The sequence below is a fragment of the Martinezella paranaensis genome (assembly GCF_014200235.1).
Taxonomy (GTDB): domain Bacteria; phylum Pseudomonadota; class Alphaproteobacteria; order Rhizobiales; family Rhizobiaceae; genus Rhizobium; species Rhizobium paranaense.
Genome location: NZ_JACHBI010000003.1, coordinates 281,272 through 507,258 on the forward strand (window position 1 = coordinate 281,272; position 225,987 = coordinate 507,258).

210 protein-coding genes, 1 tRNA gene, 2 pseudogenes and 2 riboswitches (2 of these 215 cut by a window edge) are annotated in these 225,987 nt (G+C 59.7%); of the genes and pseudogenes, 125 read left to right on the forward strand and 88 right to left on the reverse strand.

Annotation, left to right across the window (positions count from 1 at the left end; translation table 11 throughout):
• Positions 1 to 189: the end of a pyridoxine 5'-phosphate synthase gene (locus tag GGD50_RS10250; protein ID WP_107108558.1), read on the forward strand. 564 nt of this gene lie to the left of the window's left edge; only the last 189 of its 753 coding nucleotides appear in the window; the start codon falls outside the window, past its left edge; it ends in the stop codon at positions 187 to 189.
• 251 nt (positions 190 to 440) lie between these two features.
• On the opposite strand, the gene GGD50_RS10255 is transcribed toward GGD50_RS10250, so the two are convergent.
• Entirely contained in the window at positions 441 to 1,328 is an 888-nt protein-coding gene (locus tag GGD50_RS10255) for an SDR family oxidoreductase (RefSeq protein ID WP_107108399.1), read from the reverse strand.
• A gap of 137 nt (positions 1,329 to 1,465) precedes the next feature.
• Between GGD50_RS10255 and GGD50_RS10260 the strand changes: the two genes are divergently transcribed.
• Complete coding sequence (locus tag GGD50_RS10260; RefSeq protein WP_107108398.1) at positions 1,466 to 1,882, forward strand: winged helix-turn-helix transcriptional regulator; 417 nt, start codon at positions 1,466 to 1,468, stop codon at positions 1,880 to 1,882.
• 9 nt (positions 1,883 to 1,891) lie between these two features.
• Complete coding sequence (locus GGD50_RS10265; RefSeq protein ID WP_107108397.1) at positions 1,892 to 3,139, forward strand: FAD-dependent oxidoreductase; 1,248 nt, start codon at positions 1,892 to 1,894, stop codon at positions 3,137 to 3,139.
• On the opposite strand, the gene GGD50_RS10270 is transcribed toward GGD50_RS10265, so the two are convergent.
• From GGD50_RS10270 to GGD50_RS10290, 5 genes are all read right to left on the reverse strand, one after another.
• Positions 3,140 to 4,354 carry an MFS transporter gene (locus tag GGD50_RS10270; protein ID WP_107108396.1) on the reverse strand — a complete coding sequence of 405 codons (1,215 nt, stop codon included), beginning with the start codon at positions 4,352 to 4,354 and terminating at the stop codon, positions 3,140 to 3,142.
• A 55-nt stretch (positions 4,355 to 4,409) separates the two neighbouring features.
• A complete protein-coding gene (locus GGD50_RS10275) occupies positions 4,410 to 5,027 on the reverse strand; it encodes a TetR/AcrR family transcriptional regulator (RefSeq protein ID WP_107108395.1) in 618 nt (205 codons plus the stop codon).
• Positions 5,028 to 5,116: 89 nt separating this feature from the next.
• Positions 5,117 to 5,623, reverse strand: a complete 507-nt coding sequence (locus tag GGD50_RS10280) for a GNAT family N-acetyltransferase (RefSeq protein ID WP_107108394.1) — start codon at positions 5,621 to 5,623, stop codon at positions 5,117 to 5,119.
• 76 nt (positions 5,624 to 5,699) lie between these two features.
• Positions 5,700 to 6,629 (reverse strand): bifunctional helix-turn-helix transcriptional regulator/GNAT family N-acetyltransferase, encoded by a 930-nt coding sequence (locus tag GGD50_RS10285; RefSeq protein WP_107108557.1) that lies wholly within the window; start codon positions 6,627 to 6,629, stop codon positions 5,700 to 5,702.
• A gap of 73 nt (positions 6,630 to 6,702) precedes the next feature.
• A complete protein-coding gene (locus GGD50_RS10290) occupies positions 6,703 to 7,422 on the reverse strand; it encodes an aspartate/glutamate racemase family protein (RefSeq protein ID WP_107108393.1) in 720 nt (239 codons plus the stop codon).
• A 160-nt stretch (positions 7,423 to 7,582) separates the two neighbouring features.
• Between GGD50_RS10290 and GGD50_RS10295 the strand changes: the two genes are divergently transcribed.
• On the forward strand, positions 7,583 to 8,047 hold the full coding sequence (locus tag GGD50_RS10295) for an Lrp/AsnC family transcriptional regulator (protein WP_107108392.1): 465 nt from the start codon (positions 7,583 to 7,585) through the stop codon (positions 8,045 to 8,047).
• Positions 8,048 to 8,154: 107 nt separating this feature from the next.
• Here the strand turns inward: GGD50_RS10295 and GGD50_RS10300 are convergent, their stop codons facing one another.
• Positions 8,155 to 9,264 (reverse strand): sulfite oxidase, encoded by a 1,110-nt coding sequence (locus tag GGD50_RS10300; protein ID WP_210318797.1) that lies wholly within the window; start codon positions 9,262 to 9,264, stop codon positions 8,155 to 8,157.
• A gap of 298 nt (positions 9,265 to 9,562) precedes the next feature.
• On the opposite strand from GGD50_RS10300, the gene GGD50_RS10305 reads away from it, so the two are divergent.
• Complete coding sequence (locus GGD50_RS10305) at positions 9,563 to 10,825, forward strand: NAD(P)/FAD-dependent oxidoreductase (RefSeq protein WP_107108555.1); 1,263 nt, start codon at positions 9,563 to 9,565, stop codon at positions 10,823 to 10,825.
• A gap of 153 nt (positions 10,826 to 10,978) precedes the next feature.
• On the opposite strand, the gene GGD50_RS10310 is transcribed toward GGD50_RS10305, so the two are convergent.
• The gene (locus GGD50_RS10310) at positions 10,979 to 12,022 is read right to left on the reverse strand and encodes an NAD(P)-dependent alcohol dehydrogenase (RefSeq protein ID WP_107108391.1); all 1,044 of its coding nucleotides are present in this window, start codon (positions 12,020 to 12,022) and stop codon (positions 10,979 to 10,981) included.
• Positions 12,023 to 12,220: 198 nt separating this feature from the next.
• Between GGD50_RS10310 and GGD50_RS10315 the strand changes: the two genes are divergently transcribed.
• The gene (locus GGD50_RS10315) at positions 12,221 to 13,129 is read left to right on the forward strand and encodes an AraC family transcriptional regulator (protein WP_107108390.1); all 909 of its coding nucleotides are present in this window, start codon (positions 12,221 to 12,223) and stop codon (positions 13,127 to 13,129) included.
• 25 nt (positions 13,130 to 13,154) lie between these two features.
• On the opposite strand, the gene GGD50_RS10320 is transcribed toward GGD50_RS10315, so the two are convergent.
• Positions 13,155 to 13,634, reverse strand: coding sequence for a hypothetical protein (locus GGD50_RS10320; protein WP_245407471.1), 480 nt, complete (start codon positions 13,632 to 13,634; stop codon positions 13,155 to 13,157).
• Between the two features lie 175 nt (positions 13,635 to 13,809).
• Between GGD50_RS10320 and GGD50_RS10325 the strand changes: the two genes are divergently transcribed.
• Positions 13,810 to 14,460: a TetR/AcrR family transcriptional regulator C-terminal domain-containing protein gene (locus GGD50_RS10325; protein WP_107108553.1), complete on the forward strand. Its 651-nt coding sequence runs from the start codon at positions 13,810 to 13,812 to the stop codon at positions 14,458 to 14,460.
• Between the two features lie 44 nt (positions 14,461 to 14,504).
• Positions 14,505 to 15,524 carry a ketol-acid reductoisomerase gene (ilvC, locus tag GGD50_RS10330; protein ID WP_107108389.1) on the forward strand — a complete coding sequence of 340 codons (1,020 nt, stop codon included), beginning with the start codon at positions 14,505 to 14,507 and terminating at the stop codon, positions 15,522 to 15,524.
• A gap of 81 nt (positions 15,525 to 15,605) precedes the next feature.
• On the opposite strand, the gene GGD50_RS10335 is transcribed toward ilvC, so the two are convergent.
• Positions 15,606 to 16,214, reverse strand: coding sequence for a class I SAM-dependent DNA methyltransferase (locus GGD50_RS10335; protein ID WP_107108388.1), 609 nt, complete (start codon positions 16,212 to 16,214; stop codon positions 15,606 to 15,608).
• 176 nt (positions 16,215 to 16,390) lie between these two features.
• On the opposite strand from GGD50_RS10335, the gene GGD50_RS10340 reads away from it, so the two are divergent.
• From GGD50_RS10340 to GGD50_RS10350, 3 genes are all read left to right on the forward strand, one after another.
• On the forward strand, positions 16,391 to 16,651 hold the full coding sequence (locus GGD50_RS10340; protein WP_107108387.1) for a type II toxin-antitoxin system Phd/YefM family antitoxin: 261 nt from the start codon (positions 16,391 to 16,393) through the stop codon (positions 16,649 to 16,651).
• A gap of 3 nt (positions 16,652 to 16,654) precedes the next feature.
• Positions 16,655 to 17,068, forward strand: coding sequence for a type II toxin-antitoxin system VapC family toxin (locus GGD50_RS10345; RefSeq protein ID WP_107108386.1), 414 nt, complete (start codon positions 16,655 to 16,657; stop codon positions 17,066 to 17,068).
• A gap of 86 nt (positions 17,069 to 17,154) precedes the next feature.
• Positions 17,155 to 18,384 (forward strand): aminotransferase-like domain-containing protein, encoded by a 1,230-nt coding sequence (locus tag GGD50_RS10350; protein ID WP_107108385.1) that lies wholly within the window; start codon positions 17,155 to 17,157, stop codon positions 18,382 to 18,384.
• 215 nt (positions 18,385 to 18,599) lie between these two features.
• Here GGD50_RS10350 and GGD50_RS10355 read toward each other — a convergent pair whose 3' ends face one another.
• The gene (locus GGD50_RS10355; RefSeq protein WP_107108384.1) at positions 18,600 to 19,658 is read right to left on the reverse strand and encodes an aldo/keto reductase; all 1,059 of its coding nucleotides are present in this window, start codon (positions 19,656 to 19,658) and stop codon (positions 18,600 to 18,602) included.
• Positions 19,659 to 19,832: 174 nt separating this feature from the next.
• Here GGD50_RS10355 and GGD50_RS10360 point away from each other — a divergent pair, with 174 nt between their 5' ends.
• The 9 genes from GGD50_RS10360 (at position 19,833) to GGD50_RS10400 (ending at position 28,951) form a co-directional block, all read left to right on the forward strand.
• Positions 19,833 to 20,813, forward strand: coding sequence for an ABC transporter substrate-binding protein (locus tag GGD50_RS10360; protein WP_107108383.1), 981 nt, complete (start codon positions 19,833 to 19,835; stop codon positions 20,811 to 20,813).
• Positions 20,814 to 20,829: 16 nt separating this feature from the next.
• On the forward strand, positions 20,830 to 22,524 hold the full coding sequence (locus tag GGD50_RS10365; protein WP_107108382.1) for an ABC transporter permease: 1,695 nt from the start codon (positions 20,830 to 20,832) through the stop codon (positions 22,522 to 22,524).
• Entirely contained in the window at positions 22,512 to 23,543 is a 1,032-nt protein-coding gene (locus GGD50_RS10370) for an ABC transporter ATP-binding protein (protein WP_107108381.1), read from the forward strand. Before GGD50_RS10365 ends, GGD50_RS10370 begins: the two co-directional genes overlap by 13 nt.
• Positions 23,544 to 23,629: 86 nt before the next feature.
• Entirely contained in the window at positions 23,630 to 24,625 is a 996-nt protein-coding gene (locus GGD50_RS10375) for an isopenicillin N synthase family dioxygenase (protein WP_107108380.1), read from the forward strand.
• Between the two features lie 47 nt (positions 24,626 to 24,672).
• Positions 24,673 to 25,785, forward strand: a complete 1,113-nt coding sequence (locus GGD50_RS10380) for an endonuclease/exonuclease/phosphatase family protein (RefSeq protein ID WP_107108379.1) — start codon at positions 24,673 to 24,675, stop codon at positions 25,783 to 25,785.
• A complete protein-coding gene (locus GGD50_RS10385; RefSeq protein ID WP_107108378.1) occupies positions 25,782 to 26,528 on the forward strand; it encodes a DNA mismatch repair protein MutT in 747 nt (248 codons plus the stop codon). The genes GGD50_RS10380 and GGD50_RS10385 overlap by 4 nt, the downstream gene beginning before the upstream one ends.
• A gap of 82 nt (positions 26,529 to 26,610) precedes the next feature.
• Entirely contained in the window at positions 26,611 to 27,528 is a 918-nt protein-coding gene (locus GGD50_RS10390) for a PhzF family phenazine biosynthesis protein (protein ID WP_107108377.1), read from the forward strand.
• Positions 27,529 to 27,653: 125 nt separating this feature from the next.
• A tRNA-Lys gene (locus GGD50_RS10395) sits at positions 27,654 to 27,729 on the forward strand.
• 937 nt (positions 27,730 to 28,666) lie between these two features.
• Complete coding sequence (locus GGD50_RS10400) at positions 28,667 to 28,951, forward strand: CopG family transcriptional regulator (RefSeq protein WP_107108376.1); 285 nt, start codon at positions 28,667 to 28,669, stop codon at positions 28,949 to 28,951.
• Between the two features lie 15 nt (positions 28,952 to 28,966).
• Here the strand turns inward: GGD50_RS10400 and GGD50_RS10405 are convergent, their stop codons facing one another.
• Complete coding sequence (locus GGD50_RS10405; RefSeq protein ID WP_107108375.1) at positions 28,967 to 29,233, reverse strand: hypothetical protein; 267 nt, start codon at positions 29,231 to 29,233, stop codon at positions 28,967 to 28,969.
• A gap of 896 nt (positions 29,234 to 30,129) precedes the next feature.
• On the opposite strand from GGD50_RS10405, the gene GGD50_RS10410 reads away from it, so the two are divergent.
• Positions 30,130 to 31,593: an FAD/NAD(P)-binding protein gene (locus GGD50_RS10410; RefSeq protein ID WP_107108374.1), complete on the forward strand. Its 1,464-nt coding sequence runs from the start codon at positions 30,130 to 30,132 to the stop codon at positions 31,591 to 31,593.
• 203 nt (positions 31,594 to 31,796) lie between these two features.
• Positions 31,797 to 32,267 carry an RrF2 family transcriptional regulator gene (locus GGD50_RS10415; RefSeq protein WP_104823420.1) on the forward strand — a complete coding sequence of 157 codons (471 nt, stop codon included), beginning with the start codon at positions 31,797 to 31,799 and terminating at the stop codon, positions 32,265 to 32,267.
• A gap of 5 nt (positions 32,268 to 32,272) precedes the next feature.
• Here GGD50_RS10415 and GGD50_RS10420 read toward each other — a convergent pair whose 3' ends face one another.
• On the reverse strand, positions 32,273 to 33,133 hold the full coding sequence (locus GGD50_RS10420; protein WP_245407470.1) for a protein-L-isoaspartate O-methyltransferase family protein: 861 nt from the start codon (positions 33,131 to 33,133) through the stop codon (positions 32,273 to 32,275).
• A gap of 32 nt (positions 33,134 to 33,165) precedes the next feature.
• Positions 33,166 to 34,383, reverse strand: coding sequence for an SfnB family sulfur acquisition oxidoreductase (locus GGD50_RS10425; RefSeq protein WP_107108372.1), 1,218 nt, complete (start codon positions 34,381 to 34,383; stop codon positions 33,166 to 33,168).
• Positions 34,384 to 35,035: 652 nt separating this feature from the next.
• On the opposite strand from GGD50_RS10425, the gene GGD50_RS10430 reads away from it, so the two are divergent.
• From GGD50_RS10430 to GGD50_RS10470, 9 genes are all read left to right on the forward strand, one after another.
• Positions 35,036 to 36,451: an FAD/NAD(P)-binding protein gene (locus GGD50_RS10430; protein WP_107108370.1), complete on the forward strand. Its 1,416-nt coding sequence runs from the start codon at positions 35,036 to 35,038 to the stop codon at positions 36,449 to 36,451.
• 223 nt (positions 36,452 to 36,674) lie between these two features.
• Positions 36,675 to 36,891, forward strand: a riboswitch (cobalamin riboswitch).
• Positions 36,892 to 36,999: 108 nt separating this feature from the next.
• Positions 37,000 to 37,413: a DUF1636 family protein gene (locus tag GGD50_RS10435; protein ID WP_107108552.1), complete on the forward strand. Its 414-nt coding sequence runs from the start codon at positions 37,000 to 37,002 to the stop codon at positions 37,411 to 37,413.
• Positions 37,414 to 37,422: 9 nt separating this feature from the next.
• A complete protein-coding gene (locus tag GGD50_RS10440; protein ID WP_107108369.1) occupies positions 37,423 to 38,202 on the forward strand; it encodes an ABC transporter ATP-binding protein in 780 nt (259 codons plus the stop codon).
• 13 nt (positions 38,203 to 38,215) lie between these two features.
• The gene (locus GGD50_RS10445; RefSeq protein ID WP_107108368.1) at positions 38,216 to 39,175 is read left to right on the forward strand and encodes an ABC transporter substrate-binding protein; all 960 of its coding nucleotides are present in this window, start codon (positions 38,216 to 38,218) and stop codon (positions 39,173 to 39,175) included.
• Positions 39,176 to 39,235: 60 nt separating this feature from the next.
• A complete protein-coding gene (locus tag GGD50_RS10450) occupies positions 39,236 to 40,246 on the forward strand; it encodes a FecCD family ABC transporter permease (RefSeq protein WP_107108551.1) in 1,011 nt (336 codons plus the stop codon).
• Between the two features lie 74 nt (positions 40,247 to 40,320).
• Positions 40,321 to 40,881: a DUF924 family protein gene (locus tag GGD50_RS10455; protein ID WP_107108367.1), complete on the forward strand. Its 561-nt coding sequence runs from the start codon at positions 40,321 to 40,323 to the stop codon at positions 40,879 to 40,881.
• Positions 40,882 to 41,054: 173 nt separating this feature from the next.
• The gene (locus GGD50_RS10460) at positions 41,055 to 43,685 is read left to right on the forward strand and encodes a mechanosensitive ion channel family protein (protein WP_107108366.1); all 2,631 of its coding nucleotides are present in this window, start codon (positions 41,055 to 41,057) and stop codon (positions 43,683 to 43,685) included.
• Between the two features lie 178 nt (positions 43,686 to 43,863).
• Positions 43,864 to 44,685, forward strand: coding sequence for a response regulator (locus tag GGD50_RS10465; RefSeq protein ID WP_107108365.1), 822 nt, complete (start codon positions 43,864 to 43,866; stop codon positions 44,683 to 44,685).
• 203 nt (positions 44,686 to 44,888) lie between these two features.
• Complete coding sequence (locus GGD50_RS10470; RefSeq protein ID WP_107108364.1) at positions 44,889 to 46,220, forward strand: diguanylate cyclase; 1,332 nt, start codon at positions 44,889 to 44,891, stop codon at positions 46,218 to 46,220.
• 19 nt (positions 46,221 to 46,239) lie between these two features.
• Here the strand turns inward: GGD50_RS10470 and GGD50_RS10475 are convergent, their stop codons facing one another.
• From GGD50_RS10475 to GGD50_RS10485, 3 genes are all read right to left on the reverse strand, one after another.
• Positions 46,240 to 47,259 carry a GlxA family transcriptional regulator gene (locus tag GGD50_RS10475; protein ID WP_348626963.1) on the reverse strand — a complete coding sequence of 340 codons (1,020 nt, stop codon included), beginning with the start codon at positions 47,257 to 47,259 and terminating at the stop codon, positions 46,240 to 46,242.
• Between the two features lie 302 nt (positions 47,260 to 47,561).
• A complete protein-coding gene (locus tag GGD50_RS10480; protein ID WP_107108362.1) occupies positions 47,562 to 47,768 on the reverse strand; it encodes a hypothetical protein in 207 nt (68 codons plus the stop codon).
• A gap of 74 nt (positions 47,769 to 47,842) precedes the next feature.
• A complete protein-coding gene (locus GGD50_RS10485; protein WP_107108361.1) occupies positions 47,843 to 48,088 on the reverse strand; it encodes a hypothetical protein in 246 nt (81 codons plus the stop codon).
• 78 nt (positions 48,089 to 48,166) lie between these two features.
• Here GGD50_RS10485 and GGD50_RS10490 point away from each other — a divergent pair, with 78 nt between their 5' ends.
• Positions 48,167 to 49,108, forward strand: coding sequence for a LysR family transcriptional regulator (locus GGD50_RS10490; protein ID WP_181316066.1), 942 nt, complete (start codon positions 48,167 to 48,169; stop codon positions 49,106 to 49,108).
• A gap of 18 nt (positions 49,109 to 49,126) precedes the next feature.
• Here the strand turns inward: GGD50_RS10490 and GGD50_RS10495 are convergent, their stop codons facing one another.
• From GGD50_RS10495 to GGD50_RS10520, 6 genes are all read right to left on the reverse strand, one after another.
• A complete protein-coding gene (locus GGD50_RS10495) occupies positions 49,127 to 51,160 on the reverse strand; it encodes an ASKHA domain-containing protein (protein WP_107108359.1) in 2,034 nt (677 codons plus the stop codon).
• A gap of 180 nt (positions 51,161 to 51,340) precedes the next feature.
• The gene (locus GGD50_RS10500; protein WP_107108358.1) at positions 51,341 to 52,309 is read right to left on the reverse strand and encodes a methyltetrahydrofolate cobalamin methyltransferase; all 969 of its coding nucleotides are present in this window, start codon (positions 52,307 to 52,309) and stop codon (positions 51,341 to 51,343) included.
• Positions 52,310 to 52,413: 104 nt separating this feature from the next.
• Positions 52,414 to 53,520, reverse strand: a complete 1,107-nt coding sequence (locus GGD50_RS10505; RefSeq protein WP_107108357.1) for a methylenetetrahydrofolate reductase — start codon at positions 53,518 to 53,520, stop codon at positions 52,414 to 52,416.
• A 4-nt stretch (positions 53,521 to 53,524) separates the two neighbouring features.
• Entirely contained in the window at positions 53,525 to 54,103 is a 579-nt protein-coding gene (locus tag GGD50_RS10510) for a methylenetetrahydrofolate reductase C-terminal domain-containing protein (RefSeq protein WP_107108356.1), read from the reverse strand.
• Positions 54,096 to 54,398 (reverse strand): virulence factor, encoded by a 303-nt coding sequence (locus GGD50_RS10515; RefSeq protein WP_107108355.1) that lies wholly within the window; start codon positions 54,396 to 54,398, stop codon positions 54,096 to 54,098. The genes GGD50_RS10510 and GGD50_RS10515 overlap by 8 nt, the downstream gene beginning before the upstream one ends.
• A gap of 229 nt (positions 54,399 to 54,627) precedes the next feature.
• Positions 54,628 to 55,266 carry a DUF1638 domain-containing protein gene (locus GGD50_RS10520; RefSeq protein WP_107108353.1) on the reverse strand — a complete coding sequence of 213 codons (639 nt, stop codon included), beginning with the start codon at positions 55,264 to 55,266 and terminating at the stop codon, positions 54,628 to 54,630.
• 18 nt (positions 55,267 to 55,284) lie between these two features.
• On the opposite strand from GGD50_RS10520, the gene GGD50_RS32735 reads away from it, so the two are divergent.
• Positions 55,285 to 55,446 carry an entericidin domain-containing protein gene (locus GGD50_RS32735; RefSeq protein WP_107108352.1) on the forward strand — a complete coding sequence of 54 codons (162 nt, stop codon included), beginning with the start codon at positions 55,285 to 55,287 and terminating at the stop codon, positions 55,444 to 55,446.
• A gap of 63 nt (positions 55,447 to 55,509) precedes the next feature.
• Here GGD50_RS32735 and GGD50_RS10525 read toward each other — a convergent pair whose 3' ends face one another.
• Positions 55,510 to 56,211 carry a corrinoid protein gene (locus tag GGD50_RS10525; protein WP_107108550.1) on the reverse strand — a complete coding sequence of 234 codons (702 nt, stop codon included), beginning with the start codon at positions 56,209 to 56,211 and terminating at the stop codon, positions 55,510 to 55,512.
• A 273-nt stretch (positions 56,212 to 56,484) separates the two neighbouring features.
• Between GGD50_RS10525 and GGD50_RS10530 the strand changes: the two genes are divergently transcribed.
• The 3 genes from GGD50_RS10530 to GGD50_RS10540 all read left to right on the forward strand — a co-directional run bounded on the left by GGD50_RS10530 (position 56,485) and on the right by GGD50_RS10540 (position 59,675).
• Positions 56,485 to 58,062 (forward strand): trimethylamine methyltransferase family protein, encoded by a 1,578-nt coding sequence (locus GGD50_RS10530; RefSeq protein WP_028752248.1) that lies wholly within the window; start codon positions 56,485 to 56,487, stop codon positions 58,060 to 58,062.
• A 101-nt stretch (positions 58,063 to 58,163) separates the two neighbouring features.
• A complete protein-coding gene (locus GGD50_RS10535) occupies positions 58,164 to 58,856 on the forward strand; it encodes a 4Fe-4S dicluster domain-containing protein (RefSeq protein WP_107108351.1) in 693 nt (230 codons plus the stop codon).
• A gap of 96 nt (positions 58,857 to 58,952) precedes the next feature.
• Positions 58,953 to 59,675: a phosphodiester glycosidase family protein gene (locus GGD50_RS10540; protein ID WP_181316073.1), complete on the forward strand. Its 723-nt coding sequence runs from the start codon at positions 58,953 to 58,955 to the stop codon at positions 59,673 to 59,675.
• A 6-nt stretch (positions 59,676 to 59,681) separates the two neighbouring features.
• Here the strand turns inward: GGD50_RS10540 and GGD50_RS10545 are convergent, their stop codons facing one another.
• Positions 59,682 to 60,893, reverse strand: a complete 1,212-nt coding sequence (locus GGD50_RS10545) for a glycosyltransferase family 2 protein (protein WP_181316065.1) — start codon at positions 60,891 to 60,893, stop codon at positions 59,682 to 59,684.
• A 271-nt stretch (positions 60,894 to 61,164) separates the two neighbouring features.
• Here GGD50_RS10545 and GGD50_RS10550 point away from each other — a divergent pair, with 271 nt between their 5' ends.
• The 3 genes from GGD50_RS10550 (at position 61,165) to glf (ending at position 64,559) form a co-directional block, all read left to right on the forward strand.
• Positions 61,165 to 62,136 carry a hypothetical protein gene (locus tag GGD50_RS10550; RefSeq protein ID WP_107108349.1) on the forward strand — a complete coding sequence of 324 codons (972 nt, stop codon included), beginning with the start codon at positions 61,165 to 61,167 and terminating at the stop codon, positions 62,134 to 62,136.
• A gap of 22 nt (positions 62,137 to 62,158) precedes the next feature.
• Positions 62,159 to 63,298, forward strand: coding sequence for a DUF707 domain-containing protein (locus tag GGD50_RS10555; protein ID WP_107108348.1), 1,140 nt, complete (start codon positions 62,159 to 62,161; stop codon positions 63,296 to 63,298).
• 85 nt (positions 63,299 to 63,383) lie between these two features.
• On the forward strand, positions 63,384 to 64,559 hold the full coding sequence (glf, locus tag GGD50_RS10560; protein WP_107108347.1) for a UDP-galactopyranose mutase: 1,176 nt from the start codon (positions 63,384 to 63,386) through the stop codon (positions 64,557 to 64,559).
• Between the two features lie 93 nt (positions 64,560 to 64,652).
• Here glf and bmt read toward each other — a convergent pair whose 3' ends face one another.
• Complete coding sequence (gene bmt / locus GGD50_RS10565) at positions 64,653 to 65,666, reverse strand: betaine--homocysteine S-methyltransferase (protein ID WP_107108346.1); 1,014 nt, start codon at positions 65,664 to 65,666, stop codon at positions 64,653 to 64,655.
• 322 nt (positions 65,667 to 65,988) lie between these two features.
• Between bmt and aac(6') the strand changes: the two genes are divergently transcribed.
• Positions 65,989 to 66,432, forward strand: a complete 444-nt coding sequence (gene aac(6'), locus GGD50_RS10570; protein WP_414124091.1) for an aminoglycoside 6'-N-acetyltransferase — start codon at positions 65,989 to 65,991, stop codon at positions 66,430 to 66,432.
• Between the two features lie 147 nt (positions 66,433 to 66,579).
• Here the strand turns inward: aac(6') and GGD50_RS10575 are convergent, their stop codons facing one another.
• The 4 genes from GGD50_RS10575 to GGD50_RS10590 form a co-directional block, all read right to left on the reverse strand.
• Positions 66,580 to 67,632, reverse strand: coding sequence for a quaternary amine ABC transporter ATP-binding protein (locus GGD50_RS10575; protein WP_107108344.1), 1,053 nt, complete (start codon positions 67,630 to 67,632; stop codon positions 66,580 to 66,582).
• Complete coding sequence (locus GGD50_RS10580) at positions 67,625 to 68,536, reverse strand: ABC transporter permease (protein ID WP_107108343.1); 912 nt, start codon at positions 68,534 to 68,536, stop codon at positions 67,625 to 67,627. The genes GGD50_RS10575 and GGD50_RS10580 overlap by 8 nt, the downstream gene beginning before the upstream one ends.
• A gap of 237 nt (positions 68,537 to 68,773) precedes the next feature.
• Positions 68,774 to 69,772, reverse strand: coding sequence for an ABC transporter substrate-binding protein (locus GGD50_RS10585; protein WP_107108342.1), 999 nt, complete (start codon positions 69,770 to 69,772; stop codon positions 68,774 to 68,776).
• 841 nt (positions 69,773 to 70,613) lie between these two features.
• Positions 70,614 to 70,757: a hypothetical protein gene (locus GGD50_RS10590; RefSeq protein WP_181316064.1), complete on the reverse strand. Its 144-nt coding sequence runs from the start codon at positions 70,755 to 70,757 to the stop codon at positions 70,614 to 70,616.
• 235 nt (positions 70,758 to 70,992) lie between these two features.
• On the opposite strand from GGD50_RS10590, the gene GGD50_RS10595 reads away from it, so the two are divergent.
• Positions 70,993 to 72,447 (forward strand): cobyric acid synthase, encoded by a 1,455-nt coding sequence (locus GGD50_RS10595; RefSeq protein WP_107108341.1) that lies wholly within the window; start codon positions 70,993 to 70,995, stop codon positions 72,445 to 72,447.
• Between the two features lie 118 nt (positions 72,448 to 72,565).
• Here GGD50_RS10595 and GGD50_RS10600 read toward each other — a convergent pair whose 3' ends face one another.
• Positions 72,566 to 74,362 (reverse strand): chloride channel protein, encoded by a 1,797-nt coding sequence (locus tag GGD50_RS10600; protein WP_107108340.1) that lies wholly within the window; start codon positions 74,360 to 74,362, stop codon positions 72,566 to 72,568.
• Between the two features lie 182 nt (positions 74,363 to 74,544).
• A riboswitch (cobalamin riboswitch) is annotated at positions 74,545 to 74,940 on the forward strand.
• 143 nt (positions 74,941 to 75,083) lie between these two features.
• Between GGD50_RS10600 and cobU the strand changes: the two genes are divergently transcribed.
• Genes cobU through cobO form a run of 5 tightly spaced genes read left to right on the forward strand, consistent with a single transcriptional unit; the run spans position 75,084 to position 81,680 of the window.
• A complete protein-coding gene (gene cobU, locus GGD50_RS10605) occupies positions 75,084 to 75,611 on the forward strand; it encodes a bifunctional adenosylcobinamide kinase/adenosylcobinamide-phosphate guanylyltransferase (protein ID WP_107108339.1) in 528 nt (175 codons plus the stop codon).
• 5 nt (positions 75,612 to 75,616) lie between these two features.
• Positions 75,617 to 76,666, forward strand: coding sequence for a cobalamin biosynthesis protein CobW (cobW, locus tag GGD50_RS10610; protein WP_107108548.1), 1,050 nt, complete (start codon positions 75,617 to 75,619; stop codon positions 76,664 to 76,666).
• A gap of 9 nt (positions 76,667 to 76,675) precedes the next feature.
• Positions 76,676 to 80,443 (forward strand): cobaltochelatase subunit CobN, encoded by a 3,768-nt coding sequence (gene cobN, locus GGD50_RS10615; protein WP_107108338.1) that lies wholly within the window; start codon positions 76,676 to 76,678, stop codon positions 80,441 to 80,443.
• Positions 80,440 to 81,039: a dimethylsulfonioproprionate lyase family protein gene (locus GGD50_RS10620; RefSeq protein ID WP_107108337.1), complete on the forward strand. Its 600-nt coding sequence runs from the start codon at positions 80,440 to 80,442 to the stop codon at positions 81,037 to 81,039. The genes cobN and GGD50_RS10620 overlap by 4 nt, the downstream gene beginning before the upstream one ends.
• Positions 81,036 to 81,680 (forward strand): cob(I)yrinic acid a,c-diamide adenosyltransferase, encoded by a 645-nt coding sequence (cobO, locus tag GGD50_RS10625; RefSeq protein ID WP_107108336.1) that lies wholly within the window; start codon positions 81,036 to 81,038, stop codon positions 81,678 to 81,680. Before GGD50_RS10620 ends, cobO begins: the two co-directional genes overlap by 4 nt.
• Here the strand turns inward: cobO and GGD50_RS10630 are convergent, their stop codons facing one another.
• The gene (locus GGD50_RS10630) at positions 81,681 to 82,415 is read right to left on the reverse strand and encodes a helix-turn-helix transcriptional regulator (RefSeq protein ID WP_107108335.1); all 735 of its coding nucleotides are present in this window, start codon (positions 82,413 to 82,415) and stop codon (positions 81,681 to 81,683) included.
• Between the two features lie 73 nt (positions 82,416 to 82,488).
• Here GGD50_RS10630 and GGD50_RS10635 point away from each other — a divergent pair, with 73 nt between their 5' ends.
• Both GGD50_RS10635 and GGD50_RS10640 read left to right on the forward strand, forming a co-directional pair.
• The gene (locus tag GGD50_RS10635) at positions 82,489 to 82,806 is read left to right on the forward strand and encodes an antibiotic biosynthesis monooxygenase family protein (protein WP_107108334.1); all 318 of its coding nucleotides are present in this window, start codon (positions 82,489 to 82,491) and stop codon (positions 82,804 to 82,806) included.
• Positions 82,807 to 82,815: 9 nt separating this feature from the next.
• Entirely contained in the window at positions 82,816 to 83,925 is a 1,110-nt protein-coding gene (locus tag GGD50_RS10640) for a DNA alkylation repair protein (RefSeq protein WP_107108333.1), read from the forward strand.
• Positions 83,926 to 83,940: 15 nt separating this feature from the next.
• Here the strand turns inward: GGD50_RS10640 and GGD50_RS10645 are convergent, their stop codons facing one another.
• The 3 genes from GGD50_RS10645 to GGD50_RS10655 form a co-directional block, all read right to left on the reverse strand.
• The gene (locus GGD50_RS10645) at positions 83,941 to 84,753 is read right to left on the reverse strand and encodes a helix-turn-helix domain-containing protein (RefSeq protein WP_107108332.1); all 813 of its coding nucleotides are present in this window, start codon (positions 84,751 to 84,753) and stop codon (positions 83,941 to 83,943) included.
• Positions 84,750 to 85,115 carry a nuclear transport factor 2 family protein gene (locus tag GGD50_RS10650; RefSeq protein ID WP_107108331.1) on the reverse strand — a complete coding sequence of 122 codons (366 nt, stop codon included), beginning with the start codon at positions 85,113 to 85,115 and terminating at the stop codon, positions 84,750 to 84,752. Before GGD50_RS10650 ends, GGD50_RS10645 begins: the two co-directional genes overlap by 4 nt.
• Positions 85,116 to 85,216: 101 nt before the next feature.
• On the reverse strand, positions 85,217 to 86,002 hold the full coding sequence (locus GGD50_RS10655) for a TSUP family transporter (RefSeq protein WP_107108330.1): 786 nt from the start codon (positions 86,000 to 86,002) through the stop codon (positions 85,217 to 85,219).
• 350 nt (positions 86,003 to 86,352) lie between these two features.
• Between GGD50_RS10655 and GGD50_RS10660 the strand changes: the two genes are divergently transcribed.
• The 14 genes from GGD50_RS10660 (at position 86,353) to GGD50_RS10725 (ending at position 99,554) form a co-directional block, all read left to right on the forward strand.
• A complete protein-coding gene (locus GGD50_RS10660; protein WP_107108329.1) occupies positions 86,353 to 86,760 on the forward strand; it encodes a cobalamin biosynthesis protein in 408 nt (135 codons plus the stop codon).
• Between the two features lie 213 nt (positions 86,761 to 86,973).
• Positions 86,974 to 87,933: a nucleoside hydrolase gene (locus GGD50_RS10665; RefSeq protein ID WP_107108328.1), complete on the forward strand. Its 960-nt coding sequence runs from the start codon at positions 86,974 to 86,976 to the stop codon at positions 87,931 to 87,933.
• Between the two features lie 307 nt (positions 87,934 to 88,240).
• A complete protein-coding gene (cobA, locus tag GGD50_RS10670) occupies positions 88,241 to 89,089 on the forward strand; it encodes a uroporphyrinogen-III C-methyltransferase (protein WP_107108327.1) in 849 nt (282 codons plus the stop codon).
• On the forward strand, positions 89,086 to 90,393 hold the full coding sequence (locus GGD50_RS10675; RefSeq protein WP_107108326.1) for a cobyrinic acid a,c-diamide synthase CobB: 1,308 nt from the start codon (positions 89,086 to 89,088) through the stop codon (positions 90,391 to 90,393). The genes cobA and GGD50_RS10675 overlap by 4 nt, the downstream gene beginning before the upstream one ends.
• The gene (cobD, locus tag GGD50_RS10680) at positions 90,390 to 91,388 is read left to right on the forward strand and encodes a threonine-phosphate decarboxylase CobD (RefSeq protein ID WP_107108325.1); all 999 of its coding nucleotides are present in this window, start codon (positions 90,390 to 90,392) and stop codon (positions 91,386 to 91,388) included. Before GGD50_RS10675 ends, cobD begins: the two co-directional genes overlap by 4 nt.
• Complete coding sequence (cbiB, locus tag GGD50_RS10685; protein WP_107108324.1) at positions 91,385 to 92,365, forward strand: adenosylcobinamide-phosphate synthase CbiB; 981 nt, start codon at positions 91,385 to 91,387, stop codon at positions 92,363 to 92,365. Before cobD ends, cbiB begins: the two co-directional genes overlap by 4 nt.
• A 122-nt stretch (positions 92,366 to 92,487) precedes the next feature.
• Positions 92,488 to 92,916, forward strand: coding sequence for a L,D-transpeptidase (locus GGD50_RS10690; RefSeq protein WP_107108547.1), 429 nt, complete (start codon positions 92,488 to 92,490; stop codon positions 92,914 to 92,916).
• Between the two features lie 184 nt (positions 92,917 to 93,100).
• Positions 93,101 to 93,385, forward strand: coding sequence for an acyl carrier protein (locus GGD50_RS10695; protein ID WP_003495848.1), 285 nt, complete (start codon positions 93,101 to 93,103; stop codon positions 93,383 to 93,385).
• A gap of 121 nt (positions 93,386 to 93,506) precedes the next feature.
• Positions 93,507 to 93,980, forward strand: a complete 474-nt coding sequence (locus tag GGD50_RS10700) for a 3-hydroxyacyl-ACP dehydratase FabZ family protein (protein WP_107108323.1) — start codon at positions 93,507 to 93,509, stop codon at positions 93,978 to 93,980.
• 43 nt (positions 93,981 to 94,023) lie between these two features.
• A complete protein-coding gene (locus GGD50_RS10705; protein ID WP_107108322.1) occupies positions 94,024 to 95,229 on the forward strand; it encodes a beta-ketoacyl-ACP synthase in 1,206 nt (401 codons plus the stop codon).
• 12 nt (positions 95,230 to 95,241) lie between these two features.
• The gene (locus GGD50_RS10710) at positions 95,242 to 96,528 is read left to right on the forward strand and encodes a beta-ketoacyl-ACP synthase (protein WP_107108321.1); all 1,287 of its coding nucleotides are present in this window, start codon (positions 95,242 to 95,244) and stop codon (positions 96,526 to 96,528) included.
• Positions 96,529 to 96,582: 54 nt separating this feature from the next.
• Complete coding sequence (locus tag GGD50_RS10715; RefSeq protein WP_107108320.1) at positions 96,583 to 97,611, forward strand: zinc-binding dehydrogenase; 1,029 nt, start codon at positions 96,583 to 96,585, stop codon at positions 97,609 to 97,611.
• Between the two features lie 5 nt (positions 97,612 to 97,616).
• Complete coding sequence (locus GGD50_RS10720; RefSeq protein WP_107108546.1) at positions 97,617 to 98,549, forward strand: lipid A biosynthesis lauroyl acyltransferase; 933 nt, start codon at positions 97,617 to 97,619, stop codon at positions 98,547 to 98,549.
• Positions 98,550 to 98,819: 270 nt separating this feature from the next.
• Complete coding sequence (locus GGD50_RS10725) at positions 98,820 to 99,554, forward strand: PAS domain-containing protein (protein ID WP_183937744.1); 735 nt, start codon at positions 98,820 to 98,822, stop codon at positions 99,552 to 99,554.
• 132 nt (positions 99,555 to 99,686) lie between these two features.
• Here the strand turns inward: GGD50_RS10725 and GGD50_RS10730 are convergent, their stop codons facing one another.
• A complete protein-coding gene (locus tag GGD50_RS10730; RefSeq protein WP_107108319.1) occupies positions 99,687 to 100,625 on the reverse strand; it encodes a zinc ABC transporter substrate-binding protein in 939 nt (312 codons plus the stop codon).
• 100 nt (positions 100,626 to 100,725) lie between these two features.
• Between GGD50_RS10730 and GGD50_RS10735 the strand changes: the two genes are divergently transcribed.
• From GGD50_RS10735 to GGD50_RS10745, 3 genes are read left to right on the forward strand one after another with little or no spacing between them, the layout of a single operon-like run.
• Positions 100,726 to 101,610 carry an ATP-binding cassette domain-containing protein gene (locus GGD50_RS10735; RefSeq protein ID WP_107108318.1) on the forward strand — a complete coding sequence of 295 codons (885 nt, stop codon included), beginning with the start codon at positions 100,726 to 100,728 and terminating at the stop codon, positions 101,608 to 101,610.
• Positions 101,603 to 102,430: a zinc ABC transporter permease subunit ZnuB gene (gene znuB / locus GGD50_RS10740; protein ID WP_107108317.1), complete on the forward strand. Its 828-nt coding sequence runs from the start codon at positions 101,603 to 101,605 to the stop codon at positions 102,428 to 102,430. The genes GGD50_RS10735 and znuB overlap by 8 nt, the downstream gene beginning before the upstream one ends.
• Positions 102,427 to 102,825, forward strand: a complete 399-nt coding sequence (locus GGD50_RS10745) for a Fur family transcriptional regulator (RefSeq protein WP_028752927.1) — start codon at positions 102,427 to 102,429, stop codon at positions 102,823 to 102,825. Before znuB ends, GGD50_RS10745 begins: the two co-directional genes overlap by 4 nt.
• A gap of 50 nt (positions 102,826 to 102,875) precedes the next feature.
• On the opposite strand, the gene GGD50_RS10750 is transcribed toward GGD50_RS10745, so the two are convergent.
• Together GGD50_RS10750 and GGD50_RS10755 are read right to left on the reverse strand one after the other, a co-directional pair.
• Positions 102,876 to 103,406, reverse strand: coding sequence for a gamma carbonic anhydrase family protein (locus tag GGD50_RS10750; RefSeq protein WP_107108316.1), 531 nt, complete (start codon positions 103,404 to 103,406; stop codon positions 102,876 to 102,878).
• Positions 103,407 to 103,421: 15 nt separating this feature from the next.
• Complete coding sequence (locus GGD50_RS10755; RefSeq protein ID WP_107108545.1) at positions 103,422 to 104,117, reverse strand: fumarylacetoacetate hydrolase family protein; 696 nt, start codon at positions 104,115 to 104,117, stop codon at positions 103,422 to 103,424.
• A gap of 228 nt (positions 104,118 to 104,345) precedes the next feature.
• Between GGD50_RS10755 and GGD50_RS10760 the strand changes: the two genes are divergently transcribed.
• The gene (locus GGD50_RS10760) at positions 104,346 to 105,320 is read left to right on the forward strand and encodes a DMT family transporter (protein ID WP_107108315.1); all 975 of its coding nucleotides are present in this window, start codon (positions 104,346 to 104,348) and stop codon (positions 105,318 to 105,320) included.
• A 236-nt stretch (positions 105,321 to 105,556) separates the two neighbouring features.
• The gene (gene dusA, locus GGD50_RS10765) at positions 105,557 to 106,570 is read left to right on the forward strand and encodes a tRNA dihydrouridine(20/20a) synthase DusA (protein WP_107108544.1); all 1,014 of its coding nucleotides are present in this window, start codon (positions 105,557 to 105,559) and stop codon (positions 106,568 to 106,570) included.
• A 210-nt stretch (positions 106,571 to 106,780) separates the two neighbouring features.
• On the opposite strand, the gene GGD50_RS10770 is transcribed toward dusA, so the two are convergent.
• The 3 genes from GGD50_RS10770 to GGD50_RS10780 all read right to left on the reverse strand — a co-directional run bounded on the left by GGD50_RS10770 (position 106,781) and on the right by GGD50_RS10780 (position 110,530).
• Positions 106,781 to 106,993 carry a cold-shock protein gene (locus GGD50_RS10770; protein ID WP_028752932.1) on the reverse strand — a complete coding sequence of 71 codons (213 nt, stop codon included), beginning with the start codon at positions 106,991 to 106,993 and terminating at the stop codon, positions 106,781 to 106,783.
• A 438-nt stretch (positions 106,994 to 107,431) separates the two neighbouring features.
• Positions 107,432 to 107,971, reverse strand: coding sequence for a P-loop NTPase family protein (locus tag GGD50_RS10775; protein WP_107108543.1), 540 nt, complete (start codon positions 107,969 to 107,971; stop codon positions 107,432 to 107,434).
• A 150-nt stretch (positions 107,972 to 108,121) separates the two neighbouring features.
• Positions 108,122 to 110,530, reverse strand: a complete 2,409-nt coding sequence (locus GGD50_RS10780; RefSeq protein ID WP_107108314.1) for a glucan 1,4-alpha-glucosidase — start codon at positions 110,528 to 110,530, stop codon at positions 108,122 to 108,124.
• Between the two features lie 158 nt (positions 110,531 to 110,688).
• Between GGD50_RS10780 and GGD50_RS10785 the strand changes: the two genes are divergently transcribed.
• Complete coding sequence (locus GGD50_RS10785; protein WP_414124031.1) at positions 110,689 to 111,432, forward strand: ROK family protein; 744 nt, start codon at positions 110,689 to 110,691, stop codon at positions 111,430 to 111,432.
• Positions 111,433 to 111,472: 40 nt separating this feature from the next.
• Here GGD50_RS10785 and GGD50_RS10790 read toward each other — a convergent pair whose 3' ends face one another.
• Positions 111,473 to 112,918: an adenylate/guanylate cyclase domain-containing protein gene (locus GGD50_RS10790; RefSeq protein ID WP_107108313.1), complete on the reverse strand. Its 1,446-nt coding sequence runs from the start codon at positions 112,916 to 112,918 to the stop codon at positions 111,473 to 111,475.
• Between the two features lie 251 nt (positions 112,919 to 113,169).
• On the opposite strand from GGD50_RS10790, the gene GGD50_RS10795 reads away from it, so the two are divergent.
• Complete coding sequence (locus GGD50_RS10795; protein ID WP_146143994.1) at positions 113,170 to 114,237, forward strand: HEPN domain-containing protein; 1,068 nt, start codon at positions 113,170 to 113,172, stop codon at positions 114,235 to 114,237.
• Between the two features lie 13 nt (positions 114,238 to 114,250).
• On the opposite strand, the pseudogene GGD50_RS33485 reads toward GGD50_RS10795, so the two are convergent.
• The 3 genes and pseudogenes from GGD50_RS33485 to uvrB form a co-directional block, all read right to left on the reverse strand.
• Positions 114,251 to 114,435, reverse strand: a pseudogene (locus GGD50_RS33485) (hypothetical protein); the annotation flags it as partial.
• A 42-nt stretch (positions 114,436 to 114,477) separates the two neighbouring features.
• The gene (gene arsC / locus GGD50_RS10800; protein WP_181316063.1) at positions 114,478 to 114,906 is read right to left on the reverse strand and encodes an arsenate reductase (glutaredoxin); all 429 of its coding nucleotides are present in this window, start codon (positions 114,904 to 114,906) and stop codon (positions 114,478 to 114,480) included.
• A gap of 134 nt (positions 114,907 to 115,040) precedes the next feature.
• The gene (gene uvrB / locus GGD50_RS10805; protein ID WP_107108311.1) at positions 115,041 to 118,001 is read right to left on the reverse strand and encodes an excinuclease ABC subunit UvrB; all 2,961 of its coding nucleotides are present in this window, start codon (positions 117,999 to 118,001) and stop codon (positions 115,041 to 115,043) included.
• A 287-nt stretch (positions 118,002 to 118,288) separates the two neighbouring features.
• On the opposite strand from uvrB, the gene GGD50_RS10810 reads away from it, so the two are divergent.
• Positions 118,289 to 119,539: an MFS transporter gene (locus tag GGD50_RS10810; protein WP_107108310.1), complete on the forward strand. Its 1,251-nt coding sequence runs from the start codon at positions 118,289 to 118,291 to the stop codon at positions 119,537 to 119,539.
• A gap of 142 nt (positions 119,540 to 119,681) precedes the next feature.
• Here the strand turns inward: GGD50_RS10810 and GGD50_RS10815 are convergent, their stop codons facing one another.
• Positions 119,682 to 120,194 carry a hypothetical protein gene (locus tag GGD50_RS10815; RefSeq protein WP_107108309.1) on the reverse strand — a complete coding sequence of 171 codons (513 nt, stop codon included), beginning with the start codon at positions 120,192 to 120,194 and terminating at the stop codon, positions 119,682 to 119,684.
• A gap of 234 nt (positions 120,195 to 120,428) precedes the next feature.
• On the opposite strand from GGD50_RS10815, the gene GGD50_RS10820 reads away from it, so the two are divergent.
• Positions 120,429 to 120,782, forward strand: a complete 354-nt coding sequence (locus tag GGD50_RS10820) for a DMT family protein (protein ID WP_107108308.1) — start codon at positions 120,429 to 120,431, stop codon at positions 120,780 to 120,782.
• A 105-nt stretch (positions 120,783 to 120,887) separates the two neighbouring features.
• Positions 120,888 to 121,823 carry a phytanoyl-CoA dioxygenase family protein gene (locus GGD50_RS10825; RefSeq protein WP_107108540.1) on the forward strand — a complete coding sequence of 312 codons (936 nt, stop codon included), beginning with the start codon at positions 120,888 to 120,890 and terminating at the stop codon, positions 121,821 to 121,823.
• Positions 121,824 to 121,940: 117 nt separating this feature from the next.
• Here the strand turns inward: GGD50_RS10825 and GGD50_RS10830 are convergent, their stop codons facing one another.
• The 5 genes from GGD50_RS10830 to GGD50_RS10850 all read right to left on the reverse strand — a co-directional run bounded on the left by GGD50_RS10830 (position 121,941) and on the right by GGD50_RS10850 (position 126,476).
• Positions 121,941 to 122,339 carry a tetratricopeptide repeat protein gene (locus GGD50_RS10830; RefSeq protein WP_107108307.1) on the reverse strand — a complete coding sequence of 133 codons (399 nt, stop codon included), beginning with the start codon at positions 122,337 to 122,339 and terminating at the stop codon, positions 121,941 to 121,943.
• Positions 122,340 to 122,435: 96 nt separating this feature from the next.
• Positions 122,436 to 123,617, reverse strand: a complete 1,182-nt coding sequence (locus GGD50_RS10835) for an SEL1-like repeat protein (RefSeq protein ID WP_107108306.1) — start codon at positions 123,615 to 123,617, stop codon at positions 122,436 to 122,438.
• Between the two features lie 94 nt (positions 123,618 to 123,711).
• Positions 123,712 to 125,304, reverse strand: coding sequence for an SEL1-like repeat protein (locus GGD50_RS10840; RefSeq protein WP_107108305.1), 1,593 nt, complete (start codon positions 125,302 to 125,304; stop codon positions 123,712 to 123,714).
• Positions 125,305 to 125,492: 188 nt separating this feature from the next.
• On the reverse strand, positions 125,493 to 126,083 hold the full coding sequence (locus GGD50_RS10845) for a hypothetical protein (RefSeq protein WP_107108304.1): 591 nt from the start codon (positions 126,081 to 126,083) through the stop codon (positions 125,493 to 125,495).
• 3 nt (positions 126,084 to 126,086) lie between these two features.
• Positions 126,087 to 126,476, reverse strand: coding sequence for an acyl-CoA thioesterase (locus GGD50_RS10850; RefSeq protein WP_107108303.1), 390 nt, complete (start codon positions 126,474 to 126,476; stop codon positions 126,087 to 126,089).
• 233 nt (positions 126,477 to 126,709) lie between these two features.
• Here GGD50_RS10850 and GGD50_RS10855 point away from each other — a divergent pair, with 233 nt between their 5' ends.
• From GGD50_RS10855 to GGD50_RS10890, 8 genes are all read left to right on the forward strand, one after another.
• Positions 126,710 to 127,969: an extensin-like domain-containing protein gene (locus GGD50_RS10855; RefSeq protein ID WP_107108302.1), complete on the forward strand. Its 1,260-nt coding sequence runs from the start codon at positions 126,710 to 126,712 to the stop codon at positions 127,967 to 127,969.
• Positions 127,970 to 128,136: 167 nt separating this feature from the next.
• Entirely contained in the window at positions 128,137 to 128,604 is a 468-nt protein-coding gene (locus GGD50_RS10860) for a DUF1801 domain-containing protein (protein ID WP_107108301.1), read from the forward strand.
• A 75-nt stretch (positions 128,605 to 128,679) separates the two neighbouring features.
• Positions 128,680 to 129,123: a DUF1801 domain-containing protein gene (locus tag GGD50_RS10865; protein WP_210318803.1), complete on the forward strand. Its 444-nt coding sequence runs from the start codon at positions 128,680 to 128,682 to the stop codon at positions 129,121 to 129,123.
• 118 nt (positions 129,124 to 129,241) lie between these two features.
• Positions 129,242 to 129,496, forward strand: coding sequence for a hypothetical protein (locus GGD50_RS10870; RefSeq protein WP_107108299.1), 255 nt, complete (start codon positions 129,242 to 129,244; stop codon positions 129,494 to 129,496).
• 404 nt (positions 129,497 to 129,900) lie between these two features.
• Complete coding sequence (locus tag GGD50_RS10875) at positions 129,901 to 130,827, forward strand: ABC transporter ATP-binding protein (RefSeq protein WP_107108298.1); 927 nt, start codon at positions 129,901 to 129,903, stop codon at positions 130,825 to 130,827.
• Positions 130,824 to 131,585 (forward strand): ABC transporter permease, encoded by a 762-nt coding sequence (locus tag GGD50_RS10880; RefSeq protein ID WP_107108297.1) that lies wholly within the window; start codon positions 130,824 to 130,826, stop codon positions 131,583 to 131,585. The genes GGD50_RS10875 and GGD50_RS10880 overlap by 4 nt, the downstream gene beginning before the upstream one ends.
• 140 nt (positions 131,586 to 131,725) lie before the next feature.
• Entirely contained in the window at positions 131,726 to 133,054 is a 1,329-nt protein-coding gene (locus GGD50_RS10885) for a bifunctional folylpolyglutamate synthase/dihydrofolate synthase (protein WP_107108296.1), read from the forward strand.
• A gap of 6 nt (positions 133,055 to 133,060) precedes the next feature.
• A complete protein-coding gene (locus GGD50_RS10890; protein WP_107108295.1) occupies positions 133,061 to 133,585 on the forward strand; it encodes a GNAT family N-acetyltransferase in 525 nt (174 codons plus the stop codon).
• 16 nt (positions 133,586 to 133,601) lie between these two features.
• Here the strand turns inward: GGD50_RS10890 and GGD50_RS10895 are convergent, their stop codons facing one another.
• From GGD50_RS10895 to GGD50_RS10910, 4 genes are all read right to left on the reverse strand, one after another.
• Positions 133,602 to 134,507, reverse strand: coding sequence for a DMT family transporter (locus GGD50_RS10895; protein WP_107108539.1), 906 nt, complete (start codon positions 134,505 to 134,507; stop codon positions 133,602 to 133,604).
• Between the two features lie 110 nt (positions 134,508 to 134,617).
• Complete coding sequence (locus GGD50_RS10900) at positions 134,618 to 135,319, reverse strand: TIGR02281 family clan AA aspartic protease (RefSeq protein WP_107108294.1); 702 nt, start codon at positions 135,317 to 135,319, stop codon at positions 134,618 to 134,620.
• The gene (locus GGD50_RS10905) at positions 135,316 to 135,537 is read right to left on the reverse strand and encodes a DUF1289 domain-containing protein (protein ID WP_107108293.1); all 222 of its coding nucleotides are present in this window, start codon (positions 135,535 to 135,537) and stop codon (positions 135,316 to 135,318) included. The genes GGD50_RS10900 and GGD50_RS10905 overlap by 4 nt, the downstream gene beginning before the upstream one ends.
• Before the next feature lie 19 nt (positions 135,538 to 135,556).
• Positions 135,557 to 136,339: an adenosylcobinamide-GDP ribazoletransferase gene (locus GGD50_RS10910; RefSeq protein ID WP_107108292.1), complete on the reverse strand. Its 783-nt coding sequence runs from the start codon at positions 136,337 to 136,339 to the stop codon at positions 135,557 to 135,559.
• 123 nt (positions 136,340 to 136,462) lie between these two features.
• Between GGD50_RS10910 and cobT the strand changes: the two genes are divergently transcribed.
• Positions 136,463 to 137,479, forward strand: a complete 1,017-nt coding sequence (gene cobT / locus GGD50_RS10915) for a nicotinate-nucleotide--dimethylbenzimidazole phosphoribosyltransferase (RefSeq protein ID WP_107108291.1) — start codon at positions 136,463 to 136,465, stop codon at positions 137,477 to 137,479.
• A gap of 184 nt (positions 137,480 to 137,663) precedes the next feature.
• Positions 137,664 to 138,056, forward strand: a complete 393-nt coding sequence (locus tag GGD50_RS10920) for a diacylglycerol kinase (protein ID WP_107108290.1) — start codon at positions 137,664 to 137,666, stop codon at positions 138,054 to 138,056.
• Positions 138,057 to 138,075: 19 nt separating this feature from the next.
• Here the strand turns inward: GGD50_RS10920 and GGD50_RS10925 are convergent, their stop codons facing one another.
• Positions 138,076 to 139,605 (reverse strand): sensor histidine kinase, encoded by a 1,530-nt coding sequence (locus GGD50_RS10925; protein ID WP_107108289.1) that lies wholly within the window; start codon positions 139,603 to 139,605, stop codon positions 138,076 to 138,078.
• Between the two features lie 123 nt (positions 139,606 to 139,728).
• Here GGD50_RS10925 and GGD50_RS10930 point away from each other — a divergent pair, with 123 nt between their 5' ends.
• The 3 genes from GGD50_RS10930 to GGD50_RS10940 all read left to right on the forward strand — a co-directional run bounded on the left by GGD50_RS10930 (position 139,729) and on the right by GGD50_RS10940 (position 141,482).
• Positions 139,729 to 140,295 (forward strand): thermonuclease family protein, encoded by a 567-nt coding sequence (locus GGD50_RS10930; RefSeq protein ID WP_107108288.1) that lies wholly within the window; start codon positions 139,729 to 139,731, stop codon positions 140,293 to 140,295.
• Complete coding sequence (locus tag GGD50_RS10935; RefSeq protein WP_107108287.1) at positions 140,295 to 140,927, forward strand: uracil-DNA glycosylase family protein; 633 nt, start codon at positions 140,295 to 140,297, stop codon at positions 140,925 to 140,927. Before GGD50_RS10930 ends, GGD50_RS10935 begins: the two co-directional genes overlap by 1 nt.
• 66 nt (positions 140,928 to 140,993) lie before the next feature.
• Positions 140,994 to 141,482, forward strand: coding sequence for an Lrp/AsnC family transcriptional regulator (locus tag GGD50_RS10940; protein WP_107108286.1), 489 nt, complete (start codon positions 140,994 to 140,996; stop codon positions 141,480 to 141,482).
• A gap of 70 nt (positions 141,483 to 141,552) precedes the next feature.
• Here the strand turns inward: GGD50_RS10940 and GGD50_RS10945 are convergent, their stop codons facing one another.
• On the reverse strand, positions 141,553 to 142,425 hold the full coding sequence (locus GGD50_RS10945; protein WP_107108285.1) for an NAD(P)-dependent oxidoreductase: 873 nt from the start codon (positions 142,423 to 142,425) through the stop codon (positions 141,553 to 141,555).
• A 254-nt stretch (positions 142,426 to 142,679) separates the two neighbouring features.
• Between GGD50_RS10945 and ssuD the strand changes: the two genes are divergently transcribed.
• A complete protein-coding gene (gene ssuD / locus GGD50_RS10950) occupies positions 142,680 to 143,855 on the forward strand; it encodes an FMNH2-dependent alkanesulfonate monooxygenase (RefSeq protein WP_107108284.1) in 1,176 nt (391 codons plus the stop codon).
• 87 nt (positions 143,856 to 143,942) lie between these two features.
• Here the strand turns inward: ssuD and GGD50_RS10955 are convergent, their stop codons facing one another.
• From GGD50_RS10955 to GGD50_RS10970, 4 genes are all read right to left on the reverse strand, one after another.
• Positions 143,943 to 144,419 carry an SRPBCC family protein gene (locus tag GGD50_RS10955; protein WP_107108283.1) on the reverse strand — a complete coding sequence of 159 codons (477 nt, stop codon included), beginning with the start codon at positions 144,417 to 144,419 and terminating at the stop codon, positions 143,943 to 143,945.
• Positions 144,416 to 144,760, reverse strand: a complete 345-nt coding sequence (locus GGD50_RS10960) for an ArsR/SmtB family transcription factor (protein ID WP_107108282.1) — start codon at positions 144,758 to 144,760, stop codon at positions 144,416 to 144,418. Before GGD50_RS10960 ends, GGD50_RS10955 begins: the two co-directional genes overlap by 4 nt.
• Complete coding sequence (locus tag GGD50_RS10965) at positions 144,753 to 145,445, reverse strand: glutathione S-transferase family protein (RefSeq protein ID WP_107108281.1); 693 nt, start codon at positions 145,443 to 145,445, stop codon at positions 144,753 to 144,755. The genes GGD50_RS10960 and GGD50_RS10965 overlap by 8 nt, the downstream gene beginning before the upstream one ends.
• 130 nt (positions 145,446 to 145,575) lie before the next feature.
• Positions 145,576 to 146,400 carry a class I SAM-dependent methyltransferase gene (locus GGD50_RS10970; protein ID WP_107108280.1) on the reverse strand — a complete coding sequence of 275 codons (825 nt, stop codon included), beginning with the start codon at positions 146,398 to 146,400 and terminating at the stop codon, positions 145,576 to 145,578.
• A 177-nt stretch (positions 146,401 to 146,577) separates the two neighbouring features.
• On the opposite strand from GGD50_RS10970, the gene GGD50_RS10975 reads away from it, so the two are divergent.
• Positions 146,578 to 147,273: a DUF2270 domain-containing protein gene (locus GGD50_RS10975; RefSeq protein ID WP_245407477.1), complete on the forward strand. Its 696-nt coding sequence runs from the start codon at positions 146,578 to 146,580 to the stop codon at positions 147,271 to 147,273.
• Positions 147,274 to 147,291: 18 nt separating this feature from the next.
• On the opposite strand, the gene GGD50_RS10980 is transcribed toward GGD50_RS10975, so the two are convergent.
• The 4 genes from GGD50_RS10980 to GGD50_RS10995 all read right to left on the reverse strand — a co-directional run bounded on the left by GGD50_RS10980 (position 147,292) and on the right by GGD50_RS10995 (position 150,286).
• Positions 147,292 to 147,558 carry an usg protein gene (locus GGD50_RS10980; protein WP_104823311.1) on the reverse strand — a complete coding sequence of 89 codons (267 nt, stop codon included), beginning with the start codon at positions 147,556 to 147,558 and terminating at the stop codon, positions 147,292 to 147,294.
• Positions 147,559 to 147,755: 197 nt separating this feature from the next.
• Positions 147,756 to 148,586, reverse strand: coding sequence for an ABC transporter permease (locus tag GGD50_RS10985; RefSeq protein WP_107108278.1), 831 nt, complete (start codon positions 148,584 to 148,586; stop codon positions 147,756 to 147,758).
• Complete coding sequence (locus tag GGD50_RS10990) at positions 148,583 to 149,386, reverse strand: ABC transporter permease (RefSeq protein WP_107108277.1); 804 nt, start codon at positions 149,384 to 149,386, stop codon at positions 148,583 to 148,585. Before GGD50_RS10990 ends, GGD50_RS10985 begins: the two co-directional genes overlap by 4 nt.
• Before the next feature lie 117 nt (positions 149,387 to 149,503).
• Positions 149,504 to 150,286: an ABC transporter substrate-binding protein gene (locus GGD50_RS10995; RefSeq protein WP_107108276.1), complete on the reverse strand. Its 783-nt coding sequence runs from the start codon at positions 150,284 to 150,286 to the stop codon at positions 149,504 to 149,506.
• 371 nt (positions 150,287 to 150,657) lie between these two features.
• Here GGD50_RS10995 and GGD50_RS11000 point away from each other — a divergent pair, with 371 nt between their 5' ends.
• Positions 150,658 to 153,129: an OmpA family protein gene (locus tag GGD50_RS11000; RefSeq protein WP_107108275.1), complete on the forward strand. Its 2,472-nt coding sequence runs from the start codon at positions 150,658 to 150,660 to the stop codon at positions 153,127 to 153,129.
• Between the two features lie 53 nt (positions 153,130 to 153,182).
• On the opposite strand, the gene mobB is transcribed toward GGD50_RS11000, so the two are convergent.
• Genes mobB through GGD50_RS11015 form a run of 3 tightly spaced genes read right to left on the reverse strand, consistent with a single transcriptional unit; the run spans position 153,183 to position 155,282 of the window.
• On the reverse strand, positions 153,183 to 153,713 hold the full coding sequence (gene mobB, locus GGD50_RS11005; RefSeq protein WP_107108274.1) for a molybdopterin-guanine dinucleotide biosynthesis protein B: 531 nt from the start codon (positions 153,711 to 153,713) through the stop codon (positions 153,183 to 153,185).
• Entirely contained in the window at positions 153,710 to 154,360 is a 651-nt protein-coding gene (gene mobA, locus GGD50_RS11010; protein ID WP_107108538.1) for a molybdenum cofactor guanylyltransferase MobA, read from the reverse strand. Before mobA ends, mobB begins: the two co-directional genes overlap by 4 nt.
• 10 nt (positions 154,361 to 154,370) lie before the next feature.
• On the reverse strand, positions 154,371 to 155,282 hold the full coding sequence (locus GGD50_RS11015) for a DMT family transporter (protein ID WP_107108273.1): 912 nt from the start codon (positions 155,280 to 155,282) through the stop codon (positions 154,371 to 154,373).
• A gap of 333 nt (positions 155,283 to 155,615) precedes the next feature.
• On the opposite strand from GGD50_RS11015, the gene GGD50_RS11020 reads away from it, so the two are divergent.
• Positions 155,616 to 158,165, forward strand: a complete 2,550-nt coding sequence (locus tag GGD50_RS11020) for a methyl-accepting chemotaxis protein (RefSeq protein ID WP_107108272.1) — start codon at positions 155,616 to 155,618, stop codon at positions 158,163 to 158,165.
• Positions 158,166 to 158,245: 80 nt separating this feature from the next.
• On the opposite strand, the gene moaA is transcribed toward GGD50_RS11020, so the two are convergent.
• Positions 158,246 to 159,295 carry a GTP 3',8-cyclase MoaA gene (moaA, locus tag GGD50_RS11025; RefSeq protein WP_107108537.1) on the reverse strand — a complete coding sequence of 350 codons (1,050 nt, stop codon included), beginning with the start codon at positions 159,293 to 159,295 and terminating at the stop codon, positions 158,246 to 158,248.
• A 134-nt stretch (positions 159,296 to 159,429) separates the two neighbouring features.
• Here moaA and GGD50_RS11030 point away from each other — a divergent pair, with 134 nt between their 5' ends.
• Positions 159,430 to 159,804: a gamma-butyrobetaine hydroxylase family protein gene (locus tag GGD50_RS11030; protein WP_107108271.1), complete on the forward strand. Its 375-nt coding sequence runs from the start codon at positions 159,430 to 159,432 to the stop codon at positions 159,802 to 159,804.
• A 25-nt stretch (positions 159,805 to 159,829) separates the two neighbouring features.
• Positions 159,830 to 161,029, forward strand: a complete 1,200-nt coding sequence (locus tag GGD50_RS11035) for a low temperature requirement protein A (protein ID WP_107108270.1) — start codon at positions 159,830 to 159,832, stop codon at positions 161,027 to 161,029.
• Here the strand turns inward: GGD50_RS11035 and GGD50_RS11040 are convergent.
• A complete protein-coding gene (locus GGD50_RS11040) occupies positions 161,023 to 161,508 on the reverse strand; it encodes a MarR family winged helix-turn-helix transcriptional regulator (RefSeq protein WP_107108269.1) in 486 nt (161 codons plus the stop codon). The genes GGD50_RS11035 and GGD50_RS11040 overlap by 7 nt on opposite strands.
• A gap of 45 nt (positions 161,509 to 161,553) precedes the next feature.
• Between GGD50_RS11040 and GGD50_RS11045 the strand changes: the two genes are divergently transcribed.
• Both GGD50_RS11045 and GGD50_RS11050 read left to right on the forward strand, forming a co-directional pair.
• Positions 161,554 to 162,525 (forward strand): alpha/beta hydrolase, encoded by a 972-nt coding sequence (locus GGD50_RS11045; protein ID WP_107108268.1) that lies wholly within the window; start codon positions 161,554 to 161,556, stop codon positions 162,523 to 162,525.
• Positions 162,526 to 162,583: 58 nt separating this feature from the next.
• Complete coding sequence (locus tag GGD50_RS11050; protein WP_107108267.1) at positions 162,584 to 163,192, forward strand: pyridoxamine 5'-phosphate oxidase family protein; 609 nt, start codon at positions 162,584 to 162,586, stop codon at positions 163,190 to 163,192.
• Positions 163,193 to 163,257: 65 nt separating this feature from the next.
• Here the strand turns inward: GGD50_RS11050 and GGD50_RS11055 are convergent, their stop codons facing one another.
• The 3 genes from GGD50_RS11055 to fumC form a co-directional block, all read right to left on the reverse strand.
• On the reverse strand, positions 163,258 to 164,322 hold the full coding sequence (locus tag GGD50_RS11055) for a GGDEF domain-containing protein (RefSeq protein ID WP_107108266.1): 1,065 nt from the start codon (positions 164,320 to 164,322) through the stop codon (positions 163,258 to 163,260).
• A 193-nt stretch (positions 164,323 to 164,515) separates the two neighbouring features.
• Positions 164,516 to 166,123, reverse strand: coding sequence for a fumarate hydratase (locus tag GGD50_RS11060; protein ID WP_107108265.1), 1,608 nt, complete (start codon positions 166,121 to 166,123; stop codon positions 164,516 to 164,518).
• A 361-nt stretch (positions 166,124 to 166,484) separates the two neighbouring features.
• The gene (gene fumC, locus GGD50_RS11065) at positions 166,485 to 167,876 is read right to left on the reverse strand and encodes a class II fumarate hydratase (protein ID WP_107108264.1); all 1,392 of its coding nucleotides are present in this window, start codon (positions 167,874 to 167,876) and stop codon (positions 166,485 to 166,487) included.
• Between the two features lie 417 nt (positions 167,877 to 168,293).
• On the opposite strand from fumC, the gene GGD50_RS11070 reads away from it, so the two are divergent.
• Positions 168,294 to 170,192, forward strand: a complete 1,899-nt coding sequence (locus GGD50_RS11070; RefSeq protein ID WP_107108263.1) for a L,D-transpeptidase family protein — start codon at positions 168,294 to 168,296, stop codon at positions 170,190 to 170,192.
• A 145-nt stretch (positions 170,193 to 170,337) separates the two neighbouring features.
• On the opposite strand, the gene GGD50_RS11075 is transcribed toward GGD50_RS11070, so the two are convergent.
• The gene (locus GGD50_RS11075) at positions 170,338 to 171,507 is read right to left on the reverse strand and encodes a retroviral-like aspartic protease family protein (protein ID WP_107108262.1); all 1,170 of its coding nucleotides are present in this window, start codon (positions 171,505 to 171,507) and stop codon (positions 170,338 to 170,340) included.
• Between the two features lie 205 nt (positions 171,508 to 171,712).
• The gene (locus GGD50_RS11080; protein ID WP_107108536.1) at positions 171,713 to 172,387 is read right to left on the reverse strand and encodes an HAD family hydrolase; all 675 of its coding nucleotides are present in this window, start codon (positions 172,385 to 172,387) and stop codon (positions 171,713 to 171,715) included.
• Between the two features lie 195 nt (positions 172,388 to 172,582).
• Between GGD50_RS11080 and rpiA the strand changes: the two genes are divergently transcribed.
• The 5 genes and pseudogenes from rpiA to GGD50_RS11105 all read left to right on the forward strand — a co-directional run.
• Positions 172,583 to 173,284, forward strand: coding sequence for a ribose-5-phosphate isomerase RpiA (gene rpiA / locus GGD50_RS11085; protein WP_107108261.1), 702 nt, complete (start codon positions 172,583 to 172,585; stop codon positions 173,282 to 173,284).
• A 13-nt stretch (positions 173,285 to 173,297) separates the two neighbouring features.
• Entirely contained in the window at positions 173,298 to 173,891 is a 594-nt protein-coding gene (locus GGD50_RS11090; RefSeq protein ID WP_107108260.1) for a DUF2059 domain-containing protein, read from the forward strand.
• A gap of 170 nt (positions 173,892 to 174,061) precedes the next feature.
• Positions 174,062 to 175,447, forward strand: a complete 1,386-nt coding sequence (gene gor, locus GGD50_RS11095) for a glutathione-disulfide reductase (RefSeq protein WP_107108259.1) — start codon at positions 174,062 to 174,064, stop codon at positions 175,445 to 175,447.
• Between the two features lie 149 nt (positions 175,448 to 175,596).
• Positions 175,597 to 176,970: a class II 3-deoxy-7-phosphoheptulonate synthase gene (locus tag GGD50_RS11100; RefSeq protein ID WP_107108258.1), complete on the forward strand. Its 1,374-nt coding sequence runs from the start codon at positions 175,597 to 175,599 to the stop codon at positions 176,968 to 176,970.
• A 150-nt stretch (positions 176,971 to 177,120) separates the two neighbouring features.
• A pseudogene (locus GGD50_RS11105) lies at positions 177,121 to 177,543 on the forward strand (GFA family protein); the annotation flags it as partial.
• 23 nt (positions 177,544 to 177,566) lie between these two features.
• Here GGD50_RS11105 and GGD50_RS11110 read toward each other — a convergent pair.
• The 4 genes from GGD50_RS11110 to GGD50_RS11125 form a co-directional block, all read right to left on the reverse strand.
• Positions 177,567 to 177,890 (reverse strand): type II toxin-antitoxin system RelE/ParE family toxin, encoded by a 324-nt coding sequence (locus tag GGD50_RS11110; protein ID WP_107108256.1) that lies wholly within the window; start codon positions 177,888 to 177,890, stop codon positions 177,567 to 177,569.
• Positions 177,887 to 178,150 (reverse strand): CopG family ribbon-helix-helix protein, encoded by a 264-nt coding sequence (locus GGD50_RS11115; RefSeq protein WP_107108255.1) that lies wholly within the window; start codon positions 178,148 to 178,150, stop codon positions 177,887 to 177,889. Before GGD50_RS11115 ends, GGD50_RS11110 begins: the two co-directional genes overlap by 4 nt.
• Before the next feature lie 80 nt (positions 178,151 to 178,230).
• Positions 178,231 to 178,767 carry a DUF1003 domain-containing protein gene (locus GGD50_RS11120; RefSeq protein ID WP_107108254.1) on the reverse strand — a complete coding sequence of 179 codons (537 nt, stop codon included), beginning with the start codon at positions 178,765 to 178,767 and terminating at the stop codon, positions 178,231 to 178,233.
• Between the two features lie 81 nt (positions 178,768 to 178,848).
• Positions 178,849 to 180,777, reverse strand: coding sequence for an LTA synthase family protein (locus tag GGD50_RS11125; protein ID WP_107108253.1), 1,929 nt, complete (start codon positions 180,775 to 180,777; stop codon positions 178,849 to 178,851).
• A gap of 188 nt (positions 180,778 to 180,965) precedes the next feature.
• Between GGD50_RS11125 and GGD50_RS11130 the strand changes: the two genes are divergently transcribed.
• The 3 genes from GGD50_RS11130 (at position 180,966) to GGD50_RS11140 (ending at position 185,445) form a co-directional block, all read left to right on the forward strand.
• Complete coding sequence (locus GGD50_RS11130) at positions 180,966 to 182,645, forward strand: NAD+ synthase (RefSeq protein WP_107108252.1); 1,680 nt, start codon at positions 180,966 to 180,968, stop codon at positions 182,643 to 182,645.
• 30 nt (positions 182,646 to 182,675) lie between these two features.
• Entirely contained in the window at positions 182,676 to 183,503 is an 828-nt protein-coding gene (locus GGD50_RS11135; protein WP_107108251.1) for a TolB family protein, read from the forward strand.
• Between the two features lie 166 nt (positions 183,504 to 183,669).
• Positions 183,670 to 185,445: an ankyrin repeat domain-containing protein gene (locus GGD50_RS11140; RefSeq protein ID WP_107108250.1), complete on the forward strand. Its 1,776-nt coding sequence runs from the start codon at positions 183,670 to 183,672 to the stop codon at positions 185,443 to 185,445.
• On the opposite strand, the gene GGD50_RS11145 is transcribed toward GGD50_RS11140, so the two are convergent.
• Positions 185,405 to 186,166, reverse strand: coding sequence for a hypothetical protein (locus GGD50_RS11145; RefSeq protein ID WP_107108535.1), 762 nt, complete (start codon positions 186,164 to 186,166; stop codon positions 185,405 to 185,407). The two genes, GGD50_RS11140 and GGD50_RS11145, sit on opposite strands and share 41 nt — an antisense overlap.
• Before the next feature lie 240 nt (positions 186,167 to 186,406).
• Entirely contained in the window at positions 186,407 to 188,719 is a 2,313-nt protein-coding gene (locus tag GGD50_RS11150) for an NADP-dependent malic enzyme (RefSeq protein WP_107108249.1), read from the reverse strand.
• 236 nt (positions 188,720 to 188,955) lie between these two features.
• On the opposite strand from GGD50_RS11150, the gene GGD50_RS11155 reads away from it, so the two are divergent.
• From GGD50_RS11155 to GGD50_RS11185, 7 genes are all read left to right on the forward strand, one after another.
• Complete coding sequence (locus tag GGD50_RS11155) at positions 188,956 to 189,711, forward strand: glycerophosphodiester phosphodiesterase (RefSeq protein WP_181316062.1); 756 nt, start codon at positions 188,956 to 188,958, stop codon at positions 189,709 to 189,711.
• Positions 189,712 to 189,823: 112 nt separating this feature from the next.
• Positions 189,824 to 190,630 carry a UDP-2,3-diacylglucosamine diphosphatase gene (locus GGD50_RS11160; RefSeq protein ID WP_107108248.1) on the forward strand — a complete coding sequence of 269 codons (807 nt, stop codon included), beginning with the start codon at positions 189,824 to 189,826 and terminating at the stop codon, positions 190,628 to 190,630.
• Between the two features lie 165 nt (positions 190,631 to 190,795).
• A complete protein-coding gene (locus GGD50_RS11165; protein ID WP_107108247.1) occupies positions 190,796 to 192,016 on the forward strand; it encodes an MFS transporter in 1,221 nt (406 codons plus the stop codon).
• A 154-nt stretch (positions 192,017 to 192,170) separates the two neighbouring features.
• Positions 192,171 to 193,331, forward strand: a complete 1,161-nt coding sequence (locus GGD50_RS11170; RefSeq protein WP_107108246.1) for an ABC transporter permease — start codon at positions 192,171 to 192,173, stop codon at positions 193,329 to 193,331.
• A 12-nt stretch (positions 193,332 to 193,343) separates the two neighbouring features.
• Positions 193,344 to 194,207 carry an ABC transporter ATP-binding protein gene (locus GGD50_RS11175; protein ID WP_107108245.1) on the forward strand — a complete coding sequence of 288 codons (864 nt, stop codon included), beginning with the start codon at positions 193,344 to 193,346 and terminating at the stop codon, positions 194,205 to 194,207.
• Positions 194,208 to 194,215: 8 nt separating this feature from the next.
• Positions 194,216 to 195,586, forward strand: coding sequence for an MlaD family protein (locus GGD50_RS11180; RefSeq protein WP_107108244.1), 1,371 nt, complete (start codon positions 194,216 to 194,218; stop codon positions 195,584 to 195,586).
• Between the two features lie 38 nt (positions 195,587 to 195,624).
• Positions 195,625 to 196,242, forward strand: a complete 618-nt coding sequence (locus tag GGD50_RS11185) for an ABC-type transport auxiliary lipoprotein family protein (protein WP_107108243.1) — start codon at positions 195,625 to 195,627, stop codon at positions 196,240 to 196,242.
• Positions 196,243 to 196,303: 61 nt separating this feature from the next.
• Here the strand turns inward: GGD50_RS11185 and GGD50_RS11190 are convergent, their stop codons facing one another.
• A complete protein-coding gene (locus GGD50_RS11190; RefSeq protein WP_107108242.1) occupies positions 196,304 to 196,702 on the reverse strand; it encodes an SRPBCC family protein in 399 nt (132 codons plus the stop codon).
• Between the two features lie 298 nt (positions 196,703 to 197,000).
• Between GGD50_RS11190 and gndA the strand changes: the two genes are divergently transcribed.
• On the forward strand, positions 197,001 to 198,428 hold the full coding sequence (gndA, locus tag GGD50_RS11195) for an NADP-dependent phosphogluconate dehydrogenase (RefSeq protein WP_107108241.1): 1,428 nt from the start codon (positions 197,001 to 197,003) through the stop codon (positions 198,426 to 198,428).
• 83 nt (positions 198,429 to 198,511) lie between these two features.
• On the opposite strand, the gene GGD50_RS11200 is transcribed toward gndA, so the two are convergent.
• Positions 198,512 to 199,543, reverse strand: a complete 1,032-nt coding sequence (locus GGD50_RS11200; protein ID WP_107108533.1) for a LacI family transcriptional regulator — start codon at positions 199,541 to 199,543, stop codon at positions 198,512 to 198,514.
• 448 nt (positions 199,544 to 199,991) lie between these two features.
• On the opposite strand from GGD50_RS11200, the gene GGD50_RS11205 reads away from it, so the two are divergent.
• The 10 genes from GGD50_RS11205 (at position 199,992) to GGD50_RS11250 (ending at position 212,284) form a co-directional block, all read left to right on the forward strand.
• Positions 199,992 to 201,227 (forward strand): ABC transporter substrate-binding protein, encoded by a 1,236-nt coding sequence (locus GGD50_RS11205; protein ID WP_107108240.1) that lies wholly within the window; start codon positions 199,992 to 199,994, stop codon positions 201,225 to 201,227.
• A gap of 212 nt (positions 201,228 to 201,439) precedes the next feature.
• Complete coding sequence (locus GGD50_RS11210; protein ID WP_107108239.1) at positions 201,440 to 202,345, forward strand: carbohydrate ABC transporter permease; 906 nt, start codon at positions 201,440 to 201,442, stop codon at positions 202,343 to 202,345.
• The gene (locus GGD50_RS11215; RefSeq protein WP_107108238.1) at positions 202,338 to 203,279 is read left to right on the forward strand and encodes a carbohydrate ABC transporter permease; all 942 of its coding nucleotides are present in this window, start codon (positions 202,338 to 202,340) and stop codon (positions 203,277 to 203,279) included. Before GGD50_RS11210 ends, GGD50_RS11215 begins: the two co-directional genes overlap by 8 nt.
• Before the next feature lie 3 nt (positions 203,280 to 203,282).
• Positions 203,283 to 204,374, forward strand: coding sequence for an ABC transporter ATP-binding protein (locus GGD50_RS11220; RefSeq protein ID WP_107108237.1), 1,092 nt, complete (start codon positions 203,283 to 203,285; stop codon positions 204,372 to 204,374).
• A gap of 56 nt (positions 204,375 to 204,430) precedes the next feature.
• Positions 204,431 to 206,893, forward strand: coding sequence for a beta-mannosidase (locus tag GGD50_RS11225; RefSeq protein WP_107108236.1), 2,463 nt, complete (start codon positions 204,431 to 204,433; stop codon positions 206,891 to 206,893).
• An 80-nt stretch (positions 206,894 to 206,973) separates the two neighbouring features.
• Positions 206,974 to 207,735: a sugar phosphate isomerase/epimerase family protein gene (locus GGD50_RS11230; RefSeq protein WP_107108235.1), complete on the forward strand. Its 762-nt coding sequence runs from the start codon at positions 206,974 to 206,976 to the stop codon at positions 207,733 to 207,735.
• Positions 207,736 to 207,745: 10 nt separating this feature from the next.
• Positions 207,746 to 208,879 (forward strand): Gfo/Idh/MocA family protein, encoded by a 1,134-nt coding sequence (locus GGD50_RS11235; RefSeq protein ID WP_107108234.1) that lies wholly within the window; start codon positions 207,746 to 207,748, stop codon positions 208,877 to 208,879.
• Positions 208,880 to 208,948: 69 nt separating this feature from the next.
• Positions 208,949 to 209,980: an L-glyceraldehyde 3-phosphate reductase gene (gene mgrA, locus GGD50_RS11240; protein WP_107108233.1), complete on the forward strand. Its 1,032-nt coding sequence runs from the start codon at positions 208,949 to 208,951 to the stop codon at positions 209,978 to 209,980.
• Positions 209,981 to 210,113: 133 nt separating this feature from the next.
• Positions 210,114 to 211,724: a glycoside hydrolase family 43 protein gene (locus GGD50_RS11245; RefSeq protein ID WP_107108232.1), complete on the forward strand. Its 1,611-nt coding sequence runs from the start codon at positions 210,114 to 210,116 to the stop codon at positions 211,722 to 211,724.
• 230 nt (positions 211,725 to 211,954) lie between these two features.
• Positions 211,955 to 212,284, forward strand: coding sequence for an RcnB family protein (locus GGD50_RS11250; protein ID WP_107108231.1), 330 nt, complete (start codon positions 211,955 to 211,957; stop codon positions 212,282 to 212,284).
• A 136-nt stretch (positions 212,285 to 212,420) separates the two neighbouring features.
• Here GGD50_RS11250 and GGD50_RS11255 read toward each other — a convergent pair whose 3' ends face one another.
• A complete protein-coding gene (locus GGD50_RS11255; RefSeq protein WP_107108230.1) occupies positions 212,421 to 219,389 on the reverse strand; it encodes an apolipoprotein A-IV repeat region-like domain-containing protein in 6,969 nt (2,322 codons plus the stop codon).
• 491 nt (positions 219,390 to 219,880) lie between these two features.
• On the opposite strand from GGD50_RS11255, the gene GGD50_RS11260 reads away from it, so the two are divergent.
• Positions 219,881 to 220,249, forward strand: a complete 369-nt coding sequence (locus tag GGD50_RS11260; protein ID WP_107108229.1) for an Hpt domain-containing protein — start codon at positions 219,881 to 219,883, stop codon at positions 220,247 to 220,249.
• A 151-nt stretch (positions 220,250 to 220,400) separates the two neighbouring features.
• The gene (locus GGD50_RS11265) at positions 220,401 to 220,721 is read left to right on the forward strand and encodes a 2Fe-2S iron-sulfur cluster-binding protein (protein WP_107108228.1); all 321 of its coding nucleotides are present in this window, start codon (positions 220,401 to 220,403) and stop codon (positions 220,719 to 220,721) included.
• 416 nt (positions 220,722 to 221,137) lie between these two features.
• Here GGD50_RS11265 and GGD50_RS11270 read toward each other — a convergent pair whose 3' ends face one another.
• On the reverse strand, positions 221,138 to 221,758 hold the full coding sequence (locus GGD50_RS11270) for a DUF922 domain-containing Zn-dependent protease (protein ID WP_107108532.1): 621 nt from the start codon (positions 221,756 to 221,758) through the stop codon (positions 221,138 to 221,140).
• 103 nt (positions 221,759 to 221,861) lie between these two features.
• On the opposite strand from GGD50_RS11270, the gene folP reads away from it, so the two are divergent.
• Genes folP through folK form a run of 3 tightly spaced genes read left to right on the forward strand, consistent with a single transcriptional unit; the run spans position 221,862 to position 223,604 of the window.
• Positions 221,862 to 222,725: a dihydropteroate synthase gene (folP, locus tag GGD50_RS11275; RefSeq protein WP_107108227.1), complete on the forward strand. Its 864-nt coding sequence runs from the start codon at positions 221,862 to 221,864 to the stop codon at positions 222,723 to 222,725.
• 5 nt (positions 222,726 to 222,730) lie between these two features.
• A complete protein-coding gene (gene folB / locus GGD50_RS11280) occupies positions 222,731 to 223,093 on the forward strand; it encodes a dihydroneopterin aldolase (protein WP_107108531.1) in 363 nt (120 codons plus the stop codon).
• Positions 223,086 to 223,604, forward strand: a complete 519-nt coding sequence (folK, locus tag GGD50_RS11285; RefSeq protein WP_107108226.1) for a 2-amino-4-hydroxy-6-hydroxymethyldihydropteridine diphosphokinase — start codon at positions 223,086 to 223,088, stop codon at positions 223,602 to 223,604. Before folB ends, folK begins: the two co-directional genes overlap by 8 nt.
• A gap of 108 nt (positions 223,605 to 223,712) precedes the next feature.
• Here the strand turns inward: folK and GGD50_RS11290 are convergent, their stop codons facing one another.
• From GGD50_RS11290 to GGD50_RS11300, 3 genes are all read right to left on the reverse strand, one after another.
• Positions 223,713 to 224,267 (reverse strand): hypothetical protein, encoded by a 555-nt coding sequence (locus tag GGD50_RS11290; protein ID WP_107108530.1) that lies wholly within the window; start codon positions 224,265 to 224,267, stop codon positions 223,713 to 223,715.
• Positions 224,268 to 224,379: 112 nt separating this feature from the next.
• Complete coding sequence (locus GGD50_RS11295) at positions 224,380 to 225,468, reverse strand: YcjF family protein (RefSeq protein ID WP_107108225.1); 1,089 nt, start codon at positions 225,466 to 225,468, stop codon at positions 224,380 to 224,382.
• On the reverse strand, positions 225,465 to 225,987 hold the end of the coding sequence (locus tag GGD50_RS11300) for a YcjX family GTP-binding protein (RefSeq protein WP_107108529.1). 953 nt of this gene lie beyond the right edge of the window; 523 of the gene's 1,476 nt are visible here — the last part of the coding sequence; its start codon lies beyond the right edge, outside the window; it ends in the stop codon at positions 225,465 to 225,467. Before GGD50_RS11300 ends, GGD50_RS11295 begins: the two co-directional genes overlap by 4 nt.

Below are 225,987 nucleotides of genomic sequence, written 5' to 3' on the forward strand. Positions count from 1 at the left end.
GCATTTGCCAACGGCCTTGCTGTCAATGCCGGCCACGACCTGACGGTTGCCAACCTGCCGGCACTCCTCAAGCGCATCCCTGGGCTCGCAGAAGCTTCCATCGGGCATGGGCTGACCGCCGATGCGCTGGAATATGGCATGGCGGAGACGGTGCGGCGGTTTTGTCGGGCATGCGGGCAGGCGGTTTGATCGGCGGGATCTGCGGCTGATCAGGCGCGCTCGTCTTTTGCCGCGCCCTTTTGCCTGGCCCCTCATCCTAGCCTTCTCCCCGCATTGCGGGGAGAAGGGACGACAGCGCAAGCCATTGATTACATCACTCGGTTAGAGTTCATGCTTGAGGCATGAAAACTCCCTCGCCCCGCGTTGCGGGGAGAGGGCTGGGGTGAGGGGCCATGCGTGAAGGTGCGGCAAAGACGGCCTCGCCTGACCATCCCATAGACTTAGCCGAGCAACGCGGCCTTATGTTCCTCGACGAAGCTGCGCAGCGTCTGCGGCTCCTTGCCGGTCAGCTTATTGAAGTCGTTCGTGAGGATATTGAAATTGCCAGCGCGGATGTTGGCGTCGGCGGAGACGAGCATGTCGACGACGAATTTCGGCAGGCCGGCGCCGGTAAGGCCAGCGGCGAACTGTTCGTCGTTGACCTGCACGACTTCCAGCGGCCGGCCGGTGATCTTGCTAACGACGCTTGCGATGTCCTCGATGGTGACGGCGGTCGAGCCCGTCAGCGTGTAGGTGGCATTTTCCGTCGTGTCGGAAGCCAAAGCGGCGGCGATGGCCAGTGCGCAGTCTTCGCGGCTGATATTGCTGACGCGGCCACCGGCGCTCGAGGTGTACCACTTGCCGACTTCGAGGCTGTGGGGCAGGCCGTGCAGGTGGTTGTCGAAGTACCAGGCGTCGCGCAGGATCGTGTAGCCGATGCCGCTTGCCTTGATGGCATTTTCCGTGCCGAGGTGATCGGGCGCGAAGATGACGAGGGAGTTTTCCGGGGCTGGCATCGAGGTATAGAGGATGTGCTTGACGCCAGCGGCTTTCGCGGCCTCCACGGCAGCCGTGTGCTGCTTGAGGCGCTGGCCGGGGACGGCGAGCGCGTCGGTGCTGATGATCAGCAGGCGATCGACGCCGGCGAAGGCAGCGGACAAGCTGGCGGCATCATCGAAATCGGCCTTGCGGGTGACGACGCCCTTGGCGGCGAGGTCGGCAAGCTTCTCAGGGCTGCGGGTCGCGGCAATGATGCGGCCGGGGGCGACCTTGTATGTCTCCAGCAGGTGATGGATGACGCGCTGGCCAAGCTGACCCGCGGCGCCGGTGACGAGAAGAGTGCTGCTCATATGGTTTTCCTTGTTTGACCGCCGCGGACTTGCAGAGGTTTGTCGCTCTCAAAAAGAGACTAGCTCTACATTGGCGTTTGACTTCGATCTGTAAAGGAGGCAGTTTTTTGGCTCTACGTTACCAAAAGGGAACTGTCTTGAGCGCCAGCACTGTCGTCAATCTGCGTAGCACGAAGGCACCGTTGCGTGCCGTCGATATCAGCAAGGTCACGTTTACGGATTGCCCGGTGCGGGATTTGATCTCGCAGATCGGCGGCAAATGGTCGGTGCTGTTGCTGGAGGCCCTGGCGCAGCGACCCTATCGCTTTGGCGAGCTGCGCCGCATGGTGCCCGATATTTCCCAGCGGATGCTGACGCAGACGCTGCGCGAACTCCAGCGCGATGGCTATATTGGTCGTGAGGTTTTCCCGACCAAGCCGCCGAGCGTTGAATACCGCATGACCGATCTTGGCTATTCGCTCTACGAGCCTTTGGCGCAGCTTCTGAACTGGGCTGAGGCCAATCAAGAGGCCGTGCGCGTCGCAAGAGCTCATTTCGATCAATCGCAAGACTGAGCGCATCCGGTGAAATCCCTGAAAATTGCGATCGTGGGCGCCGGACCTGCGGGCCTTGCTGCCGCCTTGCTTCTTTCCCGCGCCGGCCATACGACGGAGATTGTCGAGCGGTTCGACAATCCTGCGCCGGTCGGATCCGCCCTGATGCTGCAGCCGACCGGCCTGACCGTGCTGGAATCGCTCGGCCTCGGCCCCGCCATCCACGCCGCCGGCAATCGCATCGACCGGCTGTTCGGCACCGAGACGAAGCGTGGCTGCATCGTTCTTGACGTGCGTTATGACAGGCTGGCCGGCGGGCGGTATGGGCTGGCTGTTCATCGCGCCGCGCTGTTCGATACGCTCTACGACGAAGTCTCCGCACGGCGACACCTTGTCTTTACCGGACGGCGGGTGACTGGCACGTTGGAAGAGGGCAGTCAGACCTATCTCATTATCGAGGGTGGAGAGCGGGTGGGGCCGTATGATCTTGTCATCGACGCGAGCGGTGCGCGTTCTGAATTGATCGCTGCGTCGCCGGTCGCACCACGGACGCGCAATCTCGCCTATGGCGCCTTCTGGGCGACGCTGGATTGTCCGGATGGGTTGGTGGATGAGAAGGCGCTGACGCAGCGCTACGACCAGGCGCAAGTGATGATCGGCGTGTTGCCGATTGGACAGCGGAGGCCGGACCTGCCGAAGCAGGCGGCGTTGTTCTGGAGTTTGAAGATCGCGGATGCCGATGAGGTGCGCAGGCAGGGGCTCGATCGCTGGAAGTCGGCGGTCCGCGGCTATTGGCCGGAATGCCAGCCGCTGCTCGATCAGATTATCGATTGGGATCAGTTGACGCTGGCGCGCTACACCCATCGAACCGTGGCCATGCCCTATTGCGGCCGTACAGTCTTCGTCGGCGACTCCGCACATTCGACGAGCCCGCAACTCGGGCAGGGCGCCAATATGGCGCTGCTGGATGTGGCGGCGCTTGCACATGCGTTGGCGGGCAACGAGGATATCGGTGCAGCGCTTGCCGACTATACCAACGCGCGGCGGATGCATGTGCGGCTGTTTCAGTTGCTATCGCTGGTGTTTACGCCGTTCTACCAGTCGGATTCGACAGCACTGGCCTGGGTCCGGGATCGACTGGTTGCCACCATCGCCAAGGTGCCGCCGGGGCCGCAGATCTTGGCCTCGATTGTCTCCGGCACTTTGATCGATCCCTTTGCTTCGGCCGGCCTCAGCGAATGCGATTGGCTGCGGAGTGTCGTTCCGCAGCCATCCTGATCATTTCTGCCGTTCGGTCAGGAAGATGAGCAGCGCCACCACCGGGAAGCAGACGCCAATCCATGAGGCGAGATTCCAGCCGCCGGTGGCATAGGCCCAGCCGCCGATTGCCGAGCCGAACGCGCCGCCGGCAAAGAATGTCGCCATGTAAAGACCATTCAGGCGGCTGCGATGTTCGGCGCTCAGCGCAAAGATGGCGCGCTGGCCGAGCACGAGATTGGTCTGCACGCCGAAATCGAGCAGGATGCCGGAGAGTGTCAATGTGACGAGCGCCAGCAGCGAGCCGCTACCGGAAGCGTGGCCAATGAGGAAAGCGATGATGGCGAGCACCAGGGCGAAGGTGGTGGCAAGCTTCGTCCAGCCGCGATCGGCGATACGACCGGCAATCGGCGAAGCGACCGCGCCTGCGGCGCCAGCCAGTGCGAAGAGGGCAATACCGTTCTGCGTCAGGCCGAAGGCAGGGCTTGCCAGCAGCAGCGGCGTCGTTGTCCAGAACAGGCTGAAGGCACCGAACATGCAGGCCTGATAGAGCGCGCGGCGTTGCAGCACCGGCGTATGCAGCGCGAGATGGCCCATTGAAGAGAGCAGTTGGCCGTAGTGCAGCTTGGTGTGCGGAACGCGGGTCGGCAGGGCGATGCGAAGAATGATGGCAAGCCCGATCATGACGCAGGCTGAGAGGATGTAGACCGTATGCCAGGAGGAGAGTTCCGACAGGAAGCTCGCCGCTGGCCGGGCCAGCATGATGCCGCAAAGCAGGCCGCTCATGACATTGCCGACAACTGCGCCGCGGCTGGCATCCGGCGCCATGTGGGCAGCGAAAGGCACCAGCACCTGTACGGCCACCGAGGCGAGGCCGATGCAAAGGGAGGCAAGCAGGAATAGCGATGGCGACCAAGCGAAGGCGGCGCCGACGAGCGCCACGGCCGAAAGGCCGATCAAGGTCAGCACTAGCCTTCGGTTTTCCAAGAGGTCACCGAGCGGTACGATCAGCAGCAGGCCGAGGCCATAGCCGATCTGCGTCAGCGTCACGATCAGACCGGTCGCTGCCGGCGTGAAGCCGAGCGCCTGGCTGATCGGGCCAGCCAGCGGCTGGCCGTAATAGAGATTGGCGGCCACCAGCCCGCAGGCGGCAGCGAACATGAAAGTCATCAATGGCGAAATGGTCTTCTCGGGGAGCGGAGCGCTCTCGCGTCTCGCTGCGGCGGTTGCAGACATATCTTGATCCTTGATGCGGGCGGGGGAACGCTTCCCCGAATATTCGTGTGAAAAATCAGTTCAGCAGTTTCATGGCCGTCTCGGCGACGGCGAGCATTTGTTCGGTTTTGCGGCCGGTCTTTCCAATCACGCGCATGCCTTTCGTAAGGGCAAGTAAGGCGCAGGCGGTGCTGTCCGGATCGATATGCCTTGCCACGGACCCATCCGTCTGACCTAGAAGGATGAGGTCCCGAATGCGTCGCTCGTCGAAATCGAAAGCCACGCCGACACGGCTGGCGACTTCCTCATCGAAAAGCGCAAGCTCGGTCGCGCTACCAACTACGAGGCAGCCTCTGCGGCCGATCTCGCCGCATGAAGCCTCGGCGAAGAATGCCACCAAGGAGTGCAGCTTTTCATAACCATTGGGCGCCTTGGCAAGACACTCGTCGATCAGTTGGAGACGCACGCGACGATAGCGATCGAAAGCGGCTACGAACACGCCGCGCTTATCTTTGAACGCCTTATAGACGCTGCCCGCGGTCAGGCCCATGGCCTCGGTCAGCTCACTGATCGAAGCGGCATAGTAGCCGCGCTCGGAAAATACCCGCAACGCCTCATCGAGCGCTGCGTCCAAATCGAATTCTCGCGGGCGACCGCGAGGCTTCGGGGAAATATCCAGTGTGTCTGTCGTCATGTTGCTTGTTTAGGAAATGATCGTTTCCAAATCAAGCAGAATTTTGCGACGCAACATAATTGCCACCGAAATCGTTGATTTCAGTTCCGCTACTCGTAAAGTAGCGCCATGTGGATCGCGTCCTTGTAGCGTCCATCTATGAGAACGGATTTGCGCGCCAGGCCTTCACGGACAAAGCCGACCTTCTCATAGAGCGCTATGGCTCTGCCATTGTCGGCATGCACGCTGAGTTCGACACGTTCTATTCCCACGTCACGCGCGGCCCGCAGAGCCGCATCTATCGAACGATGCCCCAGGCCCTGGCCGCGATAGGCTGGGATGATGCCCATGCCGAGCGAGCCGGCGTGGGCGTGGGAGGGAAAAGTATGGCGGCTGATATCGCACCAGCCGACCACCTCTCCGTCCGCTAGGGCGACGAATTGTGGATTACCTTTCTCTATCATGCCGAGCACGAAGACGCGCGTCTGCCCCAGTGGAAAGGCTTGAAGCATCGTCAGATATTCTCGCTCGCGCGCAACAGTATCGAGCGCCTTGTGAAAACCTTCGATGTGTTTGACGGCGATAGGTTCTATCCGGATTTCGCTGCGTGAGGTCATGGCAGGTAACTCGATGCAAATCTGGCGTGTACCGAGGATAGAGGTGAAGCCACAGCGTGTCTATGCACGCCTCAGCTCAGAGATCCAGCACCCAGGTCTGGCCGTTCAACTCCGGGCCGAACATGCGATGTTTTTCTTCCGAGACGAGCCGGAAGCCAGACTGGATATAGATGCCCCGAGCGGCATCGAGGATATCGTTGGTCCAGAGCGAAAGCTGACGGTAGCCGGCACTGCGGGCAAAACGGATGCATTCACCGACCAGCAGTTTGCCGAGGCCGAGGCCTCGTGCTGTTTTGTCGACATAGAGCAGCCGAAGCTTCGCGATGCCGTCGCCGCCATCGGCGACCATGACGGAACCCACATTCAGTCCGCCCCGCTCGACGATCCAGCATTGGTCCTTTTGCGGATTGAAATTGGAGAGGAATTTCCCGGCAACCTCGGCGACCAGGCCTTCGAAACGCAGATCCCAACCGAATTCCTCGCAGTAGAAGCGTGCCTGGCTCTGGACGATCCAGCCGATATCGCCGGCGCGGTGGGCGCGGATAATGGCCGGAGGCATGGCATTAGCGGTGGAGTTGAGTACGGTTCGGATCGTTCGCATCGCGTCGACGACGCGTTCGGGCTCGCCGATCGCCAGCGCGTCGAAATGCCCGGCGATCTCGGCGCGGGAGCGGCGCACGAATTCATGGAATTGCTGCTGTCCCTTATCGGTGACCGTGATGATCTGGCTGCGCAGATCGTCCGGATCGGGTTTGGTCTCGATCAAGCCGTCTTCGCGAAAGCGCTTCAGAATGCGGCTGAGATAGGCGGGATCGAGATGCAGGTCACGCGTCAGTGTCGAGGCGGCGACGCCGCCGCGCGAGCCGATTTCGAAGAGAACGCGGACATCCGTCAGGGCATAAGGGCTGTCGAGATAGGCTTTGTTCAGAACGCCGAGGAAATTTGTATAAAAGCGATTAAAGTCGCGGACTGCATCGATGGTCGCGAGTTCCGTCGTAACAAGCATGGACATCGTCTCCCTAAAATATAGAAGACGATGTCCATCATTTATTGGACTCAGTCAAGTAAATTTGGCTTGATCATGCGGCCTTGCTGGCGCTCGTCTTTTCCCCGTCGAGAGCGAAATCGACTGCCTTCTCTGCGTGGATTGTCGTGGTGTCGAAGCCCGGCAAAATAAGCGCATTCGGATCGAGAATCAGGCAGATCTCCGTGCAGCCGAGAATGACGCTGTCCGCACCTTTGGCCTTGGCGCGTTCGATGATTGCCATCAGTTTCCGGCGCGACTCGTCCTTGACGATGCCGGCACAGAGTTCGTTGAAGATGATATCGTGGGTAACCGTACGGTCTTCAGCATCCGGCACCATTATGGAGACACCGTTGCGAGCCATGCGATCGGTGTAGAAGCCGTGTTCCATCGTGTAGCGCGTGGCCAGCAGTAGCGGCTTGACGCGGCCGGCGTCCTTCAACGCAGCCGCCGTCTCGTCGATGATGTGGATCAGCGGAATGGAGACTCGTGCGGCAACTTCCGGGGCGATCAGGTGCATGGTGTTGGTGCAGATCAACACGCATTCGGCGCCGGCGGTCTGCAGACGCTGCGCGGCATCGCCAAGACGAGCAGCGGCATCGTCCCAACGACCGGCCTTCTGCAAGGCGACGATTTCTTCGAAATTGACGGAATACAGCAGCACCTCGGCCGAGGCGAGGCCGCCCAGTCTGTCGCGCACCATCTCATTGATAAGACGATAATAAACCGCGGAACTCTCGAAACTCATGCCGCCGATAAGGCCGATGGTGCGCATACTGCTGCTCTCCGTTCTTGATTATGAATAGCAGAATATTGAGGCATTTCACGCGCCGCGTGTTTGCAATCTTTGTCGTGCCTCCGATTTTATCTGCAAAGTTTTGCGCTTATATCGTATTATGCGCAAAAATACCGCGTCATTACGGAGATGGCTGCACATGCTTGACGAACGCGACCGAAAGATTCTCGATCTTTTGCAGACCGATGCCGGCATTTCGGTGACCGATCTTGCCGACCGCGTGGCGCTGTCGGTCTCAGCCTGCTCCCGGCGCATCCAGCGGCTGGAGGAAAGCGGCCATATCGCCAGACGCATCGTCGTGCTCAATCGAGAGAAGATGGGGGTGCCGACGACGCTCTACGCGCTGATCAAGACAGCGCATCACGCCGACGAATGGATCGAAACCTTTCGCAAGGCGATCAGCGACATTCCCGAGATTGTCGAGGCGCACCGGCTGACCGGCAATCACGACTATATCCTGAAAATCGTGCTGCCACGGGTCGAACACTATGATGTCATCTACAAGAAGATCGTGCGTCGAGTAGAACTCTTCGACGTTTCGGCGTCGATCTCAATGGAAGTGTTGAAAAGCGGCGTGACGATCCCGGTTAGTTATGCCGAGTGAAGCGATCTCGTTGCGGAAGAACGATGTAGCGAGTGCTACTAAGTTTTCCGAAGTATCATTGACGGCAACTTGGCGCCAGAAGCCGCCATTCCGCCCCATGCGGGTGATTAGATTACGAATTCCTCCTCGTACGTCTGTGGCTTGGGAACGACCGTAACCTCCACCGGAACGATCCAATTGGCCGCGTAGCTCTCGCAGTCGGAACGTGGGAGGTCGGGCTGCACGCGCCCCGCCCCATCGATCGCGCGACATCGCAGTTTATATCGCCCCACTTCTTCAGGGGTCCACATGTACTCCCACAAGCGCCATGCATAGGGACGTTCTGTTTCGAGGAGCCTTCCCTCGCGCCAGCCCCTGCCATCTCCGGTGCAGACCTGCAGCTGCCGGATAACAGCCTCTCCGCTCCAGGCGGCTCCGAAAATCCGATACGGTTGGCCGGCGATGAGATGCGCCCCCTGCACGGGACGCGCGATCTGCGCTTTGACCTCCATCTCCGCAAGGGGGACCAGCCTGGGTTCCCCGAGGCTGTGCTCCCAACGGAAATAGTCACGCGCCTGCCAGTAGCCAAGGAACGGTTGCTCCACAACCGTGATATGCGTGATCCACTTGACCCAAGCCATGCCGAACCAGCCATCCACGACCGCGCGTAGCGGGTAGCCGTGATCGCGCGTCAAAGGCTCCTCGTTCATCGAATAGGCAAGGATCGTGCTGTGAGCGATAGCCTTCTCAAGCGGTAAACTGCGCGCAAAAGCGATGGGGCCGGGAGAAGCCGTTTTCTTGTTCGTGTCGACGACGCCGCTGTCGGCGCCTACGAGCAGAACCTCACATGCGGTTCGCTTAACGCCCGCCATTTCCAAAATCTCGCGCAGAAGAACACCTGTCCACGCGGCATTGCCGACGGCTCCGTTCTGCCACTGCAACCCCTCTTTCGGCGGCTCGTAGTAGACCCGCCCGTTCCCTGCGCACTCCACGACGGCGGTGAAAGTCGTGCTCCGCATCGCCTTGATGCTGTCGAGGTCAAGTTCGATCGGCCGCTCCACCGCCCCGCCAACGCGCAATCTCCAGTCTCGCGCATCGAGGTCCGGCGACGGGAAATGGTTTCGCACGAAGAACAGCTCGGTTGGGATTAGCCAATCCGAGAGCGACGCAAACGGAAACTCGATGTTCTGTGGGGATTTCTGTCGAACTATTAGACTGGGTTGCTCTGGTGTCGGCATCTTCCTCGTCTCCCCTTCCAAGAGTACAACGTTGGCACTCGGTCGCGCGCATTCCGGTTCGATCACACCGCCCCTCGCAGTCTCATTCCGCCTTCGGCCGCATTCTAGCACATACCGCACGTTCCTCGGATCGACCTCGAACGGCAGCAAAGGGCCGAAAGCTGCCGCTGGTGGCATCTGCTACCAAATTCCGGTCATTCGGTTCGCGTCCCCGCACAGGTGCCATGCATAAAAGATGGTTGCCGGCTATCGTCCTCAACCCTACGGTTGCGAGGATAAATAGATGCGGGGTGTCGTCGTGCAAGATCATCACGTTGTCGTCGTTGGGGGTGGGTTTGGCGGCTTGCAGCTCGTCAACGATCTCAAGGGAGCTCCGGTCCGCATCACGCTGATCGACCGGCGTAACCATCACCTGTTCCAGCCGCTGCTCTATCAAGTCGCCACCACCTTGCTTGCCACCTCCGAGATTGCTTGGCCGATCCGAAGCTTTTTTCGCGATCGGCCGGAGGTGACGACACTGCTGGCAGAAGTCGTCGGCGTCGACAGCCAGGCACATGTGGTGATGCTGAAAGGTGGCACCACGATCGCATATGATACGCTCGTGCTGGCTACGGGGGCGACTCACGCCTATTTCGGGCATGACGAATGGGAACCGGTGGCGCCGGGGCTGAAGACGCTGGAGGATGCAACAACGATCCGCCGCCGCGTTTTGCTGGCCTTCGAACAGGCGGAACTGGAGAGCGATCCCGCTATCCGGGATGCTCTGCTGACCTTCACCATCGTCGGTGCCGGGCCGACCGGTGTCGAGCTTGCCGGTATTATTGCCGAGCTGGCGAGAACGACTCTCCCGAAGGAGTTTCGCAACATCGACACCACCAAGGCCAGGATCATTCTTGTCGAAGCGGGCCCGCGCGTTCTCGCAAGCTTTGACCAAGTGCTGTCTTCCTATGCCCACAAGGCGTTGGAAAAATTGGGCATCGAAGTCCGCACTGGAAAACCAGTGACATCCTGCACCGCGGAGGGGGTGACGATCGGGGAAACCTTCGTGCCGAGCCGGACGATCGTCTGGGCCGCCGGCGTGCAGGCTTCACCTGCGGCGGCATGGCTAGGCGCTCCTTCCGACCGCGCCGGCCGTGTCGTGGTCGACAAGGAGTTGAGAGCACCTGGCAAGGCGGATGTCTTCGTCATCGGCGATACGGCGGCAGTCATGCGCGATGACGGCAGCCCCGTGCCGGGGATCGCGCCGGCCGCCAAGCAGCAGGGTGCCTATGTCGCCAAGGTGATATGGGCAAAGCTATCGGGCCAGCCGGCGCCGGGCCCATTTCACTATCGTCACCAGGGCAGTCTCGCCACGATCGGCAAGAGTGCGGCGATCATCGATTTCGGTTGGATCAAGCTCAGGGGATGGCTCGCCTGGTGGGTCTGGGGACTCGCCCACATCTACTTCCTGATCGGCGTGCGCTGGCGTATTGCAGTCGCCTGGAGCTGGCTGTGGATCTACATCAGCCGACAGCACAGCGCCCGGCTGATTACCCAGAGGGAAACCATGCGCGAGGAATGAAAAAAGGGCAGCCACGGTGGCTGCCCTTTTCTGTAAGTCTTGTGCCATAGCGCTTAATGCATGTCGCGCAAAAGTATGCGGCGGTTTTGCGAAAACGACATGCAAAGCAAGGAGCTAAAGCGTGGGAGCGAATCTGAAAGATCGCGACGAGCTTTAGGCCAGCGAGGCGATGTCGATGACGAAGCGGTAGCGGACGTCGCTCTTCAGAACGCGCTCATAGGCTTCGTTGACCTGATCGATATTGATCACCTCGATCTCCGAGGCAATGTTGTGCTCTCCGCAGAAATCGAGCATTTCCTGGGTTTCCTTGATCGAGCCGATCATCGAGCCGGAAAGGCTGCGGCGGCCGGGGATGAGCGAGAAGGCATGCACCGGAACGGCATGTTCGGGCGCACCGACGACGACCATATTGCCATCAACCTTCAGCAGGCTGAGATAGGCGTTCCAGTCGACAGCGATACCAACCGTCATGATGAGGAGGTCGAACGTGCCGGCAAGCGTCTTGAATGTCTCGGCGTCGCTCGTCGCGTAGTAGTGATCAGCGCCGAGGCGGAGACCGTCTTCTTTCTTCGACAGCGTCTGGCTGAGAACGGTGACGTCAGCGCCCATCGCATGGGCGATCTTGACGCCCATATGGCCGAGGCCGCCCATGCCGACGATCGCAACCTTCTTGCCGGGGCCGGCCTTCCAGTGGTGCAGCGGCGAATAAAGCGTGATGCCGGCGCACAGCAGCGGGGCTGCCGCGTCGAGCGGAAGATTGTCGGGGATGGAAAGGACATAGCCTTCCTTGACGACGATCGAATCCGAATAGCCGCCATAAGTCGGCGTTTCGCCGTCGGCTTCGACGTCGTTGTAGGTCTGAACGATGCCCGGCATGTAATGTTCAAGATCGAGATCGCGGGTGGCACAAGTCGTGCAGGAATTGACGAAGCAGCCGACACCGACACGGTCGCCGACCTTGAACTTCGTTACCTTTGAACCAACGGCCGTGACGATGCCGGCGATCTCGTGACCCGGTACCATCGGATATTTAGCGTTGCCCCATTCGTTGCGAGCCTGATGAATGTCGGAATGGCAGATGCCGGAGAATTTGATCGCGATGACGATATCGTCCTCGTTCGGATCACGGCGTTCGAAGGTGAACGGCGTGAGCGGCTTGGACGCGTCGGTCGCTGCGTAACCCTTTGCGATAGGCATGGGAGATTCCTTATCTTTGTGATGGGTTGGGGGTGGAATTGGGACGCTGGACTATGCATCGGGACCGGGCGACAGCGTTAGAGCGATCCTGCAAGCTTTATGTACGATCCTGCGAATCTAAATTGGCAGCGGCTCTTTTTCAGGGAGAGAGGGTCACCTAGATAAGCGTAGACACGCTCTCAAAACAATCGGTTGCGCATGACACTCGCTTTCAATCCCAATCAGGAGCTCGCCTCCATCGTTGCACGTTTCGCCACGGGGGACGGAGAACACCGCACGCCGATTGAGGGGCTCAACCTATATCGCCAGTCGGCGGTCACCGTGTGGCAACATGGGGCCTATCGGCCCTGCTATGCCGTTGTGGTCCAGGGACGCAAGAGCCTGACGGTCGGTACCGATACGTACCACTACGGCGTCGGCGAGTATATTTTGACCGCCCTCGATCTGCCTGTATCGACGCAGGTGACCAATGTCCGCAGTGATACGCCTTATCTTTGTTTTGGCATGGCGCTCGACAGTGAGCGCCTGAAGGAGCTGTTATCGCGCGTCAATATTCCGCGCCAGGCGTTGACGGCGGAACCTATGCGCGGGCTCGCGGTCAATGCGGCATCGCCGGAATTGCTCGATGCCTCACTGCGGTTGCTCAGACTGCTAGACCGGCCTGAGGATATTCCGGCCATGGCGCCATTGATCGAGCAGGAGATCCTTTATCGCCTGCTGACCGGTCCGAACGGCCCTCGGCTGCTGCAGGTCGCCATGGCCGAGAGCCAGAGCAACAGGGTGGCGCGTGCCGTTGCCTGGATACGGGGTAATTTCGCCTATCCGTTACGCATCGAAGATCTGGCCGAGCGCGTCGGCATGAGCGTTTCGTCGCTGCATCATCATTTCAAGGCAGTGACCGCGATGTCGCCGATGCAATATCAGAAGCAGCTTCGCCTTCATGAAGCGCGTCGGCTGATGATTGTCGAGCAGCTCGACGTCGGATCGGCCGGCCATCGCGTCGGCTATCAGAGCCCTTCGCAGTTCAGCCGCGAATATAGCCGCCTCTATGGCCTGCCGCCCTTGAAGGATGTCGAGGCCATGCGCAGTGCAGTGGCAGCGGAATAGGCTCCGTTCTATTGCCGGGCTGCGATCAACTGATAGGAGCGGCGCAGTCGCCGCCGCTCCAGGTGTAGTTGGGGGTGGTATCTTGTGGCGCCCACAATCCTTCGAAATGGTGATGGCTTCGATCGAAGCGGATCGTCAGTAATCCCATTCCATATTTGTCGAACCAGCGCAGCGTCCGCTCTCTGCTGGTCGTTGTCCCGACCTCTGACAATGATCCGGTCGTCGTGGTTCCGTCGTCATCGAAGCGGTAAGTCCCCGAGATGTGACCTTGCTTGTCGATCTGCAGGGAGGTCTCGACATCCACCAACCTGCCGCTGGACAGAAGCTTCCCGCAATAGTGCCCGGCCAGACTGGAGACTGGCTTTGCCGTTGAGTGAGCAGAGACGGGCAAGGGAAGCATCCCGACTGTAAGGCAAATTCCTGCAAAGCGGACAAGTGCGCGCAGTTTGCTTTTGTACGTGAAGCTGGCCGATGTCTCGGAAGGAAGCGGATACTTGTTTGTCATCAGGAGGTTCCAGCGGAGAAGCGGATATCTGGCAAGCTCTAGCCGCCGCGAACCCACCCTGACAAGCGCTCTCTTTTGGCGCAGTGCAGCAACGATTTGCGCTTGACGCTTGCCTCGCCCTCAGTCATAACGACCGCGAACCGTACCGTACGGTACGCATTTGGGAGTGGCCATCGTGCTCAGCGAAGCAGGACAGACGAGCGAGTTTTCGCCGCGCCAGAACGCCGTTCTGGAACAGGCGCTGCGTTTGCTCGTCGATGGCGGCGAAAAGGCGCTGACGACCTCTGGTGTCGCGCGCGCGGCCAATTGCTCCAAGGAAAGTCTCTATAAATGGTTCGGCGATCGCGATGGTCTGCTATCGGCGATGATTGCCTATCAGGCGAACAAGGTGCGCACCTTCGAGCGCAACGGCGAACGGCTGACCGTGGCAAGCCTGCATGACCATCTCGTCATTTTCGCCCGCGATCTGCTGGAGGTTCTGGCGGGCGATGTTTCGCTCGCATTGAACCGTCTGGCGATCGGTCAATCCAACCGCGACGGCTCCAAACTCGGCAAGCTTCTGCTCGAGCGTGGCCGCCGCCAGATCGATCGGCGTGCCAGCGGGCTGATCGATGCCGGGAAGCGGGCAGGACTGCTGCGCTTTACCGATGCCGACGAGGCATATCACACATTCTACGGGCTCATCGTTTCCGATCTGCATGTGCGCATGCTGCTCGGCGAGCCCGGTTTGAAGGATACCAGCCGTCAAGCGGAGAAGGCGGTCAGCGCCTTTCTCAGGCTTTACGGTACGGAAAAAGTTTTGGCGGAAGCAGCAGCGACCGTCTGACAATTCGAAATCTGCACCCAGACAAGCAAAGGGAAGGACAAACAATGCGCGTCTATTACGATCGTGATGCCGATCTCAACCTCATCAAGTCGAAGAAGGTCGCCGTCATCGGCTACGGCTCCCAGGGCCGCGCTCATGCGCTGAACCTGAAGGACAGCGGCGCACAGAACCTTGTGATCGCGCTGAAGGCCGGTTCGCCGACCGTCAAGAAGGCTGAAGCCGATGGCTTCAAGGTCATGACCGTTGCCGAAGCTGCTGCCTGGGCTGACCTGATGATGATGGCGACCCCGGACGAACTGCAGGCCGACATCTACAAGTCTGAAATCGCTCCGAACATCCGCGACGGTGCTGCGATCGCTTTCGCACACGGCCTGAACGTTCACTTCGGCCTCATCGAGCCGAAGGGTTCGGTCGACGTCGTCATGATCGCTCCGAAGGGCCCGGGCCATACGGTTCGCGGCGAATACCAGAAGGGCGGCGGCGTTCCTTGCCTCGTTGCAGTTCACCAGAACGCTTCCGGCAATGCCCTTGAACTCGCTCTCTCCTACGCCTGCGGCGTCGGCGGCGGCCGTTCGGGCATCATCGAAACCAACTTCCGCGAAGAGTGCGAAACCGACCTCTTCGGCGAACAGGTCGTTCTCTGCGGCGGTCTCGTCGAGCTCATCCGCGCCGGCTTCGAAACGCTGGTCGAAGCTGGCTACGCGCCGGAAATGGCCTATTTCGAGTGCCTGCACGAAGTAAAGCTGATCGTCGACCTGATCTATGAAGGCGGCATCGCCAACATGAACTACTCGATCTCGAACACGGCCGAGTGGGGCGAATACGTCACCGGTCCGCGCATCATCACCGAAGAAACCAAGGCGGAGATGAAGCGCGTCCTGAAGGACATCCAGACCGGCAAGTTCACCTCCGAGTGGATGCAGGAATACCGTTCGGGCGCTGCCCGCTTCAAGGGTATCCGCCGCAACAACGACAGCCACCAGATCGAAGAAGTCGGCGCCAAGCTGCGCGGCATGATGCCCTGGATCGGCAAGAACAAGCTGGTCGACAAGAGCGTCAACTAAGCTTCTTCGGGTCTATACCGCAATGAGAAAGGCCGGGGAGGGAGACTTCCCCGGCCCTGAACGTTTCAAGATGTTTACGGCTCAAGTAGCCGATGGAATGCTTTTGCTGGCTCTCATCCGCAGCCATTTCGTCGGCTTACCATCGTAGCCGCTACCGTCGGTTTCGTTGAGTGAAATCTCTTTCCAGCCGGTCGAGATCAGCAGGTCGTTCAGCCAGTCGGCCGAGAGATAGTTGTAATATCGGCCGAAGCTGTCGTAACCCTCGGTGTCTCCCGCTTTGAAACTAGCGTGAAATATGCCGCCGTTTTTCAGGGCTTTGTGGACGCGGTTGAATATCCCTGGAAGATCCGATCGTTGCACATGCAGCAGGGATGCTTCGGCCCAAATGCCGTCATAGGCTTGATCGTCCTCCAGTTCTTCGAACTTGCGAACGATCACCGGCTTTCCGAGCAACTTTTCAGCCTGCCTGGCCATTTCCGCCGAACCATCCATGGCGGTGACGTTAAAACCCTGCGCGATCATATAGGCCGCGTCCTGACCGCCGCCGCAACCAAGCTCGAGAATCGACGCGCCGGCGGGAAGGGCATTCAGAAAGGCATCGAGCCGACGCTGTGGCAGGCTGCGGTCGCGCACTGCATAGGTGGCGGCGTTCTCGTCGTAAAAAGAGGATGTGCGGTCGTCGTTCGTCATAAGGATTTCTGCTCGGTTGGGGGCATACTAATCGCAGTAATTTCTATCTCGAATACTGCTGCCCTTTGCGCTCACATCAAGGCCCAATTGTCAGAATAGCGGGATTGCAGGTGAAATTAGAGCTTGAACGGGCTATAAAAGTAACTAGTCTTAAAACTAGTCAGAAGGAGCGTGTTATGCGGCAGTGGCCAGTTCAAGACGCGAAAGCGAAATTTAGCGAGATGCTTGATGCCTCTTTGGAGGAGGGACCGCAGCTCGTGTCAAAAAGAGGCGAGCCCAAAGCAGTGCTTATTTCCGTTTCTGAATGGGAGGCATTGAACAGGCGCGCTAAGCCGTCTGCTAAAGAAGTCCTCCTAGCGCCCGAACCGAGATTCGAACTCGATGTTCCGTCTCGCAAGGAATGGGTATGGCGAGATATCAGTCTGAGCGAGGGTTGATACTTGTACCTGCTCGATACGAACGTGGTCTCCGAACTACGCAGGATGAAACCCCATGGTGCGGTACTTGCTTGGATCGGCACCGTTGGGGATAGCGATCTTGCAATTTCAGCCGTTACTATCGGTGAGATCCAGCGCGGCATTGAACTGACTAGGGAAACCGATCCGCAGAAAGCGAGCGAACTCACGCGTTGGCTGGATAGTCTAAAGCTTGGAATTCGGGTCATTTCCTTAGATGCGGAATGCATGATCCGATGGGCGCAATTCATGCATCGCAAATCGCCGACGCTGATTGCCGATGCAATGATCGCGGCGACCGCATCGGTTCATAATCTCACTATCGTTTCACGGGATATCGTCGATTTCTCGAGCTTTCCCGTCACTGTTCTCAACCCTTTCGACTATAAATCTTCTTGAGAGCGCACAAAATAGGTCAGCATTATTGACTTATCGTTTGTTGCGTGGTCTTGTGGTGCAAAGACCAAAAATTACGAGGAAACCCCATGTTGAATTGGGAAAATATCTTTGCGACGCGTTCGAGCCGTATGCGCGCCTCCGAAATCCGCGAACTGTTGAAGCTGCTGGAGCGTCCAGACATCATCTCGTTCGCCGGCGGCATTCCCGATCCGGCGCTGTTTCCGGATCAGGAATTCAAGCAGGCTTATGCCGACATCTTTTCCGGTCCGGCTGTCAACGCCGCCCTGCAATATTCGGTCAGCGAAGGCTACAAGCCGCTGCGCGAATGGCTGGTCAGCCAGATGGTGGCGCTTGGCGTTCCCTGCGAGCTCGAAAACGTCTTCATCGTTTCCGGTTCGCAACAAGGTCTCGATTATCTCGGTAAGCTCTTCCTGTCGCCGAAGGACACGGCACTCGTCACCGCACCGACCTATCTCGGTGCGCTGCAGGCCTTCAATGCCTATGAGCCGACCTATGATCAGCTCACCCCGAACGGTAACCGCACGCCGGCCTCCTACCGCGCGGCTGCCGAGCAGGCGGGCGGCAAGGTGAAGTTCGCCTATCTCTCCGCCGATTTTGCCAATCCGACTGGCGAAACCGTCGATCTGGACTCCCGCGAAAAGCTGATCGATCTCGCCGACGAGATGGATATCGCCATCATCGAAGATGCGGCCTATCAGTCGCTGCGTTATGACGGCGAAGCGATCCCGCCGATCCTGGCGCTGGAAATTGCCCGCAAAGGCAATATCAACGATACGCGGACGATCTATTGTGGCAGTTTTTCCAAGACCTTGGCCCCGGGTCTTCGTGTTGGTTTCGTCGTTGCGAACGCGCCAGTCATTCGCAAATTGGTGCTGATGAAGCAGGCGGCCGATCTGCATTCCTCGACCATCAACCAGATCGCCATCCATCAGGTCGCCGAACGCGGCTTCGATGCGCAGGTTGCCAAGGTCCGCAAGACCTACAGCCACCGCCGCGACTGCATGCTGGCGGCGCTTGCGAAATACATGCCTGAGGGTACGAGCTGGACGAAGCCCGAGGGCGGTATGTTCGTCTGGATCACTCTGCCGAAGGGCATGGACGGCGCCAAGCTGCTTGCAAAATCGCTGGAGACGGCAAAGGTCGCCTTCGTGCCGGGTCAGGCCTTCTTTGCCGATGGCTCCGGCCCGAACACTTTCCGCGTCAGCTTCTCCTGCGCCAACGAGCAGATGATCGATGAGGGAATATCGCGGCTCGGCAAATTGATTGCCGACGAGATTGGAGCAATGGCGGCTTAGTCTTTACTTCAATTTTTACCTTCTCCCCAGCGGGGAGAAGGTCGAGCGAAGCTCAGGTTGAGGGGGCGTTGCACCGTAAGGGATGTCTTTCGCTTGCCGCTCAAGACTCACCTCGCGATGCGAGGTGTCCCCCTCATCCGGCCTCTCGCGATTTCGTTTCACTCTATCGCTCGAGCCCACCTTCTCTCCGCGAGAGAGAAGGTGTTGTGTTTTGCTTACTTCGCCAAATGTGGCGCAATCAGCGATAGGTCGGCTTCGCTGAGCCGGTCGCTGGCGGTATTGCGCTGGTGCCAGTAGGGATAGAGCAACCGCGGCAGGCTGACGTCGTCGAGGCGCTTGCGTTCTTCTTGCGTCAGCTTCAGTTCGGCGCTGGCGAGATTGTCCTTGAATTGCGCGTCCGTGCGGCCGCCGATGATGACGGATGTGACACCCTTGCGGCCGATCAGCCAGGCCAGCGCCACCTGCGCCGCCGAGACGCCACGACCGTCGGCAATCTCCACCAGCGTATCGACGATGTTCCACAGGCGGTTCTCGTCGCGGATTGGCGGTTCGGTCCAGCCGGCGAACTGGCGCGTACCCTCCGGCGTCGCCTGGTTGCGGCGATGCTTGCCGGAGAGAAGACCGCCGGCGATCGGGCTCCAGACGAGGACGCCGAGCCCTTGATCGATGCTGACCGGCAGCAGCTCATATTCCGCGTCACGCGCTTCGAGCGTGTAGTGGATCTGCTGGCTGACGAAGCGTTCGCGCTTGTCGCGCTCGCTGACGCCGAGCGCCTTCATGATGTGCCAGCCGGAAAAATTCGAGCAGCCGATGTAACGCACCTTGCCTTGGCGGATGAGTGTATCAAGCGCCTCCATCGTTTCTTCGAGCGGCGTCTGGCCGTCCCATTCATGCAACTGGTAGAGATCGATGACGTCGGTCTTCATCCGCTTCAGGCTGGCTTCGCAGGCCTGGATCAGGTGCTGGCGCGAGGAGCCGGCATCGTTGACGCCGGGACCCATCGGGAAGCGGGCCTTGGTGGCGATCAATACGCCGTTCTTGCGCGGGCCGCCGATGATCTCGCCGAGGATTTCTTCAGAAGCCCCTTGCGAGTAGACATCGGCCGTGTCGATCAGGTTAACGCCGGCATCGAGGCACATGTCGACAAGCCGCTTAGCCTCGCTGACGCCGAGATCGCCGACAGTCTTTGCCCAGCCGACACCGCCGAAGGTCATCGTGCCCATGGTAATGGTCGAAACTTTGAGGCCGGAGCGGCCAAGCAGACGGTATTCCATAGATTATCCTCCAAAAACCGAAGCTGAAACTCGCGCGCTAGGAGATAGTGCAGGGCGCTTATGGTCAAGGTCGAATGATAGTATGAACGGTTCGGCTCGCGATTGCGGATTGTCACAATCATGTTAACCGGCCTCGCTAAGGAACCCTTCTCATCACTCAGCCGAGGACGCTTCATGAAGACGTTTGTTTCCGCTCTCGCCGGCCTGTTGGCCGTCGCCCTTTTCTCCGGCTCGGCTGCGGCCGCCGACCTCGTGCTCTACACCAGCCAGCCGAACGAAGATGCACAGGCAACCGTCGATGGCTTCATGGCTGCCAATCCCGGCATCAAGGTCGATTGGGTTCGCGACGGTACCCCGCAGATCATTGCCAAGCTGCAGGCGGAAATCCAGGCTGGTGCTCCGGTCGCCGACGTTCTTCTGATCGCCGATACGGTGACGCTGGAGCGTTTGAAGGAAGCCGGAAAGCTGCTGGCCTATAAGTCGCCCGAAGCCGCAAATTACGATCCGTCGCTCTACGATGCCGACGGCTATTATTATTCCACCAAGCTGATCACGACCGGCATCGTCTACAACACGGCCGCCTCGATGAAGCCGACGAGCTGGCAGGATCTGACCAAGCCGGGGGCCAAGGGCCTTGTTGCCATGCCTAGCCCGCTCGCTTCGGGTGCGGCTCTCATTCACGCGCAGACGCTTACCGGCGTCGGTAGCCTCGGCTGGGATTATTACAAGAACCTTGCTGCCAATGGCGCAATCGCTTCCGGCGGCAATGGCGCGGTGCTCAAGGCCGTTGCTTCCGGCGAGAAGGCTTACGGCATGGTCGTCGACTACATGCCGATCCGCGAAAAGGCCAAGGGTGCGCCCCTGGAGTTCGTTTTCCCGACCGAAGGCGTTTCGGCCGTGACCGAGCCGGTCGGCATCCTCGCCAGCGCCAAGCATGTAGACGCCGCCAAGAAGTTCGTCGATTACGCTCTGTCGGAAAAAGGCCAGCAAGGCTTCCTGAAGCTCGGCTATATTCCCGCCCGCAACGGCATGTCGCTGCCCGCCGGTTTCCCGGCGCGTGACAGCATCAAAGTTTTGCCGTTGAATGCGGCCGAAGCTCTGAAGAACACCGACCAGGATCTGAAGACCTTCTCTTCCTACTACGGATCGAAGTGATCCAATCGGACGGTCGATGTACGGATATGTGCGTAGGGGAAACAGCCAGCCGACCTGGCTGTTTCCTTTTGTCGTTGTCATCGTGATGCTCTTGAGCGTGCTGCCCCTGGCGCGGCTGGCGGAGGTTGGCATCGGGGCGCTGCTGCGCGGCGGGGCCCATGAACTGATCACCGATCCCGCTCTTTGGCGTTCGACTTGGTATACGGTCGAGACCGCCGTGTTCGGTACGGTCATTTCTGTGATGCTCGGCTGCCTCTTTGCCTTCCTGCTGACATTGACCGACATTCCGGGTAGGGGGCCGCTCGGCTTTCTTTTCGTCCTGCCGATGATGATCCCGCCGCAGGTGACGGCACTTGCCTGGGTGCAGATGTCCGGCCCATCCAGCCCCTTGTTGAAGGCGCTGCACATTGCACCGCCGCTCGGCTCGCCGCGGCCGCTTTATTCCGTCGGCGGCATTGCACTGCTTTATGGTGTACAGCACGCGCCGCTGGTCTATCTCGCGCTCCGGGCCGGCCTGATGGCGCTGCCGCGCGATGGTGTCGAGGCGGCCAGGCTTTCGGGTGCTTCCGGATTTCGCGTGTTCCGCGACATCATTCTGCCGTTGTCACTGCCCGGTGTCATTGCCGGCGCCGCCATCGCCTTTGTCTCTTCTGTCGGCAATTTCGGTATCCCGGCGATCCTCGGCATTCCAGCTTCGATCTTCACCTTGTCGACGCTGATCTTCACCAAATTCTCCAGTTTTGGCCCGCGCACATTCGGTGATATCGCCGTGCTGTCGACGATGATCGCGGTGATTTCGGTTGCCGGGCTTGCTGTACAGGGCAGGGCGTTGAAGGGGCGGGATTACCGCGTCATCGGCCTTTCCGGTGCCTCCGCCGCCTTCGCGCTCGGCCGTTGGCGTCTTGCGGCCGTGCCGCTGCTTTGGGCGATCCTGTTCATCATGCTGGTCGCGCCGTTCTTCGCGCTGGTCGCCGGCGCGCTGGTACCGGCCTATGGCGTGCCTCTGACCGTCAAGACGGCCTCGCTGCATGCCTTCACCGAAATCCTGTTTCGGCAGGCGGTGACGCGCGTTGCTTTCTCCAATTCCTTGTTCCTTTCCAGCATGACGGCGCTTGGTCTCCTCGCGGTGACTGTGCTGGCGGCTTACTCCCTGACGCGGCGCAAGGATATGCTGAGCCGGATCGTCGGCGCGCTGATCGAAATTCCCTATTCGCTGCCAGGAATTATCGTCGCCGTTTGCTTCATCCTGGTTTTCGCAGCGCCGCTGCCGGTTCTCAACATCACGCTTTACGGCACGATCTGGATCATTCTGCTCGCCTATTTCTCGGCCTATTTCGCCGTCAGCCTCAAGCCGGTGATGAGCGCTTTTCTGCAGCTCGATCCGGCGCTGGAGGAGGCAGCACGTCTCTCGGGCGCCGGTTTCTTCCGCCGCCTGGCCGATATCATCGTACCGCTGATCGCGCCGGCGGCGGGCGCTTCGGTCATCCTGGTCTTTCTCATCGCCTGCAACGAGCTGACCGTTTCCGCTTTGCTCTGGTCGGCAGGCACGCAGACGCTCGGCGTCGTCATCTACAATCTCGATGACGGCGGCAGCGCCGATCTCGCCTCCGCCATGTCGGTCATCGTCATCGCCATGGTGGTCACCATGATGCTGGTGCTGGAAATTCTGGCCAAGCGCCTGCCGAAGGGAGTGGTGCCGTGGCGAAGCTGATTCTCAATCACGTCAGCAAGGATTTCGGCACGGGTGGCCGCCCGGCGGTCAAGGCGCTGTCGCTGGAGGTCCGAGAAGGTGGTTTCCTGGCGCTGCTCGGGCCGTCCGGCTGCGGCAAAACGACGGTACTGAGAATGATCGCAGGCTTCGAGCAGCCGACGGATGGTTCGATCCATCTCGGCGAACGTCTGCTGGCCGATGCCGCGAACATGTTGCCGCCGGAGCGGCGCAACATGGCGATGGTGTTCCAATCCTACGCCCTTTGGCCGCATATGAACGTTGCCGCCAATGTCGGCTATCCGCTGAAAGTGCGCGGCATTTCCGGCGAGCGCTACCGTCAGAAGGTGCGCGAGGCTTTGTCGACCGTACGCCTGGACGACTACGCCGAACGGCGGCCTGCGGATCTTTCCGGCGGCCAGCGTCAGCGCGTGGCGCTGGCGCGCTGCCTGGTGACATCGCCGGATGTCGTGCTGCTGGATGAGCCGCTTGCCAATCTCGATCGTCATCTCAAGAAGGAGATGGAGGAGACCTTCCGCGAATTCCATCAGCGCTCCGGCGCCACCATGGTCTATGTCACCCACGACCAGAGCGAGGCGATGGCACTGGCGACGGATGTCGCCGTCATGTCCGAGGGACGGCTGCTGCAGGTCGCAGCCCCGGCGGAAATCTATGCACGGCCGGAGGGACGGCTGGTCGGCGGATTGGTGGGGCAGGGTGCGATTCTGTCGCTCGCCATTCCGGATGGTAAGCCGCGGCTTATCGATTGGCCGGCGCTGAAGATGATTTGGAGGGAGCAGGAGGACAAGACCTTGCATGCCAATATCCTTATTCGGCCCGAGGATGTTGTCGCCGATGCTGAGGGCATCTCTTGCAGGGTGGAATCCGTCCTTTACGAAGGCGAGCGCTATGCATTGCGGCTGTCGCTGCCGGATGGTCAGGTGCTCCGGGCCTATAGCCGCGAGGCGGTGAAACCGGGCGATATCTATGCGGTCGCCGTTCGGTCGGCATGGCGGCTATGATCGGTGTCGTGAGCAGAAGACAATACGGTTGTTCGCCGCTTTTACCTGTGCTTGAGTTGCCCGATGTCACGAATGGGAGTCGCGCCATGTCCGATCACAACTTCCCGATCTTCGATCTCGGCGCCTTCGAGGCGGCCGGCGAAGGGGAGAAGAGGCGGCTTGGTGCAGAGGTCGACGAGATCTGCCGTTCGACCGGCTTTCTGGCGATTGCCAACCATGGTGTCGATGAGGCTGTGATCGGAGCCATATGGGCAAAGACGCGGGCTTTTTTTGATCGGCCCGCCGATGTCAAGCAACGGGCAAAAGCGCCGTATCCCGGCTACCCCTATGGCTATCTCGGACCGGGCACCGAAGCACTCTCGAAATCGCGCAATATCGACACGCCGCCCGATCTCAAGGAGAGTTTCAATGGCGGGCCGCCTGCCGTGCCGGCCGGCATGACCGACCCGGAAGCGCTCGGCTTCTGCTATGCCGCCACCATCTGGCCGGACGGCCCGGAAGGCTTTGCAGAGGCGTGGAAGGCCTATTACCGTTCGATGGAGGATTTGGCAGCGCGGATCATGCGCGTCTTTGCCATCGCACTCGGTCTCGACGAGCACTTCTTCGACGGCTACGTCGACGCACCGATTAGCGCGCTCAGGGCGCTGAATTATCCCGAGCAGCGTGTCCCGCCACAGCCGGGCCAGTTGCGTGCCGGGGCTCATACCGATTACGGCAGCCTGACGATCCTGCTGCCGCAGCCGGGCTCCAAGGGGCTGGAGATCATCGCGCCGGACGGTCAATGGACGCCGGTGCCTCCGGTACCCGGCTCTTTTGTCATCAATATCGGTGACCTGATGGCGCTGTGGACCAATGATCGCTGGGTTTCGACGGTGCACCGCGTCGTCAATCCGCCACCCGAAGAAGGCGGCATGCAACGACGGCAGTCGCTGGCGTTCTTTCACCAGCCGAACTGGTTTGCCGAGATCGCCTGTCTGCCGTCGTGCCTTCCGCCGGGCGAGGAGCCGAAATATGCCCCCGTTCTCTCCGGCCCCTATCTCATGGGCAAGTTCAAATCGACCGTCACGGCCAAGCCCAATTGATTTGGGCGAGCTAAGCCGGCTCATATCTACACAAACCGGAATGCCAGATGTCCCTGCGCCTTGCCACCTTCAATGTCGAAAACCTGCTGACCCGTTTCGATTACACCGGTTTCCGCAATCAGTTGCGCCAGGACCGTGTGTTGAAGCTGTTCGATGTGCAGAACGAGATCATCTACCAGCAACTGGAAGCAGCGCGCGTGGTGGCCGCTACCGACGATACGAGGCAGATGACGGCGCTTGCGATAGCCGATGCGGATGCCGACATCATTTGCCTGCAGGAAGTCGACAGCATGGCGGCGCTGCAGGCCTTCGAATACGGCTATCTCTACCGCATGGTCGGCAATGGCTACCGGCAGAAATTCCTGATCGAGGGCAATGACGCCAGGGGTATCGATGTTGCCGTGATGATGCGCGAGGAGACGCGTGACGGGCAGCCGATCGTGCTCAGGGATATCAAAAGTCACGCCATGGTGACTTATCGAGATTTCGGCCTTTTCAGCGATGAACTGGCGGAACTTGGCCTGCATGTGGACGACAAGATCTTCAAGCGCGATTGCCTGGAGCTTGATTTGACCATCGGTGGCGTTCCGCTTTCTCTCTATGTCGTGCATCTGAAATCGATGGGGCCAGGGCGGGAAGGTGTCGATGGTCGCGATTCGACCATGCCGGTCCGCCGCGCCGAGACGCTTGGCGTACGCCGCATCATCGAAAACCGTTTTGGCGCCGGTCATACGGCCAAGAAGAATTTCGCCATCTGCGGCGATATGAATGACTATCAGGAGCGCGTCGACGTCATCGGCACACGCCATACCGGCTATCGCTTCAAGCATCGCGATGAAGAGAGCAGCGCGCTCGATGTCTTCAGTAAGGACGGTTTCGCTGAAAACGTCATGCGTCGGCGCGATGCCTTGGATCGCTGGACGCTGTATCACGCCCGCGGGCCGCAGGAGCAGTGGCTTTGCCAGCTCGACTATATCTGGCTGTCTCCGGCCTTGGCGCGTGCCAATGCGGCGCGCTTGCCCGACGTCGTTCGCTCCGGTCAGCCTTTCCGTACCATATTTCCGCCCGGACAAGAGGTAGAACGTTATCCACGCACCGGTTGGGATAGGCCGAAGGCCTCCGATCATTGCCCCGTAGTCATGACATTGGATCTACTATGACCCACGCTTTCAAATTGCGAAACGATGTGGCCGCCTGGCCACCGGAAAAGACCGTATTCCCGGTCGCGCACGTTAATCTCGCCGTTGTTGCCGGCGACCATCCCTTTCATCTCAGCAATGCCAAGGCGGCGCAGGAAAACTGGGAGAAGGAGATCGCCGCCAATCCGGCACTTTTCGATGGGCGGATGGTCTTCCAGCATCGTTTGTCGGTCAGCGAGCAGGCCGTGAAGGGCGAGGCCTATGTTACGCCGTTCTCCACATTCATGTGGTGGCGCAAACAAGCGGAGCGCAGCGGCGGTTTCCACGTCTTTGCTTTTCCGGTCGCCGTCTCCTCCGACGGCGCGATCATCGCCATCCGTATGGCGGAGCATACCGCCAATCCCGGCCAGGTCTATTGCGCTGCGGGTTCGATGGATGAAAACGATATTGTCGACGGGCACTGCGATATCGAGGGCAACATGCGGCGCGAAGTCATGGAGGAAACCGGCCTCGATCTTGGCGATGCCGTCGCAGAGCCGGGCTATTACGCCACGCATGAGAATCTTTCCGTCACGCTGTTCCGCATCTTCCGGTTTCCCTGGACAGCGGAAGAGATGCTCACGCGGATCCGTGCGCATATGCTGGTGGACCACGAAAAGGAAATCGACGACGCGGTTGCCATTCGTTCGGCCGATCCTGCGGCGCATCGTTACAGCGCGGCAATGCCGCCAATTCTTGCGTGGTTCTTCGGTCGTCAGGAATAGCTTTAGCTTGCGCTCAAATGCGTTGCCGTTATGTATGGTTGAGCAGGGTTCTACAGTCTAGAGTCACGTAATGGAGGCAGGGGTGGCCCGCAGCTTCAGTGTCTATGATGTATTCACCGACAGCAAACTCGCGGGCAATCCGCTGGCAGTCATCTTCGACGCCGAGGGATTGGATGACGAGGCGATGCAGGCGATCGCCAAGGAAATGAATCTCTCCGAGACGGTGTTCGTTCTACCGCCGCAAAATCCGGCGCATACGGCAAGCCTGCGCATCTTCACGCCCGGCCGCGAGCTGCCTTTCGCCGGCCACCCGACCGTTGGCACGGCGATTGCGCTGGCCGAGCGGACGCATGCCAGCCATGGCGGCGACGTCGATCTGGTTTCGGTTCTTGATGAGCGAGTGGGGCCGGTGCGCTGCGCTGTGAGATTGCGGCAGAGGAGCGCGAGTTTCGCCGAATTCGACCTGCCGCGGAAGTCACAGCAGATCATGCTGCCTCTCGACAGGGCCGATATCGCCAATGCACTCAGCTTGAAGATCACCGAGATCGGTTTCGAGAATCATGTGCCGTCGATCTGGAGCGCCGGCGTGCCGTTCCTGCTGGTGCCGGTGCACGATGTCGGCTCGGCCGAGCGGATGGAGTTCGATCCGCAGCTTTGGGAAAAGACCGTCCCCTTCGTCGACGGTGCGCTCGCCTCGGCCTTCATCTACTGTCGCGGCGCGCTCAATCACACGGCCAAGTTCCATGCCCGCATGTTCCCGGTCGGGATGGGCATTCTCGAGGACCCGGCAACAGGCTCGGCGGTGGCCGCGCTCTCCGGCGCCATCAACCACTTCGACCGCCTGCCGGATGGCCACCATCCGGTCATCGTCGAACAAGGAGTCGAGATGGGCCGCCCTTCCTTCATCCATCTCCATATCGACATCGACGGCGGCGAAATCGCCAACGCCCGCATCGGCGGTCAGGCCATACGCGTCGCGACCGGAATTCTTGAGCTTTGATTTTGTAAGGTTTTTGGGGCTCTTCGAAATTTTTTTGACGATTAACCAAAGAAAATTCATCTGGCCGCTGGACAATCAAACCGATCCTATTTATATGCCCGGTCACACCGCGAGCGAGCGGTTACGGGTGATTAGCTCAGTTGGTAGAGCAGCTGACTCTTAATCAGCGGGTCGTAGGTTCGAGCCCTACATCACCCACCATTTATCTTCTTGATTTGTCAGGAACATCGCTGAAAATGCTTATTAGCTTCCGCCATTCGAGCGGGAGCCATGAAGCATCAAAATCCCTTCTGCAGAACGCAACGTCCCGAAATAATCCCGAACATCGGCCTCCTGCGTCGTGATCAAAATGTTGACATTGATCTAAGGGAATTTTGCGCTCATGCAGGGAGCCGCAGCCGCCCACATGCGCTGGGTACTCTCCTCAATAGCGATCCCCAGCCGCCTAAGATCCTAATCGCCAAAGCGACTCGATTCGATACTTCCGTTTGGAGAGCGGACAAGCGACTATTGCGGTGAGTCTATCTGCCAACACCTCCATCTCCGCAGTCAGGCAGAACCGACTGCTATTCGTCCCTTGCAAAGGAGGCACGCGATTCTATCCATTCATTAGGCGCTACTGATCGACTAAGTATATGTCCGTCAACGCCAAAGGAAAAAGATGTCTGAACATTCGCGCTCGCTAGAGTCGACAAGGCATTGCCTCTCGGACCGAAAGCCTAAAGGGACCATTATTTATATAGTGGTTGCAGCAGTTGCTGTTATTACCGGGGTCACTTCAGTGCGCCACGAGAGCCCAGTGCCACAGCCGCCGCACATTGCGAAGATGCTTCAGTAAGTGGACTGATTGGTCCCGTCTGATTGAGCCCAGGGCGATATCCTTCCCTTAAGAGCCTTCCCCAAATGAGAAGAATTGGCTGAGCTGCGAAGCAGAAGTGCACCGAAGGATGCTCCGCGCTCAGTTGACTGCGGTTAGAGCCGCACATTCTCCGTGACGCCGTTGATGAATTTGAGCCATTCACCGGCTGCAAGCCTCTTGAGCACGGTTGACGCTGAGCCGTCGGTTGGGAACAATCCTCGCGGGCCTGGGTTCTGTTTCGCTAACGGCGCGATACGTCGTTGCGAAAGGAGGGCCCGGATGACGACACGCGAGTATGCCGGTTTGCTTGAAGACGCCGCCAACCGCGTCGCGGATATGTCGCGTGCAGAACTTCAGATCATATTGCGGCGAACTGCGTTGATGCTCAGAAATTCCGCCTCGGTGGCCTTGGATGGCGATGTAGAAGACGTGATTGCCAGCATCGCCGACGAACTCGGTATGACGCGAAACGACATGATCCGCTACATCCTCAAGGAATGGCTGAAGACGAACTCATATCTGCCGATGCGGGAGCTGGATAGCCCGGTGGATGGCTCTGCCTGAGCAACGAACCACTGATCAGTGCAGCGCGTCGATCACCTTCGCGTCTGGATTCGCAGCGCAGGCTTTGTCGATGGTTTCGCCCAATTTGCTTTCCTTGAGCGTGCCAAGCTTTGGGTCGCCTCTGGTGGCATCATACACTGCTGAGATTATGTCCTGCATGCCTTGGTGACTATCCGAATTATACTCTTTGCAGGTCACAGTGGCTGGATCGACGGTTGCCGCACTGAGTGTCGACAGCGCGAGCATGAGGAAGGCGAACGATAGTGCAGGGGTGCGGACCATGTGACCCTCCATCGTGAAATGGCCGATCCAGAAGACGACGGTTATGCTATCAGATTTCGTTGCAGACGTCTTCCGTGGCTGTGCACGCTCTGAGCATGGTCAGCGCCATCGCCGCAACTTCATTGCACATGATTTATTGCATAAGGCGATGCCGGGAGGCGGTTCGAATAATCGGGGTCCGGCGCAATTAGCGTCGCGACGATCAAGATGCATCCCATCGCGATGACTGCTCCGGCATAAAGAATGAGCGCAAGGTGGCTTTCGTGCGTGGCCATGGCCGAACTCATAGATCTCTGAATCTAACTGCCGGCGTTAAAGGAAGTTCCCCGCATTGGTATGTACCACCGGTGCGATCGACGGATCGCTTTCGGAGCAGGACCGACTTATGAAATTGGAGTTGAGAAACGGGGATGAGCGGCGGACGCACAGCTATACCAATTCGCCATCGCTGGCCTCTGGATTCCGCCATTCGGTTTGGGGCTTAATTAATGCCTTTTATGCCCGCCGCCTTCCATCACGCTGAATACCAAAATGGCTGCGAGAACCAGAACCAGCATATAGTCGAAGGGGGTCAGCAGGTGGAGCAGTTCCATGATGTTTCTCCTCCCAGAGAACACGTACCAGAACAATCGGCAGTATGTGCCTTTGTTCCGTGTATGCCAAGATTTTCACATCTTGCGGTGCAATAGAGCTATTGTGCGAGGCACAACCAAGTGCTTGTTTGCACAGCTCTTCTCGGCTTGATGAATGCTAGCGGCCCATTGGAAAACCATCGAGCTGCCGTCGGCGTCGTATTGTCAATAAATTTTATAGAGTATATTCCTATGCCTTGGGACATGCGCGGTTGATGGCGGCGAGGTGTCCCGCGCAGTCGAGCGATCTGGAAGGATTTGACGATGACCACTTGTTCTCACGATCAGTCGCGTGATCGGCCTGTCATCGCAATCATTGGCGGCGGCGTTTCCGGGGCGGCGGTTGCCTTTCACTTACTGCAATCGCAAGCGCTGCAGCCCGGTCAGCTCTTCATTTTCGAACCGCGCGCCAGACTCGGGGCCGGGCTTGCCTATGATACCCGCGACCCTGCCCATCGCATCAATGTGCCGGCGGCAAAGATGAGCCTGCTTCCCGACGACATCGAGCATTTCCAGCGTTGGCTTCAGGAAAGCAATGCGCTGGAGGGCGACGAGACGGCTGTCGCGGCGAATGGCGGTCTGTTTCCGCGGCGCGGGCTTTTTGGTCGTTATATCGGCAGTATGGTGCAGCCTTTTATCGATAGCGGCGCCATCACTCATGTTGCTGAGCAGGCTACGGATGTCCGGCGCCTAGACGGCCGCTGGGTGGTTACGGGCGAGGCGGGGCGGCGCTTGGAGGCGGATATCCTTGTCATCGCCACGAGCCATCCGTCGCCGCTGCCGCCGCGGTCGTTGCAAAATGCGCTTGCCGGCCATCCGCGTTTTGTTGCGGACCCAACGCGGCCGGATGCACTCGATGCTATCAGGGCCGCCGACCGCGTGCTGGTGGTCGGTAACGGCCTGACTTCTGCTGACGTCATCGCCTCCCTCGAGCTGCGCGGTCACAAAGGACCGATCACCGCAATCTCGCGACGTGGGCTGCGGTCGCGCGGGCATGCGCCGGTCAAGCAGGAGCTGTTCGGCGATTTCGTCAGTCACCCGTCGCGGACGGCACTTCATCTTCTGAGGCGGGTGCGCGCCGCCATTCGCACGGCGGAAGGCGAGGGGTGGAGTTGGCATGCGGTCATCGATCAGGTGCGCGCGCAGGGGCAGGATTTGTGGCGGGCATTGCCGGTCAACGAGCGGCGTCGCGTCGTGCGGCATTTGCGGCCCTTTTGGGATGTGCACCGTTTCCGTGTTGCGCCGCAGGTGGAGGCCGTCAGTGAAGAGGCGATTCGCGCCGGCAGGCTGGAGGTGTTCGCCGCCTCCGTCGCATCCGTAGAGGCGAGGGGCGAGGTGATTGAATGTACGCTCCGGCTCGGTCGATCGGATAAGAGCCTTAATCGCCAATTCGACGCGGTCGTGGTGACGACCGGGCCGGGCCATCGCGGCATTTTGGGCTCGCAAGGCTGGATCGGCGCGCTTGCGGATACGGGCTATCTCGCTATCGATGCCGCAGGGCTCGGCCTTGCCTGCGACACGGCATCGCGAGCGCTCGGCGTGGACGGCAAGTTGGCACCATCGCTGTTCATTTCAGGACCTCTCGCCCGGGGTACTTTCGGCGAATTGATGGGCTTGCCTGAAGTGATCGAGCATGCCGTCTTCGTCTCCGAGCAGGTGGTATCGGCAGTTGCGGACCACACCAAGCACAAGCATAACAAGCTAAAACTCGACAACAGCGCTGCATAAAGGCATAAAAAACGCAGAATCGTTGCTTTGACGATACATTTGCCTAAATTTACTCATATAAACTATACAATTTGTGAGTTATTGTCTTGTTCGGAGGAGGCGACGGCGTTACTTCCGTGGTCAATGACGGAACAGAGCCGGTTGAGTCTCGATCGAACCATGCCGGACTTCCAACAATCGATTTTGCAGTAAAGCGGATAGCGATGCTCACGAAAAAAGGAAAATACGGGTTGAAGGCTCTCGTGGACCTGGCACGTCTGGGGCCGGGCGAGACTGCGTTTATCAACGACATCGCATCCCGCAACAATATCCCGAAGAAATTCCTCGACACTATCCTGTTGGAACTGCGCAATGCCGGCGTGCTGCGCTCCAAGAAGGGACCGGGTGGTGGCTATTCGCTGTCGCGCCCTGCCTCCGACATCCGCATCGGCCATGTCATCCGCACGCTCGACGGTCCGCTCGCGCCGATCCGCTGTGCCAGCCGTACAGCCTATGAAGCCTGCGACGATTGCGCCGATCCGGAGCGCTGTCATGTGCGCCGCTCGATGACGGAAGTCCGTGATGCGATTGCGGCGATCCTCGACAATATGACGCTCGAACAATTCGTTGCCGGCGGCGGGCCGGGAATCGAGATCGAAGAGCAGGAAGACTATCGCGCTTCGAATATCGGCTGACCCTTTCAGCCATTCCCTGATTGTTCGTCGTCTCCAGCTTTTGAGAACCACAGATCCTTGTAGATCGCGACGGCGGATTCATCAGGCGCGCGATCCTCGGTCAACCAAACCCTCCTGATCGACCAGGCGTCGTCAACGCTTGGGGACTTGCTGCATTCGGCAAGATCAGAGGCGCCGACGCAGGGGATGAACCATGACGGCATCAAGGGCCGTGCCGTATAGCCAGTCTCCGTGCGCGTGATCAGGACAGCAATCCCAGCCTTCTTGTTGGCCTGCCAGGGAAAGATGATGCGGCCGCCCGGCCGCAATGCTTTGAGCCACGATGCCGGTGGGGCGATTGCTCCGGCATTCATGTAGATGAGATCGGCGTCCGGCAGCGCCAGAGTGGTTGCGTCGCCTTGTATCAGGGAAATTCCCTCGAATGGCCTCAGATTTTCGCGCGCACGACTGGCTAGGTCTTCTTCAATTTCGAATGCATGAACATGACCGTTCGGCAGCACCAGCATCGACAGAAGTGCGGTGTAGTATCCCGTTCCCGCGCCAATATGGATGACTGTCTCGCCGGACTTCGGAGAGGCAAAGCCGATCCAGGCCGCGTGCAGGAAGGGTTCCCCATTGTTGATGCCCTTTGTTCTGTCCAAAGCGACGAGCGCATTTTGATAGAGAAAGGCGGGATCGGCGCTGGGCGTTTCGACATATCGCCGATTGACCGTTATCAGCCAGGGCCCCGGCCCCAGGAAGGTTTCGCGCGGCACAAGCTCAAAAATCCGCTCTAGCCTTTCATCCAGGGAATTGCTGGCGGCAACCATCATTTTCGCGTGGAAAGCTCGTATCTCATCCAAACTGGCACGGCGATTTGCAGTCACGGGCTCCCCCCATTTTTCTGCTACAAAATTCGTCAGAGCGTCCAGTTCTTCGGCGGGATCACGCCGTTGAGATGGTAGTTGCCGACGATGTGATATTTCCAGCGTACCGGGTCGTGCAGCGTATGGGTCCGGGCATTGCGCCAGTGGCGGTCGAGATTGAGGCCGATGCGCGTGGAGGAGGTGCCAGCGAGCTCGAACAGCGTATTCGAGGCCTCGATGGCGATTTCCGTCGTCAGGGTTTTCGCAGCGGCTACGGCAAGCGTTGCCTCGATCACATCGTCTTCGGTTGGGTTGATCTGGGCTATATCGATCTTCTTGCCGGCGCGTTCCAGCATCGCGGCGGCCGCCTCGATGCGAATGGCGATCTGGCCTATTCTCGCGATGGTCAGCGGATCGTCGGCCGCTCGCTCGACGCCGCTGTCCGTCCAGGGACGGGCATGCGTTTTCACAAACTCCACGGTCTCGGCGAAGGCGGCCCGGGCGATGCCGAGATCGATGCCGGCATGGATGATTTGGCCAACCGAACCGATGGTCGTTGCCCGCTCGAAGCCTTTGTGATGCAGGACGACAGCGTCCGCGTTGACATAGACATTGTGCAGGATGGTCGTGCCGCTGCCGGATGTGCGCTGGCCGAAACCGTCCCAGTCGTCGATGATCTGGATGCCTTCGGTGCCGCGCGGAACGAGTGACATTGTGAGGTCGTCCTGCGCATTCAGCGCAAAAATGGCGATCCAGTCGGCAAAAAGCACGCCGGTGGAATAGAATTTGCGGCCGTTGACGCGAAAGCCAAGTCCGTCCGATGTCAAGCGCGTATTGTATTGACCGGCCGTTGCCGTGCCGAGTTCGGAGAATGCATTGCCGAAACGGTCACCGGCCAGCGCCCTGGAGAAGAAGAAGTTCTTCTGCTCTTCGCTGCCGTCGATGCGCAGCGCTTCCAGAATGTAGAAATGGTTTTGCGGAATTTGTGCGATCGAAGGATCGGCTTCGGCCAGGATAGCGATGATTTCGGCAAGAACTGAGTTGGAGATATCGAGGCCGTCATGTTCGGACGGAGTGGTGATGCCGAGCAGGCCGGATTGCGACAGGGCCTCCAGTTCTTCGTAGGGCAATACGCGGTTGATGTCGCGGTCGCTTGCCTGCTGAGAGAACCGGGCGGCCAGCGATCGCGCGATCTCCAGCGCTTCCTCATCGCTTTGAATGCGGTGTGCGAGCGGCCTGACCCGCTCGTGCAACTGTGAAACAGTTCCCATTCATGACCCCATCAGGGTTGGCATATCAGTGACTTAGCGGTGCGAAAGCGGTATGATCGTAATTTCTATAGATCTACTCTACAATGGTTTTTCTTTGCTTATCCAGATTTCGCTACCCGCCATAATAGGCATCGAATGGAGAAATTGTAAGCGGGCGGCTCAGTGCAGCCGCCGCTGGCAGCAGGGCTATCAGCTATTTTCCGCGTTCACCAAAAGGGTCTGGGATCAGCGGGCCAGGTCGGCGAAACCACAGGTGCACAGCGTCTTGTGCGAGGCCATGTCGTAAATGTGATCCACCTTCAAAGACGTCGGTCGCAAGAAAGCGCTTGCTACCGGCGCATTTTCGCGCTTTCATATACGACTAAATAAGTAGACAATAGCAACAATTACCTCGTCGGGCCGCCGAAAGGCTCGATATGTGAAGGTTGACGAAGTGAAATTGGTTCCTGGTTGCGTGGGAACCCGCCCAGAGCCTCTCGTTTTCAGACGCCCTGGGTTCAAAAGAACCAGAGCGGCCATTGTGCGTTTACGGATGCGCGGCGCTCTAGCGGCCAAGCGTTCGGTGGCCGCGCGCTGTGTGCGGTTCACAGGCAAAGTATCAGTATGCCCTTAGAAAAGCATGATCGACCACCTCTTTGCCCCAGGAGTTGATATGACGGTTCAGGGACTTTTTTCCGCCAGGGCCAACGCCTCGGCACAAGCCTATGCAATACCGCGTATCGCCGTCATCGGCCGCGGCTTTTCCGGTATGATGATGGCAATTGCCTTGATGAAAACGGTGCGGACGCCGTTTCATCTGCAGCTTTTCGATCCCAATTCCAGCGTCAGCGGCGGTCAGGCTCTGGCGTCCGGCCATAGCAGCGAAATCCTGAACAGCCGTGTCCGCGATCTCTCGGTTTCTGCTGGCGATCCCGATGATTTCAACGATTGGCTCTGTAGCAATGCGACGTTCCGCAGTGCCGTGCCGGCTGCAATACCAGGGTTTTTGCAGATATTCGTCCCCAAGAGCATTTTCAGCGACTATGTCTACCAGCGCTTTTCCGAGGCGCTGTCGTCGCGGCGGGATATAACCGTGCAAGTCAGCGGCGAGACGGTGACCGGCCTTTGCCGCAGCCATGGTGACCGCTTTATGGTCGAGAGCGCCGGCGCTGCCAATCCACCGTTCGATACGGTGATCCTGGCGACCGGTTACGGCATTGCCGATCATGAGCCGCAGAGCGGTGAACCCGTGGCGACGCCGACGACGGTCCGCGCGCGCCGCCTGGTGTCACGCCCGCATACGGTATTGCTCGGCAGCGGTCTGCGCGTCGTCGACCGGCTGTTGCAGATGCGCGACAACGGCTACGACGGCCAGATCACCATCGTTTCGAGACATGGCTTCCTGCCGCAGAGCCACACCCGCAGCAATGCCGATCCGGTCTTTCCCGCAGAAGCCATGCCCGGCAGTCTCAGCGACATCGTGCGTTTCATCCGGCGGGCTTGCGAGAACGCCGAGGCGAACGGGCAAAGCTGGCAATCCGTCATGAACGGCCTGCGCAAACATGCGCGCTCGCTCTGGCGTTCGCTGCCTGCGGGACAGAAGCAGCAATTCAATCGCCATCTGCGCGCTCTTTACGATAGCCACCGTAACCGCCTGCCGGAGGCTCTCTATGTCCGGCTGAAGCAAGAGCTGGCGGAGGGCAATACGCTGTCGCGCCGCGGGCAGTTCCTCCGGCGCACGCCGACCGGATTGATGCTGAAGCCCGCGGGTCAGCAAGGCGTGGAACAGATCTATGCTGACGAGGTGATCGATTGCCGCTGCCAGGAGCCTGATCTCGACACGCCATTAATGTGGAGCCTGATCGAGGCGGGCCTCGCCACACCGGACGAACTTGGTCTCGGTCTGGCTGTCGAAGCGACGGGTGCGCTTTCCGTGGATGGACAAGCGACCGAGGGGCTTTTTGCCATCGGCCCGCTGGGACTCGGGAGCTTGCCGGATATCGATCTCGTGCCCGAGATCGTCACGCAGGCCTATGCGGCTGCGGATGGGGTGGCTGCGCGGTTCTATCCGCAGTGCAAGGCTGTGTGACCAGGATTGATCTTGCCGGCCCTTCAATAAGCTCGGGGCGAGATAGCGTCCACGTTCGCCATAGCCTCCAATGAATAAGAGCTTTGGAACCCGTCGCCGCATCTGATTTTTGTTGTTGAAATTAGTAACGTAATAACATAACGAAATTACTTCGATCATGCAGCCGGGACTTAGGGTAGTGCAGACATTGATCATATCGCCATTGCTCGTTTCGATTTTCTGTGAGATGAACGACGCCGATGGTGCTGCCGCCGGAATCATCCGGAGGGCGGCTGAAAAGGGAACACGGTGCGGATTACCCATCAGGGGCCAAAACCGTGGCTGCCCCCGCAACTGTAAGCGGAGAGCGCGTTCGCGATATACCACTGGCTTCATGCCGGGAAGGTGCGAATGGGCTGTGACCCGTGAGCCAGGAGACCTGCCATCGATAACGTCAACCGCAACGGACGGGGTGTTCCGATGGAAATTCAGTGGTTGGGCGGGGGCGCATTCGCGTCCGCAAGCCCTATCTTGACTTTGCCTCCGGCGAAATCTCCGGGAGGCTTTTCATGGACAAAGCGAAAGAGCAGACGCATCGGATCACCGTGTGCACGAGTTGCCGCCACGTCGGCGCGCCATGCCATCCCGGTCTCGATCTGCTGAAACATTTGCAGGCGGCTATTGCCGAGGCCGGTGCGACACTTTCCGACGATTTCAGTCTGGAGGGCAGTGTCTGCATGGCTGGCTGCGACCGGCCATGCACCGTCGCCTTCCAGACGTCGGCAAAGGCGACCTACCTCTTCGGTGACATCTCGGGCGAGGCCGATATCGGCGCGCTCGTCTCCTTCGCGGAGCTTTATCGCGATCGGCCCGATGGCCTGACACGGGAAGGCGATCGCCCGAAAATGTTGGGCGGCAAGACATTGGCGCGCATTCCGGCAGCCATCCTTTCAGCCGAGCGTCACGCGACGCTTTTGCAATAGGAGCGGGTCATGCTGGAAAAATGCTTGCGATTGGAAGCTGACGGCGTCACCTGGGGCCCGTATAGGGGAAAGCCAATCATCCGGGACATCAGCCTGTCCGTGAAAACCGGAGATCGGCTGGCGATTATCGGTCCGAACGGGGCGGGCAAATCGACCCTGCTGCGCTGCCTCTATCGTGGTATCCGGCCGCAACAGGGTCTGGTGCGCCTCGACGGCACCGATCTCTGGTCGATCGGCCCGCGCGAAGCGGCGCGGCGTATCGCCGTCGTCCTGCAGGAGACGCCGGGTGATTTTCCCTTCAGCGTTCGTGACGTGGTGATGATGGGCCGCATTCCCCATCGCAAAGGCATGGCGCGTTGGAGCGAAGAGGATCATGCGGCAACGGCGGCGGCGCTTCTCCGCCTGGACCTCAAGCATCTGGCGCTCCGGCAATTCGCGTCGCTTTCGGGTGGCGAGAAACAGCGGGTATTGATTGCCCGCGCGCTGGCGCAGGAGCCGGAGCTGATCATTCTCGACGAGCCGACCAATCATCTCGATATCCGCCATCAGCTCGAAATATTGGCGCTGTTGAAAGGCCTTGGCCTGACGATCATCACCACTCTGCACGACATCAATCTCGCCGCCGATTTCGCGACGCATGTTGCTGTGCTCGATTCCGGCCGTCTGAGCGGTCACGGCTTGCCTGCCGAAGTTCTGACCGCCGAGCGCATCTCATCCGCATTCCGTGTCGAAGCGAGCCGTCAGGTCGCGGGCGACGCATCCCATCGTTTTAGTTTTTCTCTTCGATAATTTGGAGCCGTTTATGTCTTTCCGCATGTCCTTGTCCGCCACCGGCTTGCTACTCGGCACACTCTTTGCCGGCGCTGCTCTGGCTGAGCCCGTCACCGTGCGTAGCTGCAATCGCGATGTCACCTTCGACAAGGCGCCGGCGCGCGCCGTTTCGAACGACGTCAATCTTACGGAGATGATGCTGGCTCTGAAGCTCAGGGATCGTATGGTCGGATATACTGGCGTTTCCGGCTGGAAGACGCTGGATGAGAAGCTCAGGGACGGCATTCAGGAAATGCCGGAGCTATCGCCGAAATATCCGACCAAGGAAGTGTTGCTCGGAGCCAATGCCGACTTTTATTTCGCCGGCTGGAACTATGGCATGAAAGTGGGCGGTGAGGTGACACCCGAGACCATGGCGCCCTTCGGCATCAAGGTCTATGAGCTCACCGAATCCTGCATTTTCGTCATGCAGAAGAACAAGCCGACGATGGACGACATGTTCGTCGACCTGCTGAATCTCGGCAAGATTTTCCGCGTCGAGGATAGGGCCGAGGCCTTGGTTGCCAGCTATCGCAAGCAGCTTAGCGATATCCGGTCGAAAATCAGTCATGTCGACAAGCCGACCCGCGTCTTCGTCTATGATTCCGGCGAGGAAAAGCCCTTCACCTCGGGCCGCTACGGCATCCCGACGGCAATGATCGAAGCGGCTGGCGGCAGCAATGTCATGGACGATGTCGAAAAGAGCTGGACGGAGGTCTCCTGGGAGCCGGTGATCGAGAAGAACCCCGAAGTCATCGTCATCGTCGATTATGGCCAGGTCACCGCAGCCCAGAAGATCGCATTTCTGAAGAACAATCCGGCCTTCAAGAATATCGATGCGGTGAAGAACGACCGTTTCGTCGTGCTGCCCTATGTGGAGGCCACGCCGGGACCGCGCAACATCGAAGCCATCGCCGCGCTGGCGAAGGCATTCCATCCCGAGGCGATGTAACCAACGACAATGCCGATCCGTCCAGTCGATTACTGGACGGATCGCTTCCTGGATTTTCGCATGCGCCTCGGCCTTCCCATTATGATCCTGCTCCTTGCTGCTTTCTTCGCCATGTCGATCACGGCCGGCGTCTCGTTTGGCGCGGCGCCGATCCCGTTTGCGACCGTATGGTCGATCGTCGGCAACAAGCTGCATGCCGGGTTGTTTCCCGTCACCTGGTCAGGCGGACAGGAAAGCATCGTTTGGGACGTCCGTTTTCCGCGCGTCATCCTGGCGTTGCTCGTGGGGGCCGGGCTTGCGGTCACCGGAGCGGTGCTGCAGGCTTTGACGCGAAATCCGCTGGCTGATCCACATCTTCTCGGCGTTTCCTCAGGTGCGGCTTTCGGCGCTATATTGGCACTCCTGCACACGGGGCTCATCTTCGGGCTGTTGACTGTCCCGTTATTTTCCTTCGCCGGCGCGCTTCTTGCGATTGCCGCGGTGGCGCTGGTAACGCGGCTGACGCGTTCGCATTCGGCCGACCGGCTGGTGTTGTCGGGTGTCGCCGTCGCCTTTGTCTTTACCGCGCTCGGCAATCTCCTGATTTTTCTCGGCGACCCCAGGGCGGCCAATACCGTTGTCTTCTGGATGCTCGGCGGCTTGGGGCTGGCGCAGTGGCAGCATCTGATCTATCCGGCCGGCGTGTTCCTCGTCTGCCTTTGCGTGCTGATGCTGAAATCACGGGAGCTGAACGCGCTTGCTATGGGCGATGAGACGGCAGCGACGCTCGGCATCGCCGTATCGCAATTCCGCTTCCTGCTGTTCATCGTTACGGCGCTGCTGACGGGCGTCATGGTCGCCTTTTCGGGAGCGATCGGCTTTATCGGACTGATGGTGCCGCATTTCGTCCGGCTGCTTGCCGGTGGCGACAACGTCCGCGTCGTACCGCTGAGCGCCGCCTTCGGAGCACTGACATTGGTCTGGGCCGATATGGCCGCGCGGCTTATCATGGCGCCGGAGGACATGCCGATCGGCATCGTCACCGGTCTGGCAGGCGGCATCGCCTTCATTCTGATCCTACGAAAAAGCTGAGCAACGCGTGGTGTTCCCCATTGCCGGCCGCCGCTCGTGGACCTATTTCCCGACGGGCATGCCGGAGGAAGAGAATGGCCGTATATCCGATTGTTTGTACGCCAGAGGAGGTGCTGAGCTTCTGGTTCGAGGAATGCACGAGCGAGGATTGGTTCCGCTCGACCGTTGCTCTCGACGAAGAAATGCGCCGTCGGTTTCGCGACACGCATCTGGCATTGGCAGCCGGCGTCCCCGATCTTTGGAGGACAACGCCCGAAAGCCGGCTTGCGGCGGTCATCGTCCTCGATCAGTTCGCCCGCAACATCTATCGCGGCACGCCGCTGGCCTTTGCGACGGATGGTTTGGCATTGCAGGAGGCGAAAGAGGCTTTGGAGGTCGGCGCGGATCAAGGGATGCCGGCGGAACGGCGGATATTCCTCTATATGCCGTTCGAGCATGCCGAGGACCTTGCCGAACAAGACCAAGCCGTTGCGCTTTTCCGCTCGCTCGGCCTTGAAGAGCAGATCGACTATGCGCTTCGGCATCGTGCCGTCATCGCCGCCTATGGCCGCTTCCCGCATCGCAATGTCTTCCTTGGCAGGACGTCGACGGAGGCGGAGAAAGACTATCTTGCCCAGCCAGAAGCGGGATTCTGAGGGAATAAAGGTGTAAATGCCTTTGTGTCGCCTTTCTTTGCCTTACAAGGCGTACGCGTAGGGAATATGAAATTCGCAATCACTGTATGGGAAGACCCCGTTCTTCCATTGTTTCGTGCGGCGAATCCGTTTGCTCAGCCGCCAGCGACTTAATCTGCGACGAGGAGCTTTGCTTGCGCCTGCTGACACACCGTTTCCGTTTTTTGCCCGTGCTGCTTCTGGCACTGAGCGCAGCCACTGTTGCCGGCTCTTTGACGGGCGGGCACGCTTTTGCCCAAAATCAGCAACAGGCACAGCCCGCGCAGCAATCGGAACTGCAGCCCGCAGCTCAAGCGCCGCAGCCGACGCAGCTCGCCAATGGTTTGTTGGAAACTGCCGTTGCCGATCTTGCCAAGGCCAAGAAGGACTTTGCCTCGATCGAAGGGGAATCCAAAGAGGAGGGGGCAGATGACAGTGCGCTGGTGGCCCTTTCCGGCCGGGCGGATGAGCTCAATCGCTCCGTAGCGGCGATTTCCGCGCGGTTGAAGCCGCGCGCTACAGAGATCGACGCGCGCCTGACGCAACTCGGTGCGCCGCCCAAGGAGGGGCAGCCGCCGGAAGCAGCGATCGTCACCCAGGAGCGTGACCGTCTTAACGCCGAACGTTCGCAGATCAGCGCCGTGACCGTCGACGCCGATAATCTTGTTGCTGCGAGCAACCGGCTTGTGATGCAGCTCGTCGAAATGCGCCGCAAGTTGTTTGCCGAGACACTGTTCAAGCGTACGGGCGTTTCCGCCACCACATTCGAGGATGCGGGAACGGCCTTTGTCAACGAGGGCGCGGAGTTCAGCACTGCCGTAACAAGCTGGATCGGCTTCGTCGTGAAGGCCAAGCTCGGTTCGCTCCTCACCGCCCTCTTCCTATCGCTTGGTGCGGCGCTGCTTTTCCTGTCCGGTGGCTATCGGTTGTTCCGCAGATATTATGTGCGGGACGAAAATATCGAAAATCCGCCCTATATCAGCCGCCTCTCGGTCGCCTTCTGGTCAACGCTGATCCGCACGCTGTCGCTGGTCGCGTTTCTCGTTACGTCCTTTTTCTTCCTGTCGAATTTCAATGTGCTGCGGCCGGATATTGCGCCGGTCCTGGCGGCTCTCTTCGGCTTCATCGGGCTGGTCTATTTCGTCGGCCGCCTGGCCAATGCCGTTTTTGCGCCCTTCAGGCCGCATTGGCGGCTCGTCAAGCTGTCCAACAAAGGCGCTCGTTCGCTAAGCTGGTGCATGCAGGCCATGGCCGTCGTCAATGGTCTTGATTATGTTTTCGACCGCATCAGCGAATCCATGGGTTCGCCTGTCGTCGTCACCGTGGCGAAGAGCTTCTTTGCGGCGCTGTTGATCGGCCTCATCCTGATTGCCGCCTCCTTCGGTTCGCCGATCCTCGCAAAGAACGGCAATCCCGATGCTCCTGGCCGGCGTTGGCCGCATGGCATGGCGATCATCCTTCGGGTGCTCGGTACATTGCTGATCTTCACGGCTTTTATCGGCTATGTCGGTCTGGCGCGCTTCATCGCAACGCAGTTGATCGTCACCAGCGCCGTTCTGGCGACCATGTATCTCGGCTTCCAGCTCGGTAAGTCGGTGTCGAGGCAGGGCGTTTTTGCCGAAACGATCATCGGGCGCTTCCTCGAAAGCCGTTTCGCGCTCGGCGACGTCGCGCTCGATCAGGCTGGTCTGGGGGCGGGCCTTGCGACCTACGCCGTCGCGCTTATGACCGGCATTCCGCTGATCCTGCTGTCCTGGGGATTCCATATCCAGGATCTGGAGCTGATCGCCTATCGACTGTTCACCGAAATCCGCATCGGCAACATCTCGATTTCTCTGGTCGGCATCTTCGCAGGCGTTCTGCTCTTTGCCGGCGGTTATCTCGTGACGCGCTGGTTCCAGCGCTGGCTGGACAGCAATGTCATGGCGCGGGGGCAGGTGGACTTGGGTGTCCGCAACTCGGTGAAGACCGGCATCGGCTATCTCGGCGTAGCGGTGGCGTCTATCATCGCCATTTCGGCTGCCGGCATCGACCTGTCGAGCCTGGCGCTCGTCGCCAGCGCGCTCTCGGTCGGTATCGGTTTCGGCCTGCAGAATATCGTGTCGAACTTCGTCTCAGGCCTGATCCTGCTGGTTGAGCGGCCCTTCAAGGTCGGCGACTGGATCGTCTCGGGTACGTCGGAAGGCATCGTCAAGCGCATCTCTGTGCGCGCCACCGAGATCGAAACTTTCCGCAAGCAGTCGATCATCGTGCCGAATTCGGAGCTGATCAACGGCTCGGTCGGCAATTGGACGCACCGTAACCGCTTGGCGCGCTCGGAAATTCCGGTTTCCGTCAGTTTCGATGCCGATCCGCAGAGAGTTATGGACATTCTGCTGGAGCTGGTGCGCGGCATCCCGAAGGTGCTCAGGAATCCCGAGCCGCATGTCGAATTCCTGCGCATCGGTCCGTCTTCGCTCGATTTCGAGATGCGTTTCTACCTCTCCGATCTCTCCGACGGCATGGAGATCCGCAACAATCTGCGCATCGATATCCTGAAGCGTTTTCGCGAAGAGGGGATTGCCATTCCCTATCCGCATCAGGAACTGCACATCGTCCGCGACAGCAAGCGAGGCAGACAGACCGATCTGTTGGCGACCACCAATCTGGCCGATTCCGCAGACGGGCCGGAAGTCGTTCCAGAAGATCTCATCAAAGACATTGCTCCGCCGGCCGAAGAGGAACTGCCGCAGCCGCTGGAGGTCAGGAGCGGCGTTCGCCGTCGCGGCAAGGCATCCGCCCAGTGATGTGGTCACGAGGATAATGCGGCGTTGCGCCTGATATCCGAACGTCCAGAGTATAATAAATGAGAAGGCGGCCCGATGGTCGCCTTTCATTTATGGGAAACCAGTCGACTTAATAAATATTCAAGTGCTTTGCTGTAGAAAATTGGGACGGGGCCGATTTCTATTAGCAGGTTTAATCATGCCATTTTTGGGTATTTCGGGAATGCAGTATTCCGGCGGCTCGCTTGCTGGAGCGCGTATTCTTCTCGCCGAGGATTCGAATGTCTTTACGTCGATGATCAGCGCGAAGCTGAAGGAACTCTTCGACATCGACATCGAAATCTGCCGGAACTTCGAAGAATTGCAGTTTGCCTATGACAAGTCGTCCGAGCCGATCCGGCTGGCGATTTCCAACATCAATCTGCCGGGAGCAGAAAAAGGCGAGGCGCTGGAATATCTGATCGATCTCAGCATCCCGACGATCGTTTTCACCGGCACGTTCCACGAAGGCATGCGCGACGAGCTGATCGCCAAGGATATCGTCGACTATATTCTCAAGGACAATATCTTCGCCGTCGATCTGCTGGCTGAGTCGATTTGCCGCTTCCTGACCAATCATCGTCATCACGTACTGATCGTCGACGACAGCGCCACGGCGCGTGCTTTGCTGTCCAGCCGTCTGAAGCGCTATAATTTCCGCGTCAGCGTCGCCGAGAACGGCACAAAGGCACTGGAGATCCTGAAGGCCAATCGCGACATCGGTCTGATGGTCACCGATTACAACATGCCCGACATCGACGGCTTCGAACTGACGCGCCGTATCCGGGCCAGCATCGGTTCGCATGAGCTGCGCATCATCGGTGTCTCGTCGTCTACCAACAGGTTGCTATCGGCGCGCTTTCTCAAGGCCGGCGGCAATGATTTCATTCTGCGGCCGTTCATTGATGAAGAGTTCTATTGCCGCGTGAACCAGAACCTCGACACCTTGCTGCAGATCCAGTCGATGCGATTGAGTGCGTGACATGCCGGAAGAAGGAGCCGACCGAGTTTCAGAAAAGTAAAATATGAGGATAATTCATCTTCAGTACAAGATTTCTGCAATCTCTGGTTCCACTTTCTTCACGAATCCTGTTCACGATGGAGTTGAAGGACGGCGCCATTTTCGCTCGCGATAGGCAACAGCGATCGGTGCGCGCCGTGTGGTCTGGGAGGACTTGAAGTCAAATGGTGTTCCGCGTGGATTTCCTCAGCGATGGCCGTAACCGTCGCCGCGGCAGCCAGAGCATACTTCTGGTTGAAGATTCGCGCATGTTTTCTTCGGTCCTGTCCCACCGGTTCCAAACCGAACTCGGCCTCAATGTTGTCCATTGCGCCTCATTGAAGGCGCTGAATGAAGCGTTGGCGGTAGATGGGCGCAGCTTCACCATGGCTGTGGTCGACCTCAATCTGCCGGATGCACCCCATGGGGAGGCGCTGGATGTTGCCATCACTCACCATATTCCCACCGTCGTTTTCACTGCGTCCTTCGACATGGATACGCGCAACCGCATCATGGAGCGCAGCATTGTCGATTACGTCCTGAAGGACAATGAATTCGCCCTCGACAATCTCGTTTCCACCGTACGGCGGGCCATCTCCAACCGCGGCACGCGGGTGCTGGTAGTGGATGATCTCCCGTCGGCGCGGCGCGTGCTGGTGGAGCTCCTAGAGGCGCAGCAGTTCAAGGTGGCCGAAGCCGGCACCGGTGTCGAAGCGTTGGCGGCGCTTGATGACTACGGCGACATAGAAGTGGTGGTGACCGATCATCATATGCCCGACATGGATGGTTACGAGCTGACCCGGCGTATTCGCCATCGCTATGGTTCGGATCGGATGAGGGTCATCGGCATCTCCTCTTCGAACGACCGCCTATTATCGGCGATGTTCCTGAAGGCCGGCGCCACCGATTTCATCTATCGTCCGTTTGTGGCCGAAGAGCTGCAGTGCCGCATAGCGCACAATGTCGAAACCCTGATGCAGCTCAAGCAATTGCGCGCTGCCGCCGCGAGCGACTATCTGACAGGGCTCTATAACAGACGCTATTTTTACGATCATGGTCCGCGGATCGTCCACGAATGCCTGCGCCATCATCGGCCGACCTCGGTCGCGATCCTCGATATCGATCATTTCAAGCATCTGAACGACACCTATGGCCACGAGATCGGCGACCAGGTGTTGAAGGCCGTTGCCGGCCGGCTTCATTCGCTGTTCGAAGGCAGCGAGAACCTGCTGTCCCGTCTCGGCGGCGAGGAGTTCGCTATCCTATTCACCGAAATGGATTCACGCGCAGCAACGGCGCTGTGCGACGAGGTGCGCGTCAATCTCTCCAATTTGAAGGTGAATGCGGACGACGAAGAACTCTCGGTGACCGTGTCGATCGGTGTCGCCGAAATTGCAGGTCGTGAGGCATTCGAGAATTATCTCAACGCGGCCGACCAGTTTCTTTACATGGCCAAGCACAAGGGCCGCAATCAGGTCTATTCCGACGCCAAGATGACGGAGGAAGCGGCCGAATAGCCGCCTCCATCAGCCAGCCTTAGACAACGACGCCACTGCGGTTGCTCGACAGGGTGAGCTTGCGCTCGGCGCGCTCCTGCTGGGGCGAGCGGTTGTAGAGTTCGCGATAACACTTGGAGAAGTGCGAGGCGGAAACGAACCCGCAGGCAACCGCCACCTCCACGACCGGCATCGACGACTGCACCAGCAGGTGACGGGCACGGTCGAGGCGGATCTCCAGATAATAGCGCGCGGGCGAGCGGCCCATTTCCTGGCGGAAGAGGCGCTCGATCTGACGGCGCGAGAGGCCGGCATCGTCGGCGATTTCGAGCAGCGACAGCGGCTCGGCGAGATTGCTTTCCATCAGCTCGATGATCGACAGCACCTTGGCGTTCTGAACACCGAGGCGGGCGCGCAGCGGCAAGCGCTGGCGGTCATGCGGGCTGCGGACACGGTCGGTAAGTTGCTGCTCACAGACGCGATTGACAAGGTTTTCGCCGAAATCCTGTCCGATCAGGTTGAGCATCATGTCGAGCGAAGCGGTACCGCCGGCGCAGGTATAGAGATTGCTGTCGACCTCATAGAGATCGGCATAGACTTCGGCCTGCGGGAAGTTCTCGGCAAAGCCGGGGAGATTTTCCCAGTGAATGGCGCAGCGCTTGCCGTTCAGGAGGCCGGCCTGGGCCAGCACATGCGCGCCCGTGCAGAGGCTGCCGACGGCCACGCCACGATTGTAGGTCTCGCGCAGCCAAGCATTGACAGACTTGTTGAGGAACTCCTCGACGTAGATTCCCGAACAGACGAGCACCATGTTCGGCCTGTTCTCACCGCCGAGATTGCGACGCTCGTCGGCGAGCGATGTATTGACTTCGAGGCCGATGCCGCTGGAGGAATAAACCTTCTGGCCGTCGGTCGAGGCCAGTCGCCACGTGTAGGCTGGGTAACCGAGCATGCGGTTCGCAATCCGCAGCGTCTCAACCGCAGCCGAAAACGGCAGCATGGTAAAGTGGGGAACGAGGAAGAAAACGAGGGAACGCGTCTTAATCGGAGTCTTGCTCATATCAGGAAAATCCATCCTCCAGGACCATCCTGTATTCCTTGCGTCAAATGCGTCGGCTCGATGGTCCAATAGCGACATTGGCATGGATAATAGCGGCCGCAAAGAGATATTTGTGCAATCCCACTAAAATTGCCGCTGCGAAGAAAGCAGGCGAAGCGGGTAAGCAATTTCGTGAAGCAACTAAATATATATGTCAGCAACAATCGAAATAAAAACCAAATACGCGCTGAGATGCATAAATGTTCGAAAGGCGACACCCGGTTTGGTTGAGTGTCGCCTTCAGAATTTACAGCATGTCACGATCATCGACCGGCCCTGGAATTCTTGGCTTCGTCGACGGCCGGCCAGCCGAGGTCCTTGCGCATGTCGTCCGGGAGAGATTCGAGCTCGCGCTCGGAGCGCCATTGCTGCCAGCGATCGGTAATCCGAGTGATGAGTTGCACAAAAGTGCCAGCCGACGGAAGCGGGCTCCGCGTCCTATCGGAATGTCTATAGGTGATCGTCGTCATTTCAAGGTTCCTTCGGTTTTCAGATGCCCGAAAGGTCGCGACCTTTACGAGCTAATATGGGGGTACTTCGCCCATCAATCAAACGAATAGATCTTATAGATGCCATTAGCATTCTTGAACGATCGTGCGCTGGCAGGCTTCCGTTCGAGGGCGGAGATCACGCGATCCGGGGGCAGGCCGCGGGCGTTGACGTCGTCGATCAGATGCGCCGGGAAATGCGTTGCGATTTCATCGAGCGTGTGTTGCGCCGTGCGCTGAATGTCTCGGGCGCGCATAAGGTTGAACAAGCGAGATGCCTCGCGAAGTGCTGTGCTAGTCATGGTTCTTGCTCCTTTCGGCCGTCTCTATCAATTTCGTTAGGCCTAATATGGTGCTTCGTTGACATTCAGACAAATGAAATGATATGGTGTTTAAAATCAGAAAAATTGAAGGATGCCGTTATGACCGTACCGCTCCGCCGGCCCATACCGCTGCTCGACAATGAAGTTCTGCGCACCTTCGTCGCCATCGCTGAAACCGGCAATTTTTCGACCGCTGCCGATGCGGTTTTTCGCACGCCGTCCGCTGTCTCAATGCAGATCAAGAAGCTGGAAGAGCAGCTTGGCGTGACGCTGTTCCTGCGCGATGCACGCTCTGTCAGCCTGACGCAGCATGGCGAAATGCTGCTCTCCTATGCACGCAACATCCTGGCTCTTTCCAATGAGGCCGTGTCACGCTTCATCATGCCCGAACTCAGCGGTGTCGTGCGGCTCGGCGCGCCCGACGATATCGGTGAGCGCCTGCTGCCGAGCATTCTGAGGAGTTTTTCGGAGAGTTATCCGGGCATCATGGTCGATGTTACAGTCGACATGAGCCTCCAATTGAAGAAGCGTATCGAGGAGCAGCGGCTGGATCTGGCGCTGATCAACTGCGCGACGCGGCCTTTCCCGACGGAGGGCGAGGTGATCTACACCGAGCGCTTGGTCTGGGCCGGCGCAAAGTGCGGTACGGCCTATCGCCGCGATCCGTTGCCGATCTCGATTTGGGAAGATGGCTGTATCTGGAGATCGGAGGCCCTGGCGCAGCTCGAGCGGCAGAAGCGGCCTTATCGCGTTTCCTATCTCAGCGCCCACACGATGGCGCAGCGCGCCGCTATCGTCTCGGATCTGGCCGTTGCGCCGTTTCCACGTTCCTACATCACGGAGGATATGGAAATCCTTGGGCCGAATGAGGGGCTGCCGGAACTCACATCCTTCGACATTCGTTTGCTGACGGCATCGCAGATGACAGGACCGATGAAGGCGGTGGCCGATAGCATCCGGCAGGCGTTCGTAGAGATCGGGCGGAAAATGGCTGCGTGAGCCGCAGCCTTTCACCTATTACTCGCGGCTGCGGCGACGTCTGCGGCCGCCGCCTTCGCCAGCGGCATCGTCGGCAAGCTGCTTGCGTTCCGGCAACGTCACCACTTTCGACAGTTCGGGGAAGGCATCGACCTTGTTTGGCAGCGCCATCGCGTAGACAAAATGCTCCTGAAATTTTGATTCAAGCGCCGTCTCTATCTTCTCGATTTTGCTGACGGTTTCCTCGATCTCGCGGCGGTGGCCGCGGTTGAGGAGGGCCATGCGAGCGCCGGTGCCGGCGGCGTTGCCGACCGCCTTCACCTTGTCAAGGGCGCAGTCCGGAATCAGACCCAACACCATGGCATATTTCGGATCAATGAAGGTGCCGAAGGCGCCGGCAAGGCCGATGCGGTCGACATGGGTGATGCCCTGCTTGTCCATCAGCAGCTTGACGCCGGCATAAAGCGCGGCCTTGGCGAGCTGAATGGCGCGAATATCATTCTGCGTCACCGTAATGCGGGGTTCGCCATCGCGCAGCAGATAGGAGAAGGTACGGCCGTTTTGCAGGATGCGTGGCGAGCGTTCCGCCATGCTGCCGTCGACAACGCCGTCTTCGGAAATGATGCCGGTCAGGAACATCTCGGCGACTACCTCGATGATGGCCGAGCCGCAAATGCCGGTGACGCCGACTGTGGCGGCGGCTTCCGCAAAACCGGGTTCGTCTGACCATGGTTCGATGCCGATGACGCGGTAGCGCGGCTCAAGGGTGACGGGATCGATGCGCACGCGCTCGATGGCGCCGGGAGCGGCGCGCTGGCCGCTGGAAATCTCGGCGCCTTCGAAGGCCGGGCCGGTCGGCGAGGAGGCTGCGACGACACGATTGCTATTGCCGAGCACGATTTCGGCGTTGGTGCCGATATCGACCAGCAGCATCATTTCGTCTTGCCGGTGCGGCCCTTCGGCCAGCGTCGCGGCGGCGGCATCGGCGCCGACATGGCCGGCGATGCAGGGCAACATGTAGACGCGCGTGCCGGCATTCATCGGCAGGCCGATTTCGGCTGCTGTCAGATGCACCGCGCCAGAGACGGCAAGCGCAAAGGGGGCGCCGCCGAGCTCGGTCGGATCGATACCGAGGAAAAGGTGGTGCATAATCGGATTGCCGACGAAGACGGCGTCCAGAATGTCCTGGCGCGATGCACCGCCATCGGCGCAGACCTTGTCGATCAGCCCGTTCAGCGCCTCGCGCACGGCGTTGGTCATGGCACCGCGGCCGTCCGGATTCATCATCACATAGGAGACGCGGCTCATCAGGTCTTCGCCGAAGCGGATCTGCGGGTTGGATGCGCCCGCGGATGCCACTGTGCGGCCCGACAGCAGCGAAGAGAGATGCATGGCAATTGTCGTCGAGCCGATATCGCAGGCAATGCCGTAGGCCTCATTCTTCAGGCCCGGATAAAGTGCGATCAGGCGCGGACGGTCGCTCTCACGATCCCTGTGGATCGCGGCCGTAACCTTCCACTCGCCCTTGCGCAGGATCGATTGTACCTGCGGGATGATATGAAAATCGATTTCGAGATTGTCGTATTTCCAGTCGGCGGCCAATGCGGCTTTCAGCCGGTCGAGATCGCCTGACGGTTTGTGCATATCCGGCTCTTCGACCTCGACGTAGCACATATGCACGGCCGTATCGCGGGCAATGACGCGCTCGTCGGCGGCCTTGCGGACCACCTGCGCATTGATCACCGTATCCTGCGGCACGTCGATGACCAGATCGCCCTGGATCAGGGCTGAACAGGAGAGGCGACGTCCGTCCGGCAAGTCGCGGACTTCGGCGTAGCGCTTTTCCTTGGGCCCGATCGGCGAGAGGTGATCATTGGCAGAGACGATCTTGTGCTTGGCGAAATTGCCTTCCTGCACCGACACCTGGCAGCGTCCGCATGTCGCGCGACCACCGCAGACGCTCTCGACATAGACGCCAAGCTGTCGCGCCGCCTCCAGCACCGGTGTGCCGACCGCGAAACGGCCGCGCTTGCCGGAGGGCATGAAGAGGACGAGGGGGTCTAAGTTGGTCATTGGACTCGGCTTTCGGACAATTTCCCTACGGAGGCCCCGGTTGTCCCTCACCCTAGCCTCTCCCCATGAACGGGAGAGGGGACGACGGAGTAGCGAAGCGCCTTCGCCCCGTGTAACGGGGAGAAGGTGGATTTGAGCGATTTGCGCGAAGCGAAATCGCGAAAAGACGGATGAGGGGTTTTACTCCCTCGAAGCGCCTGCTCCAGTGCGGGCCGCGCGTCCACCACGGCGTCCGCCGCCGGCTGCCGGCGCTGTCGTGGCAGCGGCAGCTACTGCGCCACCCTCGGCCGGCTTGTAGTCGCGATAGGTCATGATCCAGTTGGTGCAGTTAGCGTCGGTGCCGTTCAGAACGTTGGCGGCGCGGACGGCTTCCATTTCCTGCGGGCGGCAGGGGTTCATGATCGCCGAGGTCATGCCGGCGCCGATTACCATCGGGATGAAGCCGGCATTGATGCCATGGCGATGCGGCAGGCCGAAGGAGATGTTGGAGAGGCCGCAGGTCGTGTTGACCTTCAGCTCGTTGCGCAGGCGGTGCAGCAGCGCGAAGACCTGACGGCCGGCGTCGCCCAGCGCGCCGATCGGCATGACGAGCGGATCGACGACGATGTCATGCGGCTTGATGCCGTGGTCCATCGCGCGCTCTACGATCTTCTTGGCGACGGCGAAACGTACGTCGGGGTCCATGGAAATGCCGGTCTCGTCATTGGAGATGGCGACCACGGGTACGTCGTATTTCTTCACCAGCGGCAGGATGGCTTCGAGCTTCTCTTCTTCGCCGGTCACGGAATTGACCAGCGGACGACCCTTGGCGACCTTCAGGCCAGCCTCGATAGCGGCGGTTACCGAGCTGTCGATCGACAGCGGCACGTCGACGAGGCCCTGGACGATTTCCAGCGTCTTCACCAGCAGGCCCGGCTCGGTCTCGTTCGGATTGACCGAGGTGACGCCGGCGTTGACGTCGAGCATGGTCGCGCCGGCGGCTACCTGTTCCAGCGCATCCTTGATGACCGTCTCGAAATTGCCTTCGATCATCTCGGCGGCCAGCTTCTTGCGCCCCGTCGGGTTGATGCGTTCGCCGATCACGCAAAAGGGTTGGTCGAAACCAATGATGATTTCGCGAGTGGCTGAAGCAACGATGGTGCGCGTCATGTCTGATCCTCTGGTCAGTTGGCCCGATAGAGGTGGTCTATCGTGCGATGAATTCGGTTACAAGTCAGGCCGGCTTCCCGCGGGCCTGTTAAGAACATTCTGGTTCAATGCGCCAGGTGCGGCGGATGATGGGCGGCGGCTTCGGCCATTTGCTGCTGGTTCTCCTCCATGCCGCCGCGGATATGCTCCAGCCGCTCGGCGACGAGCGCGTCGGTGCGGCTCGCCTCGTGCTTCCAGGGCTGGCGGCCTTTCAGGACACCCGAATCGTGCACCATCTCGGCGACATATTCTTCCTGGCGGTAGGCCATGACGTGGATGCCGGAAACGCCCTCGATCTCCTTCACCTCGTTGATGATGTCGATGCAGAGCTGCTTGCCTTCCTTTTTCTGATCCTGAGCGCCTTCGATGCGCTTGATCACCTCGTCCGGAATATGCACGCCCGGCACGTTCGAGCGCATCCAGCGAGCGGTCTTGGCGGAAGCCAGCGGTCCGACACCGACCATGACGAAGCACTTCTCATGCAGGCCGAGATCGCGGACCTTTTTCATGTAGTCGCGGAACATCGGCACGTCGTAGCAATATTGGCTTTGAACGAACTGCGCGCCGGCTTCGATCTTCTTCGCCAGGCGATAGGGCCTGAAGTCGTAGGGCGGCGCAAAGGGGTTGATGGCAGCGCCAAGAAAGACTTTCGGCGGTGACGTCAACTTGCGGCCGGAGAGGAACTTGGCGTTGTCGCGCATCATGCGAACGGTTTCGAGCAGCGACATGCAGTCGAGATCGAAAACCGGCTTGGCGCCCGGCTGGTCGCCGGCCTGCACGCCGTCACCGGTCAGGCACATGATGTTGCAGACGCCCATGGCAGCAGCGCCCAGCACGTCGCCCTGGATGGCGATGCGGTTCTTGTCGCGGCAGGCGATCTGCATGATCGGGGCATAGCCCATGCGCGTCAGCAGCGCGCAGATGCCGACCGAGGACATATGGCAATTGGCGCCGGAGGCATCGACGGCGTTGATGCCGTCCACCCAGCCATCGAAAATGGAGGCGCGCTCGTAGACATCTTCCGCATTGGCGCTGTCGGGCGGGTTCAGCTCGGCCGTGACGGCGAACTCGCCGCGGCGCAGCACACGCTCAAGCCGCCCAAGCGACGAGTGGCCCGGCAGGGGATCGAGCGGCAGATGCGCGCCAAGCGGGTTTTCATCAATATGCGCCATTCGATCAGGCTTCCTTCTTCTTCGCTTCGCGCGCTGCCGCAGCTTCAGCGGTCACGCGCAGCCACGAGGATGTTTCCCGCAGCGACTGGTTTACCGGCTTCTGCACATTCAAGATCGCATCGCCCCCGTTCATATTGCGCGAGCCGTTCCAGGCCTGCACCCAAACGCAAGGCATATCGGGCTCGACTTCGCAATTGCCATTGGCGCGCACGCCGCCGCAAGGGCCGTTGCGCAACTGCTTCGGACAGTTCATCGGACAGGACATGCCGGTCGACGATAAGGCGCACTGGCCGCACATGCGGCAATCGAAGAGAAAGCCCTTCACGTTGCGCTCGACGAAGGTGATCGGCCGTTCGACGCGCGCATAGCCGATGGACTTCCAGAGCGGATGCAGCAGGAGGAAGGCGTCGGCGAAGCGGTGATAGAACCACTCGAGGAAACGCGAATGACGCACGGCCCAGAGACGGACAGTGTATTTGCGACGAGCGCGGCGGTTCGGCGAAACACCCGATGGCGTATAGGCGCCGGTGGCTGCCTTCGCACCCGCCGCGGCGTTGCCTGGTTTCTGGACGGTATCAGCCATTGTCACGTCCTCCGGCCTTCACCAACGCTACCAGGCGCTCGCGATCATAGGCGGCTTCGAGTTCGCTGGCGGCCTTGTCGGCCTCTGCTTCAAGATCGTCGGAGACTGGCACGGGATCGGCCTTGCGCCATTCGGCCAAGTAGTCGTCAGTCTCGGCAGCGCCGGTGCGCATGGCGCACATGTCGATCGCTTCCGTGAAGCGCAGCGACAATTCACGCTTGGCCGATTGCCGTCCTTTCTTGATGATGATCTGGGCAGGAATGTCCCGCCAGTAGACGACAATGCGATCTGCCATGCAAATTCTCCTCTTTGAACAAGAATGCACGTCCGCCGATCTGGGGACTGCGCTTGCGACGACGCGGCCCATGCCAAAAAACGACGCGATGTCGAAACCATCTGCGCATAACCGACACTTCTGGTCACCTCTAAGTGACATCGTCTTGTTTTTCGCTGGGATTCGGGGCTTTCAACATGGCCGGGTCCGGCGGCAACCGCAAGTGGGGCGGCGTTGGGCAATGTCGTAATCAGACAGCCTTCAATTCGCGGGCGAGATCGCCATAGCCGGTGAAGCGATATTCGTAGTCGAGGCCGAGATAGGTCGCTGCCGCTTTTGCCTTTTCCTGCAGTGCCGAATCCTCTTCCTGCGAGAGATAGACGACCTTGCGGTAATTGCCGAAATACATTTCCTTCAGCTCTGGATGCCGGTCGAGGCCGAGCGGCACGATGACGAAGGATTCGAACTGACGCGCCAGGAAATCGGTGAGGAAAAACGAGGTAATGTCATCCTCGCGAGTGGAAAAGGCTTCGTTGCCGCTGAAGAAGGAATAGCAGTGCGGGCCGGAAAGGCGTTCGATGCCTTCTTTTTCGCAGATTTTGTCGATATCGCCGCCGGTGCCGCAATCGGCATAGCCGATGAAAATCTTCTCGAAGCCGCGTGAGCGGGCATCCGCAATCGCCTCTTTGAGGGCAGGGGCAATCTTCTGTGGATAGGAATGGTAGATCGCGGGAAGACAGTGCAGGTCGATATGATCGAGGTTATTGATTCTGGCGATCGCGAGTATTTCGCGCGCGATTGCACCGCACGCGATCACATGAACTTTTTGCGCGATTGTGCGTTCATTGGGCGGCGTGTTTGTCTCCGCCTCTTGCCGATCAATATCCATTCCGAAAGGGCTCCGATCATGACAGCACCGACACTCACCAAAATCGCCGCCGCCTGTGCAGTCCTTATGGTACTCGCTTCATGTGCCAACACAATTCGCGGCGTGGGCAGGGACACCGCCAATGCCGTCAACGCAACCGAGAGCGCCGGTCACAGCGTAAAGAGGGCCGTCGTCAACTGATTTGGGGTGCCGATCGGCCGGCGGCAACCCTAATGGATGCCGCCGCCTTGGCATTCGTCGCGATCAGGCGCTGGCAGCGTGGCTGTTGTGCTTGCGCTTCATGAAGTCCTTGGCGGTTTCGACCGCCACGGCCGCGTCACGGCAGTAGGCATCAGCACCGACCGCTTTGCCGAACTCTTCGTTCAACGGCGCACCGCCGACGAGGACGACATAATCATCCCGCATGCCCTTTTCCTTGAGCGTGTCGATAACGACCTTCATGTACGGCATGGTGGTCGTCAGCAGCGCCGACATGCCGAGAATATCCGGCTGTTCGCGCTCGATGGCGTCGAGATAGTTTTCGACCGGGTTGTTGATGCCAAGGTCGACGACATCGAAGCCGGCGCCTTCCATCATCATGCCGACGAGGTTCTTGCCGATGTCGTGAATGTCGCCCTTGACGGTGCCGATCACCATCTTGCCGAGCTTCGGAGCACCGGTCTGCGCCAGCAACGGCCGCAGGATAAACATGCCAGCCTTCATGGCATTGGCGGAAAGCAGCACTTCGGGAACGAAGAGAATGCCGTCGCGGAAGTCGATACCGACGATACGCATGCCTTCGACAAGCGCCTGGGTCAGGACGTCATAAGGTGCCCAGCCGCGTTCGAGGAGGATATTTGTCGCTTCCTCGATTTCCTCCTTCAGTCCGTCATAGAGGTCGTCGTGCATCTGCTGCACAAGTTCCTCGTCCGAGAGTTCCGAGAGAATGATTTCTTCGTCAGACATGCGCTCCATCCCGTTTTCGTGCGATGCATCAGGGGCTTCTATAAAACAATGCTGTCTTTATCGATAGACCGGAAGCCTAACAAAACCCTTTTCGAAAGCGACGTGACGCAGATAAATCGCGACGGAAGGAACAGATGGATATGAAGCAATTTCACGCCGGCCATGTCTGTCCTATGCTAGTCACTGGCGCATAAAGGAATGTCCGTGCGACGGAATCGGGTAGCATGGGGCAAATTGTACAGACGTATTCATGCGCAAGAGTGAGGAAGCATCATGGATGATATGATTGAGCAACCGGCCGCAGGTGATGGTGGCGGACGGCGTTCGCGCGGCGAGGGCAGGGGTGCGGCTGCGCGGCGCGCATCACGCAGCGGTGGCGGGCCAGGTCCGTCGCTCCCGTATATCCAGCGCAAGATCGGTGTCTACGAGGTCCTGGACGAGGAAGGCCTGCAGCTCATTGAGCGCAATGCTGACACCGTGCTCGAAGAAATCGGCATCGAGTTTCGCGACGATGCGGAAGCACTGGAACTCTGGAAGGAAGCTGGTGCCGACGTTAAGGGGCAGCGGGTGCATTTCCCGAAAGGGCTTTGCCGCGAACTCCTGAAGACCGCGCCGAAGGAATTCACCTGGCATGCGCGCAACAGCGCCCGCAACGCCCAGGTCGGCGGCAAGGCAACGATCTTCGCGCCGGTTTACGGCCCTCCCTTCGTTCGCGATCTCGAAGGCAATCGTCGTTATGCGACGATCGAGGATTTCCGTAATTTCGTGAAGCTCGCCTATATGGCGCCGTCGATCCATTCGTCCGGCGGCACGGTCTGCGAGCCGGTCGACATCCCGGTCAACAAGCGCCATCTCGATATGGTCTACAGCCATATCAAATATTCGGACAAGCCGTTCATGGGTTCGGTGACCGCGCCGGAACGTGCCGAAGACACGATCGCCATGGCGAAGATCGTTTTCGGTGACGAGTTCGTCGAAAACAATTGCGTCACGCTGAACCTGATCAACGCCAATTCGCCGATGGTGTTCGACGAGACCATGCTCGGTGCATTGAAGGTCTACGCGCGGCATAACCAGGCCTCCGTCGTATCGCCGTTCATTCTCTCCGGCGCGATGAGCCCGGTGACGGTTGCCGGCACGCTGACGCAGATCCTGGCCGAGGTTCTGGCCGGTGCATCCTTCACGCAGTTGATTCGCAAGGGATCGCCGGTGCTTTACGGCACCTTCGCCGCCTCCATCTCCATGCAGTCGGGCGCGCCGACCTTCGGCACCCCGGAGCCGTCGTTGGTGTCCTACGGCTCGGCCCAGCTTGCCCGTCGTCTCGGACTGCCTTTCCGTACCGGCGGTTCGCTCTGCGCTTCCAAGGTGCCGGATGCGCAGGCGGCTCATGAATCGGCCAGCACGCTGAACATGACGCTGCTTGCCGGCACGAATTTCGTGCTGCATGCCGCTGGCTGGCTCGAAGGCGGCCTCGTCAGCTCCTACGAGAAGTTCATGATCGATCAGGATCAGCTCGGCATGATGCAGAAGATGGCCGAGGGCGTCGATCTCTCAGAAAACGGCCAGGCGATGGATGCCATCCGCGAAGTCGGCCCCGGCAGCCACTATCTCGGCTGCGGCCATACGCAGGCCAACTTCCAGACGGCCTTCTACCGTTCGGCGCTGGCTGACAACAATTCCTTCGAACAGTGGGAAATCGAAGGTCAGAAGCGCATCGAGGAACGCGCCAATGCGCTTTGCCGCTCCTGGCTCGACCATTACGAAGCACCGCCGCTTGATCCGGCGATCGATGAGGCGCTGCTGGCCTATATCCAGAAGCGCAAGGATTCGATGCCGGACGCTTTCACCTGAAGAGAGCCCGAGGCCGCCAGGGAGCAAGGCGGTGCGGTTCGCGTCGCCGATCTGATTCAGAAAGAGGTCTGGCGGCCGCACTATCAATATAAGGGGCCGCGATGAGTGGCGGCTCCGCGATTGTCAGCGAACTCCGTGCGGCGCTTGCGCCGCACGGAGTTTTTGTTCGTGGGATCATTTCCTTCGGCGAAGGCGAGGGACCGGCATTGGCCGACGGGACGCCGGCGCGAAGCGTGATCCTGCTCGGCAATATCGGCGGTTCCATCTGGGAGCCGTTTTCCCGATGGCGGCAATCGCCCGAAAATGCGGATCATACCGATCCGCTGGACGAGTGGTCGAAGGCGATCATAAGGCCTCTAGCCGCGGTATTCAATGCGACAGCCTATTTCCCCTCCGATCCGCCGTGGCAGCCGTTCCAGCGATGGGCAATGCAGGCGGAAGGTTTGAAGGCTTCGCCGCTCGGCATCCTGATCCATCCGGACTATGGCTTGTGGCACGGTTATCGCGGTGCGCTCGGGTTTGCCGACATAATCGAAGTGGATGGGGCAGGGACGATGGCTGCACATCCCTGCGATCATTGCGACGAAAAGCCTTGCCTGACCGCCTGTCCCGTCGAGGCCGTCACATCGGTCGGTTTCGACGTAGCCGCCTGTCGGTCGCATCTCCGGACGGATGCAGGGAAAACCGGTTGCATAATTAGCGGCTGCCTGGCGCGCAATGCCTGCCCAGTGGGATCGGCCTATCGCTATCCGCAGGCGCAGCTCGCTTTTCACATGGCGGCACTTCGGTCTTAAAAAGGAAGGAATTTCCTTCTTTTGCCGCATTTTGATTGCGCCCTTAAAGCTTCGAAATTCGCTGCGGAGCCCAAGCGTTTGATTCGGTTGCTGACCATGTTCGCCATCCTCACCTGCGCCACCACGGCGTTTGCTGATGAGGCCTGCCGCAAGGTTCAGCATCTTGGCGACAGCTATACCGTCTGCACCTTCGATCCCGCCACCGACGGTATCCGGCTCTACCAGAACGACCGCAGCGGCAAGCCCTATGGCTCGTTCCGAGCGCTGGAAAACGATCTTCGCCAGGACCGCATCTACATCCGATTTGCGATGAATGGCGGCATGTACCGGGATGACCAATCGCCGGTCGGCCTCTATGTCGAAGACGGCAAGCAACAGAGAGAGATCAACACCAACAAGGGGTGGGGCAATTTTCATCTACTGCCGAACGGCGTCTTCTATCTTCAGCCGGGCCATGCCGGCATCATGGAGAGCAAAGCCTTCCAGGCTTCCGGCATCAAGCCTTTCTACGCGACGCAATCCGGCCCGATGCTGGTGATCGACGGCAAGCTGCATCCGTCGTTCCTCGCCGACAGCACCAGTTTCAAGACGCGCAACGGCGTCGGCGTGTCAGCCGATGGCAAGGTCATCTTCGCCGTATCTGACGGCGCTGTCCGCTTCCACGATTTTGCGACTTTGTTCCGTGACGATCTCGGCTGCGCCAATGCACTCTTCCTCGATGGCAGCATCTCCAGCCTCGATATACCGGAATGGCAGAGGCGGGATGAATTATTCCCGCTCGGCCCGATCATCGCGGTGACGGAGCTGCTGCCGGGCTGAGGAGCCTCAAACGAACTGTTCGATATAAGTGAGAATATCGAACAGCCCGTCTCTCGGACCGGGATTGGGCGGAAAGTTCTGCGTGAAGCGAAGGAACGCCCTTGGCTTGTCGGACCTATCGAGCTGCGGCGCTTCCCGGCTCAAACGTTCCCGGATCGCTGGCGACAGAAGATTGATCGTCGTGTCGTCGATGATCGGCTCGATGATGACCGGTTCGCCGTTGAATGCGATCGCTTCCGTTGCGGCTGTCGCGATACCGGCGAGCTTGCGGATCTGATCATAGGATTCCGGCGGAAGCGGCGCGGCGTGATAGGCCGCCATGCGATGATACATGATGTAGGCCTCGACCCAATTCTGCGCGTTGACATGCAGGCGCATGGCGACGGCCTGGCGCTGCAGCATGAATTGCGTGATGCGCTGCACCAGAGACGTCCGGTAATCGGCGGGAAGCTTGCCGTCGCGAAGGGCCTGAGAGGCGAGATATTCCAGGCCGCCTCTGTAGGTGTCCCACTGGAACATGCATTCCTTGTTACCCTGCTGCAGGCGCGGGTCGTCGGAGACCGCCGTTACGCGTGCGAAGGGTTCCGGCATGAAGAGAATGTCGGCCTTGTCGAGCGCGCGCGTCGTATAAAGAAATGCCCAGAAGATGAAGGGCGTCGGGCTGGAGATAGACTTGGCCAGGACGTCGCGCCGGATGATCATGAACTCAGGGAAGACGTGTCGCTCGAGGATGAATTCCAGCATCGAATGGAAATCGCCCTTCGAATGACGCGTCGGATAGGACAGGTGATAAAAGGGCTGCATGTCGCCGCCGCCCGGCCGTCCATCGACAAGCATCCACGGCGCTTGCACCATGCCGATCCGCTGGTCCTCCGCCATCAAGCGGATGTATTCGACGACCTTTTCCGGAATGAGCAAGTCGTCGTCCCCGAGGAAAACTGCGTATTGACCGCGGGCACGCTGCATGGCGAAGGCATAGTTGCTGAGAAAACCGGAATTGCTTGCGCGGCGGTAGGCGCTGACTTCCGGGTGATGCGAGATGGATTGGACATAGCCAGCGGTATTGTCCGTCGAGCAGTCATCGACAATCACGATCTCAAAGGGAATGCCGAGCCGGCGAAACGCGTCCAGATGGAAGCTTACATTGCGCTCCAGCATGAACTGGCGATTGTAGGTCGGAACGCAGATCGAAAGGACGGGGGATTCAATAGAGGACATCGACTTCTCCAGAGGCATCGGCGCGATTCGGATCGCGAGCTTTGCCGTTGGATAGGAGAGGTTGCTTTCGCGGGGCTGGAGAATTCACGCTCATTCCAGGCGAGTGTGAAGCGACATACGGCCTCCAGCCCGGTGCAAGCTTTGATTTTTATCCCTCTGCCAAGGTGGTTCGTCGAACTTGATACGGCAGGGTCGGCAGCGCGGGGCGATTAATCGAGGCGCGATTTCATCTATGCCGCCGTTGGCGGCTGCCGGTGCCTGGAGATGTCATATGAACTCAATTGTTATTGCCCGCTATAAAGAGTCTCTCGATTGGGTCCTGAACATTCCCGACGATTTCGAGGTCTACATCTACAACAAGGGCGAGCCGATCAGCGATCCGCTCATCATTGACAGAGCCGATCACATCATCGACAGGCAGAATGTTGGGCGGGAGTCCGAAACATACATCCACCATATGCTGACGGTACCGCGGGACGCCGATTCCTTCACGGTCTTCTCGCAAGGCGATCCCTTTACCCATAGTCCGGATTTCCTGCCGCTGCTGGAAAACTGGCGGCAATGGGACAGCCTGCAGCCGCTGACCTGGCAATGGCAGGCCGATCACAATATTCCACCGGCGTCCTTGCTCGCGGACTACGAACGACGCCTGGGCGGTCGTCTGCGTGTTCGTCCGGAACGTTTCTCTTTGTCTAGTTGGGGTCCGCCGGATTTCGTCGACGAAGGCGCTTTGGGCACCAGCCGTGATTATTGCGCGTTCCACGGCAACCCGCCGGAAGGAGAAAACGTTGCCAGCGATTTCCTGCGGAAATGCGGACTCGATGAGTTGGCGGACAAAGCGCGGGCACATTCTTTTGGAGTGTTCACCTACGGTGCGATCTTCGCCGTTCGTAACAACCTCATCGCCAAATGGCCGCGGAAGAGCCTGGAAATTACATATCAGGCGACGTTAGGCATGCCCGTCTACGGATATATGCTTGAGCGCATGTGGCTGCATTTCTTCGGCGCGGAATTCGACGTGCCGGTGGCTCCAAAGGTTACGCTGGAACAGCCCTTGCCGCGGCAGGCTCCCATGGAGCTTGGATATCCGAAGGCGGCGCCGTCAACGGTCGATCCGAACGACGACATCATATCGGTTCAGGTCGAAGAACTGAGCGATAAGGTCGAGAAGCTGCGGATCGAAATTTCGGAGCTCAGGGAAACTGTAAAGGTTCAGCGGCTTTCGGCCAGCGCGCGCCATTGAATCCAGGAATAAGGGGCAGTCTATGACGTCATTTGCAGCGAGCAATCTGCAAACTCTTACGCAGGCGGAGCGTGTGGCAATTGCCGCGCAGTGGTCCGATGCTCCATATTTGCAGGCAGAGATGCTTTCCGGTACATCCTGGCAATTGGGCGATCTGGACGGGCGGGAATTGTTGCCGTTTCTAATGCTTGCTCCCGAGGGATTGGTCGGCAATGCCTTTCATGGATCGCTGGATCATTGGTATGTGGCTGATGGAAAGCTCTGCATCCTCGACAGTCAAGGGATGCCAGCGATCGTATTCAACGCGGCTCGCGTCGTGAATTCAGCGGTCGTGGCGCTTGCCGGCCGCGCCGTTCTTGCCGGCGTCGACGCCATCTACATTCTGAACCTTGTCGATCATCCGCCGCATCCGGTATCGGCAACGCCACCGCACATGGAGCGTCGGGCGAGATTCATCAAACAGCCGCCCGTGGGCGCACGCCGGGCCAATCTCGTCGTCGTTCGCGCCAATGGTTCATCGCTGCATCCGCGCTGGTTCGAAGGGCTCAATGACAATACCCGCACCTGGGATCTGTGCGTCAGTTGGTACGGAAACGAAATTCCCGACCCGTCGGTTTCGCCTGAATATCTGACTCATGCGCCGAACCAGCGGAAATTCAAGCCGATCTTCGATCTGTTTTATGAAGATAGCCCGCTTTGGAATTACGATCGCATCTGGTTGCCTGACGACGATCTGCTGTGCAGCGGACCGGATTTGAACAAGATGTTCCATCTGTCGCGCAAATACGGGCTGGATCTGGCTCAGCCATCGCTGCGCCAGGAACCCGGCTGCCACATCAATCATCCGATCACCGCTCAACGCCAAGGCGGCGACGTCCGCTTCGAACCCTTCGTCGAAATCATGTGCCCGGTCTTTTCGCGCCGCGCTCTCCGCATCTGCGTCGGCAGCATCAAGGATGCGGTCTCGGGTTATGGTCTGGACCATTTGTGGCCCTCATTCCTCGGACGGCCTGCAACGCGCATGGGCATCATCGACGCGGTTGGAATCGTTCACACGAGGCCGATCGGCGCGAGCTATGACGTGCGGTCCGCCATTGCCGAGCAAGCGGCGCTCTGGAGAAGCTACGGGTTTAGTTACAAGCCGATTCCAGGCGTAAATTGATGCATGCGGCTTGCGGATGGCGATGTGTCGAGGGGCAAGCCAGCAAGCCGATTTCTCTTCCAATCCCGAGGGACCTGAAAGTTTCATGATCGATTTTTCCAACGTTGACCTGCTGATCGTCGGCGCAGGTTTCTATGGTGCGACCATTGCCGAACGGGTTGCGAACGAACTGCAAAAGAACGTTCTACTGATCGATCGCCGCAGTCACATCGGCGGTAATGCCTACAGTGAATTCGACAGCGAGACCGGAATTGAAGTCCACCGTTACGGGGCGCATCTTTTCCATACGCCAAACGAAACCGTTTGGACCTATCTGAACAGGTTCACCGGTTTTACCGACTACAAGCACCGGGTTTATTCGACGTATCGGGATCAGGTCTATGCGATGCCGATCAATCTCGGCACCATCTCGCAGTTCTTCAACCGGCGACTTTCTCCGGCTGAAGCGCGGACGCTGATCGCGGATCAGGCGGCCGAGATGGCTGGGCGCAATCCCGCGAACTTGGAAGAGAAGGCAATTTCCCTGATCGGCCGGCCCCTATACGAGGCATTCATCCGCGGCTATACCGCAAAGCAGTGGCAGACCGACCCCCGCGATCTGCCGGAGCATATCATCACGCGGCTGCCCGTCCGCTACACCTACGACAACAGATATTTCAACGACAAATACGAGGGCCTGCCGGTCGACGGCTATGCGGCGATCTTCGAGCGGATGCTGAACCACCCGAAGATCAATATCGCCCTTGGCGTCGATTTCTTTTCGCTGAAATCCTCGCTGCCGCCGGGCCTGCCGATTGTCTATACGGGTCCGATCGATCGGTATTTCGACTATTCGGAAGGGGAATTGGGCTGGCGCACGATCGATTTCGAAAAGGAGACCGTCAACACCGGCGATTTCCAGGGCATGGCGGTCATGAACTATGCCGATGAGACGATCCCCTTTACGCGCATCCTGGAGTTTCGCCACTTCAATCCGGAAAGAAGCTATCAGACCGAAAAGACTGTCATCGTAAGGGAATATTCGCGCTCGGCGCAGCGAAAGGATGAGCCGTACTATCCGATCGACACCCGGCAGGACAAGGATGTCTTCCTGCGATATCGGGTGCGTGCGGAAGCGGAAGTCAACGTCCATTTCGGAGGACGGCTCGGCACCTATCGATATCTCGACATGCACCAGGCAATCGGCGCGGCCCTGAAGGCGTTCGAGAGCCGCGTCGTGCCGCATTTCACCGAGGGCCGTATCCTGGGCGGCGAAAAATAGGCTTTGGGCTGAGCTCGAAGGGTCAATGGACCTTCAGCGCCATTTGAGGTGAGGGCGGGATGACCATTCAAAGGTCATCCCGCCCAATTGTTTTTATCCGCGGCGACGGCGCTCGCGGGTCGGGGCGGCCCCGCCTTCGTTGGCCGTCTTGTTGCGCAGCGGGCCAATCCGATCGATGATCGTTTCCAGCGTCGGGCGCGGGCCGGGCGTGTAGCTGTCGAGCGCTTCGCGCATGGCGGCAAGGTGGCCGCAGGAAGTGCCGCAGCAGCCGCCGATGATCTTGGCGCCGGCGTCGCGGGCGAGGCGGGCGTAATCGGCCATGAGCGGCGGCGTGCCGGAATAGTGGATCTCGGCGCCGCGATATTCCGGAATGCCGCAGTTGCCTTTGACGATCACGACCGAAGCCGGATCGGCATCGGTCATGTCGAGCAGGCTTGAGAGGATATCCGATGCGCCGACGCCGCAATTGGCGCCGACGGCGAGCGGACCTTGACCCACATCCTTGGCAACGCCGTGAATGTCTCTCGGATGAAGACCCATCATCGTCTTGCCGGCGGTATCGAAGGAGCCGGTATAGGTGTAGGGCAGGCCGACCTTGACGGCGGCTTCCGCGGCGGCGCGGATTTCTTCCGGCGATGACATGGTTTCGATCCAGGCGACATCGACGCCACCGGCTTTCAGACCTTCGATCTGCTCGGCGAAAGCGGCCACGGCGTCCTCATAGGTCAGTGCGCCAAGCGGCATCAGCAATTCGCCGGTCGGGCCGACCGAGCCGGCGACGATGACTTTGCGGCCAGCCTTGTCGGCGACAGCGCGGGCAATTTCGGCAGCCGTCTTGTTCAAGCTGTGAACGCGGTCCTGCGCATGGTGCAGCTTCAAACGGTGGCGGGTGCCGCCGAAGGTGTTGGTGAGAATGATGTCGGCGCCGGCGTCGACGAAATCCTGATGCAGCTTGGTGATGCGGTCGGGATGCTGTTCGTTCCAGAGCTCCGGAGCTTCACCGGCCTCCAGGCCCATGGCGAAAAGATTGGTGCCGGTCGCGCCATCAGCGAGCAGTACGCCCTTTTCGGCTAGAAGATCGGTCAAGGGATTGGCTGTGACGGTCATGGCGTCTCCTCAAATGTCAGATAAACCGGATTGAAATGCAGATATAAACATTTCTTTATATGAGTACAATCCCGGGATAAAGGCAGAGGTTGCTCGATAAGGCGGTCTAAAAGAAAAAAGCGCCCAGGGCAGGGGGCCAGCCCCCAACCGAAATGTGGAATCCAAGTAGATACTGGTGCCGAATCCCCCTGTGGCATGGGTGTTTGGGGCGGTTTATCTTGCTGGAAATATCTTCGTGAAGCATTCTGCGCACTCACCTGCTGCAAAACTGTCGCTTTAATTGGGGTTTTTGAGACAAGAAGAGAACCGCAATATGGAATCGATGATTGAGGTTGGGACTATAAAAGATGTTGAGCCATGGGCGCAGCTTCGCGTTGCTCTGTGGCCGCATCACTCGCTTGAAGATCATCGAGCTGAGTTGGGCCGGGCGTTTCTTTCAGAAAGTGGAGAAGCCGTCGCCTTCATCGCTCGAAACGCTGCGAAAGAAGCTGTCGGGTTTGCTGAGGCCACTTTGCGATATGATTATGTGAATGGATGCAGCAGCTCGCCCGTTCTATTCCTCGAAGGGATTTATGTCCGGCCCGTTGACAGGCGAAAGGGTATCGCACGATTGCTTTGCAATGCCGTTGCTGATTGGGGGAAGTCGCTTGGATGTGTTGAGTTTGGCTCAGACGCGCTGCTTGAGAATTCAGCCAGCCATGCGCTCCATACCGCTTTAGGATTTGAGGAGACACAGCGCGTCGTGTTCTTCCGAAAGCCACTGTAGGCCGGTATTGCCCTTCCACGAGGATGGCTTGTCGCGAAACTCGCTCCCAAAAGTTAGAGTTTCGCGACAGATATTTGTTACAGAAAGTATTCCACATTTCAGTTAGGGGCTGGCAGGGCGCTTTTTCGCTTTGCGGTGGGGCGTTTTTTACGCGGCCGCCATCTCGGCCGTTTCATGTGTCGTCGGCGTCACCATGGCGGCAATGATGCCTTGCAGGTCGATCGTGCCGATCAGCCGGCCGCCGGGATCGGTGACGACGGCAGCGGTCTGTCCGCTGTCGGTCATCTGTTTAGCTGCGATCTCCAGCGTCATGTCGCCGGATATGCGCACGCCATGCGGCTCGCCGGCAATCGGCTTCATGATCGTCTGAGCCTGAATGACGCGGCCGCGGTTCACTTCCTTGACGAAGGCGGTGATGTAGTCGTCGGCTGGCTTCAACACGATTTCCTGGCCGCTGCCCTGCTGCACGACCTTGCCGTCGCGCAGGATGGCGATCTTGTCGCCGAGGCGCAGTGCTTCGTCGAGATCGTGGGTGATGAAGACGACGGTTTTCTTCAACTCCTTTTGCAGGTCGAGAAGCACGGTCTGCATGTCGACGCGGATCAACGGGTCGAGTGCCGAATAGGCCTCGTCCATCAGCAGGATATCGGCATCGTTGGTGAGCGCACGCGCAAGGCCGACGCGCTGCTGCATGCCGCCGGAAAGCTGGTTCGGATAATGGTTCTCGAACCCCTTCAGGCCGACACGCTCGATCCAGTAGCGACCTTTCTTCTGGCTTTCGGCCCGGGCCACGCCCTGGATGTCCAGGCCGTAGATGGTGTTTTCCATCACCGTGCGGTGCGGCAGCAGGGCGAATTTCTGGAACACCATCGCCGTCTTGTGGCGGCGAAACTCACGCAGTGCGTTTTCGCCCATATTACAGACATCGACGCCGTCATAGAGCACTTCGCCGGCGGTCGGCTCGATGAGCCTATTGATGTGACGGATCAGCGTCGACTTGCCGGAACCAGAGAGGCCCATGACCACGGTGATGGCACCGGCTGGCATGTCGATATTGATGTCCTGCAGGCCGAGAACGTGGCCATGCGTCTCGTTGAGCTCGGCCTTGCCTATGCCGTTCTTCACTGCGTCCACATAGTCGCGCCCGCGCGGCCCGAAGATCTTGTAGAGGTTTTTGATCTGGATCGCGTGACTAGCCATGGATGACCTCCGAGTGCTTCTGGAGCCGTCTGCCATAGGCCTGGCTCGTGCGGTCGAAAATAATGGCGATCGCGACCAGGGCGAAGCCGTTGAGGAAGCCGACGGTGAAGAACTGGCTGTTGATCGCCTGCAGCGTATTCCTGCCGAGTCCACCGACGCCGACCATGGACGCGACGACGACCATGGCGAGTGACATCATGATGGTTTGATTGATGCCGGCCATGATGGTGGGGAGTGCCAACGGGATCTGCACATTGAACAGTTTCTGCCGGTGCGACGAACCGAAGGCATCGGCTGCCTCCAGCACTTCCTTGTCGACGAGGCGGATGCCGAGGTTGGTCAGCCGGATCATCGGCGGAATGGCGTAAATCACGACGGCGATAAGACCGGGGACCTTGCCGATGCCGAAAATCATGACGACGGGAATGAGATAGACGAAGCTCGGCATCGTCTGCATCACGTCGAGAATGGGATTGATGATCGATTGCAGCCGGTCGGAACGGGCCATCAATATGCCGATCGGCAGGCCGATGACGATGGCAATGAGGGTACAGACGGTCACCATGGCGAGGGTGACCATCGTGTCGCCCCACAGGCCGCAGACACCGATCAGGATCATGGAAATGGCCGTGCCGGCGACGATCTTGAGATTGCGACTGGCAGCGTAGACGACGGCCATCATGACGAGGAGCACGATGAACCAGGGCGTATTTGTAAAAAGCCATTCCAGATAGTTCAGAAACCATTGCAGCGGCTGAACCACGGCGTCGATAACATTGCCGTAGGCGCGCACTATTCCTCTGAAGCCGTCGTCGATGTTCTTGCGCGCGGCGCGAATGAGGGTCTCGTTGATCGCCGGAAAATTGCATAGAACATCCGGCAAGAAACTGCATTGAATAGCCATGAAATTCCCCTTCTTGTCCGGTTTTGCCCAGCTCAGCGTGTGGCCTTCACGCGTGGATGGTAGGCAGCACTGCGACCGGTTCGTCAGGCTGCTTCTTATTTTTTATACCATTCCCAGTCGCCATTCTGCGCTTGTTGCGACCTAAGGCCCCGCCGCTCCGTCGGTATGGGCGTCAACACGGCGGCAGCGAATGCGGGGAACTGGCGGCTTACTCGCCGCCAGTTCCGTCGTTTCGCGTCAGAGCGAAGCCTTGACCTTGGTGGCGACATCCGGAGAAACCCACTTGGTCCACATGTCGGGGTAGGTCTTCAGGAAGTATTTTGCGCCGTCTTCGTTCGTGCCCTGATTGTCTGTCATCCAGGCGAGAACCTTGCCGACCGTGCCGTTGTCCCATTTGCGGGTCTTGACGTAGTCCATGGCAACGCTTGCCTTGGAGGCGAAAGACTTGGTCACAACAGTGTAGACGTCAGAAACCGGATAGGAATTGACCTTCGGATTGGCGCAATCCTGCTGCGAGGTGCAGGCGTCCCATTCCTTCTTGTCGTGCGGCACGTCGAAGCTCAGGCGCACCATCTCGTACTTGCCGAGGATCGCGGTCGGAGCCCAGTAGTAGCCGAGCCAGCCGCTCTTCTTTTCGAAGGCATTGGCGATCGAGCCGTCGAGACCGGCGGCCGAGCCCGTATCCACCAGCGTGAAGCCGAGCTTCTCGGCGCCGAGGGCCTTATAGAGGTTGGCCGTGGAAATCTGGCAGTTCCAGCCCGACGGGCAATTGTAGACCGCGCCCTTCGAGGAATCTTCCGGAGCGGGGAAAAGTTCCGGATGCTTCAGCGCGTCCTGAACGGTCTTGATATCCGGATGGGCGTCGGCGAGAAATTTCGGAATCCACCAGCCTTCGACGCCGCCGTCGCTGAGAAGGGGTGCTGCCTCGATCAGGCGGCCTTCGGAAACAGCCTTGTCGAGCGCTGTGCGCACGGCATTGACCCAGAGTTCCGGCGCGACGTCCGGTGCGCCCTTTTCGTCCATGGAGGCGAACGTCGGCTGTGTGTCGCCGGTGACCAGCGTCACATTGCAGCCATAGCCGTTCTGCAGGATGATCTTGTCGACCTGAGCGGCGACGCCGGCCGATGCCCAGTTCATTTCGGCGATCGACACGTCGCCGCATTCCGCAGCCTGTGCCGAGCCAGCCAAAGCATAGGCACCAAATGCGAAGATGGCGGAAGCAATGAGCTTCTTCATTGGATAACGTCTCCCAGTTCTTGTTAAGTTACCGGAATCGACTCCAGCAGACATGATGCCTTGCCGATCCCCCGTCAGCGTGGTCGCACCATAACCGTTCACCCGCCGCTGACGACGCCTGTCCGGTCCCCTGTTTTGCTGTCGTGCGTTTGCTCTTTTTGCGGCTACGGAACCTCTCGCAGCCGCGCTTTTTCTGCACCGACAAGATGCAGCCTAAGGATTTAGGTGAAGAAATCAACCTGCCGTCGACTACGCGGACTTACCACGCCTTGTCGAAAAGCTTATATAAGCGCTTGAATTAGCCTATTTTCTGCCATTCATGGCTGTAAAATGGGCATGGAAGACGCGCCATCATGCCCCGTGAGCTGGTAGAGATTGATGATCGCTAAAATGCCGCGTCCGGCAAAGACTTTTTGTATTCCATTCGCGCCGTTTTCAGCTTCTTGAAATAAGTCGAAAAAAAGTTCGAAAAATTTCCGGATTCATCCTTATTTAAGCACTTAATAACCCTCCGGTAACGATGTCCGGCTATCAATCGGAACGCGGCGGGAGACACTTCCGCCTCTCCGGATCAGGTAGTGCGTACCGGAGGAAGCGAGCCTTGCAGTGTGAAATGCAAGCGAGCCGGCGTTTTTTTGGCAAACCGCGTCGATCCCCGCGATCGCGCGGTTTTCGCGTTTTGGGGCTTACGCTAACGGTCTTGAGCAGAATCGACTAAAGTAACCGCTCGGGTGCGGACGGATAGGGCGCTCGCGTGCACCTGAATGGCGGAAACAGCAAAGCCGCCAATGCAGCGGCATGGCGGCTTTGCTGTACGATGGACTTGCGGCTTGACGAGTAATCAACCGGCGCTATAGGTGCGGATGAAGCCGACTAGGCCGAAGCGGGTATCGAGCTGCTGCAGGCGGTTGTCGGGGTGGCGCGACGGCACCTTCGAGTTCCAGGCGATCTGAATGGAATTCTTGTTGTTGAAGATGAAGAGCATCGGGGTTTCCTCGGGCCGGATCGACCGGCTTTCGTTGTTTGAATTGGTGATGGAGATAATCCTCTTCGGCATCAGGAACAATGGAAGAAGTCGTCATCGATTGTCGCAAATAGAGCATTTTTGGAAGTGGTGCGTTTTTGCCGCATATAACCGGTTTTCCGCCGTTAATCATCGCGGCGGATTCAAGGCAAAATCCAGCATTCCCAGTAGAAGCACCATATCGGAGCAATAACGGATGACGAAGGCGATCATGCTGCAGGGGACCGGCTCCGATGTCGGAAAAACGGTATTGGTCGCCGGGCTCTGCCGGCTGTTCGCCAACAGGGGTGTTCGGGTGCGCCCGTTCAAGCCTCAGAACATGTCGAACAACGCTGCGGTGGCCGAAGACGGCGGCGAGATCGGCCGGGCGCAGTGGCTGCAATCGCTGGCCGCGCGCGTACCGTCCTCGGTGCATATGAATCCGGTGCTGTTGAAGCCGCAATCGGAGACCGGCAGCCAGATCATCGTGCAGGGCAAGGTCTGGGGACAGGCGAAGGGCAGGGACTACCAGGCGCTCAAACCGCAACTGCTCGGCGCCGTCTTGGAAAGCTTTGCGACCATGCGCGCCGGAACCGATCTGGTGATTGTCGAGGGCGCCGGTTCGCCAGCCGAGATTAATCTCAGGCGCGGCGATATCGCCAATATGGGTTTTGCCACTCGCGCCAATGTCCCGGTCGTGCTGGTCGGCGATATCGATCGTGGCGGCGTGATCGCTTCGCTGGTCGGCACGCATCATATCCTGCCTGAAGAAGACCGGCGGATGATCCGCGGTTACCTGATCAATAAGTTTCGCGGTGATATCTCGCTGTTCGGCGAAGGCGTGGATGCCATTGGGGGCTTCACCGGTTGGCCCTGTTATGGCGTCGTACCCTGGCTGAAGGCAGCGGGCCGGCTGCCGGCCGAGGATTCGGTCGTATTGGAACGGCTTGCTCGCGGCACCGACGGAGCGTTGAAGGTCGCCGTGCCCGTGCTGTCACGCATCGCCAATTTCGACGATCTCGATCCGCTACGCGCCGAGCCGGATGTCGATCTGGTCTTCGTTCGCCCAGGTGAGCGGTTGCCTACGGATGCGGGGCTCGTGGTCCTGCCGGGCTCGAAATCGACCGTGGGTGATCTCATGGACCTGCGGGCGCAGGGCTGGGATAAGGATTTAGCTGCGCATGTCCGTCGCGGAGGTCGCGTTATCGGCATTTGCGGCGGTTACCAGATGCTCGGCCGCATGGTGCACGATCCGCTCGGCATAGAGGGATCGGTGACGGCGACGCCCGGGCTTGGTTTGCTGGATGTCGAGACCGAAATGGCGCCGGAAAAGACCCTTCGGAACAGCGTGGCTTTTTCCAGGGAGTACGACGCGCCGCTTTCGGGCTATGAGATCCATCTCGGCGTGACGCGCGGCGTCGATTGCGACCGGCCCTCGACCATGATCGACGGCCGGCCCGATGGCGCGCTCTCCAGCGACGGCCTGGTCATGGGCACCTATCTCCACGGGCTTTTCACCAGCGATGCCTATCGGGCAAAGCTGCTTGCAAGCTTCGGTTTGACCGGTGAGCGGGTGGATTACCGCGCCGGAGTCGAGGCGGCTCTGGACGAGGTTGCGACAGAGCTGGAAGCGGTGCTCGATCCGGCATGGCTCGACAGCCTGGTGCAGTAGAGCAGTTCCAGGAAAAGTGCGTAGCGGTTTCCCGCCCGGAATGCGAAGAAACAAAGGGATAGAGCGGGAAAGCGTTTCCGTGAAACGCTGAACCGCTCTAGAAGCGTCCAGGCGAAACCTAAAGCTCGCCTGACATTTCGCGGCGACGGCGGTCGAGTTCTTCGCTGTAGCGGCGCAGCGTATAGCTTTCGGTGAGCAGGCCAATCACCTTGCGTTCGATCAGGTCGTTGATCACCACCAGCGCTTCGCTTTCCGTCTGATCGAAAAGGGCAGCGGCCTGCTTGGCGTTCATCTGCGGCTGCAGGAAGTCGTTGCGATGGCGGATGAAATCGGAAAGGCCGTGTTCCTCGTCGTCCTTCTCGACGGGGCTCGCATATATGTCGGGCATCAGCACCATGCCGGCATATTTCTCGTCCTTGTCGATTAGGATGACCCGCTGTGCCGAGCCGATCGGAAAACGCTGACGAAATTCCTCGATGCTCATGTCGACAGGCGCAGTGTGCACATCCGGACGCATCATGCGGACGACCGTCAGATTACGAATCCAGCCGACATCATGGGCGCTGCGGATGCTTTCGCCGCGCAGATGGAAGCGCCATGTGGCGAAGGAATAGCCGAAGGTGGTCCGCACCACCAGCGACGAGGTGATGACGGCGGCTAACACCAGCGCGGTGATCGGAAAATCCCCGGTGATCTCCAACGCCAGGAAGGTCATGGTCAACGGTCCGCCGATGATGGCGACGGCAAGCGAACTCATGCCGACCACGGCATAGACGGCCGGCGTCAGCGTGGCGTGATCGAAATAGGGGGCGCAATAGGCGAAGATCTTGCCGAGCAGCCCGCCCATGAACAGCGATGCAAAGAACAAGCCGCCCCTGAAGCCGGAACCGATAGACACGGCTGAGGCCAGTGATTTCAGGATGAAGAGCCCGGCCAGCGCGCCCAGGGTGACATTCGTCGACAGGTTGAGATGCAGTGCACCGTGGCCGGCCGACAGAACCTGCGGCGAGATCAGCGCCAACAGGCCGACGACGAGGCCGCCGAGCGCAGGGCGAAAGGGCGGTGCAATCGAACTCTTGCGCGCAAACTCTTCGACCCAGGCGACGCCCTGCATGATCAGGATGCCTATGCCGGCGCAGAACGCACCGAGCAGGACAGCCGGAAGATAGTCGGCGGGGACGATCGCGCCGAAATGATCGATGTCGATGGCGAAGTCGTCACCGGCGAGCAGTCTTGCGATCATGGTCGAGATCAGCGCTGAGACGACGACGGGCGTCAGCGTGAGGATGGAATAGCTGCCGATGATCAGCTCGAAGGCGTAGAAGGCGCCGGTCAGCGGCGCATTGAACGCGGCTGCGATGGCGCCGGCAGCGCCGCAGCCGACGAGCATGCGCAGGTCCGCGCGGCGCATCTGCATCTTATAGCCGAATTTCGACGCAATGCCGGCGGCAAGCTGTGTGTAACCTGCTTCAAGCCCGACCGAGGCGCCGAATCCGTTCGAGATGAGATTCTGCACCGCGACGAGGATACTGTCGGTGAGCGACATGCGGCCGCCATGCAGCGCATTGGCTTCAATCGGGTCGACCATCGGCTTCTTGCGCGTGCGCGACAATAGATAGAGCAGAGCGCCGAGGATAATGCCGCCGGCTATGGGGGCGATCAGCAGCACCGACTTGTCGGGTATCGCGACCGCTGCAGAACTGAGGCGCTCGTAATCGGTTATGCCGTAGATGGCGCTGTGAAGCTTGCGTGAGATGAAGCTCATCCCTATCACGGCGCAACCGGAGGCTATTCCCGCCAGCGCGCCGGCGAAAACGAGCCCCAATTCGCCACGACGCAGCAATGCCCTGAAGCGACCGAGATCGAATAGAGCCGAGATGACGCCGAAGCGGCGCGGTTGGAATTTCTGCAACATGGGGAACAGACGACAGTTTTGTGCTCAAAGCTATGTGCTTGGCTTCTATAAACTCCTAACATCAAAGAAATACGGCAAAAAGAGCATCGCAGGCTGCGACTTTTAGGCAATATTTCGCCATTGGAACAGCCGATGTCGTGCCGACCAGCCTTGATTGACTTGCCGGGGCCGAAAGCCTAATCATTACGGGCATAACGAATGGTTCCCGAGCGGCAATCTGCCGCATGGGATGAAAAGGGAATGTGAAGGAGCGGACCCAACTCGGGCGCTCTCATCATAGCCGACCCCGCGACTGTAGAGCGGTCAGGGTCTTTCATCCGGTTCTTGGTGGTATTTCGCTGATGGTCCGCATGGTGCGGACAGGTGAAAGCAGCTTTGAGCCGGAAAAGCCACTGGCGTGGCATCATGATCAACCAGGGCTGGACGCCTCTAAATCTACGAATCGTCCGCTTTTTCATGATGTTTGCCGGGAAGGCGAGAAAGATCCGCTGGTGCAGGATCGGGGGCGACCGGTTTCGGTCCGCCCTCGCTGTGCCTCATCCGCGAGCCAGGAGACCTGCCATACGTGCCGGGCGCAAGGCCCAACCTAGGGACGGATGTCTCGGCTGCCAGCACGGAGGTTGTCATGGCGCGAAATGAGTTCTCGGCGCGCAGGCGCCCGCTTTTCGGTTCCAGCCGCGTCGCGCTGGCCACTGTTTTCCTGTTGGGACGGGGATAGGTCATGTCATCCCCATCGTCCCGCGTCGTCTTCGTTCTCGGCGGTGCACGCTCTGGCAAATCCCGATTCGCCGAATCGCTGGTCTCGGACACCGGTCTCGAACGTCACTATGTGGCGACAGGCCAGGCTTGGGACGATGAAATGCGCGACCGCATCGCTCAGCATCGCGCCGATCGCGGCGATCTCCTTTGGACGACGCATGAGGAGCCGTTCGATCTGACTGCCCGGCTGGCGGCGATCGATAGCGAGGGGCGCGCTGTTCTCGTTGATTGCCTGACGCTTTGGGTCACCAATCTGATGATGGCCGAGCGCAACATCCCGGCGGAATTTTCCGCTCTCACCGAATTCCTACCGGGCGCAAAGTCGCGTCTTGTCCTCGTTTCCAACGAGGTCGGGCTTGGCATCGTGCCTGAAAACCGTATGGCGCGCGAATTCCGCGATCATGCCGGCCGGTTGCACCAGATGATCGCGGCGGCGAGCGCCGAAGTCTATTTTATCGCGGCGGGGCTGCCGCTGAAAATGAAAGGTTGATCCGCATGAACCAGGAAAAAATTCCCGCCACCGTCATCACCGGTTTCCTTGGCGCCGGCAAAACGACGATGATCCGCAATCTTTTGCAGAACACCGGCGGGAAGAAGATCGCTTTGATTATCAACGAGTTCGGCGATCTCGGCGTTGACGGTGACGTGCTGAAGGGCTGCGGCGCGGAGAATTGCACCGAGGACGATATCATCGAGCTGACCAATGGCTGCATCTGCTGCACTGTGGCAGATGATTTTATCCCGACCATGACCAAGCTTTTGGAGCGCGAGGCGCGTCCTGACCATATCGTCATCGAGACTTCGGGTCTCGCTCTGCCGCAGCCGCTGGTCGCTGCCTTCAACTGGCCGGATATCCGCACCCAGGTCACTGTCGACGGCGTGATCACCGTGGTCGACAGTGCCGCCGTCGCCGCCGGCCGTTTCGCCGATGACCACGATGCGGTCGAAGCTCGCCGTGTCGAAGATGAAACGCTCGATCACGAAAGCCCGATCGAGGAGCTGTTCGAGGATCAATTGACCTGCGCCGATCTCATCGTCCTCAACAAGACCGACCTGATCGACGTCGCCGGCCTTGGCCGCGTCCGTACCGAAGTTGCCTCCCGCACCGCCCGCAAGCCGACGATCATCGAAGCGAAAAATGGTGAGGTTCCGGCCGCCATCCTCCTCGGTCTCGGCATCGGCACCGAAGGCGACATCGCCAACCGCAAATCGCATCACGAGCTGGAGCACGAGGACGGCGCGCCGCATGATCACGACGAATTCGACAGCTTCGTCGTCGACCTCGGCCCGATCGCCGATCCGGCTGCCTTTATCGAGAAGCTGAAGGGCGTGATTGCCGAACACGATGTCCTGCGCCTCAAGGGTTTCATTGATGTGCCCGGCAAGCCGATGCGCTTGCAGATTCAGGCCGTCGGCAGCCGCATCGACCACTATTTCGACCGGGCGTGGACGCCGGGCGAACAGCGCCAGACACGGCTTGTGGTGATTGGCCTGCATGAGATGGATGAAGGGATCGTGCGCGAGGCGATAGAAACGTTGGCCTAAGGCGAAGCCATGCATCTCCTCCTAGCTCAAAAAGGAACGATCAGCGACGGCGAGGAGGCGATTGATCTCGGTCAGTCGCCAGGCGATATCCTGTTTCTGTCGGCGGCCGATACCGAGCTTGCGGCGATAGCCGCGGCCTATGGGCAGGGGGGAGCCGCGCATTCCTTGCGGCTCGCAAGCCTGATGAGCCTCAAGCATCCCATGTCCGTCGACACCTATATCGAACGGACGGCGCGGCATGCGAAGCTGATCATCGTCCGGGCGCTTGGTGGTGCCAGCTATTTTCACTATGCGCTGGAGGCGCTGCATGCCAGCGCCGTTCGCAATGGCGCTTTCATCGCGGTTTTGCCGGGGGATTCGAAGCCTGATCCGGGGCTGACGCCATTTTCCAATGTTGCACTCGAGGATCTCAATGCGCTGTGGTCCTATCTAATCGAAGGCGGCGACGCCAATTCCCGTGATTTTCTCGGCTATTCCGGAGCGATGCTGTTGGGCGCCGAAAAACCGGCGCCCGCCGCTCCGTTGATGAAGGCGGGGATCTGGTGGCCGGGCAGGGGCGTGATCGGGATCGAGGAGTGGAGAAATGCCTCCACGGTGGTAGTCCCGGAGGGACTCGAACCTCCGACGGTCGCTGTTTCCTTCTACCGCGCTCTCGTTCAGAGCGGTGAAACCAAGCCGGTCGAAGCCATGATCGAGGCGCTGATCGCCGAGGGCATGCGGCCGCTGCCGGTGTTTGCCTATAGTCTCAAGGATCTCGTTTCAGTCGGCATTCTCGAAAGCGTTTTCGCCGAGTTGAAGCCGGCTGTCGTCATCAATACCACCGGTTTTGCCGTTTCGGCACCAGGGGCTGATCGCCAGCCGACCGTGTTGGAGGCGAGTGATGCGGTCGTGCTGCAGGCGATCTTTTCGGCTTCCTCCATGGAGGCTTGGGAAGCCTCGTCGCAGGGGCTTTCCGCGCGCGATCTCGGCATGAATGTCGCGCTGCCGGAGGTGGATGGGCGCGTGCTTGCCCGTGCCGTCTCCTTCAAGGCGGCGGCGCGTTATGATGAACGTGTCGAGGCCAATATTGTTGCCAGCGAGCCGGCAGCGGACCGCATGCGCTACACCGCCCGATTGGCGGCCAATTGGGCGCATCTGCGCAAAGCGCCGCCGCAAAATCGGCGCGTGGCGCTGGTCATGGCCAATTATCCGAACCGCGACGGACGGCTCGGCAACGGCGTCGGACTCGATACGCCGGCGGGTACGATGGAAGTGCTGAAAGCGATGCGGGCGGCGGGTTATCCGGCTGCCGATCTGCCTGCCGATGGCGACGCGCTGATGCAGCACCTGATGGATGGCCCGACCAATTCGGGTCATGATGGCAGGATCGTGCGCGAAAGGCTTTCCATAAGGGAATACAAGGATTTTCTCTCGTCTCTTCCCATTCAGATTCAGGAAGAGATAGCCGTCCGTTGGGGCGACCCGGGGAGCGATCCCTATGTTCGAGAGGGCGCCTTTGCGCTGCCCTTCACCCGCTTCGGCGACGTGCTGGTGGGCATCCAGCCCGCGCGCGGCTACAACATCGATCCGAAGGAAAGCTATCATTCGCCGGATCTCGTGCCGCCGCATGGCTATCTCGCTTTCTATGCATTCCTGCGTCAGTCCTTCGGCGCGCATGCCGTCATTCATATGGGCAAGCACGGCAATCTCGAATGGTTGCCGGGTAAGGCCCTGGCGCTGTCAGAGGCCTGCTATCCCGAAGCGATCCTCGGGCCGTTGCCGCATCTCTATCCCTTCATTGTCAACGACCCCGGCGAGGGCACGCAGGCCAAGCGCCGCACGAGTGCCGTGATTATCGACCACCTGACCCCGCCTTTGACCCGCGCCGAAAGTTACGGCCCGCTCAAGGATCTGGAAGCGCTGGTGGACGAATATTACGAGGCCTCCGGCGGCGATCCCCGACGCATCCGGTTGCTGCGCAAACAGATTCTCGATCTCGTCACCGATATCGGCCTCGATCAGGATGCCGGGATTGCCAAGGGCGAGGGTGAGGATGAGGCGCTCAAGAAACTCGACGCCTATCTCTGCGATCTCAAGGAAATGCAGATCCGGGACGGATTACACATCTTCGGCGTTTCGCCTTCCGGAAGGCTGCTGACGGATTTGACGGTGGCGCTGGCGCGCGTACCGCGGGGCTTGGGCGAGGGCGGCGATCAGAGCCTGCAGCGGGCAATCGCGCGGGATGCGTTCGGACAGCCCGTGTCGTTCGATCCTTTGGATTGCGATATGGCCGCGGCATGGACTGGCCACCGCCCCGATATCCTCGCCGACATTTCCGACGCTCCCTGGCGCACCCAGGGCGATACGGTCGAGCGCATCGAACTCCTGGCCGCGAGCTTTGTCGCCGGCGAAATTGCGTGTCCTCAAGACTGGCCGCAAACCCACGCCGTCCTCGCCGAAATCGAATCCCGCCTCAAGCCTTCGATACTTGCCTGTGGCGACGCCGAAATTGCTGCTCTTATGAAGGGCCTCGACGGCCGGTTCGTGTCGCCAGGTCCATCGGGTGCGCCGACGCGCGGCAGGCCGGATGTTTTGCCGACGGGTCGGAATTTCTATTCCGTCGACAGCCGCGCCGTCCCGACGCCGGCGGCCTACGAGTTGGGCAAGAAATCGGCCGAGCTGCTAATCCGTCGCTATGTGCAAGATCATGGTGAGTGGCCGGTTTCCTTCGGGCTCACGGCCTGGGGCACGTCGAATATGCGCACCGGCGGTGACGATATTGCCCAGGCGCTGGCCTTGATCGGCGTCAAGCCGGTCTGGGACATGACCTCGCGGAGGGTTACCGGCTATGAAATCATCGCGCCGGCAAAACTCGGGCGGCCGCGTGTCGATGTGACGCTGCGCATTTCCGGCTTCTTCCGCGATGCCTTTCCGGAGCAGATCGCGCTGTTCGACAGGGCGGTCCGCGCGGTTGGGGCGTTGGATGAGGATGCGGCAGACAATCCCATCGCGGCACGCATGCGGGGCGAGATCAAGCGATTGGCGGCAGCGGGATTGGACGAGGCATCGGCCAGCCGGCGAGCTGGTTACCGCGTCTTCGGCTCGAAGCCGGGTGCCTATGGTGCCGGATTGCAGGCGCTGATTGACGAAAAAGGTTGGGAGAGGCGCGCCGATCTGGCGGAGGCCTATCTCGTCTGGGGCAGCTATGCCTACGGCGCAGGTGAGGACGGGAAAGCCGAGCGCGGCGTGTTCGAGGAGCGGCTGCGTTCGATCCAGGCGGTCGTGCAGAATCAGGACAATCGAGAGCACGACCTGCTGGACAGCGACGATTATTACCAATTTGAAGGCGGCATGGCGGCTGCAGCGGAGCAGCTTGCAGGCGCCCGACCGTCGATTTATCACAACGACCATTCACGGCCGGAAAAGCCGGTCATCCGCTCGCTGGAAGAGGAGATCGGCCGTGTCGTACGCGGCCGCGTCGTCAATCCGAAGTGGATCGATGGCGTCATGCGCCACGGCTATAAGGGTGCCTTCGAAATTTCAGCAACGGTCGACTATCTCTTCGCCTTTGCTGCGACGACGGGCGCCGTTCGCAATCATCATTTCGAGGCGGTCTATCAGGCCTTTGTTGTCGATCCCCTGGTGCGCGATTTCATGGCTGAGAAGAATCCGGCCGCTTTGCAGGAGATGAAAGAACGTCTGCTCGAAGCGATCGATCGTCGTCTCTGGACGCCACGCAGCAATTCGGCACGGTTCGATCTGGAGACTTTGACTGGGGATAAGGAGATCGTCGCTTGAGCGTGGTCGGCGATCTTCTCGAGGCTTTCCATCGTTACGTCGCTTCGCGGAGCGATCCGCTATTGAAGCGTTTCGTCGAAGGTTTTGATTGGCGGATGGAGGAGCGGCCGCTTGCGGCTCACAGTCTGCCGGTCGTAAATTATCTGAATATAGTCCACCGGCCAGCCGACGCCGCAGAAGGTGAGCTGTTTTCCAGCCTTGCGGGGGCGGCAAGCATGCTGCATTGGGCGCAAACCTATAGCATCGCCGACTTCGGCGCCGATTTTCTGCAGAGATATGGCTGGGTCGAGCTTTTTGGGACGCGCGGCCATTTTGTCAGCGATGATATGGCCGGCGGCTTTCTGCTGCTTGGACCGGATGTGTACTATCCGGATCACCATCATATCGCTGAGGAAATCTATATTCCGCTGGCCGACGGTTCTCTGTGGAGGAAGGATAGCCAAGCCTTCCTGCCGCGCTGGACGGGCGAAATCATTCATCATCCCTCGGATATTCGCCATGCGATGCGAACCGAGGAAACACTGCTGGTGGCGCTTTACCTTTGGCGAGGCGGACCACTGGCGCAGAAATCGACAATTCCAGGGAGGACCGAATGAGCGAAGAGACGACCGAAACGGGCACTGAAGCACCGAAGAACGATGAAGCCCGCCATGCGGAGAAAATGGCCAAGAAGAAGGTCGCGCGTGACAAGATCATGTCGAAGAAAACGGACGAGAAAGGGCTGATCATCGTCCATACCGGCAAGGGCAAGGGCAAGTCGTCGGCCGCCTTCGGGATGATTTTCCGTCACATCGCCCATGGGAAGCCGTGTGCGGTGGTGCAGTTCATCAAGGGCGCGATGTGGACCGGCGAGCGCGATCTCATCGAAAAGCATTTCTCCGATATCTGCCAGTTTCACACCATGGGCGAGGGGTTCACCTGGGAGACGCAGGATCGCGCCCGTGACGTGGCTGCCGCCAGCGCTGCCTGGGAGAAGGCCAAGGAGTTGATCCGCGACGAACGCAACTCGATGGTGCTTCTCGATGAGATCAACATCGCGCTGCGCTACGACTATCTCGACATCAACGATGTCCTCAACTTCCTGACCACGGAGAAGCCGCATATGACGCATGTCGTCTTGACCGGCCGCAACGCCAAGGAAGAATTGATCGAGATCGCCGATCTCGTCACGGAGATGGAGCTGATCAAGCATCCGTTCCGTTCCGGCATCAAGGGACAGCCGGGTGTGGAATTCTGATCATAGCAGCGATGCACTTCGGTCGGCGGAGGCGATGTAGATCTTCGGATCGCCGACGCGAAAGGTTGTCGGCTGGAGTTCGGCTGAGCGGATGCGATCGACGCGGAAGGTTCTGATGTCGTCACGCAGGTGATCCCAGGTGATGAGATACCAGACCGGCGCATTGAAATAGAGGAATTGCGGCTCGATCCGGCGGCTAGTGACAACGCCGTCGCCGGCCTCGTAATCGATGATCACCTGCCGTTGCTCGAAGAAGGCTTGCGATATCAGCGCAAGATTGGCGCGGCTGGGCGGCACATAGCTGTTGACGACGTTGAGCGTTGCCGGCGCACCGACGATAATGCGGCGCCGTAAGTCGCGGATGCGGCCCTGATAGCCTTCGGCGAAGGTGGCGGAGACCTTGCGTTTGATCGATGTGAGATGTTGCAACAGCAAGGGCGAGCCGACTTTTTCGGCGATGGTGATGCTGAGCAGCAGATCGATGGTTTCGAGATGATCGAGATGCAGCCTACCGAGCGACCAGCTACGGTGCAGTTGCATGCCGCCACCACGGCCGCGGTCGGCATCGATCGGCAGGCCGTTCTGGCGCAATAATGCTATATCGCGATTGAGGGTGCGCAGGCTGACGCCCATCTCGGCTGCAAGCTCGGCGGCGGTCGCGTGCTCGCGTTCGCGAAGCAGCCCTTTCAGCTCCTCCAGCCTGTTCAGCCTTGTTCCATCTGCCGTGCGCGCCATGGCTGAAATATGTCGTTATCTGTCCTATTAAGCAATAGACCACGCCCATCCAACTCAGCTCGAGGAAAAGACGATGACGGGAAAAGTCATGGAATGGGCGCCGTTCAGGCTACGCTCCGACGTATCCGAAGGCGCACTTTTGGAGGCGGCTGCGAGAATGCAGGATCGTTTTTTGAAGCAGCAGCCCGGCTATCTCAACCGCGAACTGGTGCGCGGCCGTGACGGCAGCTATGTCGACGTCATTTGGTGGCGCTCCCATGCCGATGCGGCGGCCGCCATGCCGAAGGTGCATGCGAGCAAGGATTGCCTCGACTATTTCGATCACATGCAGATCGATTCCGCCAATGCCGGCACCAGCGTGCTGCATTTCGAACAACTGCGGAGCTTTTGAGGAATAGGCATGGCTGAACGCCTGAAGGATCATTTCGGCGCAGAAGTGCCGGCCCGCATCGCCGATATGATCGGTGCGGTGCATCCGCCATTCGACCGGAAAGGTTTCATCGCCGCGACATTGGATGGATATGAGCCGCTGGAGCTGATGGACCGCGGGCGGGCGATTGCGCGCACGCTGAAGGCGTTCTTGCCCGGAGATTATCCCGAGGCGGTCGATATTCTCATTCGGTCGCTGGGGCCGGAAATGGATGGCAGCGACAATTTCGGCATGACGCCGTTTCTGTATCTGCCGCACACGATCTTCGTCGCCGACAACGGCATCGATCATTTCGAGCCATCCATGCGGGCGCAATATGAGCTGACCAAGCGCTTCACCGCCGAATTCTCCATCCGCACCTTCCTCGACAAGAGGCAGGATGAGACGTTGGAGCGGCTACGCATCTGGAGCGGCGACGCCAATGTGCATGTCCGGCGGCTGGTGTCGGAAGGCACTCGCCCACGCCTTCCATGGGCACAACGACTCCGCGCCTTCCAAGCCGATCCGACGCCGGTGCTCGAGCTGCTGGAATTGCTGAAGGACGATCCCGAGCTTTACGTCCGCCGTTCCGTCGCCAACAATCTCAACGATATTGGCAAGGATCATCCGGGCATTCTCATCGACACGGTACGGCGCTGGAGCGTGGATGCGCCTAAGGAACGTCAGCGCCTCATCCGCCATGCGCTGCGCTCCGCCGTCAAACGTGGCGAAGCGGATGCGATCGGCGCCATGGGTTATTCTGCCGCCGAAGGCATTCGTGTCGGCAGCGCGGAGATAATTCCGGCGAAGGCGCAGATGGGCAATATCGTCCGTATCGGCTTTTCCCTCGTCAACGACGGAGACGCAGCGCAATCGCTGCTGGTCGATTTTGCCGTGCATTTCGTCAAGGCCAACGGCTCGGCCAGGCCGAAGGTCTTCAAGCTGACATCGGTTTCATTGGCGCCCGGCGAAACGGCGCAATTCTCCAAGGCATTGCGTCTGGATGACCTGACGACGCGCAAGCATTATCCAGGGCTCCATCGGATCGACGCGATGGTCAATGGCGTGGCGATGAAAGTCGGGGAGTTCGTGTTGGATTAGCGGCTGAGACCGGTTTCAGCTACTCCGCGCGACCGCCGCCATCTCTTTTAACGCCTCGGCCGTTGCTTGATCTGCGGGAAAAAGGGATTCGATTGCCAGCTCCGCAAGGGTGATATCGACGGGCGTGCCGAAGATGGTGGTTGTCGAAATGAAAGAGAGGCGTCCGGCGTCGGTGATAAGCTCCAGAGGTACGGCGATACCGGCATAATCGCGATCAGGCGAGCTTGGCCTATGGGCTGCCGGTGCGGGATAGGCCGAGAGTTCCTTCAGCAAATCGGAGAGCACCGGATCGCCGGTCGCAATGATCTGCTGGCGCAGCCTCTCCAGCAGATGCGCGCGCCATTCCGGGAGATTGAAAATATGCGGCGCAAGGCCGTCAGGATGCAGGCTGAGCCTCAGGACATTCACCGGTGGCTTGAGCAACGCAACGTCGGCGACCCCGGAGAGCAGGGGCGCGACCGCGTCGTTCGCGGCGACCAAGGTCCAATGCCTGTCGATCGCAAGGGCGGGAAAGGGTTCGTGGCCCTTGAGAATGATATCGATTGCGCGGCGCGCGGGAGCCAGCGCCGGGTCTTCCAGCGAGCGCTCCGGGAAGACCGGCGCGAAGCCAGCGGCCAGCAGCATCGGATTGCGTTCGCGGAGCGGCACGCCGAGCCGTTCCGCAAGATGGATCAGCATCTCGCGGCTTGGAAGTGCGCGTCCGCTTTCGATGAAGCTGAGATGCCGTTGCGATATCTCCGCTTCGAGGGCGAATTCGAGCTGGCTCAAATGGCGGCGCTGCCGCCATTCGCGCAGGTAATCGCCGAGAGAGCGGCCGGGCACCATCATAGGGCGGCCGGGGCCTGATCAAGAAAGCCGTGAACCGTTTTCAGCCGCTCGCCGTCGAGAATGGCGAAGTCCGTGCCCTTGATCAAAGGCTCGTCACCTTCCGCGCCAAGGTTCCAGGAGAAACGAAGGTTGTCACCGTGGCGGTCGGCTGGACCTGCCAGCGTGAAGCGGAGGCCGGGAAGGCGGGTGTGTACGGCGGCGACCAGTGCGTCGATCTGCTCATGGCCTTCGCCGCGCATAAGTGGATCGACGTAAGTGCAGGATTCCGTCCAAGCCTCGGTGATGAGGGCGCGGCGCCGTTCGGCATCGGTCTCGTTCCAGACAGCGAGATAGCGTTCGGCAATGGTTGTCGCATCGGTCATCGGGTCAACTCCTTTGGATCGCCTGAACATTCAGACAAGGCGATCATGGGTGAGCCCTTCACCACTATCAATTACGTGGCAGGTAATCAAAGCAGCCTGTTTTAGAACCCTAGCCAGACGCGAACGGGATTGGTCGGGTCGGCCAGCAGCTTGATGGCGAAGGCGATGCAGACGATCACCAGTAGCGGCTTGATCAGTTTCGCGCCGATACGCATGGCAAGCCTTGAACCAAGTTGAGCGCCGAGGAACTGTCCGAGCCCCATGGTCAGGCCGACCTTCCAGAGAATGGCGCCGGAGAAGATGAAGACGATCAAGCTGCCGAGGTTGGAACCGAAATTCAATAGCTTCGTATGAGCCGTCGCTTTCAGCATGCCGAAGCCGACAAGCGTGACGAAAGCGAGCATGAAGAACGAGCCGGTACCGGGGCCGAAGGCGCCATCGTAAAAGCCGATCAGCGGCACGAAGGTGAAGCCGAAAAGCGCGGCACTCATGCGGCCATGTTTTTCGATATCGTTGAGATTAGGCTTGAAGGCGAAATAAAGCGCGATGGCGATCAACAGGAACGGCAGGATGATGCGCAGCACGTCGCCTGGCATGATCGTCGCCAGCGCTGCGCCCAGCATGCCGCCGATAACCGCCATCAGCGCCATCGGCAATTGCGTGCGAAGCTGCACATGGCCCTGGCGGGCATAGGCGATGGTCGCGGAGGCGGCGCCGCAGATCGATTGCACCTTGTTGGTGCCGAGCGTCTGCAATGGCGGAATGCCGGCCAGCAGCATGGCAGGCACGGTAATCAGCCCGCCGCCACCGGCGATGGAATCGACAAAACCGGCGAAGAAGGCGGCGGCGAAGAGCAGAAGCAGCAGATGTAGGGTGATGTCTTGCAAGGCGAGGAACTCGAAGGCGTGTGATTTCGTATGTCTTCTGGCACTGCAATTGCTTCAGGGCAATTGCTACAGGGACACACCAAGTGAAATTGACGGGCAGGGGGATGGTTCTGTAGACGGTCAGGTGAGTGCGTTTTTGCCGTGCCTCTGTGCCTGGCCCTCACCCTAACCCTCTCCCCGTTGAAACGGGGAGAGGGGACGACGGAGCAAACATTCGGCCTCGCTGCTAAATCACCAGCATTGCGGGCCATGGGTGCTCCCTCTCCTCGCATTGCAGGGAGAGGGACCAGGCACAAAGGTGCAGCGAGACAGGACGTGCTTGACTATAATCGCCGTCGCTGAGGTCCCATATGACATCACATCCTCAACCTAATGCCCGCCGTTACATCCTCGGCCTCGGCTGCGAGCGCGGTACGGACTGGAACGATGTGCGCTTGCTTGCCGAACGGGCGTTGCGGGAGAGCGGGATAGAGGTCGCTCAGGTCCTTGCGATCGCCTCTCTCGACACGCGGAGTAACGAGCCGGCGATCCTGGAGACGGCTGCTCATCTTCAACTGCCGCTGCGTTTTTTCGACGCCGCAACACTGGAGCGCGAAACGCCTCGCCTGAAGAACCCATCCGAGTTCGTCTTTGCCCGCGTCGGCTGCCATGGGGTTGCCGAGGCGGCTGCGCTGGCGGCGGCTGGACCGATCGCTGAGCTTGTTCTACCGAAAATCAAATCCGGCTTTGCCACCGCCGCAATTGCGAAAATCGGTTGATTTTTTGGTTCCCCGGCCGCGATTTCTCGCAATCTGTGACGAAATCGCGCGAGATTGCATCCGATATTGCAGAAATGGCGACTGCGGCTATGGTGGGGCATTTCGCCGGCCGCTGCCCACATGCGTCCCGGCGACTTCGGAGCATGATCCCAAGAACTGCAGGGCAGTCTTTGGACAAGATCAAGCTGATCAAAAGGATAACAAGGAAAAATCATGCACAAGGTCATTTACGACACGGACCCTGGCGTCGACGACGCCATGGCGCTTCTCTTTCTGCACCGCCATCCGGATATCGATCTTCTCGGCATCACCACCGTGTTCGGCAATGCTTCCGTCGACACGACGACGCGCAATGCGCTGTTTCTGAAGCGCGAGTGGAACATTCCGTGCCCGGTTGCCCGCGGCGCCAGCGTCACGTTCGATCCGTCGCGAAAGGAGCGGGATTGGCCTACCTTCGTGCATGGCCACAATGGTCTCGGCGATATCGAAGTGCCGGCAACGATCGATCTGCCGGCCGATCCGCGTCCGGCTCATCAGTTTATCATCGATACCGTGCGCGCCAATCCGGGCGAGGTGACGCTCGTCGCTGTCGGCCGCATGACCAATCTGGCGCTGGCCCTGAAGCACGATCCGGAGATCACCAAGCTGGTGAAAGACGTCGTCATCATGGGCGGCAATTTCTATGTTCCGGGCAATATCACGCCGGTGGCGGAAGCCAATATCCACGGTGATCCGGAAGCCGCTGACGTCGTCATGACTGCGGCCTGGAAAGTCGTGGTCGTCGGGCTCGACGTAACCGCGGTCACGACGATGAGCCGCAGCTATCTCGCCGACATGGCAAAGGCCGGCGGTCCGTCCGTGCAGTTGCTCTCCGACCTGTCGCAGTCCTACATCGATTTCTACAGCCATGCGGTGGATGACGGCATGATGGTGCACGATAGCTGTGCCTGCGTCTATGTCGTGGCGCCGGAACTGTTCGATACCATAGAGGGTTCGGTGCGCGTCGTCTGCGGCGGTATTGCCGACGGCCAAACGATCGTAAAGCCCGACGGCCGGCATTTTCCGCCGAATGAATGGGACAATCTGCCGAGCCAAATCGTCTGCACCGGCATCCGCTCGCAAGCGGTTATCGACCTGATCCGCGACGTGATTCTCGGCAAGGCAAACCATTGACGCAAATTCGGAGAGGGCGGCTGTGCTGCCCTCTTCGAATGCTTCTTATTCGAAGAATTATCTATTTTATAATATTATCAAATTGTTGCGCTGGCGCCCTGACAATTTGAGTCAGAGATTTCCGACAATGTATCGGCTCTTCCTTCCGACGTCTTCGTCGCCCTGGGGCAATTGAATAGCGCATCGTTGCTGCTGCCGAGACCCGATCTGCCCTATCATTCGGGGAGGGAAATGAGACTTGAGCCGGAGCGGCCTTATCCCATTCTCAAGATTGCAATTTTGGCCATCCGGGCATAGGACAGGTGGGATGAACGATACCGCATTTTCCAATCTGCCGGCGCTTGAGCCGGGCTCCGTCTGGCTTGTCGGCGCCGGGCCGGGCGATGCTGGGCTTTTGACCCTGCTGGCGGCGAAGGGACTGGCCGATGCCGATATCATCGTGCACGACGCGCTCGTCAACGAGGACTGCCTGAAACTCGCCCATCCCAGTGCGATACTGGAATATGCGGGCAAGCGTGGCGGCAAGCCGTCGGCCAAGCAGCGGGATATATCCCTGCGTCTTGTCGAGCTGGCGCGGGCGGGCAAGCGGGTACTGCGGCTGAAGGGCGGCGATCCCTTCGTGTTCGGGCGGGGCGGCGAAGAAGCGCTGACGCTGGTCGAACACGGGATTCCGTTCCGCATCGTGCCCGGTATTACCGCCGGTATCGGCGGCCTTGCCTATGCCGGCATTCCCGTCACCCATCGCGACGTCAATCATGCCGTCACTTTCCTCACCGGCCACGATTCCTCTGGCGTCGTGCCGGACGCGATCAATTGGGAAGCGATCGGCAAGGGTTCGCCCGTCATCGTCATGTATATGGCGATGAAGCATATCGCGCAGATCAGCGCCAATCTCATCGCCGCTGGTCGCTCGGCCGACGAGCCGGTTGCCTTCGTCTGCAATGCCGCGACGCCGGCGCAGCAGGTGCTGGAGACGACGCTCGGGCAGGCCGAAGCCGATGTCGCCGCATCCGGCATGGAGCCGCCGGCGATCGTCGTTGTCGGCAAAGTGGTCAAGCTGCGACCTTCCCTCGACTGGCTGGGCGCTCTATCCGGCCGTAAGCTTCTGCCGGAAACGGACGTGCGGGCGGGGGCGGGTCACAAGGTGCCGGCATGAGCGGCTTGCTGATCGCCGCGCCGTCCTCCGGTTCGGGCAAGACCACGGTCACGCTCGGCCTTTTGCGCGCGTTGCGGAAAAGAGGGATTGCGGTGGCTCCGGGCAAGGCCGGTCCTGACTATATCGATCCCGCCTTCCTCGCCGCCGCCAGCGGTTCGCCCTGCCTCAATTTCGATCCCTGGGCCATGCGTCCCGAGTTGATCTCGGCCAATTCGGCACTTCATCGGGCCGGCGGGCGGATGCTGGTCATCGAAGCCATGATGGGGTTGTTCGACGGCGCGGCGGATGGTTCGGGCACGCCGGCCGATCTTGCCGCCTTCCTTGGGCTTTCCGTCGTGCTCGTCGTCGACGCCTCGCGGATGTCGCAGTCGATTGCCGCGCTCGTCAGCGGCTTTGCCAATTTCCGCGCCGACGTCCGTATCGCCGGCGTCGTCCTCAACCGTGTCGGCAGCGACCGGCATGAGGCGATGCTGCGCCGAGCCTTGGAGGCCGTGCGCGTTCCCGTGGCCGCCGTCATTCGCGGCGACAAGGGGCTGACGCTACCGGAGCGGCATCTTGGGCTGGTACAGGCAGGAGAACATGCCGGGCTTGAGGAATTTATCGAACATGCGGCGGAGACTGTGTCCGAGGCATGCGATTTCGGGCTGCTGCTGCGCGCGGCACATCTGAATATCGTTCGGCCGTCGGTCGCCAACATCGCTCGGCTGATGCCGTTTGGACAGCGCATTGCCGTGGCGCGCGATATCGCCTTCGCCTTCTGCTACGAGCATATGTTGCTCGGTTGGCGGCGCCGCGGAGCGGAGATTTCGTTTTTCTCGCCGCTCGCCGATGAAGCTCCGGCTGATGATGCCGACGCCATCTATCTGCCCGGTGGTTATCCGGAATTGCATGCGGGGAGGCTTGCGACGGCGTCCCGCTTCCAAGAGGCAATCAAGGCAGCCGCCGCGCGAGGCGTGCGAATCTATGGCGAGTGCGGCGGCTACATGGTGCTGGGCGACGGATTGGTGGATGCCACCGGCATGCGTCATGAAATGCTCGGGCTGCTGCCTGTCGTCACCAGCTATGAGAAACGCCAGCGGCATCTCGGTTACCGGCGCGTCGTGCCGCTTGACGGTTCATTCTTCGATCGGCCGATGACCGCGCATGAATTTCACTATTCGACCATCGTTTCCGAAGGTGCGGCGGATCGGCTGTTTACGGTTAAAGACGCGCTTGGGACCGATCTCGGTACGGCCGGCCTGCAGCGCGGCAATGTCGCCGGTTCCTACATGCACCTGATCGATCTTGCCGGTGACGCCGCATGACGAACAGGATCGTACACGGCGGCGGCGTCACGGCGGCGGCTCGTCTTTATGGCGGGTGCCCGGAGGACTGGCTCGATCTGTCGACCGGGATCAATCCCAATCCGATCGCATTGCCTGATATCTCCGTTTCAGCCTGGCATCGGCTGCCGGATCAGCATCTGGTGGAACGGGCGAGGGAGGCCGCGAGGACCTATTATCGCAGCGGCGATATCCTGCCTTTGCCCGTCCCGGGCACGCAATCGGTGATCCAGCTACTGCCGCGGCTCGGAGCGGCAGGCAGCGCGGCGATCCTGTCGCCGACCTATGGGGAATATGCCCGCGCCTTTGCACTGGCCGGTATGCCCGCTGCAAAGATTACTGGCATCGGTGATCTCACTCCCGGACAGCGGTTGGTCATCGCCGTCAATCCTAACAATCCGGATGGCCGAGCGCTATCTGTCGATTTGTTACGGGAACTGCATGATGAGCTGCAGCAGCGCGATGGCATGCTGTTGGTCGACGAGGCATTCGGGGATATGGAGCCGGAAAGCAGCCTGGCGCCTTACGCTTCCTCCATGTCGAACCTCATCATTTTCCGCTCCTTCGGCAAATTCTTCGGCTTAGCCGGGCTGCGCCTCGGTTTTGTCATCGCGCAGGCCCCGATTCTTGAGCGTTTCGAGGATTGGCTCGGCCCGTGGGCTGTTTCCGGACCGGCGCTTTCATTGGCCGCCTCCTTGATGGCCGGTGACACGACTACCATTCGCAACCGCATTCTCGATCGAAGGTCGGCGCTGGATGCAGTACTTCGCCAAGCCAAGCTTCAGGTGGCTGGCGGCACGGGGCTGTTCACGCTTGTTGCCGATGATCGCGCAAGCGACATATATGCACATCTTTGCCGCCATCATATTCTTGTCCGCAAGTTCGACTATGCGCCGAATTGGCTGCGCTTTGGCCTTGCTCCAGACGAGGCGGCAGATCGCAGGCTTGCCGGGGCACTTGAGGCTTATTCGATATGATCATCGACGAACATTTGCTTATCCTCGTTCTGGCATTGCTGTTGGATCGCATCATGGGCGATCCAGATTGGCTGTGGCAGCGTCTGCCGCATCCCGTCGTGCTGTTCGGCAAGGCGATTTCCTTTTTCGACCGCCATTTCAACGTCAGGGATCTGCCGGGCATGGCGCGGCGTCGTAATGGCGTGATGTCGATCATCGCGCTGCTTTTCGGCGCGGTCATTGCGGGCTCAGCCGTGCATGGGCTGCTCGCCTTTTTCGGTTGGTTCGGTATACTGGTCGAAGCGGGCCTGGTGGCGATCTTCCTAGCGCAGAAGAGCCTGGCCGATCACGTCGGCGAGGTATCGAAGGCGTTGCGCAGCGAGGGGTTGGACGGCGGACGCCGCGCCGTATCGCGCATTGTCGGCCGCGATCCTGAGACTCTGGACGAGCCCGGCGTCTGCCGCGCTGCGATCGAGAGCCTAGCCGAGAATTTTTCCGATGGCGTCGTGGCGCCGGCGCTTTGGTATGCCGTTTTTGGCCTGCCGGGCCTGTTTGTCTACAAGATGCTGAATACCGCCGATTCGATGATCGGCCATAAATCCGAGACCTATATCGATTTCGGCTGGGCCGCCGCGCGCCTCGACGACGTCGCCAACTGGCCGGCGGCGCGGCTGTCGATCCTGCTGATCGCCGCCGGTGCGCTCGCCAAGAAGGGGCTTTCGGCACTCGGCAATACGATCCGAGTTGCGGTTCGTGATGGCGGACTGCACCGCTCACCTAATTCCGGCCGGCCGGAGGCGGCGATGGCCGGTGCTTTGGATATCCAGCTTGCCGGGCCGCGCGTCTATGGCGGCGAGGTCGTGCGCGAGCCGATGATCAACGGTTCTGGCCGTGATATCGCCACCGTCAACGATGTCGATAGCGGCATCTCGATCTTCTATTCGGCATGCACGATGCTGACGCTCGTCGCCTTCGCGGCCTTCCTGTTGCTGTTGTGAATGGTCGATCCACGTTAACGAATTGCTCACTATCTGTATTAATCTAGTATAATCAGAGAGCTGATAGTTCTTCCTTTCATCGGAATTGTTTCAAAAAGAAGCAAACGATGGAGGGGCGCAAGATGAAACGGATAGTGGCAGCCGTTGCCGCATGTTTATGCCTGCAGTTTCATGTCGCAACAGCGCAGGCTGGAACTCTTCTCGCCAATGTTGATCTTCGGTCGCAGACCATGACCGTTTCCGAAGATGGTGTTTTCAAGTATCGCTGGAGAGTATCGACGGCGCGCAGAGGTTATGTCACTCCGACCGGCTCCTATACGGCGAAGTGGCTGTCGCGCGATCATCGCTCGAAGAAATACGACAATGCGCCGATGCCCTATGCGGTCTTCTTCAATGGCGGCTACGCGGTGCATGGCACCTATGAGCTGAGGCATCTTGGCCAGCCCGCTTCGCACGGCTGCGTACGTCTGGAACCGCGAAATGCTGCCACCTTCTTCTCGATGGCGTCGCAGGTAGGGTTGAGAAACACCCGGATCATCATCAGCGAGTGATCGCCGCCGCAATACCGCCGTATCTTGCTCGCATGTCGCGCTCTATTCCTGCAATTGCGCAATGGAAGTATTTTTGCTGTTTAGGCAACAGTGCTCCGTCAAATTACTGGAGTCTCAGGTGGAAACCATTGGCTTTTGGAATGGATTTCCCTATGAGGAGGGTTGAATTATCATTTCAAGAGGTATGGGCGTGACTGCTACATTCGACAAAGTTGCCGACATCATCGCTGAAACAAGCGAAATCGACCGTGAAACGATCACCCCAGAGAGCCACACGATCGACGACCTCGGCATCGACAGCCTCGACTTCCTGGACATCGTTTTTGCCATCGACAAGGAATTCGGCATCAAGATTCCGCTGGAACAGTGGACGCAGGAAGTCAACGAAGGCAAGGTTTCGACCGAGGAATATTTTGTCCTCAAGAATCTCTGTGCCAAGATCGACGAATTGCGCGCCGCCAAGGGCTGAGCAACGTTCTTGCTTTTTTTGACGCCCAGCCGCCCCTGAATATGGCGGCCGGGCGGTTTCATTCTTAACTATCGTATCCTGCCCGCGCCATATTGCTCACCGGGTCGGATCGGAGGCATTGATGCTGCTGGAATATTTCCAGATGATTGACCGGGTCGATTCGGTCGATCTGTCCAAGGGCCTTTTGAAGGCGCATTCGGTCGTCCCGGCGAAGAGCCCCGTTTTCGAAGGTCACTTTCCGGGCATGCCGCTCGTTCCCGGTGTCCTTCTGATCGAGACCATGGCGCAGGCGTCGGGCATGCTGGTGCTTGCGGCAACGAAATTCGCCTATATGCCATTCCTGATGTCGGTCGACGGCGCCAAGATGCGCACCTTCGTCGAACCGGAAGCCGAACTCGACATTGAGGCGGAATTGGAGCATGACGGCTCGGGCTTTGCAGTGACAAAAGCGCGGATCACGATCGCCGGCAAGAAGATCTGCGATGCGCAGTTGAAGCTGCGCACCATGCCGTTTAATGAGGTGCCGCTCGCCGATATCGTGCGCAAGCGGGCAGGTGAGGTCGGGCTTCTCGACGCCATCGCCGCCAATGGCTGACGTTTCCGGCTTGCATGGCGCCGCATTCTAAGAGGATTGATGAATGAGCAAGGCTCAGAATGATGTGGTGATCACGGGTATCGGCATCGTTACCTGTCAGGGTGTCGGCAAGGAAGCGCATGTCGCCCTGCTGACATCGGACAAGGCGCCGCCGACCATCGTCGAAACCGAGAAATTCAAGCCCTATCCCGTGCATCCGCTGCCGGAGATCGACTGGTCGCAGCAGATCCCGAAGCGTGGCGATCAGCGCCAGATGGAAAACTGGCAGCGCATCGGCGTCTTCACAGCCGGTCTGGCACTGGATGATGCAGGCTTCAAGGACGATCTCGATGCTTGCGGCAGCATGGACATGATCGTTGCGGCGGGCGGCGGCGAGCGCGATATCAATGTCGATACCTTGATCGTTGACGAAGGCCTGAAGCGCAACGATCGCGAATTACTTCTGAACGAGAAGCTGACGACCGAGCTCCGTCCGACGCTGTTCCTGGCTCAGCTTTCAAATCTGCTCGCCGGCAATATCTCCATCGTCCACAAGGTCACGGGTTCGTCGCGCACCTTCATGGGCGAGGAAGCTTCCGGTATCTCGGCCGTCGAAACTGCATTCCATCGTATCAAGTCGGGCGAATCGAGCCATGCATTGGTCGGCGGCGCGTTTTCGGCCGAACGCCAGGACATGATGTTGCTCATCGAAGCCGTGAATGCGCATGCGATCGGCGACTGGCATCCGCTTTGGTCCCGCAAGCCGGAAGACGGCGGCGGCATGATCATGGGTTCGCTCAGCGCTTTCCTCGTGCTTGAATCGCGCGCCCATGCCGAAGGCCGCGGCGCGCGCATCTATGCAACCATCGACGCCATCGAAGGCGATCGCGGCAATCGCGATGGCGGCAAGTTCGAGGCGCGGCTGGAGCGCCTGCTGGCGCCTGCCAAGGATGCTGAGGCCGAAAGCACTGTCATCTTCAGCGGAACGACGGCAATCCCGGATCTCGCGACGCGCGAGAAGGCCGTACTGGAAACGCAGTTGCCGGCATCGGCCATTCGCGGTTATGCCGGGGTTTCCGGCCACGGGCTTGAAAGCCAGTTTCCGCTCGGGCTTGCTTTTGCCGCTCTAGCGGTCGCCAACAAGGCCAAGGTGCCGCCGTTCGACGCAACGCATGAAAAGCCGATGAATGCCGGCGCGCGCAAAGCAGTCGTGACGACCGTCGGGCATGCGCGCGGCGAAGGCGTCGCCGTAATTTCCGCCGAAGCGTGAGGAGTTAGGATCATGACCGCATCCGCCTATAAGGATCATCTCGGCCGCCCGATCGTCGCCGTCACCGGCATGGGCATCATCACGTCGCTCGGCCAAGGGCTGCAGGATAATTGGAACGCGCTTTCTTCGGGCACGTCCGGTATCCACGGCATCACGCGCTTCCCGACCGACGGCCTTTCGACACGCATTGCCGGTACGGTGGATTTCATCGAGATCCCTGCACCGAACGCCGTCGAGCGCTCCTATGCCTTTGCTCGCGAGACCACGATCGAGGCGCTCGCGCAGGCCGGCATTTCCGGTGATTTCAACGGGCCGCTGTTCCTCGCCGCACCGCCGATCGAGCCGGAATGGAGCGCGCGCTTCGAGTTGGCCGACCGTTCGCCGCCGGCAGATCATCCGGGCGATGCCTATGAGCGTTTTCTCGCGGCGATGCATGAGCGTCCCGATCCGGTTTTCCACGAGGCGGCCCTGTTCGGCGCCATTTCAGAGCGTCTTGCCGACCGCTTCGGCACGCGCGGCCTGCCGGTAACCCTGTCGACCGCCTGCGCATCTGGTGTCACCGCGATCCAGCTCGGCATCGAGGCAATCCGCCAGGGCCGCACCACGCGGGCGCTGACGGTTGCGACCGATGGATCGCTCAGTGCCGAGGCGTTGATCCGCTTTTCGCTGCTGTCGGCGCTGTCGACACAGAACGACCCGCCGACCAAGGCATCCAAACCCTTCAGCAAGGACCGCGACGGCTTCGTGATCGCGGAAGGTGCCGCAACGCTGGTGTTAGAATCACTAGAATCCGCAGTTGCCCGTGGCGCTAAGATCCTCGGCATCATGAAGGGCGCCGGCGACAAGGCGGATTCCTTCCATCGCACCCGCTCGTCGCCGGACGGCGGCCCGGCGATCGCGACGATCCGCGCGGCTCTTGCCGATGCGGGTATGGCCGAGACCGATATCGGCTATATCAACGCGCACGGCACGTCGACGCCGGAAAACGACAAGATGGAATACGGGGCGATGTCCGCCGTTTTCGGCGATCGACTGCCGATGATCCCGGTATCGTCGAACAAGTCGATGATCGGCCATACGCTGACCGCCGCCGGCGCGGTCGAAGCAGTGTTCTCGCTGCAGACCATGCTGACCGGCACGCTGCCGCCGACCATCAACTATAACAATCCCGATCCGTCGATCATTCTCGACGTCGTGCCGAACAAGAAGCGCGAAAAGCAGGTAGGCGCCATTCTTTCGAACTCCTTCGGGTTCGGCGGACAGAACGCCAGCCTTGTCATGGCGCTTGAACCGGCTTAATCGGACCTTCGAACAAAAAGACATTACTGCGCCCGAGGGGCGGGGGATTTTGCCATGCGCGCTTTGCAATTGATCGACGACCGCAAACTTGAGATCACCGATCTGCCGGAGCCAGACGCTCCGGGCGCGGGTGAGGTGACCCTGCGCGTCAAGGCGGTCGCCCTCAATCACATCGATGTCTGGGGTTGGCGCGGTATGGCGTTCGCCAAGCGCAAGATGCCGCTCGTGATCGGCGCGGAAGCAGCCGGTGTCGTCGAAGCGATCGGACCGGGTGTCGCCAACGTGCTGCCAGGCCAGCTCGTCTCGATCTACGGTGCGCGCACCTGCGGTCTCTGCCGTCACTGCAGCGAAGGCCGTGACAATCTCTGCGAACATGTCGGCGGCGTGCATGGTTTCCATCTCGACGGTTTCGCGCAGGAGAAGGTCAATCTGCCGGCACGCCTGCTGGTTCCGGCGCCTCCCGGGGTTGACGCAATCGGCGCGGCACTGGCACCCGTCACCTTCGGCACGGTCGAGCATATGCTGTTCGACAACGCTAAGCTGGAGCCGGGCGAAACGATCCTCGTCCATGCCGGCGGCTCCGGTATCGGCACGGCGGCAATCCAGCTTGCCAAAAAGATCGGCTGCACGGTCATCACTACCGTCGGTTCCGACGACAAGATCGAGAAGGCCAAGGCGCTTGGTGCAGACCATGTCATCAATTACCGCACGGATCGCTTCGAAGGCGTGGTGCGCAAGCTGACCAAGAAGAAGGGCGTCGACGTCGTCTTCGAACATGTCGGCAAGGACACCTGGGCCGGCTCGATGCTGTGCATGAAGCGTGGTGGGCGTCTGGTCACCTGCGGCTCGACCTCGGGTGTTTCCACCGACATGAACCTGATGATGCTGTTCCAGCAGCAGCTAAAGCTGCTCGGCTCCTTCGGCTGCCGCATGGAGAATATGGCGAATGCCATGCAGAAGATGGCGCGCGGGCTGGTGCATCCGGTCATCGACACCGAAGTAAGCTTCAGCGATATAGACCGGGCGCTGGAGCGGATGGAATCGCGCCAGATCTTCGGCAAGATCATCCTCAAGATGGATTGACCGGCGTGAAGCTCGTCATCACCCGGATCGTGCTTGCCGTCCGGCATTTCCGCCAATGGTTGATCGCGCAGATCATCTTCGGTTTCCTGAATTTCCTGAAGCTATTTCCCGCCGATGGCGGCATCAGATTCGCCGACTGGCTGACCCGGAAAATCGGGCCGCGCATGCGCCGGCACAAGCTGATGCTGACCAATCTACGCAACGCTTTTCCTGAAAAGAGCGAGGCGGAGATCGCCGAGATCGCCCTGGCAAGCTGGGGCAATATGGGGCGGCTGGCGGCGGAGTATGTCTTTCTCGATCGGCTGTTCGATTTTGATCCGTTCAGCGAGGAGCCGGGCCGCATCGAGGTATCCGGCATTCCGATCTTTCTCGACCTCAGGGAAAATCCGCGGCCATTCATCGTCTTTACCGGACATACGGGGAATTTCGAATTGCTGCCGGTCGCCGGTGCAGCCTTCGGGCTGAAGGTCACTGTGCTCTTTCGACCGCCGAACAATCCCTATGTGGCAGATAAGGTTTTCGACTTTCGCGCCAAGCGCATGGGCAATCTCGTACCCTCGCATGCAGGATCGTCTTTCACCCTAGCTAGGCAATTGGAAGCCGGCGGCGGGGTTGGCGTGCTGGTCGATCAGAAGTTTCGCAAGGGACTGAGGACGAAGTTCTTCGGTCGCGACGTCAAGACCAATCCCTTGCTGCCGAAACTGGTTCGTCAGTTCAATTGCGAGGTCTATCCGGCTCGTTGCATTCGGTTGCCCGATAATCGCTATCGGCTGGAAATAGAACCGAGGCTGGAGATGCCCCGCGATGAGCGCGGCAATCTCGATCTGCCGGCTACGGCACAGCTTCTGAACGACAAGGTAGAGAGCTGGGTGAGGGAATATCCCGAGCAATGGCTCTGGTATCATGACCGCTGGAATATCAAGAAGACCCTTTTCTAAGAAATCACTTAAATAAAACAATTCGTAGCAGAATGAGCCATCTAAAGTCCGAAAAGGCTCAAAATTTGACCTTCGGTAAGCCCTGCCTTTCGAAAAATTCGCCTTTTCCGAGAACTTCAGTTCGCCAGGATTGAATGTGAGGGTAAGTCATGTTATTGCATTTGCAAGAAAGCTTGGTGAGATAGCGGGCGCCAGGCTGCATATCCTCGTTCATAGTAGTGTCGGGATGAGGCCCGAGGCTGAACTGTGGGCAAGGGCAGGAGGGCAATTTTGCTGGCACTCTTTCATGCCTTCTCCATGAAATGCACCCAGATTCAAAGGGCAATCAAGCTGGGTGATGATGAACTTGTCGGTTCGCTCGATCGCGAGTTGGAGCCGCTCGTTACAGCGATCCTGGCTTATAAAGCCACCAGCCTTCTCGAAATGTATATGCAATTGCAATTTATGAGCAATCTGATCCGCGAGGAATCGGATGACCGCTCACGGGTGATGCGCAACTCAGCGTCGCTATCGTCGCTGATCGATCGCTATTTCGGCGGTGCCAGCGAGGCTGCGGCCGAAGTGCTGATGGCATTTTCCACGGGAAAGAACGAGCAGGAAGGCGAGGGCGCCGGGTTCGACGAGGACAATGTTCTGAACGACGTCATTCTCGACAGCCTGCCGGATCGTGTCGCCGTCATCACGCGCGACTATCGCTATCTCTACAGCAATGCGGCCAATTCCGAATACCTGAAGTCGAAGCCGATCGAACTGGTCGGCCGGCATCTTTCCGAATTCATCGGTTCTGAATTGTTCGAAGGCTGCTTCAAGAGCAAGCTGGATGCCTGTTTTGCCGGCGAGACGGTCAATTGCCACTATCCGGCCTATCGTCCGACGGATGTCAACAAGACCTTGCATTGCCGAATGACGCCGCTGCGCGCCACCAAGCCGAGGGGCGAAGTGATCGGGGCGCTGGTTGTCGTGCATGAGGTCGGTGCTGTCTCAGCGAACATGCTGGTGGCCTGATCGGTCGTTTCTGGTTCCAACAACAACCGTATGATCACGCCCGCAATGTGCGGGCATCATACTGTTGTCTTTTCCCCTTTATCGTCGAAAGCCTTGAGGGCGAGACATGGCTTCGTCGACGCGTGGCCCACTTCAGGAGAGGCAGGTCTTCAGGGACTTGGCGATGCCGCGCATCAGGTCGAAATAGAGATCCGGTCCTTGCGGCAGCGTTGCCGCTTCCGGATCGAGCACGCCTGATTTGGCGGATGTGCCCTCGATGACGACATTGACCAGCTTCGGCTCGAATTGCGGTTCGGCGAAGACGCAAGTTGCGCCGAGATCGGCGACCTTGCTATGGATTTCCGCCACCCGCTGCGCGCCGGGGATGCTTTCCGGGCTTACCGTGATCGAACCCGCGACATGCACGCCATAACGGCGCTCGAAATATTGATAGGCATCGTGGAAGACGATGAAGGGCTTGTTCTTGACCGGTGCGATGGTCGAAGCGATTTCCGTGTCGAGCGCATCCAACTTGTCGTCCAGCGCCTTCTGGTTCGCTTCATAGGTCAGGGCATTGGCGGGATCGGCTGCGACCAATGTCGTGGTGATCTCAGCCGTCATTGCCTTGGCATTGTGCGGATCGAGCCAGAGATGGGTGTCGAACGCTCCATGATCGTGCGAATCTCCGGCGTCTGCCGCCGGTTCGTCGCCGTCGTCATCCGCTTCGAAAGCGCCGCCCTGGCGGAATTTCAGTTTGGTGATGCCCGGCGCCTTATCGAGTTCGACCACCAGGGCGTTCGAGCCGAGGGCCGAAAGCGGCTTCTCCAGGAAAGCTTCCATGCCGGGACCGACCCAGAAAACCACTTTGGCGCCTTCGAGCGCCCGCGCGTTCGAAGGCTTCAGCGCATAGGTGTGCGGCGAGGCCGCGCCTTCGACGATCAGGTCCGGCGTGCCGACGCCTTGCATGATCGCGGCAACGAGAGAATGAACCGGCTTGATCGATACAACTACCTCCGGCGGATCGCTGGCGAATGCAGGGGAGGCGAAGAATAAGGAAGCGGCTAGGGGGAGGATGGTCTTTGCCAGGCTCATGCGATACTGCTCTTGAATGGGTTCTGTTATGTTATTACATCAATTGCGTTATGCTATAACGTGTGCGATAGCAGGACGCAACAGCGCAAGTGGAAATTTCATGCTTTCTTCCGTGGACAATAAGAGCCGGTCTCTCGTGTCGCTCCATGACGTCGGCGTCCGTCGCGACGGTCGCTGGCTGGTGCGTGGCGTCGATTTTTCCGTGAGCCGCGGCGAAATCGTCACCCTGATCGGCCCGAATGGTTCCGGCAAATCCACCAGTGCCAAGACCGCGATCGGCGTGCTGAAACCGGATGAAGGCAGCGTCGAACGTATCGCCGGGCTCAAGGTTGGTTATGTCCCGCAGAAACTCGCCATTGACTGGACCCTGCCGCTGAGCGTGCACCGTTTGATGACGTTGACCGGGCCTTTGCCTGAAGCGGAGTTGAAGGCGGCTTTGGAGGCGGTGGGCATCGCCCATCTTGCCAAGGCCGAGGTGCAGCATCTTTCCGGTGGCGAGTTCCAGCGGGCTTTGCTGGCGCGCGCCATTGCCCGCAAGCCGGACCTGCTGGTGCTGGATGAGCCGGTACAAGGCGTCGATTTCAGCGGCGAGATAGCACTTTACGATCTCATCAAATCGATCCGCAATTCCGAAGGCTGTGGCATTCTGCTGATCTCGCATGATCTGCACGTCGTCATGGCTGCGACGGATACGGTCGTTTGCCTCAATGGTCATGTCTGCTGCCGCGGCACACCGCAGGCAGTCACACAGAGCCCGGAATATGTGAGACTGTTCGGCACGCGGGCGGCGCAATCGCTGGCGATCTACAGCCATCATCACGACCATACGCATCTGCCTGATGGCCGCGTGCAGCATGCCGACGGCTCGATCACCGATGATTGCCACGCCGATGACGGTCATCACGACCACGGACATCACGATCACGGGCACGAGCGCCACGACCACGATCATGATCATCAGGCGGCAGGAGAACGCCATGTTTGACGATTTCTTCCTGCGCGCCGTCGTCGCGGGCGTCGGGCTGGCGCTGACCACCGGGCCGCTCGGCTGCTTCATCATCTGGCGGCGCATGGCCTATTTCGGCGACACGATCTCGCATTCGGCGCTGCTCGGCGTAGCGCTGTCGCTGCTCTTCCAGCTCAATCTAACGCTTTCCGTCTTCGCGGTCGCGGCGGCGGTGTCGATCTTGCTCCTGTTCCTTCAGCGCCGGCAGGCGCTGTCGGCGGATGCGTTGCTCGGCATTCTGTCGCATGCGACGCTGGCGATCGGCCTCGTCATCGTCGCTTTCATGAGCTGGGTAAGGATCGATCTCATCGCTTTCCTGTTTGGCGACATTCTGGCCGTCAATCGTTCGGATATCGCTTTGATCTGGGGCGGCGGCATTCTGGTATTGGCGGCGATCACCTGGCTTTGGAGGCCGCTGCTCGCCTCCACCGTCAATCCGGAGCTGGCCGAGGCTGAGGGCCTGCAGCCGGAACGGGCGAAGCTGTTTTTCACGCTGCTGATGGCCGTCGTTATCGCCATCGCCATGAAGATCGTCGGTATCCTGCTGATCACGGCGCTGCTGATCATCCCCGCCGCCACGGCCCGCCGCTTTGCCGCGACGCCCGAGATGATGGCTGTCTTTGCTTCGCTGATCGGCGCCGTCGCTGTCGTCGGCGGGTTGTTCGGCTCGCTGCGTTACGACACGCCGTCAGGCCCGTCGATCGTCGTGGCGGCGCTCGTTCTGTTTATCATCAGTCTGCTGCCCCTTGCCCGCAGGGCTGGCGCGCCGGCGGCGCAACAGGGAGGACAGGGATCATGACCACTCCGACACTCACCAAGAACCAGTCGCTCGTTTTCGATGTCCTGACCAAGGCGGAAGCGCCGCTCAGCGCCTATACCATCCTCGACAAGCTGCGCGACCATGGTTTCCGTGCGCCGCTGCAGGTCTACCGGGCGCTGGACAAGCTGCTGGAATATGGCGTCGTCCATCGCCTAGAGAGCATCAATTCCTTCGTCGCTTGCGCCCATCCGGATGAGAACTGCCACAGCCACGGCCTCGTCGCCTTCGCCATCTGCGAAAGTTGCGGCCAGGTGATCGAATTCCACGATCATGAAGTGGATCACCGGCTGATGGATTGGCTGAAATCGCAGAAGTTCAAGGCCGAAAAATCGACCATCGAGATTCGCGGTCACTGCGCGAGTTGCGCTGCTTAAATGTCAGCGCGGCTCTTAATCCAAGCTCCGCGCATTTTGGAAGATGCGGCCTAGTCCAGCCTCTTGAGGTCGCGGGCAAAACGCTGCCAATTGGCAACATAATTGCGGGCCGAACGGCGCAGGCCTTCGATGGCAGCCTCGTCCAACGTGCGGATCGCCTTGGCGGGGGCGCCGACGATCAAGGAGCCATCCGGAAATTCCTTGCCTTCCGTTACCAGTGCATTGGCACCCACAAGGCAATTCCTGCCGATCTTCGCGCCGTTCAATATGGTTGCGCCCATGCCGATCAGCGAATTGTCGCCGATGGTGCAGCCGTGGATGATGGCATGATGACCGATGGTGCAGCCTTCGCCGATCGTTGCCGGGAAGCTGGGATCGGTGTGCACCATCGTCCCTTCCTGGATGTTGGTGCCTTTGCCGATGACAATGAGCTCGTTGTCGCCGCGCAGGACTGCGCCGAACCAGATGCCGACATCCTCGCCGATCTCCACTTTGCCGATCACGTTTGCGTCGGGCGCGATCCAATAGCGGCCGGGATCGGGCGTCTTCGGCACCAGGCCGGAAAGGGCATAGAGCGGCATCTTATTTCTCCTCGATCAAACGACGTTCAGCATCAGTGTCGCAACGCCATCGACGGCGCAGCTTATCCTGTCGCCGCGGGCCACCGGTCCGACGCCGGCCGGCGTGCCGGTCATGATGACATCGCCGGGCGCCAGCGTGAACAGCTTCGAGAGTTCGGTGATGATTTCCGGTACTTTCCAGATCATCTGCGACAGGTCGCCCCTCTGCACCGACTCGCCGTTGCGCATCAGCCAGATGCCGCCCTTATCGGGATGACCGACCTGTGTTGCCGGGGCGATAGCGGAAACGGGGGCGGAGCTTTCGAAGGCCTTGCTGACCTCCCAGGGGCGGCCGAGCTTCTTGGCTTCGCCCTGTAGGTCGCGGCGGGTGAAATCGATGCCGACGGCATAGCCGTAGATGCAGTCCAGCGCCCTTTCAGCCGGGATATCGGAGCCGCCACTTTTCAGCGCAACCACCAGTTCCACCTCGTGATGCACATCCGAAGACAGCGGCGGATAGGGGAAATCGCTATTCGGCAGCAGATTGTTCGGGTTTTTCTGGAAGAAGAAGGGAGGCTCGCGGCTTGGGTCGTGGCCCATCTCGATCGCATGGTCGGCATAGTTGCGGCCGACGCAATAGACGCGGCGCACGGGGAAAGATGCGGTTTCGCCATTGATCGGCAACAGCACTGGCGCGGGCAGGGGGATGACGGTGGCAAACTGTTCGGTCATGACAATCTCTTCACATAGTTCGTCTGCTGCCAGAAGATCCATGCCCTCCGACTCCACGGCAACCTAACACTAATGGAGTAGAGGGGAAAACCAACCAACGGAAAGGTTTCGGTGTAAAGCGTTGGTAGAAGGGTTCTTCGTGTTCACCGACGCGACTGCGGATCCGCGGTAACCCCCGGCAAAGCCGCTCATCTGTGCAGACGGAAGGAACTGTGGCATAACTGAGCGATGGCGATAAATGTCTTGGGGGTCCACACAGATCACGTCAGGACGGAACAGGCGGTGGGCAATTCGCTTGCGGTCGCCTATTCTGTAGCGGTCCTTTGTTGGCTGCTGTCGTCCGGCGTCTATATCGCCGCGAAATGGGTCTCTCACGAAATGCCGCCTTGGGCGCTCTGCTTCTGGCGGGTGCTGATTGCCTGCGCCATCCTGTTGCCGATCGTGCGCCGGCATTTTGGCGCCATGTTTGCGCTCGCCAAGGCTCGTCCGCTGGAGTTGCTGTGCATTGGCGGCATCGGGCTCGCGATCTGCCAGGGCCTGCTCTTCACCGGCCTGGAACATGCGGATGCCACGACGGCCGGCATCATCATGGCTCTGATCCCCATTCTTACCATGGTTCTAGCCCGCCTCCTTCTCGGCGAGCCGATGGGAACCTGGCAGGTGACGGGATCGATCCTCGCCTTCCTCGGCATCGTGGTCATCGTCATCAAGGGCAGCCCGGCGGCATTGATGCGTCTCGATATCAACCCCGGGGAGCTTTGGATCGTCGCCGGCTCCTTCTGCTTCAGTCTCTACACCGTCCTGCTTCGCCGTGCGAAATTCGATATAGAGCGCCTTCCGCTGCTCGTGCTGCTTTTGGGCGCCGCGGTGCTCACGGCACTGCCTTTCTACCTCTGGGAACTTGGCTCCGACGAGCGCTCGACGCTCAATGTCAACGGGCTGATCGCACTCGCCTATGTGGCGATCCCCGGCGGCGCCATGACCTATTACCTCTTCAATCGCAGCGTCGAGGCGTTGGGGGCGGCCCGGGCTGGTCTGATGCTCTACCTCCAGACAATCTTTACCACCGTGCTCGCCTATCTGCTTCTCGGCGAGCAGTTGCAATCCTATCACCTTGAGGGTGCTGCGATCATCGTCGTCGGTCTGTTGCTCGTCACTCTACTGAAGCCGAAGGCCGAACCTGTGGCGGCGGCAAAGCCCTGAGGCTCAGGGTCGCATTGCTGGTCATGTCAGCGCGACGCTTTTTTTGCGGCAGAGCGCCAACTTTGACGCCGTCTCGCTTTATTCCTATCTGTGCTGTATATCGCCCCTCGAAATCGTGCCCAACTTGTTGCCGCGCGCCTTTTAGGATCGCTTCGACGCAGCAATAGACGCTTGGAACGGGCGAAGAAAATTATGCGAGTAAGCAAGACATGACTGAATCGGCAGAAAAGCCCGGAATGCAGGCAGGTAGCCTCTATAGGCGGAAGCCCGTTTTTGCCGTGGCCCCGATGATCGACTGGACGGATAGGCATTGCAGGTATCTGCATCGGCAGATCAGCCGGCATGCGCTGCTCTATACCGAGATGGTGGTGGCGGATGCGATCATCCATGGGCCGCGCGACCGGTTGCTAGGTCGTGACGCCAGCGAGCATCCCGTGGCGCTGCAAGTCGGCGGCTCCAATCCCGCCAAGCTTGCGGAGGCGGTGCGGATTGCCGAGGCTTATGATTATGACGAGATCAACCTCAATGTCGGCTGTCCTTCGGACCGCGTGCAGTCGGGCACCTTCGGCGCCTGCCTGATGCTGACGCCGGAGACGGTGGCGGATTGCATTGCGTCGATGAAAAGGGTTTCCAAGGCTCCGGTGACGGTAAAATGCCGAATTGGCGTCGATGAGCAGGAGCCGGAACAGGCGCTGCCGGAACTCATTACTCGCGTGCTCGATGCCGGCGCTGATGCCGTCTGGATCCATGCCCGCAAGGCCTGGCTGAAGGGCCTATCGCCGAAGGAAAACCGCGAGATCCCGCCGCTGGATTACGAGATCGTCTACCGGATGAAGCAGCGTTGGCCCGATGTTTTCATCGGCATCAACGGCGGCATCCAGACGTTGGATCAAGCCGAAGCGCATCTTGCCCATGTCGACGGCGTCATGCTCGGCCGCACCGCCTATCAGAACGCCGCCATCCTTGCCGATGTCGATCATCGTTTCTACGGCGAACCGTCCGTCGAGCCGGATTGGAATGACCTGCGCGACCGGATGATGGCTTATACGGAGCGCCACATCGAGCAAGGCGGACGCCTGCAGCATGTCGCCCGCCACATGGTCGGCCTCTTCACCGGCCTGCCGGGCTCCCGCCGCTACCGTCAGATCCTCTCCACGGACGCCAATAAGCCCGGGGCTGGGCCGGAGGTGATCGCTGCCGCATTTGCCGCGGTGGATTTCGCCGGTGAGGGCGAGCGGGTGAGCGCTTAGGCACGGAGCCCTATCTCGCCCCCGGCGGGCGAGATAGGGCTCCGCATTCGCCGCGCTCGCTTACAGCTCAAGGCCCGCCTCGCTTGCGCGCTGCGGCCCCCTCATCCGCCCTTCGGGCACCTTCTCCCCGGCGGGGAGAAGGGGGAAACGCAAAAACGGCGCGGTTTTCACCGCGCCGTTCGAAACCTTATCCAGGTAATCAACTAAGACTTAGGAAGCCTTGATGTTGACAGCCTTCGGGCCCTTGCCCATGCGATCCGGCTCGGTGTCGAAGGTGACCTGCTGGCCTTCGCGGAGCGACTGGATGCCGGAAGCCTGGAGAGCGGAAATATGGACGAATACGTCCTTAGCGCCGCCGTCCGGGGTGATGAAACCAAAACCCTTGTCCTGGTTGAAGAATTTTACGATGCCCTTGGTGGCCATTGGGATAGTCCTTTTCCCTTCAGTCTGAATATTCTGTCCGGGAAACCTTCCCGGACGGCTTTGCCTCCGCGCCATGCGAAAGCCAGTCGAGAAGTTCACGTACGGGGAAAGAACGTCTACGCAGAGGATAAACCTCTGTAGGCTGCCTCGCGTAGTCGGCATTGCCAAATCAGTCCAGTCACCGGCATGCAAATGCCCGAGCGCGCATATGGGTGACAGGATTTACGACAAAAGGCAAGGGGCAATATTGGGGCAAAGCGGGAATGAGCCCGGATAGGGGGGAGATTTCAAGGGGTTGGAGAGGTGATGCATGTGCCGGCGAGGGGCGTCATTGTTTCACTTTGATACTACGATGAGGCGAAAATTACCCGGATACCGATTAATGGCGTCGCTTCGAGGACAATTTATTTGCGACGAGTCACTTAAATAACGACAGAGCTATCGCCGCGCTGGCAAATCCCAAACCCGATAGAGGTTGTTGAGCGCCTCCGCTGAGTGGCATTCGACAACCGGCAGGCCGGATTCTTGGAGAATTTTTGCGTATTTGACGCCGCTGTTGCGGGTTTTCACAAGGATCCAGTGAATCATTTCCCATTTGATGCTGTCCTGGGCACCTTCGAGATGTCCCGCACGGTCCGAGCGGTTGATCAGCGTGCGCTTGAGATAGCGGGAAAAGCGTAGCCAGTGATTTGACGTTATGAGAATGGCGCCGGTAGCGCGGGCCAGACGCTGCGGCATCAGGCGCGAATAGTTGCCTTCCATAACCCACTGCTCGCCAAGAATTGCCGCATCGTGCAGCGCGGCAAACTCTGCTTCCGGGCGCGGCTGCCAATCCGTATGGGGCAGATGATGAAGTTGATCGAGATGCACGGCCGGAAAACCAAGCTTTTTAGCGAGGGCGACGGCCAATGTTGACTTCCCAGCATTAGAAGGGCCGACAACGACAACGCGCTCGCCAAGGGAGTGCAAAGGCAACATGAGGACACCGGTCGGGAAATTGGGATGGCTTCCATTGGCCGGAATAAGCGGTGTTGTCAAACGATCAACGGGCTCGCGCCTGTCGGCGACAATCCCTTGTGGCGGCATGTTCGCGAATTGCGCCGCAGCTTTGCGCACGCGGGGCCGGTCTCAAACTACTTCGATCTTGAAATCCGTGCCTTCCCACCGCTGCGTATCCGTCCAGAAGATCGTAAAAACGACAGTGCTGGGGCCGAGCGTCTTCGTCGGCAGGTCACAGACGTAGGTGCCAAAGCCGGCGTCGCGAGACGGGGTGTCGGTGAAGTTTGCCCAGCCGTCGGTGGACCAGTGCACCAGGGCGGACCCGGGCAGTTCGATGCGCAGGGCGCGGCCTGCCGGCATTTGAGCGCGCTTGTTGGTCGGGCGCCAGGCGAAGGGCGCGGGGGCCGGCTTTGTGGCGACGTAGCGGGCAAAGGTTTGCGGTGGCATGTCGAAGATCACACCGTCGCGGATCGAGCGCAGCAGCTTGATGTGTTCCGCATGGGCCCAGACGAGCGGCATGGCGCTGCCGGAGGGGCGACCGAGGAACAGTTCACGTTCCGGCACGTCTGCGCTGTCCCAGATCTGTTCGGGCAGGAGCCCGCCCTCGCTTGCCGAGGCCTCCAGGGCTGCCAGCAGGCGTCGCGCCTCATCCGGTCGCCCGGCGGAGAGTTCATAATGGGCGCGCTCGCCGGTCAGCAGCGGCCAGAGTCTCCCGATACCGCTGCCGGCGAAGGGCGCGCCGCCGGTGCGCTCGCCATAGCCGTCGTCATTGTAGCGGTACCAGTAGGGGCCGGCGGGAAGCTCGCGCCGCAATTCCGAATCGATCGCCGCGACGGTGCCGACGATGCGTGGATCGTCGGCGGCCCGGAGGCCGAAGCGCACCAGTGCCAGCGCGTCCGGGCTGAGAAGCAAGTCCGCCTCCACGACTTCATTCCCGTCGTCGCGATTGCGGATCGGGATGAAGTCACGCCTCAGTGACGAGCTGCCGTCCGTGGCCGATGCGATGCGCACATAATAGCCCTCGATGCCGAGGCTGCGCGACAGGTCCGTATCGGTGGCGTAGGTCCATTCCTCGATGCGCTCGTTCCAGCCGTCGGCCACCTCGCGCAGATATTGCGCTGCCGCCAGCCGGCCGGCCGCTTCCACCGCATCGGCGGCCGCGAGAAGCCCGGCGATCTCGACGGCGAGCGTGAAGGGCGAGTAGCCGGCGTCCTCTTCCCAGCGATCTTGCTGGGTGGCGGGACCGTTTTTGACGATATAGGCCGCGGCGGCCTCGATCATCGGTAGGTACCGGCCGCTCTCCGAGGCGTCGATCGCGCCGGCGCGCAGCAGCATGTCGTAGAGCAGGATGGGAAAGGCCGTCTCGTCCATCTGGATGCCGTACCAGTAGGGCCGGCCGTCGAGCCAGGCGTTCTGCACCCAATGGCCGTCCGCCTCCTGAATCGCCGCGAGATAGTCGAGCACGGAGCGTGCATCGGCCTTGGCGCCGGCGGCAAGCAGCGCGCCGGCGGTTTCCACGAGATCGCGTGTCCAGACCAGGTGATAGCCGCCGAGATCATCGTCGCTCTTGTTGAACCCCCACGGGATGGAGAGGCTGGCGATGATGGCACCGGAGGCATCGTCGCGGTGGGTGGCGAGCACGCCGGTACTGACGCGGTATCGGTTTAGCTGGTTGGGATCATGGGGCTCATCGAGGGCAAGCAGGCTTGCCTGCCATTCTCGCCAGCCGCTGCGATAATGCTTCAGCGCCGGCTTGACGCCCTGGTCCAGGCTGAGGACGGCACGAAAGGCGGCTTCCTCCGGCTGCGTACCGAAGCCGATGGCGATCAGCGCGCGCCCCTCGTTTGCCTGGATATCGAGCGTCCCCGACAGCGCGATGTTGCCGCTGGTGGCGCAGCGGTACTCCTCCTTCAGGCTCTCGCCGCGCGACAGCATCTGCCAGCCATCGGAGAAGCCGACATAGCCGACCGAACGCGCCAGCCAGGGCACCGAGGCGGCGACCGCGAGCACCCGGCCGGAACCCTCGGCAAAGAGCATCGGCCTGCCTTTGAAATCGGCGTACCAGCCGGTGTTATCCGAGCCGCCATTGACCAGATGCGGCGCCACGAGGGCATGCAGCCGATAGTCGGAGAGCTGGCCGATGAGCGCCTGAAAGTGGACATTCTGCAGCACCACTTCACGCTCTGGGTCCGAAAATATGGTCTTGGTGATGCGATAACGACCGTCGCGAGCAGTGTTGACGAGGCGAAACGCCGGGACGCCGTCCTCGATTGCCTGCACGCGATGATCGGCGTCGCGCTTCTCCTCGGAAAAATAGCCGTCAGCCGTCACGATGAAACCGAAATCACGGACGCAGGCCATATCGAGCCGCGGCGCGTAGATCTCGTTGAGGATGCCGTGGCTCGCCGTGAACCAGACGCTGCTCGCCGTGCTGACGGCAGTGCCGACCGCACTCTTATCGCTCGAGGTCCAGCGGGGCTCGATGCCCGGGGCACCGGGCGGGACTATGGAACCGGGTGGCAGTGTCGGAAAGGCCAAGTGTCGATCCTCCGTCGTATGCGCTCCTCTTCGGCGGGCCATCCTGGATTGAAATTGAGCGATCCGCAATACGCCTGGGCTTGACAGCCGGCGCCGAACTTGCGCCCGATAGGGGCGGGAGAACGATCGAGGGCATGGCCCGGAGAGGAGCGCTAGACATGGATGACATGACGGAAGCACCCGCAGCGGAGCAGACACGCAGCCATAGCAAGCCGAAGGCGCATGCCGCGCCGGCGAGCCGCATTGTGCTTGCCGTCGATATCGGCGGGTCGCATGTGAAGGTGGAACTCAGCAGCGGCAGCGAGCGACGCGCGGTCGAATCGGGGGCCAAACTGACGGCGGCCAAGATGGTGGAGGCGCTGCGCGACCTCACGGCCGACTGGCACTATGACCTCGTCACCATGGGATACCCCGGACCCGTGATCGCCCACCGCGCCGCCGCCGATCCGTTCAACCTCGGGCCGGGATGGAAGGATTTCGATTTCGAAACAGCCCTCGGCAAGCCCGTGCGGATGGTCAACGACGCGCTGATGCAGGCGATCGGCAGCTACGAGGCGGGCCGCATGCTCTTCCTCGGCCTTGGTACCGGCCTTGGCTCGGCCATGATTGCCGAGAGCGTCTGCATGCCCCTGGAACTGGCGCATATGCCCTACCGCAAGGCGACCTTCGAGGACTATGTCGGCGAACGCGGCCTAGAGCGTCGGGGCAAGGGCAAATGGCGAAAATCAGTCTTCGACGTCGTCGAGCGCTTGGACAAGGCCCTGCTGCCAAACTACATCGTCATCGGCGGCGGCAATGTCGAAAAGCTCAAGGAACTGCCCCCGAAATGCCGACGCGGCAGCAACGACAATGCCTTTCGCGGCGGTTTCCGGGTCTGGTTGGATGAGAGTCTGCGCATCTGAGGGGGAGTGGGGCAGGCGAACGTGATGGCCTCTGCGATGTCTAATTGGGCATCACCCGATACACGCAGGCAGTTCCCTCGACGCCCCGGAGAGGAGCCTCGAAGGCAACCAATCTTTGGCCGGCGAGAAGTTGGCTGACGCCCGGCGCCGAAAACAGTGCTTCGGAAATGCAAATCTCTCCCGCGCCCGCCAGCGACTGGACGCGTGCGGCAACATTGACCGTCTGGCCGAAATAATCGAGGTTTTCGTTCAAACTCACGGCGATCGAGGGGCCGCAATGGGCTCCGATCTTCAGGATGAGGCTAGGGTCGCCATGCTGAGCATTGTAGCGCTCGATGACCCCCAGAATGTGCAGCGCGGCCGAGACGGCATCCGCCGGGCGGGAGAAAGCAGCCATCACGGCGTCGCCGATCGTCTTGACGATCGCGCCCGAATGCTCCTGCACCGTCGCGCCGAGCAATGCGAAATGCTCGCGAACCAGCGCATAGGCATTGAGATCGCCGAGCCGCTCATACATGGCGGTCGATCCCTTGAGATCCGTGAACAGCAGGGTCACCTGACGGATACCCAGACCTTCCTTCTCATCGACATTTTCCGATCGGAATAGGCGCCGAAACGTCTGTCGGGCCAGCAGCATGCCGCCCGACATGTAGGGATCGAAGTCGAGAGCCGGCTTGACCGTCTGCGCCAGGATTTCAGGTGGCCAATTGATCAGCAGCAGCGAGCCGCGTGAGGCGCCGGAATTCTGCACGTCGATGATGACAGGACCCGGCGGCACCGCCGGCAGCGAAGCGGAAAAGCGCTGCCCGTCATATCCGATCCGCAGGTGCGTCGGCACTGTCACGGGCTCGCCTGCGACCGGCAGCGCGAAACTCGCCTGCGTCTGGACATTGATGCCCGCCAGGGCGCCGGGACCGAGCTCCGCCCTTAACGTTGTGATCGAGCCCGGCGGCAGGAAGGAGAGGCCGCGAACCAGACCCTGCAGGACGTCGAGAAAGCGGACCTGTTGGCCGGGCATCCGCGCGTCGCTCAGGAATCGCGCCTTCCAATGAAAATCCTCGACCGACAGCGAGGCGGGATCATGAAACGTCAGCCGGCGGAGGTGCGGCGACACCGTGAAGGTAACCTCGATGAAATCGTCGAGGTTGGTTTCGCCGCTGACATCGCAGAGGCCGCAGACATAGTGGGTCTTCAACGTCCGCAAGGCACCGAAACTGTCGAGCACCATGCCGGATTGGGGACACACCACATCCCAGCTCATTTCGAACAATCCGCTTCGGGTCGCATGGAGAAACAGATCAATGCTTTCCGCCACCGCGATGGCGCGGTCGCGAGCGAAGGCGAGGGGATTGACGCGGAAAAGAGACAAGTCGTCGCCGCTGCGGATCAGCGTTTCGAATTTGGAGATGACCCGCGGACTCCAGGGCCGGGCCTGCTCGATCTCAGCGATCTTGCTTTCAAGGAGCCGTTCCTGAACGTCAGTCATATGGCACCTGCGCTTCAGCTACCGATCAGGTTTGGCCGTGGCTTTGGAGGTGTTTTGGTGGTTTGAGACTATAGCAGAGAATGGAACGTGCGTCCGCGTGGTCAAAAGGAGAACAAGTCGGCCTGAGCAATCGCCGAGCGTTGAACGGCCAGGGTACGGGGAGGAATTTTAGACGCTGAGATGGTGAATTTGTAAGCGCGGACGTAATAATCACGCGAAACGTTCGATGAGTAATATTGGTAGGATGCCGGATGACCACTGCCGCAGAGATAGCTAACTTTAGGCCTTCTTTCCACCGAGTAAGAATCGATCTTGGTCATCATTTGACTACGAACTTTGCTGATGATGATTGGGAGCGAACAGACGCCTCCCGCATTGCTTGCTGGCAATCTGCAAGATCAATGCTTGATCAGAGGGAATTCAATTGTGGTGATTGTACCGTCAATCTCAGCGTTGACTGGGGTCCAGTTATTGCACGACTTCAAAACGATTTTGATGTAATGCAACGATTGGAGAAAGTAAAAGGTACGCCAGAAGCTTCTGAGATTGCTCATCAATTTTCATTGGCTTCCGTAGAGGTCACATTTTTATTTCAGCTTAATGGTGACCGTCTCTCCAAAACACCATCGTTGGTGGCTATTTCCGAGTATTTTCTGCACGATTTCTTTCTTATTGTGAACTTGGCCGCGCCCGGAGCTTGCAACTTCTACGGCACAAAAATTATCCAGCCGGAAGACCGATTTGCTGAGCAAATAAATTTGTCAAATGTTCTCTTCGAGAGTTCGATATTGGATGCCAGAAGCGATAGCTGGCCAAAGGTAGGTTTTCTGAATTTAAGTGAAGTGATCGTGTGGTTTTATTCCATCAGATCGGAAATGAAGTTGCTGCCAAAAAACAGAATGGAAAGAGTTGTTTTTGCAATGCTTCATTTGTGTAAAGCAGGCATCTCACCAACAAACGTGATTTGGATATTCTACGGACTGGAGACGCTTTTTGATACCAAGATCGGCGAAAATTTTAGAACACTTGTTTCGAGAATTCAGCTCTTGTTAGACCTCAGTGAGGCGGAGTTCAAAATTTTAAAGAAAAAGATGCGTGAGTTGTATGACATACGAAGTGCTTTTGTGCATGGCGGCCTTGAGGTAATTCATCCCCTGCAAAATGAAATGCTAGACAAGTCGGTTGATGAAATGACTTCTCGATTCATAGATACTGCTGATTTTGGTTTTCGTATCCTTTTAGCGTCTGTTCAGGAGATCATAAGACGAGGCTGGCGTGAACCAAATTTTAGAGAGGTTCTGGAAGGGATAGCTCGTTGAGTTCGGACGATAATCACCTTCCAGGCCGCCCCGTCTCCCCTTCGTCCACCCCGTCCTTTACTTCTCAGCCACCGCATCCTCATAGGACCCGACACACGGCTTCGCTGGGATAATCGGCTTGTCCGGCACCTTGCCGAGCACCGGCTTCTCCGCCCTGTCGACGGTCATTTCGTCCAGCGTGTTCTTGCGGAAGAGGGCGTATCGGCGTCGACGGGCAGCGCGACAGGAAGCGGCACACGTTCAGATAAGGCGTTTGCCCTGGGCATCGAGAACCTGCTCGCCGTCCTCCTTGGTGAAGGCGCCTTTGTGGGTGTCGGGCAGGATATCCAGAACGATCTCGGAAGGCCGGGAAAGACGGGTACCGATCGGCGTGATGACAAATGGGCGGTTGATCAGGATCGAGTCCTTCAACATGGCATCGAGCAACTGATCGTCGGTCAGGCCCGGATCGTCGAGGCCGAGTTCGGCGTAGGGCGTGCCCTTCTCGCGAATTGCCTCGCGGACACTCAAACCCGCATCCGCAATCATCTTGACGAGCTGTTCGCGGGTCGGCGGATTTTTCAGATAGTCGATGACAGTCGGTTCGATGCCCGCATTCCGGATCATCGCCAGCGTATTGCGCGACGTGCCGCACGCCGGGTTGTGATAGATCGTGACGTCCATGGTCATGGGGCGAGTTCCGTTTCTGTAAGAGTTTGAGGATTGCGGGCTTCCATCAACAGCCAGCTAACGAGCATTAACGCCAGCAATGCGCCCAGGATTTCCGTGCTGCGGGCAAGTTGCGACTGGAAAACTGAAGCCGCCTACTTCCCAGGCCGCCCGGTCTTCCCTTTGGTGCGACCCTTCCGCTGCTTCTCATCCACCGCATCCTCATAGGACCCGACGCCCGGCTTTGCCCGAATGATCGGCTTGTCCGGCATCTTGCCGAGTACAGGCTTCTCCGTCCTGCCGACGGTCATCTCGTCGAGCGTATTTTTGCGGAAGAGGGGCGTGCCGGCGTCGCTGCCGGGCCCCATTTCGTCGAGGTTGGGCTTGGCGAAGTAGGAGCGCTGTGACCCGCCCTCGTGGTTCGAGACGGCCCTGCGGGCCTCCTCACCATGAGGGCTACCTGTTGAGGCCCTCGCGCCGGTTTCGCCAGGATGGTTCGAGGGTCGTTGCACTCCCGCCTCACCATGAGGGCTGCCTCCGGATGCGGCGCTCGCTCCGTCCTCATCCTGAGGTGCGGAGGTTGAAGACCGGAGCCTCGAAGGATTGGGGCGGCCGCTTTTGCCGCCTTCGATGCTCTTCGCCTCTTCGCGCGCCATCGGGTCGTCCATGACGGCGAGTTCGGCGGCCTTGAGGCGTTTGATTTCGTCGCGCAGTCGCGCGGCCTTTTCGAAGTCGAGGTCGGCGGCGGCGTCGCGCATGGCTTTTTCCAGCGCGTTGAGGTGGGTCTGCAGGTTGTTGCCGACGAGGTGGCCGCCATCGGCAAAGCCCTTGCCGGAGACGCCGCCGATGTCAGCGCGGACGTGGTCCTTCTCGTAGACGCTGTCGAGAATATCGGAGATTTTCGCCTTCACGGATTCCGGCGTGATGCCGTTTTCCTCGTTATAGACCATCTGCTTTTCGCGGCGGCGGCTGGTTTCCTCCATTGCGCGGTGCATCGAGCCGGTGACATTGTCGGCATAGAGGATGACCTTGCCGTCGACGTTGCGCGCCGCGCGGCCGATCGTCTGGATCAGCGAGGTTTCCGAGCGCAGGAAGCCTTCCTTGTCGGCATCGAGGATCGCGACGAAGCCGCATTCGGGGATGTCGAGACCTTCGCGCAGCAGGTTGATGCCGACGAGCACGTCGAAAGCACCCAAGCGAAGATCGCGGATGATCTCAATGCGCTCCAGCGTGTCGATGTCGGAGTGCATGTAGCGGACGCGCACGCCCTGTTCATGCAGATATTCGGTCAGGTCCTCGGCCATGCGCTTGGTCAGCACGGTGCAGAGGGTGCGGTAGCCCTTGGCGGCGGTCTCGCGGATTTCGCCGAGCACGTCGTCGACCTGCGTGCGGGCGGAGCGGACCTCCACCGGCGGGTCGATCAGGCCGGTCGGGCGGATGACCTGCTCGGCGAAGACACCGCCGGATTGCTCCATTTCCCAGCCGCCCGGCGTTGCAGACACGGCGATCGTGTCGGGGCGCATGGCGTCCCATTCCTCGAAGCGCAGCGGCCGGTTGTCCATGCAGGAGGGCAGGCGGAAGCCGTATTCGGCCAGTGTCGCCTTGCGCCGGAAGTCGCCGCGATACATGCCGCCGATCTGCGGCACGGTGACGTGGCTTTCGTCGATGAAGATAATGGCGTTGTCGGGGATGTATTCGAACAGCGTCGGCGGCGGCTCGCCGGGGTTGCGGCCGGTGAGGTAGCGCGAATAGTTCTCGATGCCCTGGCAGGAGCCGGTGGCTTCCAGCATCTCGACGTCGTAGCGCGTGCGCTGCTCCAGGCGCTGCGCTTCCAGCAGGCGGCCGGCCTTTTCCAGCTCGGCGAGGCGGAGCCTCAACTCCTCCTTGATCGACTTGATGGCGCCGTTCAGCGTCGGGCGCGGCGTGACATAGTGCGAATTGGCGTAGATCTTCACCGACTTCAGGTCGCCGGTCTTCTGGCCGGTCAGCGGATCGAATTCGGTGATGGCGTCGATCTCGTCGCCGAACATGGAGATGCGCCAGGCGGCATCCTCCAAGTGGGCCGGGAAGATTTCGATCGTATCGCCGCGGACACGGAAGGAGCCGCGGATGAAATCCATGTCGCGGCGCTTGTATTGCTGCGCCACGAGGTCGGCCAGGAGCTGGCGCTGGTCCAGTCGGTCGCCGACATTCATCTGGAAGGTCATGGCCGTGTAGGTCTCGACCGAGCCGATACCATAGATGCAGGAGACCGAGGCGACGATGATGCAGTCGTCGCGCTCCAGCAGCGAACGCGTCGCCGAGTGGCGCATGCGGTCGATCTGCTCGTTGATCGAGGATTCCTTCTCGATATAGGTGTCCGAGCGCGGCACATAGGCTTCCGGCTGGTAGTAGTCGTAGTAGGAGACGAAATATTCGACCGCGTTGTCCGGGAAGAAGTTCTTGAATTCCGAATAGAGCTGCGCCGCCAGCGTTTTGTTCGGCGCCAGGATGACGGCCGGGCGCTGCGTCGCTTCGATCACCTTGGCCATGGTGAAGGTCTTGCCGGAGCCGGTGACGCCGAGCAGCACCTGGCTGCGGTCGCCGTTTTCCAGGCCCTCCACGAGATCGCGGATCGCGGTCGGCTGGTCGCCGGCCGGCTGGTATTCCGAGGCCATGCGGATGCTGATGCCGCCTTCGGATTTTTCCGGCCGGGCAGGGCGGTGCGGTGTCCAGATCTTGCCGTTCTTGTGCAGCGGATTGCCGCTTTCGATCAGCGCCGACAGTGCCTCGACCGTGGCGGTGACGGCCGTGCCGGCATTGACGGCGTCCTCGAGCGTCGTATCCATGCCGGCCACCGGATTGAGCCCGGCGGCGGCTCGTGTTTTGGGGTCGGTGGAACCGCCCATGGAGGTGCCGCGCGCCGATTTCGACGCCGCGATCTCGACCTTCTTCCGATGCTTGCCCGCCTTGGAAGCGATCTCGCGCTGGCTTTCGACGCTGGTGGCCTCGGCCTCCGCTTCGAGCTGCTTGACCCAATCAGCGACGCTGCCGCTGAGCGGCGCACCTTCAAACGAGGCCTGCGGCGCCTCTTCGAAACCGGTCGGGGCGGGGGAGTTTTTCGGTGATTTTGCCATGGGCGGAATATGGAGGGAGTCACCGCCGATGTGAAGGGGGAAAGAGTACAAAAGGGAAACGGATCGTCGATTTTTCGGCTCCTCATCACGCAAAATGTGATGGAACCCAAAGGCGGCCGAGACGTTGGCGGGACGCTGCCCCAGACATCCGCCGGCTCGTTGCGTGAGCGCCGGAGGAAAAGCCCGCCGCAGCGTCAAACCTGCCCGGCGAAATGCCGGGTCCCCCCTTGCTTCGACGGCATCCGGAATTGCCCGCCTCGCCGCCGCCATCCGGTCGGAGGACCATGATGTCAGCATTGGATAGTTTACGCTCTTTGTCTCCACAGCAACGCAACACCGTCATTGCCGCCTATCTCGGCTGGACGCTGGATGCTTTCGATTTCTTCATATTGGTCTTCGTTCTCAAACATATCGCCGATGAGTTCCATACCGACGTTCCGACGGTCTCCGTGGCGATCTTCCTGACGCTTGCCATGCGGCCGATCGGGGCGCTGATCTTCGGGCTAGCCGCCGATCGCTTCGGCCGGCGAATAACGCTGATGGTGGATGTGCTGCTTTATTCGATCTTCGAGTTCCTCACCGGCTTTTCGACCGGGCTGACGATGTTTCTGATATTGCGGGCGCTCTTCGGCATCGCCATGGGCGGTGAATGGGGCGTCGGCGCATCGCTGACGATGGAAACGGTGCCCGAAGACTCGCGCGGCATCATCTCCGGCATTCTGCAGGCCGGCTATCCCTCCGGCTATCTGCTGGCGTCGATCGTGTTCTTCCTGCTGTTCCCGATCATCGGCTGGCGCGGCATGTTCATGGTCGGCGCCCTGCCGGCGCTGCTGGTGCTCTATATCCGCCGCAACGTCGAGGAATCGCCGGCTTTCCTGCAGCGGCAGGGAAAGCCGCAACGGGCGTTCGCCACCGTGCTGCGCGAGAACTTACCGCTGTTCCTGTGGGCGGTGGTTCTGATGACCGCGTTCAATTTCTTCAGCCACGGCACGCAGGATCTCTATCCGACCTTCCTCGAAGTGCAGCGGCAATATAGCAGCTACACAGTCGGTGCCATCGCTATCGTCTACAATATCGGCGCGATCATTGGCGGCTTGTTCTTCGGAGCCCTGTCGCAGCGCATCGGCCGGCGGCGGGCGATCGTCATCGCCGCGGCGTTGGCAATCCCGATTGCCCCGCTATGGGTGTATGCGCCTGGGCCAGTGCTGCTCGCCATCGGCGCCTTCCTGATGCAGTTCTTCGTGCAAGGCGCCTGGGGCATCGTGCCGGTGCATCTCAACGAACTGTCGCCCGACGAAGTGCGGGGCACCTTCCCCGGTTTCGCCTATCAGCTTGGCAACCTGCTCGCATCCGGCAATGCAACGATCCAGGCTGGCCTGGCGGCGCGTTGGAACGGAGACTACGCCTTTGCGTTGATGATCGTGTTGATCATCGTCGCGGTCATCGTGGCGTTGTTCTCCGGGTTTGGTTTCGAGAAGAAGGGTATCCGCTTCGGCGGGAAGGGGACGGAGGAACCCCAGAGCGCGATGCCGATCTGATCGCCGCGCCCTCGTCGGAGCATGGCCGGCGGCTCATCACCGCCGGCCTCCAGCCTAGAGCGGTTCAGCGTTTCACGGAATCGCTTTCCCGCTCTATCTCTTTCCGGACAGAAAACCGCTTCGCACTTTTCCTGGAAGTGCTCTATTTGCCGCAGATCTCGGAAATCTTCGCCTGCGCAAAGCCGCGGGCAAGCTCCTGTATTCCGCCAACGGAGGATATCAGGTCGCCGATCGGCCCGCTGACGCTGACATGTGAATCGGTAATCTTGCAGGCCCCGACGTCGACCGTCACCGAGGCTTCCAACTGCCCTTTGACGGTTGCCTGGACGATGCCGTGCGATTTGCAGGCGAGATCGGCGCGGGCGTTGATCTGCACGCCACTGGCTGCGCTGCAGAGATCAAGAGATTTGACCTCGAATTTCTCCTTGTGATCGACGCCCGGCAGTTTCTTGCAAGGGTCGGCCTCGTTCACCGACTTCTCGATCTGCGGACCGAACTTGCTCTGCAGCAGCGACCAGCAGGAGCCAGGCCCGCTTTGGGCTTGCGCGGATGCCATAGGCAGAGGAGAGAGCGGCAGAACGAAGGCGACGGCCAACAATCCCATGCGAAGCGACGGCGGGAGCGAGGAGGGAAGTGCAGCGGATGTCTTGATCACAGAGGTCGATTCCTTGGCGGATAGGACAGGAGACTATGTGCGCAGTCTTCCATGTCTCCGGCCGACGTAGCAATCCCCACATTCTTGTGAACGCACGACGCTTCCAGCCACCGCCAATTCGCCCCATTTCCCTATTCACCTCACTGCCGCGTTTAGGCGCGGCACTCCGCTCTTGAATTTTCAGGGACTGCCGGGCCATGGTGCGAGCGATTCGTTATGCCCAAAGGATTTGCCATGCCCTCTATTCTCAACCCGGCCGCCATCTGGCCGGTCGTCATGCTGTTTGCTTCCAATATTTTCATGACCTTCGCCTGGTACGGCCATCTCAAGCACAAGAGCACGGCCATCGCGATCGCCGTTCTCGGCAGTTGGGCTATAGCCTTCTTCGAATATTGCCTGGCCGTACCCGCCAACCGCATCGGCTCCGGCTACTATTCGACGGCGCAGTTGAAGACCATTCAGGAGGTGATCACGCTGATCGTGTTCTCGGGCTTCTCGGTCCTCTGGCTGGGCGAGAATCTGACCTGGGGCCACGCCATCGGTTTTGCGCTGATCGCCGTCGGCGCCTCCTTCATTTTCCGGGGATGAAGCGGGCATAAGCCGCTAGGCAGCGCTCGCCATTCATCCTATGATTCGTCTGGCGGTTCGGCCTTCGCGGAACTGCCGGCGAATGGCATGTTTCGGGAGGAAGAGATGTCGGGTTCGTTGCGTTCGGTATTGGATGAAACGGCGCGGGGGCTGGCGCCGCTGGAGGCGAACGGCAAGATCTTGTCGATGGCGCCGGATCGTTTCGGCTATCTCGAACCGACCGACGCCGCGACTGATATTGCGACACTGCGCGAGCAATATCAGCAGCATGGCTATCTCTGGCTCAAGGGATTTCTGAAGCGGCAAGACGTACTCGATTTCCGCGCCTGGGTGTTTGCGCATCTGATGGACACCGGGCTTCTGCAGCCCGGCTCGGACCCGATGGTCGGCCTCGCTGCGGAGGGGGAGGCTGACAAGGCGCAGGCCGACCGGAGGCTAATGGCCTTGGTGCGCTCGGTGGCCTATGAGGGCTTCTGCACCCAGCCGCGGCTGGCTTCGTTCATGGACGAATTCCTGCAGGGCATCTCCTATCTGCACAAGCGCAAGATCATGCGCTTCACCCGGCCGAACACCAGCGTCGTGACCCCTGCGCACTACGATCTCGTCTATCTGCGCGGCGGCACGAGCCGTATCGTCACAGCCTGGATTCCGATCGGCGACACCCCGGTCGATATGGGCGGCCTCGTCTATCTCGAGGGATCGCACCGGATCGGCACCGATATGGAGAAGGAGTTCGCGGCCAAAAGCGCGTCGCTCTCGCCGGAGGAACGCGTCAGCGCCTTCAACAAGAACATGACCGAAGGCGGCTGGGTTTCCAAAGACCTGCCCGACATGGCGGAGCGCTTCAAGACGCGCTGGCTCGCTGCCGACTACGAGGCCGGCGATATCGTGCTGCACAGCCCCTATATGATCCATGCGTCCACGACCAATCGCGATCCGAAGGGCCGCCTGCGCCTCTCGACCGACATCCGCTATCAGAATGTCGAGGACGAAATCGACGCCCGCTGGGGCAATCACTGGAGCTTGGGGGATATGCTCTAGAGCACTTCCAAGAAAAGTGCGCAGCGGTTTTCCGTCCGGAATGCGTCAAAACAAAGGGATAGAGCGGGAAAGCGATTCCGTGAAACGCTGAACCGCTCTAGATGCGAGCGCTCCGGCTCAATTCATCTGATCGAGAATACCCCGTGCCGGCGCATAGCCCTGGGCAGCGGCTTTCTGGAACCAGCCTATCGCCGTGTTACGGTCTCTGGTTACACCATCGCCGCGGAGATAAGCGTAGCCGAGATGGAATTGTGCCTTGGGCAGGCCTTGATTGGCGGCTTTGGTGAACCACGCGATCGCCTGGGTATAGTCCTGCGGCACGCCCTTTCCGAGCGCATAAAGACTGCCGAGGCCATCCTGCGACGCTGCATCGCCTTTGATTGCCAAAGGCTGCCATTGGGCGAGGGCGCTGGCATAGTCGCCCTTGTCAAAGGCGGCTTGCCCGTCTTCGGCATGGGCTTGGAAAGCGATCGAAAGTGCCAGCGTCAGTCCGAGGCCTATCTGTCTGAGCCGCATCCGGCGATCTCCCATCCATGATTCCCGTTCCGGCAAGACCTAAGCATAGCTGCTTGTCAGCGCAAGGCTGGCAGAGACTTCGTTCATCCGGTCATTTCAAATCCGGATGGTCTTTTTCTGCAGCGGCTTTTCCTCATTGTCATCGGGCTCATTGTCGTTGTGACCCATGGTCTTTGCCTTGCGGAACCATTCGAAGGATTTTGCCCAATTCGCCGGCACGCCATCGCCGTCACGATACATGACGCCGAGGTTGTAGGCAGCGTCGGCATAGTTCTGCGCGGCCGCCTTTTCGAACCAGTCGACGGCCTGGAGACCGTCTTTGGCAACGCCTTCGCCGTCGCGATACATCACGCCGAGATTGTACTCAGCTTCGACGTCATTTTGATCCGCCGCCTTGCGGAACCAGGCAAGGGCCTCAACGTCGTCTTCAGCAATTCCGTCGCCATCGGCATACATGGCGCCGAGATTATATTGCGCCTCTGCGTCGCCTTGATCGGCCGCCTTGCGGAACCAAAAGACGGCTTGATTGCCGTTTTTGGGGACGCCTTCACCGTCGCGATACATGACGGCGAGATTGTATTCCGCCTCGATTTTTCCCTGGTCAGCGGACTTGCGGTACCAAGCTAAAGCCTGGGCATCGTCGCGGGGCACCCCGTCGCCCTCGTCGTACATGATGGCAAGATTGTATTGCGCGTCGGCGTTACCCTGGTCGGCGGATTTGCGATACCAGGCGACGGCCTCGCCCTTGTCCTGGTTTACGCCGTCACCGTTGTCGTACATGACGCCGATATTGAACTGTGCATCTGCATCGCCCTGCTTGGCTGCCTTGCTGTACCAGACAAAAGCTTGCGCTCTGTCCTGAGCCGCGCCTTCGCCATTGTCGTACATCAAAGCGAGATTGTATTGCGCATCGCGATAGCCTTGTTCCGCGGCCTTGCGATACCAGACGACGGCCTGGGCGTCGTCCGTTGCGACACCTTCGCCCTCGTCATACATCGTCCCGACGTTGAACTGCGCCTCGGCATTGCCCTGATCGGCAGCCTTGCGATACCAGTTGAGCGCCTGGGTGAGATCCTTCTCGACGCCATCGCCTTCCTCGTACATTTCGCCGAGTTTCAATTGCGCCGCGGCGTCGCCTTTGCTCGCGAGCGGGCGCCAGTAGTCCAGCGCCGCCTTGTAGTCGCCTCGGTTATAGGCGTCCTGTCCTCGATCGGCATGCGCGATGCCGATGGATGCCAGCGCAAAAAGCAATCCGATGGCCGCCCTCTTGAAACGCACGTTAGACTCCTCAACCTGTGATCTCATTTATGTGAATACTAAACAACGCCACGGGCGAGCGCGCAAGGCGCTGCTGCACGCAGGAGTTATAGGACTATGGCAACAGCGTCGTCAGCACCTTGAGAAGGACCCAGCCTGGCTCGTCGCTCTGGCCATTCGTTTTGACGGGCTCTTGACCCTCCGGGCCAACATCCTTGATCAGACCGCCCCCATCGGCTGCCATGTAGCTCAGGCCATGTTGCGCTTCCGGCAGGCCCTGATCTGCTGCCTTGTGGAACCAATCGGAGGCTTGGTTGGTATCCTTCGCCACGCCGTAGCCATTGTAGTACATATATCCCAGGCCATACTGGGCGCGGGCGTCGCCTTGCTCGGCGGCCTTGCGGAAGAGGTCGACGGCCTGGCCGTCGTCTTTGGGAACACCGTCGCCGCTGTGATAGAGGTAGGCAAGGGCATATTGCCCTTCCGAATTGCCCTGGTCGGCCGATTTGCGGTACCAGGCCGCCGCCTCGTTCTTGTCCGAAGCTGTGCCCTGACCGTTGTCATACATATAGCCGAGTGCATATTGCGCATCGGCACGGCCCTGATCGGCGGACTTGCGGTACCATTGCAATGCCTTGCCATAATCCTTGGCGATGCCGCGGCCGCCGGCATGCATGAAGGCGAGAGCGTATTCGCCTTGGGCATCTCCCTGGTCGGCCGCCTTGCGATACCATTCGACCGCGATATCATCATTGACCGGAACGCCCTGACCATTAGCGTAGGAGTAGCCGACGGCATATTGCGCATCGGCACGGCCTTGATCCGCCGATTTGCGGTACCATTGCAGCGCCTGCTTATCGTCCTGGGGAACGCCGAGGCCGTTGGCGAAGCCGTAACCAAGCGCGTATTGCGCGTCCGCGCGGCCCTGCTCGGCGGATTTCCTATACCAGGAATAGGCCTGGGCATCGTCCTGATCGACGCCTCGGCCGTTGGCATAGGCATAGCCGAGCGCATATTCGCCTTGGGAATCGCTCTGATCTGCTGATTTTTGATACCACTCTATCGCCTGGCTTAGGTCGGCGGCCGTGCCAAGGCCGTTATCATACATATAGCCGAGCGCATATTGTGCATCGCCGCGTCCCTGATCGGCCGACTTGCGATACCAGGCGAGCGCCATCGTATCGTCCTCGCGGACGCCGATGCCGTGTGAATACATGTAGCCGAGCGCATACTGGGCCTGCGGTTGGCCGAGCGCGGCGGATTTCTGGTACCAGCCGACCGCCTGTGCGTTGTCGATATCCAAACCGCGGCCGTTGGCGAGGGAATAGCCGAGGGCATATTGCGCGTCTGCATTGCCCTGTTCGGCGGCTCTGCGGTACCAGGCATTTGCCTGTGCCAGATCCTTGTCGGCGCCGCGACCGTTGGAATACATGTAGGCAAGGGCGTATTCAGCCTTGGCGTTGCCCTGCGCTGCCGCCTTTCGATACCAATCGACAGCCTGCGCATCGTCATGCTCGACGCCCTGGCCGTTGGCGTAGAGATAGCCGAGGCCATATTGGGCGGCCGGATTGCCATCTTTTGCGTATTGTACCCAATATTTCAGCGCGATCGTCGTGTCGTCGGGGCTTGGCGCGGGATCATCGGCATAGGCAAAGGGAGCGAGCGAAAGAGCGAGCGCCAATCCAAATGCAAAGCTGTTGATCTTCAAAAGCGCGCCCTCCCGTCCGCAAGCTAATATTCGGCCGCACTGAACAATGCGGGATAGTTCTGGTCAATGGGTGTACAGCATGGAGATGGCAGTCGTTTTACCGATATCGGTCCGGTCGGCACCGTTGCCGTTCTCATGCTTGGAATGCAGCAAAATATGGGTATCGCTCCCTGCATGGCTGGTTGCTTCTATCCCGGGAGCACATCGTACAGCCGAAAAATCCAGCTAATCTGGTAGATCAGCCCGATCGACACGAACACCGCCTGGAAACGGCGATTGGCGGTGATGGCGGCGATAATGCAGAGGACGATGTAAACGACGTTGCGGGTCGGATACTCCCAGCCGAGCGACCGGAAATAGGTCTCGCCCTTCAATAATGTGTCGATGAGGTCGACGGCGTAGGTGACCGCGAGCAGGCCGAAAAACCAGCGGCGACGTGAGATGAAATATTCTTCGAAACCGCCATAATCCTCAATCGAGGGAGGATTCAGCAGCACGCAGAGGAAGTAGAACAGGCAGCAGAAGCAGATCAGGAAAAGATAGACGCCGAAATTGATTTCCGCGACGGACTGCAGCCGATATTCCCACCACCAGAAATGGATGATGAACAGGAACATCGATAGTACCCAGCCGAGATGAACCAGATAGACGCGGTGCTTGCCAGGCGATTGCACGAAACCGGCGAGGCGTGTCAGGAGCTGGGCAAGAGCGAGGCCGATGACCATGCTCATGACCGTCCTGATATAGACGTAGACCTCGGGCGTCCGCGCAGCCTCCATCCATCAGCTCTCCGCGGGAACCGGCTTCGGCGCGCCGTTCTCATCAAGCGCCACCATGATGAACGTACCGGCCGTGACCTTCTCCAGCTTGGCGTAACGCGAGCGATGGGCCCAGGCTTCGACGATGAGCGTGATCGAGGTTCGGCCCACGCGTTCGATATAGGTATAGACGCTCAGCGTATCGCCGATCTTCACCGGCAGTTCGAAAGCCATTTCCTTGACGGCGGCGGTGACGACGCGCCCGCGCGCGCGCTCGGCGGCGCGAATGCCGCTCGCCAAGTCCATCTGCGCCATGACCCAGCCGCCGAAGATGTCGCCGGCAGGATTGGCGTCGGCGGGCATGGCCAGCGTGCGCAAGGTCAATTCGCCTCTTGGCTTGACGCTGTCGTTCATTCATTCGCTCCAATCGACAAAGACTTTGATTCCGGCGTTCAGCCTACGCAATCGAATCTCGATGGGGAAGGCTTCGTCTGCGCTCGACAACAGCTCTTTCGAATGCCTCACGCTTTTTCTGACCATCGCGAATGTCCCGCTTTCGTGGGGCGGTAAGCATTCATTCACCGTTTTTATTTAAGATTCGTAATAGTTGCCGACCGTGGCTGGGGCAGCAGGAGCGGATCTGGAGTATGGCGTATTTGTCCTTTCTACGGCGGGCTGTCCTGCCGCTGCTCATGTCGTCGGCGCTGGTCGCCTGCACGGCTGATAGCCTCGTACCGCCGTCGAACATCGACAGCAGCGCCCGTGTCGGCTCGATCAAGCCACATCGCAGCATGGCGCAGCGGCAGTTCACCTACCAAGGTGACCAAGCTCCGGTTAACTCCGCCTCAGCCAATTACGCCAATACCTACAATCTCTCCGGCAGCCGGCAGAGTGCCGCGAAGATGCCTGCCTCTGCCGCCGCCAAACAGGGCCGCTTGCCGATGGCTGGTGCCAATGAGGCTGTGACGACCACGGACGTCGAACAGGGCTTAGCACAGCAGTCGGATGCGGCCTCTCAGGGCGTCAATATGGATGCGGAACTTGGCGTTGGACCAAGCGAGGAAGCGCAGTCCGGACCGGTCGTTGGACTGGCGCAGGAGGAAGGGCAGAATATTGCTGAGGGCGAAACCGATCAGCCTGTCGTCGACGGGATCGGCTCGGATACGCCCGTGCAGGCCAATCGCTCCATTATTCAACGCCCGAGCGCTCAGGCTGAACTCAATCAGTCGCCGATCCGCCGGCAGCAACCCAACGTGCAGGTCGCCATGTTGCCGCGTGTCGGCAACCCAATGCCACGGATCGAACAGCAGGAGGAAGTGCCGCAATCGTCGCCCGGCGGTGCCATGCCTGCTTCGGAAATCGCCTGCCGGCAGGAATTGCAGCGCATGGGCGTCGTCTACAACGACAAGCCGCCGATTTCCGATGGCCCGGCCTGCCAGGTTCCTTACCCGGTTTCGCTGAGCGGACTTTCTGGCAATATCGCCGTCAAGCCGGCGGTGACATTGAACTGTCAGGTAACGCTTGCCTTTGCAAAATGGGTGAAGAACGAATTGGCCCCGGCGGCCCGTACGCGCTACTGGACGGGTATCGGCACGATCGTGCCACTCGGCGGTTATTCCTGCCGCCGGATGAACAATAGCCGGCAACGCTACAATCCGATGTCGGAACATGCCCATGGCAATGCCATCGACGTCGGCACCTTCGTCCTGAAAAACGGACACGTCATCGATGTCCGCAAGAAGGGGCTGTTCTCCTTCCGTGAGGGCCGGCTTCTGAAGGCGGTGCGCAGCGATAGCTGCAACTATTTCGACACTGTGCTCGGCCCCGGCAGCAACGCCGAACACTGGAACCATTTCCACTTCGATCTGAGGGATCGCAGGGGCGGGCGGCGTTACTGCAGCCTGTGATGCAGATCTTACCTTGCGGGAACTGCAAATAGTGGCAATGCGTTGGTTGGGAGGCTAGTTGTCGCAGAAGCTGTTATCTCGAGCGTGTTTGCCACTACGCCGAGCAGGTCGCCGTTACAAAATCAAGCAATCTTGATAGTTGTCCGTCTATCGATGGAGTGAACGCAATGACTGAGAAGACGTCCATCAGGTCAAAGAAAGTCGCGGAGAAGACGGCCAAGCCGAGCAACGCTGGCGCCACTCTTCTTGCAGGTGGCAATCCGCAGATCGCTAAGGGTGAGGGTGACGCCCCCGTACAGGCCTATATTGCCGCCATGCCGGACTGGAAAAGCGACGTCGGCCGCCGTCTCGATGCGCTCATCGAGCGCACCGTTCCGGGTGTGCAGAAGGCGGTCAAATGGAACTCGCCGCTCTATGGGATGGAAGGCCAAGGCTGGTTCCTCGGTATCCATTGCTTCACGAAATACATTAAAGTTGCCTTCTTCCGTGGCACGTCGCTCGCTCCCGTCCCTCCCGGCGATTCCAAGAGCAACGACACGCGCTATCTCAACATCCACGAGGGCGATCAGCTTGACGAAGCTCAGCTTGCTGCCTGGATAAAGCAAGCCAGCCAATTATCCGGCGAACGAATGTGATGGGCACTGCGGCATAAGCGTGTTGTATGCTCAAATGACAGGGGGACGATATCCATTAAGAAAGCGACGACAAGCATGGCGAAGAGTGATCCGAAGGAAGGAACGGCAGAGGACTCTCCCTCTCTTCTGATAGATGGAAGAATCAAGGAGCTGAGTGATTGGCGGGGCGAAACGCTCGCTCGGGTCCGAACTCTCATTCAGCAAGCGGACCCCGAAGTGGTCGAGGAGTGGAAGTGGAGAGGGGTCCCGGTATGGTCGCATGATGGAATCATCTGCACCGGCGAGACCTACAAGAATGTCGTGAAGATGACCTTCGCTAAGGGCGCCTCGTTGGAGGACCCATCAGGCCTTTTCAACTCCAGCATGGAAGGCAATACTAGGCGTGCCATCGATTTCCACGAGGGCGACAAGATCGATGAAGAGGCATTGAAGGCACTCATTCGCGCGGCGGTGGCACTGAATACGGCGGCGCGTGCCGCTCGTCCGGCCCGCTCTCAGAAAAAATCAAAAAGCGCTTGAGGAGCGTTGCGAGAAAAATCGCAATGGCTCACTGCGGAATCCTGTGGGCAAGAAGTTGCATTTACCTGCATTCTTGTAGTTCCCTATAACCGTGCCAGCCAAAGTGGGGGAGTTGTTTATGGAAGAAGCGCCGAGAAGGAAGAGAGGCCTGGGGAAGGCCTTGGTCGCCGCTCTCATTGCGATCGTTCTTGTCATCGGCGGGCGCTGGTATGCCTATGTTGCCTATGCCAACGATCCGTTCGATGAGGTCGGCATCGGCCTTAACTCGATGATGCCAGGCCCGATACGTGAAAAGGGCTGCGAGATGTTGAAGGCGCGCTTCGAAAACAAGACCCTGCCGCCGGCAGGCTGCGGCGTCAACGGTGCCTGGTAGTTGGTGGGCGCCTGGTAGTTGGGGATCGATCGCCGGCAAAAGAAAAGCCGGCGCAGGGCCGGCTGGAGTGGCGCACAGCAACGACAGGGGATCTTTGCTGGCTCCAGAAAAAGAATTCTATGTCGCAATGGCGCATGCAATATGAATGCTAAGGCAATCAATCTGCAAATATCATCGGCGCCGACGCTGTCGCCAAGAGGCGTTGGGCGGAGTGCGACAGTCGTTGCTCACCTAGGGAAGATATGCCCGAGGAAGGTCACGGTTTAATGACAGCCTGTTGTCTGGTTCTTTCCTTTGGGCGAACACAGTGTTTCATTTCGGCTGGGTGATAAAAGCCTCAGACACGGCTATATAGCGGGCAAACGCCGCAAAACTAACCAGAAAAGCCGGACTTCGCCTCCATCATGGCCCCGATCATTTCCATCCGTAATCTTACCAAAACCTATTCTAATGGGTTTCAGGCACTGAAGGGCGTTGATCTCGACGTCGAGAAAGGCGAGATTCTGGCGCTGCTCGGGCCGAATGGCGCGGGCAAGACGACGATGATCTCCATTGTCTGCGGAATCACCAATCCGAGCGGCGGCACGGTGACCGTCGGCGGTCACGATGTCGTCAAGGAGTTCCGCGCCACGCGCACCATGATCGGCCTTGTGCCGCAGGAGCTGACGACCGATCAGTTCGAAACCGTGTGGAACACAGTCAGCTTTTCACGCGGCCTGCACGGCAAGAAACCGAATCCCGCGCATATCGAGCAGGTGCTGCGTGACCTGTCGCTCTGGGATAAGAGAGACAATATGCTGCGTCAGCTCTCCGGAGGCATGAAGCGGCGCGTCCTGATCGCCAAGGCGCTGTCGCACGAGCCCGAGATCCTTTTCCTGGACGAGCCGACGGCGGGCGTCGATGTGACGCTGCGCAAAGATATGTGGCACGTCGTCGAGCGGCTGCGGGCTTCCGGCGTCACCATCATCCTGACGACGCATTACATCGAGGAAGCCGAGGAGATCGCCGACCGTGTCGGCGTCATCAATGGCGGCAAGCTACTGTTGGTGGAAGAGAAGAAGGCCTTGATGGCCAAGCTCGGCCGCAAACAGCTCATCCTCGATCTCTTGCAGCCACTGGATGCCGTTCCGCATCATCTCGATGGCAATGGCCTGTCGCTGGGGCCGAATGGCACGACGTTGATCTACGACTACGATGCCGAACACGAGCAGTCGAGCATTGCCGCCTTGCTGTCGCGTCTGGCGGCCGCGGGTATTCATTTCAAAGACCTGTCGACGCGGCAGAGCTCGCTCGAAGACATCTTCGTATCGCTGGTGGGAGAAGACAAATGAACTTCGAGGCGATCAAATCCATCTATGCGTTCGAGATGGCCCGCACGCGCCGCACGCTGCTGCAGAGCGTCGTCTCGCCGGTCATTTCCACCTCGCTCTATTTCATCGTCTTCGGCGCCGCGATCGGCTCGCGCATCCAACTGGTGGAGGGCGTATCCTACGGGGCTTTCATCACACCGGGCCTGATCATGCTGACGCTGCTTAGCCAGTGCATCAGCAACGGTTCCTTCGGCATCTATTTCCCGAAGTTCACCGGCACGATCTACGAGGTTCTTTCCGCACCCGTCGCCATGACGGAAATCGTTCTTGGCTACGTCGGCGCTGCTGCGACCAAGGGGATGCTGATCGGGCTGATCATCCTGCTGACGGCGAACTTCTTTGTGCACATCACCATCGAACATCCATTCATGATGATCCTGTTCTTCGTGCTGACGGCGGTGACCTTCAGCCTGTTCGGCTTCATGATCGGCATTTGGGCGGGGAATTTCGAGCAGCTCAACCTTATTCCCATGCTGGTCGTGCCGCCGCTGACCTTCCTTGGCGGCAGCTTCTATTCCATCAACATGCTGCCGCCCTTCTGGCAGGCCGTCAGTCACCTCAATCCTGTTCTTTATCTCGTCAGTGGTTTCCGTTGGAGCTTCTTTGGCATCGCCGACGTCAACCCGGTGCTGAGCCTTGCGATGATCACGTTTTTCCTCTTGATCTGCCTGGCGACCCTCGGGTGGATTTTCAAAACGGGATATCGGTTAAGGAACTGATTGATAGGCGCTTTCCCGCAAGCACATGGGTTGCAATCGCCATCTCCGCGGTTCATAGATTTGATGTCCACGTCACTGGCGAAACAAGATGGCAAGCCGCGCGCCTGGGCGACCAATGCGAGCCTTGCTGCAGGTGTTCCATGCCCACAATCCCCCAGCCCCGTTCACTATCTGATGTCCTCTCGCGCCTCGATCTGCTGACCAATTGGGAGCGTAAGCCGCGCGGAGAGATGCGTGTCGGTCTCGACCCGATCCTCGATCTCATGCAGAGGCTAGGTAACCCCCACAAAAGTTTCCGCGCCATTCATGTCGGCGGGACCAAAGGCAAGGGGTCCGTTTCTGCACTCATCGAGGCTGCCTTGCTGCATGTAGGATGGAAGGTCGGTCGTTATGGCTCGCCGCATGTCGACCGTGTGAACGAGCGGATCAGCGTTTTGGGCCGAGCGGTCGAAGACGATGCGCTGGCGAGCGCAGTGGAACAGACGCTGGATTGCTACGAGTCTGCAAAGCGGGAAGCGACGGCCGGCGAAGACGCCACATGGTTCGACGTGATCACGGCTGCCGCCTTTCTTGCATTCCGAGACGCCGGTCTGGATTGGGTGGTTGTGGAAGTCGGGCTTGGCGGCCGGCTGGACTCCACCAATATCGTCTTTGGCGAGGTCGCCGTCGTCACCAATATCGAGCTCGAGCATACGGAGATCCTCGGCAGCACACGCGAGGCGATCGCCCGCGAGAAGGTGGGTATATTGAAGCCCGGCGCGGCGCTCGCGACGACACTTCCTGTCTCCGATGCTGCGGGCCAGGTTGTGCAGCAGCGCGCAGACGAGCTTGGTTGTCCCGTATTGCGCACTGATTTTCCCGATGATGCAACGATAGAGGACCGGAATGCTGCATTGGCCGGCCTAGTTCTGGATTATTTGGGACAGCGTGGTGAATGCGTGCGCGACGGTGCTCAACCAGACATTCCAGTCAGTGCACGGCTGCTTGATCAGGCGGTCAGGGATAGCGCGCATCTGCCGGGACGAATGGAGCGGTTTGCCTTCGAACTGCCCGCAGCTCCGAACGCGGCTCCGCGAACGGTACCGATGGTGATGGATGGCGCGCATGTTCCATTCAATATCGAGGCCGTTTTGCGGGATATCAGCCGCGATAGCGAGTTCAGCGGCGGGTGTATCGCTATTGTTGCGCTGGGGTCCGACAAGGATGCCACTGGGTTCTTGACCGTGCTGTCTCGCTACGCTGCCTATGCACTGTTCACGGAAGCGGGTGGGGCCGGCCGGTTTCATCCGGCCAATGAGCTGGAGGCAGTGGCAACCTCCATGGGAATGGCGTGCGACTCCGAGCCTGATGTGCGAAAGGCGTTGGACCGCGCCGCGGCGATGGCGGCGCAGAATAACGGCTGGGTTCTCGTGACCGGGTCGCTCTATCTTGTGGGAGCGCTGCGAAGCGTCTTATTGAAAGGCGGCTGATCGAGGATGGACGTCAATATTCGATCGGCTCTTCCCGAAGATGCGGCAGCGATGGCCAATCTGCATGTCACCGTATGGCGAGAAACCTATCGGACGTTGGCATCCCCCGAGGCTTTTCGCAGGCTCGATGAGGCCCATCGGCAAGCCAGATGGGCGGCGACATTGGCCGAGCCCGGCCGTGATCAATTGGTGCTGCTTGCAGAGCAAGGCGATCGGCTGGTTGGCATCGGCGCGGTTGGTGCACCGTCGTATGTCTTCTTCGAAGGGCGCGGGGAAATACGATCTCTCTACATCGATCCCTCCCTGAAACGTCAGGGCCTCGGCCGTCGTTTGATGCGGGAACTGGCGCGGCATCTTGCCGATCTCCACTATCCCGGCGCCGCCCTGGGCGTCGTTGCCGGCAACGAACCGGCAATCGCGTTTTACTGGTCGCTGGGCGGACGGATGGCAGGACGCTATATCGATCCCGGCCCGATTTGGCGCTCGGACAACATCATCTTCGTTTGGGACGATTTGTCGTTGTTGATCTAGCTTCGAGCCGGCCCGTTCATCCCTGCGCGGCTTTCCTTAGGGGTGTCATCGTCATGGCCATTACGCCGATGATGACGCAGACCAGCCCGATGCCGGCGGTCGGGGTCAAGGGCTCGCCGAGGAAGACGGCACCGATCGCGACGCCGATCGGGACGCGCAGGTAGGCTTGCGCCGTCGTGCCGATCGAACCAAGGGTCTGGATCAGCCGGAAATAGATCGAGAAGGCAAGGGCAGTCGACAGGATCGCAAGCGCGAAGAGAGCGGCGATCGACGCCGTCGAAGGCGCAAGCGTCCATGGCTGATCCACAACGAGGCTGATCGGAATAAGGATGACGGCGCCGCAAAGAAGCGAGCCGACTGCAGGCATCATCGGATCGAGGCCCTTGAAATTGCGGCCGAACAGAGCGGCACCGCCATAGCAAATCGATGCCGCGATCACGGCAAGTTGTGCCGGCAATTGCTGGCCGAAACCGTTCAACGCGTCGACGCCGATGATGAAGCAGATGCCCGTCAATCCGACCGCGATACCAAAGAGCTTGCGTGCGGTGACGCGCTCATTGCGCAGCAGGGTCGCCGCCAGCAGGAAGGTGAAGATCGGTGTGGTGGAATTCAGTATGGTCGCCAGACCGGCATCCACCGTTCGCTCGGCCCAGGCGATCAGGGTGAAGGGAATGACGCTGTTCAAACAGGCCTGAATGAGGAAGCGCCGCCATGTGGCGGGATCGTGCGGAAGCTCTAACCCGCGCCAGAGCACGATTGCAAACAGTACGCAGCCGGCGATGAGCGTGCGCGCGGCGATCAGGGTGATCGGCGGAATCGTCGCTACGCCGATCCTGATGAAAGTATAGGAGGCGCCCCACAAGGTCGCGAGCAGGAGCAGGAGCAAAAGCTCCGTCGTCGTGTTGGTTTTGGTTGGCGACATGACGGTCGAACTTTCGAGATCTGTGATGGCATATGCATCATGCCTAGCGTTCAATGGGTGCGTGATGCTTCGGGCCTCGTCGAAGTATGCCGCGCAAGCCCTCAAAGCCCTCAATCCCGCAACCGCAGCTCGTCCGTCTGCATCTGCATAGAGCCCAGTGTTTCCAGGAAGCTCATGCCGAGCAGACTCTGGTCGAGCTTGCCCTCTTCGGCGACGGTCGCTTGGACATCGCGGCGCTGGATCGGGCCGATGGCGACGGAGCCGAGTTGGACGGGAGCAGCTCTGGCCCGGCCGTTGGCCGTGATGACCGTCATTGAATAGGTAAGGTTTTCGGGGATGATGCCGACGCGCTCGGCGTCCTTCTGTGACAATGCGATGGCGCTGGCGCCGGTATCGACGAGCATGTCGATCGGCTGGCCGTTGATCATCACTTGCGCCTCGAAATGACCGTTCATCAGCTTGTGGAGAATGACTTCCTGACCGCCTTCGCTGGTCGTGACGACGACTGCGTGTCCGGGCACAAGGCCGGCCATCAGCCGGTCACCGACCTGCTGCGCATCGCGGCGGTAAATATAGGCGGTCGCCAGCGCCATGATGATGACCAGCCAGATCAGCAGATTGCGTAGCGACTGGCTGGCCGTATGGCGGCTCGCCCAAATGCCTGCGCCCATGACTAGGGCAAGCGGCACTAGGTAGACGACGCCGGCAAAGTCGTCATTGTTCATGCCGAAGGTCGTGCCGCTGCTATTGTTGAAGACGAGAAGCGCGAGACCGATGCCAATGATGGCGAGGGCAACGTTCAGCCGGTTCATACGGGGTTGCGCTCCCGCGCCAACCGCTGGCGACGGGTTTCCCGACGCGGCTTGCGTTCGACGGTTGCGAGGCGTTCCGGCAGGACCTGCATGATCTCTCGTCGCTGATCGTCGCTGTAGTTCATCCATGCGCCGATTTCTTCGCGCGTGCGTCCGCAGCCGAAGCAAAAGCCGGTGTTCATATCGATGGAGCAGACAAGAATGCAGGGTGTTAGCATAGTGGCATATATCGATGCTTCAAACGCACATGGCAAGGGTACAGAAGGCGGCGATCTCGCAAATCTGCTGCGTCGCACCGATGGTGTCGCCGGTGTGGCCGGAAAGCCTTTCACGCACGCGGCGGGTGAGTAGAAATGTCGCGGCTGCGGCGACCAAAAGGTACAGGATGAAGGCGGGAAGCCTGAGGCCCGGCCAGAGCAGAAAAGCCGAAAGTACCAGCGCGGTGATGAGTGCCACCTGCATTGCGCCGTAGTCCGGTTTGCCGGCCGAGGCGGCAATTCCATCCGGCTTGGCGGCAGGCAGAATATACCAATGCCAGACCATGGCGCCCCGGCTGAGCGCGGCGGTGGCCGGCAGAACAGGGGCTGCGGCAAAGGGTGTAAGGCCGCGAGCGATGGCGGCAAGGGCTGCTGCGCGCAGTCCGAAAGAGAGAATCAGCGCTACCGCGCCATAAGTGCCGATCCGGCTATCCTTCATGATGGCGAGCGCCTTGTCGCGATCCTTGCCGCCGCCAAGACCATCCGCCATGTCGCTCAGGCCATCCTCATGCAGAGCGCCTGTCGTCATCGTCTGAACTGTAAGCGCCAGCAGCGCCGCCATCAGCGGATCGGCGTGGAAAGCAAGCAGGGTGCCGAAGACTATTGCTGCGGGCAGGGCAATCAGCAGGCCGGCGAGGGGAAAGGTCCGCGAGACGCGGGTAAGCTTGCCGTCATAGTTCTCAAAGAAAGACGGCGGCACGGGAATACGGCTCAAAAAAGCGACGGCGCGCGCGGTATCGCCTGTGTATTCCCGAATATTCATCCTCTCCCCGCTATTCCTGCGACAGCATCGGACGTTTTTGGAGTTGTTCGCGCCGGTGCCGAAGACTAATAGAGTCGCACGCAAAGAACCTGATTTGAGACCAAAAGACAAGGAACGGCATTCATGAGCGTTACCGGCCTGCCATTCGACGATTTCCGCACGCTGCTGCGCGACCTTCCGGGTCCGGATTCCCGGGCGCTTGTCGCTGCGCGCGAGCGTGACGCACAGCTCACCAAGCCGCCGGGTGCTCTTGGCCGTCTGGAAGAGATTGCTTTTTGGCTCGCTGCCTGGACCGGCCGTGCGCCGGCCGTCAACCGGCCGCTCGTGGCGATCTTTGCCGGCAATCATGGCGTCACCAAGCAGGGCATCACGCCGTTTCCGCCAGCCGTAACACGGCAGATGGTGGAGAATTTCGCCGCTGGCGGCGCAGCCATCAACCAGATCTGTGTGGCCTATGATCTCGGCCTGAAGGTCTTCGATCTGGCACTGGATTTCCCGACCGCCGACATTACCGAAGAGCCGGCTCTCAGCGAACGCGATTGCGCCGCGACCATGGCCTTCGGCATGGAGGCGATTGCCGGCGGCACGGATCTGCTCTGCGTCGGCGAAATGGGCATCGGCAACACGACGATCGCGGCTGCCATCCACTATGCGCTCTACGGCGGCTCGGCGGCGGAATGGGTTGGACCCGGAACGGGTTCGGAAGGCGAGATGCTGAAGCGCAAGGTCGACGCCGTCGAACGGGCTGTGGCGCTGCACCGCGACCATCTTTCCGATCCGTTGGAAGTGCTGCGCCGCCTCGGCGGCCGCGAGATCGCTGCCATGGCTGGCGCCATCCTCGCCGCCCGCATGGAGCGTATCCCCGTCATTATCGATGGCTATGTCGCAACTGCTGCTGCTTCGATCCTCAAGGCCGCCAATCCGTCGGCTCTCGACCATTGCTTGATCGGCCACGTTTCGGCCGAACCGGGGCACATCAAAGCCATCGACAAGCTCGGCAAGACGCCGCTGCTGGCGCTTGGCATGCGGCTTGGCGAAGGCACGGGTGCAGCGCTTGCCGCCGGCATCGTCAAGGCTGCCGCTGCCTGCCATTCCGGCATGGCGACCTTCGAAAGCGCCGGCGTCGCCAACAAGCACTGACGAACGAAAACGGCGGAACGCGTAATTAAGCGTTCCGCCTCCAAAATTCCGACCGACTTTCGATCTATGTCATAAAACTGTAATGATTTTTCTGGCCGAGTCGGTTGCCGGCTTGCCTTGGGAATGGCGAGACGGTATTCGCAAGGCTGCTAAATTGCGGTTTGGACATTGCAGCGGGGCAGGGATGGCCGAGTTTTCGAAATCAGCGGTAACCAAGGAAACGGGTATCCGGCATTTCTTTGCCGCTGCCGGTTATTCCTGGGGTGGCTTTCAGCGCCTGCTGCAGGAATCGGCCTTCCGGCAGGAACTGCTGTTCGCAGCCGTTGGATTGATCCTGCTCGTCGCGGTTGGCGCAACGCTTGCGGAACTCATGATTGCCGTCGTGCTGTTTCTCGGCGTTTTTGCCGTAGAGGCGATGAATACGGCAGTGGAAGAAGTCATCGACCGGATTTCACCGGAGATTTCCAACGTCGGCAAGCATGCCAAAGATCTCGGCTCCTTTGCCGTCCTCTGCATGCTGGTCGCTTCCGGCCTCTATCTTCTCTATACGATCGCCAGCCATCTGTTTTTCCGCTAGCAAATTTATGGGCTGAGCGTCACGCGAAGCTCTTCTTGCGGCGTTCGACCAAGGGCGCGTCCTCGACGGCTGGCAGGCTTTGCAGCACTCGTTTGGCTGGCAGAATGGCGATGACCTCCGTGCCTTCGCGCAGCTTGGACTTCAGCATGAACTGGCCGTCATGTTTGGCGAGGATCGCCTGAACGATCGGCAAGCCGAGGCCGGTGCCTTGTTCGGCGCTTTTGATGGCGATCGAGCCCTGGCCGAAAGCGGAAAGAACCACCGGTATCTCTTCTTCGGGAATGCCCGGACCGTTGTCCCTGATCGCCACATATTGACCGCCGCCGGCAGTCCAACCGACTTTGACGCTGATCTCTCCGCCTTGCGGGGTGAATTTTACCGCATTCGAGAGAAGATTGAGGATCACCTGGCGCATGGATTTCTCATCCGCCCAGACCGAGGGAAGTTGCGGCTCGAACTGCGACGCGATGGAGATGTTCTTGCCACGCGCGCGCAACTGCACCATGCCGATGCAATCCTCCGCCACATCCAGCAGCGAAATTGCTTCCTCGTTCAGCTCATATTTGCCGGCCTCGATGCGGGAGAGGTCGAGGATCTCATTGATCAGGTTGAGAAGGTGCTGCCCGGAGCGATGGATGTCAGTGGTGTATTCGCGATAGGTGGCGTTGTTCAGCGGTCCCATCACCTCCGCCGACATGACTTCGGAGAAGCCGAGGATGGCGTTGAGCGGTGTTCTGAGTTCATGCGACATCGAGGCCAGGAAGCGCGATTTAGCGAGGTTTGCCTCTTCTGCGCGCCGACGTGCTTCATCCGACATGGATTTCGCGACTTCCAGCTCGGCAATCAGATCGTCCTTTTCCGACTGGAAGGAGAGGATCTTGAGGTTCGACTGAAACATGCGGTTGGTAATGAAGGTGAAGAAGATGACGGCGACGGCGACGGCGGCGGTGAGGGCAACATCGATCGGATTGCGCGTCAGCACCGCTCTGACGGCAAGCACCACGATGGCCGGCCCGAAGGAGAAGGGCACGGCGCGCGGCAGCATGAAATTCGCCATCGCCGTGACGCAGATCCCCACCAGCAGCGTCGCGCCTTTATAGAGCGCAAAACCGTCGCCGCCGCAGGTCGGGCAGGTCTGCATGGCGAAGTATGCCCAGCAAAAGCCGATGAGGAGTTGGCCGAGCAATAGCAATTGGCGCCATTTTCTGGCACTCTCGGCGGTCATTTCGCGTTTTTTTGCGCGCCGGCCGAGCAGCATGTTGACGGCATGTGCCGAGAGGGTCGGGATGGCCCAGATAAAGATATGCGCGTCGCCTGCGAGATAGACGCCGATCGCGGCGACGAGGACGACGAAGATCGGCATGACCGAGGCACCCTGCAGGAGGGTGTCGACATGCATCATCATGACTTCTCGGTCGAAGCTGCTGCTGTGGCCGGATTGCAGGCGCTCGCGCGTCTGCCGCACCGCTTTCGATACAGCCCGGTTACGGTGACTGCGCGATCGGTCGACGATGATTTTATCTGTCGATGTGCTGACGCCGGTGCTCATAGCTACGTTGAAGTTTGGCCTGCCAAGGGTTACAGACTAGCGGCCAAACCTTAAGAAGATGCTGCTCAGAAATGATTTGTTTGCCATCTTTGCCAAGGGTTTGTTCTTTAAGGAGGCAAAAGCGTGACGCGGTCTGGCCGGCTTTTTCGTGACGGCGTGACCACATTCGCGTTGCTGGCACTGCTCGGTTTGCTGGCGTTGAAGATGAACAATCGCCCGGAACTCATTCAAACTGGAAGTTTTTATGTCGTTGATGGCGATACGCTCGCCCGCGATGGTGATCGTTTTCGTCTGCTCGGTATCGATGCGCCGGAATATCGGCAGCAATGTCAGCGCGCCGACGTGAATTGGGCCTGCGGTGAAGAGGCTCGCAAGGCGCTTGATAAATTAATGAAGACGGGCGCGGCAGAATGTCGGGGAAGCGAACATGATCGGTACGGCCGGCCGCTGGTGACCTGTAAAGCCGGCGACGTCGACATCAATGGCGCGATGGTGCGCAGCGGCATGGCGGTTTCGTACGGCGGTTATGCTGCCGAGGAAGCTGAGGCGCGGCAGGCGAAGGCGGGGCTGTGGGCCGGCGATTTCGAGCGGCCGCGCGACTATCGGCGCGAGGAGCGGATGGCGGGCGGCGGTGATCCGCTGGCCGGGTTGGGCGACTATTTTCGACGATTTATTGGATGGGATCGCTGATGGCGCGGCAGGAAGAGTTGCAGGCGCTGGACAAGGCCATCGCCGCTTGCCGCGTCTGCCGGGACACGCCACTGCGCGGGGAGGCCGACCGATTGCCGCATGAGCCGAGGCCGGTTGCCGTATTGTCGGCGACCGCGCGTATTCTGATTGCCGGGCAGGCACCGGGGCTGCGGGTGCATGAGAGCGGCTTGCCATTTAATGACGCTTCCGGCGACCGGCTGCGGCAATGGTTGGGCGTCGATCGCGATAGTTTCTACAATCCTGATCATTTCGCCATTGTGCCGATGGGGTTCTGCTTTCCCGGCTACGACGATGCAGGCAGCGATTTGCCGCCGCGCAAGGAATGCGCGCCGCTCTGGCGTCAAAAGACTATCGACGCGATGCCGCAAATCGAGCTCGTCCTTACGATCGGCCAATATGCCCAGGCATGGCATCTCGGCCCGGCGCGAATGGCGTCGATGACGGAAACCGTTTCGGAGTGGCGGCGTTATCTCCTCACCAACCAATCGCCGGCCGTTTTGCCATTGCCGCATCCGAGTTGGCGCAACAGCGGCTGGCTAAAACGCAATCCTTGGTTCGAAGCGGAGCTGCTGCCCGTTTTGCGAGAACGTGTGAAAATCCTTGTTTTGTGAAACAAGTTTCTTTTCCTCTGGCAAAAATGCGCTATAGAGAGAATATAATTCGAAAGGGCACTCGAAATGGACCGTCTTGACCGCAAAATCCTGCGCCTGCTGCAGGAGGATTCCACTCTGGCCGTGGCCGATCTCGCCAAAAAGGTCGGACTGTCGACGACACCATGCTGGCGCCGTATCCAGAAGATGGAAGAGGATGGCGTCATCCGCCGTCGCGTCGCTCTGCTGGACCCCGAAAAGGTCAACACCAAGGTCACCGTTTTCGTCTCGATCCGCACCAACAGTCACTCGATCGAGTGGCTGAAGCGCTTTTCCGAAGTGATCGCCGACTTCCCGGAAGTGGTGGAATTCTATCGCATGAGCGGCGATGTCGATTATCTGCTGCGCGTCGTCGTGCCGGATATTGCCGCCTATGACGCGTTCTACAAGCGCATGATCGCCAAGATCGAAATTCGCGACGTATCCTCGGCATTCGCCATGGAACAGATCAAGTATTCGACGGAACTGCCGCTGGATTACATGCTCCTGGAGAACGCGAAGTCGAGCGACGATTAAGTTCGGCTGGTAGCATAGCGCGGAAGCGATATTTCCCGGTTGGTATCATCGCTTCCGACGCCAAGTCGTTTCACTTCTTATCCAAGCGTGCCAGCAGCGACGACGTGTCCCAGCGGTTGCCGCCCATGGCCTGGACGTCGCCGTAGAACTGATCGACCAGGGCGGTCAGCGGCAGTTTGGCCTTGTTGCGGCGCGCTTCCGCCAGCACAATGTCGAGGTCCTTGCGCATCCAGTCGACGGCAAAGCCGAAGTCGTATTTGCCGACATTCATCGTCTTGTGACGGTTTTCCATCTGCCAGGAACCGGCCGCGCCCTTGGAGATGACCTCCACCACCTTTTCGATATCCAGGCCCGCCTGCTTGCCGAAATGGATGCCTTCGGCGAGGCCCTGAACGATGCCGGCGATGCAGATCTGGTTGATCATCTTGGTGAGCTGGCCTGCGCCGACGGCACCCATGAGGCCGACCATGCGGGCATAGGCGTCAATCACGGGCTTTGCTCTTTCGAAGACCGCCTCATCGCCACCGCACATGACGGTCAGCACGCCGTTTTCCGCGCCGGCCTGACCGCCGGAGACGGGGGCGTCGATGAAGTCCACGCCTTTTTCCTTGGCTGCGGCATAGAGTTCGCGGGCGACTTCGGCGCTTGCCGTCGTATTGTCGATCAGGACGGCGCCCGCCTTCATACCGGAGAGAACGCCATCCTTGCCGATCGTTACCGAACGCAGGTCCTCGTCATTGCCGACGCAGGTGAATACGAAATCCGCGCCTTCGGCCGCAGCAGCAGGTGTCGAGGCAAACTTGCCGTCGAATTGTTTGGCCCAGGCCTCCGCCTTGGCGACGGTACGGTTATAGACGGTGACGTCATGACCGCCCTTGACCTTCAGATGCCCCGCCATGGGATAGCCCATGACGCCCATGCCGATAAAAGCGACCTTTGCCATTCGCGAAGACTCCTTCCAAAAATTTTGCCTGAAGGCTTAGCGGAAAGGCGAAGGGGGCGAAAGGCCGATTTGTCACCGACATGGCTCGCGGCCGAAACGTGATGGAGTGGGCAGCGCCGGGAAAAATATTCCGCCAAGCCGACCACAAATGAAAATCCATATTGTCGATATAATCGGTAGTCTATGCCAATATTCCGATACAGGCCTCCGCAGGTGGGCTCCCGATCAAACGCGTCCAGGAGACACGACATATCATGACCGCAACCGCCAAACCCATCGACTTCCTGTGGTTCATTCCGACCTCGGGCGACGGCACCTATCTCGGCTCGAACGATCTCAATCGTGGGCCGGAAATTGGCTATTTGACGCAGATCGCCCAGGCGGTCGATCGGCTCGGCTTTTCCGGCGTGTTGCTGCCGACCGGCGTCTCCTGCGAGGAGTCCTTCGTCACCGCGGCGGCCCTGTCTGCGCACACACAGAAGCTGAAGTTCCTGGTCGCCATCCGTCCGGGCACGGCGTCGCCGGCCTATTATGCTCGTCTCGCCTCGACGCTCGATCGCGTTTCCAACGGTCGCGTGCTGCTCAACATCGTGGTTGGCGGCAGCCCCGCCGAATTGGCCGGTGACGGTATCCATCTCGAGCATGATGAGCGCTATGCCCATGCCGACGAGTTCTTTACCGTGTGGGAAGAGCTGCTGGAGAAGGGTAGCTCGACGTTCGATGGCAAGTATATCAAGGCGACCAACGCAAGGCTGGGATTGCCGCCGGTACAGGCGCCGCGTCCGCCACTTTATTTCGGCGGCTCCTCGGATGCCGGCATCGAATTTTCGGTCGGCCGCGTCGACAAATATCTGACTTGGGGCGAGCCGCCGGCGCAAGTGGCCGAGAAAGTGAAGAAGGTACGCGCCGCCGCCGCCCGTAAGGGTCGTGAAGTCAGCTTCGGTATCCGCCTGCACTTCATTGTCCGCGAGACGGACGAGGAGGCGTGGGCGGCCGCCGACCGACTGATCTCCAAGCTCGACGATGAGACGATCCGGGAAGCGCAGGAGCAATTCGTCAATCAATCCGACTCCGTTGGTCAGAGGCGCATGGCGGCTCTTCATAGCGGCCGCCGCGACAAGCTGGAGGTTTCGCCAAACCTTTGGGCGGGCGTCGGCCTCGTGCGCGCCGGTGCCGGCACGGCCCTGGTCGGGTCGCCGAAGACCGTGGCGGCAAGGCTGCGCGAGTATCAGGATATCGGCATCGAAACCGTGATCGGCTCCGGCTATCCGCATCTGGAAGAGGCCTATCGCGTCGCTGAACTGCTGTTTCCGGAGCTTGGGTTATCCCGCGAGGAACAGCGAGCCGGCTTCCGCAATGAATTCGGGGCGAAGCATATTTTTGCCGGCGGCAGCCATGGCGGCAATCTGAAGGTCGTTTCCGGCTCGTAACGCGACCAAGCAATCGGCACGGTGATCCGGCGCTGGCCGAGGTGAAGGCCAGTTGCCGGCGACGATCCTGGGGGATGCGCGAGCAGGCTAGTTCGGCCTGCTTTCATCACCCTCGACATAGAGTCGAAGGTTGTCAAAGCCGATTTCCGTACCCATCAGCCGCGAGCCATTGTCGCCGTAGCCATCGAGAAAAACCACCTGCTCGGTGAACAGCATTATCGTGCTGCCGGGCGCCGGAGCGAAGGTAACAGTGGCCAGCGACACCGAGATGCGCTTGTCGTCGAGCATCATGTCAAAGACGTAGATAATGCGTTCGTTCGGTACGATATCGATGTAGCGGCCCTGATAGGCGTGTATCACGCCGTCCGTCGAAGCCACGCGGTTGCTTTCATTGCCGCCGGGACGGAAGTCGAGCTGGAATTCCAGTGGTGTCCAATCCCCATGGCAAGCGAACCACTGGCGCTTGTTCTCAGCCACCGCCCATGCGCCGAAGACGCGTGACAGCGGCGCCTTGAAGTGGCGCTCTATGGTCAGTGTCGTATGTTCCGTCGTTCTCCCGGTCATTTCACCGCTGTCTCCTCGGAATTGTCGGCTAGGAATTGGTCGAGCCGGTCGAAGGTCCTGTTCCATCCCGCTTTGCGCTCGGCGATCCAGCGCTCGACCGAATCCAACGCCTCCTTCCGGAGTTGGTAGGTCCGCACCCGGCCGATCTTTTCCGAATGCACCAGACCGCTCGTCTCCAATACGTGCAGATGTTTCATCACGGTCGGCAGTGCCATGGCGAACGGCTGGGCTAATTCCATTACCGAGGCGGGACCGCGGCCGAGACGGTCGATCATGCCGCGCCGGCTTTGATCCGATAGGGCCTGGAACATGCGATCGAGCGCAAGAGGATCGTCAAGCATGCGGCTGTTCCGGACGGAAACGGGCGGGCAGCTTTTGGCTATAGGGATAGAAATGGAAGTAGGGTATCGCCTCTTCGAGCACGCGCGCGAAAGACGGACGATCGAGTAGGCGTTGGTAATATTGCTGCAGCCGGACCTGCTGGTCGTCGAAGGGGACGAGTGTTTCGGCGTAGAACAATGCCGGGGCCGCGGCGCAATCCGCCATTGTCAACGCGTCACCCGCGATCCAACGTTTTTCGCCCAGTTGCTGCTCGATCATACCGTAGGCGGTGCGCAACAACGCCTGCGCCTGCGCGACGGCTCTGGGATCCCGCTCCTCTTCCGGACGACGAATATCGGCGACGATCGCCTGCATTGGTTCCTGCACATAGAGATCGAAGAAACGATCCCAGAGGCGGACGCAGAGCGCATCCGTCGGATCGAGCGGCAATAGTGGCGTCGGGCCGGGATAGTGTCGGTCGAGATATTCGATGATGATACTGGTTTCAGGAATGGTGCTGTCGAGCGCCTCGTCGCGCAGCACAGGGAATTTGCCGATCGGCCAGAGGCGCAGCAGCGATGCGCGCGACTCCTCGTTGGCGAGATCGATGATCTGGCTCTCGAAGGGCGTACCGTTCTCATAAAGCGCGATCAAGACCTTATGGCAGAAGGAGGCGAGGGGATGCTGATAGAGGATGAGAGACATGCAACGACCTTTCCTGCATCGGGGCTTATGCTGAAACTTACCTAAATGGCTAAGTAACAGATCGCGCGATCGAGTGCAATGAATAGTTATCCAATTGGATAACTATTCGGGCCGGTTTCAATAAGTCAGATCACGCCGCAACGAGACGCGCAATCACCAGATGGCCCGGCGTCGGGTGGCCGTCTTCCATGCGGACATTGATGTCGGTGATTTCGATCAGTTCGAAGCCGGTCGCGGTTAGCCGTTCGCGCACGTAGCTTTCCGCATGGGCAAAGCGCTGATGCGGACCGACCATGTAAGGGCGGCCTGCCATTGCGCTCTCGGGCAGGGTTTCCGATGAAAAGATGAAGAGGCCGCCCTGTGTCATGTTTTCGGCGGCGCCGAAGAACAGAGGCTCCAACGCGCCGAGATAGGGCAGCACATCGGTGGCGGTGATCAGATCGAACGCCTCCTCGTCATTGTCGTCGAGGAAATCCTCGACTTCGGCGACGATTAGCGTCTCATAGAGATCCTTCTCATGGGCGACTTCGACCATGTTTTCGGAAATATCGATGCCGGTGATGTCCTCGACGATGTCGCGTAGCGTGCCGCCGGTCAGGCCGGTGCCGCAGCCGAGATCGAGCATGCGCTTGAAGGGGCCGAGGCCGAGTGCCTGCAGCCGCTGCCGCACGAGAACGGGAACATGGTAGCCAAGCTGCTCGACAAGCACGTCCTCAAAGACTTCAGCATGCTGATCGAAGAGGGTTTCGACATAAGCATCCGGCGCTTTCACCGGCGTTTCGCCGCGGCCCATCGAGGCGATGCGCACGGCTGCGCCGCCGTGGTCCTCGGGATCGATCGCCAGCACATCCTCATAGGCCTTGACCGCAGCGTCGATATCGCCGGCTTTTTCGAGCGCAAGGGCGCGGTTGTAGGCTTCCGCCAGCGCATCTTCGTCGATCTTTTTCTTTGCCATGAGTGTTCGGTCCTTCATTCGTTAGGGAGGCATTAAGGTGCTTGAAAGGCTTTTGCAATGGCCGCGTTGAAGGAGCAAAATATTCGTTCGCAGCAGGGTCGGGCCATAAGGCCGTTGCGCGAAAGAAGAAAAAAGGAGGAAAAAACCATGGCCACCGAGCTCACCACGCCCCATCTCATGGACAGTGCCACGGATCGGAAATCGCCGCCCATGCCGACGACGACGGGAGAGATCACCAACACGTTGACCCATTATTACCGTGGCGAGCTTGGGCGGATGACGAGTTGGCGCGACCGCATCGACCGGACCTCGAATTGGGCAATTACCGTCGTCGCGGCTTTGCTTTCCGTATCGCTCTCATCGCCGACGTCGCATCATGGCGTGCTGTTGTTCGGCATCATGCTGATCACATTGCTGCTGATGATCGAGGCGCGGCGCTATCGCTTCTTCGATGTCTACCGGGCGCGGATACGGCAACTGGAGCGGAGCTATTTTGCGCAGATCCTGGCGCCCGAAGCCGAGCTCAATCCCGATTGGGCACTGTCGATTGCCAAAAGCCTGCGTGCACCACGGTTTCTGCTCAGCTATTTCGAAGCAATGCAGCGGCGCCTGCGGCGGAATTATTGCTGGATGTATGCGATTCTGCTGTTGGCGTGGGTATTGAAGATTTCGACGCCCAAGCTACAGGCGGAAGGTGTGCCGCAAGATTTTGTGCATTCGTGGAGCTATATTGCCGACAACGCCGCGCTTGGACCGATCCCCGGTTGGCCGGTGATCGCAATCGTCGCTGTGTTCTACGCCGTCATTCTCTATGGCACATTACGCCGCGGGCCGGATGACGGCGATTTCACCCATGGCGAAGCACATGTCTGATCGTTGGCAAAGCCCAGACTAATGCAGGATGAACTCTCCCTTCACCGCCCGCCACTCGGTCGCCGAGATCAGCCGGCGGTGAACGTAGCGCACCGAATGTAACGGCCCGTCGAGCTTCTCCTGCCAGAATTTCAGGAAGCCGCGCATTTCCGGGAAATTCGGAGCGAGATCATAGTCCTGCCAGATGTAGGTCTGTAGAAATTGCGGATGATCGGGCAGGCGATAGAGGATCTGCGCCGTGGTCAGCCCATAGCCTTGCAACTGCTTTTGCATGTCGTTGTGCATGAGGTCTCTCTTTCTGTTCCCACTGTTCTTCGTGACTCGGAGGTCACAGGAAAATGGAAACACCTCATGGTAAACCCAAGCTTTACAAAAGTGTTGCAAAAAAGAAATTTTGTCACGAAGATCAATATGATAGCAGCCTTATCAGGTGAGTGCTGCCAAGCGCAGACGGCGAAAGGGTGACGCCGTCCGGGTGAGGATCAACGTCTTAGATGGCGCGTCAGATAGGCTTCTATGTGCGCCCAACCGTTGCGCATCAGCTCGACGATGGAAAGATAGAAGATCGCCGCCCAGAGATAGGTCTGGTAGTCGTAGGTTTGTGAGAAGGCATAGCGTGTCTCGCCCATCAGATCGTAGACGGTGATGATCGAGACGGTCGCGGAGCTCTTGATCAGGAGGATGATCTCGTTGCCGTAAGGGCGCAACGCCACGATCAACGCCTGCGGCAAGATGATCTTGTAGAAGGTGACGAGCTTGTGAAGGCCGAGCGACGCCGCAGCCTCGCTTTGGCCGTGATGGACGCTCTGGATGGCGCCACGGACAATTTCGGTCTGATAGGCCGCCGTGTTCAGCGTCATGGCAAACAGACCGCAATTGAAGGGATCGCGGAAGAACCACCAGAGACCGATGCTGTCAATGAAGCCGCGCGCCTGCGGAAAGCCGTAATAGACCATGAAGATCTGCGCCAGCAGCGGCGTGCCGCGGAAGAGATAGACATAGCAATAGGTCAGGCCTTTGAGAATCCTGTTCTTCGACATTCTCGCGAAGGCGAGCGGAATGGAGAGGATCGCACCGAGGATGAAGGAAAGGCCGACGAGCTTCACTGTAATCCAGAGGCCGTGAAGAAAGCGCGGACCGAACTTGAAGAATTTCGCGTTGTCCCAATTGGTGATCATCATCGTGATGAGCGCGATGCCGAGCAGTGCCCAGAGCGCCAGGAAGAAATAACCGGCGAGGCGGGCCTTGGAGAGGCGCTTCATCGTCTCCGGTGGCGCCGGGCGCGCCGGGATCAAGACTTCAGCATAGCTCATCGGCGAAACTCCGCGCGTTTGGCCCAGCGATCGAGATAAAGCAACCCGGCCGAAGAGATGATGGCGAGCACCAGATAAAGGCCGCAGGCAACCAGGTAGAAGAAGAACGGTTCCTTGGTCGCGCGTACGGCAAGGCCCGTCTGGCGGATGATGTCAGCGAGTCCGATGACGGAAACGTAGGATGTGTCCTTCAGCAGGTTCATCCAGAGGTTTCCAAGATTGGGAAGCGAGATGCGGATCAATTGCGGCAGGATGATAAGACGCATCGTGCGGGCGCGGTGAAAGCCGAGAGCATCGCCCGCTTCATACTGTCCCTTGGGAATCGCTCTAAAGGCTGACAGCAGAACTTCCGAACAATAGGCGGAAAAGACGATCGAAAGCGCGACCATGCCGGCGACGAAGGCATTGATTTCGACCTGCCCGGTGTAGCCGACGTAGGCGAGTGCCGTTTGCAGCAGAATCTGGATGCCGTAATAGATGATGAAGAGCGTCAGAAGCTCCGGCAGGCCGCGGAAGATGGTGGTGAATACGCCGGCAGCGAGCCGCAGGGACTTTTCTTCGGATTGCTGCGCGAGCGCCACCAGGAAGCCGACGATCAAGCCGAGCGGCAATGTCAGGACGGCCACCGTTATCGTGATTTTGAGGCCGCCCGCGATCTCGTCGCCCCAGCCGGTGTCTCCGCAGGCGATAACAGTGTTCTGGCCGAACAGGGTGAATAGCCCCACGGGGCCGCACAGTGGATCGAAGGCGTCACTCATCCAGGTCCACAAGGAACCAAACGCGGAAAACAATCCGCCCATACCGTATTTCCCCTCGCAGCTTTTGCCGCGTCTCTCTTATAATTCTATTAGTTGTCAAACAAAAACGGCGGAAGAGCAAGCTTCCGCCGTCGTCTTTTCCCAAGGAATCGACGGCGATCACTCGCCGTAGACGTCGAAGTCGAAATACTTGTCCTGGATCTTCTTGTAGGTGCCGTCAGCGCGGATCGCAGCGATCGCAGCGTTGAGCTTGTCCTTCAGCGCGGTGTCGCCCTTGCGGAGGCCGATGCCGGCGCCAACGCCGTTGATTTGCGGATCGGTCTTCAGCGTGCCGAGCATCTTGCAGCAATTGCCGGAGTCGGACTTAACCCATTCGGAAAGAACCACGACGTCGTCGATGACAGCGTCGATACGGCCGTTGGCGAGGTCGAGCTTGTATTCGTCCGGCGACGGATAGAGCTTCAGCTCGGCATCCTTCAGATGTGCGGTGGCGTAGTTTGCGTGCGTGGTCGAGGACTGCGCGCCGATGGTCTTGCCCTTCAGGGCCTCATCGGTTGCGGCGGTCACGGTCGAATCCTTCGGCACGGCGATCGCCGGTGGGGTGTTGTAGTATTTGTTGGTGAAGTCGATCGTCTTTTCACGCTCCGGCGTGATCGACATGGACGATACGATGGCGTCGAACTTCTTGGCCTGCAGGGCCGGGATGATGCCGTCGAAATCCTGGTTCACGAAGGTACATTTGACCTTCATCTGATCGCAAAGCGCATTGGCTATATCGATGTCGAAGCCGACGAATTTGCCGGCTGAGTCGAGGGATTCGAACGGCGGATAGGTGGCATCGGTGCCGATAACGATCGAATCGCCGTCAGCGAGTGCTGCCCCGGCGAAAAGCGACATCGCGGCAAGCGACGCAGCGGCGAAAAGACGAGTGGAGATGCGCATTTTGATCCTCTCTGTTGACGACCGGCGGCTATTTTTCTTCATTGGCGACCGGCCAGAATGGAGCGGGTGCGTGGCCCGCCTGCTGCGGATATTCGTACTTTTTTTTCACAAATTGCAACTGGAATTACAAAGCCGCATTGCGTCGCACACACGATCTCCAAAGCGCTTGCGTGATCCCGCAAAGCTGAACGGAAGCCTTCCGGCGCGTTCAGGCGGGGTTAATTTTGCGTGCCTAATTGTTCGGAACATATCACTGCCTGCCGCGATTCAGCCCTATGGGCACCGAAAATTGGCCGGGATCATCGGGCATCAGCTCCATGGGCTGGGATCCGCACCTCGGCGGATAATGATAATAAAAGGAGACCCCAACTATGGGAAAGCGATCCAGACTATTTGCCAGTGCAGCATTTCCGCTGCTGTCCTTAACACTGGCATTTGAGCCCGCCGCCGCCACAGCGCTGCGCGAACAGCCCATCGCACCGTTGAGCAATGATGCCGCCAAATCGGCGGCCATCGACGGCAATGCAAGTTTCGAAGTTGCCCAGGAGCAGCCGGCTCCGGACGGACAATCCGAGGAAGAACTGCGCAAGCACAAGAAGCCAGGTGCTGCCGAGCAGGGAGAACCGCAAGGCCAGAAGCCGGCACAGCAGGGCGGGGCAGAGCCGCAACACAAGATGAAAGAAGCGCAGCCCGAAGCTCAGCCTGAACAGGCGAAGCCGGGCAAGCAGCAGCAACAGGAAACGCAGCAGCCCAAGGCGGCCGCACCGGAAACCCAGCAGGCTCAGCCGGAGCAAAAGAAGCCTAAGCAGAATGCGGAGCAACAGCCAGCGGTGCAGCCGGAGGCAACGCCGCAGACGAAGGCCGCTCAGCAACAGGCTGCCCCTGAAGCGCAACCGCAAGCCCAGCCCGAACTGAAGAAGCATCAGAAGTCGCAGGGGCAGGCGGCTGAACCGGCACAGCAGCCGGCGGAAAAGCAGGCGGCACCCGCTCAGCAGCCGGCAGAAAAGCCGGCGGTGCCTGCTCAGCAACCAGCGGAAAAGCAGGCCGCGCCCGCACAGCAACCGGCCCCGGCCACGCAACAGTCTCAGAGCCAACAGGCTCAGCCGGAGACACAAGGCCAGCCCGAGCCAAAGAAGCATCAGAAGAAGCAAGATCAATCGGCAGCGCCGGCACAGCAACCGGCCGAACAGCAGGCAACGCCAGCCCCGAAGCAGGCTCCTTCCACTGAGCAGCAGGCAGCGCCAGCCCTGAAACAAGCTCCTTCCGCAGCGCAGGCCCAGCCGAATACCCAGGCTCAGCCGGGAACGCAGGTCGAGCCCGGCACGCAGCAGGGACAGAAGCCGGGCCACAAGCTGCCGCTGAATGAGCAGCAGACCGGACAGCAGCCTGCTGCCGCTCCCGAACAGCAGCCGGTTCAGAAAAGCCAGGGACTGCAGGCTCAGCCGCAGAATCAGGCCGCTCCGCAGACTGGCAAACAAGCGCAGCCGAACGTCGAAACCGGTGCTCCCGCCCAGGGTAACGCCGCGCAGGCACCGGCCAATGGTGCCGTACAGCAGGGCGCCCAGACAGCAGCTCCCGCCGCCGCACCGGTCTCGCCTCAGGAACTCGAGCGCCGAAAGAAGATCGCGGAAAATCCTGCGGCCACCAACGAAACCGTCATTCTGCCGGTGCAGAACGGCGCTGCCGTGCTGGATAGCGATAAGGACACGGCACGGCGCGGCCTTCGTCAGGGTGGCCAAGCCGCCGGCGGTCAGGCGGGTCAGGCGCCGGTTCAAGGTCAGGCCCAGCCTCAGACGCAACAAGGGCAGAACGCCCCGGTGCAACCGCAGCCGGCCTATGCCAAGCCACCGACCTCCGATGCCGAAGCGCAACGCGCGCTCGGCGGACAGCAGCAACAGCCTGTGAGGATCGAAGCCATTACCAGCGAGCAGGGCCGACGGCTTGATCGCCGGCCGGATTTCGCGGCGCCGGAAGGTGTCGCCGTTCAGCCGAATGGCACTCAGGACAATCGCGTCATCCTGAATATCGACAACAACTTTGTGGTCCGTCACGATGACAGCGAGCGCTTCGTTCGCGACGGCGAACGTCCGACCTATGAGCAGCTTCCGCGCGACCGTTATCGCGAAACGATCGACCGGCCGGATGGCGATCGCATTATCACGGTGCGCAATCGCTATGGCGACGTCATTCAGCGCTCGCGCATCGACGCGCGCGGCCGCGAATATGTGCTGTTCTATTCGCCGGAACTGGAGGATCAGCCGGACCAGGACGACTACTTCCGCGATCCCGGTGACGAATTGCCGCCGATGCGCCTGCGCATTCCGGTGAACCAGTACATCATCGATACTGGCACGGACCGCCAGGCGGACTATTACGGCTTCTTGCGCGAACCGCCGGTCGAGCCGGTCGAGCGGGTCTATTCGCTGAACGAAGTGCGTTATTCCGCCCGCATCCGCGACAAGGTGCGCCGTATCGACCTCGATACGATCACCTTTGCGACGGGTAGTGCGGAAATCCCGATGTCGCAGGCAAGTTCGCTGCGCGGCGTTGCCGACGCCATGGGCAAGATCGTCAAGAAGGACCCAACCGAGACCTTCCTGATCGAAGGTCATACGGATGCCGTCGGCACTGCGCAAAGCAACCTGGTTCTTTCCGACCAGCGTGCCGAATCCGTCGCCAACGTCCTCAGCGATGTCTACGGCATTCCGCCGGAAAACCTGGTGACCCAGGGTTACGGCGAGCAATATCTCAAGGTGAATACGCAGGGGCCCGAGCAGGAAAACCGTCGCGTTACCATCCGCCGTGTTACGGCGCTGGTACGTCCGGTCGCTTCAACTCAGTAAGCTTTTCCTGTCTCAAACGCGTGAGGCCGTCGGATCTTTGTCCGGCGGCCTTTTCATTTTGCCGGTTCGCTGAGGCCAACCGTCGCGGCGATGAAATCGGCGATCGCAAGCGTATCGTCGAGATCGAAAACGGTCAGCGCGCCAGTGTCTTCCACTGGATGATCAGCGGCTATGGCGACGATATGCGGATCCTGCGGCGCCAAGGGCGCTCGGTTGGCGGCCTCCAGGCGACGGGCTTCGATCTTGGGGATCGGCTCGCGCTTGTAGCCTTCGATCAGGACGAGGTCGCAAGGGGCGAGCCGCGCCAGGATTTCCTCGAAGCTTGGTTCCGGCTCGCCGCGCAGTTCGTGCATGATGGCGTAGCGCGTGCCGGAGACGATGGTGACTTCATGCGCTCCGGCTTCGCGATGACGAAAGCTGTCGGCGCCGACCTTGTCGATGTCGAAGTCGTGGTGAGCATGTTTGATCGTCGAAATCTTGTAGCCGCGGCGGGTGAACTCGGTGACAAGCCGCACCGCAAGGCCGGTCTTGCCGGAGTTCTTCCAGCCGGCGATGCCGAAGATTTTGGGTCGCATCGTTGTCATGGTGTCTGCTCCAATGCCGCGAGCCATGTTTCTGCGGCGATCAGGTCATCGGGCGTGTTGACGTTGAAGAATGGATCGAGGGGACCGATCGGCGTTTGGATCATAGCAAAGTCGACCTTTCGGACAATATGGCGGGCGAGAAAATCCCTGACGCGCCGCTTATCATCACCAAGAATCCAGGTTTCGAGATCGTCGGCAATCGAGACGGGCCATAGGCCGAACACGGGATGATCGCGGCCCGACGACGCAGCTATCGCGATTTCGTCTCGGCCTTCAATCGTTTTGGCCAGCCGCGCGACGAGATCGCTCGGAAAGAATGGGCTGTCGATCGGCACGGTGGCGATATGCGAAGCCTGCGGGTGCTTTTTCGCCGCATCACGCATGGCGGTGAGCACGCCGGCAAGCGGGCCGAGCTTGCCGGGGAGGGTATCGGGAAGAAGCGGCAGCCCTACCGTATCCGACCAATCGGCATCAGCATTGAGCACGATCGATTTTCTCTGCTGCTGTCCAATGCGAGTCGCTATGCGCGCCAGAAGGCTTTCGCCGCCGAGAAGGACAAGCGCCTTATTCGCGCCCATGCGGCTGGAGCGGCCGCCGGCGAGCAGATAGGGCGGGATATCGGCGGGATTTGTGATGAAGCCGGGCATGCTGGCGACCTCAGGCGGGCACACGCGGCTCGGATTCCTGGGCGACACGCTCGGCCGCTTGCCGTTTGCTCTCCCGATAGAATGTATAGAGACCCGAGGCGATGACAATGGCGGAGCCGATCATGGTCCAGGCATCCGGCGTCTCGCCGAAGAACAGCAAGCCGAGCAATGCGGACCAAATGAGGCTTAGATAACGGAACGGTGCGACGAAGGAGATCTCGGCCGTGCGCATCGCCTGGATCACCGATTGATAGCCGACGAGCACCAGGATCGACGCGAGCAGGATGTGCGAGAACGGCGTGAAGCTGATTGGCTGCCAGCCGCCGAGCGGGGTGATCGACAAAGCGCCGAAGATGGAGATCGAAATCGCGGTTATGACCGTCACCATCAGCGACGGCACATCCTTGCTGACGCAACGCGTCGCCAGATCGCGGGCGGCGGTGGCGAACATGCTGGCGACAACGAGCAGGGCAGCCGTCGTGAAGCCATCGGGGCCGGGGCGAATGATGATGAGCACGCCGACAAAGCCGACGGTGATCGCCGTCCAGCGCCGCCAGCCGACCGGCTCCTTCAGGAACAGGGCCGCGCCTAGGGTGACGGCGAGCGGCAGGGCCTGCAGGATGGCGGAGGCGTTGGCAATCGGCATCATGCCGAGCGCGGTGATGTAGGTTATGGCCGCGATCGCTTCGCAGACGACGCGCAGCGCGATCATCGGCTGCAGAATAACTTTCCAGGAGCGCAAGGCGCCCATCTGCCATGCGAGTAGATAGACGAAGACGCTGGTAAAAAGCCCGCGGAGAAACATGATCTCACCGGCGTTCATCACCACGATGACTGATTTGGAAAGTGCGTCGCTGCAGGAAAAACCGGCCATTGCTGCGGCCATGTATAGCGCGCCCTGCGTATTCTTCGTCAGCGGCATAAAAGCGATTCCCTAGATATATGAGCTCGCTCTACTGCGGTTTTCCGCAAATGGGAATCGTTCACGGTGTAGGGGATGATCAAATTCGATGGTGCGTTGCAATGAAAATGTGAGCTGACCGCGCCAACCATTATGCCGAAATCGCGAAAATGGGACAGAATTGCTGATTTTTGGCAGATGGTACAATCTTTTAGGTTCGCGATTAATCCTTATTCAATCTAATTTCCGGACGCTCGGCTCAGTTTTGCATGAGGCAGAAGCATCTACCGCAGCGCAGCAGGGAATGACTGTCCCGCCTACGCCGGATACCAACCAATTTCATTGGGGCGTGGCATGTTCTTCATTGATCGTCTTCTGCAAAGCCGCCGTATCGTGACCAAGGTTCTTATCTTCGTCATACCGCTGGTGGTGCTGATCGCCGGTATCGGCCTGGTCGGCTATCACACGGCCAATATCCTCAACGGCCATATGACCGTGACTCGGGCGACGATCGAAAACATCAGCGATTTCGAGAATTTGCAGGCTGCTCTGCAGGAGTTCACCACGTCGCCATCCGATGAGACGCGTAAGGCACTGACTGACAAGATCGATGCGCAGGCCGCGGGCGTGCAGCGCCTGGGTGGCCTGCTCAGCAATAATCAGCGCGCCAAGATTTCCGCCGTCAGCGCTCTGGCCGACCAGATGCGCAATCAGACGACCGCTCTCTGGAATATCAAGCAAAAGCAGGACAGCGATGTCGATGCGATCCAGAAGGCCGTGTCGGGCATCGATGCCAGCGGCAAGGCAGCCGGAAAACAGATCGACATCATCCGCAAGGAATTTGGCGACAAGGAAACCTTTGCCAAGGAACTGCTTTATGATGCCGCGGCCTTCAAGGGCCTGTCGGACAAGATGAGCAAGTTGCGCATCCAGGTGCAGATGGCCACCGATTCCAATGAGGAAATCACGGATGCCCGTACCTATACCGATGCGATCCTCAAGCAGGTCGCCACGTCGAAAGCCCTGGTTTCCAAGCGCGGTGCCGCGCTGGTCGACAGCGCGGCCGATGCAGCCAATAAACTCGACGCTGTCCTAAAGGGCAGCGACACGGCCGACCAGAAGGTCGAGGCCATGGGACCGATCCTGCAGAGCTTCGTGAAGATCGAAGGGGATATGACCCTGCAATCGGCCAAGAACAGCGACACGGCTGCGGACCGCTTCGTCAGCCTCGACAAGATCATCGACAGCCAGAAAGAGTTGTTGGATCATGTCGACCAGGCGCTTGTCATGATCGATCACCTGACGCTGCATGCCGCCCGGATGGAGAATGTGCGGGACGGCGCCTCGCGGGATGCCGTTGTCGCCGATTTGAAGGATCTGCACGACGTCGGAGCGAAGATCTCGGCGCTCGGCCCGACCAATGCCACCATGCGCGATTTTGCTAGCCATACTCAGCCTCTGATCGATAGCGTGACCAAGGGTTCGGCGGATCTACTGCAGACCGCGTCCGACTGGAAAAAGACGCGGGTCGATTCCAACACGCTGCTGGCGGATGCGATGACGTCGCTGCGCAGCTTCGTTGCCCAAGCGCAGGAGATCGGCAAGGAAGACAGCGAGCGCTCCGCCAATGTTTCCGTCATTGCCATGATCCTCGGCACGCTGCTGGCCATCGTCGGCGGTCTGATGCTGGTCGAGACGCTGCGTGGACCGCTGAAGCGGGTTACGGAAATCATGACGAGGCTTGCCAGCGGCGACCTGGAAGTGGCGATCGACGGCCGCAATCGTGGCGACGAGATCGGCGATATGGTGCGCTCCGTTACCGTCTTCCGCGATGCCGCCTTGGAAAATGTCCGGCTGGAGCGGGAGGCCGAAAGCGCCCGCGCTTTGTCGGCGGAGGAAAACGCACGGCGCACCGCCGATCGCGCCCGCATTGAAGCTGAACAGAAGCAGGCGCTGAATGCGCTGGCCGATGTTCTTGCCAAGCTTGCCGACGGCAATCTGGAAGAGAGCATGCGCGAGGACCTTTCCGCTGATTTCGTCGAAATGGCCTTCACCTATAATCACGCTGTCGAAGCCCTACGCGAGACGCTGACGGATGTCCGTTACACGGCCGAGGAGATCAAGGGCGGCACAGGTAATCTCGCCGCTTCTGCCGACGATCTCGCACGCCGCACCGAGCAGCAGGCGGCGGCCCTTGAGGAAAGCTCGCGGGCTCTCCACCGTCTGAGCGAGGTCGTGCGCTCCACCGCCGACCGCGCGAAGCAGACGGCGGTCTCGGTCAACGAGACCCAGGCCTATGCAACCCAATCCGGCGAAGTCGTCGCCAAGGCCGTTGGCGCCATGAGTGAGATCAATCGTTCGTCCGAAAAGATTGTTACGATCATCGGCGTCATCGACGAGATCGCGTTCCAGACCAACCTGCTGGCACTGAATGCCGGTGTCGAAGCGGCTCGCGCCGGAGAGGCCGGTCGAGGTTTCGCCGTCGTTGCCCAAGAGGTGCGGGAACTGGCGCAGCGCTGCGCCAACGCGGCGAAGGAGATCAAGGGCCTGATTTCGGCAAGCTCCTCGCAGGTGCAGAATGGCGTCTATCTGGTCGAGCAGACCGGCGCTGCGCTCTGCGAAATCATCGGGCATGTGACCGGCGTCCAGAAGCTTGTGGCCGACATTTCCTCCGCAACGGCCGAGCAGTCGACGGGCATCGAAGAGGTGACGCGGGCGGTCGGCGAGGTCGAGCTGATCACCCAAAGAAATGCGGCGATGGTGGAAGAAAACAACGCCGAAATCCATGGCCTGCGCCAACGCGTCGACATGCTCTCCGACAAGATCGATCGTTTCCGCACCGGCGATGGCGACGGGGCGTATGAAGGCCACCATAACGGCATGGACCGGTATCGCGCCGCCTGAAGTCATATTTGAGACGATAACGATAAACGATTGAAGCGCCGGATGTCCTGTCCGGCGCTTCATCTTTGTATCGGATGGATTCAGCCGCCCGTTACGCTCATATGGCGGGCAACAGCCGGCCTGTTATGGGTGCGGTCGATGATGAAATCGTGACCCTTCGGCTTGCGGGTGATGGCTTCATCGATGGCGGCATAGACAAGCGCATCATCTTCGGTGGCGCGTAGCGCCGTGCGCAGGTCGGCGGCATCGTTCTGGCCGAGGCACATGTAAAGTGTGCCGGTGCAGGTCAGGCGGACACGATTGCAGCTCTCGCAGAAATTATGGGTCAGCGGCGTGATGAAGCCGAGACGGCCGCCGGTTTCGGCAACTTCGACATAACGGGCCGGACCGCCGGTCTTGTAGGGGATATCGGTCAGCGTGAATTGCTGTTCGAGATCGGCGCGCACTTTGGAGAGCGGCAAGTACCGGTCTGTGCGGTCCTCCTCGATCTCGCCCATCGGCATCGTCTCGATGACGGTCAGGTCCATGCCGCGGCCATGGGCGAAACGCAGCAACTCGGGTATCTCCACCTCGTTGAAGTCCTTGAGCGCCACCGCATTGAGCTTGATCTTCAGGCCGGCCTTCTGGGTGGCGTCAATCCCTTCCATCACCTTGGCGAAATCGCCCCAGCGGGTGATGGCGTGGAATTTGTCCGGGTCGAGCGTGTCGAGCGAGACATTGATGCGACGCACGCCGCAATCATAGAGTTCCTCGGCATAGCGGGAGAGCTGCGAACCATTGGTGGTCAGCGTGAGCTCCTCGAGCCCACCGTTTTGAACGCGCTTGCCGAGCTCGCGCACCAGAAACATGATGTTCTTGCGCACCAACGGCTCGCCGCCGGTCAGTCGAATCTTACGGACGCCTTTGGCAATGAAGGCGGAACAGAGCCGGTTCAGCTCCTCCAGCGTCAACAGGTCTTTCTTCGGCAGGAAGGTCATGTGTTCCGCCATGCAATAGGTGCAGCGGAAATCGCAGCGGTCGGTCACGGAGACGCGCAGATAGGTGACCGCCCGCCCGAAGGGGTCGATCATCGGTGACGCATCCGCCACCAGCGGCGATCCGTTGCCTATCGTACCGACAATGCTGTTCACGAAAACCTCCGTTGTCATGTTAATGTGTGCATAGGCGATTGTTGCGTCAAGGGAAATGCATTTTCGAATGCACTTGCGCGTGAGCGACTGGCGGCCTACTTCTCCTGGACGCATTGAAACGCATGGGAAAATCGATGAGCGACGTCTGGCCAACCGAATTGAGAGTGTCGAAGGACCGCCATCACTTGGTGGTGAGCTTCAATGACGGCGCGAGCTTCGATCTGTCGGCGGAAATGTTGCGCGTGCTGTCGCCATCGGCCGAGGTGCAGGGACATGGGCCGGGGCAAAAGATCACCGTGCCCGGCAAACGCAATGTCGGCATCATGTCCATGACGCCGACCGGCAACTATGCCGTCCGCATCGGTTTCGACGATATGCATGACAGCGGCATTTTTACCTGGGCCTATCTTCGCGAACTTGGCGAAAAAGCTTCCGAGCTTTTCGCTGCCTATGAGGCTGAACTGAAGGAAAAGGGCTTGAGCCGCGACGTGGCGGGTAAGCCGCACTAGCACTGTCAGTAGCAAGGGGGCCGGCATGGCAGGTGGGGATCCGGGAAGCTGGTTGCGCGCCAAAGGCAGCAAAAACGAAAGCAGGGTCTCTTTCGTCGAGTTGTTTTTCGATCTGGTCTTCGTCTTCTCCATCTCCCAGCTTTCGCATGCGCTCGGCGATCATTTCACGCCCCTCGGCGCTCTCGAAGCAGGCATGCTGATTTTTGCCGTCTGGTGGGTATGGATATTCACCGTCTGGGTGACGAACTGGCTCGATCCCGATCGTATGCCGGTGCGCATCATGCTTTTCGTGCTGATGTTCGCCGGGCTGGTTCTCTCAGCTTCTATTCCGGATGCCTTTGGTGAGAAGGCCGTTTTCTTCGTCGGCGCCTATGTGTTCATGCAGGTTGGCCGCTCGCTGTTTACCGTCTATGCCCTCAAGGACGTCAGCCCTGCCAATCATCGGAATTTCGTCCGTATCACCTGCTGGCTGATACTGTCTGGCATCTTCTGGGTTTCCGGCGCCGTAACGGAAGGCGAGACGCGGGTGGCGCTATGGCTCGCAGCACTCGCGATCGAATATGCCGCACCCGCCTTCGGCTTCGCCGTGCCTGGCCTTGGCAAGTCGACCGCTGCGGATTGGGATGTTTCCGGTGCACATCTCGCCGAGCGCTGTGCGCTCTTCATCATCATCTGCCTCGGCGAGGCGATCCTGCAGGCGGGCAAGACATTTGCCGAACAGCCGCTTTCGCCGCTGATCGTTGCGGTATTCGTCACCGTCTTCGTCGGCACGGTCGCCATGTGGTGGATCTATTTCCGATTCGGCCATGAACGCGCCGCCCAGCGTATCGAACGGGATGAGACACCCGGCAGCCTGGCGCGACAGGCTTTTACCTATGCGCATATTCCAATTCTGGCCGGCATCATTCTGAGCGTCGTCGGCCATGAGTTCTTATTCTCCCATCCCCATGACCCGGCCGACATGAATGCGGGAGCGGCGATCCTTGGCGGGCCGGCGGTGTTCCTGATCGGTAATCTCTGGTTCAAAGGGGCGACGACCGGCCGACCTCCGCTGTCGCACATTGCCGGTCTTGCGGGGCTAGCGCTACTGGTTCTCGCGCTCTCCCAGATCGATGTCTACCAACTCGGCATCCTCGCCACGGCCGTACTTCTCGTCGTGGCAATATGGGAATTCGCCTCGCTGAACCGTACAGTGCCGTTGGGCCGCCGGTCAAGCAATCACTGATCGCCGATTGTTTCCAGCGGCTCGCGCTCGTCCTGCAGCAACAGGCTGACGATCCGCTCCATGTGCGCCGTCATGATTTCGCATTCGTTGAGCGGCGCGTCCGAGAGCATGCGGTCGATGAGGTCGGTCTGGATGGCCATCGCTTCTTCTGTCACGCGCCGGCCTTCGCCGGTCAGATAAAGCCGCAATACGCGCTTGTCGTGCTTGTCGCCCCGACGTTCGATCAGGCCGCGTTTCTCCATTTGCGGCAATAGCATGCTCATGTTGGAGCGGCCGACCAGCAGCTTGCGGGCCAATTCCTGTTGCGAGATGCCTTCGAAGCGGAAGAGATTGACGAGAATGTCGAGATGCGGCGGCTTGATATCGAGATGGGCGAGCGCCCGACCGAGCGACTGCTGCATGAGCTGGCAGGCGCGGGCAACGGCAATCCAGCTACGAAAACGCGGATGGTCCCAGGGCAGGGATTGATTTTTATTCATCGTTGTACTTTATTGTTCATGATTGAACATTATTGGATTCCCACTATGCCATCCTTTGCGCTTAAGGTCACCCGGCTGGGCCTATCCAGCCTTGGCAGGATTTCGCCGCGACTTGCCGGCAAGGCCGCTTTCAAGCTTTTCTGCCTGACGGCGTCGCGCCGGCCGCAAGGCGCCAAGGCGGAGGCTGCGCACGCACAGGGCAGAGCGCGTCTGAATTCCGCCGAGCAGATCATGCTGTCTTTCCAAGGCGGACAGGCGATGAGCCATCGCTTAAACGGTGGTGCCAAGGGCGAGCGTAAGCGCTTTCTTGTGGTCCATGGCTGGGGATCGAGCAGCGAATACATGTCGGAACTCGCCGTCTTTCTCGCAAATACCGGTGCCGAAGTGATCTCGCTCGATCTGCCGGGCCATGGCCGCTCGCCAGGGCGCTTCCTCAATGTACGCCTCGCCGTTTCGGCTATCGCTGCGGCGGCGGAGCGATTTGGCGCCTTCGATGCCATGATCGGCCATTCCTTCGGCGGAGCTTCTATCGCACTGGCCGCGGCCGGCTTTCTGCCGGGCATCGCCCCGGTTCTGCCGGGTCGCCTAGTGCTGATCGGCGCACCGAGCGCGATGGGCTGGCTGTTCACGGATTTCGGCGGGATGATGAAGCTTGATGCCGCGGCACAGGCAGCGCTTGAGGCGGAGGTCGGTCGCGTCACCGGCAGGCCGCTCGGGGATTATGCCGCCGGACGCAGCGTTCACGATCTCGGCAGGCCCGTGCTGATCATCCATGCGGAAGACGACAAGGAAGTCAGCGCCGATCATGCCCGCGCCTATGCCACCGCGGGCGATCATGTTCGCCTTTTCTGGGCAAACGGCTTCGGTCATCGCCGTATCGTCAGCGCCGCTCCCGTGCTGGCCGCGATCGGCGAGTTCCTGGCGGAAGCGCCGGCGTCACTTCAAGAAAATGCGTTCGAAACCGACGGTGAAACGGTTATATCCTTACTTCGGACCTCGGTGAGGCGCGTGTCATAGCAGCGTCACGCCTTGCGTCTAACCCGCCGGTATCCGGATCAAAATGACGTGAGGTAACATGCGGATCATCACTTCCGTTGAAGAATTGAATGAGCTCTATGGCGGCACGAGCGAAGCATCGATCGCCAAGGTGACCACTGCGTTGACGCCACTTTATCGCCGGATGATCGAAGCATCGCCCTTCATGGCGCTGGCGACGGTAGGCACGGAAGGGTTGGATTGCTCACCGCGCGGTGACTTGGGCGGTGTCGTGCGCGTGCAGGATGACAAGACGCTTTTGCTTCCCGACTGGCGCGGCAACAATCGTGTCGATTCACTGGCCAATATCGTCAGGGATCCCCGCATAGCGCTGATGTTCCTGATTCCCAGCTCGAACACCACGATGCGCCTCAATGGCCGTGCGGTCGTCTCCATCGAGGAAAGCCTGCTGGCGAGCTTCGAGATGGAGGGCAAGCATCCGCGCAGCGTCGTGGTGATCACCATCGACGAGGTCTATTTCCAATGCGCGCGGGCCGTGATGCGTGCCGAACTCTGGAAGACGGAGACATTTATCGATCCGGCGAGCCTGCCGACGCCCGGCATGTTGCTGAAGGCGGCGAAGGGCGATTTCGATCAAGAGACCTATGACCGCGAATGGCCGGCGCGAGCCGCCAAAAGCATGTGGTAATAAAAATCCGCCGGCGCGCCAGGAAGAGCGGCGCCGGCGGATTGGCTCTAGTTCTGATTTCAGCTCTAGCTTTTGTAGATTAGCCAGCTTTTCGTGAAGTCTTTCTGCATACCGTCTTGGTAGATACTGCTACAGTTACGGCCGGCGTTCTTGGCGCTATAGAGCGCAATGTCGGTCTTGCTGTAGAGTTCGCCGGGATCTCCGGCTTCCGAGGCCATGCAGATGCCGAGCGAAAGAGTGATCGGCCCGTAGTTGACTCCGGTGCGGGAGTTCTTGAACGGCGTTGCCTCGAGTGCACGGCGGATACGTTCGCAGACCGCCATGACCTCTTCCCGCGTGCCTTCCAGGATCAGCGCGAATTCCTCGCCGCCGGTACGGGCGACGAAGGCGTCGCGGCGGACATTGGCACGGATGAGAGAGGCGACGGTCGCGAGGATCTTGTCGCCGACCGGATGACCGTAGGTGTCGTTGATCTTCTTGAAGTAATCGATATCGGCCAGCACTAGCGCAGTGACGGGGCGGGCCATCTGATTGTCGAAGATGGTGGCCAGGCGATCATCGAAGGCGCGGCGATTGGAGAGTCGCGTCAGAGAGTCGGTATTGGCGATACGCTTGTATTCGTCCAACTCCTTGCGCACCTGGTCCATTTCGTGGCTGCGCTGGGCGACATTCTCGACGGTCTTTTCGCCGTGCGCCATGGTGTCGCCGGTCGCTTCCGCCAGCATGTCGATGGCGCTGCGTAGCAGGTCGACGCTGTTGTTGTTCTTGGACGTGATACGTTCGCACGTTTCGCCCAGCAGCCGATTGTAGCTTTCGAGTGAAGTCTGTTCTTGCCGCAGCGTGCGCAGTACAGCATCGAGCTCCGTGATCAGGCGGGTGTGAGCGTCGTCGAAAATCCGGCCGGCATGGTGGGCGAAGTGCTGGGCGCCGAGTGCGTCCAATTCTTCCTGCGTGGCGTTGCTGCCAAGCGCGGCAAGCTCGCGGGTCAAGGCAGGATTGGAACCAATATAGGCTTCATAGAAAAGTTCGTAATTGCGCGGGATCGGCGCGACCCCCATGGATCGCATGGCATAGGTAATCTGTCCTGCCACGTCGGGAACTTGCGCCTTGGGCGCAACCACCGTACTCATCGGCGAACTCCATTAAATGATTTCATGAAAGCACTGTTTTTACTTAGCCTAAGATTCTTTGAAAAAGATTAAGGCAATGAATATAAAATCTTACATGAAATCGGACAGAGAAATAACTTTACTGTGAAGAAGAAATGCTTGCAAAAAGAAGGCGCCAAGATGGCGCCTTCTTTTATGTGATTAGTGATAAAGGTCAGCCGAGATTGAGTTCTTGGAAGAAATCGTTGCCCTTGTTATCGATAACTATAAAGGCCGGGAAGTCTTCAACTTCGATTTTCCAGACTGCTTCCATGCCGAGCTCGGGATATTCCAACACCTCGACCTTTTTGATGCAGTCCTGAGCGAGACGGGCGGCCGGGCCACCGATCGAGCCGAGATAGAAACCGCCATGTGCCTTGCAGGCCTCGCGCACGGCGCGCGAGCGGTTACCCTTGGCGAGCATTACCATGGAGCCGCCGAAGGACTGGAACTGGTCCACGTAGCTGTCCATACGCCCGGCCGTCGTCGGGCCGAAGGAACCGGAGGCGTAGCCGGCGGGCGTCTTGGCAGGGCCAGCGTAGTAAACCGGGTGATTCTTCAGATAGTCCGGCATGCCCTGACCCTTTTCCAGGCGCTCGCGGATCTTTGCGTGCGCAAGGTCGCGGGCGACGATGATCGTGCCGGTCAGCGAGAGGCGGGTCTTGACCGGATGCTGCGACAGTTCCGCCAGGATCTCGGCCATCGGCTTGTTGAGGTCGATGCGGACCATCGATTCGGAAAGCTTGGCCTCGTCGATTTCGGGCATGTATTTCGACGGATCGGTTTCGAGCTGCTCGATGAAGATACCGTCGCGCGTGATCTTGCCCTTGGCCTGACGATCGGCGGAACAGGAGACGCCAAGGCCGATCGGCAGAGAAGCGCCATGACGGGGCAGGCGGATGACGCGGACGTCGTGGCAGAAATATTTGCCGCCGAACTGCGCACCGACGCCGAGGCTCTGCGTCAGCTTATGGATTTCCTTTTCCATTTCGATATCCCGGAAGGCGTGCCCGCTTTCGGAGCCTTCCGCGGGAAGACAGTCGAGATAGCGCGTCGAGGCAAGCTTGACCGTTTTGAGGTTCATCTCCGCCGACGTGCCGCCGATGACGATCGCCAGATGGTAGGGGGGACAGGCAGCCGTGCCGAGCGTCAGGATCTTTTCCTTGAGGAAATCCAGCATGCGATCGTGGGTGAGCAGCGACGGCGTGCCCTGATAGAGGAAGGTTTTGTTGGCCGAGCCGCCGCCCTTGGCGACGAAGAGGAATTCGTAGGCGTCGGTGCCTTCTTCGTAGATGTCGATCTGGGCGGGGAGATTGTTCTTGGTGTTCTTTTCCTCGAACATCTTGATGGGCGCGAGCTGCGAATAGCGCAGGTTCTTCTTCTCGTAGGCGTCGAGCACGCCCTTTGCCAGAGCCGCGCTGTCGCCGCCTTCGGTCCAGACGCGACGGCCTTTCTTGCCCATGATGATCGCGGTGCCGGTGTCCTGGCACATGGGCAGCACACCGCCGGCGGCGATATTGGCGTTTTTCAGCAGATCATAGGCAACGAAGCGGTCGTTATCGGTGGCTTCGGGGTCTTCTAGGATCGAGGCCAACTGCTTCAGGTGACCGGGGCGCAGCAGGTGATTGATATCCGCGAAAGCCGTCTCGGCGAGCAGGCGGATGCCTTCCGGGTCCACAGTCAGGATTTCCTGGCCCTTGAACGTGTCTACGGAGACGTAGTCGCCGGAAATCTTGCGATAGGGAGTGGCGTCGTCGCCGAGGGGAAAGAGATCGTCAGCCATGCGGGGGACCTTTCAATGCCTTGATGTGGCGGAGGAGACGTTTGCGAACGGTCTAAATCCGGCAAGGGTCAAATGCAATTGGTTGGATGCTATCTCGAAATTTCAAAAGGGAGGTTGTCATAGGGCATACGCGGGTCGGGTGGATTTTCCGGTGGGGAAATCTTGTGCCGGCCCCCTCACCCTAGCCCTCTGCCCGCATGCGGGCAGAGGGGACGGCCGTGCAAGACAATGGCGTTGGGAAATTCATAGTTTAACGAGGTAAACTCCCTCGCCCCGCATGAGCGGGATAGGGTTGGGGTGAGGGGGCCGGCAGACCATTGCGTCAGCCGGAAACCTGCCTGACGATCAATAAACGGGGAATTCACTTCGGCCCAATCATCGTTTCCGGACGAACAATTGCATCATAATCTTCTGCCGAGACCAGACCGCTCGCCAAAGCCTCCTCCTTCAACGTCGTACCATTCTTATGGGCCGTCTTGGCAATCTTGGCGGCATTGTCGTAGCCGATTTTCGGAGCGAGCGCTGTCACCAGCATCAGTGAACGCTCCAGGCCGGCCTTGATATTGTCCTCGCGCGCCTCGATGCCGACGACGCAATTGTCGGTGAAGGAAACGGCGGCGTCGCCGAGCAGTTGGACCGACTGCAGGAAGTTATAGGCCATCATCGGATTGTAGACGTTCAGCTCGAAATGACCCTGGCTGTCGGCAAAGGTCAGCGCGGTATTGTTGCCGAAGATGTGAATGCAGACCTGCGTTAGCGCCTCGCACTGCGTTGGATTGACTTTGCCCGGCATGATCGACGAGCCAGGCTCGTTTTCCGGCAAAGCCAGCTCGCCAAGGCCGGAGCGGGGGCCGGAGCCGAGCAGGCGGATATCGTTGGCGATCTTGAAGAGAGCGGCGGCAGCGGCATTGATGGCGCCATGGCTGAAGACCATCGAATCATGGGCGGCTAAGGCCTCGAACTTGTTCGGCGCGGTGACAAAGGGCAGGCCGGTGATCTCGGCGATCTCGTTCGCCACCTTTTCCGCAAAGCCGATCGGCGCGTTGAGGCCCGTTCCGACGGCCGTGCCGCCCTGTGCGAGTTCGCAAAGGCCCGGCAGTGTCAGTTCGATCCGCTTGATCGAAGACGCAACCTGGGCGGCATAGCCGGAAAACTCCTGGCCAAGCGTCAGTGGCGTGGCGTCCTGCGTGTGGGTGCGGCCGATCTTGATGATGTGGGCGAAGTCCGAAACCTTCTTTTCCAAGGCGGCATGCAGATGCCGCAGAGCCGGCAGCAGATGATGGACGATCTGCTCGGCGCAGGCGATATGCATCGCTGTCGGGTAGGTGTCGTTCGACGACTGGCTCATATTGACGTGATCGTTCGGATGCACCGGCTTCTTCGAGCCCATGACGCCGCCCAGCATTTCAATCGCGCGGTTCGAGATCACCTCATTGGCATTCATGTTCGACTGCGTGCCGGAGCCTGTTTGCCAGACGACCAGCGGGAAATGCTCGTTGAGCTTGCCGTCGATCACTTCCTGCGCCGCCTCGGCGATCACTTTACCGAGAGCGGGATCCAACTGGCTAAGCTCCACATTGGCGCGGGCGGCGGCCTGCTTCACAATACCGAGGGCACGTACGATCGACAGAGGCTGCTTCTCCCAGCCGATCTTGAAGTTGCCGAGCGAGCGCTGTGCCTGCGCGCCCCAATAGCGGTCGCTTGCCACTTCGATCGGGCCAAAAGTGTCGGTTTCGGTGCGGGTGGAGGTCATTGTCCCTGGTCCTGCTTTTCCGTTGAAAAGGATAGCTGTCATATAGGTCCGAACAATGCGCAAGGAAACAGCGGAAGGAGATTTTATGAGTGTTTCTATCATGTTTTTGACACGATAAGGAAGGCCGTGTTCTTTTTAACACGCTCGATAGATATTCTTCAGAGCGTCTTTATTGCCACTCAAAAACCGCGCGAAAATTCAATAAAAAATTAACTAATAATTTCATAATTTTGTGTGAACTAAACCGCGAAGTTCGCTTTCGCTTTTTCACACAAAGTTGAGGCATTGAACGAAAGACGGGGTCTGGCCGTTTTAATTCTAATGGTTAAACGGTGTTTGGAACATCGCGGCCGAGTTGATTGGAAAACAGCACCATCTGTCTCGAAACTACCGCTTGATACAGGGACTGATTAGAGAATGAAACTTGTCACCAAAGCCGCAGCATCCGTTCTGGCTCTTTCCTGCTGCATCGCCGCCGGCGCGACGTCCGCAAATGCAATGTCTCTCATGGACTTCATTCGCGGCGGGCAGGGACGCCAGCAGAGCACGCAAATCTCCGCCCCGGTCACGGCCAATCAGGCACCGACTGGTCTTGGCGCCGATGCGCCAGTACAGGCAAAAGAGCCGCTGCCCAGCGTCAGTGCGCCTAAATATTATACCTACAAACCCGATCCCATGCGCCTCGTGGCATCGAACCGCTTTGCCGATCCGGTGGTAACTGGCGCGGTCGCCGACGCATCCGCTACGCCGGTTGCGGTCGACACCAGCGCTTCGCAGCGTCGCTATCTGACCGAAGCTCGCGTGATGGCGACGAATGACGTCGCCAAGGCGCTCGAGGCTTACTATGCCGATCAGAGCAAGCCGCTCGTTTGGGTTGCCGACAACGCAGTCGGTGACAAGGCGAAGGCTGCCATGGCTGTTCTGGCCGATGCCGGCTCCGTTGGCCTTGATCCTGCCGACTATGCTGTCCAAGCGCCGAGCTTCGATCCGGCAAGCGTCGATCCGACGATGCGTGACCGCGCGTTGATGCAATTCGAACTTGCACTTTCCGGCAAGGTGCTGATGTTCGTTCAGGACACGATCCGCGGCCGTCTCGACCCGAACAAGATCTCCGGTTATCACGATTTCAAGCGCAAGGACGTCAATCTGACGCCGGTTCTCGGCCTGCTGCGTGCAAGCCCGGATGTCGCCGCCTATCTCAACAGCCGTAGCCCTTCGAACCAGGAGTTCGGGGAGCTGAAGGCTGAGCTTGCCAAGCTTCGCGCCGAAAGCGGCAATGACAGCACGCACATCTCCATCTCGTTGAGCGGCACCCTAAAGCCGGGCGGCAGTTCGCCGGAAATGGCCAACATCGTCAAGGCTATCCAGCATCGCGGCTCGGATGCGCTGAAGGTCAAGAACGCCGTGACGCTCGCTGCCTACAAGGGCACGCCGGACTATACGCCGGAGCTCGTCACGCTCGTCGAAGACTTCCAGAAGGAAAAGGGCCTGACGTCTGATGGCGTCATCGGCCAGTCTTCCGTTCGCGCCATGGTTGGCGAAAACAACGACTCGAAGATCCAGAAACTGGTCATCGCCATGGAGCAGTTGCGTTGGCTGCCGACTGAACTCGGCCCGCGCTACGTCTTCATCAACCAGCCGGCCTTCATGGTCTACTACCACAACAACAATCACGAACAACTGTCGATGCGCGTCGTCGTGGGCGGCAAGGAGCATCAGACCTTCTTCTTCGAAGATCAGGTCCAGACGGTCGAGTTCAACCCGTTCTGGGGCGTTCCGCAGTCGATCATCATCAACGAAATGCTGCCGAAGCTGCGCGCCGATCCGAACTATCTCGATCGCATGGGTTACCAGGTCGAAGTTGGTGGCCATGCCGTCGCGTCCACCAGCGTTGACTGGTATGGCTCGACGAAGAACGTCTCCGTCCGCCAGCCGCCGAGCAGCGACAATGCGCTGGGCGAGCTGAAGATCCTTTTCCCGAATTCGCATGCGATCTACATGCATGACACACCGCAGAAGAGCTTCTTCAAGAAGGATATGCGCGCGCTCAGCCACGGCTGCGTCCGTCTTGCAGATCCGCGTGCCATGGCTGCTGCCGTGCTGAACACGACGGTCGATGATATCGCAAAGCAGATCGCCACCGGCCAGAACAAAGCCGTGCCCGTGCCGCAGAAGTTCCCGATCTACATCGCCTACTTCACGGCTTGGCCGAACAAGGATGGCGTCGTGCAGTATTTCAACGACGTCTACGATCGCGATGCGGCAACGCAGAAGGCGCTCGACGCGACGACCAAGGCGCGCACCGCACAGATTTGATTGCGGATGAACTTTAAGAATACCGAGAGGCGGTCCATTGGACCGCCTTTTGTCATTTAAGTGCTTGGACCTGCAATCCTCGCGTGGATGCACGCGAAGAGGTTTCGTGTAAAGCCGAGGTAAATAAAAAAAAGGCTGGCTGGCGCTATTCCTTTGTTTCGATCCGCCATTCATGGGCGCCGAAGGTGACGTCAAAGCGCGAGAGGAACGAACGGCCGAGCAGACCGTCGATGGCACCGCCAAGTGCCATATCGTCGTTGAAGACGACGGTGGCGACGTCATTAGCCTCGACGCGTCCAATTTTCACCAGAGCCGCAGACGTTCGCGTGCCTTGCGATACGCCGTTGGCCGTCTGCAGCAAGATGTCGTTGGCGGAATCGACTTGCAGGTTGGCGCGGGACGCGAACGCCTTGGTGACGCTGACGAATCCGGCGCCGGTGTCGACTATGAAATTGCCACTGACGCCATTGATCGACACTTTGGCAACGATGACGTTCTTGCCCTGCGTTGGGAAACGATCGCTGCCTGTCGCATAGGTGGACGTACATTTTCCTTGTGCGGCATAGTTCTTGATGATGCCACGCACGACAGGGGTGTCGTTCCGATCAGGGTTGATCGAGATCCAGCTCTCCAGCGGAGTGATCGCCGCGCAATAGTCGCCGAGCGCACGGTAGCTGTCGGAAATGCCCTCATAGGTGAGGCTGTTCAGGTTTGCCACGTTCTCTGTGAGGCCGATAACTGAATAGTAGTCGCCGATGGCGTCGCGATATTTCTTTGCTCTTTGCCGGATTTGCGCTCGCAGGAAATGGTAATCCGGCACGCCCGGCGTCATCGTGATCAAGTCATTGGCGACCTTCAGCGCTTGGTCGAATTCGCTCAGATTAAGAAGAATGCTCGCCGCACTCTGAAGGGCAACATTGGAGGGGGTGCACTTATTGGAAAACGCCACAAGCACGATCGCAGCCTCGTGGCGATAACCCTGTGCCTGTAATTCCGTGCCGAATTGGTAGAGCGCGTTCCAATCACATGGCTCGCGACGCAGCATGTCAAGATAGGTGGACATCGGGTTACGACCGGCAACGACATTCGGCAGCGGATCGATATCGTACTGCTTATAGACGGCCAGCAACGCCGGATCCGGCTTCGCTGCTACCACCTTCTCGGCGTAACCAATAATGCGATCGCCATAGATGTAAGATGCAATGCCGGCGCAGAGCGCGATGCAAATTAGAACGGTGCGGAAGATGGGTGCGAAAGGCCCTTTGCGAGAGGGCAGTCTACCGGCATTGCGGTCTTCTGGGTCTGCTATGAGCAAGCGTGCGCTCCGCTGTCGAGATGCGTTGTACACTTCATCTTCGACGCACACCAAGCCGGATCATCTGTTGCAAAACCGGCCGATCGTTTCGTTTGAGCTGAGGCGTGAATGAGTTGTGGCGCAGGAGCGCGAATTACGCAAGACCCGCTACAACTCTAAGAAAAAAGACAGCGCTGGCGATTTTACGATCTGACGTTTCGCTGCTCTATGCAGCCAGCAGTCCGCGAACGAGGTCGGGTGTCAATTCGTCGTAATGCGTGATGACCCGGCTCGGTCCCAATGTTTCGACGCCGACATCGGAATAGCCGAAGGGCACGGCGATCGAAGGCACACCGGCATTGTGGGCGACCAATATGTCGTTGGCGCTGTCGCCGACCATGACTGTGCGGGAAAGTGTTCCGCCGGCGCGCTCGATGGTGCCGATCAGATGCTGTGCATCCGGCTTGCGGACGGTGAAGGTGTCGCCGCCGGTGATGACGTCGAAATAATGCGTCAGGTTCAGCCGCTCGATCAGCGTCACCGCCAGTTTTTCCAGCTTGTTCGTGCAGACCGCCAGACCAAAGCCTGCGGCCTTCAGCGCATCCATGGCGTTGACGATGCCGGGGAAAGGCTTGCTGTCGCCGGGCATGGTGTCGGTATAAAAAGCGATGAAGCGCTGCAGCAGCGGCGGCAGATCGCCGGATTCGAGCGGATGGCCGCGCAGGCGGCAGGCCCGTTCGATCATGGCTTGCGCGCCGTGCCCGACGAGATGCGTCAGGTTTTCGTAATTGACTGGAGCGAGATCGAGGCTGGCGATCGTATGGTTGAGGCTCGCGATGAGATCGGGCGCGGTGTCGATCAATGTGCCGTCGAGATCGAATACGACAAGGGGAGATTTCACGAGCAATCAGCCTTTGGGTAAGAAGAAGCAGGTCTTTTCGAGTTAAAAGATCAGGCTGGCAATTGCAACCAAAGCCTCTTTAAGCCCTGCCGAATATGGTCGCGGATTTCTATGAGGCGCCGTTATTTTGGCTTTCGTTTGCGGGGAGAGCCGTGTAAACAGCACTCCAACGTAACAATCGGGAGCAGGTGGCGCATGGACGCCCGCCAATTGAAGATCGAAGCTGCTAGAGCGGCTCTGGCCCATGTCGAAAGCGGCATGCGGCTCGGGATTGGCACGGGCAGCACGGCGGAAGAATTCGTTCGGTTGCTTGCCGAGAAGGTTGAGGCTGGCCTCGTGATCGAGGGCGTTCCGACCTCCGAGCGTACGGCAAAGCTCTGCGTCGAACTCGGCGTGCCGCTGAAGTCGCTCGATGAGCTTCCCGAGCTTGACCTTACCATCGACGGTGCCGATGAACTGGACGGCGCGCTGCGGCTGATCAAGGGCGGCGGCGGTGCTTTGCTGCGGGAAAAAATCGTCGCAGCTTCATCGGCCCGGATGATCGTCATTGCCGACCAGAGCAAGGTCGTCGAGACGCTTGGCGCGTTTCCGCTGCCGATCGAGGTCAATCCGTTCGGCCTCGTTTCCACGCGTATCAAGATCGAGAAGGCGGCATCCCGCCTTGGCCTCTCCGGGGCGCTCAGCCTGCGCCAGTCGGGCGATGGTAACTTCCTTACCGACGGTGGGCATTTCATTATCGACGCATCTTTTGGCCGCATTCCTGATGCAGAGGCGCTGTCGATTGAGCTGCATTCGATTCCCGGTGTTGTCGAACACGGGCTCTTCATCAACATGGCGACACTTGCGATCATTGCCGGTCCTGCCGGCGCACGCACGTTGCAGGCGAACAATACATAGGAGCACTGAACTCATGATCAAAATAGCGGGTCTTGGCCGTTTTGCCGCTGCGACCATCGTTCTTTCGGGAATCGCGCTCGGTTCCGCCAGCGCTCAGGAAGTCTCGGAAGAGCAGATCAAGGCCGCGCGGGCGGCAATCACCGCGCTCGGCATCACGAACCAGTTCGACAACATCCTGCCGAATCTCGCCGAGCAATTGAAGAGCACGATGATCCAGGCGAACCCGAACTTCGGTGACGCCATCAATTCGTCCGTCGATGCAACCGCACTTGCTCTGGCGCCGCGCCGCGCCGATCTCGAGCGGGAAGCTGCCGTGACCTATGCGAAGGCTTTTAGCACCGACGAACTGAAAGCGATTGCCGATTTCTACAACTCGCCGGCTGGCAAGAAGCTTCTCAAGGACGGCCCGATCGCAACGCGCGCGCTTTACAAGGCTGCCGATATCTGGGGGCAGGGCATCTCGCGGGATCTCGCCAACCAAAGCAGTGACGCTCTGCAGAAGGTTGTGAAGGCCCCGATCGCTCCCGTGCCGACGGACGCCACCGACAACGCTCAGCAGGCACCGGCGACGGCTCCAGCACAGAAGCCGGCAGCGAAGCAGAAGTAAGCTTGATCCTTTCCACGATCTCCACATTTTTCGGGATCGCGGACTAGACCTTCGAATTTCAAAGCCCGGATATCGTTCCGGGCTTTTCTTTTTGCCCTTCGAAATCCTATATCAGTGCCGATCCTTTGTCGGTGCGTTGCGTGCCGTTTCATTTCTGCAGGAGTATTCGAATGTCTTCCTTCGATTTCGATCTTTTCGTCATTGGCGGCGGTTCCGGCGGCGTGCGCGGCGCACGCGTTGCCGCGTCCCTCGGAAAGAAGGTCGGCATCGCCGAGGAATACCGCTATGGCGGCACCTGCGTTATCCGCGGCTGCGTTCCGAAGAAGCTCTTCGTCTACGCTTCGCAATATAGCGAGCATTTTGAGGACGCAGCCGGTTTCGGCTGGACGGTGGGCGAAAGCACATTCGACTGGAAGAAGCTGATCGAAGCGAAGGACAAGGAAATCGCCCGCCTGGAAGGGCTCTATCGCAAGGGGCTCGACAATGCCAAGGCCGAGATCTTCGATACGCGCGCCGAGCTGGTCGATGCCCATACGATCCGCCTGCTGAAGACTGGCAAAACCGTCACGGCCGAAACGATCGTCGTTGCCACCGGTGGTACGCCGAACCTGCATCTGGCGCTTCCCGGCCACGAGCTCTGCATCTCTTCCAATGAGGCGTTCCATCTGGAAGAGCTGCCGAAATCGATCCTGATTGCCGGCGGCGGCTATATCGCCGTGGAATTCGCCAACATCTTCCACGGGCTCGGTGTCGAGACGACATTGATCTATCGCGGCGCCGAGATCCTATCCCGCTTCGATCAGGACCTGCGCAAGGGCCTGCATGAGGCGATGGAGGCCAAGGGCATCCGTATCCTCTGCCACGACATCATCGAGCGGGTGACGAAGACGGAAGATGGCCTGAGCGTTCTGACGAAGAACGATAAGCGGCTGACGGTGGACACGGTGATGCTGGCGCTCGGCCGCACGCCGAACACCAAGAATATCGGGCTTGAGGCTGCCGGCGTCGCGGTCAACGAACTCGGTGCCATCATCGTCGATGAATATTCGCGGACATCGGTGCCGAACATCTACGCGCTTGGCGATGTCACAGATCGGGTACAACTGACCCCCGTGGCGATCCATGAGGCCATGTGCTTCATCGAAACCGTCTACAAGAACAATCCGACCCGCCCGGATCATGAACTGATCCCGACCGCCGTCTTCTCGCAGCCGGAGATCGGCACGGTCGGCCTGACCGAAGAGGACGCCGCGAAGCGGTTTCGGGACCTCGAAATTTATCGTGCCCAGTTCCGGCCGATGAAGGCAACATTGTCGGGCCGCAGCGAGAAGATAATCATGAAGCTGATCGTCAATGCCGCCGACCGCAAAGTGATCGGCGCGCATATTCTCGGCCATGACGCCGGCGAGATGGCGCAGTTGCTCGGCATTCCCGTGAAGGCCGGTTGCACCAAGGAAGATTTCGACCGCACCATGGCCGTTCACCCGACGGCGTCCGAAGAGTTGGTGACGATGTATACGCCGAGCTATCGCATCCGTAACGGCGAGCGCGTATAAAGAATTAGGCAGCAATTCCAACCGCGCACAAAAGACCATCTTGAATAGATGGTTCGCCTTTGCAAGCAGCCGGCAAAGGTTTATAAGCGCGCGTTATTTATGACGGCGAGACACTTGGCAAAGACCGAGTGCGAAAACAGGTGAGTGAGATGGCACAGAATTGGACACCGAATAGTTGGCGGCAAAAACCGATCCAGCAGGTGCCGGAATATCCGGATCAGGCAGCGCTGGCGGCTACCGAAGCGCAGCTTGCAAGCTATCCTCCGCTCGTTTTTGCCGGTGAAGCTCGTCGTTTAAAGGCGCATCTTGCCAATGTCGCCGAAGGCAACGGTTTTCTGCTTCAGGGTGGCGACTGTGCCGAAAGCTTCGCCGAGCATGGTGCCGACACCATCCGCGACTTCTTCCGCGCCTTCCTGCAGATGGCCGTCGTCCTGACCTTTGGTGCGCAACTGCCCGTCGTGAAGGTCGGCCGTATTGCCGGTCAGTTCGCCAAGCCGCGGTCTTCGAACATCGAAACGCAGAATGGCGTGTCGCTGCCGAGCTATCGCGGCGACATCATCAACGGCATCGAGTTCACCGAAGAAGCACGCATTCCCAATCCGGACCGTCAGATGATGGCTTACCGCCAGTCTGCCGCGACGCTGAACCTGCTGCGCGCCTTCGCCATGGGCGGCTACGCCAATCTCGAAAACGTGCAGAAGTGGATGCTCGGCTTCGTCAAGGACAGCCCGCAGGGCGAGCGCTACCGCAAGCTTGCCGATCGCATCGGCGAGACCATGGATTTCATGCGCGCGATTGGCATCACTGCCGAGAGCAATGCGAGTCTGCGCGAGACCGATTTCTTCACCAGCCACGAGGCGCTGCTGCTCGGCTATGAAGAAGCCTTCACCCGCGTCGATTCCACCACCGGCGACTGGTATGCCACCTCCGGGCACATGCTCTGGATCGGCGACCGCACGCGTCAGGCCGATCACGCCCATGTCGAATATTTCCGCGGCATCAAGAACCCGATCGGTCTGAAGTGCGGTCCTTCGCTGCAGGCGGACGATCTCATCAACCTGATCGATATTCTGAACCCGGAGAATGAAGCAGGTCGCCTGACGCTGATCTGCCGCTTCGGCCATGACAAGGTCGCCGACAATCTGCCGCGTCTCATTCGCGCTGTCGAGCGCGAAGGCCGCAAGGTCGTCTGGTCCTGCGATCCGATGCATGGCAACACGATCACGCTCAACAACTACAAGACCCGGCCGTTCGAGCGGATTTTGTCGGAAGTCGAAAGCTTCTTCCAGATTCACCGCGCCGAGGGCACGCATCCTGGCGGCATCCACATCGAGATGACCGGCAAGGATGTGACCGAATGCACAGGCGGCGCTCGCGCCGTCGGTGCAGAGGATCTGCAGGATCGCTACCATACCCATTGCGATCCGCGCTTGAATGCCGACCAGGCGCTGGAGCTTGCTTTCCTGCTCGCCGAACGCATGAAGGGCGGCCGGGACGAGAAGCGTATGCGCGCGCACGGCTGATCGAAAGCTGTCATCATCATTTGCAAACGGGCCGGCTCATACCGGCCCGTTTTTTGTGCAAATCAATCCTGCTGAAGCGTCCTTCACTTCTTTGCATTTGACGCGACGGACATCGTCGTCGAAGTTGTCGCGAAAAGAGAGGGGATCAGCATGAATGACGATCACACCGGCGCTTGCCTCTGCGGCAGCGTGCGTTTCAAAACACGTGGCCCATTGCGGGAGGTGGTCGCCTGTCACTGCTCGCAGTGCCGCAAGCAGACGGGGCTCTACTACGCCGCGACCAATGTTCCCCTCGACAACATCACGATCGAAGGCGAAGACGCGATCACCTGGTATCGCGCCAGCTCCTTTGCCCGTCGGGGCTTCTGCCGAACCTGCGGTTCGGCACTTTTCTGGGTCGCCGACGACGCCGGGGAAATCTCGATCATGGCTGGCCTCTTCGATAATCCAAGTGACCTAAAGCTGGCCTACCATATCTATTGTGCCGACAAGGGCGATTTTTACGAGATCGGCGATGGATTGCCGCAATACAAGCAAGGGCGGCCGGGATTGCTGACGGCAGGGCCTTCGGACCGACCAGAGGGTGAGCAGTCAATTTATTCGGAACCCTCGAAATCGAAATCATCATCGATCGCGAGACCCGGAGGTCTTTGATGGCCATGGCGAATAGCTCTGATCTCTATCAGATCACCAGCGACTTCGTAGTCGACCAGATAATCTCCCATAGTGAATCTCAGAACGCCGGGGATCGGTAATTCGTCGCTCTGAAAGCCCATTAACGGGAAAAGAAGCAGGTTGGTTTTGAGCCGATTCAGGTCGTCGAGAAAACGGAGAGCTGCAGCCGGACTTCTATCCTTCAGATATTGCGCCTCCGACCTGATGTATGCTCTGGCGCCAGCCGAAAGGCGAACTCGTTTCAAGCGGCCGCCCCTTTGACGACCTTCGCCACTTCACTGATGACATCGTCGAGATCGTATGCTTCGCCATTCGCCATCTCCCGGCGAGCCTTGGCGATCTCCAATACTTCACGACCTTCGGATGCGAGATATGATTTAAGCGCGCGGACAAAAACCCAACTGCGCGTCCGCTCGCAAACCTCAGCGATCTCCTCAATCTCTGCAAGAATGTCAGCGGGAACCCGCAAGGTGATGGGGTCGGAAAGCTCTCTTTGATTTTTCATCTATTTCACCTCCGTTTGTATTACAAAATAGAAGAAGATCGCTGAAAGTCAATTTCCGATCCTGAGTATGGCCTTTGACATCAAATCCCGTTCTTCTGTGCGACGAGCCTGTTCAGTTTCGCTATTTCCTCTCGCACCGCCGACAGCTCTGTCAGGACATGCAAGTCGATCTTCTGATGCAGGGACAGCACTTCCAATTCCGCCTTGAGATTGACTTCGTAATCCTTCGCAGCTTCGAAGCGGTCGCGTTCGGCCTGGCGGTTCTGCGACATCATGATGATCGGGGCCTGGATGGCGGCGAGCATGGAGAGGACGAGGTTGAGGAAGATGAAGGGGTAGGGGTCGAAGGCGCGGGTCATGAGCACGATGGTGTTGACGACGCACCAGACGACGAGGAAGGCGAGGAACGCCAGAATGAAGGACCAGGAGCCGCCCACGCGTGCAATACCGTCTGCGAGGCGTTCGCCGGTGGATGCCTCGGCTGAAAAGGCGGCGTTGATATCGGTGGAAACGATTTTCCGCTCATGCGCCTTTTTCAATACGCGTTTTTCGATCTCGCCGAGCTCCTCGGCCGTCTTGTCGAAATGCTGATGAACGAAATTGGGTAGATTATACATGGGAACACTCCGAAGACTTGGTCAATTTGGCCGCAAGTATTCGACTGCCCGCAGGAAATGCAATGCAAAAAGGGTCGCAGTCTAGCTGCTTTGGTCTGCCAGCAAGACATGCGACGGGAAGAACCGGTCGAGCCCATATTCGTGTCCGAACATCGCGTCATGCTGTAGATAGCGATACTCGCGCATCAGCGGATCGAGATTTTGCTCCTTGCGAGCCCAATCCGGAAAAGCCTGATTGTCGCGCGTCGCCAATTGGTAACGGTCGACGATGGTGTATTTCTTCTGCAGGCGGCCGAGAAAGCCGGTGTAGAACGGGTGCTCGTAGCCGGCGGTCTTGAGGATGTGATAGGGCAGTTGCGACGGGCTGATCGTCCCGACATCCTTGCGCACGCCCTTTTTGCTCGACCAGATGACCAGTGGCGTTTCGTGCTCACGCTTCATGATGTCGAGTGGCGCTTTTCGGGTCGCCACCTGCTCGGGCATGTAATTCGTATCCGGATAGACCGTGCCAAGCGGCGGCAGGTGATCGCCCCAGAGGACGATGATGGTCTCACGGTCGCGCTTAGACGCCCAATCCATCAGCATTTTCAAGCTCTGGTCGGCTTCCCGCACGCCTTGCGTATAGGTCGCAAGCGTGTCTCGATCGGCGTCGCTCAGATCGCCTTTGATATCGACCGTGTTTTCCGCATAGCGATGCGGTTCGTACGGGCCGTGGCCCTGTAGTGTGACGGCGAAGAAGAAGAACGGCCGCTCCATGGCATCGCCCTCGCGCATGATCTCCTTCATCAGCGAGTCGTCGGAGGCGAAAAGGCCGCGCTTCTCCATGGGTGGCATGGTCTCCTCGGTGCGGAACTCCTCGAAACCGAAAGCCTTGTAGACTTCGTTGCGGTTCCAGAACCAGCCGCTGAATGGATGGATGGAACGCGCGGCATAGCCTTCGCCGCGAAAGAAGGTGGCCAGCGACGGCATCGGCCGGCGGACATATTGCTGATAGGGGATGCTGCCATAGGGCAGGAAAGCGTTGGAGAAGCCGGTCAGAGCTTCGAACTCGACATTGGCGGTCATGCCGCCGAATTCGGGGGAGAAGACATAGCCCGACTGCGCCACGCGGATGTTCGGCATGGGGTCGGGCGTAAAGGTCAGACCGGAAAGCCTGGTCGGGTCCCAGAAAGACTCGCTCATCAGCATGATGATGTCAGGTTTTTCGCGTGGGCCGGAAAGATAGCCATAGTTGCGGGCAGGTATGGCATCGATCACATTTTGCCCATAGCCCGCAGGCGCTTTGACGTCGGCCATCGGCAGGTTCAGCGAGAAGGCGATGATGAAGCCGTTGTAACCGTAGTTTTCCTTCTGATCCCAGACGATGGGGATGATGCGCAGCTTTTCCCTGATGAAGGAATTTTGCGTCGGATCCATCTGCGAGACGAAGACGGCCATGAATGGCAGGCAGACGGACAGCCGCGCGATCCTTGCATTGCGCGAAAGCGCTGTCGCATGTCGCCAAGTATAGCGCCAGAGAAGGGCGAGTCCGACGATCGAGGCGATAATCCCGAGAGCGACGGCAACCGCCGTCCACGGCCGCTCGCGCACGATCACCGGCATGAGTTCCAGGATCTGATGCGCAAAAAGGAAGTCCGAAGGATAGAGCGGATCGGAAAGATAATGCTGCTTCTGATTGGAGATAAAGGCCGGAACCAGGACGAGGGGCACAACCAACAAGATCGATTGGTGCGCCCGGCCGAACATGGCGTCAAGCACCAGCATCAGCAACATGACGATGCCGACCGTGGTGAAGCCGGGATGGATCGGCGACATGAAATAGTCGGGGAGATCCGTCAGCTCACCGCGCGCGACCCATTCGACCACGACGATGGTGGAAAGTGCGAGCAGGAAGGTCAGAATAAGGCTGAGAAGCTGACGTAAAGCCGTCTGTTGTCGGCTCGCGGCACCAAGCTTTTGTAGAGGGGCAAATCTGCCTGCCAACGCAGAACTGGGGACCAGCGCGACCAAAGGTCTCTCCAATTTAATAAAACCTTTATATAATTGTCACCTCTCTGTCATGAACGGCAGGTGAACCGCAAGGCTCCCTTAGTATTTTTCGGTGGTAAAATACGTCCTTTGCGAGCACCGCGATCTTTGACACATGGAGAGGGCGGAAGGCGGTTGCGGAACGGGGTTGCGCTCGCTAAATATATGGCATGACAGAACAAAGCCCCATCACCCAGACCATCCGCATCGCTGTCGCCCAGCTTAACCCGACGGTCGGCGATGTCTCCGGCAACCTTGCAAAAGCGCGGGAAGCGCGGGCTGAGGCGGCGCGCGAGGGCGCTCAGCTTGTGCTGCTGACGGAGCTGTTCATCTCCGGTTATCCGCCGGAGGATCTGGTGTTGAAACCGGCCTTTATCCGCGCCTGCCGGAAGGCTGTGGAGAGCCTTGCGGCCGATACCGCCGATGGCGGGCCGGGCGTCGTCATCGGCTTTCCGCGTCAGGACGAGACCGGTCGCTACAATTCGGTGGCCGTGCTCGATGGCGGCAAGATTATCTTCGTCAGGGACAAGGTTGATCTGCCGAACTATGGCGAGTTCGATGAGAAGCGGGTCTTCGACGAAGGGACCATTGCGGGACCGGTTAATTTTCGCGGCGTTCGCATCGGTATTCCCATTTGCGAGGAGATCTGGAACGATCTCGGCATCTGCGAAACGCTGGCTGAAAGCGGAGCGGAAATTCTTCTCGTTCCGAATGGCTCTCCCTATTATCGCGGCAAGGTCGATGTCCGTCATCAGGTTGCGCTACGGCAGGTGATCGAGTCAGGCCTGCCGCTCATCTTTGCCGCCCAGGTTGGCGGTCAAGACGAACTGGTTTTCGACGGCGCAAGCTTCGGCTTCAACGCTGACAAGTCCTTGGCCTTCCAGATGAGCCAGTTCGAAACCGCATTGGCGGTGACGACCTGGAAGAAGAACGGCAATGGCTGGCACTGCGCCGAAGGCCCGATGGCCCATATTCCGGAGGGTGAGGAGGCGGATTACCGCGCCTGCCTGCTGGGCTTCCGCGACTACGTGAACAAGAACGGCTTCAAATCGGTCGTGCTTGGCCTTTCCGGCGGCATCGACTCGGCGATCTGCGCCGCCATCGCCGTCGACGCACTCGGCGAAGAGCGGGTGCGCACCGTTATGCTGCCTTACCGTTATACCTCGCAGGATTCGCTGAAGGATGCGGCCGATTGTGCCAAGGCGCTCGGCTGCCGCTACGACATCGTGCCGATCGAGGAGCCGGTGACCGGCTTCACCTCAGCGCTTTCGGATCTGTTCGAAGGCACCGACAGCGGCATCACCGAGGAAAATCTGCAGAGCCGTGCCCGCGGCACCATTCTCATGGCGATTTCCAACAAGTTCGGCTCGATGGTGGTGACCACGGGCAACAAGTCGGAAATGTCGGTCGGCTATGCCACGCTCTATGGCGACATGAACGGCGGCTTCAATCCGATCAAGGACCTCTACAAGATGCAGGTCTATGCGCTGTCGCGCTGGCGCAATCTGCATGTGCCGCCGGGCGCGCTTGGCCCATCGGGTGAGGTGATCCCGTTCAACATCATCGACAAGGCGCCGTCCGCCGAGCTGCGGCCTAACCAGACGGACCAGGATTCGCTGCCACCCTATCCGGTGCTCGACGATATTCTGGAATGCCTGGTGGAAAAGGAGATGGCGGTCGAGGAGATCGTTGCGCGTGGGCATGATGTTGCCACTGTCCATCGCGTCGAGCATCTGCTCTATCTCGCCGAATACAAGCGCCGCCAGTCGGCGCCAGGCGTGAAGATTACCAAGAAGAATTTCGGTCGCGATCGACGCTATCCGATCACCAACCGGTTCCGCGATCGTTGATCGCTACGCCCCGCGGCAAGTGGAGAGCCAATGCGCAGTTCGGTCGAGATCTACAACATCCGTACCGGTGAAAGCCGGGTCGTCTGGCAGACTGAGCGGCTGGTCGAGGCGCCGAATTTTTCGCCGGATGGGCGCTATCTGCTGCTGAATGGCGATGGCCTGCTTTATCGGCTCGCGCTCGATGGCAAGGCCGAGGCCGTTCAAGTCGATACCGGTTTTGCGACGCTCTGCAACAACGACCATGGCATATCGCCCGACGGTTCGCTGATCGCCATTTCCGACAAGACGGAACATGGCAAGTCCTGCATCTATGTCCTGCCCGCCGAGGATGGCACGCCACGGCAAGTGACGCGCAATCTGCCCTCTTATTGGCATGGCTGGTCGCCCGATGGGCAGCGGTTTTCCTATTGCGGCATTCGCGACGATGTCTTCGATATCTACACGATCTCTATCGATGGCGGCGAAGAGACGCGGCTGACGCATGGCGAAGGCCGCAATGACGGGCCTGACTATTCCGCCGATGGGCAATGGATCTATTTCAACTCCAGCCGCACCGGCCTGATGCAGATCTGGCGCATCCATCCCGATGGTACCGGGCTGCAGCAGATAACCAACGACAATTACGGCAACTGGTTCGCCCATCCGTCGCCGAAGAACGACAAGGTCGTGCTGATCTCCTACGACCCCGATGTCTTCGACCATCCGCGCGATCTCCATGTCCGGCTGCGGCTGATGGATATGGATGGCGGCAATCTCACAACGCTGTTCGAGCTTTTCGGCGGACAGGGGACGATCAATGTGCCGAACTGGTCACCGGATGGTGACGAGTTCGCCTATGTCCGCTACGAGCCGGCCTGATCTCTCTGGACAGGTCAGATGGCTCGCTATAAGTTCCGGATCGTTCGCAGGGCGCATCCGATCCGCGGGAAGGGCAAGGCCCACCTGATGCATAGAACGTAAGACTGCCACACCTCTTTTCAGTCTGTGGGCGCGGATACCGGACGTGAATGAAAGGAGGTCTTTCGTGACCACGCGCTCTCTGGCGGGCAATGCCACCGTCGATTCCCTGAAAAAACAGGCCAAGGCCTTTCTGAAAGCCGTTCATTCCGGCGAGGCAGCGGCACGCAGTCGTGTCCAGCCGTATTTCGCCAATGCCGCCGAAGTCGGGCTTCAGGAGATCCAGCTTGTTCTTGCCCGCGAGTATGGCTTCTCAAGCTGGACAAAACTCAAAGCGCATCTGGAAAGCGCCAATCGCGAGCAAACGCCTCGCGATCAGCTCGCCAACCAATTCCTGTCGCTGGCGACGGTTTCCTACTTCCCTCATATCCCGGCTGATCCGGTACGCTTCGATGAGGCGCGGCAATTGCTGGAGGGTAACCCTGAGCTTGCCGAGGACAGTATCTACATTGCCGCGGCACTTGGCGACGCCGCCGGTGTGGCGCGCTGGCTCGATCGGCAGCCGCAGCTTCTTGATCGGAAAGGCGGGCCTTACGATTGGTCGCCCTTGCTCTATGCCACCTATGCTCGCCTGCCTGGCCACTCCAGCTTGCCGGCGGCGCGGGTCCTGATAGAGCGTGGAGCGGATCCCAACGCCTTCTTCCTCGACGGCGGTCAATATCGCTTCACGGCATTGACCGGTGTTTTCGGAGAGGGAGAAGCCGGCAAGGTCAGGCAGCCGCCGCATCCCGACTGCGAGGCTTTCGCGCGCCTTTTGCTCGACGCCGGCGCGGAGGTGAATGACAGCCAGGCGCTCTATAACCGGATGTTCGAGCCCGACAATTCCTGCCTGGAATTGCTGCTTGAGTACGGGCTTTCCGCTGTCGACAAGAACAATTGGCTGGTGCGCGAAGACGGTCTGATGGTGGCGAATTCGCAGACGGTGTTCGACTATCAACTGGCTTGGGCCTGCGAGAAACGCATTGGCGCGCGCGTCAGGCTGCTGGTCGAGCATGGGGCTGACGTTAACAAGCCGGTCAATGGCCGAACGCCTTTTGAATGGGCACGGATCGGTGGCGACAAGGATCTTGCGCTGTACCTTGTGCAAAAGGGCGCTGTTGCCGTTCGGCTCAAGACGGAGGACTGGGTTTATATCCAGATTATGACCGGTAATATGCCCGTCGATCTCGGGATATTTGCAGATCACATAAAGAGAATAGCGCGTGAGCTCGACATTCCCGAAGCGATGCAGCGGATTTACCCCGCGATGCTGCACGAAGCGGCGGGGGACAATGCCTTCGAGCCGGTCCGCCGGATGCTTGCTCTCGGCTTCGACGTCAACGCCATGACCAGCCGCACGCCGCTGCATGAGGCTGCCCTGCATGGCTATATCGACATGGCGAAGCTGCTGATCGAACATGGGGCCGACACCACCATCCGCGATCCCTATTACTATTCACCGCCGATCGATTGGGCGGAATACAACGGCAAGGAGGAGATGGTCGAATTCCTGAAGACGAAGCCGCTCGATGTCTTTGCGGCTGCCGCCTTTGGCCAAGTTGAGCAATTGGCCGCGCGTCTAAAAAAACATCCTCATCAGATCAACGTCCGCTTCGGCGATTTTCGTCCACACGGGCAGGCGAGCGCAGACCGCGACTGGTTGACGCCGCTCGGCTTTGCCATCCTCAATGCTCAGGTCGATGCGATGCGCTTTCTGCTGGAGCGCGGCGCCGATCGTTCGGTGAGAGATGCATCCGGCCTCTCGTACCGGGATCTGGCGCGGGAAACGGGCGATGAGGCGATCGTCTCGCTGCTCAAAGCGGCTATTGTGCCGGCTGCGGACCGGCCGCTTTCGGATGTTTGAGATCGATGCCACCTTGGTCGGTCGCGAGGAATTGCGGTCCGACCTGGCGCACCTTGTTTGCCGAGGGATCGTAAGGCCGGTCCGCCGGCATTTGTCTGGGTTGAATCTGGGTGACTGCCGGCGCCGAGGTCGTCGGCATCTGCCGTTGCGGCAACGTCGCGTCCGGCTGGGGCTTCCGCGTCTCGATTGACGTGACCGAGCTTTCGGGTTGCGCCAGCGACTGCTCTTCAGGTGTGTAAGGCTCCTGCTTCAACCGGGTGTTGATAACAGTGTCCGGCTCGGCTGACGCGGGAGCGTTGCAGCCATTGCGTTGCATGGTAGCGAGCAATTGGCGGCGTTGTGCCCCTTCGGCGTCGACGCGGGTCAAGCTCAACTCGCGCTCATCCATCAGTGAACCAAGGTCCTGCTGCATCCGGTCCAGCGACGTCTGCATCTCATCGCAGGCGCCACTATCCCCGGAGCCGGAACCGAAGATCACCACGCTGCTGTCGGAAGCACAGCCCTGATTGCGCATATCGCTCTTTAGCTGCCGGATCATGAGATTCTGTTGGGCGATAGCGCGCGAAAGCTGCCGTGTCTCGGCGCTGGCACCGACAACCTGCGTGATATTGGCAAACCGGCCGTGCAGTTCGTCGCAGAGCGTATTCGTCTGCGCCGAAGCCGGCGATGCAACCAAGAGGGACAACAAAAGACAGGAGAAGGAATTTCTGCCGCGGTTCACGATTTTGCTCTTCGAAAGCGGTTCGACTTTGAGAAAGAATACAGCGTGGAGCTTAACAACGTCCCTATCAGAAATACACTTCTGGTAGGAGGATTCCTGCGAAATGATCAAAGACGGAGCATGGCTTCGCCTCTTGTCGCCGTTTGGTGACTTTGCCAGGCAAATTTTCGACACAATCGGAAACCGACCGCCATGAGCCCGTCGGACCGCCTCAGAAGACGGTCCGACAAGGTTGTTGCCTCAATTCGGCTGGGAAGCCTCGACCACAGCAAGGGCCGCCATATTGACGACGCCGCGCGACGTGACGGACGGCGACAGGATGTGGGCGGGGAGCGCCGTGCCGAGAAGGATCGGGCCGACATGCAGGCCGTCGGTCATGGTCTTGACCACGCCGAGGGTGATGTTGGCGGCGTCGAGATTTGGGAAGACCAGCAGGTTTGCTTCGCCGGTAAGCGTGCTGTCCGGCATGACGTGACGGCGCAGGCTTTCGGAGATGGCGCTGTCGCCATGCATTTCGCCGTCGACTTCCAGCTCCGGTGCCATTTCGCGGACAAGCGCCAGGGCATTGCGCATCTTGGTCGCGCTTTCCGATTCCCGCGACCCGAAATTCGAATGCGAAACGAGAGCGGCCCGCGGCGAAATGCCGAAGCGTTTGATTTCTTCGGCTGCCAGCACCGCCGACTCGGCGATCTCCTCGGCATTCGGATTAAAGGTGACATAGGTGTCGGTGTAGAAGGTCGCGCCGCGCTGCGAGATCAGCAGGCTGAGCGCCGAGAAATCGCGAACATCGGGGCGTTTGCCGATGATCTGGCGTACGACGCGCAGATGGCGTTCGTAACGGCCTTCGAGGCCGCAGATCAGCGCATCGGCCTCGCCGCGCTTCAGCGCCAGGGCGCCGATGACGGTGGTGTTGGTGCGCACGATCGTTCGCGCTGCTTCCGGAATGACACCGCTGCGGCCGACCAGCGAGAAATAGAGCTCGACATATTCGCGGAAGCGCGGATCGTCTTCCGGATTGATGACGGCGAAATCGGTATTCGGCCGGATCTTCAAGCCATAGCGCTTCAGGCGGGTCTCGATAACGGACGGACGTCCGATCAGGATCGGAACCGCAGTGCCTTCTTCAAGAAGAACCTGGGCAGCGCGCAGCACGCGCTCATCCTCGCCTTCGGAGAAGACGACGCGCTTGCGCTCCGCGGTTTTGGCTGCGGCGAAAATCGGCTTCATGATGAAGCCGGAGCGGAAGACGAAGCGGTTGAGTTCGTCCATATAGGCGTCGAAATCGGCAATCGGGCGCAGGGCCACACCGCTTTCGGCCGCGGCTCTCGCAACGGCGGGCGCAATGCGCAGGATCAGACGCGGGTCGAAGGGCGAGGGGATCAGGTAATTCGGCCCGAAGACCGGCGTTTCGCCGGTATAGGCGCGTGCGGCAACATCGGACGGCTCCTCGCGGGCAAGCGACGCGATGGCGCGCACTGCGGCCATCTTCATTTCCTCGTTGATCGTCTTGGCGCCGCAGTCGAGCGCGCCCCGGAAGATATAGGGGAAACAGAGGACGTTGTTGACCTGGTTCGGAAAGTCCGAACGGCCGGTGCAGATCATCGCGTCCGGTCGGGCGGCACGGGCGAGATCCGGCATGATTTCTGGTGTCGGATTGGCGAGCGCCATGATCAGCGGCTTCTCCGCCATCTGCTCCAACAGCTCAGGCTTCAATACGCCGGCGGCAGAGAGGCCGAGAAAAACATCGGCGCCGGGGATCGACTCGGCAAGCACGCGCTTATCGCTCTTCTGGGCATAAACGGACTTCCATTCGTCCATCAGCTCGGTACGGCCTTCATAGACGAGGCCTTCGATATCGTGGACCCAGATGTTTTCACGCTTGGCGCCGAGGATGACCAGCAGGTTGAGGCAGGCAAGCGCCGCCGCGCCGGCGCCCGAAGCAACGATCTTGACGTCTTCGATCTTCTTGCCGGCCAATTCAAGCCCGTTGAGAATAGCGGCGGCAACGATGATGGCGGTACCGTGCTGATCGTCGTGGAATACCGGGATCTCCATCTTTTCGCGCAGACGACGTTCGACGTCGAAGCACTCGGGCGCCTTGATGTCTTCCAGATTGATGCCGCCGAAGGTCGGCTCCAGCGCGGAAATCGCGCTGACCATCTCATCGACGGTGGGTGCGGCAACTTCGATGTCGAAGACATCGATGCCGGCGAATTTCTTGAAGAGTACAGCCTTGCCTTCCATTACGGGCTTGGAGGCAAGCGGACCGATATTGCCGAGACCGAGGACGGCCGAACCGTTGGAGATGACCGCGACGAGATTGCCGCGCGAGGTGTAGTCGAAGGCCGTTTCCGGATTGTCGCGGATGGCAAGGCAGGGCGCGGCAACGCCGGGAGAATAGGCAAGCGCCAGGTCGCGTTGGTTGCCGAGCGGCTTCGTCGCCTGGATTTCCAGCTTGCCGGGACGGGGATAGCGATGAAAGAAGAGAGCCTGGTCGTCGAGATTGCCACTCGCCATGTTCTTGGCTGCCTTCGATGTGTCGTGCGTATCCATTACGCTCCTCCATTCCTGCTTGCGCGCTCGCGTTTGATTCCCCCTGCATACATCAATCACCCAGGGTGCACAGTATGCAATTGACGCGGACAGAAGGTTTTTTGTCGCGTCGTTTTCAGAATTGTTTTTCCGGTCCGCAAACGCTGACTTCCGGACCCGATGGTAAGCGAAGGGCGAAAATGCGTCACATGGGGGTCACGGCGCTGGCCTATGAGGGCAAAAACGGAGGAACGCTCATGACCCTCATCGCTTCCCACCGCGGCGGTACGCATCTGTGGCCTGAAAACACCCGGCTCGCCTTTTCCGAAACCGCCAAGCTCGATGTCGATCTCGTCGAATTCGATGTGCACCAGACGCGTGACAACAAGCTTGTCATCCATCACGACGCGTTGATCGACCGCATGACGGATGGCAAGGGCGCGATCGCCGATTTCAGCTATGACGAACTGATGCGCCATATCGTCATCGGCAGTGGCGGCGAGACCATTCCGACACTTGCCCAGACCATCGATATCTTCGGGCCGTCCGCGGTCGACCTTCGCTTGGAGATCAAGGCGAGGCCGGACGGAAAACCCTATGAAGGCATGGAAGGCCGTATTGCGGACGAGCTGTTGGCGACCGACATGCTGCAGCGGACAATGGTGACCAGTTTCGCGCTCCCGCGCCTGGAGGTTTTCAGCGTCGCGCTGGAGGAGCGTGGCCTGAATGCCGGCGAACTTCTGGGCCTTATCTTTCTCTGTTCGCCCTTGATGGTCGCGCAAATCGGCTGGAGAGGCGTCATTGCCGCACTCGGCCGGTTTGGCGTCCGCGAGATTGCCTTGCGGGCCGAGTCCATCGATGCCGAAGTAACGGAGTTCTTTCGGAAAAACGGCGTGACGGTGCACGGCTGGGCGGCTCACACCAGCGAGGCAGCAAAGGCGATGTTTCGCCTCGGTGTCGCAAGTTTCACAACCGATCGCCCAGATCTCGCCATAGCTGCAAAGCGCGGCTGATCTTGCGCGATAGTCCTATCGCACAGGATTTGTCATCATCCTGAAACACGAGTCTGGTTTTGGAATAGCCAACGTAGGATAGGGCACGGACATAGAGTTCGTGAATGAAAACATGAATGTCAGGCGGTTTCGAACGCTATTCATTTCTGACGTGCACCTCGGCTCGAAAGCAGCCAAGGCGGACTATCTGATCGATTTTCTGCGCCATCACGAAGCGGACACCATCTTTCTTGTCGGCGACATCGTCGACGGCTGGCGGCTGAAGCGCACCTGGTACTGGCCGCAGGATTGCAACGACGTGGTGCAGAAGCTGCTGCGTAAAGCGCGCAAGGGCACCCGCATCGTCTATATCCCCGGCAATCACGACGAATTCCTGCGCGATTTCCCCGGCATGCATTTCGGCGGCATCGAAGTGGCGCAGCGGGCGATCCACGAGACCGCTGACGGCAAGAAATACCTCGTCCTGCACGGCGACGAATTCGACGTCGTCGTCCGCAACGCGCGTCTGCTCGCCTATCTCGGCGATTGGGCTTACGATATGGCGATCCTCATCAATGTCGGCCTCGCCGCGGTTCGCCGCCGCCTGAACATGCCCTATTGGTCGTTCTCGGCCTGGGCGAAGCTTCAGGTCAAGCATGCGGTCAACTTCATCGGCGAGTTCCAGCGCGTTGTGGTCGAAGAGGCCAAGCGCAACGATGCCGACGGCGTCATCTGCGGCCACATCCATCACGCCATCATCGAGGATTTCGATGGCATCCGGTATATCAACACCGGCGACTGGGTCGAAAGCTGCACGGCGATCGCCGAGCATGAAGACGGCACTTTCGAGCTGATCACCTGGCAGACGATCACCGAGGTACAGCCGGTCGGCGCCGCCATCGAGGATCTGTCGGAAACCCTTGGGGTGCGGGCGGCATAATATGCGCCGCTCACGCATCCGATAACGCGCCGTCACATTTTTTGATCGTCGTTATCTGATTGCAGCCTCATATTTTCCCTGAAACGTTTCGATCGGGCTATTTCTCGCCATAGTCGTATTCACGATGGAGTGATAGGGAGCAATCAGTTTCCCTTCAGGTCTGTCATGATTCCCGCGACAAAATCTCTCCAGGGCGAGGGCGCTCCTCCGCATTTTCGTTTGCGCACCGCCTTGTCCTATTGTGCTCCGTTGCTCGTCAACGGGATCGCCTTGCCGTTTTTCCCCGTCTGGCTGGCGGGACTGAATTTCGGTGACCGCGAGATCGGTCTCATCCTCGCTGTACCGATGGTGGTTCGCGTTCTTGTCGTGCCCATTGTCGGCATCCTGGCCGATCGCGTCGAGGAACGTGCGAATGTGTTGTTCTGGTCGGGCGCACTGTCGCTGCTGACGGCGATCGCGCTTTACTGGACAAGCGATTTCTGGCCGGTTCTGCTGGTCTACGGCATTCAGGGGGCGACATACGCGCCTTACTTACCCGTCGTGGAATCGATCGCCATTTCCGGCGTGCGGCGCTGGCGTTTCGATTATGGCTCGATGCGCGTATGGGGATCGATTGCTTTCATCTTCTCGACCCTTATCGGCGGTCAGATGATCCAGAAATGGGGTGGCAGCATGGTTCTGCCCAGCATGGTCGGCGGCTTTTTCCTGACGACGGTGATGGCCTTCTTCTGTCCGCGCATTGGACCGACACGCCGGCGCAATCAGCCGATCAACCTGCAGGCGCCGACCGGCGGCGGGCTGCGCTCACCGCAGTTGTTGATCACCATGATCGGTGTGTCGGTGCAGCAGTCCAGCCATGCCGTGCTGTATACCTTCGCGTCGATCTATTGGCGGACGCTCGGTTTTTCCGGCACGCAGATCGCCGTCCTCTGGAGCATAGGGGTCGCGGCGGAGGTCATGGTCTTCTTCATGTCGAAGATGCTGAGCCGTCGTTTCAGCGCCTGGACGCTGATTTTCTTCGGCTCAAGCATGTGTGTCCTGCGCTGGATATTGTTTCCGATCAACTTCGGTTTCATCGGCTATTTCGTGCTGCAGTGCTTTCATTCCTGCACCTATGCCTGCGTCCATACCGGCATTCAGCGCCGTATCGTCGCCTCGGTGCAGGAAGCCCAGGAGGCTTCCGCCCAGGGCTCTTATTTCTTTTATAACGGCATGTTTCTCGGGCTTATGACGCTTGCTTCCGGCTATCTCTACGCGTGGCTCGGTGTTTCCAGCTATTATGTCATGGCCGGTGTTGCAGCTTTCGGCCTCGCCATGGTGGTGCTTGCCCGCAATCTTCAGCCCCACAGTTCCGGGTTTGGCGAAAGGGCGGGCGAGGCCTCCTGAAGGCGGGCAAAACGAATTCATTTGGATATCAAAATGCTATGGCATATTTTGACATCGGCGCGGCATGGAAATCGCCTATGCACTCGGATATTAACCATTACCGTCGAGCTGGGATTCCTGAGTCGGCGATTGTGACGCAAGATCTGAAAGACGCATGAGTTTGAAAGCAGCCGAACAAAGCCCCGATGCACCGAGGATCGATGACGAGCCTGATGGCAACGGGCATCGCTATCGGCTGGAAGGCAATTGGCGTAGTGCCAATGTGCACGGCGTGTTGCGGCAGATCGATCAGCTTACGAAACAGCATGGCGGCGATCATGTGGTGATCGATCTCTCTGATCTCTCCGATGTCGACACCGCGGGGGCGCTGCTGATCCGTCGCCTGAGGGAGAGCCAGGAAGCGCACGGCGTTACGGTCAGCATCGACGGCTCCAATCCCCATATCGATGAGCTGCTTACCGCCTTTACCGAAGACCCGAACCAGGAGGCGGCGGAGCCCAAGCCAAAGAAATCGCTCGCGGAACGGATTTTCGCACCGATCGGCGAAAGCGTTTACGAGATATGGGGCAATCTCGTCGCGGCCATGTACATACTCGGTTCGGCGGTGCGCGGCGCGCAGCTCAAGTTCGGGCGCGGCAGCGGTGTTTCGCCGGCTTCGATCGTCAATCAGATCGACCATATGGCGGTGCGCGCCGTGCCGATCATCCTGCTGATGTCCTTTCTGATCGGTGCGATCATCGCGCAGCAAGGCGCATTCCAGCTTCGCTATTTCGGCGCCGAAATCTTCGTCGTCGATCTCGTCGGTATCCTGCAATTGCGCGAAATCGGCGTGCTGCTGACCGCCATCATGATCGCCGGCCGTTCAGGCAGCGCCATTACTGCCGAAATCGGCTCGATGAAGATGCGCGAAGAGGTCGACGCCCTGAAGGTCATGGGTCTGAACCCGGTCGGCGTTCTGATCTTCCCCCGGCTGGTGGCATTGACCGTCGCGTTGCCGCTGTTGACCATCCTTGCCAATTTCGCCTCGCTTGGCGGCGCGGCTGTGGTCGCCTGGGCCTATTCCGGCATCACCTTCGCCACTTTCGTTTCGCGCCTGCACGAGGCGATCAGTCTCTCCACCGTCATCTCGGGCATGATCAAGGCGCCGTTCATGGCGCTGGTCATTGGCATCGTTGCTGCGGTCGAAGGGCTGAAGGTGGGTGGCAGCGCCGAATCGCTTGGCCAGCATGTGACGCAGTCCGTTGTGAAATCGATTTTCGTGGTGATCCTGATGGACGGGCTGTTTGCGATGTTCTACGCAGCGATCGATTTCTGAGGGCCGGCAAGGATGAGCGCGCTTCACTCGGAAATCCCGTTGGACAAGGATGAGCAGGGCAGAGATATCGTACTCTCCGCGCAGGACGTGACCGTCGCTTTCGGATCGAAAGTAGTGCTCGACAAGTTGAACCTCAATATCTATCGCGGCGAAATCCTGGGTTTCGTCGGCGCTTCCGGCGCAGGTAAGTCGGTGCTGCTGCGCACAGTGCTGCGGTTGCTGCCGCGCCGTTCCGGCAAGATCGAGATCCTCGGCGAAGACTATGACAAGCTCTCGGAGCCGGAGCGCAACAGGCTGGATATGCGCCTGGGCGTGCTGTTCCAGCAGGGCGCGCTGTTTTCCTCGCTGACGGTGAAGGAGAACATCCAGGTACCGATGCGGGAATATCTCGATCTGCCGCAGGCCCTGATGGACGAGCTGGCACATCTGAAGATCCGCATGGTTGGCCTGGCCGCCGATGCTGCCGATAAATATCCGTCCGAGCTTTCCGGCGGCATGATCAAACGCGCCGCCCTTGCCAGGGCCCTGGCCCTCGACCCAGATCTCGTTTTCCTGGACGAGCCGACATCCGGCCTTGATCCGATCGGTGCAGCGGAATTCGACGAGCTGATCGCCAAGTTGCGCGACACGCTCGGCCTGACGGTCTATATGGTGACTCACGACCTCGACAGCCTGTTTTCCGTTTGCGACCGTATCGCCGTTCTCGGACAGAAGCGGGTATTGGTGGAGGGAACGGTTGAAGACATGCTGGCCTGCGACGACCCTTGGGTGCAGTCCTATTTCCGGGGCAAACGTGCGCGATCAATCGTGCCGCGGGAGGACATAGGGAATCGCAACGACGACAATGGCGCTGGCGCCAACAGCCGCAAGAAGTAACTGGAACAATGGAAACCAAAGCCAACTACACGATCGTCGGGTTCTTCACGCTGCTGGTCATCGCAGCCGCCTTCGGCTTTGTCTATTGGATGGCGGAATATGGCCGCGGCGGTCCGATGGCCGAGCTGGTCGTTCGCATTCCTGGTTCGGCAAACGGCCTCAGCGTCGGCTCGCCCGTCCGCTTCAATGGCATTCAGGTCGGCTCCGTGCAGGGGCTTTCGATCGATGCCGATGATCCGAACTATTCGCTGGCCTTTACCGAAGTGCGCGCCGACGCGCCGGTCTATACGTCCACCAAGGCCATTCTGGAAATCCAGGGCCTGACGGGTGCGGCCTATATCGAGCTTTCCGGCGGTCGCAATGGCGACGAGAACATCCTCAAGCGGTCGATCGAAACCGGTAAGCGGGCAGTATTGCTCGCCGACCAGTCGAGCGTGACAAACCTGCTTGCTACCGCCGACAAGATCCTGAACCGCGCCAACGACACAATTGGCGACGTCCAGGGCTTCATCTCCGACTCCCGAGGGCCGCTGACCGATACGGTGCGCAACGCGCAGAAGTTCTCAAAGGCGCTGGCTGACAATTCCGACAATATCGACAAGTTCCTCGCCAGCGTCGGACAGCTCTCCGATACCATCAAGAGCGTATCGCCTCGTGTCGAATCGACGCTGGATGCGATCGAGAAGCTGGTGCGCGCCGTCGATGCGAACAAGATCAATGACGTCGTCAACAATGCCGACAAGATCACCGCCAATGTGGCTGACGCGACGACCGATCTGAAGGGGACGATCGCATCCTTCAAGAAGACCGCCGATACCTATACGACCTTCGGCGAGAATGCACAAAAGACCCTGGACCGCGTCGATGCGATCATAGCGCAGATCGATCCCAACAAGGTGAAGGGTTCGATGGACGATATCGCCGAGGTGACCAAGGACGCCAGAAAGGCCGTGATATCTATCCGCGATGTTGCCAATTCGGTTGCGGCTCATCAGCAGGATATCGATCAGACGATTGCCAATGGCAAGGATATTTCCAACAAGCTGAATTCCGCCTCCAACAAGGTCGACGGCATTCTCACCAAGGTCGACTCGCTGCTCGGCTCCGGCGATACGAAGTCGCTGTTTGCGGAGGCAAGGGACACGCTCCAATCCTTCAAGACGATGGCGGACAATCTCAACGCCCGGATCGGGCCGATCGCCGACAACCTGCAGAAGTTCTCGAGCGGCGGCCTGCGCGACGTGCAGTCTCTCGTCAACGATATGCGAGGCACGGTTAATAACCTTAACAATACAATCACTAACTTCGACCGCAATCCGCAGCGCCTGATTTTCGGCGGCGATACCGTCAAGCAATATGACGGCCGGGCGAGGCGTTAATGAAAAGCAATTTTTGGGCTGCAAGGGATAGGCTGACTATGGTTGGTTGCGTTTCGGGTGAGCGTTTTCAAGTGAATCGAAAGGCAGCGATCGTTCTGCCGCTGCTTGCAGCTTTACTTAGCGGTTGCGGTTCAGCCGCCGTCAATGACACGTATGATCTCACGGCCGCGGTCAAGGCGAGCGGCCCGTCGATGAAGCGCCGGCAGATTCTGATCCCGCTGCCGACCGCGCTGCAGCCGCTCGACAGCAATCAGATCGTGATCCGCGTTTCGCCCCGGGAGATTCAGTATCTCGGCAAGTCGCAGTGGAGCGACAAGCTGAGCCGGATAGTGCAGTCGAAGCTGGTCGAAGCCTTCGAAAACACCGGCAAGCTCGGCGGCGTCGGCGTGCCGGGGCAGGGGCTGGCGATCGACTATCAGATCGTCACGGATATCAGGTCCTTTGAGATCGATACGGCGGCGGGCCAGAAATCGGCTGCTGTCGAAATCTCGGTTAAGATTCTCAACGACCGCTCGGGCACGGTCAAGGCGCAGAATGTCTTTCGCAAGGTCGTGCCGGTCAGCGGCGGCAGCAATCCGGATTTCGTTCGAGGGCTCGACACGGCCTTTGCCGGCGTGACGGCCGAACTCGTCGATTGGACGCTGCGCTCGATTTAGAGCAAATCCAGGTAAGGTTCGAAGCAGTTTTCGTACCGAAGTTGCTAAAGGACCGAGCCGTCTATCGCTCCATCAGGGACTTCAACGTGCCAAGGTCCTTCTCGATGTGCGCTGCGTCTGCGGTGAATTGCTCGTCGGTCATTCCCGGCAATCTTAGCAGCGTGAACATGACCTCGCAGCCATCGCCATTCGGCACGACGCGGAGCGCGTTTTGAACCTTCAAGCCGGATTCGATTGTTACCGTATGATCGATGACGCCGAATTCGTTGCGAGGCGCGAAGCTGACGCGGACGGTGCCGAGAATGCCCTTGGCAACCCAATCCTCGCCATCCTGCTCCAAACCCGATGCGAGTCCGGAGGCCCAGAGCGGCATGTTTTCCGGACGGCCGGCAAAGCCGTAAACTTCCTTCCAAGGGCGATCGATGGAGATATGAACGATCTTTGCGGTCATGGTCGACATGGATACCTCCTCCTGTATATTTGTCCTTTGTGAATTACCGAATTGGGCACGGACCGGCTCAATGGAAAGGCCGGTTCTTGAAGAATCCTGGGGCATTCTTGCACGGTCCTGCAATGGAGACGATTCGAGGCCGGCAAAGGCTTGCCGTTTCACGCCCGGAGTGCAACAACATCGGCTAACGCAGAGCCTGAAAATCGGAGTCAGTTTTTTCGGGTTATGTGTCATTTCAAAGTGTTATTGCGTCCTTTGCCCGTGTTCAGGCCGTGCAGCGCAGTACGCAGCCCATTGGAGGATTGTCGTGGAAAAGGCAGAAATCGGACTGATCGGTCTCGCTGTCATGGGATCGAATCTGGCGCTCAACATTGCCGAAAAGGGCAATAAAATCGCGGTGTTCAACCGCACGCCGCAGGTGACGGATGAGTTCTATGCGAACGCCGGTGCGCTGAAAGACAAGATCATTCCCTGCAAGACGATCGAGGAGTTCGTCGAAGCGATCCGTCCGCCGCGGCCGATCATCATCATGATCAAGGCCGGCGAGCCGGTCGACCAGCAGATGGCGGCGTTGCAGCCGTATCTCGACAAGGGCGACATCATGATCGACGCTGGCAACGCCAATTTCCGCGATACGATTTCGCGCTTCGACCGTCTGAAGGATACCGGCCTGACCTTCATCGGCATGGGTGTTTCGGGTGGTGAGGAAGGCGCGCGTCATGGTCCGTCGATCATGGTCGGCGGCACGGAAGAATCCTACAAGCGCGTCGAGAAGGTGCTGACTTCGATCGCCGCGAAGTACAAGGACGATCCGTGCGTCGCCTGGCTGGGCAATGACGGCGCCGGTCATTTCGTCAAGACGATCCATAACGGCATCGAATATGCCGACATGCAGATGATCGCCGAGATCTACGGCATCCTGCGCGACGGCCTCGGCAAGAGCGCCGCAGAGATCAGTGGCATCTTCGGCGAATGGAACAAGGGCCGGCTGAACTCCTACCTGATCGAGATCACCGAGAAGGTTCTGGCCGCCAAGGACCCGGCGACCGGCAATGCCATGCCCGACGTCATCCTCGACAAGGCGGGCCAGAAGGGCACCGGCAAATGGTCTGCCATCGAGGCTCAGAACATGGGCATCCCGGCAACCGCTATCGAAGCCGCTGTCGCAGCTCGTAGCCTGTCGGCCATCAAGGGGCAGCGCGAAGCCGCCCAGGAGATTTTCGGCACGCCGGATTATAAGTTCCCGATCGGCTTTGGTCCCGATTTGCTGAAGGATCTGGAGCTGGCACTCTTTGCCGCCAAGATCGGTGCCTATGCACAGGGCTTTGCCGTGATGGCGGAAGCCTCGAAGGAGTTCAACTGGTCGCTGCCGATGCCGGTCATCGCCAAGATCTGGCGCGCGGGCTGCATCATCCGTTCGCAGTTCCTCGATGAAATCACCAGCGCCTTCACCAAGGCGCCGGATGCCGCCAACCTCATCGTGACGCCGGCCTTCGCCGCCATGGTCAAGGAATCGATCCCGTCGCTGCGCCGCATTGTTTCTGCGGCCACGGCTTCCGGCCTGCCGGTTCCGGCTCTGGCTTCGGCGCTGACCTATTTCGACGCCTACCGCCAAGCTCGCGGCACTGCGAACCTCATTCAGGCGCAACGCGACTTCTTCGGCGCCCATGGTTTTGACCGCGTCGATGGCAAGGACATCCATCACGGCCCGTGGGGCAGCGGCGCGAACGGCTGATCCGCCGCTTCGGATTGAAGAGACTAAAGGAAAGGCCCGCCGGACATTTTCGGCGGGCCTTTTTCTTGTGAAGGTCAGCTTCGTTAGCTCTTTGGCCAGACAGGCGGGCTGATACTTTGCAGCAACTCGGGCTCGACGCCGTCTATGCGCGCAATGACCGCCTTACCCAGTTCCCGACCGGCTTGGCGAAAATCTTCGAGGATCGAGATGATTTCCGGGCGTATCCAGCTCAGCACATCCGTCGATTGCTTGGCGACCATATCGATATCGTGGCCGAGACGGAAACCTGCCGCTTCGAGGCCGGCATTGACGGCGATGGCGCCGGCGCTGCTGGAACAGACGAAGCCGTCAGGCGCATGGGGGGAACGCATCAGTTCCTCGACCGTATCCTTGATTTCGGAAAGCGTCGTGTCGGTACTGGCTCTCAGCGGAACCTCCTGGGCGTTGCATTCGCGCAGTCCCGTTTGAAAGCCGATCTGGGTGTGCAGGTAATAGGTGAGTTTGCCCGGCGGCTGCAAAAGCGCGATCCGCCGCCGCCCCTTGGCGACCAGGGCACGCACCGCCTCGCGCGCAAAAGCCTCGTTGTCGAAGTCGTGAAAAGGGTGGGAAATTCCCATATTCGTGCGCCCATGTGTCGCGAAAGGCATCCCGCGCTCGTGCATGAGTTCCACACGCGGATCGTCCGGCTCCGTGCGTGAGATGATGACGCCATCGGCCGAGCCGGTGTCCAGAATATAGCGCACGGGGACCAGCGGGTCCTTGCTATGCGAGTGCGGCGTAATGACAAGATGATATTGCGTACCGGCCAGAACCTCGGAAATGCCGAAGACCATCTGACTGGTGAAGCCCATGATTTCTTCGTCGATGCTGAGTACCAGGGCGATAACGTTGGTCTTCCCGGTCCTGAGACGCACGCCGGCACGATTGGGCTGATACCCCAATTGCCGGGCGACCATGCGCACGCGCTCCTTGGTCTCGGCGCCGATGTCAGGAGCATCTTTCAAGGCGCGTGAGACGGTGGTTATTCCGAGCCCGGTCATGAAGGCGATCGTCTTGAGCGTCGGTCGCTCGTGGGCGGATTGCGTGCCGCCGCCGGAAATCTTCTTACTGTCCATGTCCTGCAATGCTGCCTCCCGCGACCATCCGCTTATATTGCCTGCCGTAGCGCTGCAAGCATATGCGCGATGTGGTCACTCCTCCCTCGTCTCGAAAATCTGTAACGATACAGTAGAAAAGTCGAGCGCTTTTTCTGACGTCGATAGAGCCGGTATACCCGGCAGTTGAATCCACAGGTCCTGCCGAAAATTTTGCAAGTGCGAAAGGCAATTGAAAGGAGCTGGTGAATGATGATGAAAATAACGAAATATAATCAATAAATTAAATTGCTTCGTCACCCGGAAATGATGAGATGAATAGTCGGGCACTTTGGCTTATTTAGGAGAAGGAATGTAATCTTAAGTGGTATATTTGAGCTTGCTGAAAAATTTTGCGGGCGGGCGGTTGCGCGTTGAAAATGATTAGACTACGTTTTTCCGGTAACGTTTCAGTGAGGGAGGAGAACTCATGAATATTCGTTTGATGGCCGTTGCACTGGCTGCTTCCGTCGCGTTGCCGCTTGGTGCGGCCAAGGCAACTGACCTTGAAGTAACGCATTGGTGGACGTCCGGTGGTGAAGCTGCCGCCGTGGCCGAATTGGCAAAGGCGTTCGACGCGACCGGCAATCACTGGGTCGATGGTGCGATTGCCGGCTCGGGCAGCACTGCGCGTCCGATCATGGTCAGCCGCATCACCGGCGGCGACCCGATGGGTGCCACCCAATTCAACCATGGACGTCAGGCCGAGGAGCTTGTGCAGGCCGGTCTCATGCGCGATCTGACCGATGTCGCAACGCAGGAGCATTGGAAGGACATTATCCGTCCGTCGAGCCTGCTCGATTCCTGCACGATCAACGGCAAGATCTATTGCGCACCGGTCAATATTCACTCCTGGCAGTGGCTCTGGCTTTCGAATGCCGCCTTCAAGAAGGCCGGCGTTCCGGTTCCGAAGAATTGGGATGAATTTGTCGCCGCCGCTCCCGCGCTGGAGAAGGCAGGCATCGTTCCGCTCGCTGTAGGCGGTCAGCCCTGGCAGGCAACCGGTGCCTTCGACGTGCTGATGGTCGCGATCGCCGGCAAGGACACCTACCAGAAAGTATTCGGCGACAGGGATGCCAAAGTAGCGGCCGGTCCGGAAATCGCGAAGGTCTTCAAGGCCGCCGACGACGCCCGCAAGATGTCCAAGGGCTCCAACGTTCAGGATTGGAACCAGGCGACGAACATGGTCATCACCGGCAAGGCCGGCGGCCAGATCATGGGCGACTGGGCGCAGGGCGAATTTGCCCTCGCAGGGCAAAAGGCCGGCACGGACTACACCTGCCTTCCGGGTCTCGGTGTCAACGAAATCATCTCGACGGGCGGTGACGCATTCTACTTCCCGCTGCTGAAGGACGAGGCGAAGTCGAAGGCTCAGGAAGCTCTCGCCAAGACGCTTCTCGATCCGAAGACCCAGGTTGCCTTCAATCTCAAGAAGGGCTCGTTGCCCGTGCGTGGCGATGTGGACCTCGCAGCGGCGAACGACTGCATGAAGAAGGGCCTGGAGATTCTGAAGAAGGGCAATGTGATCCAGGGTACGGACCAACTTCTCTCTGCCGATACGCAGAAGCAGAAAGAAGATCTGTTCTCCGAGTTCTTCGCCAGTCCTTCGATGACGCCGGAAGCGGCGCAGAAGCGCTTCGTCGAGATCATCTCTGCGGCCGATTGATCCCAATCTTCTCGCTGTAGTGATACCGGCCCCTTGTGGGTCGGTATCACGGTCGGGACGCATCATGTTACCCGGCTAATTACAGCGCTTCTTATAGGCGGCCGGCCCACACGGATGTGACGGTCGACCGCCGATGAGGAGGGAGCGGCAGGAGCTGCGGTCATTGACCAGTTCCAGATCACCGAAGCAGTCGCGCTTCAGGAGGAGGCACAATGACGGGTCAAGCGAAAGCCGGCCGGCCAAATCAATATCTGCGCAATCTGAATTCGAAGATTGCATCCATTCCAATGATCCTTACGGCTGTCGTCATCTTTTTGGGCGGCACGATCTGGACGGTCGTTTATTCCTTCACCAATTCGAAGCTGCTGCCACGTCTCAGCTTCGTCGGACTGGATCAATACTACCGCCTGTGGGCAGCACCTCGGTGGGTCGTGTCCATTGAAAATCTCGCGGTTTACGGCATCTTTTCGTTGATCTTCAGTCTCGTCATCGGCTTCGTGCTGGCTGCGCTGATGGACCAGAAGATCCGGTTCGAAAATACCTTCCGCACGATTTTCCTTTATCCCTTCGCCCTCTCCTTCATCGTCACCGGCCTCGTCTGGCAGTGGCTGCTCAATCCCGAATTCGGCATCCAGTCGGTGGTGCGTTCGCTCGGTTGGACCACCTTCACCTTCGATCCGCTCTATACGCCGAGCATCGTCATCTACGGCGTGCTGATCGCTGCGCTCTGGCAGGGAACGGGCCTTGTGATGTGCTTGATGCTCGCCGGCCTGCGCGGCATCGATGAAGACATCTGGAAAGCAGCGCGCGTCGATGGGATCCCCATGTGGAAGACCTATCTGTTCATTGTCATTCCGATGATGCGCCCGGTCTTCATCACCACGCTGGTCATCATCGCCAGCGGTATCGTCAAGGTCTACGACCTTGTCGTCGCGCAAACGAGCGGCGGACCTGGCATCGCTTCGGAAGTCCCGGCGAAATACGTCTACGACTACATGTTCCAGGCGCAGAACCTCGGTCAGGGGTTTGCAGCCTCCACCATGATGCTGGTGACCGTCGCTATCGTCATTATCCCCTGGGCCTATCTGGAATTCGGCGGAGGGCGCAACCGTGTCTGATACAATCACTCTTAAGAATGCGAACAGCGGCGCCGTTGCGACTGACAAGGCGCTCTCGGAACCGCAGGGTGCAAAGCCGCGCCGCGCGATTTCCGGCCGCAACATCATGCTCTACGGCACGCTCTTCGTTGCCGCCACCTACTATCTGCTGCCGCTTTATGTGATGATCGTTACATCCCTGAAGGGCATGCCGGAAATCCGGCTTGGCAACATCTTCGCACCGCCGCTGGAGATCACGTTCGAACCCTGGGTGAAAGCCTGGGCAACGGCTTGCACCGGTCTCAATTGCGACGGTCTTTCCCGCGGGTTCTGGAATTCCGTACGCATCACCGTGCCGTCCACGATCTTTTCGATCGCAGTCGCTTCAGTCAATGGTTATGCGCTTGCCAACTGGCGGTTCAAGGGCGCGGATTTCTTCTTCGCGATCCTCATCGTCGGCGCGTTCATCCCCTATCAGGTGATGATCTATCCGATCGTCATCGTGCTGCGCGAAATCGGGATCTACGGCACGCTCAGCGGACTGATCCTGGTGCACTGCATCTTCGGCATGCCGATCCTGACCTTGCTGTTCCGCAATTATTTCGCATCGCTGCCCGTGGAGCTTTTCAAGGCTGCGCGTATCGACGGGGCGGGTTTCTGGCAGATTTTCCTGCAGATCATGCTGCCCATGTCGCTGCCGATCTTCGTCGTTGCCATGATCCTGCAGATTACGGGCATCTGGAACGACTTCCTGTTCGGCGTCGTCTTCACCAGGCCGGAGTATTACCCGATGACTGTGCAGCTCAACAATATCGTCAATTCTGTCCAGGGTGTGAAGGAATACAACGTCAACATGGCTGCAACGATCCTGACGGGTCTTGTTCCATTGGTCGTTTATTTCGTGTCGGGACGGCTTTTCGTTCGCGGCATTGCCGCCGGCGCCGTGAAGGGGTGATCCATGACCAGCAGCGTTTCCATCAAAGACCTGTCGCTTGATTTCGGCGCGGTCACGGTTCTGAAAAACCTCAACCTCGAGATCAACGACGGCGAATTCCTCGTGCTGCTCGGCTCGTCCGGCTGTGGCAAGTCGACATTGCTCAACTGCATCGCCGGCCTGCTGGACATCACCGAAGGCAAGATCTTCATCAAGGGCAAGAACGTCACCTGGGAAGAGCCCAAGGATCGCGGCATCGGCATGGTGTTCCAATCCTATGCGCTCTATCCGCAGATGACGGTTGAAAAGAACCTTTCCTTTGGGCTGCGCGTCGCCAAGCTGCCGCAGGCGGAGATCGACAAGCGCATCGCGCGGGCCGCTGAGATCTTGCAGATCCAGCCGCTCTTGAAGCGCAAGCCGGCCGAGCTTTCGGGTGGCCAGCGCCAGCGCGTAGCGATCGGCCGTGCCCTGGTGCGCGATGTCGACGTGTTCCTGTTCGATGAGCCCTTGTCGAACCTCGATGCCAAGCTGCGTTCGGAACTGCGCGTCGAAATCAAGCGTCTGCACCAGTCGCTGAAGAACACGATGATCTATGTCACCCACGACCAGATCGAGGCGCTGACGCTTGCCGACCGCATCGCCATCATGAAGAGCGGCATCATCCAGCAGCTCGACGATCCGGCAACGATCTACAACAGGCCGCGCAATCTCTTCGTTGCCGGCTTCATCGGATCGCCGTCGATGAATTTCCTGCATGGCGAGCTGGTGAGCCGCGAGGGCAAGATAGCCTTCGCCACCAATGATGTGATTTTCTCGCTCGCTGGCTATGATGCCGGCGAGGCATTGGAGCCGGGCCGTAAGGTCATTCTCGGGGTTCGGCCCGAGCACATCAAGGTGAACGAGGATCTGGGTCCCGATACGGAGGTGCACAATGCGACCGTCGATATCGAAGAGCCGATGGGTGCCGATAACCTGCTTTGGCTCAAGCACGCTGGCCACACCATGTCGGTGCGTATCAACGGGGCGCGGCGCTTCAGCGCGGGTGCGCGTGTGAAGCTCGGCTTCGATATGTCGCTCGCCTCGCTCTTCGACGCTGAGACAGAGCTCAGAATATAATCACATGAATGGAGGCGGCTTTTGTCGCCTCCATATGCAGCGGTTCTGGAGGTCCGATGTCGTCTTCACTTAATGGCACTTTTTTTGTCGATCTGGCTGGTCAGTGGCGGCTCACCTCGCCGGACAGCGATCATTCCATCTCCATGCCCGTGCCGGGCGACGTCCATACCGCCCTTCATGCCGCAGACGTCATTCCGGATCCCTATTTCGGCCGCAACGAAGAGGTGGTGCAGTGGGTCGCAAAGCAAGATTGGCAAGTCGAACGTAGCTTTACGCTCGATGATGCAGAAGGCGACTGGTATCTCGACATCGACTATCTGGACACGGTCGCGAGCGTTTATGTCAACGATACGCTCGTCCTCGAAGGCGACAATTGCTTCCAGCGCTACCGCCCAGATGTCTCCAAGGCACTGAAGACGGGCCAGAATACCGTCCGCATCGTGCTGCATTCGAGCATCAAGGCGGGTGCGGAACTTCAGGCAAAGCAGCCGTTCTACATTCCCTACAGCACCGCCAATTCGCCAATCCCGAACGGCAACATGCTGCGCAAGCCGCAATGCCATTTCGGCTGGGACTGGAATATCGCTGTCGCACCGCTCGGCCTCTACGGCACGGTTGCGCTGAAGAAGCTCGAGACTGCCCGCATCGAGAATGTAGTGACCCGCCAGGTGCACAATACCGACGGCTCGGTCGACCTGATGGTGACTGTGGCGCTGTTCGCAAGGGGCATCGGCGTAGCCCAAGTCTATTTCTCGCTCGGCGATGAACGTGTGCGGCTCGACATCGGCGTCAATGCCGGCGAGACCTCGGTGACGCATGTCCTCCATATCGACAAGCCAAAGCTCTGGTGGCCGGCTGGCAGCGGCGAACAGGCTCTTTACATGCTCTCCGTCGAGACCAATTCCGAGACGGTGACCCGGCAGATCGGTCTGCGCACCGTCGAGCTGATCACGGACGAGGATGAAGCGGGCAGCCGTTTTGCACTCAAGGTCAACGGACGCGAAATCTTCGCCCGCGGCGCCAACTGGATTCCGGCAGATGCGCTGTTTTCACGTTCAAGCCCTGCTTTGACCGAGGACCTGTTGCAGTCGGCCGCTGCAGCCAACATGAACATCATCCGCATTTGGGGCGGCGGTTTTTACGAACATGACTGGTTCTACGATATCTGCGACCGCCTGGGTCTGATGATCTGGCAGGACTTCATGTTCGCCTGCAATCTTTATCCCTCGACCGGCGATTTCCTGGGGAATGTTGAAGCGGAGGTCGGCTATCAGGTCAAGCGCCTGGCGACGCACCCGTCGATCGTGCTCTGGTGCGGCGACAATGAGCTCGTGGGGGCGCTCACCTGGTTCGAGGAATCCCGCAGGGATCGCGACCGCTATCTTGTTTCCTACGATCGCCTGAATCGGACGATCGAGCAGGCGATGAAGAAAGCTGCGCCGGACGCGATCTGGTGGCCGTCGAGCCCGGCGTCCGGCTATCTCAATTTCGGCGACGCCTGGCATGCCGACGGCTCCGGCGACATGCATTACTGGTCGGTCTGGCACGAGAACAAGTCCTTCGACAATTACCGTTCCGTGCGCCCGCGCTTCTGCTCGGAATTCGGTTTCCAGTCCTACACGTCGCTGCCTGTCATCAAGACCTATGCCGCCGCCAAGGATATGAATATCGCGTCGCCGGTGATGGAACTGCACCAGAAGAATGCCGGCGGCAACGAGCGCATCGCCGGCACGATGTTCCGCTATTTCCGCTTCCCGAAGGACTTTCCGAATTTCGTCTACCTGAGCCAGGTGCAGCAGGGCCTCGCCATCAAGACGGCGGTGGAATATTGGCGGTCGCTCAAGCCGCATTGCATGGGCACCATCTATTGGCAGCTCAATGACACTTGGCCGGTGGCTTCCTGGTCGAGCCTCGATTACGGCGGGCGTTGGAAGGCGATGCATTATCTCGTGCGCCGCTTCTTCCAGCCGGTTTCGGTCGCAGCCATTCCCTCCGAGGACAACCAGACCATCCGCTTCTCGCTCGTCAATGACACCAATGCCGATGTCACCGTCGACATTGCCGTGTCGCTGCTCAAGCTCGATGGCGAGCGCGTGCCGCTGACGAAGGCTCATGCGGTCTGCACGCCGGATGCGGCCGTCACCGCGCTGTCGATCGACGTATCTCAGGTGCCGGCCGATTGCCTGTTGGCGTGGCATTTCACCGCATCGAACGGAATGGGCGGCGAGGGGCACTATGTTCACGGCACCTACAAGGCTTTGGAGCTTCAACCCGCAGGTCTTACCGTGCAACGGGAGGAGATCGAGGAGGACGGCACGTTGCAGCTCACCGTGACGGCGAAGGGATTGGCGCTGTTCGTGATGATCGAAAGCGAGACGGAAGGGCGTTACTCCGACAACGCCTTCGATCTTGCCGCCGGTGAGAGCCGCCGCATCGTCTTCACGCCGGCTAAACCGCTTGCCGGCAGCGTTCCCGACTTCCGCTTCTACGATTTGCAGTCCAGCCAATCGGTGGACTGAGATACCAGCCGCCTTTCGGTGGCGACTTACGGGCCGCAGGCCCAAAACAGACGGCCGCGAGGCCATTGGAGGAAATATCGATGACGAAACTTGGATTCCAGCTTTATAGCGCCCGCAATTTTCAGCCTTATTCGGATATCCTCGCAAAGCTCGGCAAGGCCGGTTATGCGGAAGTCGAAGGTTTTGGCGGCATCTATTCCGATCTGGACGAAGCTGGTTTGAAGAGCCTGCGTGCCGAGCTCGACAAGAACGGCCTGGCCATGGCGAGCGGCCATTTCAGCCCGGATTTCCTTGATGGGCAGGTGCAGAAATCGCTGACCGTTGCCAAGGTCCTCGGCATGGATTCGATCTATGCGCCGCACTTGGCCGCCGATCAGCGCCCGAAGGATGCTGCCGGCTGGCTCGCTTTCGGCAAGCGTCTGCATGAGATGAGCAAGCCCTACAAGGATGCCGGCTTCGAGTTCGGTTGGCACAATCACGACTTCGAATTCGTCAAACAGGCCGATGGCTCGCTGCCGATCGAACAGATCTTCGAAGGCGCTCCGGATATCTCCTGGGAAGCTGATATTGCCTGGGTCGTCCGCGGCGGCGCAGATCCCTTCGCATGGATCGAAAAGCTCGGCTCGCGCATTTCCTCCGTCCACGTCAAGGACATCGCCCCGGCTGGCGAAAACAAGGATGAAGACGGCTGGGCCGACCTCGGTCACGGCACTGTCCCGTGGCCGAAGCTGATTAAGGCGCTCGCCGGCACCAAGGCAAAGCACTATGTGCTCGAGCACGACAATCCGAGCGATATCGATCGCTTGATCACCCGTTCCATCGCATCCTTCAAGACCTACTGAGGCATTCCACATGACTAAGGAACTTGGCGTCGGCATCATCGGATGCGGCAATATCTCAACCACCTATTTCAAGCTTTCTCCGCTCTTCAAGGGCCTGAAAGTGCTCGCCTGCGCTGATATCAACATGGACGCGGCGCGCCTGCGCGCCGAGGAATATCAGGTGAAGGCGCAAACGATCGACGAACTGCTCGCCAATGACGAGCTCGACGTCATCGTCAACCTGACGATCCCGGATGCGCATTTCCCGGTTTCCAAGCGCATCCTGGAGGCCGGAAAGCACGTCTACTCCGAAAAGCCGCTGGTGCTGACGCTGGAGCAGGGCGAAGAGCTGCGCCGTATCGCCAAGGAAAAGGGGCTTGCCGTCGGCTGCGCTCCAGACACCTTCCTCGGCGGCGCCCATCAGCTCGCTCGCAAGTTCATCGACGACGGCGGCATCGGCCGTATTACCTCGGGCGCCTGCTATGTCATGAGCCCGGGCATGGAAATGTGGCATCCGAACCCGGACTTTTTCTTCCTGCCGGGCGGCGGTCCGATCCTTGATCTCGGCCCCTATTACGTCGCCAACCTCATCAACCTGATCGGCCCGGTCAAGCGTGTCGGCGCCATGACGTCGATGGCGTCGGAAACCCGTACCATCACCAGCGAGCCGCGCAGCGGCGAGGTCATCCCGGTGAAGACGCCGACGACGATCCAGGCGCTGCTGGAATTCGTCAGCGGCGCAACGGTGACATTGACGGCAAGCTGGGATGTCTGGTCGCATCGCCATGCCAATATGGAACTCTACGGCACCGAAGGTTCGCTCTACGTGCCCGATCCAAACTTCTTCGGCGGCACGGTCGAAGCCAGCGGCCGCAGCAAGGACATCAAGCCAATCGATGAATGGGCGCATCCTTTCGGCATTATCAATCAGGAGAGCCCGAACGGCGCACGAGCCAACTACCGCACGGCAGGCCTTGCCGACATGGCGGCAGCACTGATCGAGGGCCGCGATGCCCGCTGCTCGCTCGACCGTACGCTGCACGGTGTCGATGTCATGACCTCGATCCTGAAATCGGGTGCGGAGAACCGTTTCATCGATCTGACCACGACCTGCACGCAGCCGGCCGCACTTGGCATCGAAGAGGCGCAGGAGCTCTTGAAGTGAGCGCGGGAAAAGCTAGTTTGCGCGCGGGTAATTAGCCCGCGCGTTTTTCATCACAGAGGAATTGGAACTATGGCTTGGCAACCGGCATCCGATCGCTATGCGAACATGAAATACAACAGAACAGGCCGCTCCGGTCTGAAGCTGCCGGCGGTTTCGCTAGGGCTCTGGCACAATTTCGGCGGTGATACCCCGCATGATCGCAAGGTCGACATGTGCCGCACCGCTTTCGATCTCGGCATCACCCATTTCGACCTCGCCAACAATTACGGTCCGCCTCCCGGCAGCGCCGAAACCGCCTTTGGCGAAATTCTGCGCACCGATTTCGCCGGCCTGCGCGACGAGCTGATCATTTCCTCCAAGGCCGGCTACGACATGTGGCCGGGTCCCTATGGCGAATGGGGCAGCCGCAAATACCTGATCGCTTCCTGCGACCAGAGCCTGAAGCGCATGGGTCTCGACTATGTCGATATCTTCTATTCGCATCGCTTCGATCCGGATACGCCGCTGGAAGAGACCTGCGGTGCGCTCGATCATATCGTTCGTTCGGGCAGGGCGCTTTATGTCGGTATCTCCTCCTACAATTCGCAGCGCACCCGCGAAGCCGCAGCCATTTTGAAGGATCTCGGCACGCCCTGCCTGATCCACCAGCCGAGCTATTCCATGCTCAATCGCTGGGTCGAGGATGACGGCCTTGTGGACGTGCTGGAAGACCTCGGCATCGGCTCGATTGTCTTCTCGCCGCTTGCACAGGGGATGTTGACCACGAAATATCTGGGCGGCATTCCCGAGGACAGCCGCGCTGCCCAGAACCATTTCCTGAAGCGCGACTTCATCCGTCCGTCGATCATCGACAATATCCGCAAGCTCAACGAGATCGCGGAGAAGCGTGGCCAGACGCTGGCGCAAATGGCGATCGCGTGGGTTCTGCGCGGCGGCCGCGTTACCTCCGCACTGATCGGCGCCAGCCGCTCGTCGCAGATCGTCGATTGCGTCAAGGCGCTCGACAATCTCGAATTTACCGCAGGAGAGCTCAAAGAGATCGATGTCTACGCCCGCGAGGCTGACATCAATCTCTGGGCCAAGTCGGCCGAGCGCGAATAAGCATTCAGGACGCCCGGAACCAGCTTCCGGGCGTTTTTCTTTGTCTGCGTCGTGATCGGCAGGCCGTTGCCGGTGGCGTATCCATAGCTGTGCGAACGGCGCATATTGCATGTTCTCTGGAGGAGATGGTTCCATGATCCGCAACCCGATTTTGCCGGGCTTCAACCCCGATCCATCCATCTGCCGCGTGGGCGAGGATTACTACATCGCCACCTCGACCTTCGAATGGTATCCGGGCGTGCAGATCCATCATTCGCGCGATCTGGTGAATTGGACGCTGGTGCGCCGGCCGCTGGAGCGGGCCTCGCAGCTCGACATGCGCGGCGAGCCGGATAGCTGCGGCATCTGGGCGCCATGCCTTTCCTATGCCGATGGCCTGTTCTGGCTGGTCTATACCGACGTCAAACGCTACGATGGCAATTTCAAGGATGCGCATAACTACATCGTGACGTCGCCGACGATCGAGGGCGAATGGTCCGAGCGGTCCTACGTCAACTCATCGGGCTTCGATCCCTCGCTCTTCCATGATGATGACGGCCGCAAATGGTTCGTCAACATGCAGTGGAACCACCGCACCGAGAGCTATGGCGGCTCGCCGAAGACGCCGGCCTTCGACGGTATTCTGCTGCAGGAATGGGATGCGCAGACGAAATCGCTGAAGGGGCCGATCAAGAATATCTTTGCCGGCACCGAACTCGGTTTGGTCGAGGGACCGCATCTCTTCAAGCGGAACGGTTGGTACTATCTGACGACGGCCGAAGGCGGCACGGGCTATGACCATGCCGTCACCATGGCGCGTTCGCGCAATATCGATGGACCCTACGAGCTGCATCCGAACAAGCATCTCATCACCTCGAAGGATCATCCGGAAGCGGCATTGCAGCGGGCAGGGCATGGCCAATATGTCGAAACATCAGATGGCCAGTTCTATCACACGCATCTCTCGGGCCGGCCGCTACCGCCGCATCGCCGCTGCACGCTCGGGCGCGAAACCAGCCTGCAGAAATGCGTCTGGAAGGAAGATGAGTGGCTCTACCTCGAAAACGGCACGGTGGTTCCCGATGTCGAGGTGCAGGGCCTACGCCACGCGCTGCCCATCGAGAAGCCGCGCCGCAGCGGCTACAATTTCGATGGCGCCGAGCTACCGAAGGATTTCCAGTGGTTGCGTACGCCGCAGCCGGAACGCATCTTCAGCCTGACGGAACGGCCCGGTCACCTGCGTCTATTTGCGCGAGAAAGCATCGGCTCCTGGTTCGAACAGGCACTCGTTGCCCGCCGGCAGGAGCATCACAGCTTCCGCGCCGAAACGGTCATCGAGTTTCAGCCCGACACCTATCAGCAGGTCGCTGGCCTGACGCACTACTATAACCGGTTCAAGCTGCACGCGATTGTCGTCACCCTGCACGAAAAACTTGGCCGTTCCGTCACGATCATGACCTGCGGCGGCGATTACCCGAATGGTCGGCTGAGCTTCCCGATCGGAGGCGGCGTCTCCGTTCCGAATGGACGTATCCAGCTTGCCATGGAGGTCCACGACAACGACCTGCAGTTTTTCTGGCAGGCCGAGGGCATGGGAGCATGGCTGGCTATCGGCCCGGTCCTCGACGCTGGCGTCATTTCCGACGAGGGCGGCCGTGGCGAACATGGTTCCTTTACGGGCGCCTTCACCGGCATGTTTGCCTTCGATACGTCAGGCCGGGCAAAGACGGCTGATTTCGATTGGTTTAACTACGACGAGCTGTGAACTGTTTTCGATTTGTCGATCGCTCACCTGCCTGCCTTTGTTCGCAAGGGCGGGCGGGATTGTTTTTGAGCTGCCGCCTGTCACTAAACTTACGTATTTGTTCGATTAACAAATGCTCGCAAACGCATAATTTCTATTACAAAATTGTAACAATCTCTTCAGATTCGCTTCACCTCTTGCAGGATAACTCTGCCCGCAGATAATAAGAAAATAAATTGAGGAAACATTCGATGAAAAAGCTCTTCTCCGTCCTGCTCGCCGCTTCGGTTCTGGCAACCCCGCTGGCGATGGCGTCCGAAGCCAGTGCGGCGCCGGAGAACAAGCAGGCTGTCGTCGTTGAGAAAAATGGCGCCAAGAAGAAAGTTGTCGTCCGCAAGGGCGATTGGGTGAAGGGGCGTCGGCTATCCGCTTCCGATCGCAGCCGCGCGGCCAGCGTCGATTATCGCCGTTATCACCTGTCGGCTCCGCCACGCGGCTATCATTGGGTTCGCATCCACAACAGCTTCCTGCTTGTCGGTATCACCAGCGGTTTGATCTCCAAAGTGCAGGTCGCTCACTGAACTCAGTCTGACATCGGAATGAAAAGGCGGCCCGGCGGGCCGCTCTTTTTGTGACGCATTTTCCCCGTATTTCGGCTTGAATCAAAAATCCCCGGCTCGATGACCGGGGATTTTTGTTTGCGCATTATCCGAGCTATCAGCTCAAACGTCCCGCCGCATGCGCCAGCATGGTGTAGACCTTGCCGGTGTCGGAGGTCAGGTAGGACTGCGTGACGCTGCGGTCACGGTCGGTACGGGCGACGTCCGCAAGCAGCTTTTCGAAATCGGCGATATAGCGATCGACGGCGGTGCGGAATTCCGGCTCGCGGTCGTATTTGCGCTTGATCTCGTCAAAGGTCTGCTGGCCCTTCAGCGTGTAGAGGCGGCGAGTAAAGACATCCCGCTCGCCGCGCTGATAACGCCGCCACAGATCGACAGAAGCATCGTGGTCGATGGCCCGGGCGATATCGACCGAAAGCGAGTTCAGCGATTCGACCACATGCCGCGGATTACGCGCGACCGGTGCTGCCTCCGTCTGCGGGCGTGGTGCAGCCTGGCGGGCCGGCGGCAGGTCGGCAAGGTCGTCGCGCGACGCGCCGCGCAGAAGATCGCTGATCCAGCCGCCGCCAGCCGCCGTTTCCTGGCGGGCCGGAGCCGGCGTCTCGATCGGGCGCGGCTGCGGCGCAACCGGACGCTCGGTGATGGTGCCACGGAGGCCCAAAGCCTCGATCGGCGGCTGCTGTGGCTGAGGCACCGGCTGCTGCGGTATCGACTGCTGCGGCGCCGGTTGCTGTGCTATCGGCTGAACGGGCGCCTGCGGGGCAGGCTGCTGGGGCCGGGGAGTTGCCGCAACCGGAGCCGGCGCTGCCGGGGCAGGTGCCGCCGGACGAGGACGCTGAGCCGGCTGCGCATCGGCCAGCGCACGGGCCGAAGGCTCGGAGATTTCCAACTGCTGCGTCGAGCGGCCGACGATCTGCGAAATGTCCTGCAGTGCCTTGATCTGTTCGGCAACGGCGCGGCGCATGGCGGCAGCGCTTTCCTTGGCCTCTTCCGGCAGGTCGAAGGCGCCGCGCTTCAGTTCGCTGCGGGTCAGGTCGAGTTCCCTGCGGATGTCGCCTGCCGAGCGGCGGATCTCGTCGGTGGCGCCCGAGAAGCGGCCGACGGCATCGTCGACGGCGACGCGCAGTGTCTCGCGCAACTGCTGGGCTGCGCCGTCCGAAGTTTTGCTGGCTTCTGTCAGCATATGCTCGATGTCGGCGATCGAAGCGGAGAGACCGCCGCGGAGACGGTTCGTCAGCTCGCCCGAGCGACGCTCGGCGTTGGCGAAGGTACCGTCTATCGTCTGGTTGGCTTCTTCGCCCGCCTTCTGAAGCGCGCTGCGCATGCTTTCCGCAGCCTGTTCGGCGCGGGTTTCCGCGTCGGAGAGCACACGGCCGATATCGGCGAAGGAGGATTGAACGCCCTGGCGCAGATTGCCGGTGACCTGGTTGGAGCGCTGTTCGGCGCGGTCGAAGGCGCTTTCCACCATGCTGCCGAGGGCGCGCATGGTGTTTTCGATCTCCTCTGAGCGCTGCACCAGGCCAATGGACAGGTTCTGCAACGCCGTTTCGCGTTCTTCCAGCGTCGAGACGAGGTTCGACTGTGCAGCACCCAAGAGCTGGGAGGCCTGCGACAGAACCTTGGAATGCTCGTCGAAGCGGCCGATGATGCCGCCGACCTGCGACAGCGTCTTGCCGGAAACATCCGAGAGCTTGTCGACCTTGCCTTCGAGAAGCCGCGTCGAGGCAGACACCATTTCGCCCGCCTTCGATGCGGAGTCGGCGAACCGGGCCGATGTCGCGTTGAGGCGGCCGTCGATGGTGGCGAATTCCTCGGCGGCACTCGTCAGCATGCCGGCGATCGCGGAGTTGTTCTCCGCCAGTCGCTCGATGATGCCGTTGACGCTGGCAAGAAGGTTGTTCTCCAGCGCGCTGACTGCGTTGGCGGCATGTTCGGTGCGAGCCGAGATTGCTGCCAGCGTATCATTGGTACGCGAGGCGATCGCGTTGATCAGAGCGGCGTTTTCGGCGCGCAAACGATCGCTGCTTTCCTGAGCGGCGGCCGAGATGAGCGCTGCGGCTTCCTGGCCGGTCGCAGCGTAGCGGTCGACGATCGGGCGGGCCTTCTCATCGATCAGGCGCGACAACTCGCTGGAGCGGCCGGCGAGCATGGAGTTCAGCTCACGCGTGCGCTCGTCCAGCGAAGAACGGATCGACGTGCCGCGGGCTTCCAGAGCCTTGTCGACATCGGCAAGCGTCGAGTTGATCTCGCGAGCACGATCTTCAAGGCTGGTGCGGATCGCATTGCTGCGCTCGTCGAGCGAGCGCTCGACCTGCGCCATGGTGGAGGCGATCTGTTCGCTGCCACCGGCGAGCGTGTTGCGGATGGCGGCGCCGCGTGCTTCCAGCGACTGCTCTGCGGACGACAGCGCCTGCGAAATGGCGTTGACCTGGTTGCCGACGAGGCCCTCAGCCTCTGCAACCTTGTTGACGATCGCGTTGCCGGCTTCTGAGAATGTCTGAGCGACTGCAGCCGCCTGGCTCGCCAGACGGTTATGCGTTTCGGAGACGCGCGTGACGATCTCTTCGGAACGCTCGTTCATGGAGCGGGTAAAGGCATCGCTGCGGTTGCCGAGATCGTCGGCGAATTGCTGGCCGGTGCGGGCAAGCAGGTCGGCCGTGCGCGTCGCCTCGCTGTCCATGCCCTGAGCGGCATCGGCAACGGCAGTGCGCAACGTCGTGGCGAGGTTCGTGGCCTTGCCTTCGATGGTGCGGTTGACGGCTTCGAGGCCGACATTCAGAGCGCGGTCCATGGTCGATAGGCGCTCTTCGATGTGGGCGCTGCCGCTTTCGAGCGCCTGGCTCAGATTGGCCGTGCGGCTATCGATCGCTTCCGCCATGGTTGCCAGGCGATTGTCGAGCGCGGCTGCAATGCGGGCCGCAGCGTCGCCGCCGCTACGGTCGATCTGCGTGACGCCGCTCGAAAGCGTGTCGGACAGTCGGTTACCGGCAGCATCGACCTGCGCTGCAACGCCGCCGACGCCATCATGGATACGGTTTTCGAGGGCGGACAGGCTGGCTTCAACGCGCGAACCGGTCTCGGCGAAGCGGCTGGTCATGCCGTCGATGGACTGGTTGAGGTTGGAAGAGAATGTCTCGGCCGAGCGCGTGATGTCGCCGGCTGCCTGCTGAATGCGACCGGCAATATCGCCCGCGCCGCCATGCAGCCGGTCCTCGAGCGCTCTTGCACTGGCGTCGATGGTCTGGCGCAGCGAAGCTTCGCGATCTTCCAGCGACATTTCCAGCATGCTGGCGCTGGTGGCGATCGAGGTGCCGATCGCGGTTGCCTGTTCAGTCAGCGTATTGTCGAGCTGCGCATGGGCATCACGCAGCGTCAGGCTGATGGCGTTGCTGCGGTCCTCGAGGGTGTTGCGCATCCGCTCATAGGCGGAGGCAAGGTTTTCGTCCATCTGCGACAGGCCGATGCCCAGCGTGTTTTCGAGCTGGCGCGTCGTGGTGTTGAGCGCGCTTTCGATGCGCTCGGCCGAACCGCCAACGACGGTTTCGAGGCGGTCGCTGCTGCTGCCGAGCAGGCCGGAGAGCGCTTCGGTATGAGCGCTGAGCGAGCGGTCGAGACGATCCTGATTTTCGGTATAAGCGGCGCGGATGGCATCGGCCTTGTCGCCAAAGGCACCGGCGACGCGGGATTCCGCACCGGCGACGCTATCGAGCAGGGCGTTGGAACGGGATTCCAAAGCACTCTCGAAACGGCTCTGATTTTCGGCGAGCGTGATGGCGAATGCCATGCTCTTGTCGTCGAGCGCATCGGTCAGCGCCGCATGGCCGCTGGTAACGGAGTGGGCAATCGCCTCGGCGCTGTTTGCCAGCGTTTCCTCGATGCGAGCCTGATTGTCTGACAACGCGATGGCAAGCGCCAGCGTCTTGTCGTCGAGGCTGCTGACGATCTTGTCGTGCGTGCCAGCGACCGTATCGGAGAGCGCGTCCAATCGGCTGGAAAGGGCATCTTCAAGCCGCGATTGCGTGTCGGAAAGCGAAATGGCCAAGGCCATCGCCTTTTCGTCCAGCGCGTCGGCAAGGCTGCTGTGGCTGCCCGTGAAGGCGTTGGTGATCGCTTCGGCGCGATTGGACAGCGTTTCCTCGAGGCGCGACTGGCCGGTCGTCAATGCTGCCGCCAGAGCCTTGGTCTTGCCGTCCAGCGTATCTGCGACGCCTTCGGCGTGGCCAGAAAGAGTATCTTCCAGGCGGGCCTGGCTCTCGGAGAGCGCAACGGCAAGCGCCATCGTCTTGTCGTCGAGCGTGTCGGCGAGTTTGCTATGCGTATCGGCAATCGCGCTCGTCAGGCCTTCGACACGACCAGAGAGCGTTTCTTCGAGACGGGACTGGCTATTGCTGAGTGCCGCGGCCAGTGCTCTCGTCTTGTCATCCAGGGTGCTGGCCAGTGCGTTGTGCGTATCGGCAATCGCGCCGGTGAAGCCCTCGACGCGACCGGACAACGTGTCTTCCAGGCGTGCCTGGCTGTCGGAGAGAGCGATGGCCAGCGCCATCGTCTTGTCGTCGAGCGTGTCGGTGAGCTTGTCGTGCGTCTCCGCCAGCGCGCTGGTCAGGCTTTCGGCCCGGCCCGTGAACGTGTCTTCGATGCGCGACTGGCCATCGGAGAGGGCGATGGCGAGCGCCATCACCTTGTCGTCCAGGGTATCGGCGAGCTTGCTGTGGGTTTCGGCAACGGTGCTGGTAATCGCATCGGCGCGGCTTGCGAGCGTATTTTCAAGACGAAGCTGGTTTTCGGCCAGCGAAATGGCCAGCATCGAGGTGCGCTCGTCGAGGGCTGCGGTCAGATGCTCATGGCTGCCGGTGACGGCATTGATGATACCCTCGGAGCGGTCAGTCAGAGTCTGCTCGAAACGTGACTGGTTGTCCGAGAGCGCGCCAAAGAGGGAGGCGCTGCGCTCGGCCATGACGGCGTCGATGCGCTCGTGCGCCGAACCAAGCGCCTGCGTGATTTCGCCGGTGCGGGCCGAAAGCGTATTGTTGATCTCGCTGGCGCGGCCGAGGAAGGTGTTGGTGAGCTCGCTCGTGCCCTTGTTGAGGGCGGAGGAGATATCCGACGTCGCCGTCTGCAGCGCCTTGGTGAATTCGCCCGAATGTGCCGCAAGCGTATCGTTGAGTTCGTTGGAGCGGCCGGCGAAAGCGGATGTCAGTTCCTCGGTTCCGCTCTTCAACGCGGCGGAGACGTCACGCGTTACGCCTTGGACGGCGGAGGTGAAGGTGCCCGCATGAGAGGAAAGGGCGGAGTTCAGCTCGTTGGTTCCGGAGGCGAGGGCCGAGGTAATTCCGTTCGTTGCGCCCTCGAGAGCGGAGGCGATCTCGAGGGCCTTGGAGCCGATCGCGCTTTCCAGCACTTCCTGGCTGGTGGCGAGCGTCGTTGCCAGCGCAAAGGACTGGTCGGTCAGCGAAGAACCGAGGCGCTCGATGCTGGAATTCAGGATGCCGTCGATGGCATCCGAGCCGCCGCTCAGCGTTTCGTTGATCCGTGTCAGGCTTTCCGACAATTTGCTGTCCAGCGAGCCGGCACGCTTGTCGAAAGCGGAGGTGAACTCCGAGACGCGTTCGTCGAAGGCCGTCGAAATCTGCGCCACGGTCGACTGCATACGCTCTTCGAAGAAGCCGGTGCGCAGGTCGATGTCCATAATAGTGTCGTCGGCAGTCGACTGCAGGCTCTGGCGGAAGCTTGCGCCCTTTTCATCAAGGGCGCTGTTGAGCTTGGAGAGCACATTGTCGAGTGTGCCGGTGATCGAGCGTTCGCTGCCGGTCAGGCTTTCGCTGATTTCACGCGTGCGGGCGACCAGAGTCTCGTTCAATTGACGGGCGCGTTCGTTGAGCGCGGTGTTCAGCTTGTCGGTGTTGGCATCGAGCGTGGAGGCGCGGGTTTCGAACTGGCCCAACAGCTCCTTGCCGCGTTCCGCCAGCGTCGATGACAGCGATTCAAGACGCGTATCGAATTCCTGGCTCAGCGCAAAGCCGGACGCATTGAGATTCTGCAACAGGCTGTCGGTCTTGGCGGCGAGCAGGGTGCCGAGCGTCTCTACGGCGGTATCGGTTTTCTCCATCAGCGTCGCTGCGCGCGTATCGATCATGGAAGCGAAAGCTTCGCCCGAGGTCGACAGGCGCACGGCAATTTCCTCGGTCGCCAGCGACAGATCTTCCTTGATCTGGTCGTGAACACCAACGATCGACGAGCGGATGCGTTCGGCGTGGTTGACGATGGCGTCGCGTTCCGAGCCGAGTTCATGCACGAGGCCGCGCACGCGCAGTTCGTTATCGGCGTAGCTGCGCTCCAGCGCATTGACTTCGGTATGAACCAGCGTCTCAAGCTCAGTGGCGCGTGCGATCGTCCGCTCGATGCCTTCGTTCATGGCCGAGACTTCGCGGCGCACCGCCTGACCGACGGTCATGATGCGTTCGGAAGCAACGGTTTCCGGCTCGGCGAGGCGCAGCGCGACTTCCGCCATCGAGCGGGCCGCATTGCGCATATCCTGGGCCCGCGAAATCATCATGCCGAAAGCATAGAAGAGAAGGACGGGAACGATGATGCCGATGATGCATGCGATGACGCCGGGAAGGGCGGCGAGATCGGCGACCGTGCGGATGTTCAGGAGCTGCGAGCCGTAAAGCAGAAAAGCGAGGCCGATGCCGCCGATGATCCAGAACAGCGAGAAGATCGTCGCGTTACGGACGGCGCGGCTCTGCGAACCGCCATCGAGGGATTTCAGGATGCTGGCCGGGCTGACGCGGTTGGCGTCATTGGCCGGAGCAAAGATCGGGCTCTTCGGCACTTCGGTCGGCCGGGCCGCTGCGGCGCTCCGCGCGGCGGCTGCCTTGCGTGCCGCATCATCCTGGGTCTGTCTTGCAGGCGGATTCGATGGCTCAGACACTCTTGTCTCCGGGGTGTCAGGCGTTGAACCGTTGCGAGGCTCCAAGGTCTCGTCACTGAAATCGATCTGCAAAGCTTCATCCAAAGCCTGAAAGGCCTTGTCTTCGATCGACTCGATGTACTTTTTGTTCGCCATACGGTTACGCCTCGTTACAACTCGATCGGGCCTGCCGTGTCTTCTCCGGAAATCCGCCAACGTCCGGAAAAGACGAACCTGCCTCCCGTTAGGTCACCCGCCTCGACTGACGCCGGAGGTGGATTTCCCATTACATTTCATAGTGGATATCCGCTTTTTCAAACGAATGGTATTAAAACATTACCACTATCCACCCCTTGGGCAAAGGCATGTGCCATGAACCCAATTTGCCAGTACCGTAGTGACACATTCCCCCATGCGTGACAATTAATTCCACGGCTGGAGTCTTGTCCCATTAAGTCATTGTTAACACTTTTCATCTGCGCAACTTGCTGAAAACCTAATAATTTAGCCATGTTTAACGCGCATTAACCATGTCGGCAGATTTAGGCCCCACCTGTGCCAAAATTTAACTGGATCGCCATCGGCTGGCCGCAACCATACGGCAGATCCCAGAGACAGTTATAGATATAAGACGGGAGACTTGGCACATGGCAGCATTGAATATCGCGTTCGAAGCTCCGGACAATTCGCGGGGTGCGGCGCCGTCGCGAGAGCGGGCGATCGATCTGGTTCACCTGGCGAAGCAGACGATGGGCGACAAGGCGCTCGAAGTGGAAGTGCTTCAGATGTTTGCCCGGCAGGCGCGGTCCTGTCTGCAGGAAATCGGCTGCGGCGATCGCAAGCGTGCAGCGGCCGCATCGCATCGGTTGAAGGGCGCGGCAAGTGCCGTCGGTGCGTTCAAGGTGGCCGATGCCGCCAATGCGCTCGAAAGCGATGTCGGTGATGCCGCGCGCATGGCTGCTGTCACGGCCTGCGTCATCGAGGCTGAGAACTTCATTCTGAAGTTGTCGCGTTGAGCTGACGCCGCGCGCGATCACTTGATCTTTGCCATTGCGCCGCCAAACGGTTTCTGCCGTTTCGGCGGCGCAATTGTTGACTGCCCCCGGGAATTGTTGGAAGAAAAATTCCGGATCCTCCCTTCACTCACGAATACCGGAATTCAATCACATGACCAAATTGACCATCGTCGCTTTCGACGGCACCCGTTTTGATCTCGACGCCGACGAGGGCTCCACCGTGATGGAAAATGCCGTACGCAATTCCGTACCAGGCATCGAAGCGGAATGCGGCGGCGCCTGTGCATGCGCCACCTGTCATGTCTATGTCGACGAGGAGTGGGCCGAGAAGGTCGGCGGCCCGGAAGCGATGGAAGAAGACATGTTGGATTTCGCCTTCGATGTCCGCCCGAGTTCGCGTCTCTCCTGTCAGATCAAGCTGACGAAGGCGCTTGACGGCCTCGTCGTGCATGTTCCGGAGCGCCAAGCCTGAGGCCTACCTCCCAGCAGATTTGGGATGCGTCAACAAAAAGAAGCCCCGCTCAGCTTGTCGCAGCGAGCGAGGCAAGGCGGGCGCATCACCAACAGGCAAGGGAGGAAACACCTGCGGCTTCAGGACGCGCCAGGAGAACACTGGACGCACGCGTTACACGTCAACTCGACGGCGCGGCGGGACGAATAACCCGTCAACGCAAGAACTTTGATCGGTCTTTGCGAAAACCCCTCCGGCTTCCGATGATAAGCCGCCGAAGCGGATCACCCCGATATTTGATAGGAAAAACCTATTTCAGATTCTCGTAAAGTTCAAAAATGAGAAGTTGTGAATGATTCACAGGTATAGTGACAGTTTTCACACAGATTGCTGTGGTCAGGACGCAATTTTCGCGAAAAAAGTGTCTTAGCGACCCGTCATTCACCAGTTTGCTGGCTGCGATAGGTCATCAGCCTCTGGATGCGGCTCTGAAAATTGATCGCCTCGATTTTGTCGAATCGGGCCTGATCCTCATCATGCAACTGTGTTTCCTGCGTGGTGACCGCGTTTGCCTTGTCCTGAAGCGTGTCACAATCCTTGGCGGAAGGCAGGGCAAGGATCGACTGTTCCATCCGCCGCGCATGTTCGCGCGCAATCTCCGCGTGCCGGTCCTCGTGGCGGCGGATATCCGCCGAGAGCGTATCCCAAATCATCGACAGTTGCCGGCTCGCATGCCGACGGTCGCGCCAGCGCGGCAGAATGATTTCGGTGTCGACCGTAATCCTGACGTCGGAGATATAGCAGCGGCCGTTCCGCTCTGCGTATGTTGCACTGCCGCCGAAGCGAACCTTGGTTGCGCCGGGATGGCGGCTGCTGGAGCCCATCGTAACCGGCCCGTGCGCATTCAATGACGCATCGAGCGCATCGGCGCTGTCGCCCTTGATATCGAAATAGGAGACGGATTTGCGGGCGACCACCTCCGCGTCGGCGCCGGTGGAAATGCCGCACAGAAGCAATAGGATAAGCGAGACACGGATCTGTCGGCGTGCAAACGGCATTCGTGCTGCTACCAGGTTGAACTTCGACGGAGCTTGCGGCATAGCCACTGCAAGCGCAATATCCGGCGCGAGGTTTTTTCATTTTCAATGGGATGGACGGATCGTGACAGAGCTTCGCAGCCATAGCTGGCATGTCGCGCATGGGCGCAGCCTCGATGTCGGCGAACGGAGCGCCATCATGGCGATCGTCAACGTGACGCCGGATTCTTTTTCCGACGGCGGACACTATGAGGCGGTCGACGCGGCGGTCGCACATGCGCTTGCCTGCGTGGAGGAAGGGGCAGCCATCATTGATATCGGCGGGGAATCGACCAAGCCGGATGTCGAGGCAGTCAGCGCCACCGAGGAGCAAGGGCGCGTTCTGCCGGTCATCGAAGCGCTGCGCGGCAAGACGGATGCGCTGATCTCCATCGATACCTATCGTGCCGATACCGCAAGACTGGCGATCAGTGCCGGCGCGCACATCGTCAACGATGTCTTCGGCCTGCAGCGCGAGCCGGAAATTGCAACGCTGGCGGCGCAGACGGGCGCCGGGCTTTGCATCATGCATACCGGTCGCGAACGGACAAAGCTTCCTGACGTCATCGACGACCAGGTGCTGTTTCTCAGCCGATCGCTCGATATCGCAGCAGCGGCCGGCGTGAACAGGCAGAGTATCGTTCTCGATCCCGGCTTCGGTTTCGCCAAGGATGTCGAGGAAAATCTGGAGCTGATGGCGCGCTTCACGGCACTGCTCCGCTTCGAACTGCCTTTGATGACCGGCACCTCGCGCAAACGATTCGTGGGCGCCGTTACCGGACGGGAAGCGCCGGATCGGGATGTGGGGACCGCTGCGACCAGTGCTATATTGCGTTTGCAAGGTGCGGCAATTTTTCGGGTACACAATGTCGCAATCAACAGGGATGCCCTGGCGGTTGCCGATGCTATCCTCAAGACACGGGCGAAATTAGGCGGCAGGACGCCATGAGCGATATGATCTACACCATCACCCTTCAGAACTGCGCCTTCTTCGCCCGCCATGGCGTGCACGACGAAGAAGAATTTCTTGGCCAGCGTTTTTTCGTCGATGCCGAGCTCGATGTCGATGCCGGTGAGGCATTGGCGCAGGATTCGATCGAGGACACCGTCAATTACGGCATTGCCTTCAGCGTTATCGAAGAGATCGTCACGGGGCGCCGTCGCTATCTGATCGAGGCGCTGGCTCTCGATGTCGCGAAGGAATTGTCCCGGCGCTTTCCGAGCGTGCGGAGGGCGAAGATCACGGTGCGCAAACCCAATGCGCCGGTTCCCGGCGTTCTCGATTATGTGCAGGTGAGCGTTGAGCATTTTGCCTGAAGTCGGACTGACGCGCGCCACTCTCGGTCTTGGCGGCAACCTCGACAATCCCGTTCGAGCCATGGCGCGCGCGTTGCGCATGCTCGATGCGCGGGCGGACTGCCGCGTCGCTGCGGTTTCCCGCCTTTACCGCACGCCTCCCTGGGGAAAAACGGACCAATCCTTCTTCTACAATTCCTGTGCAGCGGTCGATACGACACTGTCGCCGGAGGTGCTGCTCGATGTTTGCCTTGGTATCGAGCGTGACATGAAGCGGGTGCGTATCGAACGCTGGGGGCCGCGGACGATCGATATCGACATCCTGACCTACGGTAATATCGTTCGGGTCGAACCGCTATTGACGATCCCGCATCCGCGCATGACCGAGCGCGGCTTCGTGCTGATGCCGCTTGCGGATTTTGGGGCCGATCTCTTGATCAGCGGACGCAAGGTGGCGGATTGGCTGGGCGAAGCGGATGTGCAGGGAATAGAAGTGGCGGACGAAAACCGCGATTGGTGGAAAACGGCGTAACGCCCGTGCCATCTCATGTGCCAAGGCATATCCAGTCAGCGCTCAAAAAATAAACGCCTCCGACCTGAATTTCAGGCGGAGGCGTCATTTGCTGTTAGTGCATAAGCGTTACTGGATTGACCCAACAGCCATCTGATCGAGATCAGCGGCCCGCTGCAGCGTCACACCGATGACAGGCACCATCTGATCATTGACCTTGACGGAAATCGTTACATTCATTGTCTTGTTGTCCGCGACGCGGGCAATCATGGCACCGTTGAGCTTCTGGCGATTGAGACCAAGGACCACGGTGCCGTCGTTGACCGTGCCCGAGGTAACATCCAGGCCCTTGCCGGCCGCGCCGTCCAGGAATTTGCCGCTATAGCTGCCACCGCTCTGGGTGATTTCCGCCGTCATCGGCTGCTGGAAGACGCCGACGCGGCAGGTTCCGTCGAGCTTGACGCCGGCGCTGTTGCCGCTGAGCGGCTGCCCGGTCAGATTGCAGGTGAATTTCGTGCCTTTGTACTTGCCGGCGACGATCTCGCCTGGGCCTCGCCATGAGCCGGCGACGGACTGAAAGAAGGCCTTGTCACGGGATGCCGCATCGGCGGACTGCACCCAGGCACCTGCAGAGAGAGCCGCGGCGGCAAGGCCGCAAACAAGAAGAAACTGGCGCGAAAACATGGACATTCCCTAACGAAGAGGAACTGGAAACTGGTTTCCACTTTTGCCTCAGAATGGTTAATGCTTGGTTTCTTATGGAGGCAAAAGGCGCTTTCGCAGGCGTTTGCAGCATTCAGCGGCCGGTGATGTTGGGCGCCAGATCTCCGGCGAAATCGCCGATTCCCGGCCGTTTCAACGCCTTGAACGACAGTGGCCGGCAGAGATCCATCGCAGCGATGCCGATGCGCGCCGTCATCATGCCATTGACGACGCCTTCGCCCAGCCGGGCCGAGAGTTTCGAGGCCAAACCGTGGCCGATTAGCTGCTGTACGACGCTGTCACCCACGGCAATGGAGCCGGTAACTGCAAGGTGAGCGAGCACGTCGCGCATCAGCCGGATCATGCCGAGCGTGCCGGGCCTGCCGCCGTAAAGCTCCGCCATGGCGCGCACCAGCTTGGCCGATTCATAGAGCACGTAGAGAATGTCGACCAGCGCACGGGGGCTAACGGCCGTGACGACCGAAACTCGTTTGGAGGCGCCGAGAATCAGTGCGCGGGCGCGTCGATCAAGCGGACCGAGCAGTTCCCGTTCGGCAAGGTCGATCAATTGCGGCGCGTCGATGATATCGTTTTCTGCCGCTTTTAAGGTCGCGCGGCCCTTCGCCGTTTCCGGATTGGCCTCTAAAAGCGTGCAGAGGCGTTGGACGAGTGCCTTTGCGCGCGCGGGGCGCGTCTCAACGATAGCGGCTTCGGCCTCCGCTTTGATCGTCTGCACCGCCGCAAGTCGCATCATGCCGGCGGTCTCGCGAATGACGATGGCGAGGACGGCGAGAATGCCGACGCCGAGCACCGCGAGGGCGGTATAACCCAACCAGTCGGCGCGACTGAAGAGATCGCGAATCAACTGGTCGGTCCACAGACCGAAGGCGAGAGACACGAGAATGCCGAAGGCGCCGGCGGCAATTTTGCCGAAGGAAAAACCGCGGCGGCGCGGCTTGGCTACTGCGATATCAACATCGGAGGCGGTAAGAGCAGGGTTGAGGAAAGGATCTTCCTCATCCGGCGTCAGGACGACTTCCGTATCGAAACTCTGTGGCTTGCGGCGCGGCGGCTCCGCAACTGTTTTAGTAGCCGAATCGTCCTTCGACATTTCCGGCTCGACTGAAAAGGCAGCGGGACGGCGCGAAAGGCCTTTGGGATCGTCTGCGGTCGGCTTCGTCATGCGAGGCGATCTCCGAACAGGAACTGCATGGCGCGGTCGAGGCGGATGTGCGGCACGGAGAGTTTGATGCCGGCGCCGGTCTCGTCCAGTTCCGGCGGGCGGAAGCGGACGACGCTCACCTCGGGCAGATGGACATTTGTCGCACCGGGTTCAAACGCATCGAACAGCCATTGCGGATTTTCCGGAAGGTCACCCGGGAAGACCGCCGTTTTGCGACTGCCGTCGAAGGTCTCGCCGCCGATCGCCTCGCGATCCATCGGCGTGCCGACGATAACAGGAAGCGTTTGACCGTCGCGTTTGACCGTCGCTTCGCGCGTGGCGCGGACAGACGCGATTGCCATGACCTCGATGCCGGCCCCGGCCATGCCGATCCGTTCGATGGCGCGTTCCACCAGGCGGCGTGTCAGCGCCTCCAGCCGATCGTGACTTTCGTGATGAAGATGATCGGCCTTGGTAGCGGCAACCAGAACGCGGTCGATGCGGCGGCCAAGCAGGGAGGAGAAGAAGGAATTGGCGCCG

What these genes read in the sequence shown, in the direction of transcription:
- GGD50_RS10295 (WP_107108392.1), top strand. Translation starts at nt 7,583, where the DNA reads ATGCTTGACGAACGCGACCGAAAGATTCTCGATCTTTTGCAGACCGAT.
- GGD50_RS10900 (WP_107108294.1), bottom strand. Translation starts at nt 135,319, where the DNA reads ATGAACCGGCTGAACGTTGCCCTCGCCATCATTGGCATCGGTCTCGCG.
- GGD50_RS10750 (WP_107108316.1), bottom strand. Translation starts at nt 103,406, where the DNA reads ATGCCGCTCTATGCCCTTTCCGGCCTGGTGCCGAAGACGCCCGATCCC.
- GGD50_RS10640 (WP_107108333.1), top strand. Translation starts at nt 82,816, where the DNA reads ATGGCTGAACGCCTGAAGGATCATTTCGGCGCAGAAGTGCCGGCCCGC.
- GGD50_RS10425 (WP_107108372.1), bottom strand. Translation starts at nt 34,383, where the DNA reads ATGGGAACTGTTTCACAGTTGCACGAGCGGGTCAGGCCGCTCGCACAC.
- GGD50_RS10360 (WP_107108383.1), top strand. Translation starts at nt 19,833, where the DNA reads ATGAAGACGTTTGTTTCCGCTCTCGCCGGCCTGTTGGCCGTCGCCCTT.
- GGD50_RS11165 (WP_107108247.1), top strand. Translation starts at nt 190,796, where the DNA reads ATGATTCCCGCGACAAAATCTCTCCAGGGCGAGGGCGCTCCTCCGCAT.
- GGD50_RS10715 (WP_107108320.1), top strand. Translation starts at nt 96,583, where the DNA reads ATGCGCGCTTTGCAATTGATCGACGACCGCAAACTTGAGATCACCGAT.
- mobB (WP_107108274.1), bottom strand. Translation starts at nt 153,713, where the DNA reads ATGACAACGATGCGACCCAAAATCTTCGGCATCGCCGGCTGGAAGAAC.
- GGD50_RS10660 (WP_107108329.1), top strand. Translation starts at nt 86,353, where the DNA reads ATGACATCACATCCTCAACCTAATGCCCGCCGTTACATCCTCGGCCTC.
- GGD50_RS11270 (WP_107108532.1), bottom strand. Translation starts at nt 221,758, where the DNA reads ATGCCGTTTGCACGCCGACAGATCCGTGTCTCGCTTATCCTATTGCTT.
- GGD50_RS10525 (WP_107108550.1), bottom strand. Translation starts at nt 56,211, where the DNA reads ATGTCTGACGAAGAAATCATTCTCTCGGAACTCTCGGACGAGGAACTT.
- GGD50_RS11265 (WP_107108228.1), top strand. Translation starts at nt 220,401, where the DNA reads ATGACCAAATTGACCATCGTCGCTTTCGACGGCACCCGTTTTGATCTC.
- cobW (WP_107108548.1), top strand. Translation starts at nt 75,617, where the DNA reads ATGAACCAGGAAAAAATTCCCGCCACCGTCATCACCGGTTTCCTTGGC.
- GGD50_RS10785 (WP_414124031.1), top strand. Translation starts at nt 110,689, where the DNA reads ATGGATGACATGACGGAAGCACCCGCAGCGGAGCAGACACGCAGCCAT.
- GGD50_RS10410 (WP_107108374.1), top strand. Translation starts at nt 30,130, where the DNA reads ATGACCACTTGTTCTCACGATCAGTCGCGTGATCGGCCTGTCATCGCA.
- uvrB (WP_107108311.1), bottom strand. Translation starts at nt 118,001, where the DNA reads ATGGCAAAATCACCGAAAAACTCCCCCGCCCCGACCGGTTTCGAAGAG.
- GGD50_RS10400 (WP_107108376.1), top strand. Translation starts at nt 28,667, where the DNA reads ATGACGACACGCGAGTATGCCGGTTTGCTTGAAGACGCCGCCAACCGC.
- GGD50_RS10790 (WP_107108313.1), bottom strand. Translation starts at nt 112,918, where the DNA reads ATGACTGACGTTCAGGAACGGCTCCTTGAAAGCAAGATCGCTGAGATC.
- GGD50_RS10255 (WP_107108399.1), bottom strand. Translation starts at nt 1,328, where the DNA reads ATGAGCAGCACTCTTCTCGTCACCGGCGCCGCGGGTCAGCTTGGCCAG.
- GGD50_RS10860 (WP_107108301.1), top strand. Translation starts at nt 128,137, where the DNA reads ATGACTGAGAAGACGTCCATCAGGTCAAAGAAAGTCGCGGAGAAGACG.
- GGD50_RS10505 (WP_107108357.1), bottom strand. Translation starts at nt 53,520, where the DNA reads ATGGCGCATATTGATGAAAACCCGCTTGGCGCGCATCTGCCGCTCGAT.
- GGD50_RS10845 (WP_107108304.1), bottom strand. Translation starts at nt 126,083, where the DNA reads ATGGAGGCTGCGCGGACGCCCGAGGTCTACGTCTATATCAGGACGGTC.
- znuB (WP_107108317.1), top strand. Translation starts at nt 101,603, where the DNA reads ATGTTTGACGATTTCTTCCTGCGCGCCGTCGTCGCGGGCGTCGGGCTG.
- GGD50_RS10755 (WP_107108545.1), bottom strand. Translation starts at nt 104,117, where the DNA reads ATGACCGAACAGTTTGCCACCGTCATCCCCCTGCCCGCGCCAGTGCTG.
- GGD50_RS11180 (WP_107108244.1), top strand. Translation starts at nt 194,216, where the DNA reads ATGGAAACCAAAGCCAACTACACGATCGTCGGGTTCTTCACGCTGCTG.
- GGD50_RS10890 (WP_107108295.1), top strand. Translation starts at nt 133,061, where the DNA reads ATGGACGTCAATATTCGATCGGCTCTTCCCGAAGATGCGGCAGCGATG.
- GGD50_RS10555 (WP_107108348.1), top strand. Translation starts at nt 62,159, where the DNA reads ATGACGTCATTTGCAGCGAGCAATCTGCAAACTCTTACGCAGGCGGAG.
- GGD50_RS10995 (WP_107108276.1), bottom strand. Translation starts at nt 150,286, where the DNA reads ATGCGCATCTCCACTCGTCTTTTCGCCGCTGCGTCGCTTGCCGCGATG.
- GGD50_RS10965 (WP_107108281.1), bottom strand. Translation starts at nt 145,445, where the DNA reads ATGTCTCTCATCCTCTATCAGCATCCCCTCGCCTCCTTCTGCCATAAG.
- GGD50_RS11130 (WP_107108252.1), top strand. Translation starts at nt 180,966, where the DNA reads ATGACAGAACAAAGCCCCATCACCCAGACCATCCGCATCGCTGTCGCC.
- GGD50_RS11100 (WP_107108258.1), top strand. Translation starts at nt 175,597, where the DNA reads ATGGCACAGAATTGGACACCGAATAGTTGGCGGCAAAAACCGATCCAG.
- cobN (WP_107108338.1), top strand. Translation starts at nt 76,676, where the DNA reads ATGCATCTCCTCCTAGCTCAAAAAGGAACGATCAGCGACGGCGAGGAG.
- ilvC (WP_107108389.1), top strand. Translation starts at nt 14,505, where the DNA reads ATGCGCGTCTATTACGATCGTGATGCCGATCTCAACCTCATCAAGTCG.
- GGD50_RS10270 (WP_107108396.1), bottom strand. Translation starts at nt 4,354, where the DNA reads ATGTCTGCAACCGCCGCAGCGAGACGCGAGAGCGCTCCGCTCCCCGAG.
- GGD50_RS10905 (WP_107108293.1), bottom strand. Translation starts at nt 135,537, where the DNA reads ATGCTAACACCCTGCATTCTTGTCTGCTCCATCGATATGAACACCGGC.
- GGD50_RS10280 (WP_107108394.1), bottom strand. Translation starts at nt 5,623, where the DNA reads ATGACCTCACGCAGCGAAATCCGGATAGAACCTATCGCCGTCAAACAC.
- GGD50_RS10630 (WP_107108335.1), bottom strand. Translation starts at nt 82,415, where the DNA reads ATGGCGCGCACGGCAGATGGAACAAGGCTGAACAGGCTGGAGGAGCTG.
- GGD50_RS10700 (WP_107108323.1), top strand. Translation starts at nt 93,507, where the DNA reads ATGCTGCTGGAATATTTCCAGATGATTGACCGGGTCGATTCGGTCGAT.
- GGD50_RS10825 (WP_107108540.1), top strand. Translation starts at nt 120,888, where the DNA reads ATGTCGGGTTCGTTGCGTTCGGTATTGGATGAAACGGCGCGGGGGCTG.
- GGD50_RS11205 (WP_107108240.1), top strand. Translation starts at nt 199,992, where the DNA reads ATGAATATTCGTTTGATGGCCGTTGCACTGGCTGCTTCCGTCGCGTTG.
- GGD50_RS10870 (WP_107108299.1), top strand. Translation starts at nt 129,242, where the DNA reads ATGGAAGAAGCGCCGAGAAGGAAGAGAGGCCTGGGGAAGGCCTTGGTC.
- GGD50_RS10635 (WP_107108334.1), top strand. Translation starts at nt 82,489, where the DNA reads ATGACGGGAAAAGTCATGGAATGGGCGCCGTTCAGGCTACGCTCCGAC.
- GGD50_RS11035 (WP_107108270.1), top strand. Translation starts at nt 159,830, where the DNA reads ATGGCAGGTGGGGATCCGGGAAGCTGGTTGCGCGCCAAAGGCAGCAAA.
- GGD50_RS10710 (WP_107108321.1), top strand. Translation starts at nt 95,242, where the DNA reads ATGACCGCATCCGCCTATAAGGATCATCTCGGCCGCCCGATCGTCGCC.
- GGD50_RS11045 (WP_107108268.1), top strand. Translation starts at nt 161,554, where the DNA reads ATGCCATCCTTTGCGCTTAAGGTCACCCGGCTGGGCCTATCCAGCCTT.
- GGD50_RS10475 (WP_348626963.1), bottom strand. Translation starts at nt 47,259, where the DNA reads ATGAGCAAGACTCCGATTAAGACGCGTTCCCTCGTTTTCTTCCTCGTT.
- ssuD (WP_107108284.1), top strand. Translation starts at nt 142,680, where the DNA reads ATGACCGCAACCGCCAAACCCATCGACTTCCTGTGGTTCATTCCGACC.
- GGD50_RS11090 (WP_107108260.1), top strand. Translation starts at nt 173,298, where the DNA reads ATGATCAAAATAGCGGGTCTTGGCCGTTTTGCCGCTGCGACCATCGTT.
- GGD50_RS10415 (WP_104823420.1), top strand. Translation starts at nt 31,797, where the DNA reads ATGCTCACGAAAAAAGGAAAATACGGGTTGAAGGCTCTCGTGGACCTG.
- GGD50_RS10485 (WP_107108361.1), bottom strand. Translation starts at nt 48,088, where the DNA reads ATGACTAGCACAGCACTTCGCGAGGCATCTCGCTTGTTCAACCTTATG.
- GGD50_RS10705 (WP_107108322.1), top strand. Translation starts at nt 94,024, where the DNA reads ATGAGCAAGGCTCAGAATGATGTGGTGATCACGGGTATCGGCATCGTT.
- GGD50_RS10730 (WP_107108319.1), bottom strand. Translation starts at nt 100,625, where the DNA reads ATGAGCCTGGCAAAGACCATCCTCCCCCTAGCCGCTTCCTTATTCTTC.
- GGD50_RS10300 (WP_210318797.1), bottom strand. Translation starts at nt 9,264, where the DNA reads ATGCCGACACCAGAGCAACCCAGTCTAATAGTTCGACAGAAATCCCCA.
- GGD50_RS10380 (WP_107108379.1), top strand. Translation starts at nt 24,673, where the DNA reads ATGTCCCTGCGCCTTGCCACCTTCAATGTCGAAAACCTGCTGACCCGT.
- GGD50_RS11020 (WP_107108272.1), top strand. Translation starts at nt 155,616, where the DNA reads ATGTTCTTCATTGATCGTCTTCTGCAAAGCCGCCGTATCGTGACCAAG.
- GGD50_RS11055 (WP_107108266.1), bottom strand. Translation starts at nt 164,322, where the DNA reads ATGAGTACGGTGGTTGCGCCCAAGGCGCAAGTTCCCGACGTGGCAGGA.
- GGD50_RS10955 (WP_107108283.1), bottom strand. Translation starts at nt 144,419, where the DNA reads ATGACCGGGAGAACGACGGAACATACGACACTGACCATAGAGCGCCAC.
- GGD50_RS11250 (WP_107108231.1), top strand. Translation starts at nt 211,955, where the DNA reads ATGAAAAAGCTCTTCTCCGTCCTGCTCGCCGCTTCGGTTCTGGCAACC.
- cobA (WP_107108327.1), top strand. Translation starts at nt 88,241, where the DNA reads ATGAACGATACCGCATTTTCCAATCTGCCGGCGCTTGAGCCGGGCTCC.
- GGD50_RS10470 (WP_107108364.1), top strand. Translation starts at nt 44,889, where the DNA reads ATGGTGTTCCGCGTGGATTTCCTCAGCGATGGCCGTAACCGTCGCCGC.
- GGD50_RS10945 (WP_107108285.1), bottom strand. Translation starts at nt 142,425, where the DNA reads ATGGCAAAGGTCGCTTTTATCGGCATGGGCGTCATGGGCTATCCCATG.
- GGD50_RS10690 (WP_107108547.1), top strand. Translation starts at nt 92,488, where the DNA reads ATGAAACGGATAGTGGCAGCCGTTGCCGCATGTTTATGCCTGCAGTTT.
- bmt (WP_107108346.1), bottom strand. Translation starts at nt 65,666, where the DNA reads ATGACCGTCACAGCCAATCCCTTGACCGATCTTCTAGCCGAAAAGGGC.
- GGD50_RS10445 (WP_107108368.1), top strand. Translation starts at nt 38,216, where the DNA reads ATGTCTTTCCGCATGTCCTTGTCCGCCACCGGCTTGCTACTCGGCACA.
- GGD50_RS10495 (WP_107108359.1), bottom strand. Translation starts at nt 51,160, where the DNA reads ATGACCAACTTAGACCCCCTCGTCCTCTTCATGCCCTCCGGCAAGCGC.
- GGD50_RS10770 (WP_028752932.1), bottom strand. Translation starts at nt 106,993, where the DNA reads ATGGCCACCAAGGGCATCGTAAAATTCTTCAACCAGGACAAGGGTTTT.
- GGD50_RS10440 (WP_107108369.1), top strand. Translation starts at nt 37,423, where the DNA reads ATGCTGGAAAAATGCTTGCGATTGGAAGCTGACGGCGTCACCTGGGGC.
- GGD50_RS10960 (WP_107108282.1), bottom strand. Translation starts at nt 144,760, where the DNA reads ATGCTTGACGATCCTCTTGCGCTCGATCGCATGTTCCAGGCCCTATCG.
- GGD50_RS10595 (WP_107108341.1), top strand. Translation starts at nt 70,993, where the DNA reads ATGACGAAGGCGATCATGCTGCAGGGGACCGGCTCCGATGTCGGAAAA.
- GGD50_RS10450 (WP_107108551.1), top strand. Translation starts at nt 39,236, where the DNA reads ATGCGCCTCGGCCTTCCCATTATGATCCTGCTCCTTGCTGCTTTCTTC.
- GGD50_RS10520 (WP_107108353.1), bottom strand. Translation starts at nt 55,266, where the DNA reads ATGGATATTGATCGGCAAGAGGCGGAGACAAACACGCCGCCCAATGAA.
- GGD50_RS10875 (WP_107108298.1), top strand. Translation starts at nt 129,901, where the DNA reads ATGGCCCCGATCATTTCCATCCGTAATCTTACCAAAACCTATTCTAAT.
- GGD50_RS10940 (WP_107108286.1), top strand. Translation starts at nt 140,994, where the DNA reads ATGGACCGTCTTGACCGCAAAATCCTGCGCCTGCTGCAGGAGGATTCC.
- GGD50_RS10285 (WP_107108557.1), bottom strand. Translation starts at nt 6,629, where the DNA reads ATGCTTGTTACGACGGAACTCGCGACCATCGATGCAGTCCGCGACTTT.
- GGD50_RS10895 (WP_107108539.1), bottom strand. Translation starts at nt 134,507, where the DNA reads ATGTCGCCAACCAAAACCAACACGACGACGGAGCTTTTGCTCCTGCTC.
- GGD50_RS10550 (WP_107108349.1), top strand. Translation starts at nt 61,165, where the DNA reads ATGAACTCAATTGTTATTGCCCGCTATAAAGAGTCTCTCGATTGGGTC.
- GGD50_RS10350 (WP_107108385.1), top strand. Translation starts at nt 17,155, where the DNA reads ATGTTGAATTGGGAAAATATCTTTGCGACGCGTTCGAGCCGTATGCGC.
- GGD50_RS10975 (WP_245407477.1), top strand. Translation starts at nt 146,578, where the DNA reads ATGGACAGTGCCACGGATCGGAAATCGCCGCCCATGCCGACGACGACG.
- GGD50_RS10675 (WP_107108326.1), top strand. Translation starts at nt 89,086, where the DNA reads ATGAGCGGCTTGCTGATCGCCGCGCCGTCCTCCGGTTCGGGCAAGACC.
- GGD50_RS10575 (WP_107108344.1), bottom strand. Translation starts at nt 67,632, where the DNA reads ATGGCTAGTCACGCGATCCAGATCAAAAACCTCTACAAGATCTTCGGG.
- GGD50_RS10820 (WP_107108308.1), top strand. Translation starts at nt 120,429, where the DNA reads ATGCCCTCTATTCTCAACCCGGCCGCCATCTGGCCGGTCGTCATGCTG.
- GGD50_RS11210 (WP_107108239.1), top strand. Translation starts at nt 201,440, where the DNA reads ATGACGGGTCAAGCGAAAGCCGGCCGGCCAAATCAATATCTGCGCAAT.
- GGD50_RS11000 (WP_107108275.1), top strand. Translation starts at nt 150,658, where the DNA reads ATGGGAAAGCGATCCAGACTATTTGCCAGTGCAGCATTTCCGCTGCTG.
- GGD50_RS10455 (WP_107108367.1), top strand. Translation starts at nt 40,321, where the DNA reads ATGGCCGTATATCCGATTGTTTGTACGCCAGAGGAGGTGCTGAGCTTC.
- GGD50_RS10985 (WP_107108278.1), bottom strand. Translation starts at nt 148,586, where the DNA reads ATGAGCTATGCTGAAGTCTTGATCCCGGCGCGCCCGGCGCCACCGGAG.
- GGD50_RS11060 (WP_107108265.1), bottom strand. Translation starts at nt 166,123, where the DNA reads ATGGCTGACGATCTCTTTCCCCTCGGCGACGACGCCACTCCCTATCGC.
- GGD50_RS10375 (WP_107108380.1), top strand. Translation starts at nt 23,630, where the DNA reads ATGTCCGATCACAACTTCCCGATCTTCGATCTCGGCGCCTTCGAGGCG.
- arsC (WP_181316063.1), bottom strand. Translation starts at nt 114,906, where the DNA reads ATGACCATGGACGTCACGATCTATCACAACCCGGCGTGCGGCACGTCG.
- GGD50_RS10430 (WP_107108370.1), top strand. Translation starts at nt 35,036, where the DNA reads ATGACGGTTCAGGGACTTTTTTCCGCCAGGGCCAACGCCTCGGCACAA.
- GGD50_RS10850 (WP_107108303.1), bottom strand. Translation starts at nt 126,476, where the DNA reads ATGAACGACAGCGTCAAGCCAAGAGGCGAATTGACCTTGCGCACGCTG.
- GGD50_RS10320 (WP_245407471.1), bottom strand. Translation starts at nt 13,634, where the DNA reads ATGACAAACAAGTATCCGCTTCCTTCCGAGACATCGGCCAGCTTCACG.
- GGD50_RS10530 (WP_028752248.1), top strand. Translation starts at nt 56,485, where the DNA reads ATGGATGATATGATTGAGCAACCGGCCGCAGGTGATGGTGGCGGACGG.
- GGD50_RS10920 (WP_107108290.1), top strand. Translation starts at nt 137,664, where the DNA reads ATGGCCGAGTTTTCGAAATCAGCGGTAACCAAGGAAACGGGTATCCGG.
- GGD50_RS10290 (WP_107108393.1), bottom strand. Translation starts at nt 7,422, where the DNA reads ATGCGCACCATCGGCCTTATCGGCGGCATGAGTTTCGAGAGTTCCGCG.
- GGD50_RS10480 (WP_107108362.1), bottom strand. Translation starts at nt 47,768, where the DNA reads ATGACGACGATCACCTATAGACATTCCGATAGGACGCGGAGCCCGCTT.
- GGD50_RS10435 (WP_107108552.1), top strand. Translation starts at nt 37,000, where the DNA reads ATGGACAAAGCGAAAGAGCAGACGCATCGGATCACCGTGTGCACGAGT.
- GGD50_RS10910 (WP_107108292.1), bottom strand. Translation starts at nt 136,339, where the DNA reads ATGAATATTCGGGAATACACAGGCGATACCGCGCGCGCCGTCGCTTTT.
- GGD50_RS10585 (WP_107108342.1), bottom strand. Translation starts at nt 69,772, where the DNA reads ATGAAGAAGCTCATTGCTTCCGCCATCTTCGCATTTGGTGCCTATGCT.
- glf (WP_107108347.1), top strand. Translation starts at nt 63,384, where the DNA reads ATGATCGATTTTTCCAACGTTGACCTGCTGATCGTCGGCGCAGGTTTC.
- GGD50_RS11255 (WP_107108230.1), bottom strand. Translation starts at nt 219,389, where the DNA reads ATGGCGAACAAAAAGTACATCGAGTCGATCGAAGACAAGGCCTTTCAG.
- GGD50_RS10515 (WP_107108355.1), bottom strand. Translation starts at nt 54,398, where the DNA reads ATGGCAGATCGCATTGTCGTCTACTGGCGGGACATTCCTGCCCAGATC.
- GGD50_RS10275 (WP_107108395.1), bottom strand. Translation starts at nt 5,027, where the DNA reads ATGACGACAGACACACTGGATATTTCCCCGAAGCCTCGCGGTCGCCCG.
- GGD50_RS11170 (WP_107108246.1), top strand. Translation starts at nt 192,171, where the DNA reads ATGAGTTTGAAAGCAGCCGAACAAAGCCCCGATGCACCGAGGATCGAT.
- GGD50_RS11030 (WP_107108271.1), top strand. Translation starts at nt 159,430, where the DNA reads ATGAGCGACGTCTGGCCAACCGAATTGAGAGTGTCGAAGGACCGCCAT.
- GGD50_RS10590 (WP_181316064.1), bottom strand. Translation starts at nt 70,757, where the DNA reads ATGCTCTTCATCTTCAACAACAAGAATTCCATTCAGATCGCCTGGAAC.
- folB (WP_107108531.1), top strand. Translation starts at nt 222,731, where the DNA reads ATGATCTACACCATCACCCTTCAGAACTGCGCCTTCTTCGCCCGCCAT.
- GGD50_RS10600 (WP_107108340.1), bottom strand. Translation starts at nt 74,362, where the DNA reads ATGTTGCAGAAATTCCAACCGCGCCGCTTCGGCGTCATCTCGGCTCTA.
- GGD50_RS10535 (WP_107108351.1), top strand. Translation starts at nt 58,164, where the DNA reads ATGAGTGGCGGCTCCGCGATTGTCAGCGAACTCCGTGCGGCGCTTGCG.
- GGD50_RS10365 (WP_107108382.1), top strand. Translation starts at nt 20,830, where the DNA reads ATGTACGGATATGTGCGTAGGGGAAACAGCCAGCCGACCTGGCTGTTT.
- GGD50_RS11120 (WP_107108254.1), bottom strand. Translation starts at nt 178,767, where the DNA reads ATGTATAATCTACCCAATTTCGTTCATCAGCATTTCGACAAGACGGCC.
- GGD50_RS10970 (WP_107108280.1), bottom strand. Translation starts at nt 146,400, where the DNA reads ATGGCAAAGAAAAAGATCGACGAAGATGCGCTGGCGGAAGCCTACAAC.
- GGD50_RS10315 (WP_107108390.1), top strand. Translation starts at nt 12,221, where the DNA reads ATGACACTCGCTTTCAATCCCAATCAGGAGCTCGCCTCCATCGTTGCA.
- GGD50_RS10490 (WP_181316066.1), top strand. Translation starts at nt 48,167, where the DNA reads ATGATATGGTGTTTAAAATCAGAAAAATTGAAGGATGCCGTTATGACC.
- GGD50_RS10340 (WP_107108387.1), top strand. Translation starts at nt 16,391, where the DNA reads ATGCGGCAGTGGCCAGTTCAAGACGCGAAAGCGAAATTTAGCGAGATG.
- GGD50_RS11040 (WP_107108269.1), bottom strand. Translation starts at nt 161,508, where the DNA reads ATGAATAAAAATCAATCCCTGCCCTGGGACCATCCGCGTTTTCGTAGC.
- GGD50_RS10990 (WP_107108277.1), bottom strand. Translation starts at nt 149,386, where the DNA reads ATGGGCGGATTGTTTTCCGCGTTTGGTTCCTTGTGGACCTGGATGAGT.
- GGD50_RS11150 (WP_107108249.1), bottom strand. Translation starts at nt 188,719, where the DNA reads ATGGATACGCACGACACATCGAAGGCAGCCAAGAACATGGCGAGTGGC.
- dusA (WP_107108544.1), top strand. Translation starts at nt 105,557, where the DNA reads ATGCAGGCAGGTAGCCTCTATAGGCGGAAGCCCGTTTTTGCCGTGGCC.
- GGD50_RS10510 (WP_107108356.1), bottom strand. Translation starts at nt 54,103, where the DNA reads ATGGCTGATACCGTCCAGAAACCAGGCAACGCCGCGGCGGGTGCGAAG.
- GGD50_RS10885 (WP_107108296.1), top strand. Translation starts at nt 131,726, where the DNA reads ATGCCCACAATCCCCCAGCCCCGTTCACTATCTGATGTCCTCTCGCGC.
- GGD50_RS10810 (WP_107108310.1), top strand. Translation starts at nt 118,289, where the DNA reads ATGTCAGCATTGGATAGTTTACGCTCTTTGTCTCCACAGCAACGCAAC.
- GGD50_RS10865 (WP_210318803.1), top strand. Translation starts at nt 128,680, where the DNA reads ATGGCGAAGAGTGATCCGAAGGAAGGAACGGCAGAGGACTCTCCCTCT.
- cobD (WP_107108325.1), top strand. Translation starts at nt 90,390, where the DNA reads ATGACGAACAGGATCGTACACGGCGGCGGCGTCACGGCGGCGGCTCGT.
- GGD50_RS10465 (WP_107108365.1), top strand. Translation starts at nt 43,864, where the DNA reads ATGCCATTTTTGGGTATTTCGGGAATGCAGTATTCCGGCGGCTCGCTT.
- GGD50_RS11115 (WP_107108255.1), bottom strand. Translation starts at nt 178,150, where the DNA reads ATGAAAAATCAAAGAGAGCTTTCCGACCCCATCACCTTGCGGGTTCCC.
- GGD50_RS11260 (WP_107108229.1), top strand. Translation starts at nt 219,881, where the DNA reads ATGGCAGCATTGAATATCGCGTTCGAAGCTCCGGACAATTCGCGGGGT.
- GGD50_RS11190 (WP_107108242.1), bottom strand. Translation starts at nt 196,702, where the DNA reads ATGTCGACCATGACCGCAAAGATCGTTCATATCTCCATCGATCGCCCT.
- GGD50_RS11225 (WP_107108236.1), top strand. Translation starts at nt 204,431, where the DNA reads ATGTCGTCTTCACTTAATGGCACTTTTTTTGTCGATCTGGCTGGTCAG.
- cbiB (WP_107108324.1), top strand. Translation starts at nt 91,385, where the DNA reads ATGATCATCGACGAACATTTGCTTATCCTCGTTCTGGCATTGCTGTTG.
- GGD50_RS11230 (WP_107108235.1), top strand. Translation starts at nt 206,974, where the DNA reads ATGACGAAACTTGGATTCCAGCTTTATAGCGCCCGCAATTTTCAGCCT.
- GGD50_RS10645 (WP_107108332.1), bottom strand. Translation starts at nt 84,753, where the DNA reads ATGATGGTGCCCGGCCGCTCTCTCGGCGATTACCTGCGCGAATGGCGG.
- cobU (WP_107108339.1), top strand. Translation starts at nt 75,084, where the DNA reads ATGTCATCCCCATCGTCCCGCGTCGTCTTCGTTCTCGGCGGTGCACGC.
- GGD50_RS32735 (WP_107108352.1), top strand. Translation starts at nt 55,285, where the DNA reads ATGACAGCACCGACACTCACCAAAATCGCCGCCGCCTGTGCAGTCCTT.
- GGD50_RS11200 (WP_107108533.1), bottom strand. Translation starts at nt 199,543, where the DNA reads ATGGACAGTAAGAAGATTTCCGGCGGCGGCACGCAATCCGCCCACGAG.
- GGD50_RS10650 (WP_107108331.1), bottom strand. Translation starts at nt 85,115, where the DNA reads ATGACCGATGCGACAACCATTGCCGAACGCTATCTCGCTGTCTGGAAC.
- GGD50_RS11050 (WP_107108267.1), top strand. Translation starts at nt 162,584, where the DNA reads ATGCGGATCATCACTTCCGTTGAAGAATTGAATGAGCTCTATGGCGGC.
- GGD50_RS11290 (WP_107108530.1), bottom strand. Translation starts at nt 224,267, where the DNA reads ATGTTTTCGCGCCAGTTTCTTCTTGTTTGCGGCCTTGCCGCCGCGGCT.
- GGD50_RS11185 (WP_107108243.1), top strand. Translation starts at nt 195,625, where the DNA reads ATGGTTGGTTGCGTTTCGGGTGAGCGTTTTCAAGTGAATCGAAAGGCA.
- GGD50_RS11175 (WP_107108245.1), top strand. Translation starts at nt 193,344, where the DNA reads ATGAGCGCGCTTCACTCGGAAATCCCGTTGGACAAGGATGAGCAGGGC.
- GGD50_RS10335 (WP_107108388.1), bottom strand. Translation starts at nt 16,214, where the DNA reads ATGACGAACGACGACCGCACATCCTCTTTTTACGACGAGAACGCCGCC.
- GGD50_RS10745 (WP_028752927.1), top strand. Translation starts at nt 102,427, where the DNA reads ATGACCACTCCGACACTCACCAAGAACCAGTCGCTCGTTTTCGATGTC.
- GGD50_RS10500 (WP_107108358.1), bottom strand. Translation starts at nt 52,309, where the DNA reads ATGACGCGCACCATCGTTGCTTCAGCCACTCGCGAAATCATCATTGGT.
- GGD50_RS10935 (WP_107108287.1), top strand. Translation starts at nt 140,295, where the DNA reads ATGGCGCGGCAGGAAGAGTTGCAGGCGCTGGACAAGGCCATCGCCGCT.
- gor (WP_107108259.1), top strand. Translation starts at nt 174,062, where the DNA reads ATGTCTTCCTTCGATTTCGATCTTTTCGTCATTGGCGGCGGTTCCGGC.
- GGD50_RS10385 (WP_107108378.1), top strand. Translation starts at nt 25,782, where the DNA reads ATGACCCACGCTTTCAAATTGCGAAACGATGTGGCCGCCTGGCCACCG.
- fumC (WP_107108264.1), bottom strand. Translation starts at nt 167,876, where the DNA reads ATGACCTCCACCCGCACCGAAACCGACACTTTTGGCCCGATCGAAGTG.
- mobA (WP_107108538.1), bottom strand. Translation starts at nt 154,360, where the DNA reads ATGCCCGGCTTCATCACAAATCCCGCCGATATCCCGCCCTATCTGCTC.
- GGD50_RS10795 (WP_146143994.1), top strand. Translation starts at nt 113,170, where the DNA reads ATGACCACTGCCGCAGAGATAGCTAACTTTAGGCCTTCTTTCCACCGA.
- GGD50_RS10355 (WP_107108384.1), bottom strand. Translation starts at nt 19,658, where the DNA reads ATGGAATACCGTCTGCTTGGCCGCTCCGGCCTCAAAGTTTCGACCATT.
- rpiA (WP_107108261.1), top strand. Translation starts at nt 172,583, where the DNA reads ATGGACGCCCGCCAATTGAAGATCGAAGCTGCTAGAGCGGCTCTGGCC.
- GGD50_RS11015 (WP_107108273.1), bottom strand. Translation starts at nt 155,282, where the DNA reads ATGCCGCTGACGAAGAATACGCAGGGCGCGCTATACATGGCCGCAGCA.
- GGD50_RS10980 (WP_104823311.1), bottom strand. Translation starts at nt 147,558, where the DNA reads ATGCACAACGACATGCAAAAGCAGTTGCAAGGCTATGGGCTGACCACG.
- GGD50_RS11160 (WP_107108248.1), top strand. Translation starts at nt 189,824, where the DNA reads ATGAATGTCAGGCGGTTTCGAACGCTATTCATTTCTGACGTGCACCTC.
- GGD50_RS10830 (WP_107108307.1), bottom strand. Translation starts at nt 122,339, where the DNA reads ATGCGGCTCAGACAGATAGGCCTCGGACTGACGCTGGCACTTTCGATC.
- cobO (WP_107108336.1), top strand. Translation starts at nt 81,036, where the DNA reads ATGAGCGAAGAGACGACCGAAACGGGCACTGAAGCACCGAAGAACGAT.
- GGD50_RS10545 (WP_181316065.1), bottom strand. Translation starts at nt 60,893, where the DNA reads ATGTCCTCTATTGAATCCCCCGTCCTTTCGATCTGCGTTCCGACCTAC.
- GGD50_RS11235 (WP_107108234.1), top strand. Translation starts at nt 207,746, where the DNA reads ATGACTAAGGAACTTGGCGTCGGCATCATCGGATGCGGCAATATCTCA.
- GGD50_RS10880 (WP_107108297.1), top strand. Translation starts at nt 130,824, where the DNA reads ATGAACTTCGAGGCGATCAAATCCATCTATGCGTTCGAGATGGCCCGC.
- GGD50_RS11155 (WP_181316062.1), top strand. Translation starts at nt 188,956, where the DNA reads ATGACCCTCATCGCTTCCCACCGCGGCGGTACGCATCTGTGGCCTGAA.
- cobT (WP_107108291.1), top strand. Translation starts at nt 136,463, where the DNA reads ATGAGCGTTACCGGCCTGCCATTCGACGATTTCCGCACGCTGCTGCGC.
- GGD50_RS11070 (WP_107108263.1), top strand. Translation starts at nt 168,294, where the DNA reads ATGAAACTTGTCACCAAAGCCGCAGCATCCGTTCTGGCTCTTTCCTGC.
- mgrA (WP_107108233.1), top strand. Translation starts at nt 208,949, where the DNA reads ATGGCTTGGCAACCGGCATCCGATCGCTATGCGAACATGAAATACAAC.
- GGD50_RS11295 (WP_107108225.1), bottom strand. Translation starts at nt 225,468, where the DNA reads ATGACGAAGCCGACCGCAGACGATCCCAAAGGCCTTTCGCGCCGTCCC.
- GGD50_RS10760 (WP_107108315.1), top strand. Translation starts at nt 104,346, where the DNA reads ATGGCGATAAATGTCTTGGGGGTCCACACAGATCACGTCAGGACGGAA.
- GGD50_RS10580 (WP_107108343.1), bottom strand. Translation starts at nt 68,536, where the DNA reads ATGGCTATTCAATGCAGTTTCTTGCCGGATGTTCTATGCAATTTTCCG.
- GGD50_RS10855 (WP_107108302.1), top strand. Translation starts at nt 126,710, where the DNA reads ATGGCGTATTTGTCCTTTCTACGGCGGGCTGTCCTGCCGCTGCTCATG.
- GGD50_RS10735 (WP_107108318.1), top strand. Translation starts at nt 100,726, where the DNA reads ATGCTTTCTTCCGTGGACAATAAGAGCCGGTCTCTCGTGTCGCTCCAT.
- GGD50_RS10775 (WP_107108543.1), bottom strand. Translation starts at nt 107,971, where the DNA reads ATGTTGCCTTTGCACTCCCTTGGCGAGCGCGTTGTCGTTGTCGGCCCT.
- GGD50_RS10695 (WP_003495848.1), top strand. Translation starts at nt 93,101, where the DNA reads ATGGGCGTGACTGCTACATTCGACAAAGTTGCCGACATCATCGCTGAA.
- GGD50_RS10540 (WP_181316073.1), top strand. Translation starts at nt 58,953, where the DNA reads ATGTTCGCCATCCTCACCTGCGCCACCACGGCGTTTGCTGATGAGGCC.
- GGD50_RS10310 (WP_107108391.1), bottom strand. Translation starts at nt 12,022, where the DNA reads ATGCCTATCGCAAAGGGTTACGCAGCGACCGACGCGTCCAAGCCGCTC.
- GGD50_RS10665 (WP_107108328.1), top strand. Translation starts at nt 86,974, where the DNA reads ATGCACAAGGTCATTTACGACACGGACCCTGGCGTCGACGACGCCATG.
- GGD50_RS11245 (WP_107108232.1), top strand. Translation starts at nt 210,114, where the DNA reads ATGATCCGCAACCCGATTTTGCCGGGCTTCAACCCCGATCCATCCATC.
- GGD50_RS11220 (WP_107108237.1), top strand. Translation starts at nt 203,283, where the DNA reads ATGACCAGCAGCGTTTCCATCAAAGACCTGTCGCTTGATTTCGGCGCG.
- GGD50_RS10925 (WP_107108289.1), bottom strand. Translation starts at nt 139,605, where the DNA reads ATGAGCACCGGCGTCAGCACATCGACAGATAAAATCATCGTCGACCGA.
- GGD50_RS11135 (WP_107108251.1), top strand. Translation starts at nt 182,676, where the DNA reads ATGCGCAGTTCGGTCGAGATCTACAACATCCGTACCGGTGAAAGCCGG.
- GGD50_RS10405 (WP_107108375.1), bottom strand. Translation starts at nt 29,233, where the DNA reads ATGGTCCGCACCCCTGCACTATCGTTCGCCTTCCTCATGCTCGCGCTG.